This is a genomic window from Paenibacillus polymyxa (genome assembly GCF_018614975.1).
Lineage (GTDB): Bacteria > Bacillota > Bacilli > Paenibacillales > Paenibacillaceae > Paenibacillus > Paenibacillus polymyxa_E.
Genome location: NZ_JAGGNR010000014.1, coordinates 230,687 through 459,051 on the forward strand (window position 1 = coordinate 230,687; position 228,365 = coordinate 459,051).

Annotated in this window: 235 protein-coding genes, 1 tRNA gene, 1 pseudogene and 2 riboswitches; of the genes and pseudogenes, 33 read left to right on the forward strand and 204 right to left on the reverse strand. The window is 45.9% G+C overall.

Annotation, left to right across the window (positions count from 1 at the left end):
* Positions 1-181: 181 nt before the first annotated feature.
* Both J7E78_RS14210 and J7E78_RS14215 read right to left on the reverse strand, forming a co-directional pair.
* Positions 182-1,405 carry an aminotransferase-like domain-containing protein gene (locus tag J7E78_RS14210; protein WP_215076902.1) on the reverse strand — a complete coding sequence of 408 codons (1,224 nt, stop codon included), beginning with the start codon at positions 1,403-1,405 and terminating at the stop codon, positions 182-184.
* 137 nt (positions 1,406-1,542) lie between these two features.
* Entirely contained in the window at positions 1,543-2,199 is a 657-nt protein-coding gene (locus J7E78_RS14215; protein WP_215076904.1) for a response regulator transcription factor, read from the reverse strand.
* 439 nt (positions 2,200-2,638) lie between these two features.
* Here J7E78_RS14215 and J7E78_RS14220 point away from each other — a divergent pair, with 439 nt between their 5' ends.
* Positions 2,639-3,049, forward strand: a complete 411-nt coding sequence (locus J7E78_RS14220; RefSeq protein WP_215076906.1) for a uroporphyrinogen-III C-methyltransferase — start codon at positions 2,639-2,641, stop codon at positions 3,047-3,049.
* Complete coding sequence (locus J7E78_RS14225; RefSeq protein ID WP_215076908.1) at positions 3,046-4,110, forward strand: phosphodiester glycosidase family protein; 1,065 nt, start codon at positions 3,046-3,048, stop codon at positions 4,108-4,110. Before J7E78_RS14220 ends, J7E78_RS14225 begins: the two co-directional genes overlap by 4 nt.
* Before the next feature lie 298 nt (positions 4,111-4,408).
* Here the strand turns inward: J7E78_RS14225 and J7E78_RS14230 are convergent, their stop codons facing one another.
* The 6 genes from J7E78_RS14230 to J7E78_RS14255 form a co-directional block, all read right to left on the reverse strand.
* Entirely contained in the window at positions 4,409-5,425 is a 1,017-nt protein-coding gene (locus J7E78_RS14230) for a LacI family DNA-binding transcriptional regulator (RefSeq protein WP_215076910.1), read from the reverse strand.
* 76 nt (positions 5,426-5,501) lie between these two features.
* Positions 5,502-7,667 (reverse strand): beta-glucosidase BglX, encoded by a 2,166-nt coding sequence (bglX, locus tag J7E78_RS14235; protein ID WP_215076912.1) that lies wholly within the window; start codon positions 7,665-7,667, stop codon positions 5,502-5,504.
* 98 nt (positions 7,668-7,765) lie between these two features.
* Positions 7,766-9,361, reverse strand: a complete 1,596-nt coding sequence (locus J7E78_RS14240; protein ID WP_215076915.1) for a type 2 periplasmic-binding domain-containing protein — start codon at positions 9,359-9,361, stop codon at positions 7,766-7,768.
* Positions 9,362-9,415: 54 nt separating this feature from the next.
* Positions 9,416-10,318 (reverse strand): carbohydrate ABC transporter permease, encoded by a 903-nt coding sequence (locus J7E78_RS14245; RefSeq protein WP_215076917.1) that lies wholly within the window; start codon positions 10,316-10,318, stop codon positions 9,416-9,418.
* Positions 10,319-10,336: 18 nt separating this feature from the next.
* Positions 10,337-11,296, reverse strand: coding sequence for an ABC transporter permease (locus J7E78_RS14250; protein WP_215076918.1), 960 nt, complete (start codon positions 11,294-11,296; stop codon positions 10,337-10,339).
* An 11-nt stretch (positions 11,297-11,307) separates the two neighbouring features.
* On the reverse strand, positions 11,308-12,072 hold the full coding sequence (locus J7E78_RS14255) for an alpha/beta hydrolase (protein ID WP_215076921.1): 765 nt from the start codon (positions 12,070-12,072) through the stop codon (positions 11,308-11,310).
* Positions 12,073-12,544: 472 nt separating this feature from the next.
* On the opposite strand from J7E78_RS14255, the gene J7E78_RS14260 reads away from it, so the two are divergent.
* Positions 12,545-13,462 carry a serine hydrolase domain-containing protein gene (locus J7E78_RS14260; RefSeq protein WP_215076923.1) on the forward strand — a complete coding sequence of 306 codons (918 nt, stop codon included), beginning with the start codon at positions 12,545-12,547 and terminating at the stop codon, positions 13,460-13,462.
* A 99-nt stretch (positions 13,463-13,561) separates the two neighbouring features.
* Here J7E78_RS14260 and J7E78_RS14265 read toward each other — a convergent pair whose 3' ends face one another.
* The 16 genes from J7E78_RS14265 to J7E78_RS14340 form a co-directional block, all read right to left on the reverse strand.
* Positions 13,562-13,816 carry an AbrB/MazE/SpoVT family DNA-binding domain-containing protein gene (locus tag J7E78_RS14265; protein ID WP_036610032.1) on the reverse strand — a complete coding sequence of 85 codons (255 nt, stop codon included), beginning with the start codon at positions 13,814-13,816 and terminating at the stop codon, positions 13,562-13,564.
* A 167-nt stretch (positions 13,817-13,983) separates the two neighbouring features.
* Complete coding sequence (trmL, locus tag J7E78_RS14270; protein WP_017689589.1) at positions 13,984-14,451, reverse strand: tRNA (uridine(34)/cytosine(34)/5-carboxymethylaminomethyluridine(34)-2'-O)-methyltransferase TrmL; 468 nt, start codon at positions 14,449-14,451, stop codon at positions 13,984-13,986.
* A 140-nt stretch (positions 14,452-14,591) separates the two neighbouring features.
* The gene (serC, locus tag J7E78_RS14275; RefSeq protein ID WP_311517361.1) at positions 14,592-15,680 is read right to left on the reverse strand and encodes a 3-phosphoserine/phosphohydroxythreonine transaminase; all 1,089 of its coding nucleotides are present in this window, start codon (positions 15,678-15,680) and stop codon (positions 14,592-14,594) included.
* Positions 15,681-15,917: 237 nt separating this feature from the next.
* Positions 15,918-17,342 carry a type I glutamate--ammonia ligase gene (gene glnA, locus J7E78_RS14280; protein WP_074094318.1) on the reverse strand — a complete coding sequence of 475 codons (1,425 nt, stop codon included), beginning with the start codon at positions 17,340-17,342 and terminating at the stop codon, positions 15,918-15,920.
* 409 nt (positions 17,343-17,751) lie between these two features.
* Entirely contained in the window at positions 17,752-18,816 is a 1,065-nt protein-coding gene (gene aroF / locus J7E78_RS14285; RefSeq protein ID WP_215076927.1) for a 3-deoxy-7-phosphoheptulonate synthase, read from the reverse strand.
* A 291-nt stretch (positions 18,817-19,107) separates the two neighbouring features.
* Complete coding sequence (locus tag J7E78_RS14290) at positions 19,108-20,061, reverse strand: 4-hydroxy-3-methylbut-2-enyl diphosphate reductase (protein WP_124115489.1); 954 nt, start codon at positions 20,059-20,061, stop codon at positions 19,108-19,110.
* 67 nt (positions 20,062-20,128) lie between these two features.
* Positions 20,129-21,589, reverse strand: a complete 1,461-nt coding sequence (locus J7E78_RS14295; RefSeq protein WP_215076928.1) for a sensor histidine kinase — start codon at positions 21,587-21,589, stop codon at positions 20,129-20,131.
* Position 21,590: 1 nt separating this feature from the next.
* Positions 21,591-22,280, reverse strand: a complete 690-nt coding sequence (locus tag J7E78_RS14300; RefSeq protein WP_215076929.1) for a response regulator transcription factor — start codon at positions 22,278-22,280, stop codon at positions 21,591-21,593.
* A 172-nt stretch (positions 22,281-22,452) separates the two neighbouring features.
* Positions 22,453-24,117, reverse strand: coding sequence for a S1C family serine protease (locus J7E78_RS14305; RefSeq protein WP_215076930.1), 1,665 nt, complete (start codon positions 24,115-24,117; stop codon positions 22,453-22,455).
* 147 nt (positions 24,118-24,264) lie between these two features.
* Complete coding sequence (locus J7E78_RS14310) at positions 24,265-24,927, reverse strand: response regulator (protein ID WP_215076931.1); 663 nt, start codon at positions 24,925-24,927, stop codon at positions 24,265-24,267.
* Between the two features lie 18 nt (positions 24,928-24,945).
* Complete coding sequence (locus tag J7E78_RS14315) at positions 24,946-25,971, reverse strand: HAMP domain-containing sensor histidine kinase (RefSeq protein ID WP_215076932.1); 1,026 nt, start codon at positions 25,969-25,971, stop codon at positions 24,946-24,948.
* Between the two features lie 3 nt (positions 25,972-25,974).
* A complete protein-coding gene (gene liaF, locus J7E78_RS14320) occupies positions 25,975-27,003 on the reverse strand; it encodes a cell wall-active antibiotics response protein LiaF (protein ID WP_215076933.1) in 1,029 nt (342 codons plus the stop codon).
* A gap of 185 nt (positions 27,004-27,188) precedes the next feature.
* Complete coding sequence (locus J7E78_RS14325; RefSeq protein ID WP_215076934.1) at positions 27,189-27,452, reverse strand: hypothetical protein; 264 nt, start codon at positions 27,450-27,452, stop codon at positions 27,189-27,191.
* A 111-nt stretch (positions 27,453-27,563) separates the two neighbouring features.
* Entirely contained in the window at positions 27,564-28,103 is a 540-nt protein-coding gene (locus tag J7E78_RS14330; RefSeq protein WP_215077111.1) for a 3D domain-containing protein, read from the reverse strand.
* 428 nt (positions 28,104-28,531) lie between these two features.
* On the reverse strand, positions 28,532-30,469 hold the full coding sequence (gene thrS, locus J7E78_RS14335) for a threonine--tRNA ligase (RefSeq protein WP_215076935.1): 1,938 nt from the start codon (positions 30,467-30,469) through the stop codon (positions 28,532-28,534).
* A 412-nt stretch (positions 30,470-30,881) separates the two neighbouring features.
* Complete coding sequence (locus J7E78_RS14340; protein WP_215076936.1) at positions 30,882-31,835, reverse strand: putative sporulation protein YtxC; 954 nt, start codon at positions 31,833-31,835, stop codon at positions 30,882-30,884.
* Between the two features lie 171 nt (positions 31,836-32,006).
* Between J7E78_RS14340 and J7E78_RS14345 the strand changes: the two genes are divergently transcribed.
* The 4 genes from J7E78_RS14345 to J7E78_RS14360 all read left to right on the forward strand — a co-directional run bounded on the left by J7E78_RS14345 (position 32,007) and on the right by J7E78_RS14360 (position 35,463).
* Positions 32,007-32,411 (forward strand): hypothetical protein, encoded by a 405-nt coding sequence (locus J7E78_RS14345; RefSeq protein WP_215076937.1) that lies wholly within the window; start codon positions 32,007-32,009, stop codon positions 32,409-32,411.
* A gap of 296 nt (positions 32,412-32,707) precedes the next feature.
* The gene (locus J7E78_RS14350; RefSeq protein WP_036610059.1) at positions 32,708-33,202 is read left to right on the forward strand and encodes a cation:proton antiporter regulatory subunit; all 495 of its coding nucleotides are present in this window, start codon (positions 32,708-32,710) and stop codon (positions 33,200-33,202) included.
* A gap of 4 nt (positions 33,203-33,206) precedes the next feature.
* Positions 33,207-34,445, forward strand: coding sequence for a cation:proton antiporter (locus J7E78_RS14355; protein WP_215076938.1), 1,239 nt, complete (start codon positions 33,207-33,209; stop codon positions 34,443-34,445).
* Positions 34,446-34,557: 112 nt separating this feature from the next.
* Positions 34,558-35,463, forward strand: coding sequence for a YitT family protein (locus J7E78_RS14360; protein ID WP_215076939.1), 906 nt, complete (start codon positions 34,558-34,560; stop codon positions 35,461-35,463).
* A gap of 278 nt (positions 35,464-35,741) precedes the next feature.
* Here J7E78_RS14360 and J7E78_RS14365 read toward each other — a convergent pair whose 3' ends face one another.
* The 6 genes from J7E78_RS14365 to metA all read right to left on the reverse strand — a co-directional run bounded on the left by J7E78_RS14365 (position 35,742) and on the right by metA (position 42,638).
* Positions 35,742-36,755, reverse strand: coding sequence for a zinc-binding alcohol dehydrogenase family protein (locus tag J7E78_RS14365; RefSeq protein ID WP_215076940.1), 1,014 nt, complete (start codon positions 36,753-36,755; stop codon positions 35,742-35,744).
* A complete protein-coding gene (locus J7E78_RS14370; RefSeq protein WP_215076941.1) occupies positions 36,752-37,729 on the reverse strand; it encodes an aldo/keto reductase in 978 nt (325 codons plus the stop codon). The genes J7E78_RS14365 and J7E78_RS14370 overlap by 4 nt, the downstream gene beginning before the upstream one ends.
* Before the next feature lie 232 nt (positions 37,730-37,961).
* A complete protein-coding gene (gene mqnC, locus J7E78_RS14375; RefSeq protein ID WP_215076942.1) occupies positions 37,962-39,098 on the reverse strand; it encodes a cyclic dehypoxanthinyl futalosine synthase in 1,137 nt (378 codons plus the stop codon).
* A gap of 241 nt (positions 39,099-39,339) precedes the next feature.
* Positions 39,340-40,512 carry a trans-sulfuration enzyme family protein gene (locus J7E78_RS14380; protein ID WP_215076943.1) on the reverse strand — a complete coding sequence of 391 codons (1,173 nt, stop codon included), beginning with the start codon at positions 40,510-40,512 and terminating at the stop codon, positions 39,340-39,342.
* The gene (locus J7E78_RS14385; protein ID WP_215076944.1) at positions 40,509-41,696 is read right to left on the reverse strand and encodes a PLP-dependent transferase; all 1,188 of its coding nucleotides are present in this window, start codon (positions 41,694-41,696) and stop codon (positions 40,509-40,511) included. The genes J7E78_RS14380 and J7E78_RS14385 overlap by 4 nt, the downstream gene beginning before the upstream one ends.
* 24 nt (positions 41,697-41,720) lie before the next feature.
* A complete protein-coding gene (gene metA, locus J7E78_RS14390; RefSeq protein WP_215076945.1) occupies positions 41,721-42,638 on the reverse strand; it encodes a homoserine O-acetyltransferase MetA in 918 nt (305 codons plus the stop codon).
* Positions 42,639-42,874: 236 nt separating this feature from the next.
* Positions 42,875-42,998: riboswitch (SAM riboswitch) on the reverse strand.
* Between the two features lie 451 nt (positions 42,999-43,449).
* On the opposite strand from metA, the gene corA reads away from it, so the two are divergent.
* A complete protein-coding gene (gene corA / locus J7E78_RS14395; RefSeq protein WP_062833460.1) occupies positions 43,450-44,385 on the forward strand; it encodes a magnesium/cobalt transporter CorA in 936 nt (311 codons plus the stop codon).
* A gap of 70 nt (positions 44,386-44,455) precedes the next feature.
* Here the strand turns inward: corA and J7E78_RS14400 are convergent, their stop codons facing one another.
* The 8 genes from J7E78_RS14400 to J7E78_RS14435 all read right to left on the reverse strand — a co-directional run bounded on the left by J7E78_RS14400 (position 44,456) and on the right by J7E78_RS14435 (position 51,763).
* The gene (locus tag J7E78_RS14400; RefSeq protein ID WP_215076946.1) at positions 44,456-45,457 is read right to left on the reverse strand and encodes an HRDC domain-containing protein; all 1,002 of its coding nucleotides are present in this window, start codon (positions 45,455-45,457) and stop codon (positions 44,456-44,458) included.
* A 175-nt stretch (positions 45,458-45,632) separates the two neighbouring features.
* Positions 45,633-46,511, reverse strand: coding sequence for an ROK family protein (locus J7E78_RS14405; RefSeq protein WP_215076947.1), 879 nt, complete (start codon positions 46,509-46,511; stop codon positions 45,633-45,635).
* Between the two features lie 72 nt (positions 46,512-46,583).
* Positions 46,584-47,270 (reverse strand): MOSC domain-containing protein, encoded by a 687-nt coding sequence (locus J7E78_RS14410; protein WP_215076948.1) that lies wholly within the window; start codon positions 47,268-47,270, stop codon positions 46,584-46,586.
* Positions 47,271-47,300: 30 nt separating this feature from the next.
* A complete protein-coding gene (locus J7E78_RS14415) occupies positions 47,301-48,407 on the reverse strand; it encodes a phosphodiester glycosidase family protein (protein ID WP_251035055.1) in 1,107 nt (368 codons plus the stop codon).
* A 5-nt stretch (positions 48,408-48,412) separates the two neighbouring features.
* Positions 48,413-49,306, reverse strand: a complete 894-nt coding sequence (locus J7E78_RS14420) for a 5'-3' exonuclease (protein ID WP_017689620.1) — start codon at positions 49,304-49,306, stop codon at positions 48,413-48,415.
* Between the two features lie 139 nt (positions 49,307-49,445).
* The gene (locus J7E78_RS14425; RefSeq protein WP_215076950.1) at positions 49,446-49,811 is read right to left on the reverse strand and encodes an arsenate reductase family protein; all 366 of its coding nucleotides are present in this window, start codon (positions 49,809-49,811) and stop codon (positions 49,446-49,448) included.
* A 396-nt stretch (positions 49,812-50,207) separates the two neighbouring features.
* Positions 50,208-51,191 (reverse strand): RluA family pseudouridine synthase, encoded by a 984-nt coding sequence (locus tag J7E78_RS14430; protein WP_215076951.1) that lies wholly within the window; start codon positions 51,189-51,191, stop codon positions 50,208-50,210.
* Positions 51,188-51,763, reverse strand: a complete 576-nt coding sequence (locus J7E78_RS14435; RefSeq protein ID WP_215076952.1) for a cob(I)yrinic acid a,c-diamide adenosyltransferase — start codon at positions 51,761-51,763, stop codon at positions 51,188-51,190. Before J7E78_RS14435 ends, J7E78_RS14430 begins: the two co-directional genes overlap by 4 nt.
* A 148-nt stretch (positions 51,764-51,911) precedes the next feature.
* Between J7E78_RS14435 and J7E78_RS14440 the strand changes: the two genes are divergently transcribed.
* Positions 51,912-52,523: a DedA family protein gene (locus J7E78_RS14440; protein WP_215076953.1), complete on the forward strand. Its 612-nt coding sequence runs from the start codon at positions 51,912-51,914 to the stop codon at positions 52,521-52,523.
* Positions 52,524-52,607: 84 nt separating this feature from the next.
* On the opposite strand, the gene J7E78_RS14445 is transcribed toward J7E78_RS14440, so the two are convergent.
* The 7 genes from J7E78_RS14445 to J7E78_RS14475 all read right to left on the reverse strand — a co-directional run bounded on the left by J7E78_RS14445 (position 52,608) and on the right by J7E78_RS14475 (position 56,863).
* A complete protein-coding gene (locus J7E78_RS14445; RefSeq protein ID WP_017689625.1) occupies positions 52,608-53,150 on the reverse strand; it encodes a bifunctional adenosylcobinamide kinase/adenosylcobinamide-phosphate guanylyltransferase in 543 nt (180 codons plus the stop codon).
* 37 nt (positions 53,151-53,187) lie between these two features.
* Entirely contained in the window at positions 53,188-53,739 is a 552-nt protein-coding gene (locus J7E78_RS14450) for a type 2 periplasmic-binding domain-containing protein (protein WP_215076954.1), read from the reverse strand.
* A gap of 168 nt (positions 53,740-53,907) precedes the next feature.
* Positions 53,908-54,174, reverse strand: coding sequence for an aspartyl-phosphate phosphatase Spo0E family protein (locus J7E78_RS14455; RefSeq protein WP_215076955.1), 267 nt, complete (start codon positions 54,172-54,174; stop codon positions 53,908-53,910).
* A gap of 143 nt (positions 54,175-54,317) precedes the next feature.
* Positions 54,318-55,526, reverse strand: a complete 1,209-nt coding sequence (locus tag J7E78_RS14460) for an aminotransferase class I/II-fold pyridoxal phosphate-dependent enzyme (RefSeq protein ID WP_215076956.1) — start codon at positions 55,524-55,526, stop codon at positions 54,318-54,320.
* A gap of 13 nt (positions 55,527-55,539) precedes the next feature.
* On the reverse strand, positions 55,540-56,040 hold the full coding sequence (locus J7E78_RS14465) for an Lrp/AsnC family transcriptional regulator (RefSeq protein ID WP_215076957.1): 501 nt from the start codon (positions 56,038-56,040) through the stop codon (positions 55,540-55,542).
* Positions 56,041-56,199: 159 nt separating this feature from the next.
* Complete coding sequence (locus J7E78_RS14470) at positions 56,200-56,595, reverse strand: spore coat protein (protein ID WP_215076958.1); 396 nt, start codon at positions 56,593-56,595, stop codon at positions 56,200-56,202.
* 31 nt (positions 56,596-56,626) lie between these two features.
* Positions 56,627-56,863: a hypothetical protein gene (locus tag J7E78_RS14475; RefSeq protein ID WP_215076959.1), complete on the reverse strand. Its 237-nt coding sequence runs from the start codon at positions 56,861-56,863 to the stop codon at positions 56,627-56,629.
* 97 nt (positions 56,864-56,960) lie between these two features.
* Between J7E78_RS14475 and J7E78_RS14480 the strand changes: the two genes are divergently transcribed.
* The gene (locus J7E78_RS14480) at positions 56,961-58,181 is read left to right on the forward strand and encodes an NAD(P)/FAD-dependent oxidoreductase (protein ID WP_215076960.1); all 1,221 of its coding nucleotides are present in this window, start codon (positions 56,961-56,963) and stop codon (positions 58,179-58,181) included.
* An 88-nt stretch (positions 58,182-58,269) separates the two neighbouring features.
* Here J7E78_RS14480 and J7E78_RS14485 read toward each other — a convergent pair whose 3' ends face one another.
* The 4 genes from J7E78_RS14485 to J7E78_RS14500 all read right to left on the reverse strand — a co-directional run bounded on the left by J7E78_RS14485 (position 58,270) and on the right by J7E78_RS14500 (position 63,157).
* Positions 58,270-59,484, reverse strand: a complete 1,215-nt coding sequence (locus J7E78_RS14485; protein ID WP_215076961.1) for an MFS transporter — start codon at positions 59,482-59,484, stop codon at positions 58,270-58,272.
* A gap of 131 nt (positions 59,485-59,615) precedes the next feature.
* Positions 59,616-60,182, reverse strand: coding sequence for a hypothetical protein (locus J7E78_RS14490; RefSeq protein WP_215076962.1), 567 nt, complete (start codon positions 60,180-60,182; stop codon positions 59,616-59,618).
* Positions 60,183-60,299: 117 nt separating this feature from the next.
* Positions 60,300-60,719, reverse strand: a complete 420-nt coding sequence (locus J7E78_RS14495; RefSeq protein WP_311517379.1) for a DUF350 domain-containing protein — start codon at positions 60,717-60,719, stop codon at positions 60,300-60,302.
* A gap of 71 nt (positions 60,720-60,790) precedes the next feature.
* Positions 60,791-63,157, reverse strand: a complete 2,367-nt coding sequence (locus J7E78_RS14500; RefSeq protein ID WP_215076964.1) for an endonuclease MutS2 — start codon at positions 63,155-63,157, stop codon at positions 60,791-60,793.
* A 187-nt stretch (positions 63,158-63,344) separates the two neighbouring features.
* Here J7E78_RS14500 and J7E78_RS14505 point away from each other — a divergent pair, with 187 nt between their 5' ends.
* Both J7E78_RS14505 and J7E78_RS14510 read left to right on the forward strand, forming a co-directional pair.
* Positions 63,345-63,704 carry a phage holin family protein gene (locus J7E78_RS14505; protein WP_017689637.1) on the forward strand — a complete coding sequence of 120 codons (360 nt, stop codon included), beginning with the start codon at positions 63,345-63,347 and terminating at the stop codon, positions 63,702-63,704.
* Between the two features lie 219 nt (positions 63,705-63,923).
* Positions 63,924-64,310 (forward strand): cupredoxin domain-containing protein, encoded by a 387-nt coding sequence (locus J7E78_RS14510; RefSeq protein WP_215076965.1) that lies wholly within the window; start codon positions 63,924-63,926, stop codon positions 64,308-64,310.
* Between the two features lie 107 nt (positions 64,311-64,417).
* Here J7E78_RS14510 and J7E78_RS14515 read toward each other — a convergent pair whose 3' ends face one another.
* The 14 genes from J7E78_RS14515 to leuB all read right to left on the reverse strand — a co-directional run bounded on the left by J7E78_RS14515 (position 64,418) and on the right by leuB (position 85,086).
* A complete protein-coding gene (locus J7E78_RS14515; protein ID WP_215076966.1) occupies positions 64,418-67,126 on the reverse strand; it encodes a cell division protein ZapA in 2,709 nt (902 codons plus the stop codon).
* A gap of 138 nt (positions 67,127-67,264) precedes the next feature.
* On the reverse strand, positions 67,265-69,718 hold the full coding sequence (gene pheT, locus J7E78_RS14520) for a phenylalanine--tRNA ligase subunit beta (RefSeq protein ID WP_215076967.1): 2,454 nt from the start codon (positions 69,716-69,718) through the stop codon (positions 67,265-67,267).
* A gap of 84 nt (positions 69,719-69,802) precedes the next feature.
* On the reverse strand, positions 69,803-70,837 hold the full coding sequence (gene pheS / locus J7E78_RS14525; protein WP_215076968.1) for a phenylalanine--tRNA ligase subunit alpha: 1,035 nt from the start codon (positions 70,835-70,837) through the stop codon (positions 69,803-69,805).
* Between the two features lie 416 nt (positions 70,838-71,253).
* On the reverse strand, positions 71,254-73,140 hold the full coding sequence (gene abc-f, locus J7E78_RS14530) for a ribosomal protection-like ABC-F family protein (RefSeq protein WP_215076969.1): 1,887 nt from the start codon (positions 73,138-73,140) through the stop codon (positions 71,254-71,256).
* Positions 73,141-73,658: 518 nt separating this feature from the next.
* Positions 73,659-73,729, reverse strand: a tRNA-Gly gene (locus J7E78_RS14535).
* A 161-nt stretch (positions 73,730-73,890) separates the two neighbouring features.
* The gene (locus tag J7E78_RS14540; protein WP_215076970.1) at positions 73,891-76,017 is read right to left on the reverse strand and encodes a bifunctional diguanylate cyclase/phosphodiesterase; all 2,127 of its coding nucleotides are present in this window, start codon (positions 76,015-76,017) and stop codon (positions 73,891-73,893) included.
* A gap of 289 nt (positions 76,018-76,306) precedes the next feature.
* Positions 76,307-77,263 (reverse strand): aldolase catalytic domain-containing protein, encoded by a 957-nt coding sequence (locus J7E78_RS14545; RefSeq protein WP_047842252.1) that lies wholly within the window; start codon positions 77,261-77,263, stop codon positions 76,307-76,309.
* A gap of 83 nt (positions 77,264-77,346) precedes the next feature.
* On the reverse strand, positions 77,347-78,660 hold the full coding sequence (locus J7E78_RS14550) for a DUF4129 domain-containing protein (protein WP_215076971.1): 1,314 nt from the start codon (positions 78,658-78,660) through the stop codon (positions 77,347-77,349).
* Positions 78,657-79,772, reverse strand: a complete 1,116-nt coding sequence (locus tag J7E78_RS14555; RefSeq protein ID WP_124113687.1) for a DUF58 domain-containing protein — start codon at positions 79,770-79,772, stop codon at positions 78,657-78,659. Before J7E78_RS14555 ends, J7E78_RS14550 begins: the two co-directional genes overlap by 4 nt.
* A gap of 4 nt (positions 79,773-79,776) precedes the next feature.
* Entirely contained in the window at positions 79,777-80,742 is a 966-nt protein-coding gene (locus J7E78_RS14560) for an AAA family ATPase (protein ID WP_215076972.1), read from the reverse strand.
* Positions 80,743-80,863: 121 nt separating this feature from the next.
* Positions 80,864-81,970: a PAS domain-containing sensor histidine kinase gene (locus J7E78_RS14565; protein ID WP_215076973.1), complete on the reverse strand. Its 1,107-nt coding sequence runs from the start codon at positions 81,968-81,970 to the stop codon at positions 80,864-80,866.
* Positions 81,971-82,417: 447 nt separating this feature from the next.
* A complete protein-coding gene (locus J7E78_RS14570) occupies positions 82,418-82,834 on the reverse strand; it encodes a hypothetical protein (protein WP_017689649.1) in 417 nt (138 codons plus the stop codon).
* Positions 82,835-83,182: 348 nt separating this feature from the next.
* Complete coding sequence (locus J7E78_RS14575; RefSeq protein ID WP_036610146.1) at positions 83,183-83,722, reverse strand: peroxiredoxin; 540 nt, start codon at positions 83,720-83,722, stop codon at positions 83,183-83,185.
* A gap of 278 nt (positions 83,723-84,000) precedes the next feature.
* On the reverse strand, positions 84,001-85,086 hold the full coding sequence (gene leuB, locus J7E78_RS14580) for a 3-isopropylmalate dehydrogenase (protein ID WP_215076974.1): 1,086 nt from the start codon (positions 85,084-85,086) through the stop codon (positions 84,001-84,003).
* Positions 85,087-85,320: 234 nt separating this feature from the next.
* On the opposite strand from leuB, the gene J7E78_RS14585 reads away from it, so the two are divergent.
* On the forward strand, positions 85,321-86,301 hold the full coding sequence (locus tag J7E78_RS14585; RefSeq protein WP_215076975.1) for an aldo/keto reductase: 981 nt from the start codon (positions 85,321-85,323) through the stop codon (positions 86,299-86,301).
* Positions 86,302-86,560: 259 nt separating this feature from the next.
* Here the strand turns inward: J7E78_RS14585 and J7E78_RS14590 are convergent, their stop codons facing one another.
* From J7E78_RS14590 to ilvB, 4 genes are all read right to left on the reverse strand, one after another.
* Complete coding sequence (locus tag J7E78_RS14590; protein WP_215076976.1) at positions 86,561-88,102, reverse strand: 2-isopropylmalate synthase; 1,542 nt, start codon at positions 88,100-88,102, stop codon at positions 86,561-86,563.
* Between the two features lie 139 nt (positions 88,103-88,241).
* Positions 88,242-89,234, reverse strand: a complete 993-nt coding sequence (gene ilvC, locus J7E78_RS14595; protein ID WP_036669754.1) for a ketol-acid reductoisomerase — start codon at positions 89,232-89,234, stop codon at positions 88,242-88,244.
* Positions 89,235-89,497: 263 nt separating this feature from the next.
* Entirely contained in the window at positions 89,498-89,980 is a 483-nt protein-coding gene (gene ilvN / locus J7E78_RS14600) for an acetolactate synthase small subunit (protein WP_024628317.1), read from the reverse strand.
* Positions 89,977-91,728, reverse strand: coding sequence for a biosynthetic-type acetolactate synthase large subunit (ilvB, locus tag J7E78_RS14605; RefSeq protein ID WP_215076977.1), 1,752 nt, complete (start codon positions 91,726-91,728; stop codon positions 89,977-89,979). The genes ilvN and ilvB overlap by 4 nt, the downstream gene beginning before the upstream one ends.
* Before the next feature lie 603 nt (positions 91,729-92,331).
* Here ilvB and J7E78_RS14610 point away from each other — a divergent pair.
* Positions 92,332-92,775: a GNAT family N-acetyltransferase gene (locus tag J7E78_RS14610; RefSeq protein ID WP_397330577.1), complete on the forward strand. Its 444-nt coding sequence runs from the start codon at positions 92,332-92,334 to the stop codon at positions 92,773-92,775.
* A gap of 6 nt (positions 92,776-92,781) precedes the next feature.
* On the opposite strand, the gene J7E78_RS14615 is transcribed toward J7E78_RS14610, so the two are convergent.
* The 9 genes from J7E78_RS14615 to J7E78_RS14655 form a co-directional block, all read right to left on the reverse strand.
* Positions 92,782-93,171 (reverse strand): hypothetical protein, encoded by a 390-nt coding sequence (locus J7E78_RS14615; protein ID WP_215076979.1) that lies wholly within the window; start codon positions 93,169-93,171, stop codon positions 92,782-92,784.
* A gap of 214 nt (positions 93,172-93,385) precedes the next feature.
* Positions 93,386-94,348 carry an ABC transporter permease gene (locus J7E78_RS14620; protein WP_215076980.1) on the reverse strand — a complete coding sequence of 321 codons (963 nt, stop codon included), beginning with the start codon at positions 94,346-94,348 and terminating at the stop codon, positions 93,386-93,388.
* Positions 94,349-95,428, reverse strand: a complete 1,080-nt coding sequence (locus J7E78_RS14625; protein WP_215076981.1) for an ABC transporter permease — start codon at positions 95,426-95,428, stop codon at positions 94,349-94,351. It lies immediately after the preceding gene.
* Positions 95,421-96,959, reverse strand: a complete 1,539-nt coding sequence (locus tag J7E78_RS14630) for an ABC transporter ATP-binding protein (protein ID WP_215076982.1) — start codon at positions 96,957-96,959, stop codon at positions 95,421-95,423. Before J7E78_RS14630 ends, J7E78_RS14625 begins: the two co-directional genes overlap by 8 nt.
* A gap of 298 nt (positions 96,960-97,257) precedes the next feature.
* Complete coding sequence (locus J7E78_RS14635; protein WP_215076983.1) at positions 97,258-98,298, reverse strand: BMP family lipoprotein; 1,041 nt, start codon at positions 98,296-98,298, stop codon at positions 97,258-97,260.
* A gap of 577 nt (positions 98,299-98,875) precedes the next feature.
* Positions 98,876-99,235 carry a 50S ribosomal protein L20 gene (gene rplT, locus J7E78_RS14640; protein WP_017689664.1) on the reverse strand — a complete coding sequence of 120 codons (360 nt, stop codon included), beginning with the start codon at positions 99,233-99,235 and terminating at the stop codon, positions 98,876-98,878.
* Positions 99,236-99,323: 88 nt separating this feature from the next.
* On the reverse strand, positions 99,324-99,527 hold the full coding sequence (gene rpmI / locus J7E78_RS14645) for a 50S ribosomal protein L35 (protein ID WP_017689665.1): 204 nt from the start codon (positions 99,525-99,527) through the stop codon (positions 99,324-99,326).
* A gap of 24 nt (positions 99,528-99,551) precedes the next feature.
* Positions 99,552-100,046 carry a translation initiation factor IF-3 gene (infC, locus tag J7E78_RS14650; RefSeq protein ID WP_017689666.1) on the reverse strand — a complete coding sequence of 165 codons (495 nt, stop codon included), beginning with the start codon at positions 100,044-100,046 and terminating at the stop codon, positions 99,552-99,554.
* A 334-nt stretch (positions 100,047-100,380) separates the two neighbouring features.
* The gene (locus J7E78_RS14655; RefSeq protein ID WP_215076984.1) at positions 100,381-101,619 is read right to left on the reverse strand and encodes a glycosyltransferase family 2 protein; all 1,239 of its coding nucleotides are present in this window, start codon (positions 101,617-101,619) and stop codon (positions 100,381-100,383) included.
* A 711-nt stretch (positions 101,620-102,330) separates the two neighbouring features.
* Between J7E78_RS14655 and J7E78_RS14660 the strand changes: the two genes are divergently transcribed.
* Positions 102,331-102,858, forward strand: coding sequence for a phosphatase PAP2 family protein (locus J7E78_RS14660; RefSeq protein WP_017689668.1), 528 nt, complete (start codon positions 102,331-102,333; stop codon positions 102,856-102,858).
* Positions 102,859-102,908: 50 nt separating this feature from the next.
* Positions 102,909-104,060, forward strand: a complete 1,152-nt coding sequence (locus J7E78_RS14665) for an MGDG synthase family glycosyltransferase (protein ID WP_215076985.1) — start codon at positions 102,909-102,911, stop codon at positions 104,058-104,060.
* 140 nt (positions 104,061-104,200) lie between these two features.
* On the opposite strand, the gene J7E78_RS14670 is transcribed toward J7E78_RS14665, so the two are convergent.
* The 3 genes from J7E78_RS14670 to J7E78_RS14680 all read right to left on the reverse strand — a co-directional run bounded on the left by J7E78_RS14670 (position 104,201) and on the right by J7E78_RS14680 (position 107,720).
* On the reverse strand, positions 104,201-105,754 hold the full coding sequence (locus J7E78_RS14670) for an ABC transporter substrate-binding protein (protein ID WP_397330574.1): 1,554 nt from the start codon (positions 105,752-105,754) through the stop codon (positions 104,201-104,203).
* 100 nt (positions 105,755-105,854) lie between these two features.
* Complete coding sequence (locus J7E78_RS14675; RefSeq protein WP_397330578.1) at positions 105,855-106,718, reverse strand: carbohydrate ABC transporter permease; 864 nt, start codon at positions 106,716-106,718, stop codon at positions 105,855-105,857.
* Positions 106,719-106,814: 96 nt separating this feature from the next.
* Entirely contained in the window at positions 106,815-107,720 is a 906-nt protein-coding gene (locus J7E78_RS14680; RefSeq protein WP_215076988.1) for an ABC transporter permease, read from the reverse strand.
* A 408-nt stretch (positions 107,721-108,128) separates the two neighbouring features.
* On the opposite strand from J7E78_RS14680, the gene J7E78_RS14685 reads away from it, so the two are divergent.
* Positions 108,129-110,381 carry an AraC family transcriptional regulator gene (locus J7E78_RS14685; protein ID WP_215076989.1) on the forward strand — a complete coding sequence of 751 codons (2,253 nt, stop codon included), beginning with the start codon at positions 108,129-108,131 and terminating at the stop codon, positions 110,379-110,381.
* 131 nt (positions 110,382-110,512) lie between these two features.
* On the opposite strand, the gene trmB is transcribed toward J7E78_RS14685, so the two are convergent.
* A complete protein-coding gene (gene trmB, locus J7E78_RS14690) occupies positions 110,513-111,268 on the reverse strand; it encodes a tRNA (guanosine(46)-N7)-methyltransferase TrmB (protein ID WP_215076990.1) in 756 nt (251 codons plus the stop codon).
* 152 nt (positions 111,269-111,420) lie between these two features.
* Complete coding sequence (locus J7E78_RS14695) at positions 111,421-111,621, reverse strand: hypothetical protein (protein WP_017689675.1); 201 nt, start codon at positions 111,619-111,621, stop codon at positions 111,421-111,423.
* A gap of 318 nt (positions 111,622-111,939) precedes the next feature.
* Between J7E78_RS14695 and mnmL the strand changes: the two genes are divergently transcribed.
* From mnmL to J7E78_RS14715, 4 genes are all read left to right on the forward strand, one after another.
* Complete coding sequence (gene mnmL, locus J7E78_RS14700; RefSeq protein WP_036669734.1) at positions 111,940-112,893, forward strand: tRNA modification radical SAM protein MnmL/YtqA; 954 nt, start codon at positions 111,940-111,942, stop codon at positions 112,891-112,893.
* Positions 112,894-113,478, forward strand: coding sequence for a tRNA 5-(aminomethyl)-2-thiouridylate-methyltransferase MnmM (gene mnmM, locus J7E78_RS14705; protein WP_215076991.1), 585 nt, complete (start codon positions 112,894-112,896; stop codon positions 113,476-113,478).
* A gap of 189 nt (positions 113,479-113,667) precedes the next feature.
* On the forward strand, positions 113,668-114,645 hold the full coding sequence (locus J7E78_RS14710) for a type I phosphomannose isomerase catalytic subunit (protein ID WP_215076992.1): 978 nt from the start codon (positions 113,668-113,670) through the stop codon (positions 114,643-114,645).
* 41 nt (positions 114,646-114,686) lie between these two features.
* Positions 114,687-115,670: an alpha/beta fold hydrolase gene (locus J7E78_RS14715; protein WP_215076993.1), complete on the forward strand. Its 984-nt coding sequence runs from the start codon at positions 114,687-114,689 to the stop codon at positions 115,668-115,670.
* Positions 115,671-115,805: 135 nt separating this feature from the next.
* On the opposite strand, the gene odhB is transcribed toward J7E78_RS14715, so the two are convergent.
* From odhB to J7E78_RS14745, 6 genes are all read right to left on the reverse strand, one after another.
* Positions 115,806-117,074, reverse strand: coding sequence for a 2-oxoglutarate dehydrogenase complex dihydrolipoyllysine-residue succinyltransferase (gene odhB, locus J7E78_RS14720; protein ID WP_215076994.1), 1,269 nt, complete (start codon positions 117,072-117,074; stop codon positions 115,806-115,808).
* Positions 117,075-117,079: 5 nt separating this feature from the next.
* Positions 117,080-119,953: a 2-oxoglutarate dehydrogenase E1 component gene (locus tag J7E78_RS14725; protein WP_215076995.1), complete on the reverse strand. Its 2,874-nt coding sequence runs from the start codon at positions 119,951-119,953 to the stop codon at positions 117,080-117,082.
* A 624-nt stretch (positions 119,954-120,577) separates the two neighbouring features.
* Entirely contained in the window at positions 120,578-121,063 is a 486-nt protein-coding gene (locus J7E78_RS14730; protein ID WP_076209233.1) for a GNAT family N-acetyltransferase, read from the reverse strand.
* 242 nt (positions 121,064-121,305) lie between these two features.
* Positions 121,306-121,671, reverse strand: a complete 366-nt coding sequence (locus tag J7E78_RS14735) for a YybH family protein (protein WP_215076996.1) — start codon at positions 121,669-121,671, stop codon at positions 121,306-121,308.
* Between the two features lie 27 nt (positions 121,672-121,698).
* The gene (locus tag J7E78_RS14740) at positions 121,699-122,208 is read right to left on the reverse strand and encodes an 8-oxo-dGTP diphosphatase (protein ID WP_215076997.1); all 510 of its coding nucleotides are present in this window, start codon (positions 122,206-122,208) and stop codon (positions 121,699-121,701) included.
* A 237-nt stretch (positions 122,209-122,445) separates the two neighbouring features.
* On the reverse strand, positions 122,446-123,234 hold the full coding sequence (locus J7E78_RS14745; RefSeq protein WP_215076998.1) for a DUF3891 family protein: 789 nt from the start codon (positions 123,232-123,234) through the stop codon (positions 122,446-122,448).
* Positions 123,235-123,428: 194 nt separating this feature from the next.
* Between J7E78_RS14745 and coaA the strand changes: the two genes are divergently transcribed.
* Together coaA and J7E78_RS14755 are read left to right on the forward strand one after the other, a co-directional pair.
* The gene (gene coaA / locus J7E78_RS14750; RefSeq protein WP_215076999.1) at positions 123,429-124,358 is read left to right on the forward strand and encodes a type I pantothenate kinase; all 930 of its coding nucleotides are present in this window, start codon (positions 123,429-123,431) and stop codon (positions 124,356-124,358) included.
* A 64-nt stretch (positions 124,359-124,422) separates the two neighbouring features.
* On the forward strand, positions 124,423-124,785 hold the full coding sequence (locus tag J7E78_RS14755) for a DUF423 domain-containing protein (RefSeq protein ID WP_215077000.1): 363 nt from the start codon (positions 124,423-124,425) through the stop codon (positions 124,783-124,785).
* A gap of 68 nt (positions 124,786-124,853) precedes the next feature.
* Here J7E78_RS14755 and J7E78_RS14760 read toward each other — a convergent pair whose 3' ends face one another.
* From J7E78_RS14760 to J7E78_RS14855, 21 genes are all read right to left on the reverse strand, one after another.
* Positions 124,854-125,405, reverse strand: a complete 552-nt coding sequence (locus J7E78_RS14760; RefSeq protein ID WP_215077001.1) for a histidine phosphatase family protein — start codon at positions 125,403-125,405, stop codon at positions 124,854-124,856.
* A gap of 12 nt (positions 125,406-125,417) precedes the next feature.
* Complete coding sequence (gene murI, locus J7E78_RS14765; protein ID WP_215077002.1) at positions 125,418-126,212, reverse strand: glutamate racemase; 795 nt, start codon at positions 126,210-126,212, stop codon at positions 125,418-125,420.
* A gap of 247 nt (positions 126,213-126,459) precedes the next feature.
* Positions 126,460-126,846, reverse strand: coding sequence for a hypothetical protein (locus J7E78_RS14770; protein ID WP_215077003.1), 387 nt, complete (start codon positions 126,844-126,846; stop codon positions 126,460-126,462).
* Between the two features lie 67 nt (positions 126,847-126,913).
* Positions 126,914-127,384, reverse strand: a complete 471-nt coding sequence (locus J7E78_RS14775; RefSeq protein WP_215077004.1) for a GNAT family N-acetyltransferase — start codon at positions 127,382-127,384, stop codon at positions 126,914-126,916.
* Complete coding sequence (locus J7E78_RS14780) at positions 127,381-128,100, reverse strand: GNAT family N-acetyltransferase (protein ID WP_215077005.1); 720 nt, start codon at positions 128,098-128,100, stop codon at positions 127,381-127,383. The genes J7E78_RS14775 and J7E78_RS14780 overlap by 4 nt, the downstream gene beginning before the upstream one ends.
* Before the next feature lie 2 nt (positions 128,101-128,102).
* Positions 128,103-128,474, reverse strand: a complete 372-nt coding sequence (locus J7E78_RS14785) for a hypothetical protein (RefSeq protein ID WP_311517404.1) — start codon at positions 128,472-128,474, stop codon at positions 128,103-128,105.
* A 93-nt stretch (positions 128,475-128,567) separates the two neighbouring features.
* Positions 128,568-129,449, reverse strand: coding sequence for a serine/threonine-protein kinase (locus tag J7E78_RS14790; RefSeq protein WP_215077006.1), 882 nt, complete (start codon positions 129,447-129,449; stop codon positions 128,568-128,570).
* Positions 129,446-130,024, reverse strand: a complete 579-nt coding sequence (locus J7E78_RS14795; protein WP_215077007.1) for a GNAT family N-acetyltransferase — start codon at positions 130,022-130,024, stop codon at positions 129,446-129,448. The genes J7E78_RS14790 and J7E78_RS14795 overlap by 4 nt, the downstream gene beginning before the upstream one ends.
* Positions 130,021-130,602, reverse strand: coding sequence for a DJ-1/PfpI family protein (locus tag J7E78_RS14800; RefSeq protein ID WP_215077008.1), 582 nt, complete (start codon positions 130,600-130,602; stop codon positions 130,021-130,023). Before J7E78_RS14800 ends, J7E78_RS14795 begins: the two co-directional genes overlap by 4 nt.
* Positions 130,603-130,622: 20 nt before the next feature.
* Positions 130,623-130,751 carry a hypothetical protein gene (locus J7E78_RS29690; protein ID WP_258166316.1) on the reverse strand — a complete coding sequence of 43 codons (129 nt, stop codon included), beginning with the start codon at positions 130,749-130,751 and terminating at the stop codon, positions 130,623-130,625.
* A 60-nt stretch (positions 130,752-130,811) separates the two neighbouring features.
* The gene (locus tag J7E78_RS14805; RefSeq protein ID WP_285229439.1) at positions 130,812-131,750 is read right to left on the reverse strand and encodes an SDR family oxidoreductase; all 939 of its coding nucleotides are present in this window, start codon (positions 131,748-131,750) and stop codon (positions 130,812-130,814) included.
* A 105-nt stretch (positions 131,751-131,855) separates the two neighbouring features.
* Positions 131,856-133,172 (reverse strand): F390 synthetase-related protein, encoded by a 1,317-nt coding sequence (locus J7E78_RS14810; RefSeq protein WP_215077009.1) that lies wholly within the window; start codon positions 133,170-133,172, stop codon positions 131,856-131,858.
* On the reverse strand, positions 133,169-134,029 hold the full coding sequence (locus J7E78_RS14815) for an MBL fold metallo-hydrolase (RefSeq protein WP_215077010.1): 861 nt from the start codon (positions 134,027-134,029) through the stop codon (positions 133,169-133,171). Before J7E78_RS14815 ends, J7E78_RS14810 begins: the two co-directional genes overlap by 4 nt.
* Complete coding sequence (locus J7E78_RS14820) at positions 134,023-135,018, reverse strand: NAD-dependent epimerase/dehydratase family protein (protein ID WP_215077011.1); 996 nt, start codon at positions 135,016-135,018, stop codon at positions 134,023-134,025. The genes J7E78_RS14815 and J7E78_RS14820 overlap by 7 nt, the downstream gene beginning before the upstream one ends.
* Complete coding sequence (locus tag J7E78_RS14825; protein WP_215077012.1) at positions 135,015-136,307, reverse strand: ATP-grasp domain-containing protein; 1,293 nt, start codon at positions 136,305-136,307, stop codon at positions 135,015-135,017. The genes J7E78_RS14820 and J7E78_RS14825 overlap by 4 nt, the downstream gene beginning before the upstream one ends.
* On the reverse strand, positions 136,297-137,298 hold the full coding sequence (locus J7E78_RS14830) for a beta-ketoacyl-ACP synthase III (protein WP_215077013.1): 1,002 nt from the start codon (positions 137,296-137,298) through the stop codon (positions 136,297-136,299). Before J7E78_RS14830 ends, J7E78_RS14825 begins: the two co-directional genes overlap by 11 nt.
* A 155-nt stretch (positions 137,299-137,453) precedes the next feature.
* On the reverse strand, positions 137,454-138,344 hold the full coding sequence (locus J7E78_RS14835; RefSeq protein WP_215077014.1) for a TIGR01777 family oxidoreductase: 891 nt from the start codon (positions 138,342-138,344) through the stop codon (positions 137,454-137,456).
* Positions 138,345-138,461: 117 nt separating this feature from the next.
* Complete coding sequence (locus tag J7E78_RS14840; RefSeq protein ID WP_215077015.1) at positions 138,462-138,983, reverse strand: hypothetical protein; 522 nt, start codon at positions 138,981-138,983, stop codon at positions 138,462-138,464.
* Positions 138,984-139,142: 159 nt separating this feature from the next.
* Positions 139,143-139,877 (reverse strand): YdcF family protein, encoded by a 735-nt coding sequence (locus J7E78_RS14845; protein ID WP_215077016.1) that lies wholly within the window; start codon positions 139,875-139,877, stop codon positions 139,143-139,145.
* A gap of 224 nt (positions 139,878-140,101) precedes the next feature.
* Positions 140,102-140,947: an AraC family transcriptional regulator gene (locus J7E78_RS14850; RefSeq protein WP_215077017.1), complete on the reverse strand. Its 846-nt coding sequence runs from the start codon at positions 140,945-140,947 to the stop codon at positions 140,102-140,104.
* A 78-nt stretch (positions 140,948-141,025) separates the two neighbouring features.
* Entirely contained in the window at positions 141,026-141,634 is a 609-nt protein-coding gene (locus J7E78_RS14855; protein WP_215077018.1) for a DUF1349 domain-containing protein, read from the reverse strand.
* Between the two features lie 229 nt (positions 141,635-141,863).
* Here J7E78_RS14855 and J7E78_RS14860 point away from each other — a divergent pair, with 229 nt between their 5' ends.
* Positions 141,864-142,130: a PH domain-containing protein gene (locus J7E78_RS14860; protein ID WP_215077019.1), complete on the forward strand. Its 267-nt coding sequence runs from the start codon at positions 141,864-141,866 to the stop codon at positions 142,128-142,130.
* A 152-nt stretch (positions 142,131-142,282) separates the two neighbouring features.
* On the opposite strand, the gene J7E78_RS14865 is transcribed toward J7E78_RS14860, so the two are convergent.
* The 9 genes from J7E78_RS14865 to J7E78_RS14905 form a co-directional block, all read right to left on the reverse strand.
* Positions 142,283-143,293 (reverse strand): carbohydrate ABC transporter permease, encoded by a 1,011-nt coding sequence (locus tag J7E78_RS14865; RefSeq protein WP_215077020.1) that lies wholly within the window; start codon positions 143,291-143,293, stop codon positions 142,283-142,285.
* A gap of 28 nt (positions 143,294-143,321) precedes the next feature.
* The gene (locus J7E78_RS14870) at positions 143,322-144,221 is read right to left on the reverse strand and encodes a carbohydrate ABC transporter permease (protein ID WP_215077021.1); all 900 of its coding nucleotides are present in this window, start codon (positions 144,219-144,221) and stop codon (positions 143,322-143,324) included.
* Positions 144,218-146,803 (reverse strand): DUF5696 domain-containing protein, encoded by a 2,586-nt coding sequence (locus J7E78_RS14875; RefSeq protein WP_215077022.1) that lies wholly within the window; start codon positions 146,801-146,803, stop codon positions 144,218-144,220. Before J7E78_RS14875 ends, J7E78_RS14870 begins: the two co-directional genes overlap by 4 nt.
* 14 nt (positions 146,804-146,817) lie before the next feature.
* The gene (locus J7E78_RS14880; RefSeq protein WP_215077023.1) at positions 146,818-147,438 is read right to left on the reverse strand and encodes a YIP1 family protein; all 621 of its coding nucleotides are present in this window, start codon (positions 147,436-147,438) and stop codon (positions 146,818-146,820) included.
* Positions 147,419-148,885, reverse strand: coding sequence for an NHL repeat-containing protein (locus J7E78_RS14885; protein ID WP_215077024.1), 1,467 nt, complete (start codon positions 148,883-148,885; stop codon positions 147,419-147,421). The genes J7E78_RS14880 and J7E78_RS14885 overlap by 20 nt, the downstream gene beginning before the upstream one ends.
* A gap of 11 nt (positions 148,886-148,896) precedes the next feature.
* The gene (locus J7E78_RS14890) at positions 148,897-149,760 is read right to left on the reverse strand and encodes a carbohydrate ABC transporter permease (protein WP_215077025.1); all 864 of its coding nucleotides are present in this window, start codon (positions 149,758-149,760) and stop codon (positions 148,897-148,899) included.
* 2 nt (positions 149,761-149,762) lie between these two features.
* The gene (locus J7E78_RS14895) at positions 149,763-150,674 is read right to left on the reverse strand and encodes a carbohydrate ABC transporter permease (protein ID WP_215077114.1); all 912 of its coding nucleotides are present in this window, start codon (positions 150,672-150,674) and stop codon (positions 149,763-149,765) included.
* Positions 150,675-150,749: 75 nt separating this feature from the next.
* Positions 150,750-153,677, reverse strand: a complete 2,928-nt coding sequence (locus J7E78_RS14900; RefSeq protein ID WP_215077026.1) for an extracellular solute-binding protein — start codon at positions 153,675-153,677, stop codon at positions 150,750-150,752.
* A gap of 125 nt (positions 153,678-153,802) precedes the next feature.
* Positions 153,803-155,182 (reverse strand): ABC transporter substrate-binding protein, encoded by a 1,380-nt coding sequence (locus tag J7E78_RS14905; protein WP_215077115.1) that lies wholly within the window; start codon positions 155,180-155,182, stop codon positions 153,803-153,805.
* 530 nt (positions 155,183-155,712) lie between these two features.
* On the opposite strand from J7E78_RS14905, the gene J7E78_RS14910 reads away from it, so the two are divergent.
* Positions 155,713-156,756 carry a LacI family DNA-binding transcriptional regulator gene (locus tag J7E78_RS14910; RefSeq protein WP_311517414.1) on the forward strand — a complete coding sequence of 348 codons (1,044 nt, stop codon included), beginning with the start codon at positions 155,713-155,715 and terminating at the stop codon, positions 156,754-156,756.
* Between the two features lie 140 nt (positions 156,757-156,896).
* Here J7E78_RS14910 and J7E78_RS14915 read toward each other — a convergent pair whose 3' ends face one another.
* The 23 genes from J7E78_RS14915 to J7E78_RS15015 all read right to left on the reverse strand — a co-directional run bounded on the left by J7E78_RS14915 (position 156,897) and on the right by J7E78_RS15015 (position 173,638).
* Positions 156,897-158,075, reverse strand: coding sequence for a DUF4272 domain-containing protein (locus J7E78_RS14915; protein ID WP_215077027.1), 1,179 nt, complete (start codon positions 158,073-158,075; stop codon positions 156,897-156,899).
* An 80-nt stretch (positions 158,076-158,155) separates the two neighbouring features.
* Complete coding sequence (locus tag J7E78_RS14920) at positions 158,156-159,376, reverse strand: RtcB family protein (RefSeq protein WP_215077028.1); 1,221 nt, start codon at positions 159,374-159,376, stop codon at positions 158,156-158,158.
* 178 nt (positions 159,377-159,554) lie between these two features.
* Positions 159,555-159,977, reverse strand: a complete 423-nt coding sequence (locus tag J7E78_RS14925) for a hypothetical protein (protein WP_311517417.1) — start codon at positions 159,975-159,977, stop codon at positions 159,555-159,557.
* A gap of 108 nt (positions 159,978-160,085) precedes the next feature.
* Positions 160,086-160,520 (reverse strand): GNAT family N-acetyltransferase, encoded by a 435-nt coding sequence (locus tag J7E78_RS14930; RefSeq protein WP_215077029.1) that lies wholly within the window; start codon positions 160,518-160,520, stop codon positions 160,086-160,088.
* A 55-nt stretch (positions 160,521-160,575) separates the two neighbouring features.
* On the reverse strand, positions 160,576-161,001 hold the full coding sequence (locus J7E78_RS14935; protein WP_215077030.1) for a GNAT family N-acetyltransferase: 426 nt from the start codon (positions 160,999-161,001) through the stop codon (positions 160,576-160,578).
* 66 nt (positions 161,002-161,067) lie between these two features.
* Positions 161,068-161,667 (reverse strand): hypothetical protein, encoded by a 600-nt coding sequence (locus J7E78_RS14940; protein WP_215077031.1) that lies wholly within the window; start codon positions 161,665-161,667, stop codon positions 161,068-161,070.
* Between the two features lie 44 nt (positions 161,668-161,711).
* Positions 161,712-161,948, reverse strand: coding sequence for a CDP-alcohol phosphatidyltransferase family protein (locus J7E78_RS29410; RefSeq protein WP_251035028.1), 237 nt, complete (start codon positions 161,946-161,948; stop codon positions 161,712-161,714).
* A gap of 23 nt (positions 161,949-161,971) precedes the next feature.
* On the reverse strand, positions 161,972-162,166 hold the full coding sequence (locus J7E78_RS29415; RefSeq protein ID WP_251035029.1) for a CDP-alcohol phosphatidyltransferase family protein: 195 nt from the start codon (positions 162,164-162,166) through the stop codon (positions 161,972-161,974).
* A gap of 10 nt (positions 162,167-162,176) precedes the next feature.
* Positions 162,177-162,716, reverse strand: coding sequence for a ClbS/DfsB family four-helix bundle protein (locus tag J7E78_RS14950; RefSeq protein WP_215077032.1), 540 nt, complete (start codon positions 162,714-162,716; stop codon positions 162,177-162,179).
* 211 nt (positions 162,717-162,927) lie between these two features.
* A complete protein-coding gene (locus J7E78_RS14955) occupies positions 162,928-164,853 on the reverse strand; it encodes an ABC transporter permease (protein ID WP_215077033.1) in 1,926 nt (641 codons plus the stop codon).
* Positions 164,850-165,605 (reverse strand): ABC transporter ATP-binding protein, encoded by a 756-nt coding sequence (locus tag J7E78_RS14960; protein WP_215077034.1) that lies wholly within the window; start codon positions 165,603-165,605, stop codon positions 164,850-164,852. The genes J7E78_RS14955 and J7E78_RS14960 overlap by 4 nt, the downstream gene beginning before the upstream one ends.
* A gap of 115 nt (positions 165,606-165,720) precedes the next feature.
* Positions 165,721-166,725 carry a sensor histidine kinase gene (locus J7E78_RS14965; RefSeq protein ID WP_215077035.1) on the reverse strand — a complete coding sequence of 335 codons (1,005 nt, stop codon included), beginning with the start codon at positions 166,723-166,725 and terminating at the stop codon, positions 165,721-165,723.
* On the reverse strand, positions 166,722-167,411 hold the full coding sequence (locus tag J7E78_RS14970; RefSeq protein WP_215077036.1) for a response regulator transcription factor: 690 nt from the start codon (positions 167,409-167,411) through the stop codon (positions 166,722-166,724). The genes J7E78_RS14965 and J7E78_RS14970 overlap by 4 nt, the downstream gene beginning before the upstream one ends.
* Before the next feature lie 184 nt (positions 167,412-167,595).
* A complete protein-coding gene (locus J7E78_RS14975; protein WP_215077037.1) occupies positions 167,596-168,360 on the reverse strand; it encodes an SDR family NAD(P)-dependent oxidoreductase in 765 nt (254 codons plus the stop codon).
* A gap of 48 nt (positions 168,361-168,408) precedes the next feature.
* Positions 168,409-169,155 (reverse strand): class I SAM-dependent methyltransferase, encoded by a 747-nt coding sequence (locus tag J7E78_RS14980; RefSeq protein WP_215077118.1) that lies wholly within the window; start codon positions 169,153-169,155, stop codon positions 168,409-168,411.
* 192 nt (positions 169,156-169,347) lie between these two features.
* Positions 169,348-169,695, reverse strand: a complete 348-nt coding sequence (locus J7E78_RS14985) for a VOC family protein (protein ID WP_215077119.1) — start codon at positions 169,693-169,695, stop codon at positions 169,348-169,350.
* 200 nt (positions 169,696-169,895) lie between these two features.
* Complete coding sequence (locus tag J7E78_RS29695; RefSeq protein ID WP_285229440.1) at positions 169,896-170,030, reverse strand: hypothetical protein; 135 nt, start codon at positions 170,028-170,030, stop codon at positions 169,896-169,898.
* A 28-nt stretch (positions 170,031-170,058) separates the two neighbouring features.
* A complete protein-coding gene (locus tag J7E78_RS14990) occupies positions 170,059-170,643 on the reverse strand; it encodes a DJ-1/PfpI family protein (RefSeq protein WP_215077038.1) in 585 nt (194 codons plus the stop codon).
* 60 nt (positions 170,644-170,703) lie between these two features.
* A riboswitch (ZMP/ZTP riboswitch) is annotated at positions 170,704-170,785 on the reverse strand.
* A gap of 50 nt (positions 170,786-170,835) precedes the next feature.
* Complete coding sequence (locus J7E78_RS14995) at positions 170,836-171,351, reverse strand: GNAT family N-acetyltransferase (RefSeq protein WP_215077039.1); 516 nt, start codon at positions 171,349-171,351, stop codon at positions 170,836-170,838.
* 33 nt (positions 171,352-171,384) lie between these two features.
* Positions 171,385-171,909: a YfiT family bacillithiol transferase gene (locus tag J7E78_RS15000; protein ID WP_215077040.1), complete on the reverse strand. Its 525-nt coding sequence runs from the start codon at positions 171,907-171,909 to the stop codon at positions 171,385-171,387.
* A gap of 50 nt (positions 171,910-171,959) precedes the next feature.
* Positions 171,960-172,499 (reverse strand): GNAT family N-acetyltransferase, encoded by a 540-nt coding sequence (locus tag J7E78_RS15005; RefSeq protein ID WP_215077120.1) that lies wholly within the window; start codon positions 172,497-172,499, stop codon positions 171,960-171,962.
* Positions 172,499-172,762, reverse strand: coding sequence for a hypothetical protein (locus J7E78_RS15010; RefSeq protein WP_215077041.1), 264 nt, complete (start codon positions 172,760-172,762; stop codon positions 172,499-172,501). Before J7E78_RS15010 ends, J7E78_RS15005 begins: the two co-directional genes overlap by 1 nt.
* A gap of 198 nt (positions 172,763-172,960) precedes the next feature.
* Entirely contained in the window at positions 172,961-173,638 is a 678-nt protein-coding gene (locus J7E78_RS15015) for a class I SAM-dependent methyltransferase (protein ID WP_215077042.1), read from the reverse strand.
* 181 nt (positions 173,639-173,819) lie between these two features.
* Between J7E78_RS15015 and J7E78_RS15020 the strand changes: the two genes are divergently transcribed.
* Positions 173,820-174,593, forward strand: coding sequence for a sporulation protein (locus J7E78_RS15020; RefSeq protein WP_215077043.1), 774 nt, complete (start codon positions 173,820-173,822; stop codon positions 174,591-174,593).
* Positions 174,594-174,763: 170 nt separating this feature from the next.
* Here the strand turns inward: J7E78_RS15020 and J7E78_RS15025 are convergent, their stop codons facing one another.
* The 7 genes from J7E78_RS15025 to J7E78_RS15055 form a co-directional block, all read right to left on the reverse strand.
* A complete protein-coding gene (locus J7E78_RS15025; RefSeq protein ID WP_215077044.1) occupies positions 174,764-176,731 on the reverse strand; it encodes a BglG family transcription antiterminator in 1,968 nt (655 codons plus the stop codon).
* Positions 176,732-176,783: 52 nt separating this feature from the next.
* Positions 176,784-179,462: a mannosylglycerate hydrolase gene (gene mngB / locus J7E78_RS15030; RefSeq protein WP_251035030.1), complete on the reverse strand. Its 2,679-nt coding sequence runs from the start codon at positions 179,460-179,462 to the stop codon at positions 176,784-176,786.
* 26 nt (positions 179,463-179,488) lie between these two features.
* Positions 179,489-180,607, reverse strand: coding sequence for a PTS fructose transporter subunit IIC (locus tag J7E78_RS15035; RefSeq protein ID WP_091033056.1), 1,119 nt, complete (start codon positions 180,605-180,607; stop codon positions 179,489-179,491).
* A gap of 28 nt (positions 180,608-180,635) precedes the next feature.
* Positions 180,636-180,953 carry a PTS fructose transporter subunit IIB gene (locus J7E78_RS15040; RefSeq protein ID WP_017689749.1) on the reverse strand — a complete coding sequence of 106 codons (318 nt, stop codon included), beginning with the start codon at positions 180,951-180,953 and terminating at the stop codon, positions 180,636-180,638.
* Positions 180,953-181,408 (reverse strand): PTS sugar transporter subunit IIA, encoded by a 456-nt coding sequence (locus tag J7E78_RS15045; RefSeq protein WP_215077045.1) that lies wholly within the window; start codon positions 181,406-181,408, stop codon positions 180,953-180,955. The genes J7E78_RS15040 and J7E78_RS15045 overlap by 1 nt, the downstream gene beginning before the upstream one ends.
* 271 nt (positions 181,409-181,679) lie before the next feature.
* Positions 181,680-181,964: a hypothetical protein gene (locus J7E78_RS15050; protein WP_215077046.1), complete on the reverse strand. Its 285-nt coding sequence runs from the start codon at positions 181,962-181,964 to the stop codon at positions 181,680-181,682.
* A gap of 68 nt (positions 181,965-182,032) precedes the next feature.
* Positions 182,033-182,602 (reverse strand): DMP19 family protein, encoded by a 570-nt coding sequence (locus tag J7E78_RS15055; RefSeq protein ID WP_215077047.1) that lies wholly within the window; start codon positions 182,600-182,602, stop codon positions 182,033-182,035.
* A 211-nt stretch (positions 182,603-182,813) separates the two neighbouring features.
* Between J7E78_RS15055 and J7E78_RS15060 the strand changes: the two genes are divergently transcribed.
* On the forward strand, positions 182,814-183,974 hold the full coding sequence (locus J7E78_RS15060) for a glycosyltransferase family 4 protein (RefSeq protein ID WP_251035031.1): 1,161 nt from the start codon (positions 182,814-182,816) through the stop codon (positions 183,972-183,974).
* Between the two features lie 76 nt (positions 183,975-184,050).
* On the opposite strand, the gene J7E78_RS15065 is transcribed toward J7E78_RS15060, so the two are convergent.
* The 38 genes from J7E78_RS15065 to J7E78_RS15245 form a co-directional block, all read right to left on the reverse strand.
* Positions 184,051-184,542 carry an NUDIX domain-containing protein gene (locus J7E78_RS15065; protein WP_215077048.1) on the reverse strand — a complete coding sequence of 164 codons (492 nt, stop codon included), beginning with the start codon at positions 184,540-184,542 and terminating at the stop codon, positions 184,051-184,053.
* 73 nt (positions 184,543-184,615) lie between these two features.
* Positions 184,616-185,278, reverse strand: a complete 663-nt coding sequence (locus J7E78_RS15070) for an HAD family hydrolase (RefSeq protein WP_215077049.1) — start codon at positions 185,276-185,278, stop codon at positions 184,616-184,618.
* Positions 185,265-185,726, reverse strand: coding sequence for a GNAT family N-acetyltransferase (locus J7E78_RS15075; RefSeq protein WP_215077050.1), 462 nt, complete (start codon positions 185,724-185,726; stop codon positions 185,265-185,267). The genes J7E78_RS15070 and J7E78_RS15075 overlap by 14 nt, the downstream gene beginning before the upstream one ends.
* 94 nt (positions 185,727-185,820) lie before the next feature.
* Entirely contained in the window at positions 185,821-185,997 is a 177-nt protein-coding gene (locus J7E78_RS15080) for a YHYH domain-containing protein (RefSeq protein WP_311517427.1), read from the reverse strand.
* 102 nt (positions 185,998-186,099) lie between these two features.
* The gene (locus tag J7E78_RS15085) at positions 186,100-186,876 is read right to left on the reverse strand and encodes a Cof-type HAD-IIB family hydrolase (RefSeq protein WP_215077051.1); all 777 of its coding nucleotides are present in this window, start codon (positions 186,874-186,876) and stop codon (positions 186,100-186,102) included.
* An 82-nt stretch (positions 186,877-186,958) separates the two neighbouring features.
* Positions 186,959-188,521 carry a PH domain-containing protein gene (locus J7E78_RS15090; protein WP_215077052.1) on the reverse strand — a complete coding sequence of 521 codons (1,563 nt, stop codon included), beginning with the start codon at positions 188,519-188,521 and terminating at the stop codon, positions 186,959-186,961.
* Positions 188,518-189,015, reverse strand: coding sequence for a PH domain-containing protein (locus J7E78_RS15095; RefSeq protein WP_215077053.1), 498 nt, complete (start codon positions 189,013-189,015; stop codon positions 188,518-188,520). The genes J7E78_RS15090 and J7E78_RS15095 overlap by 4 nt, the downstream gene beginning before the upstream one ends.
* A gap of 310 nt (positions 189,016-189,325) precedes the next feature.
* On the reverse strand, positions 189,326-189,904 hold the full coding sequence (locus tag J7E78_RS15100) for a GNAT family N-acetyltransferase (RefSeq protein ID WP_311517429.1): 579 nt from the start codon (positions 189,902-189,904) through the stop codon (positions 189,326-189,328).
* A 27-nt stretch (positions 189,905-189,931) separates the two neighbouring features.
* Entirely contained in the window at positions 189,932-190,354 is a 423-nt protein-coding gene (locus J7E78_RS15105) for a hypothetical protein (RefSeq protein WP_215077054.1), read from the reverse strand.
* A gap of 101 nt (positions 190,355-190,455) precedes the next feature.
* A complete protein-coding gene (locus J7E78_RS15110; protein ID WP_215077055.1) occupies positions 190,456-191,136 on the reverse strand; it encodes a zinc dependent phospholipase C family protein in 681 nt (226 codons plus the stop codon).
* Positions 191,137-191,275: 139 nt separating this feature from the next.
* Positions 191,276-192,055 (reverse strand): hypothetical protein, encoded by a 780-nt coding sequence (locus tag J7E78_RS15115; RefSeq protein ID WP_215077056.1) that lies wholly within the window; start codon positions 192,053-192,055, stop codon positions 191,276-191,278.
* Positions 192,056-192,163: 108 nt separating this feature from the next.
* Positions 192,164-192,307 carry a hypothetical protein gene (locus tag J7E78_RS15120; protein WP_165790066.1) on the reverse strand — a complete coding sequence of 48 codons (144 nt, stop codon included), beginning with the start codon at positions 192,305-192,307 and terminating at the stop codon, positions 192,164-192,166.
* Positions 192,308-192,604: 297 nt separating this feature from the next.
* Positions 192,605-193,195 (reverse strand): HD domain-containing protein, encoded by a 591-nt coding sequence (locus J7E78_RS15125; RefSeq protein WP_215077057.1) that lies wholly within the window; start codon positions 193,193-193,195, stop codon positions 192,605-192,607.
* A 23-nt stretch (positions 193,196-193,218) separates the two neighbouring features.
* Positions 193,219-194,058 carry a GNAT family N-acetyltransferase gene (locus J7E78_RS15130; RefSeq protein ID WP_215077058.1) on the reverse strand — a complete coding sequence of 280 codons (840 nt, stop codon included), beginning with the start codon at positions 194,056-194,058 and terminating at the stop codon, positions 193,219-193,221.
* A gap of 53 nt (positions 194,059-194,111) precedes the next feature.
* Positions 194,112-194,567 carry a GNAT family N-acetyltransferase gene (locus tag J7E78_RS15135; RefSeq protein WP_215077059.1) on the reverse strand — a complete coding sequence of 152 codons (456 nt, stop codon included), beginning with the start codon at positions 194,565-194,567 and terminating at the stop codon, positions 194,112-194,114.
* Between the two features lie 21 nt (positions 194,568-194,588).
* Entirely contained in the window at positions 194,589-195,476 is an 888-nt protein-coding gene (locus tag J7E78_RS15140) for a PhzF family phenazine biosynthesis isomerase (protein WP_215077060.1), read from the reverse strand.
* Positions 195,473-195,967 carry a Type 1 glutamine amidotransferase-like domain-containing protein gene (locus J7E78_RS15145; RefSeq protein WP_251035032.1) on the reverse strand — a complete coding sequence of 165 codons (495 nt, stop codon included), beginning with the start codon at positions 195,965-195,967 and terminating at the stop codon, positions 195,473-195,475. Before J7E78_RS15145 ends, J7E78_RS15140 begins: the two co-directional genes overlap by 4 nt.
* A 25-nt stretch (positions 195,968-195,992) precedes the next feature.
* The gene (locus J7E78_RS15150) at positions 195,993-196,133 is read right to left on the reverse strand and encodes a hypothetical protein (RefSeq protein ID WP_215077132.1); all 141 of its coding nucleotides are present in this window, start codon (positions 196,131-196,133) and stop codon (positions 195,993-195,995) included.
* 20 nt (positions 196,134-196,153) lie between these two features.
* Positions 196,154-196,702: a GNAT family N-acetyltransferase gene (locus J7E78_RS15155; protein ID WP_311517460.1), complete on the reverse strand. Its 549-nt coding sequence runs from the start codon at positions 196,700-196,702 to the stop codon at positions 196,154-196,156.
* 35 nt (positions 196,703-196,737) lie between these two features.
* A complete protein-coding gene (locus J7E78_RS15160) occupies positions 196,738-197,112 on the reverse strand; it encodes a hypothetical protein (protein WP_215077061.1) in 375 nt (124 codons plus the stop codon).
* Positions 197,109-197,621, reverse strand: a complete 513-nt coding sequence (locus J7E78_RS15165) for a nucleoside deaminase (protein ID WP_215077062.1) — start codon at positions 197,619-197,621, stop codon at positions 197,109-197,111. Before J7E78_RS15165 ends, J7E78_RS15160 begins: the two co-directional genes overlap by 4 nt.
* A gap of 94 nt (positions 197,622-197,715) precedes the next feature.
* Positions 197,716-198,282: a phosphoglycerate mutase family protein gene (locus tag J7E78_RS15170; RefSeq protein ID WP_215077063.1), complete on the reverse strand. Its 567-nt coding sequence runs from the start codon at positions 198,280-198,282 to the stop codon at positions 197,716-197,718.
* Positions 198,283-198,296: 14 nt separating this feature from the next.
* Positions 198,297-198,788 (reverse strand): NUDIX hydrolase, encoded by a 492-nt coding sequence (locus J7E78_RS15175; protein WP_215077064.1) that lies wholly within the window; start codon positions 198,786-198,788, stop codon positions 198,297-198,299.
* A 237-nt stretch (positions 198,789-199,025) separates the two neighbouring features.
* Entirely contained in the window at positions 199,026-199,850 is an 825-nt protein-coding gene (locus J7E78_RS15180; protein WP_251035033.1) for an adenylyl-sulfate kinase, read from the reverse strand.
* Between the two features lie 48 nt (positions 199,851-199,898).
* Positions 199,899-200,408, reverse strand: coding sequence for a hypothetical protein (locus J7E78_RS15185; protein ID WP_215077065.1), 510 nt, complete (start codon positions 200,406-200,408; stop codon positions 199,899-199,901).
* 240 nt (positions 200,409-200,648) lie between these two features.
* Entirely contained in the window at positions 200,649-200,996 is a 348-nt protein-coding gene (locus tag J7E78_RS15190; protein WP_215077066.1) for a hypothetical protein, read from the reverse strand.
* Between the two features lie 205 nt (positions 200,997-201,201).
* Positions 201,202-201,711: a helix-turn-helix domain-containing protein gene (locus tag J7E78_RS15195; RefSeq protein ID WP_215077067.1), complete on the reverse strand. Its 510-nt coding sequence runs from the start codon at positions 201,709-201,711 to the stop codon at positions 201,202-201,204.
* Between the two features lie 481 nt (positions 201,712-202,192).
* The gene (locus J7E78_RS29700) at positions 202,193-202,318 is read right to left on the reverse strand and encodes a hypothetical protein (protein WP_285229441.1); all 126 of its coding nucleotides are present in this window, start codon (positions 202,316-202,318) and stop codon (positions 202,193-202,195) included.
* Between the two features lie 235 nt (positions 202,319-202,553).
* Positions 202,554-202,964 carry a hypothetical protein gene (locus J7E78_RS15200; protein WP_215077068.1) on the reverse strand — a complete coding sequence of 137 codons (411 nt, stop codon included), beginning with the start codon at positions 202,962-202,964 and terminating at the stop codon, positions 202,554-202,556.
* Complete coding sequence (locus J7E78_RS29815) at positions 202,961-203,407, reverse strand: LytTR family DNA-binding domain-containing protein (RefSeq protein WP_215077069.1); 447 nt, start codon at positions 203,405-203,407, stop codon at positions 202,961-202,963. Before J7E78_RS29815 ends, J7E78_RS15200 begins: the two co-directional genes overlap by 4 nt.
* Before the next feature lie 205 nt (positions 203,408-203,612).
* Entirely contained in the window at positions 203,613-204,119 is a 507-nt protein-coding gene (locus tag J7E78_RS15210) for a hypothetical protein (RefSeq protein ID WP_215077070.1), read from the reverse strand.
* A 25-nt stretch (positions 204,120-204,144) separates the two neighbouring features.
* The gene (locus tag J7E78_RS15215) at positions 204,145-204,870 is read right to left on the reverse strand and encodes a hypothetical protein (protein WP_215077071.1); all 726 of its coding nucleotides are present in this window, start codon (positions 204,868-204,870) and stop codon (positions 204,145-204,147) included.
* Positions 204,871-204,942: 72 nt separating this feature from the next.
* The gene (locus J7E78_RS15220) at positions 204,943-205,425 is read right to left on the reverse strand and encodes a hypothetical protein (protein WP_215077072.1); all 483 of its coding nucleotides are present in this window, start codon (positions 205,423-205,425) and stop codon (positions 204,943-204,945) included.
* 150 nt (positions 205,426-205,575) lie between these two features.
* Positions 205,576-205,986 (reverse strand): hypothetical protein, encoded by a 411-nt coding sequence (locus J7E78_RS15225; RefSeq protein WP_215077073.1) that lies wholly within the window; start codon positions 205,984-205,986, stop codon positions 205,576-205,578.
* Between the two features lie 24 nt (positions 205,987-206,010).
* Positions 206,011-206,532, reverse strand: coding sequence for a GNAT family N-acetyltransferase (locus J7E78_RS15230; protein ID WP_251035034.1), 522 nt, complete (start codon positions 206,530-206,532; stop codon positions 206,011-206,013).
* Between the two features lie 195 nt (positions 206,533-206,727).
* Positions 206,728-206,964, reverse strand: coding sequence for a hypothetical protein (locus J7E78_RS15235; RefSeq protein ID WP_215077074.1), 237 nt, complete (start codon positions 206,962-206,964; stop codon positions 206,728-206,730).
* 33 nt (positions 206,965-206,997) lie between these two features.
* On the reverse strand, positions 206,998-207,459 hold the full coding sequence (locus J7E78_RS15240; protein WP_251035035.1) for a cysteine hydrolase family protein: 462 nt from the start codon (positions 207,457-207,459) through the stop codon (positions 206,998-207,000).
* 30 nt (positions 207,460-207,489) lie between these two features.
* On the reverse strand, positions 207,490-208,200 hold the full coding sequence (locus J7E78_RS15245; protein WP_215077075.1) for an AAA family ATPase: 711 nt from the start codon (positions 208,198-208,200) through the stop codon (positions 207,490-207,492).
* A 291-nt stretch (positions 208,201-208,491) separates the two neighbouring features.
* On the opposite strand from J7E78_RS15245, the gene J7E78_RS15250 reads away from it, so the two are divergent.
* Genes J7E78_RS15250 through J7E78_RS15260 form a run of 3 tightly spaced genes read left to right on the forward strand, consistent with a single transcriptional unit; the run spans position 208,492 to position 211,364 of the window.
* On the forward strand, positions 208,492-209,376 hold the full coding sequence (locus J7E78_RS15250; protein WP_311517442.1) for a PRD domain-containing protein: 885 nt from the start codon (positions 208,492-208,494) through the stop codon (positions 209,374-209,376).
* Complete coding sequence (locus tag J7E78_RS15255; protein ID WP_215077076.1) at positions 209,373-209,879, forward strand: PTS sugar transporter subunit IIA; 507 nt, start codon at positions 209,373-209,375, stop codon at positions 209,877-209,879. The genes J7E78_RS15250 and J7E78_RS15255 overlap by 4 nt, the downstream gene beginning before the upstream one ends.
* A 30-nt stretch (positions 209,880-209,909) precedes the next feature.
* Positions 209,910-211,364: a PTS transporter subunit EIIC gene (locus tag J7E78_RS15260; RefSeq protein WP_215077077.1), complete on the forward strand. Its 1,455-nt coding sequence runs from the start codon at positions 209,910-209,912 to the stop codon at positions 211,362-211,364.
* 154 nt (positions 211,365-211,518) lie between these two features.
* Here the strand turns inward: J7E78_RS15260 and J7E78_RS15265 are convergent, their stop codons facing one another.
* The 7 genes and pseudogenes from J7E78_RS15265 to J7E78_RS15295 form a co-directional block, all read right to left on the reverse strand.
* Positions 211,519-212,532, reverse strand: a complete 1,014-nt coding sequence (locus J7E78_RS15265) for a bifunctional glycosyltransferase family 2/GtrA family protein (RefSeq protein ID WP_215077078.1) — start codon at positions 212,530-212,532, stop codon at positions 211,519-211,521.
* The gene (locus J7E78_RS15270; protein WP_215077079.1) at positions 212,529-213,542 is read right to left on the reverse strand and encodes a phosphodiester glycosidase family protein; all 1,014 of its coding nucleotides are present in this window, start codon (positions 213,540-213,542) and stop codon (positions 212,529-212,531) included. The genes J7E78_RS15265 and J7E78_RS15270 overlap by 4 nt, the downstream gene beginning before the upstream one ends.
* A gap of 205 nt (positions 213,543-213,747) precedes the next feature.
* Positions 213,748-214,706 (reverse strand): annotated as a pseudogene (locus J7E78_RS15275) (radical SAM protein).
* A 22-nt stretch (positions 214,707-214,728) separates the two neighbouring features.
* Positions 214,729-215,067: a GNAT family N-acetyltransferase gene (locus J7E78_RS15280; RefSeq protein WP_215077080.1), complete on the reverse strand. Its 339-nt coding sequence runs from the start codon at positions 215,065-215,067 to the stop codon at positions 214,729-214,731.
* Between the two features lie 16 nt (positions 215,068-215,083).
* Positions 215,084-215,740, reverse strand: a complete 657-nt coding sequence (locus tag J7E78_RS15285; RefSeq protein WP_215077081.1) for a pyridoxine/pyridoxamine 5'-phosphate oxidase — start codon at positions 215,738-215,740, stop codon at positions 215,084-215,086.
* Between the two features lie 41 nt (positions 215,741-215,781).
* Entirely contained in the window at positions 215,782-216,396 is a 615-nt protein-coding gene (locus J7E78_RS15290) for a histidine phosphatase family protein (RefSeq protein ID WP_215077082.1), read from the reverse strand.
* Between the two features lie 128 nt (positions 216,397-216,524).
* A complete protein-coding gene (locus J7E78_RS15295) occupies positions 216,525-217,031 on the reverse strand; it encodes a DUF2569 domain-containing protein (protein WP_215077083.1) in 507 nt (168 codons plus the stop codon).
* Between the two features lie 352 nt (positions 217,032-217,383).
* On the opposite strand from J7E78_RS15295, the gene J7E78_RS15300 reads away from it, so the two are divergent.
* Complete coding sequence (locus J7E78_RS15300) at positions 217,384-217,596, forward strand: hypothetical protein (RefSeq protein ID WP_215077084.1); 213 nt, start codon at positions 217,384-217,386, stop codon at positions 217,594-217,596.
* A 19-nt stretch (positions 217,597-217,615) separates the two neighbouring features.
* Here the strand turns inward: J7E78_RS15300 and J7E78_RS15305 are convergent, their stop codons facing one another.
* The 7 genes from J7E78_RS15305 to J7E78_RS15335 all read right to left on the reverse strand — a co-directional run bounded on the left by J7E78_RS15305 (position 217,616) and on the right by J7E78_RS15335 (position 223,416).
* Positions 217,616-217,909 carry an RNA polymerase alpha subunit C-terminal domain-containing protein gene (locus tag J7E78_RS15305; protein WP_215077085.1) on the reverse strand — a complete coding sequence of 98 codons (294 nt, stop codon included), beginning with the start codon at positions 217,907-217,909 and terminating at the stop codon, positions 217,616-217,618.
* A gap of 318 nt (positions 217,910-218,227) precedes the next feature.
* Positions 218,228-218,740 (reverse strand): DUF4275 family protein, encoded by a 513-nt coding sequence (locus J7E78_RS15310; RefSeq protein ID WP_251035036.1) that lies wholly within the window; start codon positions 218,738-218,740, stop codon positions 218,228-218,230.
* Entirely contained in the window at positions 218,724-219,365 is a 642-nt protein-coding gene (locus J7E78_RS15315; protein ID WP_311517446.1) for an NUDIX hydrolase, read from the reverse strand. The genes J7E78_RS15310 and J7E78_RS15315 overlap by 17 nt, the downstream gene beginning before the upstream one ends.
* Before the next feature lie 128 nt (positions 219,366-219,493).
* A complete protein-coding gene (locus J7E78_RS15320; RefSeq protein WP_215077086.1) occupies positions 219,494-220,171 on the reverse strand; it encodes an ABC transporter ATP-binding protein in 678 nt (225 codons plus the stop codon).
* On the reverse strand, positions 220,168-221,298 hold the full coding sequence (locus J7E78_RS15325) for an ABC transporter permease (RefSeq protein WP_215077087.1): 1,131 nt from the start codon (positions 221,296-221,298) through the stop codon (positions 220,168-220,170). The genes J7E78_RS15320 and J7E78_RS15325 overlap by 4 nt, the downstream gene beginning before the upstream one ends.
* 67 nt (positions 221,299-221,365) lie before the next feature.
* Complete coding sequence (locus J7E78_RS15330; RefSeq protein WP_215077088.1) at positions 221,366-222,742, reverse strand: sensor histidine kinase; 1,377 nt, start codon at positions 222,740-222,742, stop codon at positions 221,366-221,368.
* Complete coding sequence (locus J7E78_RS15335) at positions 222,739-223,416, reverse strand: response regulator transcription factor (RefSeq protein WP_215077089.1); 678 nt, start codon at positions 223,414-223,416, stop codon at positions 222,739-222,741. The genes J7E78_RS15330 and J7E78_RS15335 overlap by 4 nt, the downstream gene beginning before the upstream one ends.
* Positions 223,417-223,706: 290 nt before the next feature.
* On the opposite strand from J7E78_RS15335, the gene J7E78_RS15340 reads away from it, so the two are divergent.
* The gene (locus J7E78_RS15340) at positions 223,707-224,690 is read left to right on the forward strand and encodes a cation diffusion facilitator family transporter (RefSeq protein ID WP_215077090.1); all 984 of its coding nucleotides are present in this window, start codon (positions 223,707-223,709) and stop codon (positions 224,688-224,690) included.
* Positions 224,691-224,835: 145 nt separating this feature from the next.
* On the opposite strand, the gene J7E78_RS15345 is transcribed toward J7E78_RS15340, so the two are convergent.
* The 5 genes from J7E78_RS15345 to J7E78_RS15365 all read right to left on the reverse strand — a co-directional run bounded on the left by J7E78_RS15345 (position 224,836) and on the right by J7E78_RS15365 (position 227,466).
* Entirely contained in the window at positions 224,836-225,132 is a 297-nt protein-coding gene (locus J7E78_RS15345; RefSeq protein ID WP_215077091.1) for an SHOCT domain-containing protein, read from the reverse strand.
* A gap of 324 nt (positions 225,133-225,456) precedes the next feature.
* On the reverse strand, positions 225,457-226,017 hold the full coding sequence (locus J7E78_RS15350; protein ID WP_215077092.1) for a MepB family protein: 561 nt from the start codon (positions 226,015-226,017) through the stop codon (positions 225,457-225,459).
* Between the two features lie 130 nt (positions 226,018-226,147).
* Positions 226,148-226,621 (reverse strand): NUDIX domain-containing protein, encoded by a 474-nt coding sequence (locus J7E78_RS15355; protein WP_215077093.1) that lies wholly within the window; start codon positions 226,619-226,621, stop codon positions 226,148-226,150.
* 20 nt (positions 226,622-226,641) lie between these two features.
* Positions 226,642-227,190 (reverse strand): HAD-IIIA family hydrolase, encoded by a 549-nt coding sequence (locus J7E78_RS15360; RefSeq protein WP_215077094.1) that lies wholly within the window; start codon positions 227,188-227,190, stop codon positions 226,642-226,644.
* Positions 227,191-227,250: 60 nt separating this feature from the next.
* Positions 227,251-227,466 carry a hypothetical protein gene (locus tag J7E78_RS15365; protein WP_215077095.1) on the reverse strand — a complete coding sequence of 72 codons (216 nt, stop codon included), beginning with the start codon at positions 227,464-227,466 and terminating at the stop codon, positions 227,251-227,253.
* 478 nt (positions 227,467-227,944) lie between these two features.
* Between J7E78_RS15365 and J7E78_RS15370 the strand changes: the two genes are divergently transcribed.
* Positions 227,945-228,365 (forward strand): hypothetical protein (locus J7E78_RS15370; RefSeq protein ID WP_215077096.1); only part of this gene is annotated, 421 nt, incomplete at its 3' end.

Sequence of the window (228,365 nt, forward strand, 5' to 3'; positions counted from 1 at the left end):
CCCCGTTAGATAAAATATATGAGTGCCCTTTCTGAACTCACCACAATTGCAGCTTATATAAAGAAACCAACAACTCATTAATTCATATTATATATAAAAATGTTAGTGGATGCAATAACGTAATTACTTTGGTCATGAACCAATTTTAATTTTTGCTACATAATCTATTTTTTGATCTGACTTAGCTACGAGCCGTAAATTCGGAAATGGCTTCACTGATCAGGTTCATGCCAAGCAGCAATTCATCCCGGCCCGGATGGCTAAAGTTCAATCGAATGTAACGTTGATCCTGTACACCTGTGGAGCATAACGATCCAGGAAGAAAAGATACACCTTTGGGCAAAGCCGCCTTAAGCAGAGCGCCACTATCCAGTCCTTCAGGTAACTGTACCCACAGATACATTCCGCCCTCAGGGATGTTGTACTGACACCCTTTCCAGCCTGGTCTCTTCAACAGTTCAAGCATCAGTTTGAGTCTTGTCTTATACTCCCGATTCAACATGGATAGGTGATCACTCCAACGAAACGGGGAATGGGCAAGCAACTGATACAACAGCCGCTGATTCATCGGACTGGACTGACCATCTGCAATCCGTTTAACTGAGGCCATGGCCTGAATCAGCGCCGGATGTCCAGCAGCCCATCCGGTTCGAAGAGCGGGCGCAACCGTTTTGCTGAACGAACCAATGTAGAGAACATGTCCACCCTGGTCGGCAGTATCCAGTGCAAAGAGTGAAGGATATTTACGATAGAATTCCGTTGGCTCAAGGCCATCAAAGTGGAGCTCTCCGTAAGAATCATCTTCCACAAGCAGTACACCATAGCGCGAACACAGCTCAAGGACAGCCACCCGCCGCTCCATGCTCCACAAAGCACCGGTCGGATTTGAGAAACTAGGTGCAGCAAAAAGCAGCTTCGGTCTAACCTGCTGCATGTGATGCTCCAAAAGGTCTGGCAGTATGCCGTCCCGATCACCCATTACGGGCACAATCCTGGCTCCTTGCATCTCCAGAACCTCAAGACAGCCTGGAGAAGTGGGATGTTCAACCAGTACAGAATCTCCTGGCTCAAGCAATAGACGCATCACCAGATCGATGGCCTGCTGGGTACCAGTGGTCAACAGAATCTGCTCGGGTACCGTTCGTATGCCTTTGCGTGCATTCCAGTCTTTGTTCAACCACTCTCTTAGGGGGGTGTAACCTGCCGGCTCTCCATATTGCAATGCGGAGGGGCCTGAACTAAAGACAGACACCGCTGCTTCTTCCAACAATTTGAAAGGAAACAACTCCTCCGCAGGCAATTCTTCTGCCAGAGAAATGAAATAATCCCTGCCAGACATCTCACGTATATCCCTCAGTGGTGATGACAAAAGCCTGTTGGTACGGGAAGCAAAGAAATATTTCATCGATCCGTTCCCCTTTCATGCCTATTCCGAAACTGTATTCGCAGTCCGCAGCCCTACAACCTATTCCTGCTCGCCATCGAATATGACCGGATACATAACCGACCAGTTGTGATTATGGGAAGAACAAACCTGTCTCGTCAGGATCCCGTCTTCACTTGTCTAGCATGCAAGGCATAACGTTCAATGGCCTGTGCTCTACTGCTTACTTCCAGCTTCACGTATATTTTACGCAGATAATTATCAATGGAACGTCTGCTAACGTTGATCTCATTCGCTATTTTATCATAGGTTACACCCTGAACAATTCTTTCCATGATAAAAGTTTCGGTTTCTGTTAATTCAATTATACGTGATTCTGTCGGAGACTCCACGGGTTGCGCCCACTCCGCACTGTTTAACCACGACAATGGAATGGATACATGGCCCTCACGTAACCCAGAGATCAGATGAATCAGCTGGCTAGGGGAAGCCTGTTTGGATAACATGCCGCTTGCACCAAGACTCATCAGATGACGAAACAGCTTCACATTGTCTTCATCCGTCAAAATGATGATGTGACTGTGAGCTGACAGATTCTTCATCTGGGCAATATATTGATCTGCCTGCCCCTCTGGAAGACGATAATCCATCAGAATCAGATCAGGCTGGTGCATATTCACCAGATCGAGCCCTTCTGTCCCGGTCGAAGTCATGCCTCGTACCGTCAGATCTTGCTGCTCTTCCAAAATCAATTTTGTACCGAGCATGCTGGTGGGGTGGATATCTACGATGACCACCTGCCATACTTTTTTCATTGTTGTTCCCCCTGTTATGTATTGGACAAATAACTTCCAACTTCTGTCATGATGACTCTATCGTCTTTGCGACAGTCCGTGTATAGAAGAAGCATAGGTCGGATTATGTCGAAAAACAGATAAATACAGGATACAGCCGATAAAAAAGCTCTATTTTCACTGTATTTTGTTATAAAAACACCATGACGTCCATCTTCCCATCCCCGGAAAGGTCAAAATATAGTATAAATATCCTGCATTTCTATCTAAAAAAGTCGAAAAACCTGCCCAAAGTTCCTACTTATTGCATCTATAAGAAATTGTATCCTAGGACTTCCTTCCGATGCAATCTCTTTTTACTCTATTAAGTAAAGAATTTCATTTTTGCGTAATCAATAGGGGCATGATAGAATGAGGACTGGAAATTTTTTTGTACCTATCAATGACCAGGAGTGATGTTATGAAACCATCTGCCCCGCCCTCTGACATCCATCACACCCGGAGCGCCAAAGGCAAGGCCGGATCTTCAATCAAGCTGTTTCTGGTAATGTGGATTGTTCTCATTGCACTAGGAGTAGTTGGAACCTACTATTATAGTAACCATCTCCAGCAACAGATGATTAACCAGCTTCAAGCCCATAATCAGCAGCAGATTGCAGCGCTAAAAACCGACTATGAAAATCAGCTAACAACGATATCAAAGGAAGTAGAAGACCTGCAGGGACAAGTCCAATCCTTCAATGAATTGCTGACCTTCACCAAGGATAATGCAAGTGACAAAACGGATAACAGCAACAAACTGTATACCCAGCTGAGCGAAGTCAAAAAACAACTGGAGACACTCCAGAAAAAGATGGACCTGCTCAAATGATTACACCCGTCAAACAGGTTAATCGTTTTTTTATGCTTGCACTCGCTCCTTTTGTTGGATTGATACTTTGCCTGCTGCTTTTTCGTCCTTCACTTGAACCCGGAGGTTTGATGCCTACCGAACTGTCAGAGGACACGATTACACCCCGGACCCAAGCAATTAGCCAAGAGCTTGCCGGGGCAAAAGATGCTGCTGTCCAGACTTCTTCTTCTATTAAAAGAACGACACAGCTCTATAATAAAACAACAAGTACGATGTCTGCACTTGTGCAGAAGGCTTCAGCCCAGGCGGATCGTCCGGAAACGATCTACAACAAACGGATTTCATCCAAGCTTGGTGTTCCATTTGAACGGGTAGACAGTGACCGGCTAACGATTGAAATGTACAGAGTGAACCCTGGCAGCTATAAGGGCTATGCCATGAAGATCAAGCTTAAAGACCCTGCGGCCATGCAGATGGCTCTAGACAGTGAACCTGGTCGTTCTGAGACGACCATGCAGGCTGTGAAGCGTAACGGTGCAATTGCCGGGATCAACGCAGGTGGATTTGCTGACAGTGGCGGCAAGCGTTATCCACTTAGCACAACCGTCATGAACGGGAAATACGTGAACGGTTTTCAGGCCAGTTTCAAAGATCTGTTCTTTGTAGGACTTAACGATGCCGGCAAGCTGGTTGGAGGCAAGTTCTTCGACAAAAACTCACTAGATCGCCTGCAACCACAATTTGGGGCTACATTTGTTCCGGTGCTGCTACAGAATGGACGTAAAACCACAATTCCAGACAAATGGAAAGTATCACCCAAACGAGCACCACGTACAGTCATTGGCAATTATAAGGACGATCAGTTATTAATCATTGTGGTAGACGGATATAATGAGGGCGGAGGTTCCGGCGCTACCCTTGAAGAGTTGCAAGGACGGTTGTACAAGCTTGGGGTGATCGACGCCTATAATCTGGATGGCGGTGGATCTTCCTCGCTTATTCTGAATAATCGGGTTATGAATAATCCTTCAGATGGCAGCCTCAGACCGGTGCCCACACACTTTTTATTTTACAAATAATAGGGTGAAGCATTCCTTTTCTACCTATAATGGTTATAATAGAAGAAAATGAGCTTGTGCAGGAGGTGCGAAGGGTATGTCATTTTCACTGACATTCTGGATTATTGCAATTGTATTGACTCTCTTCATTACAGGCATTCTCACTTCATCCTACAACAATGACAAGACAAAAGGCCTGTAAAGGCCAACCCTCTCTTCGGAGAGGCTTTTTCTATTGCTTTATCCCCGAAATAGCAAGAGACAAGGCTTAAAAGAATGATTCGATTCTTCTAAGCCTTGTCTCTTGCTGTATTCGGGATCAATAGCTAACCGCCTGGTCATTCCGCATAGCTATAACCGAATCAGACGGAATAGGCCCACAAACCGACCCACCCTCAACTAATGTCACATAAATTCGTTCATGATCGACGGGTTCTCCAGCAATAATTTTGATCAATTGTTCAGCAGCGAGCGATCCCCACTTGCGTTTGGAATAATCAATGCTAGCCAATCTCGGCTGGACGTACTTGCTCAATTCAATATTGTCGAATCCGATGACATCAATCTCCTGACCAACGCCAAGTGCACTGTCTGCGAGACGATCACACAAACCAATAGCCATCTCATCATTGAGGCAGAATACCGCTGCGGGTCCATCATACACCTGCACAATCTGATCTGCGGCTTGTTCTCCACCACTCTTTTCAAAATCTCCCGTGATCTCAATCCATTCCACATCGGCTTCACGTTCCGCAACCTGTCTCACAGCCTTTAACCGCTGCACAGAGTCAAACGAACCTTCCGGTCCTGTCACCACGTAGATTTTCTTATGTCCCTGTTCAATAAGATGTTCCATCGCAAGTGTCGCCCCGGCCTTATTATCCAGCAGAACCTGATTAATGTTGGGATGATCCATCTCACGGTCCAATACAACGATTTTGTGCCCACGATCGGCATACTGCATTAGTTCCTCACTTGCAAACGTATGATCCAGAATGATCGCACCATCAATCATCCTCTCTGGAAGCATGCGATGGGATTGTTTACCACTGCACACGATCAGGTCATAGCCTTGAGCATTACATACGGCTTTCATGCCACTCAGCAAGTCTCCATACACATCTCCTCTAAAATCGGTCAAGAATACACCTAGAATTTTGGATTCCCTCTTCTTCAGTGTTCTTGCTGCGGCATTTGGAACATAGTTCAGTTCTTTGGCAATGGCCAAAATTTTGGAACTCGTCTCATCGGTCACTTTGTTGCTGCCATTCAGCGCATATGACACAGTAGAGATGGAAACTCCCGCCTGTTTGGCGATATCCTTGATACTGACCACATTCTTCGCTCCCCTGTTATGTTCATCAGGCCTTCCATAACAAAAGGCCTGACACATTACTCTTTCCATTCACCAGTTAAACAAGTCTGAATGATTTCTTCTGCGTATCCCGACTGTTTGCACCCACAAGAATATGGAACTCGCCTCGATCACTGCGGTGGCTTAAGTCGGAATGGTGATAACGAAGCTGTTCTTCATTTAATGTAAAGGTGGCTGTACCACTTTCGCCTGGCGCAAGTGCAAGCTTCACATATCCTTTCAGCTCACGCATAGGACGAACGACTTCACCTGTTACATCACGAACGTACAACTGAACGGTCTCCACACCTGCGCGCTCACCCGTGTTTGTTACACGTACTTGGATGCTCAGGGACTCTTCAGCAGTCATCTCGTTACTTGACACTTCAAGATCACCATAAGAGAACGAAGTGTATGAGAGACCATAACCAAACGGAAGCAAAGGTTCATTCGGGCTGTCAATGTATTTGGAGACATAACGTTCTTCCGTCTTCTCCGGGTTCAGTGGACGACCTGTATTGAAATGGTTGTAATAGACCGGAATCTGACCTACGGACTGCGGGAAAGACATCGTCAGACGTGCAGATGGATTGACTACACCTGTCAGAACATCTGCGATCGCTGCTCCGCCTTCACTACCTGGGAACCAGGCTTCAAGAACAGCATCCGATTCATCGATTACACCATGCAGATCCAATGGACGGCCGTTGAAAATAACGCTGGCAATCGGTTTTCCCGCTGCTTTGAGCTGTTTAACCAATTCCAATTGGGCCGCCGGCAGACGAATATCCGTGCGTGATCCACCTTCTCCACTCATCTCGGAGTCTTCACCAAGAGCAAGGACAATCAGATCTGCTTTGCTTGCTACTTCCAGGGCTTCGGCAATCTGCTCAGCTGTAATCGTATGAACATTGCTGCCTTGAGCAAATTGAACTTTCCCACCTGTCAAGCGTTCTTGCAGAGCTGTTCCCAACTTAACTGCATCTTCCTTAACCCCTTCACAGGACCACCAGCCCAGAATATCAGCACTCTGTGCAAAAGGACCAATAAGGGCTACATTAGCGTCAGGTTGAAGCGGAAGCACACTATCATCATTTTTCAACAGGACAGCTGATTTGGTTGCCAGTTCATACGATACCTGACGGTGCTCTTTGGAGAAAACAATCTCACGTTCACGTTCAGGATCAGCTGCACGAAGTGGGTTATCGAACAATCCCAGCTTTTCTTTCAGTTGCAGAATTCGCAGAACGGCTTCATCAATGAGCTTCTCTTCCACTTCACCGCTCTCAATCAGCTCAGGCAAATGATGCACATAACAAGGTGTCATCATCTCCATATCTACGCCTGCGCGAATAGCACGAGATGCCGCTTCACGATCATCTTCCGCAGCGCCATGCGCAATCATCTCGCGAATGGAAGCCCAATCCGAGATCAGTACACCATCAAAGCCCCACTCGTCACGCAAAATGCCGCGCATTAACTTCTCATTGCCACTTGCCGGAATACCGTCAACCGTATTGAACGAAGTCATGACCATCTCCACGCCCGCATCCAGCGCTGCTTTGTATGCTGGCAAATAGTATTCACGCAGGTTACGCTCGGACATGTCCACCGTATTGTAATCCCGACCACCCTCAGCCGCTCCATATGCAGCAAAGTGTTTCACACAGGCCGCAAGGCGATCAGGTTCATCCTTCAAGCTATCGCCCTGATATCCACGTACAAACGCAGCCGCGAACAAGCTGTTCAGATAAGGATCTTCTCCTGTCGTTTCCATCACACGACCCCAGCGCGGGTCACGAACCAGATCCACCATAGGTGCAAAGGTAACATGCAAACCGGATACAGCTGATTCACGTGCTGCAATTTCAGCACTTTTCTCGGCCAGTTCTGTGTCCCATGAACAACCGATCGCGAGTGGAATCGGGAAAATGGTTTTGAACCCATGAACTACGTCAGCCATGAACAAAAGCGGAATGCCCAAACGGCTTTTTTTCATATAAGCTTGCTGTACATCAATGATGGCCTGCGCACCGGACAACCCCAGAATGGACCCACTGGCATCCACGGACTGCTCCGTAATTCCCATCTCTTCCATCGGCCCTGTAATCTGACCTTCAACATTTGTTCCTTCATAAAAGTTGGCAGTCAACTGAAGAAGCTGAGCTGTTTTTTCCTCCAACGTCATCTGTTTCACCAGGTCTAACAACTGCTCGTTATTCATCTGATCGTATCCTCCACTACAAGTTGTTGAAATAAAGAACCCGGCTGCGTTCGGGGAGAGACCGCGCACCGGGTTCAAAATTAATGACTGAATGATTACTAGAATTTATCGTTTAGCTCATCCAGATAAGGTTGAACCAGGGACATTTTACTGTTTACCCATTCTTTCCAGTTTGCCTCTAGATCTCCGTTTTTGAGGATCAAGTTGGCATATTCATTCTGGTAGTCGAATGAAGCCTGACTCTTAGCTTTGGAATCGTACAGGTTGACATCCCAATCGTATGGTGCAAGCGATTTGCCTTCTGTACCAAGTTTTGCTTTTTCTTCGAACAATTTCACGGCTCTATCACGGTAATCTTTTTTGATTGCAGGGTTTACAACACTGAAGTCGTCACCGAGCAGGTACAGACCTTCGAAACGTGCTGGGTATTTATCTTCCAATACTGTTCCTTCTGGCAACAAGCTAACGAGTTCGTTGTTTTCATCATATTTCCAATCGGTTCCTTCAAAGCCCATGTTGATGAGTAACTGTCCTTCTTTGGTTGCAGAGTAATCGATCAGATCCATGATCCGTTCAAATTTCTCATCGCTGATATCAGGGTTGAAGATCAGTGCGGACCAGAAGTTGGCTTGCTCCATGTTACGGTATTTACCGTCATCGCCTACTACGATTGCTGTGTGTACCAGTTCATCACTATCTACACCCAGATTTTTTCTCATATCAGAATCCAGACCTTGTCTGTACGAAGCCAGTCCGCCCAGACTTGTTACAGCAGCTGTACCGGTTACTTTGAAGTTGTTTTGACCTTCATTGTTTTTCCATGTGTAGAACTCAGGATTGAGCAGTCCATCTTTATAGGCTTTTTGCATCAATTTAAGCCCTGTCAGCGTTTCAGGATCAGCTGGTCCCCAGTGAAACTTACCATCTTCACCTTTGTAGAACGGAGAGTCAGTCATGGCATGCACACTGTTTGGCATAATCATGTTTGTCATGGCATCTGCCGCATTGTAGGACAGAGGTACAAGTTTGTTACCCACTTTGCCTGGATCTTTTTCTTTCACTAACGCAGCATATTCGTTCAATTCGGTTGTTGTATAAGCATCTTTCAGTTCAAAACCAACTGCTTCAGCCCAGTCTTTACGAAGCGCAATGACACCAATTTGGTTCGTCAGTGGGTCAGCCGGTTTGTTCTCGAAATAGATTGGTCTAGGCAGGACATATGTTCCACCCGTCAATTCTTCCAACTTGTCTCCAAGACCCGTCAAATTGTAAGCTGCTGCCACGTTAGGCCAGCGTTCCTTCCAGTCATCCGGGAATTTGTAGAACAAACCTTGTTCAATGCTGTTAATGGCATCGCCATGTACGTAGTTCCATACCGCTACATCCGGCAAGTCACCAGAGTTGATCCACAGACGAAGCTTCTCGCCCCATGAATCCCAATCGATATAGTTGTAGTCCCATGTTAAATTAAATTTGTCTGTCCAGAACTTGTGGAATTCATTATCCAGGTTCCCGTTTTTGATTTCTGTCAGGTTAGCTACAGAGATGGTCAGGTTGTCTTTGTAATTTCCCTCTGCATCTTTTTCGTTACCACCTGAAGCTCCTTGACTGGAACAAGCGGTCACCATCAGCATAACTACACTAAGCGTAATGGCAAAGAGAGCTCTTACTGATAACTTTTTGTTCGTTTTCATGTTTTACCCCCATGTTTTTTAGTAGAATTCTATTGCAAAATCCTATACGTATAATCAGGTCTTGATTGCCCCTGTTAATACCCCTTTGGCAAAGTGTTTTTGCAGCATTGGGAAGAAACACATAATTGGTACCATGGTGACAAATACGGCTGCCATCTTCATGCCCATGGAGAAGTTGCTTGCCTGGGCAGCATCCACACTGGATGCGTTGGATGCATTCGTCTGAGATGTCACGATAATGTTTCTGAGTACATTCTGGAGCGGTAACTGATCCGCTTTTCGAAGGAATATCATCGCATCATACCAACTGTTCCAGTAAGCCACACCGTAGAACAACGTGATTGTAGCCATAATTGGTGTAGCCAGCGGAAGAACAACAGAGAACAAAATTCTCCACTCTCCGGCTCCATCCAATCTCGCCGATTCCATGAGTGATTCAGGCAAGGTGTAGAAGTAGTTCATCATCAGAATCATGTTAAAAGCACTGAAGCTTCCCGCCAGGATGACGGACCAAAGCGTACCTGTAAGATGAAGTGATTTCATGATCAGGTACAACGGTACGATACCACCATTAAAGATCATGGTGAACAGTACGATGAAAAAGAGAAATTTCTTAAACGGGAATTTGTTGCGACTAAGGCCATATGCCATGCTTGTTGTCAGGAACAAGCTGAGTGGCAAGCCGATGACTAGCAATATAATTGTATTTTTGTACCCCGACAGAATCGTTCCGTCAGCGAACAATGCCTTGTAGGAATCCAATGTCCATTCTTTAGGGAACATCAAAAATGGATTGTCAGCATATTCTTTTTGTGTAGCAAACGAGATCATGATGACATTCCAGAACGGAATCAGGATCATCAGGGCAAGCACTAGTAATACGGCAAAAATAATGTAATCGAGAAGTGTCATTTTTTCTGTACCAATTCTCGGTTTTTTGTTAGCTTTCTTGCTCATCTCATTTTTCCTCCTCTCTTATCGGAACAAACCGTCTCCGCCAAGCCATTTGGCAAATCTGTCAGCAAGAAGCAGCAAGGCCATATTCACCAGGGAACGGAACAAGCTGACCGCTGTCGAGAATGAGAAATCGGTTGATGACTGGAACGTAATCCGATAGATATATACATCGAGTACTTCCGATACATTTTTGGTAGCGGCATTTGCCAAGTTGAATATCTGGTCAAACCCGGAAGACATCAATCCACCAACCGAGAGAATAAACATGATTGTGATGGTTGGAAGGATGTTCGGTAAAGTAATTTTGAACATCTGTTGCATACGGGAAGCCCCGTCAATCTGTGCTGATTCATACTGATCCTGGTCAATACCGGAAATGGCAGCCAGGAATATAATCGCGCCCCATCCACTTGATTTCCAAATATCAGTCAACAGCAGCATCGGTACAAAGTTGGATTCGGAGCCCAGGAAGTTAATCGTTGGCAATCCGAGTAATCCGAGCGCGCTGTTTACCAGTCCGTCATATGCCAGCACATTGATGACTACCCCGGATACGATGATCCAGGACAGGAAGTGCGGGAACGTAAGAACGGTCTGGAACCATTTTTTTCCTCTGCGCATCCGTAATTCATTCAGCAACAACGCCAGAATGATCGGGAACGGGAACTGAATAATCAGTTTCAGAATATTGATGTACAGCGTACGCCATACCGCGTCGATAAAGGTTGGATCACGGAAAACATATTTGAAGTTCTCGAATCCGCTCCATGGACTTCCCCAGATGCCCAGGTTAGCCTTGTAATCTTTGAATGCCAGAGACAGGCCACCCATCGGCATGTAGGCAAACAGGATTAGCCAGACAAGCCCCGGAATAAGCAGGGTGTATGTCATTCGGTGCTTCCAGATTTCAGTCCAGAGCGAATTGCCCTTCACGTTTCCCTTCAGCTTTTTGCTAGGTCCTTCGGCTGCAGGTTTCACATTGCATCTCCTCACTCTACTATGGTCTTGTCGTTGTACAGAAAATCAAACATCGTTCTCAGGTGGTGCTCCCAAAATTTCCATTCATGAGCCCCCGGCGTCTCCACATACCGAAAATCAAAGGCAGTCCCCTGCATGTATCTCGCATAGTCGCGATTCATCTCTACGAAGGGGTCACGATCGCCACAGCAACTGAGGATTTCCGGTAAAGGAACACCCTGTTCCAGCAGCTTGGCCGACAGTGCGTAAATATCCTGATCGGCTTTCACCTGTAAACGTTCTCCAAAAACCGCTTTCATTTCCTTGATCATGGTCGCTGGCATATGGGGATCATGAAGTCGTGTCTGGATATCCGTTACACCGGATAGAGACACTACTTTGCGATATCGCTCTGGATAAGTTAGTCCACATTTCAGTGCACCATATCCACCCATGGATAAACCGGCGACGTATGTTTTCTCCGGATCAGGATTCAGATTGAGCAGACGCTTGCATATTTCAGGTAACTCCTGAGTGATGTAGTGGAAGTAATTCAGGCCGTATTCCATATCGGTGTAATAGCTTCGATTCACTTCCGGCATAATGATAGTACAGCCGTATTGCGCTGCATACATCTCAATTGTGGTCAACCGCTGCCAGGTACTCGCATTATCGCCTGCACCGTGCAACAGATATAGTGTACCGCCTGAAGTCTCTCCAGAGTCACTGGACACAACATGTATGCTGGTATTCATGCATAAGGTTGACGATCCAGTTTCAATCGTTATATGTGCCATAATGTAACCCCTCTCATCATCGCCTGCTGTCTTTACTCATTCGTTTCTCTGGCGTTGGATTGCAGGCTGTTGTAGATTCCCTTGTATTACGATGGGTTATCGAAACGATTTTCTCGAATCGTTTCAAAACATAGCCAACGTTGATTCACATGGACTTCATTACAACACTTTTAATGTGGAAGCGATTTCTTCGAATCGTTTCGAATAAATCATAAGCCCGATGAGTAAATCCTGTCAATAACCTTTTTACAATTTTCGCGTTTTTTTCTCGAAAAAATGCTTTTTCAAGTCTAAATTTGCATCGAAAGACACTATTATTACGAAAAAATGAAAATTTAGTCAGTGCTATTACAACTTTAATTGACACCAAATCAGGTTTAGATTAACATGGGTTCTGATTTTGCATTCGAATTACGGAAACGTTTCACCAACCGATTTTACTCAGGTTTCACCTGATATTAGGGAGGTTAATATGTCTGAACAACTCAAAGGTTTCATTCAAACGATTACGGAGCAACATTTGAATGTTTTTTCCATTCGCATATTACAAAAAGGGCATCTGCTTGCCCATTGGGACCGAGATAAGGATCAGCGCAGGGTACAACATTCCATCAGTAAATCCTTCACGTGTATGGCCGTTGGTCTTGCGCTTGAAGAAGGTCTGTTACATCTGGATGCCACACTTGGTGATTATTTCACCTATAATTATGTATCCACTACACAGCGCAATCTCCCATCTCCGCAGGAATTGAAACTGCGTGATCTTCTCCGAATGTCTTCGGGACATGACTCTCCCCCTCTTTGGGCTGATGAACGAGCTTCATTGACCGAAAAGGACTGGGCAAAATATTACTTGTCGCTGCCTCTGGACCGGGTACCTGGAGAACAATTTACATACAGCAGCGGGGATACATTTATGATCTCAGCCATGCTACAGGCTGCTACCGGCCAAACCGTGAAAGATTACCTGACTCCACGGTTATTTGATCCACTTGGCATTCATGATGTAGAGTGGGAGACCTCTCCACTGGGGGTAACGCTTGGCTGTGCAGGTCTTTGGATAAGTAATGAGGAACTGAGTCGATTTGGACAATTACTGCTGCAAGAGGGCTTTTGGGAAGGCAGACAGCTTGTACCTTCAGATTGGATTCGACAGGCTACGTCACAGCAGATCGAAACGACTGGAGACGGAGATTGGGGAGAAGGTTACGGATATCAGTTCTGGATGTGTTCCCATGATGCTTACCGCGCCGATGGCGCCTATGGTCAGTTGTGTATCGTAATTCCCTCAAAGGAAGCTGTCATATGTATTAATAGTGAGGAAGAAAATATGCAAGGCATCCTGAATGCCGTCTGGAATGAAGTTTTACCCTTTTACATTCAGGGTTAGTCTACTTATTTTATCTTTTTTCAAATTGCAATTATGGCATTCAATTGAGAATTAAACAAAAAAACGCCACGGGGTCAATGGACCCCATGACGTTATTTCTTATCCGTGTTGTGGAAGCTGAGTCATTTCATCTAAACATTGTGCGCATATGTAACGCTCTTTGAACTCGTTGACTTCCTCGATGGATCCGCAGAAAATACATTTTGGACGATATCTCTCCAAGATAATATGGTCCCCTTGTACTAAGATTTCTACAGGATCTCCCTCATTCATTTGATACCTTTTACGCAAAGATTTAGGCAATACGATCCTACCTAATTGGTCAACTTTGCGAACTACTCCAGCTGGCTTCATAGCTACGGCACACCTCTCCTATCTTACTCTAAATTTCTAGGTACATTTGTACTATGTTTATAGATTCGCCAAGATTTTGTCGAATCCTGCTGGAAATAAACATTTTTTGTCCTTTTTTTTGAAAAATGTTTTTTTACCGAATTCTAGCCGTCATTTATAACCTCAATTTATCCTTCTAACCCGGGGAAATTGAGCTGGCGCAACGCTTCATATACAATAATGGCTGCCGAATTGGACAGATTTAATGATCTAACGTCACCAGTCATTGGCATTTTCATACATGTATCGGGATTCGCGGCAATTAATTCAGGCGGCAGGCCTTTAGTCTCTTTACCAAAAACGAGGAAATCCCCATCCTGAAAATTAAAGTCACTGTATCGGTTCTTGGCCTTCGTAGTTGCGTAGAAGAAACGACCTTCCGGATATTTTTCCTGAACCTCAGCAAATGAGTCGTGATATTCAATATGAACGGCATGCCAGTAGTCCAGCCCTGCACGTTTCAATGTAGCATCATCTGTTCGAAATCCAAGTGGACGAACGAGATGCAGATGGGTCCCGGTTGCCGCACAAGTACGCGAAATATTGCCTGTGTTCGCCGGGATTTCTGGTTCAACCAGAACGATGTGTAAAGCCATATGTGTTCAATCTCCTTTTCATTTTCATGTTGACGACAACCCTCTAATCTTAAAGAAAAGCCCTCCACACGTCAATGTGGAAGGCTCTGGTAAGGCACAGGATTAGACACAAAGGTCCATTACACCGTACCTATACTTAATTATCCATTTGTCTTCTGGAAGTGGCTCATGAAGTCTGTCAGTGCCTTAACACTCTCATAAGGAGCAGCATTATAAATGGAGGCACGGAGACCACCCACACTGCGATGTCCTTTCAGACCTACAAATCCTTCTTCCTCCGAAGCCTTGATGAACTTTTTCTCCAGTTCTTCAGAAGCAAGACGGAAGGTTACATTCATGAGGGAACGATCTTCTGGTTCAACACAACCACGGTAGAAATCACCGGAAGCATCAATTGTGTTATAGAGCAATTCCGCTTTTTTCGTATTTTTTTGCTCAATACCAGCCAGTCCGCCCTGTTCTTCAATCCATTTCAATACTTCATTCACCATATATACCGAGAAGGATGGCGGCGTATTGTACAGGGAGTTGTTATCTACATGTGTGCTGTAACGAAGCATGGTTGGAATCGTTTTAGGCGATTCGCTCACCAGTTCCTCACGAGCAATTACAACCGTAATTCCGGATGGACCCAGATTCTTCTGTGCACCCGCATAGATCATGCCAAACTGATTAAGATCGAATGGTTTACAGAAAATATCACTCGACATATCCGCAATCAGAGGTACTGAACCGGTATCCGGGAACGACTTGAATTGCGTACCTTCGATCGTTTCGTTGGAAGTCAGATGTACATAAGCCGTACGTTCTGGCAAACTCAGATTCGAAACATCCGGCAATTTCATGAACTTCTCTGCTTCTGAAGATGCAGCAACATATGTCTCGCCGATCAACTTCGCCTCAGACAGAGCCTTCTTCGCCCAGCTGCCAGTCATCACGTAACTTGCAGTCTGCCCTGCACCGAGCAGGTTCATTGGCAACATCGCGAACTGAGTGCTTGCACCGCCCTGCAGAAAGAGAACCTTGTATCCTTTTGGATTGCCTAGAAGCGACAACAACCGCTCCTGAGCTTCATTATGTACAGACTCATACACCGCTCCACGGTGAGACATCTCCATAATCGACATGCCTGTATTACGAAAATCTACAAATTCCGCCTGTGCACGCTCCAGTACCTCAAGTGGTAACGCCGCAGGTCCTGCATTAAAATTATACGCTCTTTTTGTCACAAAATCCCCCGCCCTTTCCATCCGTAACTCTGACATACGAAGTAAATATTATCGCTATGATATCAGTATTCTCCATCTGCTTCAAGGGCAATATGCACTGAAGTGTTCAATTCAGGCCATCAAATTCCTTTATCACCCTGCAAAGTTAAAGCACTACATTGTTTAATTCAAGGAAAAGCCTCCGAGATCGTGTCCCGGAGGCTTTAGGTTGGAACAAGAACTGTTCCCCCCGACTGATTAGCAGTCGAAGTAGAGGCTGTACTCGTGCGGATGAATACGGATTGCTACTGCTTTCGCTTCATCACGTTTGAGGTTGATATAGTTTTCAATGAATTCTTTTGTGAATACGCCGCCTTCAGTCAAGAACTCGTTATCAGCTGCCAATGCATCAAGTGCTTCTTCGAGGGAAGCTGGCACACTGCGGATGTTTTCTTTATCTGCATCAGACAGGTCATAGATGTTTTTATCGAGCGGACCATATCCAAGCTCAGTTGGGTTGATTTTGCGTTTGATTCCATCCAGACCAGCCATCAACATTGCGGAGAATGCCAAGTATGGGTTAGCTGTGGAGTCTGGTGTACGGAACTCGATACGACAACCTTTTGGTGTCACAGCTGCAACCGGAATACGAACTGCTGCGGAACGGTTACCTTTGGAGTAAACCAGGTTTACTGGTGCTTCGTAACCAGGTACAAGACGTTTGAATGAGTTTGTACTAGGGTTAGTCAAAGCGATCAGTGCCGGAGCATGGTACAGGATACCTCCGATGTAGTGCAGAGCCATTTCACTCAGGTTAGCATATCCCGCTTTGTCATAGAACAATGGGGAATCGCCATCAAAGATGGATTGGTGAACGTGCATTCCGCTACCATTATCACCGAACAATGGTTTTGGCATGAATGTTGCTACTTTACCATATTGACGTGCAGTGTTGTGCACGATGTATTTGTATGCAAGCAGGTTATCTGCTGTTTTCTTCAGTGTATCAAAACGGAAGTTGATTTCGGCTTGACCCGCTGTCGCCACTTCATGGTGATGACGCTCGATGGACAGGCCTGCTTCTTCCAAAAGACGACACATTTCGCTACGAATATCTTGTTGTGTATCTACTGGCGCTACTGGAACATATCCACCTTTAGTGCGTACTTTGAAGCCCAGGTTTCCGCCTTCTTCTTTGCGGTTGGTATTCCATGAAGCTTCTTCGGAATCTACATAGTAGGAAGAGCTGTTCGTGCCGCTCTCATAACGTACATCGTCGAAGATGAAGAACTCGGATTCAGGTGCGAAGAATGCCGCTGTACCTACACCGCTCTCTTGCAAATAAGCTTCAGCTTTAACAGCGATGCTACGTGGGTCACGCTCATAACGCTCTCCATCCGGAGTGAAGATATCACACATAACATTCAATGTAGGGTGTGCAGTGAACGGATCGACATAAGTCGCTTCAGGGTCTGGCATCATAACCATATCGGACTCTTCAATTCCGCGGAAACCTTGGATAGAAGAACCGTCAAAAGCTACTCCATTTACGAACGTGTCTGCATCAACAGCCGAAGCTGGCAACGAGATGTGATGTGCACGACCAGCTAAATCTACAAAACGAAAATCTACCCACTCGATGTTGTTCTCTTGAATTGATTTCAATACGTTTTCAACCGACATGTATTCGTCCTCCCAAATATTCCGAACATTAAACAACCCCACTAAGAAAATGTCTAAATTCGAATTTTTTCTGTCGTCATTATAAATTTTAAAACATGACATCGTCAATACTTATGTAAGGTATTTTTTGAATGTATGTTAGATATACTCACATTTTATAAATAATCTAAATTCATATAACAACTATATTTATATATATTTAACTGGTTTAATGCGGTAAAGCGACCCTTTTTTATCCTATATTATGGAAAAAACTTCACATCATAAATGTTTCTTATCACCATTGATTAATAAATACGTTCAAAACTGCAAAATATGCAAAAAACCGAGCATCTACCTGATTCCGTTGCAATGAACGAGATCAGAGGAGATGCCCGGAATTGATCCAGACCTTGACTATGAATTCTTATTATACGCCTACACGTGCCGGGAAAAATTCCGCTGGTTGTTTGGCTGTGCTGAATGATTTACCCACGATTGGTGCCAATTTCTCCAGATCCTGCAACAGGTTGGCGAATTGGTCAGGGAACAAGGACTGCACACCATCTCCTGTCATGGAGTTATCCGGATCGGTGTGCATTTCAATGATCAGGCCATTGGCACCCGCAGCAACGGAAGCTTTTGTCATCGGTTCCACCAGTTCACGGCGCCCAGTACCATGACTCGGGTCAGAAATAACTGGCAAATGGCTCAGAGACTGCAGAACAGGGATCGCTGACAGATCCAGCGTATTCCGTGTGTAGGATTCAAACGTACGAATACCACGTTCACACAGCATAACATTTGGGTTACCACCCGCAAGAATGTATTCAGCCGCATTCAACAATTCATCGTATGTCGCACTGAAGCCACGTTTTAACAATACCGGTTTGCCACACTCGCCCAATTTGCGGAGCAAGTCAAAGTTCTGCATGTTACGTGTACCTACTTGCAGAATATCTGCGTACTCGGCGCAAATATCCACATACTCAGGTGTCATGACTTCTGTAATGGTCAGTAGATCATGTTTCTTGCCTGCTTCAGCCATCATGATTAATCCCTCTACGCCCGTTCCCTGGAAGCTGTAAGGACCTGTACGCGGCTTAAATGCACCTCCACGTAACACTTGCCCACCAGCAGCTTTCACAAGCCCGGCAATCTCATCAATCTGTGCAGCGGATTCAACCGCACATGGTCCGCCCATGACAACAAGTTCTTTTCCGCCGATATCTACACCTTTGATGGAGATCAACGTATCTTCCGGATGGAAGTCGCGGCTTGCCAATTTGTAGGACTTCGAGATTTTAACGACATTCTCGACACCTTTCATTTGGCGAAGATGCTCTTGCATTTTAGGTTCAACTTTACCAATCAAACCAATGATAGTACGATCCTCTCCGTGAGAAATATGCACCTGAAGCCCTTCTTTTTCAATAACTGAAACGATATCCTGAATCTGTTCCTCCGGTGTAGCCTTGCCTGCAATAACGATCATATTAATTCCCATCCTTCCTTGTATGAGAGCACAATCATTTCTTAACGTGCGTCTAATTAAATATAAAAACTCTGTCACGCTTAAACGCTTGTTCGCTTTTAAGCTTTTATCCGTTAAAGTGAATATACCATAGTTATCTTATTGCGTCAAGGTACACATTCCTTATCCATATACAAAAAGAACCCTGCTCCACAGGCTCCGACATTCGGATCTGCGTAACAGGATTCTTCTCATTCACATCTCGTTTGCATTTCACATACACTTAGGACTTACTTTAACATTAGCTGTGCCCTACGGTGTACGTGTTTTTTCTCTAACTGGAGGCAGCAGTTTGCTCATGTTCACGGTACGTTTGATCTCCCACGTCTCCGGCTTGTCATGTTCATACTGCTCCAGGTAAAGGATGACTTCCTTCGTAATCGGTGTTGGTGTTGATGCACCCGAAGTAACCGCCACCTTATTTACACCTTTCAGCCATTCTTGCTGAATCTCGGAAACATCGGATACACGGTAGGCCGTAACCCCCGCGATCTCCTCCGACACTTGTGCCAGACGGTTGGAGTTATTGCTACGAGGATCACCCACAACGATCACCAGATCCGCTTGACCTGCCTGTTCAGCAACAGCTTCCTGACGAACCTGAGTTGCGAGGCAAATCTCATTATGAATCTCAGCGCCCGGAAACTTCTCCAGCAAACGGCTCATAATGTGTTTGATATCCCACTGGCTCATCGTTGTCTGATTCGTAATAAGGATTTTGCCTGGAGGTACGTTCAGTTCTTCGATCTCTTCTTCCTTCTCGATCAGATGAACGAGGTCTGGTGCAACACCTACGGCACCTTCTGGTTCAGGGTGATTCTTTTTGCCAATATAGATGATCTGATAACCTTCTGCCGTCTTCTCCCGAATGAGATCATGGGTCTTGGTGACATCAGGGCATGTTGCATCCACTGTTGTCAACCCTTTGTCACGTGCCAGCTTGCGCACTTCAGGAGATACACCGTGAGCTGTGAAAATAATCGTGCCACTCTCCACTTGGCTCAAAATATCCATCCGGTTTGGACCATCCAATGTGATAATACCTTCATCTTCAAAGGAATCCGTCACATGTTGGTTATGCACAATCATACCCAATATATAAATAGGTCGTGGTAAATCCAGATTGCGTGCCGCTTGACGCGCGAGCACCATCGCATCCACAACGCCGTAACAATATCCCCGCGGCGAAATTCGCAGTACTTCCACTTGGTTGCCACCCGCTTTCTTTCTCGGCAACGTTGCCGATGTAATTGCAGTCCTGTCTATTATACCTTTATTCGATAGGCGGAGCAAAGACAACCGGCAACCAGATAATAAAGGTGGTTCCTTCTCCACGTCTGGTCACAACCTCAACCGATCCATGGTGTTCCTCAATAATCCACTTCGCAATCGAAAGTCCCAGACCGATGCCCGGTGTCGCCCCACGGGATTCATCTGCCCGATAGAAGCGATCAAAGATGAACGGCACTTCGTCCCGATCCATCCCAATACCGGTGTCGCTGATACGTAGCCCCACCTGTCCCTTGTATAATACGGCATCCAGCGTCACAGAGCCTTCAGGTGTGTATTTAAACGCATTTTCAATGAAAATAAACAGCATCTGTTGCAGATAGTCCTTACTACCGTTCACATAAATGCCGTTAAGGATGGAGAAATCTCCTGGAAGCCAGTCTGCCTGACGATCCAGAAATTGTGCTCTGCGTGCCACTTCCTGTACGAGAATCTGCAGCGGGATCGGATTCAGTTCAATTTTCTGACCCGTATCCGCTCTCGCCAGCGATAACATGTCGCTGATCAGCCTGCTCATACGTTTTCCCTCGTCCGCCATGTCTTCAATGGCTTCCAGCGACATTTGTTTAACGGTCTCCTCATCCAGATTCGGGCGGTCGGTTCCCTCCTGATCCCATAACTTCTTCAGAAAGTCAACATTCCCGCGAATGGTGGTCAGCGGCGTACGCAGTTCATGGGATGCATCGGATACAAAGCGGCGCTGGGCAGCATTCGTCTCCTCCAAACCACGGAATGACAATTCTGTACGCTCAAGCATATTATTCACCGTTTCAATCAGACGCCCGATCTCATCCTTAGGCCCCGTATATTGAATACGTACACTTAAGTCATCTCCCGATTGAATCTGATTAGCAGCATCAATGACATTCACGAGCGGACGCATCGACTTGCGGGCCAGAACGAGACCTGAGGTAATAGCGAGGGCCATCGCTACCAGCCAGCCAAAAACCAAAATATTAAGCAATGCTTCCAGCAAGCGCTCCTGTGAACTTACATTTGCTCCTACCTGAAGAATTCCACGTACTTCATTGGTACCCTGAAGAGAAAGGGGGAGCTGATTCACCAGAAACGGTGTACCATCCACATAGATCTTGGATATCCCTCGGTCTTTAAGTATCTCATTGGCTTTTAATACCGGAAACTGAATCCCTAGTTTCTCCATATTACCGGAAATTCTGCCTGAACGACTCTGATAATCCCAGAGTTGAATATAGATTTGTGCCTCCTGAAGCTGACTCTCTGTAAATGGGTCCAGGTCCAGCGACTGTGAGAGAGGATTAACACCAATTTGCTCTGTAATCCGGGTACTCTTCACCTTCAATTGCTGTTCGACTTCCTGGTAGGAGTTAAAATAAACAAAGGCATAGATTACAACGCCCCAAAAGATAAGAACAGCCGCCAAAATGCCAGAATACCATGCGGTTAGTCTTAACCGGATGGACATATCAGGAGTCACCTCTCAGAATATAGCCGGCTCCCCGGATGGTCTGGATTAAACGCTTACCACCGTATTCTTCGGTCTTCTGTCTGAGCATGGCAATGTACACTTCAAGCACGTTGGACTCACCGCTATAATCATAACCCCAGATTTTATCCATAATCAGATCACGGGACAGTACCCGTCTTGGATTTTGCATGAACAGATTTAACAGCTCGAATTCCTTGGCCGTCAGCTCCAGACGTTGCCCATCTCGGAATACTTCACGTGAGTCATTGTCCAAAATGATATCTTCATACATTAAGCGGTTGTCCGGCGTACCCCCACTATCAGACTTGCGGCGCAGCAATGCCCGGACACGTGCCAATAATTCTTCCAGCGCAAAAGGTTTTACAAGGTAGTCATCGGCTCCCGTGTCCAGTCCGGTCACCCGGCTCTGTACTTCATCCTTGGCTGTCAACATCAGCACAGGCACTTTGCTGCCTGCTTCTCTCAATCTCCGACATACCTCAAATCCGTCAATCTGCGGCATCATCACATCCAGCACAACGATGTCCGGCTCCTTGTCCATCAGTTTGCTGAGGCCTTCGGCTCCATTGGAAGCGGTCTGTACCTCATATCCTTCAAAAGCCAGCCCCCGGCGGAGCATGGATACAATTTTTTCGTCATCATCCACAATCAAAATAGTTGAACGCATGGTCTTTCTCCTTTATCCTAACGTTTTATCCCATTGTAACAGGCAGAAGCACAATCTGCATCTTCAAGTAAAAGTCTCCAGTCAAGCGTGCTCCATTGTTATCCCGTTAGTTCAGGGCAAAAAAACGGAAGGGCCTTCAAACCCTTCCGTTCTGTTAATCCTTGCCCCATATTTATGGTTGCTGCTGTTGTGTGCCTGTTGTTTGTGAAGTATCAAAATCATTTTTGTTGCCGATTTTGATTTTCAGATCCATTTTCTTACCGTCACGCACCACGTTTAATGTCACTTCACTGCCGATTTCCTGTTTCTTGATAAAATCAATCAGATCCTGACTTGTGGCGTACGGCGTACCGTTGGCACCTGTGATGATGTCATATGCACGAAGATCTGCTTGGTAAGCCGGTGATTGGAAGATCGTGCTGGCTACGACAGAACCTTCGGTAATATCTGTTCCCATTTGTTTAGCAACTTCAGGCGTGAGAGCCATCAGAGATGCACCGATAAAGGGTACTGGCTCTTTAGGAACTTCTTTGTTCTCTTTAAGATATTTAACAGCTTCAGAGATGACGCTCGACGGGATTGCAAAACCAATACCCTGTGCATCTGCGCTTACTGCAACGTTCATTCCGATAACTTCCCCATTCAGGTTAAGCAACGGACCACCCGAGTTACCCGGATTAATCGAAGCATCTGTTTGCAGCAAATGGCTGTACTCACGTGTTTTTCCTGTTTCTTCATCTGGAATGCTGATCGTACGTTCTTTGGCACTCAGTACACCTGCTGTAACGGTGTGTTCGAATCCTTCAGGGTTACCGATAGCTACAAGCCACTCACCGACTTGAGTACTATTGGAATCACCCAGTGGAGCTACAGGGAACGCATCGTCACCACTGTTTTTCTCAATTTTTAATACAGCTAGATCCAGATCAAAGCTGCTTCCTAGCAGTTTAGCTTCATAAGGCTTGCTGTTGTTCTCCAGCGTTACCTGGATTACGTCTGCACCCTGAACAACGTGTTGATTCGTCAGGATATATCCTTCTTTGTCAAAAATGAACCCGGAACCAATGCCCATAGGCACAAGCTGATTACTGCCTTGTGGTTGCTGGCTTTGGCCTTGATTGCCTTCCGTTCCGCCGCCATTACCAAAGAAGTATTGGTACAGCGGATCACTTGTATTTGATCCACCCTGACCCATTCCTGTACGTGAGGACTGCTTCGCGAGTGTTTCGATTTTGACGACAGCCGGACTTGTACTTGTTACTACGGAAGACACATCTTCTTTGCCTGTTGGCAGTAACGACGCTGTCACATTGTTGCCTCCGCCTGTGTTTGTGGACGCTTCCTGTCCAGAGCTTTGATTACCTGTGTTCGTAAGTGCAGTCTCCGGTGTGAACATGTTTGTTCTATCGGCTGTGTACATGAGAACGGTAATGACCAGCATACCGGCAATAAAGGAAAATAGAAGTGATCTTACGGAAGAGCGCGGCTTGCGGTTATTATAGTTCCAGTTGCCTTTGCCGCCATTCCCTTGATCTCCACCGTTACCTGAACCGTTTCCGCCGCCTCCTGATGATCTTTTCGCTTGTTCGGATGATTCACTATTATAGTAAGTAGGTACCGGTCTCACCGGATCAGGTTTTGTAATCTCTACATTTCCTTCTTCACGCTGATTATTGCTTCCCGTGTGATTTGCTGTATCTTCCTGATTCACGGACTGAAAAGGTCCATAAGAATAATAATAGGAGGATTCGTCCGTTCCGGAAGAATTGCGATTCTCCGTTTGTTTGATTTCATTTTCCTCGTCTTGACGGTTCGATCTATAGTTGCGTTCGTCCATGCCTCTCTACCTCCCAATCTCTTATTCACAAGAGATATTCTTTAACTGTTCTTATTTTGTACTTTAAACCTTAACCGTACCTTAAAAACAATTAAAAAGGAGATAAAAGCACGTAAGAATAGATTCTTTTCCCCGTCATGACAGCATTTACCCTTTCGTTTTCACCCAACCCTGACGATGCGCATAGATGGCCAATTGTGTACGATCATCCATCTCACATTTCATCAGCAGATTACTCACATGTGTTTTGACGGTTTTGATACTGATATGTAATTCTTCTCCAATGTCTTTGTTGGTCTTTCCCTCTGCAATAAGCAGCAACACTTCCTTCTCCCGTTCAGTCAGACCTGATTCACTCTCTCTCGCTGTACGTTGCCTGATTCCCCGAGTTAATGCCTGCGACACATCACCTGTCATCACAGGCATACCTCTGTAAGCCCCTTGAAGAGCATAGATCAGTTCTTCAGCAGAGACTGTCTTGAGTACATAACTTACCGCACCCGCTTCAATCGCTTGCACGACAAGATCATCTTCCAGAAAACTGGTGAGCATCACAATCTTCATCCCTGGAAATTCAGTCATGATGGCTTGTGTTGCTTCAGCGCCATTCATTATGGGCATCATCAGATCCATGAGGATCAGGTCCGGCATTTCACTATCATTTAACTTACGCAACTGATCAAGTGCATCCTGCCCGTGACCCGCTTCTCCCATCACATGAAAAGTAGGTTCCAGCATCAGATACGTTTTCAGCCCCATTCGTACCATGTCATGGTCATCCACAATCATTACGTTTACTTTCCCACTCATTCCGTCTCCCCCTCTAGATCATTCAGAAACATTCGGAAATTTCGGGATCAATACCCTTACCGTCGTTCCCGCTCCCGGCTTTGATATAATCTGAACTTGTCCCCCAAGCTTCTCCGCCCGTTCACGCATGGTAGATAAACCATATGAACCTGGACGCTCAGCTTGCTGCAAAAATCCCTGACCATCATCGCTGATGCTCATGCTGATTTGATGTTCACTCTCCCGTATGGACAGACTGACCACTCCCGCCTCTGCATGCTTCACGACATTGGCAACCGCCTCCTGAATAACAAGAAACAGCTGGTGCTCAATGGCATCCGAGATTCCGCCATCCAGTTCCAGCTCTTTCACACCTTTAAGACCATTCTGCCTGCAATAATCAGGAAACCAGCTATCCAGTGCAGCGGTGAGGTCACGCCCTTCCAGCTCCACCGGTCGAAGTTGGGCAATCAGTCCTCGCATCTGACGCTGTGCAATATGTGACATCTGGATCAACTGGTCCAGTACTTTACCACCATGTTCCGGATTCATCTCCAGCAGACGCGGCAAGGACGAAGCCGACATATGCATGGCAAACAGCTGCTGGCTCACCGTATCATGGAGGTCCCTTGCCATACGTTTGCGTTCTTCCAGTACAGCGCGCTCCGAGGCTTGTTCCTTCTCGATGACTTCCTGCTCACCAAGGCGCTGAAGCAGTCTCATCTTTTTCTCAATCGAATCCATCATGACATTGAACTCCTGATAGACACGACCGAATGAAGCGTCATCTGCTTCAGGCATGCGCACCGCCAGATTACCCTTGGACACTTTCAACATGTTGAGATCAAGCAGATCGATCTTGCGTTGAAGTCGTAATGCAGCGATATATCCGGTGATAACGGTGGCCAGCACAACAACGGCAACATAGGTCCATGCCCGCTGACGACCAGCCACCATCAATACCTCTCCATACAATAGATAGAATCCGCCCAGCGTAATCAGACCAGTTAGCGCAAAATACATCATCAGTTCCCATTTATTAGCCTTGAGAATCGTTCGAATCATGCGTTAACCCACCTTATTCACTTTGACGTCTCCGATAAACACACTTACAATAATCCGTACCTTTTTGCTTGCTTCATGGTAATGGGCAGTTTCCGCCTGGGCACTACTCAGGAATCCGCCGCGTTTCTGGTTCAACAGTGACATGTCTCCAATGAACGAATTCGTCGTCACCGTCACACCCAGGTCCATATCCTCTGGTACAAATACTTTCACATCACCGATAAATGAAGAAATAACAATCTTTGTCTCCCCGTAAGGAATCTGTGCCTTGGTCAAATCAATTACGGTATCTCCGATAAAAGCCGAGATATTCATTGGTTTTAACGAGAACACTTCCTGCCCCATGTACAGATCACCGATAAACGCTGATTTGTTAATTGTATTGCCACTGCCATAATCCCCATAACCATTTCCGTAGCCATCATCATAATGTTCTTCATATCCGGTATCGTTAGAGTTATACGATTGATGTTTCTTCTTATACTGTGGTCCTTGTGATGATGAATCCGTTGCCCCTGTGAAATGAGGGCCATGTGGGTCATTCTTCTGTTCCTGTTTTGGTTTGCCAAATGTTTTCTCGAACTGTTCGTCAAACGACGACGGCATCTCTAAATCCTCCGGAGACAACGGTTTATAAGGTTGCTCAGGTGCTGGAGGCGGCTGCATCTTGTCATGATGTTTCCGATCACGACGTCGTGGCCCAATCAGTACAAACAATCCTCCGCCAATCAGCATAACCGGAATCAGATAACGGATGAACTCCCCCATAGAGTAATCAATCCATCCCAGGTTACGGGCTAGAAAGTAACCACCGATCGCCAGTACAATTGCCGGTCCAATAAAGGCATAACCCCCGTTGCGACGAATCTCTGAGATTCCTTTGACCCCCCACCAGATTAGAAATAACGGCCAATATGTTCTGAAAATATATCCTACATCAATGTCATATCCCAATTGTTTGAACAAGATCATCGCACCAATAGCAATAAGAGGTATGCCTACCCACCAGCGGTCACGCGTAGATCGTTTCATCGCTCATGTCTCCTTTGTCTGTATTATGTATCCAGTGTAACTCAGACAAGACAATGAGAACAGCGGCGGCAGATGGAAGTCATCTCGGTCTCGAGACGGAGATGGTAGGATATTTATGTAAAAAAATTCGTATATGTAAAACACCCCGGAGCTGCTGCTCCAGGGTGCTGAATCTTTATCTTTAATTATTTCTGGAATTTCCCTGCTCGGCCTACTTGGCCTGCTTTGCCTACTTGACCTGAATGGCCTAATTGCCCTGTTTGACCAGTGTTTTCTACACCGAACTCGGCATTGAATTTTTCATCAGGTGTTTGGAAATTGTCTTTTACTTTGTTTTGCTCAGATTGCTTCACTTTAGATGCTGCACCGTTTGTTACTCCATGTTCCTGACCAAACTCAGCATTGTACTTCTCGTTTGGCGTTTGGTACCCTTGAGATTTCTTAGCCACAACGAATCACCTCTCTCTTCATATTTACGCTGCATTGCTGCAGCGCGGGGTTCGTCCCCAGTCAGTATTATGTGAAGAGAGCACTTCAGTTATTCATGTTCACATGTAAAATTAAATGGCCTTGTCCAGCCAGGAGTCCGGTACAGATTTGTACACATCAATTGCATCGGCCAACTCGCTGAGCATCTTTTCTGTGCATTTCCCAGCGCCTTGCCTGATCACCTGTACCTCCACATCCTTTTTGCCCCACTCTTTGTACACTTGCTTGGTTGTCGGGAAATACAGATCGATTTTATTACCTTTGATCGCTGAACCCGTATCTGCAACAATCCCGTATCCATAGCCCGGAATATACAGAATGGAGCCCATTGGAAACAACTTCGGATCAGCTGCAATCGTGGAGACTGTTTCTTTATCACGACGTACCTTTACACCGGAATACGTAATTCCGTATTGCGGGTGTTTGGGTCCTTTGCCTGTAGACTCCACACCTGCCGTATATCCCGTTGCTGTAACCTTTTGTGTACCCAGGATTTGTTCTGAACGCGGAGCAAGCACCGGCATAGACGGATCTGCCACTTGTTTCTCTGGAAGCTCAGGCCTTGGAATGACTATCGGCTGTGGTGACCACAGTAAAGCCATATACACCATGGTGGTAAGCTGGGCCCCATCGCTGTATTGATGGCTGACCTGTTCTGGAAATTCTTGATCAGACTTGCTCGTAGTTCCAATAATCGGACCTTCAATGCCGCTGCTCTGACTCTCGACATGCAGTACTGCACTTTCCTCTTCAAATGTATAAGCATCCGCCTGATTCAGGCTGATCATCATTCCGGCGAACATTACACAGCCAACCAATAAACCCCGTATATGTTTCTTTTGAATTGAGAATTGCTTTTTCATTGTATAACCTCCCCCTCACTGCAAAGGTTTTCCAAAAAGCAATTAATCTATACTTTTCACAGCAAACACTACGAAAAAACGCCTGAATAACATAGGTTAATCCCATGTTATCCAGGCGTTATTCAGAGTGATCAGCGCAACTTATGCACTGGTTATCTGATAGATTATTTGTTCATTTATACCAAACGTGTTGCAATTTCTTCTTTCAATTGAGCGATAATTTCATCGACGGGTTTCATGCCCAGATCGCCTTCTCCACGCTTACGCACGGATACTGCTTCTGCATTACGCTCATTCTCACCAACAACAAACATATAAGGCATTTTCTCAAGCTGCGCCTCACGGATTTTATATCCAAGCTTCTCATTCCGCAGATCGGCTTCAGCAGAGATTCCCGCACGTTTCAGCTTCGCTTCCACTTCACGCGCATAATCGTCGAAGTTTCCGGATACCGGGATCACTTTTGCCTGAACCGGAGACAACCACAGCGGGAAAGCTCCTGCAAAGTTCTCCAGCAAGAATGCTGTGAAACGTTCCATTGTACTAATTACACCGCGGTGAATAACGACCGGACGATGTTTCTGTCCGTCATCTCCCACATATTCAAGTTCAAAGCGCTCAGGCAACAGGAAGTCCAGTTGAACTGTAGACAATGTCTCTTCTTTGCCCAGGGCTGTTTTGATCTGTACATCCAGCTTCGGACCATAGAATGCCGCTTCACCTTCAGCTTCATAGAATGGAAGATCAAGCTCTTCCACAACTTCACGCAGCATGCGTTGCGACATCTCCCACATCTCGTCGTTCTGGAAGTATTTTTCGGTATCCTGCGGATCGCGATAGGACAGACGGAAACGGTATTCGTTGATACCGAAATCCTTATAGACAGTTTGAATCAACTCGATAACACGAGCGAACTCTTCTTTGATCTGATCCGGGCGTGCAAAAATATGTGAGTCGTTCAGTGTCATTGCACGTACACGGTGCAGACCTGTTAATGCCCCCGACATTTCATAACGGTGCATCATGCCAAGCTCTGCAATACGGATTGGCAGATCACGGTAGCTGTGCATGCTGGACTTGTACACCATCATATGGTGTGGACAGTTCATTGGACGGAGAACGAGTTCCTCGTTATCCATAACCATTTTCGGGAACATATCTTCCTGATAGTGCTCCCAGTGTCCCGATGTTTTGTACAATTCCACGTTACCCAGAACCGGTGTGTATACATGCTGGTATCCAAGGCTTTCTTCCAGATCCACAATATAACGCTCCAGAGTACGGCGCAGCTTCGCACCGTTAGGCAACCAGATTGGCAGGCCTTGGCCGACCAGTTGGGAGAAGGTGAACATTTCCAGCTCTTTACCCAGCTTGCGGTGATCCCGTTTGCGAGCTTCTTCGAGGTAGTGCAGATGCTCGTCCAGCTGTGCTTTTTTCACAAAAGCCGTACCATAGATGCGTTGAAGCATTTTGTTTTTGCTATCACCACGCCAGTAAGCACCCGCGACATTCATCAGTTTAAACACTTTGATTTTGCTAGTTGATGGTACGTGAGGGCCACGACACAAGTCGAAGAATTCACCTTGCTCATAAATCGTGATTACGCTGTCCTCAGGCAAGTCACGAATCAACTCAAGTTTGTAAGGATCGCCCACTTCTTCAAACGTTTTGATCGCGTCCTCGCGGCTAACTTCCTTACGTACAATTGGCAAGTTCTCGTTCACAATACGTTCCATTTCCTTTTCGATCTTTTGCAGATCTTCAGGATTGAGCGCATGTTCGAGATCCATATCATAGTAGAAACCATCTTCAATGACAGGGCCGATACCGAGGCGCACCTCTTTGTTACCATATAAACGTTTCACTGCTTGAGCCATCAAATGAGCTGTACTATGACGCATTACTTCAAGTCCTTCTGGTGAATCCAGAGTTACGATCTCCACCAATGCTCCCTCATGAAGTGTTGTGGACAAGTCCACCACGATACCATCCAGCTTGCCGGCTACGGCATTTTTGCGCAATCCACTGCTAATTGAAGCGGCTACGTCCTCAATGCTGCTACCATCCGCGTACTCACGTACCGAACCATCCGGTAATTTAATGTTCACTGCCATTTGTCTCATTCCTCCTGTTAATGTAACCTTCGTGTCCAGATATTTATGGACTGATTATCTATTGCTATTCCAGTCATTTTGCAAAGGAACGCAAAAAACACCCGTCCCGGCAAAGGGACGAGTGATATATACTCGTGGTTCCACCCTAATTCAGCTGATTCATCCATATTCGGAAATACAGCCCTCATTGGCATGACGATAACGGGCATGACCCGGCAGATCCTTACTCGCGGATAATCCCAATAAAGGCGATGTTCTACTCCACTTTCAAAATTGCAGCTACAAAGGGGTAAACCATACGTGATATCCGGAGGAAATTTCAGCCTGGGTTCCTCTCTCTGCACCGATCTTGCGTGTGGTTGTTGTCTTTGTCAACGCTTTTGGTTCAATGGTTCACATGAAAATTCATGGATCAACAGTTATTATAATTGCCGAGATCACTTGCGTCAAGACCTGTCAACAATCCTGAGCGCAGCACTTCGCATTCCGGGCAATGATGACATATTTGTACTTTGTCTTCAAAGATCTGGCATATGGTCGAGATGATTGGCAGCTCCGGGGTACGTGTATGAAGCATGACTTTCTCAGGAGAGATCGAGATGAGTGTACTTACAATCATATCTTCAATATCCATCTCCAGTTCCAGACCCGGCATTTCCACAACAACCTGTTCATCCTTTTGCACGGGTAACAGATTAAGTCCAGCATCCAGGACCTGAAATTCATGCATTCCCTTGTGTACAAGATGAACCAGAGGTACTTTGGCTTCTTGAAAAAACACAAAATATTTTAACAGCCCCATAAACTCTTCATACTGCCGATCCATCCAGAACTCATCCAGCGCATACTCCACTAATTCCTGAAGCTCCTGCTTATATGGCCGTATGCGGAAGTTGATAATACCTTCAAGGTGAAAAAAGTGAACATCCTCCAGATCCTGCCGTAGTCCACTGGCTAACGTAGTACGGCGGCGCTCCCGAAGTCCGGGCTGATCCAGATCACCATTTAATAGAAGTGGCATACAGATTCGATTGACCTTCTCCACCTCATGCTCATCCATGACAGAACATGCCTTGGCGATCATATCCTCTACCATGCTCCGTTCTTGTGTCTCCATAATGAAGTCGGCGAGTCCAAGGGAGAGCAGATCACTGATCCGGGGAAGCCATTGCTGAAAATCTTCGTGATTCTCATTCCCTCTGCACACCCAGCTTGCTCTTCCATCATTATGTTTGAAGGTGAGCCGAAATCCTCTTTTACTTATATGTAAACCTTTGGTTTTTTCCTTGACACAACGATAAAATTGATCCGCTTCCTCTTGCCCTGATACATTGGTCCATACAGCAAACAGTTCCACAAGAATCACTCCTTTCCTTCCTGTTCAAAGTATATGGCAAGGCCGATGGGGATATACGAAGCGGATTGATGGAAAGCGTGTCATGATTTCTCAGTATATTATGAAGAGGTTTGGAGTTAAGACAAAAATGTGTTATTATTTTAATAACAGTATGTTTCACGGAAAAGGAGGGAAGCCAAAATGACACAACAACCTAGAATACTCCACTACACGATCATTATCATTTTGTGCGTTTTCCAAGCCTTGTGCTTCCCTATTCCGATGCAGTCCGAATCTGCCGTTGGGGTGTCTGTAGAAGCAACTTCCAACAAGGAAGTGCTGTTGCAAATATCCGAATCCCAGCAGAAACCTGTCATTCGCAAACACCCACAAGTCATGTCCAAGCTAATTGCGGTTACGCATAATAAGCCTGTCTTTCTTGTCCTCGCATTGTTATTGATGCTGCGAATCCCTACAACGGGTCTGTCCTTTAAACCGTGGTATTGTCTGTTTAAACGCAGATTATTTCTTCTACCTATTAAATTCACCAGCATGTATGTATCCCTCACCCCTATAGCACCAAAATACGTGAACGCTCTTCACTAGCCGTCAAGACGTATTTTACAGGTTGCTTTTGCATGGAGACACCTCTGTATTTAAAGACGGTGTGCTTGTGCATAACTTATAACCCTTTTAGCACACGTTAGATAAACCAATGTTTATGACAGTACCTATTTTTGTTGTACCCACACCTACAAATTCAAATCATATGGCTGTGTCAGGAATTTCTGGCTCTGTTTACCCGCATCTTTTTGATGTTCCTTCGAGCAGCAGATTAATCATTTTCGGGAAATAAGCCTGTCTTCTATGGCCAGCCCCTAATTATAAGGAGGCAACAATCCATGGATGTACGCGAAACAGACTTGCCGGGAATCGGCAAAAAATTTCAGATTGAAACAAGCAGCGGTGATAAAATTGTCATTATTATCCACGATGACGGGCGCCGGGAAATGTACCACTTCGAGTATGATGATCCTGATCAAAGCATCTCGATGATCACACTTGACGATTACGAAGCACGACAGATTGCTGCTATTGTTGGCGGATTAACTTACAAACCAAAACAGCTTGAAAATATTGAAGTAACGTTTGACGACCTGATTATCGAATGGTACAAAATCGAACCATCCTTCGGAAGTATCGGCAAATCCATCGGTGAATTGGACGTACGTCAAAACTCCGGGGCAACGGTTATCGCCGTTGTAGAGAAAAATCACAAAAAACATATCAGCCCAGGTCCGGAGGTCGTTATCAGTGCAGAATCCACGGTGGTAGCCGTTGGCGAACGCAATCAGCAGAAACTGTTTAAATCCCTCCTCCTGACTGGAAGGGGGTAAATAGATGGATCATCTGATATTCGAAGTAGGTCTGGCCCTTGTGCTCATTGCGGCAGCCGGCCTTTTATCGGCAAAACTAAGATTTTCGGTCGTTCCGTTTTATATTCTGATCGGGATGGCCGTTGGGCCTCATGCCATGCACATATGGCATCTGGACTTCCGCTTTATTGAAAGTCAGCCTTTTATTGAATTTATGGGTCGGATCGGTATTCTGTTCCTTCTCTTCTACCTTGGACTTGAATTCTCGGTAGGTCGTTTAATTAAATCGGGTCGCTCTATTGCAGTTGGCGGCTCGATCTACATCGGCATTAACTTTACGCTGGGATTAATATTCGGTTTTATGTCCGGTTTCCCAGTTGCAGAAGCACTTATTATCGCAGGTATAACTACCATCTCTTCCAGTGCCATTGTGGCCAAGGTACTCGTCGATTTGAAACGAACGGCCAACCCGGAAACAGAGATGATATTGGGTATTATTATGTTCGAAGATGTATTCCTCGCTGTATATATCTCGATCTTATCCGGACTTGTGCTTAGTGACTCATCCTCCATCGGAGGCGTCATCATGTCCGCACTTATTGCTCTCGGGTTCATGCTTATCGTAATTATCCTTGGACGCAAAGCAACACCGCTACTAAACAAATTGCTTAAAATTCGATCGAATGAGCTATTCTCTCTCGTTGTATTCGGAGCCTTGTTCCTGGTAGCTGGTTTCTCTGAAACCATTCATGTTGCCGAAGCGATCGGTGCATTACTGGTTGGTCTGGTGCTTGCTGAAACAGAACATGCGAAACGGATTGAGCACTTGATTCTACCCTTCCGTGACTTCTTCGGAGCAATCTTCTTCTTCAGCTTTGGATTGTCCATTGATCCGTTATCCCTGGGTGGCGATGCCGTGTGGCTGGCTCTGATTGCAGTTGTTATTACATTGTTCGGTAACTTCCTGGCCGGTATGCTGGCCGGACGCAGTGCAGGACTATCGCCCAAAGCATCGGCCAATATCGGATTAACCATTGTGTCACGGGGTGAATTTTCCATCATCTTGGCGAACATGGGTAAAGCCGGGGGGCTGTTGCCAATGATTCAACCGTTTGCCGCGCTCTATGTCCTAATTCTAGCCATTCTGGGTCCTTTATTAACCAAAGAGTCCAAACATGTGTTCCGTTTATTGGATAAAATATTCAAGTTCAAAGATCCTCGGAAAAAGAAAGAAGAACCAAAGGTTCTGCAGAAAGAAGGATAATTCCCTATGTCTGTGCAGAACAGACATACTATCGTACTTCGCGGCTCTACGCCGACCTTTCTGTGATTAACCCAGGGGGATGGCTCGAAAGCCGCACTAAGGAGGATGACCTATGAAAGCACCTCTGATATCGGCTAATCCGGTGCCAAACACCGCCAAGACCAGGATATCGTCTACCCGCCGCTGGTTAAACCTGTTTCTCGTGATTGCGGGCGGAATTCTGGCCTCCGTGGGACTCGAATTGTTTTTACACCCCAATAAGATTATTATTGGAGGCATTACAGGCATTTCCTCACTCTTCGCCCACTGGACTGAAATGAGGATAGGATTGTTCCTATTTTTATTCAATGTTCCGTTTATATTTCTGTCTTACAAGATTGTGCAGAAGAAATTTGTACTGGTTACTGTTCTAGGTCTGGTTGTCTTTTCGATCGGTGCCATTGTGCTTCATCCCATGCCGCCACTTGTAGAGCATCCGCTGGCTGCCGCCATGTTTGGCGGATTATGCCTCGGACTCGGAATCGGGCTCGTCGTGCGGTATGGTGGGACACTGGATACGCTGGAAATCGGTGATCCGTCTTCCCGCCCACCTGAACGTGTATTTAGCGGAAAACGGATGCTTATCGAAAAAATAATCATGCTGCTTAACTTGTTGATACTGACAGCCGCTGGTGTTGTCTTTGGCTGGGACCAAGCGATGTATTCCGTAATCGCCTACCTTATTGCTTATGAGATGGTGTACATTGCGTTCAGGGGCTTCTCTTCCAAACGCAAAGTATGCATTTTGACCACACAAAGCTCTCAAGTTGAAAAAGCTGTACGCAAACGGCTGCGCCGTGAACCTGGAACGCTGGAAGCCACTTCTGGCTCAACACAACTCGCGATGGCTGAAGGATGGATCAGGCAGATCCCGGGTGCACTTTATTATGAGGTACATGTGCTGGAGATGATCTGGTTGAAGTCCATTGTGCGTCACATTGATCCACATGCAGGCATTGTGACAAATCCAGAAAAATAATAGCTCATGTAAGTTGAACTAAAGATATTTACACTGACACTACGATGACAGAACAACCTTCCAATCGCTGTTATCCCCAGATTTTTTCGATTCCCTTTTTTGAAGGGGAAAATCCGGGGATAAAGGCGAACGCTTCGCTTTTTCAGGTTTTTTCTGTCCTCTTCGTTATCGTGTAATTTTAATTCAACTTACAAAAAACGCTCTCTTCCCCTATGGATGGACAGTATTGTCCAACAAGGTCAGAAAGCGTTTTTTTCTGTTATCAGACTTACTTGTTATTATAGCTCAACGATGGCTTTGACTACATGTGAATCTGGCAATAACCATTGATCTATTGCAGTAGGTAACTCATTAAATTCCACTCGGTGTGTGATATACCCATCCATGCTTAATTTCTTTTGACGCAAGGTCGACAGGACTTGTTCAAAATCTTCACGGGTTGCGTTTCGACTGCCCAGGATGCTCATCTCCCGCTTGTGAAATTCGGGGTCATGAAAGGTAATATCTGCTTTCACCAGTCCCACAAAAATGAGTTGACCACTATGCGCAACATATTGAAGCGCCTCATTCATGGAATTCACATTACCGGTTGCATCAAAGACAGCTGTAGCATAGTCACCTCCCGTAATTTTAGCCACTTGTTGTACAGTATGTTCATTGGCCTGTACCAAGTCATCCGCTCCAGCCCAAGTCCGGCTAAGCTCCAGCCTGTCCAAGTTACGGTCAACGGCAATAACACGGGCACCTGCCTGTTTGGCAAATGCCATCACACCCAATCCAATCGGTCCAGCTCCAATTACAACCACATGCTCACCAGGCTTAATTCCGGCTCTCCTGACGGCATGGGCTCCAATGCTTAATGGCTCTACCATTGCTGTCTCATCCAGTGTCAAACCTTCTGCTGAGAGCAAATGTGACACAGGCACGCTAATTTTTTCTCTCATGCCTCCGTCTACGTGCACACCCATGACTTGCATGGACGCACAACAATTGGTTTTTCCACTGCGACATGCAATACAGTGACCGCAGTGCAGATACGGAATAATACTTACCTGATCACCAGGCTGTAACCCAGCCTCGTTTGGACCGATTTCTTCAATAACAGCAGCAAGTTCATGACCCAGAACACGAGGATAGGTAAAGAATGGCTGGTTGCCTTTGTACGCATGCAGATCCGTTCCACAGATCCCAATCCGCCGAATGGCAACCAACGCCTCTCCTTCTGCTCGTTCTGGTTGAGGCAGGTCCTGGAGCTTCAATTGATCTATTTCTTCACATACAATGGCTCTCATCGTTGTTCCCCCTTGGATGCTTCTGCTGTCGTGTTGCTTGGCTTCGTATTATATTCAGGTCGTCCGCTTGACCACGTCTCGTTATGCAATGGAGCAAGAATGCGTAGCACTTCATCCAGCAGACTCTGATCTATCGGTTCTTCTATCCAGGCTGCATTATTGAGGATATTGCGCTGGCTGGCACTGCTCACCAGTGTTGTCGGAATTCGTCCATTCGACGTGGAGAATTGCACGGCCAGCTTGGCAATGTCACTGCCTTGTTCTGCACAGAAGCGGGCAGCCTTCAGGCAGAGCTGTTTCACCCGATCATCTGCCGGATGCCAGGCAGGAGCCCCTCGGGTACTCAACAAGCCCATAGAAAGAGGCGAAGCATTGACGAGGCCAATTTCTTTTTTTTCCAACAGGGGCAATAACGATAATAATGAGGTATCATTCAATGAATAATGACAATACGAGATGATCGCATCCGCATCGATCTGTGGCAGAACCTTCTCGAACAACGGTATGGGCAATCCACAAATGCCCGCATGTCGTATAACTCCCTGCTCTTTCAGACGCTGCAACGTTGGAAAGGCTTCTTCGATAATAATCTCTGCTGGCACAAATTCAATATCATGCAGGAACAGAATGTCGATATAGTCTGTATGCAGTCGATCCAGGCTCTCTTGCACGCTATCCAGAATCCGCTGACGTGAAAAATCAAACTCATTTTCCCCATACCGTCCGGCTTTGGTTGATAACATATATGAACTGCGCGGCAAGCTGCGGATGGCTTCACCCAACACTGTCTCCGCCTTTGTCAGCCCGTAGTAAGGCGAAACGTCTATGTAATTCATTCCGGCATCTACAGCAGCATGTACAGTACGAATTCCCTCGTCCCGGTCAATGTCCCGAAATACAGAGCCAAGTGAGGATGCTCCAAAGCTCAATACAGGAACGTCCAGTTCTGTCTTTCCAAGTGTTCTTCTCTTCATTGGTTTGCCCCTTCCAGCGTGTCTGACTACACAAGTTCCCTTTCATTGTAACAGTTCAATTTCAATATAAAATATCGGCAATTGCGTAATATGTACTGTTTGATGACCTCGAACCGCAGGAAGAAATTAAAAAGCCCGCCGTCTCTCCAAACGGAGTAGTCAGCGGGCTTAGCTTCATAAATACTTATCAAACGATCAGCAGTTATGGGAATAGTATTCAAAATAATCAGGATTAGTTCTGCATTACGAAATCTTCATGCACGGAATTCTCTTCGTCGAACATGCGCACAATCTCGTATCGAGTGTTACGTTGTGCCGGAATATAACCCGACTCTCGAATTAAACGCAGAATGGATTCAATGTTAACTTTGTAAGTTGCACCAGCAGCAGATACAACATTCTCTTCAATCATCGTGCTACCGAAGTCATTACAGCCAAATTCAAGCGACTTCTTGCCGATCTCAGGACCCATGGTTACCCAGGAGGATTGAATGTTCTTGATATTATCCAGTACCAGTCGGCTGATGGCTACAGTCTTCAAGTACTCTTCCGGAGTCTGACGCTCCAGCTTAAGGTTGGTATTATCTGGCTGGAAAGTCCAAGGAATGAACGCCAGGAAACCTTCGGAATCATACTTGTTCGCAATACATTCGTCCTGAGCTTCACGTACGCGGAGCAAGTGTAATGCACGCTCTTCCATTGATTCACCAAGGCCGATAACCATCGTTGCCGTAGTGTTCATGCCGATACGGTGTGCAGTTTGCATAACGTCCATCCAATCCCGCCATGAACCTTTCAAGCGGCTAATCTTCCGACGTGTGCGGTCATCCAGAATTTCAGCGCCGCCGCCAGGCAAGGAATCCAGTCCAGCTTCGTGAATGGCACGGACAACCTCTTCCAATGTAAGACCATCGGATACTTCAACCATTTTCATAATCTCCGCTGGGGAGAAAGAGTGCATCGTGATGTTCGGGAAACGCTCTTTGATGGCTTTCAACAGGTCTGTATAATAGCTGAAAGGCAAGTTTGGATTCGTTCCACCTTGCATCAAAATCTCGGTACCATTCACATCTTCCGTTTCCTGAATCTTCTGGAAAATGACTTCGTCCGGAAGCACATAACCTTCATCCGAACCAGGTCTGCGGTAGAAAGCACAAAAACGGCAGTACACATCACACACGTTCGTGTAGTTGACGTTACGCCCAATTACAAATGTTCTGTATGGTTCAGGGTGCATACGTTTCATAATGACATTAGCAGCTGCCCCGATTTTGTCCACTTCATTGGATTCAAATAGCTGAATCGTGTCTTCCAAGTCCAAACGTTCGCCCCGAAGGGCTTTATCTAAGATACGGTCTACCGTACTCATCGTAAAAAAGCCTCCCTCATGAAGAGAAATGATATAACGATCCGTCCCAACTTGTTCAAGAGAAGCAAGTTCTGGTGGCAACATCGCATTTCTGTACTCCACATATCGTAACACAGGTTACATGTGAAAAAAAGCACCTTATGTACAGGTGCTTTAAAAATAAGTAAAAATTTTTACATATGGAATGGAATTTATTCGAACTTAAGTGATACGCATCGGCGTATTCTGGCATCCACTTTTGCTAGGATTCCTGAAGTGCTTGCTCCAAATCTACAATCAGATCTTCGATATCTTCCAGACCTACGGAAAAGCGTAGCAACCCATCTGTAATGCCACGGTCACGGCGAACCTCAGCTGGCATTGCCGCATGAGACATCATCGCCGGGTAGGATAAAATACTCTCCACAGCTCCCAAACTTACAGCAACTATAGGTAGCTTCACCCGGTTAAGAACTGCTTTTGCGCGATCTCCTGAACCGACATCAAATGAAACGACAGCTCCATACCCTGTTGACTGGCGCTCATGTGCCTCGCGGCCCGGATGATTCTCCAGTCCAGGATAAAAGACAGCGGTAATATCACTGCGCTCATTAAGCCATGCCGCAAGTTTAGCTGTGCTCCGTTCACTATGAGCCATGCGAGCCCCCAAGGTTTTCATCCCGCGCATCAGAAGCCAGGATTCTTGTGCCCCAAGTACAGTTCCGAGTCCATTTTGCAACTGTTTCAGTTGTACGCCAAGTGATTCCGTGCGAGCAACAGCTAACCCTGCCAGCACATCACTGTGACCACCGAGAAACTTCGTAGCACTATGTACGACGATGTCCACACCAAGCTCAATTGGACGCTGATAGTACGGTGTCATAAAGGTGTTATCCAGAATCGTGATCAGGTCATGTTCCTTCGACCAGTCAGTTACGGCAGCGATATCCGTAATTCGCAGTGTAGGGTTGGACGGTGTTTCCATATAAACTGCCTTGGTGTTTGGCTTGAGTGCCGCTTTTACTTCATCTATATTGGTCATGTCTACAAAGGTTGTCTCGATCTGCATACGGCTTAATATGGAAGTAAGCAAACGATACGTACCTCCATATACGTCTTCCGTTACAATCATGTGATCTCCTGCCGAGAACATCATGAACACACTGGAGATCGCAGCCATTCCCGATGAATAGGCGAATCCTCGTGCGCCGCCCTCCAACAATGTGATGTAATCTTCCAAAGCCTGACGTGTCGGATTACCCGAACGACTGTAATCATGTTGAGGCGGATTGAAGATATCAAAATGATGGAAGGTTGATGCTTGGTAGATCGGTACACTGGAGGCTCCAGTCGTTTTGTCAATCTCATCGCCAAAATGGAGCAACTTGGTATCAAATTTCAACTCGGAATTGGGCTTGTTGCTGGACTCACTCATGAGTGCACACCTCCTTCAACTTCCTGCTGTGCAGCTGTCAGAGCATTGCCGAGATCTGCAATCAGATCATCCGCATGTTCAATGCCTACGGAGAAGCGGAGCAGACGGTCATCCACACCTACGGCTTCACGAATTTCAAGCGGTATATCCGCATGAGTCTGTACTGCCGGATAAGTCATGAGTGATTCGACTCCGCCGAGACTTTCGGCAAAAGCAATGAGTTTGATATGACGCAGCAACGGCTCAACATAACGTGCATCCTTTACTTTGAAAGAGAAGATACCTGTGTTACCCGTGGATTGTTTGTTCTGTATCTCATACCCCGGATGATCGGATAGGCCTGGATGATACACTTCAACCACCGCAGGGTGCTCAAGCAAGTATTTGGCAATAGTAAGTGCATTGTGCTCATGACGCTCCATGCGAAGAGCCAGCGTTTTCATACCTTTCATCAACTGGTACGAGTCACTTGGAGACAATACCGCTCCAATGGAATTATGCAGGAACGCCATCTCTGCAGATAACGCCTCACCTTTGGTAATGATTAGTCCGGCCAGCACATCATTGTGTCCGCCCAAATATTTAGTAGCGCTATGAATGATAATATCGGCACCCAGTTCAATCGGACGTTGGAAAAATGGAGTCAGCAATGTGTTGTCAACAATGGTCAACAGGTTGTAACCTTTCGCCCAGGAAGCAACGGCTTCCACATCGGTGATCATCATCAATGGATTGGTTGGTGTCTCAATAAATACAGCTTTTGTATTCGGCTGACGAACCTTCTCCAGTGCTGCAAGGTCATTCGTGTCCACATAACTTGCAGTTACGCCGAAACGGGACAAGATGCGTTCAAGCAGACGATAGGTTCCACCATACAGATCCAGCGATACAATCAGATGATCGCCTTGACCAAACATGGCAAAGATCGTTTGCAGCGCGGCCATTCCCGAGCTACAGGCAAACCCTGCATCACCGGACTCCAGCGCTGCGGCGGCTTCTTCCAGTACTTTACGGGTTGGATTAGTCGTACGAATATAATCAAACCCCGTGCTTTGTCCAAGCTTCGGGTGGCGAAACGCAGTGGATTGATAGATCGGAAAGTTAATGGCGCCTGTTACCGGTTCATTGATGGACCCAATTTGTGCTAAGCGGCTTTCGATTTTCAACTTGTTGTTGTCTTCCATTGCTGCATCCTCCTGTAATCTCGATTAGATTTGCGGGCCAATATCGTAAGGTGTTTCTTGATACACATAGTAATTGAGCCAATTAGAGAATAATAAGTTGGCATGAGCGCGCCAAGTAGCCGGTGGCACACGGGAAGGATCGTCATTCGGATAATAATGTCTGGGCAATGCGATATCCAACCCTTTGGCTACATCCCGATCATACTCCCACTTTAATGAGAACGGGTCATACTCGGCATGTCCTGTGGCAAAAATCTGTTTGCCGTCTTTGGTCGCAACCAGGAAGATCCCCGCTTCCTCGGATTCAGCCAAAATCTCTAAATTCTCATTCTTTTCAATATCTTCGCGTCTCACTTCCGTATGACGGGAATGTGGAACGTTGAATACTTCATCGAATCCACGCAACAACGGAACATGTGGTTTATTAATGGTATGTGGGAAAACGCCAAAACACTTTTCATCTAATGGTACTTTCGGTACATCAAAATGATGGTATAAACCTGCCTGTGAAGCCCAACATATGTGGAGGGTTGAAGTTACATTGGTTTTGGTCCATTCGAAGATCTCCTGGATTTCATTCCAATAGTTCACGTCTTCAAAATCCATCTGTTCCACCGGGGCACCCGTAATAATCATTCCATCGAAACGGCGGTGTTCAATCTCATCGAAGGTTTTATAGAACAGATCCAAATACTCCTGAGACGTATTCTTCGACGTATGGGATTTGGGATGTACGAGAACGACATCCACCTGAATAGGCGTGTTTCCCACCAGACGAAGCAATTGTGTTTCGGTCGTTTCCTTTGTAGGCATCAGGTTTAATATAGCGATACGGAGTGGACGAATATCCTGCTGATATGCAGAAGTTTCATCCATGACGAAGATATTCTCTCCTTCAAGTACTTCTTTTGCTGGTAGAGTATCGGGTATTTTGATTGGCATGGTAAGTCTAACTCCTCCTTGTGCATAGATAGATGCAGCCAACCCTGGCTTGATGTCTTCACATCAAAACAGTTATAGACTGCCTTGAACTTGTAAAAACATTGAATTGCTCTTTCATCCAACGTTACAAACAACCTCAAGTTCCTTAGCGAAAATCACTGCTGAGAAGTCGGGGCATATGACAAAGACCTTCCTCGGATTTCGAGAAAGGTCATATGTAAAATAGATATGCGCCTCTCTCATCTCTCAGTTACAACAGTGCCACTTGACACTTAGTCGCTGCAAGAATTAGCACCGTGCGGTATACCGCCGGTTGCCGGGTTTCATCGGGCCAGTCCCTCCACCTACTCTTGATAAGATTTCGCTGTATTAGATTGTAATTTAATATGGTTCACCGTCTACTTTATTACATTAATGCCCTCACGTCAAGATGCAGTTCGATGTCTGCTTCCCAGATCGGAACCGTTCATCATCCGTTGTCATACACTGCCTCAGGGCGCGAAATAGACACATTTTTGCGCTTGAAAGCACCTTGTACCAGCGGTATACTAAACAAGGTGTTATAACCCCTTATGTGAGAGGTGACATATTAAATGGATGGCGACCCGAGGCCTGACTGGCAGCCGAATTCCGACAAACTGCATAGAGAATTGACATCAGCATGCCGGCAGCGGGACGTGACTTCCGTGTGATTATATAGTGAACGCAGCCCTGATCTCCAGGCTCCGCTGCCGACCGGCTGATTTGTTCTTTTTGCGCCCATAATGATAATATCCGCCAAGTTGGCGGGTGCAGAAGGAGTAGATTAACGATGAAAATCCGGTTGGTAAACAACGGTGTATTTATTCCGGTGGACGACATTCAGCAGGCGCTGACTCCACCAGCGGAAGGATTTTACTGGATTGATGCAGACGTAGACGATTTGGCGGTACTTCAGCCGCTGTTCTTGATGCATGATCTGGCTGTGGAAGACTGTCTTAGTGACGAAGAACAACGTCCGAAGATTGAAATTTATGAGAACCATTATTTTATTGTGATTAATAGTATCCGTTTCGATGATGAAGAGATATTTCTACGTGCGGTCAACTTATTCCTCGGCAGACATTTCATTATTAGTGTTACCAAGCAAAAGGTCAGCGAATTACGTACACTGAAACCAATCCTGTGGGAACAGGAAATCAGTACACCGGATCGTCTGCTGTATTTGCTGGTTGACTTGATTGTTGATAATTATTTCACCGTAGGTGACCGAATTGAAGCACGGATTGAGAAGCTTGAGGAAGACATTCTGATGCACACCAAAAAGTCACATCTGAATGAAATCATCGGGCTACGCAGTGAGATTCTGTGGCTGAAAAAAGTCCTTGGACCTCAGAAAGAGGTCATTAACACACTGAACAAAAAAGATCTGCGTCTCATCGATGATCAACTTCAAAAGTATTTTAGTGACATTTATGAGAATGCCGTAAAAATATCTGAAACCTTTGAGACATACCGCGACCTGATGGGCAACTTGCGAGAAGCCTACCAATCCAGTATTGCGAACCGGGCGAATGAGATCATGCGTGTATTTACCGCCATTACCACGGTCTTCATGCCGCTGACGGTCATTACCGGTATATACGGCATGAACTTTACGAATATGCCAGAGCTTAATTGGAAATACAGCTATTTTGTTGTGATTGGTCTGATGGTTACCCTGGGCCTGAGCATGTTCTTCATTTTCCGCAAGAAAGACTGGGTATGAACTCGTATGAAATAACAAAGACGAAGCGCTCCTCGGGGAGAAACGCCTCGTCTTTTTTTATTTCCGATCATTAACCAACATGCTGCTCTGTCTCTGCGTGCCGACGAAAGCGGATTCGAATCATGCGCAGTCTTTCATAGACCTGCTCCAGACTTCCTCCATCAGGTTTCTCTCCTCCATACACCTTATGTAATACTGGCTTCAGGAACGTATCTCCCAGCTCCTCATACGCACTCCATACGGCCTCTTGTTCGTTCTCTGGCATCACGGCCAGCTCCACATCAAGAAGACAATCGGTGTCATAACCTTCGTGATCCAGTGCCTCTAACAGCTCAACCAACTCGCGTCGGGATAATCCGGATCGATTAACAATCTCCTCTAATGTATACCCTTCCTTCATACCTTCAAGCACCTGCTTGCGCGTGGTGAACTTATCAAGTTCCTGCTTGTACTTCTGCTCTCTCTGCTTGTATAACCAACTCTCGTACTCTTCTTCCTTCAGAGCCGTGTATACCCAGTCCAGCGGGAATGTCGTTGAACGCTCCAACCCGTTTGTAATCTCCATCCATTCCGTACCATACTCAGTCGCTTTGCTCTCTCCTACGCCCGGCAATTGCATCAGTTCATCCAGGGATTGCGGAACAAAGGCACTGATCAAACGCAGCAGACGATTCGTTGCAATAAAATACGGTGCCTTCCGGTCAGACACAGCTCTCTTCCTGCGCCATGTGCACAGATCCGTATATAATTGCTCATTGCCGTATAACTCACTGTAACAATGGAGCCGCTGTCCACCATAACTGCGTGACTTCAGATCATCATTCTCATGAAATAACCCCTGCAACTGCGGTCGGTACCCCTCACTCATCTGTATGGCAAGCTGATGACGGTAAATATGAAGCAGCTCCTCCCAAGAAGTTCCTTCATACCAGATGCTGTCCTCACGCTCTCCTTCCTCGTAGCGGCTCCATCCCAGTTGCCAACCATCTTCCTCTTCCCCAATCCATAGCTGTGCATACTCTGCATTCTGATCTGACATTCTGGACAATCTGTTCATGAAAATGACTTCCATTTTCGTTCCCTCCCTTTGAATATTCAGCTTATACGAGTTAAAGATGCTACCTACAGGCAGCACAAAAAACACCCCTCCTGCAAAATCCATGCAAGAGAGGTGCTTCCCCATTAACCGTGCTATGCTGTTGCCCATATCATACCACAATGGTAAAATTCGTCAATCCCTTAATGATCTACTTATTCAATGCCAATTTGGCAAGCGCCAGCGAACCACATAGACCCGCATTGTCACCAAGTCCAGGTGAAACAACATACTGGTCAATGTCGGATTGAAGTGCCGGATGCTGAACGTATCCAGCCAGCAACTCCTGCAGTTTGCTACGAACCATCGGGAACAGGTGCTCCTGCTTCATTACTCCGCCACCCATGACGATTTTCTGCGGAGAGAGAATGAGAACATAATTCATCAGTGCGTGTGCCAGGTAATGTGCTTCGATCTCCCAAGCTTTATGATCTGCAGGCAGTTCATAAGCCGGTTGCTCCCAACGTTTGTTAATGGCTGGGCCAGCTGCAAGACCTTCAAGGCAGTCACCATGATACGGACAAAAACCTTCGTATGTATCCTCCGGATGTTTGCGTACAATGATATGTCCCATCTCTGGATGTGACAATCCATGGACCATTTTACCGCCAACCACAGCACCTGCACCAATACCTGTACCCACAGTGATATACAGACAGCTCTCAAGACCTTGTGCAGCGCCCCAGGTTGCCTCTCCAAGTGCCGCACCATTCACATCCGTATCAAATGTCATCGGTACATCAAAATGCTCCTTGAGCTTACCAATCACGTTATACTGTCCCCAATGTGGTTTTGGTGTTGTTGTGATATATCCATATGTTGGGCTTCCTTCAATCGGATCAATCGGACCGAATGAACCCACACCCAGAGCTTCAATGCCTTTGCCTTCAAAAAATGAAATCACTTGAGCCATGGTCTCTTCCGGTGTTGTTGTTGGAAAACTTACGCGTTCCAGAACTTCTCCGTTTTCCGTGCCAATACCACATACAAATTTGGTCCCGCCTGCTTCAATTGCGCCTAAGATCGTCATGTTAGTCACACTCCCAAGTTAGTTTAAAAAGGAATTCGGATTGCTTTACTTGATGACACTCTAATTATCCTGCTACTTGTTCTCCAGCTTGGACAATCGTTTCATTAACGTTTGCCTCCAGCTGTCTGACAGCGCAGGAATGGCCAGCAACGCCTGAATACCATCGACATTTTCTTTCCCTTGATGCATAATTCGATTGGCTTCTAGAACCGTCATTGAGGCTGGATCGGTGCTGATCCGTCGAAATATCGATGAAGGCCCTACCTCACCTTCTTGCAGTACACGAAAGTAAAAGCCGGTATATCCACTCTCCTGAAAATAAACAGGCAACTCCTTATAATCATACCTCGCACCCAGCTTGAAGCAAGGTTGTCTGGGCTGACTGACCTGTACCTTGGCTTCGCCCAACTCGTACACATCACCAATCCGGACGTCTTCTTCGGCACAGCCTTCAACTGTCAGATTTTCTCCACAAGCTCCCCAATCCAGCTTGCGATCCATCAGTTGTTCGAGCACCGGATAACGACTGTAATCGTATACACAAACGGCTTTGTCAGGACCGCCATGATGCACCAGATCCGCCTGCGCGTCCCCTGTCATCCCAGTGAATGACAGGAAAATCGCGTCGGATACAGGATGTTTCACAATGCCGCTCAGCACTTCACGCTTCTGCCCAGGGAGCGGCTGCGGCAGTCCTACATTAATGGCCAGAACACCTGTATTGCCCTCCCCTGGCTTTCGATTCGATGTGAGTGTCATTTGCGTCATACCTCCCATAATCACTTTCTTTTAACGCACAGAGCCGCCAAATACCAGTGTATTACTCAAGAGCCGGCCTGGTGAAGTCAGCATTTTGCCCCCGGCATACATACCCGAGGAAGCACCGCCATCCAGATTCATGGCCTGCTTCGCACCAAGCTTCTGCATCACCGCTGCCCACTCCTTGATTGTTGCTCCGGAAACGGTAGCCAGCATAACAGAACCGTCCGCCATGATCGCAATACCACTTCTGGCTCCGGAAGCATTAAGAATCTTGGCATCCTTGAAACCTTCGCTCGTTGGATTTACAGCTACTTTGCCGTCTTTCACCAGACGGGGTCCTGCTCCCACAGCGGTCACTACATCTTGCCAAGGAATCTCTTTACCTGCTGCGTTAGTATATCTGTAATTCATTTCTACGGTTGAACCTACTGTGAAACGGTCCGAAGAAGACTTTTGATTGCCTGTAAAGACTAATACTGAGCCATTCTTAGGAATCGCTACATTTGTATTGGGCACTTTTTTGGTCACGATACCTTTCTCCATGACAACCGCAGTGCCACCTTTGAACCCGACTGTAGCACCTCGTTCAGGCGTATACAGCATTGATATGCTCGCGTTCGCTGAAGGTGTTCGATTAATAAAAGTTGCATACCAACTGCGTGATTTGCCTTTTGTATCCGTTACTTTACCTGTCAAACTCACCTGAAGTGAATCCATGATTGCTGAGCCGTCTTCCTTAAATCCGATGGATGTTCCGTATCTTCCAATATGTATGACCTTGCCATTTGCTATTAACATGCCATATGGATCCGGTGCTCCGTTATATGCTTCAAAAAATGCTCCGTTAATGGCTGCTTGTGCGCCATAGGCTTTTACAATCGACGGCAGTGTTGCCGTCTGGCCAACTTGTTTCTTCGCGAGTCCCACGGTAACCGGTGTTCCCTTTGGAATCGAAACGGTCTGTACGGTGAAATTACGTCCTGCTGCTTTTACTTTCTGTACTTTGGTGCTGATTGCTGCTTTGGCATCCACTGTCTGTGGGGCACTTACTGCTCCCGAAAGAATTACGGGCAAGGCCAGGACGAGGGCCATAGCCCCTGTCCACCACTTTTTGCCTGTTCGTACGTTCTGCATGTTGCTCACCCTATTGCCACTCCCATCCAAGAGCCAAGGCTCTTCATCTCAAGTTGTTCAAACTTGTCCATCACCATATCCGGATCAAGACGCAATTCACAGATATCCAGCGCACAGGCAACCGGAACAGCACAATGAATCTCTGCCAGTTTGCGGGACAGATGAAGCATGTCCAGATCATTCTCAATCTTGTTACGCACCGAAGGGGTCAGTTTATCCATGTTGCTCAAAATCCCTTCAATGGAGCCGTATTCCTGTACAAGCTTCAACGCTGTTTTCTCACCAATTCCCCGTACTCCGGGATAATTGTCGCTGGCATCTCCCATCAGACCCTTCATGTCAATGACTTGACGAGGTGTAAGTTGTTTCTCGGCCATGAGCGTTTCAGGGTTGTACACCATGTAGTTGCCATGGCCTTTTTTCATAATAATGATACTCGTGCGGTCATTAATCAGTTGTAGCATGTCATGGTCACCCGTCAGTACCATTACATTCATATCGGTCTCTTCGGTGTAATACTTAGCAAGCGTTCCGATGCAATCGTCGGCTTCGAAGCCTTGTGCACCTATATTCGGAATACCCAGGCTATCCATCACTTCACGGATCAGGGCAAACTGGGGAATCAGGTCATCCGGAGCTTCGGCCCGGTTGCCTTTGTAGGCTGCATATTCTTCACCGCGGAACGTCTTACCGCCCATATCCCAACAACATACGACATGACTTGGCCCAAAAGTCTGAACCGCATCCCAGAAATAACGGATAAATCCGTAGACTGCGTTGGTAGGCAATCCTGCCTTTGTACGTCTGATATATCCGCTTGCAGATGTCGCATAAAAAGCACGGAACAACACCGCCATACCGTCTACCAGCAACAAAGTAGGTTCATTACGTTGATTCACTTGAATTTGTTCTCTCCTATCTAAATCTAGCATATAAAATATCGAAACTAATTCTATCATTATAGCATAGTTCCGCCAACCATCGTTCAGCCAAAAAAGCCCTGAATTTCGAACAATTCAAGGCTGATATTCAGCGCGTTTATGCGTTATTCCATTCCTGCTCGTACGTTTCTTCCTTGAATCCAACCGTCACCTTTTCCCCATCCGTAACGATCGGACGTTTGATTAGACGACCATTGGAAGCCAGTAAACGAATCTGTTCATCAGCGGACATGCCCGGAAGCTTGTCCTTCAGTTGTTGTTCTTTGTACACTTCCCCACTCGTATTAAAGAACTTTTTCACTTCCAGTCCGCTCTTTTGGATGAGTTCTGTTAGTTCAGGTTCGGATGGCGGTGAGTCAAAAATAGGGATTAACTCCAGCTCATGTCCTTGAGCTTCAAGCCATTTTACAGCTTTGCGGCATGTGCCGCATTTGGCATATTGATATACTTTTAAGTTACTCATGGTATGTGTTCCTCCTGTGGCTCCGGTTTCGACTTCTCGCTTCCCTTGGTTTGCTTCGCAAATCCAAAAGTCGCTCCAAATCGATACCATCGCCATGTAATTTTACTGACTTTGGCGAATGAGATTAAAACACACATTCGCTATATTTTTTGGGTCAAAATCTTACAGCTTTTATATCCTTAAAAGCTTTTGAGATTTGAATTCTTGAAATATTTAACATGAAATGGGTAAACATCAATACATTAAACCATAAAGATTAGCCTACGGCATACTGTTCGGGTGCAGGAAGCATCCCTCACAAGGATTAGCAAACAGCATTGAACCCCAAACAGGACGGGCCTTGCACAAGCTACCGCAAAGGGTTCATATCTTAGGGAAGTGCTCCGACGCTCTCTCTTAGAGCATCTCCCTTGGAGCTGCCTCATCATTCAAACGCTTCTCTAGCGCAGCCATATCTGCTGGAAAAGGGGCCTCGAATGTCATAACTTCCTGTAGAATGGGATGTTCGAACGTCAATTCACAAGCGTGTAATGCCTGACGTTCGATCCAGCTGTCCCGTCCTTCCCGAACAGCCATGGTCTGCTCATCAATTTCATGCACAGATAGTGTCTTGTACATTCGATCACCGATCAATGGGCAACCGATGGACGTCATATGTACCCTGATCTGATGGGTTCTGCCACTTTCCAGCTTGAGGCTTATCGCACTGGCGCTGCCCCCTGACCACCGTGTTACGGTCGTGTATAGCGTTCTTGCAGCGTAACCATCAGGTGTTACGATTCGGCGGTGTGGCTCTTCAGGATCGCGGTCAATCGGTCCATCCACAGACCCATGTTCCGGGACAGGGCTGCCGTGCACAAGTGCAATATATTTCTTGTCCACTGTTCCAGCAATCATCTGTTCAGAGACATGCTGATGCACATAAGGATTCTTGGCTATCGCCAGCACTCCTGACGTCTCCTGATCAAGCCGATGAATCGGTCTGAACCGGAAGCGCTCGCCCTTGGTTTTCCAGTAATGAACAACGCCATTCGCCAAAGTACCCGTGTAATGTCCATGTGTCGGATGAACGATGATGCCCGCATCCTTGTTGACAATAAGCAAGTGCTCGTCTTCATACAGAACGGTAAAGGGAATAGGTTCAGGCAAAATATCATCCGATTCCTCTTGCTCCATCCGAACTTCAACGACATCGCCCGCAGTTACCTTGACGCTAATGTATACACGTTCTCCATTAAGCATGACACCTTGCTCGGTCAGCTTGATTTTGGACAAAAGTTTACGCGATACCAGCAGACGGCGCTGAAGCACGGTCTTCAGCAGCCAGCCATCTTCTTGTTCGGTCACCGTGTAGACAATCGGCGAATAATATTGGCTCATTCTTTGCGGCGGAAGACTTTTTTGCTCCGCACATATTCAATATCCGCCACCTGTTGTCTCGCGTTGGCCGTCCGTGCAACCACAAAGAAGTAATCAGACAGTCGGTTTAAGTACCGTCGTACAGACGGGTTAATGTCCGTATGTTGTCCGAGTGTAACCGTGCGACGCTCTGCACGACGACATACAGTACGGCACACATGAAGAGCAGAGGACAACTGACTGCCACCAGGAATAATGAACCGTTCCACTTTTGGATTCTCTGCATCATACTGGTCGATCCATTGTTCCAGACGTGTGACCATATCATCTCTCACCTTATATTTGGTCTCACTAATCTTCACAAAGGCCAGATCCGACCCGCAATCAAACAATTCTTGCTGAACTTCCAGCAGATGTTCACGCAGATCTTCGAATTCGCCTTGAGCAGAGTCAATAAGGCTGATCGCCTGGCCTACAAAACAGTTCAATTCATCAATCGTGCCATAAGCCTCAACCCGGTCATCATCCTTGATGACGCGTCCACCGATGACCGAAGTCTGTCCTTCGTCACCTGTTCGTGTATATATGCCCATCGTTATCCCTCCAATTGGTAATATAATAATGAATACGGGAATGCCATTTTTTCAGAAACCCCTCTATCGCTTTACACGTATATAAGAATTGGTGTGCTCTGCCGAGTATACGACAAATCGAAGGAAACCAAAAGTAAAGGAGACGATTATGCAAAACTGGATAACCGATTTCATGGAACAATACGGTTACATAGGCATTGCACTCATTATTGCTCTTGAGAACGTATTTCCTCCGATTCCATCCGAAATCATCTTGCCGTTTGGCGGTTTCATGACAACCTATACTAGTCTCACTCTTCCAGGTGTTATTATCGCCGCAACCATTGGCTCCGTCCTTGGTGCTGTGATGCTGTATGGTATTGGTCTACTCATTGACGTCGAACGCCTTGAGAAACTTGTGGAACGCTGGGGACATGTTCTGCGCATCAAAAAGGAGGATATTCACCGTGTCGATGCATGGTTTGACAAATATGGCATGTGGACCGTATTATTCTGCCGAATGGTTCCCCTCGTCCGTAGTCTGATCTCCATTCCCGCAGGCATGTCCAATATGAAATTTGGTTTATTCCTTCTCTTTACAACCATTGGTACATTGATCTGGAATGTCATTCTTGTCTGCGTTGGTGCTGCGCTTGGCGCATCATGGGAGAGCATTTTGCACTTTATGGACGTCTATTCCATTGTAGTGTACGTCATTCTGGCCATCATTGTCATCGGATGTATCATCTGGTGGATCAGACGTGGCAAAAAGCAGAAATAAAAAGAATAGATTAATTAATAAAGCCTCCTCGCCACCAATTCGTGGTTAAGGAGGCTTCTTTACTTCACCCGTTATGTCATCTCACTATCGTTCATCTTCATTTCTCATGCCCTGACTCTTCAGATCAATAGCCAGACCAGATACCAGCAAGTACATCTTTTCAGCATGTATCTGCAGCATCCGGTTAACCGAAGCCATTCTCGCTGTAAATATTCGTTCTTCCTCGGTAGGATGCAATGTGCCATGCATTTCATTGGTAATCACAAGTAACTTCCCCTGATAAGACAATAACGCATCAAGCAAAAGCTGTGTCTCTGAACGCTGATGGTCCAGATCCTCTGTTGCCCTGAAACCGGCAGCCATCCAGGAGGTCAGACTGTCTACAATTACAATTCGCTGATCCGCCAAAAACAGATTGGATTCCCGATTAATCTGGGTGATCACCTCTGTCAGATGCTGACCGTTCCCGGCATGAATGGCACGATAATGAGCGGATGGCAATTCGGGAATAACGGGATCATGATCACCGGTGGATAAATATACACCCTCCCGGCTAATCCCGGCTGCGTACTTGAGGGCAAACCGGGTTTTACCACTACCTATGCCTCCTGTGACCGTAATCAGCAATCCGCTTCCCTCCTTCCATAGCCATTCTGAATTTTCTTTACTCTGTCAGCGCCTTCAGCACTTTTTTGGATTCTTCGACATTGGAAGATGACACTGGAATAGTGGCGAACAAATTACTCGCAGCATATTCTACATCTTTAAACATTTTCATATCTTCAAGTGGAATTCCGTAAAGATGTGATTCTTGCTTGAGATCTGAACCTCCATCTCCTTCACCTTTCTCTACCAATACTCCACCCTCAAATACACCACGTTCATACTTCTTGGGATCAAAGGTATCATCCAGCGGAACATTGGTGCCATTACTTCCGTATTGTTTCATGTCGGACTCAGGCAATATGAAGATATCATGACCTCCAGCCGCATATTCTACCATAATTTTCTGGATATCATACATTGCACTGGTAATCACTTCAACCTTGGGTTCCTCACCCAGTTTCTGTTGCAAATTGGCCTGTAACTGTTCTGAGATTCCAGATGGATTTCCTTGGTTATCAATGATGAATATGGAAAAACCATCTTTACCTCCACAACCAGCAAGCAGAAAAACGATAGAAATGATTGCAGTAAGCCCCCAAAATCTCTTCATTCCAGTTCCCCCTTTAGTCTCCTATGTCCAATATATCACAATTGTTCCACGCAAAAAAATAACCTGTTTTATTGGGGGATTCCCCTTGCTTTACGCACAAAAAAGAAGACCTTCTCAGGTCTCCCTTTCTAACTTCAATTAATGAAACGTTTCAATCCAGCAAAAAGGTTATTTTCCTTTAATCGGGTTAGCCTTCATATATTCATTAATCTTTAAATCCAGCAAACTGCTGATCTCAATTACAATATCGGATGTGAATGATTTCTCTTCGAGGAAGATCTGTTCCATCTTGCGACGAAGCATATGAATTTCATCTTCCAAGGAAATGTAATGCAAAGATGCGTTATCGGGTTTCACCGACCATCGGTCGCCATGATCGCCTTCTGCCAGATAGTGCCCACGATTCGTCGGTAAATCATATTCAACACAAAACAAAGCCAACCCCTCCTTGGAAAAATGGTTTCCAAATATATGAAAACTTATTTCAAATTGAAATTATATCACATTATTTTGTAAAAGAAAGTTATTTTTTCCCGATGATAACAATGTCATATTTGTAAAAAGATTCTACATTTGTATTAACCCTCTTTTTTCACCTTGTAAACAAAGTTTCCGATTCGTTCCAAAGCTTCATTTAATTGGGTTACAGAAGTAGCATAAGAACAACGCAAGAAGCCTTCACCCTGAGGGCCAAAAACAGTGCCGGGAACAGCAGCAACTTTATTCTCCGTTAACAATCGCTCAGCAAACAGGTCGGAACTCATACCCGTCTTTTGAATGCTCGGGAATGCATAGAATGCTCCCTGGGGTTCATGACAATCGAGTCCAATATCCCTGAATCCCTGCACAATCAAACGTCTACGCTGATTATATGATTCTACCATCCGATCTTTCTCACCCAAACCATTCGTCAACGCCTCAAGTGCAGCAACCTGCCCCATAGCCGGCGCACACATTACCGTATACTGATGGATTTTGAGCATGGCTGCAATAAGCTCAGGATGACCACACATGTAACCAATCCGCCAGCCTGTCATTGCAAAAGCCTTCGAAAATCCGCTTACCAGAATGGTCCGCTCCTTCATGTCAGGAATAGCTGCAAAGCTAACATGTTTTTGCGTATACGTCAATTCAGCGTAAATTTCATCCGCGATCACAATCAAATCATGCTTTTTAATCACTTCAGCAATAGGCAGCCACTCTTCATACGTCATGATGGCTCCAGTGGGATTACTCGGATAACACAGAATAACCACTTTCGACTTCGGTGTGATGCCAGCTTCAAGTGCTTCGGCCGTTAACTTGAACTGATCTTTCGCGTAGGTTTCAACACCAACCGGTATACCTCCACCGATTGAAGCGATTGGTGAATAAGCCACGTACGAAGGCTCAGGAATGAGAATCTCGTCGCCAGGTACAATTAAGGCTCGCAAAGCCAGGTCAATCGCTTCACTGCCACCCACGGTAACAATAATCTCATCCTTGGGATCGTATTTGGTATCAAACTGAGTATCCAGATATTCACTGATGGCTTCTCTCAACTTCGGCATACCTGCGTTGGATGTGTAGCTGGTCATACCTCTTTCCAGCGAGTATACACAAGCTTCACGCATATGCCAAGGGGTAACAAAATCAGGTTCACCCACACCTAATGTGATAATATCCTTGTTGTCTCCAACCAGATCAAAAAATTTACGAATACCGGATGGAGGTATCTGCTGCACGAGGGGTGCCAGATAAGATGTCATTTTCTTGTTGTTCCCGGTTGTCTGTTCATTCACTATCATGACACATCTTCCTTTACGGCGAGATCATCAGACGGTTGTCTTCCTGATGGTCTTCAAAGATAATCCCGTCCTGCTTATATTTTTTAAGAATAAAATTCGTTTTGGTTGAAAGTACAGAGTCTATCGGAGACAGTTTCTCCGACACAAAATTAGCGACTTCACGCAGGTTGCCACCTTCCACTTCAACGAGCAGATCGTATGCACCGGACATGAGATATACGGACTTCACTTGCGGATAGAGATAAATGCGTTCGGCAATCCCTTCAAAGCCACGACCACGCTCCGGCGTGATCTGCACCTCAATCAGGGCAGTTACTTTCTCATCATCTATTTTGCTCCAGTTCACGACGGTTGCGTATTTAACGATGACGTGGTCTTGTTCAAGCTGAGCCACGGCGTTCTTGACCTTGTCTTCCGACTCCCCCAGCAGCGTCGACAGCAGTGCGGGAGTCCTTCTCGCATCTTCCTTCAGCAGATCCAGAACTTTTAATTGCAGATCGTTCAAATCTTTCATGTTTTCCCTCCAGCGTCATCCAGGTTCCTGAAAATGAATTAATACTTATATTACATGAATTTGACGTTGATGCATAGACAAAAGACCGCCTGCCCTGAATTCAGGCAAGCGGTGGTATGGTCCTGGAACAATAGGTGCTTCAAACCTCTTTTACATAGGTTACATGTAATAAGGGTTACCGTAATTCGGTTGATGCTGAGGCACATTAGGAGCTTGGCTATATGAACTGTTCTGCGTATTCTTTTCCTGAATGAATTGCTGACACTTTTGTTGGGTCTGGTGGGCGGACTGAATTTGCTTGTCCACATCCTGACGAAGTGCCTTGGACGAGACAGAATACATGTTGTTTTGCTGCATCAGATTGAACAGTTCCCCTTGTAATCTTAGGGTATCGTTCGTCAGGTCTGTGAACATTCGACGAGTCATGGGGCAGGAAGCTTCCGTTGTCGCAGTTGTATATTCGCGCGAGGTTCGTCTTAAATCTGCAAGAATCGACTTCAGCAGATCCTGCTCCTGCATAAAAGCGCCATTAGATGATGAAGATTGAGAATACATGCGTTTTCCTCCTATACAGTTAGAGTTGTCTTCAATTACTGACTTGCGCCGGTGCAAGAGACTGATGTTGCTGCAGCGCATTGACAAGCGTGTTCAGATGCTGTTCATGTGAGCGAACATAGTGATTCAGAGCTTGTTGAATTTGTGGATTATGTGTGATGGAAGCTGTGGCTGCACACTGCTTAATCAGCAGTTCTTCATTGGCGATCGAGTCCGCAATGTAGTTCAATTCCTTGGGACTCAGCGCTTGCATAGTATGATTCTGCATGGTTCGATGGCCTCCTCGGCGTAAAGTTTATGCGCAATTATTGTTAACCCGGTCACACAAAAGTATACAAATTTAAATTATAAAGGAGATGTTTCTAATGGATCTGGTCTATGGCACACCTTTCTGGCCCTCCACTTTCAATTCAACATTTAATTATTCTGATCTGCAAGAAGACATCTCTTGTGACTGTCTGATCATTGGTGGGGGCATGGGGGGCGCATTGACATCTAAACTACTTACGGAACATGGTGTTAACACTGTTGTGATTGATAAGCGAGACATTGCCCACGGCAGCAGTTCTGCCAATACAGGTCTTTTACAATATACCAATGACAAAACACTAACCTCATGTATCCACACTTTTGGTGAAGCAACAGGCGTACGTTTTTATGAGCTATGTCGTGAAGCCATGAAACAACTTGCTCAAATCGCAGACAGCCTGGATACAGACCCTTGGTTTATCCCACGAACAAGTCTTTGTTTTGCAAGCAGTGAAGATGATGTGGCCCTATTGGAAGAAGAATATCAGACCTTGAAGCTTTATGGTTTTGAAGCGGAACTGTGGGATGCCGACAAAATAAGCCAGCATTTCCCCTTCAGCAAACCCGCTGCACTGTACACAATGGGAGATGCGGAAGTGAACCCCTATCGTTTTGTTCATGCCTTGTTTGAATCCGCAAATAAGCGTGGCGCCCGAATCTATGGTCAGACAGAGATGATACACTGTGAATACGATGAGGATGGTGTAGTCTGCCACACTGCCAACGGTAAAATCCGTGCCAAGAAGCTTATATTTGCTGCCGGTTACGAGACACAGGACATCAAAAAGGATCGCGGAGCCTATCTGAAAACGACCTACGCGATTGCTACCAAACCCTTGTCTGATCTTAGTGAATGGTTTGAACACAGCATGATTTGGGAGACAGCTCGCCCATATTTGTATATGCGAACAACACCCGACAGCCGAATCATCGCAGGCGGTTTGGATGAAGAAACACCTCGGGAGGATCAACGTGAAATACGGGCACAGCACCGGGGAGATACACTCCTGGAAGAGGTCCGTTCCTATTTCCCTTTAGAAGATCTTGAAGTCGATTATGCCTGGGGTGCTGTGTTTGGTAATACGAATGATGGCCTCCCCCTGATCGGTACACATCCGGATTATCCGCATTCATATTTTGTAGAAGGGTATGGAGGTAACGGGACGGTATACAGCATGATTGCTGCTTCCTTAATTGTGGATGCTATTACTGGCAAACCAAACCCTGATATGGATCTGTTCTCTCTCACACGTACAAGTAAACCATCTCCTGTATAACATCAAAATAAATCAATACAAACAGGGTACAGCACACGGAAAGTTCTCTTTGCAGCCGCTGTACCCTGTTTGTATAATGGGAAGCCTGCTAAGCCGAGGGCTCTTGCACTTCCGTTCGGTTCAATAACTTACGCATAAAGACCCATCCAATTAACGGGGAAGCACCGAGGAAAATAATAAGCCAGGTTAACATGCGCAGAGATGGAGCATTTATGACTGTCACAATAAAGATGGCCAACCCACACAGTCTGCCAAGCATCAGGCATAACTCTCTCAAAACGACAAGTTCAACCCTTTTCTCCACATTTTCGCCACTTGTGCCCATCATGTCGAATCCCGCTGATATCATCGGTAGTACATATAACGGCATCGCAACAGCACTCCCAATCCCCATGATTAACAGCGTACCATAGGTCACTTTCCAGAGAAGAGGAAGAAGCACAATGAGCAGAATGAGGGCTCCAATGAACATGCCTTTTGATCTATACTGTGGTTTGTACCATTTCCCGGCTGCCCAATAACTTACTAGTGCCACAGCAGAAGTGATGAGTGAGAACTGCCCTAATTTGTACTCCTGTGCGGTAGCCAAATATACAAGCAGTGCAATCAGGAAGGCAAAGACACCTTCACGTGCACCCTGAGCGAATAAACCACAGCCTAAGGTCCTCCAGGGACTATCCCGCTTGGATAGCTGTATCCAAGGTTCTGACCAGCGGTATGTACCGCTCACCTTTCTTTTTTTCAGAAAAAAACTGAAGACTACTGCAATGACATAAATGACGAGCGATACCGTGAAAATGAGTCGATATCCTGTGTTGTCTGTCATACGAGTAATAATCAGACCGGAGAACCAAGGACCTATAATTCCTGTCATCGAACCAAGTAACCCGACCCAGCCATTGAATAGATCCCTGTTTTCCCGATCCGTTATTTCAAAATACACAACATTAAATGCAATCCAGAATAGCCCCAGGGAACAACCCAGTAGTATACCCATAGGCCATATCCAATCTACAGCTTTGGAACCAGCCCAGAGGACGATCATATAAAATATGCCGGACAGCGCAGTACCTAATCGTAGTGCACTCATTTTATTGTGTTCCTTGACCCATTTGCCAGCAAGCCAGAATGTCAGTCCAATGGCCAGTTGCTGGCTGAGAGTGAACCACCCCAACATGGCATAATCCGGACGGCTTTTCCACAGAAACACATTCAAAAAGGTTCCCGACAGCGCTCCGGCTAACGCAAACAATCCATTCACGCCCAAAAGCAGAATGGATTGTCGGCCTAAAGTAATCTTCATCTGCTCCTCCTTCATCCACCTGATGTGAACTGTGTACAGGTAGGTCTTAGGGTTAACGTACCCCAAGCAAGAGGAAAACATGATGAATCTTCAGGATTGCTTTGAAATTGTGGTTCTTATCTACGAAAAGCTTATTCCTGCGTACTCAGGTTCTTAATCAGACGCAGACGATCTTCCTCAGACAGACTGTATTGAACTTGGAAACATCCCGAGCATACATAGGTCAATACCTTAAAAGGTGGTGACAATAGTGACCCTTCGCCCGAAGCTGAGTTAGCAACTGGAGTAAAGTTATCCTGCATTGCAGCTTGAGTACCAGCAAGAATCATGAATTCCCGACAATTCGGGCACTCCGGTACTTCTTCCTGATGATCAAGTTGCTTCTGGACACCTTGTTCATATTGAATCAGGTCATTACCTTCATCGGCGTATTTGGTTAACGTTCGCAACTCCGGCAATTTGAGCTCAACTTCATCCCCCCACAGATCTGAAAGATCCGTAGTCTGTTTATCATCGTTTCCATGATCCACATCATAAATGTCGTCTTCAACTTCATCTTGCTCTTCATCTCCGATGTCAATGTTGAGCGTACGATATCCCTTCAATTCATTGTGGCAATATGGACACTCTTCTTCAGGACCGAGTTCCTCATCCCATACAATCTCCGTGTGACACCAAGGGCATACTGTTGTCTCCATATTAAATCAACCTTTCTCTTTCAAATCATGTATTCATCACATAAATGACACCGATAGCAAAGAACACAATTGATGCCGCAAACAGAATCCGTATCAATATCTTCATGACCGGTCCCCCTAGATAATACTCGCGCCAATAACAAACGACAATGAGACGGAAATAACCATGGATATCAATCCAACAGCTCGGTTGTCCGCTGCGATCTCCTTATCAATGGAGAACACGGGTGTCAGGAATTCGAACAAAAAATAGGCAATGAGCAGAAGAAAGAACCCAACAAACGACCACGTCATGGCTTCATACACCGAAGATTTTGCTTGTATGCAGAACCGCAATACGTTGCAGATCCCGAAGATCTTACCTCCTGTAGCCATCGCAACGGCCACATTGCCCTTCTTGATCTCCGTCCAGCATTTATACTTGGTCACCAGTTCAAAGCAAGCCAGAAATATGAGCAGCTCCATAATCGCTACCGAGAAAAAACCGAGTACCATCCCCAAGGGATGAGACAGCAATTGGTCAATGCTTTCTATCACGCACCGTTCCCCTCTCCCCATCTGCGACCTTCATGAATAAGGTCGGAGAATATCATTCATTCATGGACCGGCTATTCTAATTCTGCGACGGTCACACCGTTTCCGCCTTCTCCGTAATTGCCCAGCCGGTAGCTTTTAATATGTTTATGCTTACGCAGGTAATCCTGAATACCGGAACGTAAAATTCCTGTACCTTTACCGTGAATAATATAAACTTGACCCAGGTTGGCAAGGAAAGCTTCATCAATGAACCGATCTGTCTCCATCAGGGCTTCTTCCAGATTGGTACCACGCAGATCCAATTCACTTTTCACATTGTCATCACGTGTACGTTTCATACCCGTTACCGGTTTTTGCTTTGGTTTGGCTGCGGGAGCCGATTGCTGCAGTTCCAGGTCATCCAGGGATACTTTCATTTTCATAATCCCCAGTTGTACCATAGCGTCTTTGCTGCCCGACATCTCTACAACATGGCCTTTTTGATTCAAACTGTAGACTAGTACTTCATCACCAGGACCGATGGCACGAGTCTTCGGCGCTGTTGCCGTCTTCTTGACCGTTTTCCTGCGTTTCTCCGGTTCCGCCTCGTCCAGCTGTTTGCGGGCAGCAATGAGTTTGTGCTCCTTCACGGAAGCACCTTCTTCCATAGCCAACAGGCGAAGATCTGCTATAATCTTCTCCGCTTCCGCGCGAGCCTTGTCCACAATGCCCCGTGCATCTTCTTCTGCTTTTTCAATCCGGCGATCACGCTGCTGTTCCAGCTTCTCCAGTTCAGTCTGGTGACGACTGCGTAATTTCTCCATATCCTGGCGCAAGCTCTCTGCCTTGTCACGCTCTTGTTCAGCCGTAAGACGGTTCTCTTCAAGAGAAGCAATCATGTGCTCAATCCGTTGATCCTCTTCCTTCACTTCGCCACGGGCGTATTCAAGAATGTAACTCGGCAGCCCCAGTCGCTCTGCAATGGCAAATGCATTACTTCGTCCAGGTACACCCACCAGAAGGCGATAGGTTGGACTGAGTGTGTTGATGTCAAATTCCATGCTGGCATTAATGACACCTTTACGCTCATATGCGTATGCTTTCAGTTCACTGTAATGAGTGGTTGCAACCATGCGACATCCCGTCCGGTGCATATGCTCCAGCATGGAGATCGCCAGTGCGGAACCTTCAGCCGGATCTGTTCCTGCTCCAAGTTCATCGAGCAATACCAAACTTTTCGGGGTCATGTTTTTCAGAATGCGAATGATGTTGGTCATATGACTGGAGAAGGTACTCAGATTCTGCTCGATACTCTGCTCGTCCCCAATGTCTGCATAGATCGCATCAAATACACATAACTGACTGCCATCCTCAGCCGGAACAAATAAACCGGACATTGCCATCAGGCTAAGCAATCCAATCGTTTTGAGCGTTACCGTTTTACCCCCCGTATTGGGACCTGTCACGATAATGGATGTGTAATCATTGCCCAGCTCAATGTCGATTGGAACCACGTTTTCGATCGCAATCAGCGGATGCCGACCTTTTTTAAGTTTGAGGAAACCGCGATCATTCATGCGAGGCAATGTTGCTTTCAGTTCACGAGCAAGACGTGCTTTGGCAAAGATAAAATCAAGTGAACCCAGCAAGTCGACATCATACAACAGCCACTCTCCCTGCTCACTGACAAGTGCCGTCAATTTCTGCAAAATAATCTCTATTTCGCGTTCTTCCCGAATCCGGGTCTCGCGTAATTTATTGTTCATTGCAACAATCGATTCCGGCTCAATGAACAATGTCGCACCCGAACCGGATTGATCGTGCACAATCCCGCCAAAGTACGAACGATATTCAGCTTTTACCGGGATAACAAACCGGTCTCCTCTGATTGTGATGAGCTGATCCTGCAACATTTTGGATACAGTAGAGGACCGAATCATGGAATCGAGTTTTTCACGAATCCGCGCTTCTCCGCCTCGCAGCTCACGACGAATCTGCGCCAGTGTTACGCTTGCACTGTCGGCAACCTCTGCATTATCGTCAATACAGTTTTTGATGGCATCCTCAAGCGTTTTTTGCTCTGACAGTTGGTCGCTGATATAAAACAAAGATTCGATGGGCTCATCTTCATGCAAAGTACCAATCTGACGTTTCAATCGCCGCGCCGCAAAGGTTGTATTGGAAATTCCCAAAAGTTCGTGAGGGTTAAGTGTGCCTCCAATTTCAGCACGTTTGATGGAAGCTGTAATATCTACAATTCCCCCAAACGACGGTGAGCCTTTCAGGCGATCAAATGTGAAGGCTTCATCGGTTTGCTGCAGCAACCGCTTCACTTCTTCAAGTTCACTGCTTGGTTCAAGTTGCTCCGCTTTCTTTTTTCCCATGGTCGTCTGGGCAAAGCTAAGTAGTGTATTTAAAATTTTGCGATATTCCAGTGTGTGTAAAATTTTCGTGTCCAAGTGTACAACTCCTTCCAAACTATATCTGTATTATAACGAAAGAAACTTTCTTACGCTATTTAACGAATCCTTCCACACATAACTTCAACCATAGCACCACAAACTACAGGTGTCAGGATTGTGCAACCTCTCCATCCCCTTGGAGTCGCCCTGCTCAGTTCAACCTGAATAAAAGGAGGTAAACACCATGAATTTCCTGGGACATGTCGTGCGATTTATCATCGCCGCAATTGTATTAATGGTGGTTAGCTGGATCGTTCCCGGATTCGCCGTTGGTGGCTTCTGGAGCGCCCTGTTGCTTGCTCTCGTCATTGCCCTGCTCGGCTGGATCGTTGAAGGTATCTTCGGCAAAAGAGTCAACCCGTTTGGTCGCGGTATTGTCGGATTTATCGTTAGCGCACTGGTGATTTGGCTTGGTCAATATGTTGTAGATCATGTTGAGGTCAGCCTGCTCGGTGCCATTCTCGCTGCGCTGGTTATCGGGATTATCGATCTCTTCATCCCGGTATCCACCCCTTTTGATGCCGGACGAAGCTCCAAAAGTTAATCTCCACTTCACCTTACGTCCCCTTGAATTCTCCTAAACCTCTGAAGGCCCTGGGCCGGAAGGGGTTTATTTCATTCGGGCAGTACGCAAGCTCTGCCATACACATACAATTTTCAAAAAAACGACATACGCAGCGTGTACAGGCATCCACATATTGCGGTATGATGACTGGAGCAATCATTCAAATTTTATCCATATCACGCTTTAAGGAGGCACATGATGAAGAAAGGCATAACATGGCTCGCTGCCTGTATGTTAATTCTGGTCCTCACTGCATGTGGAGGGGCGAAACAGTCCGCAGAATCTGGCAGTAATGGATCCGATGCTGAAGTTACAGCCAGTGAAGAATTGGTCATCAAGGCAAGTAACTATGAATTCGATCAACCTGAGTACCATCTTAAAAAAGGCGTTCCGGTTAACATTGTTTATGAAAATGTAAACGGAAATCACGGAATCCTTGTGCCTGAGCTGAACCTTCAACTGGATACCAGAAATAGTTCCAAAGTGATAACCCCGGACAAAGTTGGTGAGTTTGAAATGTCCTGTTCTGTCTTCTGTGGTTCAGGACACAGCAGCATGATCTCCAAAATTATCGTTGAAGAATAGGTTTCAAGACAAGGAGCCCCCGCAGCGACGGGAGCTCCTTCTTCTTTAGTATAACAAATTGTACCAGAGTACGTTGCCCACGAGCCAGTTCTGCTACATTCATTCCGCTAGGTCTGGTCCTGTTCAATCAATTCAATCCATTCGTTATATTCCGTCTGCAATTTCGTATATTCATCATGCAACTGACGATATTCCTTGTTCAGTTGCTCTGCCTTTTCCTGCTCCATTTCACGTTCAACCTGTAACAAACGTAATTGGTTGGCCGCCAGTTCATAACGCTCCCCCATCTCAAGCAGTTCAGTTTCCATGATCTCTTTCTCTTGGGTCGCTTCTGCACGTAACTTGTCCAGTTGCTGTCGTTCTTGCTCCAGTCCCTCCAGCAACTCACTACTTGCCGCACTTTCTCTCTTCCAAACCGTCAGTTCATTCTCAAGTGCAGCCCAGCGTTCCTGCCAGGATTGTTCCTGAGCCGCCCATTCGTCTGCACGGCGTCGCCACACCTGGTCGTTCTGCTCTGCTTGTTCAACGCTTGAGCGAAGTTCTTCTTCACGTCTTGTCAACTGCTCCAGACGGGATGCCAACTCGGCCTGTTTGGCTGACAGTTCTTCGTGTTTGATCTGCCAATCCAACGCTTCTTCCTCAGTCTGGGCTAGTCGGCTCTCTTGCTCCGAGTATCGCTCGGAAAGTTTAGCTGAAGAATGTCTTGCTTCTTCAAGCGCGCTCACAATCTCTTGCTTCTCCTTGCTCAATTCATCAATCTTGGAACTGTAATTCTCTTCCCGTTGTAATGCATCACTGTAATCGTTACGGATTTGTTTATAGTTATCCTGAAGTCGGTTCAGCTCTTCACGAACAACATTTAGCTCAACTTCAAGCTGATTGCGTTTTTCTTCCAGAAGCTCTGCTTCCTTCTGGTATTGCACAGCTTCTTCATGGTTAAAACGAGACTCTTCCTTCACCACGGACAATTCATCATGAAGGGATTGCACACCAGATTCCAACGTTTCATTTTGTTCAGCAACTTCGAGAATCTGGTTCTCCAGGTCCCCGATCTCCGCCAATCGCTGCTCAGCTAGGTCTTTCCAGGATTGCTCACGTTCCGTAAGCGTGCCGATCTCATGCTGCAATGTACGCACCGCGGCATGAGCCTGTTCAAGCACCTTATGCAACCTGCGCTGTTCCTCTTCCGACTTCACTTCAGCCTCACGAAGCTTTTGCACTTCCTGTTCAAGCTGTGCATGCTGTTCCTGAAGTTTGCGTAGCTGTGCTGTGAGAGAGGTTTCTCTATCCACAGTTTCATTATACTTCTGCTTCCAATGTTCCTGTGAATTACGGGATTGCTGGGCAGCCTGCTCCGTTTCACGCAGAAGCTCTTGCAACTGGGAACGGTCCTCTTTCAACTGCTCCAGTTGCTGCTCCAGCTCCATAATTCGGCGAGTCTGAACTTCCTGCTCCTGTTTACGGACCCCATGCTCATGACGTAACGATTCCAATTGACCACGCTCGTGCTGAAGCTGCTGTTCTTGCTCTGCAACCATGTCCTGTGCACTGATGAGCTGGGTCATTACTTCTTCTAATTGTTCTTCCACATCCAATAGTCGAGTCTCCGCCTGTTTACGTTGTTCCTCAAGCTGCTGCTTGAGCTTGCCCCGTTCTTCTTGCAGAATGGCCTCTGCTGCCGATGCAGCTTCTGTTGCCTGGGATGCTGCTGCTTCCTTGGCTTGCTGCAATTGTTCCTCGAGGGCTGTTTCTTTCTCCATCCATTCGAGTTCCAACTGCTCGGATAACGCCTTGAACTCCGCATTCAACTGATTTATCTCAGTCAGGCGCTTCTGCTCCGCTTGTTCCTGCAAGTCAGCCCGCTCCTGCTTCGCCTGATCCGTGAGCTTCTGTGTCTGTTGCAGCGCTTTTTCTTCAGCCTGTTGAAGACGAAGTTCCATCTGTTGCTGAAGTTCATGATATCGCAGTGCTGCTTCTTCCTGAGCTTTCTTCAGATTGCTCTCCGCCTGCTCCAACTCGGACAAAATGGCCGACTCGGCTTCTTCCTTGGCTGTCTGAACCTGCTGCGCAGCCTTGGCTTCAATCTGTTGACGTTCTGCAACGGCACGGCTTTCGGCTTCTTTTAATTGAGCTGCAGCCTTGTCCTGCAACTCTTTATATTGTGCCGCAGCTTTGAGCTGCGCCTGCTGCAATTCGGCTGCAGAACGGTTCTGAGCTTCTTTGAGCTGGGAAGCAGCCTGTGCCTGTGCATTTTTAAGCTGGTTAGCCGCTTTCTCTTCCATTTCCTTCAGCTGTTTCGTTCCCTTGGCTTCTGCTTCCTTCAGTTGTGCCGTCGCTTGGGCCTGCAATTTCTGCACGCGCTCCGTTGCTTGAGCGCGTTCTTGCTCCAGCAGCTTGTTCAACTTGGCTATCTCTGAATTTTTGTCCGTTTCGGACTTTTGCAGCGCCTGCTCTGCTTCAAGCTTCAGCTTCTGTATATCAGCAAGAGCCTGGTCACGCCGTTCCAATTCTTCTTCATGTTCATTTTGTATGGCGTTTAACCGATTCAATTCGTTTCTCAGTTCTGTACGTTCTCCAGTAAGCATCTTCAGTTCATTACGGATTTCCTGAGTCTGAAGAGACTGTTCAGCCATATGTACAGCCGCCAGTACCGCAATACGCGGAGTATCCAGACGGGAATTTTGCTTGGAGATCGCGCTCATACGCTCATCTACCAGGTTAGCTACTTGTTTCATATAGTCGGCACTGCTGCCAACCAGTTTATAGGAAGTCCCGTAGATCTCTACGGTGACGCGTGTACGATCAGGTGTAGTCACAGTTGTGCCCTCCTTCAAGTCTGTATGTTGATTCTAAGCTGTAATCACAAAAAAGTCACATCGATCCTCTAATGCTAAGGATTCGATGTGACTTCAAACAATTCCTGCTAATCTTTGTTCAAAAAATCTTCTTCTGTCCTATTTACGCAATTCCGCTCCGAATTGCTCTTCCAGACGAGCCACTACACGGGCATGAACTTCAGTAACTTCCTCATCGGTGAGTGTACGTTCACGATTCCGGTACACCAGTGCCATCGCCACGCTTTTCTTGTTTTCACCCAGTTTACTGCCAGTAAACACATCGAATACCTGTACGTTTTGTAACAATTCACCCGCTGATTCACGAATGACGCGCAGCATATCTCCAGCTTCAACATCCTCATTCACAACAACCGCAATATCACGTTCCATGGCCGGGAAACGCGGAAGCTCACGATAACGAATATCTGCGTCTGCTTCACTGTAAATCGATTCAAGTGCAATCTCTGCGATGTACACATCATTCAGATCATACTGCTGTTGCAGTTCCGGATGCAATTGACCCAATGTACCGATCAATGTGCCTTCCCCGCCATCCTTGCCTTCCAGGTAAACCGATGCGGAACGTCCCGGATGGAATCCTTCAGGGCTGTTTGCTACCAAGCGAATGCGTTGTTCAAGCCCCATATAGGTGAACAGATGCTCAAGGGCACCTTTCAGATCGAAGAAGTCTACTTTCTCCGCTCCAACATTCCACTGCTGGCTTGCACGATTCCCGGTGAGCAGTAGCCCCAGTACTGGAATCTCATGCGGTTGCTTGGTCAACTGAGCTTCCTCGGTGAAGAACACATTGCCCACTTCAAATACTGCCAGTGAATCCTGTTTACGGTTCATGTTATACACCGCTGCATCCAGCATTTGTGGCAAAATACTCGTACGAAGCACACTGCGGTCCTCACTCATAGGCATCGCGAGTTCCACGGCTTTACTACCTTGTGTCAACGCCGGGAACAGAGTCGCTTTATCCGGGTGTACAAAGGAGTAACTGATCATTTCCTGCCAGCCACTTCCTGAGAGCAATCCACGAATGGTGCGACGCATTGCTTGAGAGCGTGTATATGCCCCCGGAGTCGTCGGTCCTTCAATCCAGGTGGTTGGAATGTTGTCATATCCGTACAAGCGTGCAATCTCTTCAAACAAGTCTACATCGAGTGTAATATCCCCTCTGCGTGTTGGTACTTCCACATCCAGCAATCCTTGATCAGCATCACCACATGCAAAGTGCAAGCGAGCGAAAATGGTTTTCACCTCAAGTAAAGACAGATCGGTTCCCAGATAACGATTCAGTCTGCCCAGCGACAATTGAATTACACGTTTCTCCGCAGCTTCCGCTCCAGCTTCCACGATTCCCTGATGCACTTCACCTTCAGCATAACGCTGAATCAGTTCAGCGGCACGATCCAAAGCCGTAATCACCGCACCCGGGTCTACTTCCTTTTCAAAACGCATGCTTGCTTCGGAACGCAGCCCCAGTTGGCGCGACGTTTTCCGAACGGTTCCGCCGTCGAACTTGGCGGACTCCAAGAGCAGATTCACCGTGCCTTCCGATACCTCGGAATTCTCGCCACCCATAACCCCAGCGATGGCTACAGGTTTCACGCCGTCCGTGATGAGCAACATGTGCGGCTCCAGCTTGCGCTCTTGGCCATCGAGCGTAACGATCGTTTCACCTTCGTTGGCCATCCGCACTTCAATATGACCCTTTTCCAGCTTATCCGCATCGAATGCATGCAGCGGTTGACCGTATTCCAGCATGACATAGTTCGTGATATCAACGATGTTATTGATTGGGCGAACACCTGCCGCCATGAGACGGTTTTGCATCCACAGTGGGGAAGCACCCAGCTTAATACCGGTTACATAACGAGCTGCATAGTGACTGCATTGCTCCTGTGCCTTAATCTCTACGGAGATATGATTCGCAGCCGCATCGCGAGCTTCAACCAGTTGGTCTTTGGGACTTGGCAGCTTCACTTCACGACCCAGAATGGCACCCACTTCATAAGCCGCACCACGCATGCTGAGACAGTCAGAACGGTTCGGTGTCAGGTCCAGTTCAAGCACATGGTCGTCAAGACCAAGAACCTGGCTGATTGGCGTGCCAATCTCCGTTTGTTCTGGCAGAACGAGAATACCTTCCTGCTGATCTTTGGGCAGCAATTTGTCGTTCATGCCCAGCTCTTTGGCAGAACAGATCATGCCAAGGGAGACAACGCCGCGCAGTTTGGCTTTTTTGATATCCAATCCACCAGGGAGCTTCGCTCCAACCAGGGCTACGACTACTTTTTGGCCTGCATCCACATTTTTCGCACCACACACGATCTGCAGATCTTCTTCCTGGCCGGCATCGATGACACATACATTCAGTTTGTCTGCATCGGGGTGTTTCTCCTTGCTCTTCACATAACCCACAACAACTTTATTCACGCCCTTATTGCGGTTCTCCACTACATCAATTTCTACTCCCGCACGGGTGATTTTCTCCGCCAATTCCTGTGGCGTCACACCTTCAAGGGAAATATAATCAGACAGCCAATCTGTCGATACTCTCATGGACGTTCACTTCCTTCATCTATAAATTGGTGTTCCCGGTTCATAACGCTTGCTCTATACAAGTTGATCCATTGTATTGTTAAGTTACAGCCGTCCGAATTGCTTCAGGAAGGTCAGATCGCTATTGTAGAAGTGACGGATATCATCGACACCATACTTCAGCATGGCGATACGTTCTACACCCATGCCGAATGCAAAACCACTGTATTTCTCTGGATCATAACCACCCATTTCCAGTACTTTCGGGTGAACCATACCGCCGCCCAAAATTTCAAGCCAGCCTGTTTGCTTACATACGCGACAGCCGCTGCCGCCACATTGTACACAGGTTACATCCACTTCCGCACTTGGCTCTGTGAATGGGAAGAAGCTTGGGCGTAGACGAATTTCTGTGTGGGAACCGAACATTTCGCGCACGAATTGTAGCAGGGTTCCTTTCAGATCGCTCATACGAATGTTTTCGCTGATGACCAATCCTTCAACCTGGTTGAATTGGAAAGAGTGCGTCGCATCGTCGTCATCACGGCGGTATACTTTACCTGGGCAGATGACTTTGACAGGCACTTCGCCCTTCATGCTCTGCATGGTACGTACTTGAACCGGAGATGTATGGGTACGCATCAACAAGTCTTCTGTAACATAGAAGGAATCCTGCATATCGCGCGCCGGGTGATTCTTCGGCAGATTCAATGCTTCAAAGTTGTAATAATCCATTTCAACTTCAGGACCTTCCGCAATGCGGTATCCCATACCGATGAAAATATCTTCGATCTCCTGTACCACTTTGGTCAGTGGATGCAGTCCGCCTTGACGTCCATGACGTCCTGGCAGACTCACATCAATTTTCTCGGATTGCAGACGCTTCGCCGTCTCTTCCTTCTGGAACTGACCCTGCTTGCTGTCGATGACTTCCTCAATGGCAGCCCGAACATCGTTGGCTACTTGACCAATAACTGGACGTTCCTCTGCACTAAGTGCACCCATGCCGCGCAAAATTTCAGTCAAAGCACCCTTTTTCCCCAAATACTTTACACGCAGATCACCAAGCGTCTGCGGATCATTCACACCAGACAACTGCTCCAGCGCTTCGATCTTCAATGCCTCTAAACGTTCTTTCATGTGTAATTGCCCCCTTTTTGTGGTGTTTTTGCAACAAAAAAAGGCCTTCTCTCCCCTGAAGGGACGAAAAGACCGTGGTACCACCCTTGTTAGACATCCATTGCTGCGCGGCCCTTCTGGCCTGCAACTGGTTCTGTCTCACTTTGTACGGAATAACGACCGTTAACCGTTTGCCCCTACTGTTGCCTCTGTGTCTGCACACAAACAGGTTCAGGGAACCGCTTCGGAGTGAATTTCGGCAGCCTTGTTCTACAGAAACGCTCTCAATCTACGGCGCTTCCTCCCTGTCCAGAGGCACTGCTTACTTATCTCCATCATCACGTTTGCTTAGTTTACCTATATCGATGTAATCATCGATGATCGTTCATAATTATATGCAAAATAGATTGAAATAGCAAGCCGGTCCATGTTCTAATTTATGCTTGCCCCCTATCTTTCAATTGTTTCAGGCGCTGCTGGATTTCGCGAATCTCAGCTGCCTCGACTGCTCGCTCATTCGAATGCTCAGGCTGTGTCAGACTGTCTTTTCCAGCAGTGCTCACAGGAGACAGCAACTCCGATAGTCGCATCTCCAATCGTAACCGCTCGTCATCGGATTCCCGGGTCTCCAGCGCCACCTCCCGAAGTTTGCTGGACTGCTCCCAATCCGACACACCTCCTTCAAACAGAGTTGCTGTGCCACCAGCCTCCAGATCGCATAATCGATTCGCGAGAGACTTCGTCAGCATCCGATCATGGGATACAAGCACTAAAGCACCTGAAGCCTGTTTTAATACATTCTCCATGACTTCCTGGGTATCAATGTCCAGATAGTTCGTTGGTTCGTCCAGCACCAGCAGATTGGCTCCGCCAAAGTATAGCCTTAGAAATGCCACTCTGCACTTTTCCCCCATGCTCAGATCCCCAATGCGCTTGAACACATCATCTCTGGAGAATAGGAAACATCCCAGAATGGTACGTGCTGCACTTTGTGTCATGGATGGAAGGGTAAGCAAGCTGTCCAGCAGCGTCAGATTTTCGGGAAGCCCTTCCAGCTCCTGTGAAAAGTAACCGATTTTCAGCTGTGGATGCCGTGTGACCTTGCCGTGTGAAGGTTCCAGCTCACCAATCATCAACTTCAGCAGTGTTGTCTTGCCTGTTCCATTAGGGCCCCGTACAGCAAGCCGATCTCCGCGTTCCACAGTAATTTGAAGATCGCGCAGCAATGATTTGTCTCCCGTATATGAAAAACTCACCTCTTCCAGCGCAAGCAGCTGGCGTGCAGCCAGTGGATTCATCTGTAATTCCATGTTCAACTTTGCAGCTTCACGAGGTTTATCCACCCGTTCCCGCTCCAAACGTTCCAGCTGTTTTTGTTTCGCATGGTAACGCGAAATATTTTTGTTAGCTTTGGCTTTGTAGAAGCTCTGGGTGATCTTCACCTCCACATCGGTTGCCGAATTATGCGCTTTATGGAACCATTCCTGATAATTTCGAATTGTCTCTTCCAGCGCCTTACGTTCCAACTCCTGCCTGCGGTAGATCGTTTCCTGTTCCCGTAATTCACGCTCTTTGTGGAGTTTGTAGTCGGAGTATCCGCCCTTGTATTTGGTCAGGGCATCTGGACTGAACTCAATGACTCCTGTTGCTACCTGATCAATAAACGTACGATCGTGAGATACAAATAACAGCGTACCTTCGTATGAGGATAACCACTCTTCAAGCCAGCGCATGCTTCCCTCATCCAGATGATTCGTCGGTTCATCCAGGATCAGGAATTTGGGCTTGCTGACAAGCAGCCCCGCCAGGCGCACCTTTGTTTTTTGTCCACCGCTCAAGGAATGGTAGGGTCTGTTCCAATGCTCTGCGGATAATCCAAGACGTGTCAGTACCTTCTCTACCTCGGTCTCCCACATATAACCGTTCAACTGTTCATATTGCTCCATGACTTGTGTATAAGCTGCAAGCAGCTCATCATCCGCTTCAGTGCTAGTGCTCAAACGTTGTTCCAGTTCTTCCAAGTTCCGTTTTACTTCATAGATCTGTCCGCTCTCTCGCCGGACCGCATCCAGTACATTCATGCCCGTCTCAATCTCCGAACGCTGGCGCATGAACCCCCATTCCTGCTGCGGAATATGACGTTCAATCCGTCCACCACCATACTCTTCTCCCAAAATGATACGTAACAACGTTGTCTTGCCGCATCCGTTGCGACCCAGAATGGCAAGTCGCTCACCCTCATTAATCTCCAAATTTAATCCTGTAAACAATTCATTACCGTTCCACTCTTTTGATACTTCATGTAAGCGTACCAATGTCATCATGAGGCCTCATCCTTCCTGCATCCTTTTTGATGAACAAAAAAAACCGCTGGCATCAGCCGGCGGTTTGGCAATTCAGGGTTGGATCAAGCATTCAAAGACAGATCTAAGGTAAGCTACGGCATGAACAAAGAAACCCCAAACACAGGGTACACGTAACCTTCATGGCTTACTTGTTCCATACCTGATCCCATAGCTGAATTTGGACACACGAATCCCCTCATTGCTCAGCCGCTCTGGCTGACTGCGTCATAAAACCGTTTGCAGTTAACTGGGGTTCAATTCATGTGTTTTACTTCATGGGACGTATGGTTACCTCTCATTCATGTGTAGTATCAATTTCTCCGTTATTGTACCAGATCATTGTAAAAAAGCAAAGGGTATATACATTAAACAAAAGAATACTTACTTACTCGCCACTCCGATGACAAAACAATCTTCTGATTGCTGTTACCACGAGATTTCTTTTAGGGCAAAAGAAAAAGCCCCTGCATCGCAAGGGCTCCGGTACTGCTTCGTTAAGCGGGTGATGGGAATCGAACCCACGCTATTAGCTTGGAAGGCTAAAGTTCTACCATTGAACTACACCCGCATGATTGAAGATTTAATTGTTAAGTTCCTTAGGAATTTAACAGTGATTTTACATATAATAATATACCATGATCCTCTATAGCATGCAAGTCATATTTCCCATTTTTTTCATTACGTCTCCATCTTAAAAAAGCAGGAGCACCCTCGCGCCCCCGCTGTTCCCTATCCTGTAGGCTTATCCACATCTCTCAAAAACTGCTTTTCAAATTCAGCGGCTTTAATCGGTTTGCCGAAGAAATAACCCTGAGCCTCGTGACAGTGTTGATTGCGAAGAAAGATCATCTGATCTTCGTTCTCCACGCCCTCAGCTGTGACTTTCAGTTGTAGATGATGCGCCATTGAAGTGATGGTAGATACGATCGCAGCGTTGTTACTGTCCTCCATGACTTCATTCACAAATGAACGGTCAATCTTGAGCCGATCAATCGGCAGATCCTTCAGATAGTGCAACGAGCTGTATCCCGTTCCAAAATCATCAATACTGATATGCACACCAATTTCTTTGATTTTGTGCAATTGTTCGAATGACCGATCTTTATCAAATGTCATGCTCTCTGTAATCTCCAGTTCAAGCCATACAGGCTCTAGTCCCGTCTCTTTGAGAATGCCATTAATATTGTCCAACAAATGGGAGTGCCTGAATTGTCTCATCGACAGATTCACCGAAACACACAGTTTACGATAACCGGCTTCCTGCCACTGTTTGTTCTGTGCACACGCTTCACGAAGCACCCATTCGCCAAGCGGTACAATGAGCCCACTCTCTTCTGCCAGAGGAATAAATTCAGCCGGAGATACTGAGCCCCGCTGCGGATGCTGCCAGCGCACCAAGGCTTCCATGCCAACGATTAGCCCACTTTGCAGATTAACCTGCGGCTGGTAAACCAGGTAGAACTGACCTCGATCCAACGCCTTGCGCAGATCATTCTCAAGCTGCAAACGCTCCTGTGCCTTCATCTGCATCGCATGGGCAAAACGATTCAGTTCCAATCCTTGTTCCTTAGCACTGTGCAAAGCCGTATCTGCATTCTGAATAATCTCCAGTGGTGACTCCCCATCATGTGGGAAAATGGCCATCCCGATCCCAAGTGTAAGATGATACTCATTGCCATCAACCAAGACCGGCTTCTCAAAAAGTTGCAGAATGGATCTTGTCCGACGCAACGCTGTATCGGTTGAACTGAAATCTGTCATCGTTAATGCAAACTCATCTCTTCCCAATCCAAAGACTTCTTCTCCTGGAAGTGACGAATGTTTCAGTCGTTGACCTACCTGACGCAAAACCCGGTTAGCTGCTTGCTGTCCGAGCGAATCATTAATGGTCTTGAACCGATTAATATTCAGAACCAGTACGCCAACAAGCTGTTCCTCCACCACGGCATCATCCATCATTTTTTTCAACCGCTGTGAAAGGCGACGACGGTTTGGAAGTCCCGTTACATCATCATGATGAGCAATATAGTTCATCTTGGCTTCCGCGACCTGCTGTTGCAGAAAAGGCGTGTCCACTACAGACGTATACAGCCCTTTTTGAATGAAAAAATAAGCCATACAATTACTCAGGAGTCCTAATAACAGATTGAGATCGTTCACCCCAGTTGCTGAAACAAAATAACATTCACCAAAAAAGAAACACAGAATGCCACACAGAATGGTTGGTAAATCACCGTCTTTGGTTTTTTTCCATTGTACAAACAAAAGAACTACAATAATGCCATAGAGCAATCCGACCATAAGATGAACTCGGGTGAAGATACCACCCAGCACTTCACCATCAAGCATACTCGGCAACATGCTCCATTCCTGAATAGCCAGTATGTACAAAATAACAAAGGTACCCAATGTCCCACTGAACAGTAAGAATTTGCGTGGTAATGCAATTTCTTTCTCATTTAAGCTATACACGAGCAGTAAACCTACTGAACATACCAAAGATCCCATAGTTGACATCATTAATGAGAACTCCGATTCCATCATGGCTCCATTTGGAATCTCTTCTGCAAATGAAACGATATGAACCAGTTCAAACAGACCAACTAATAAAAAGAGTGTTGTCAATAATGTCCTCCGAAGAGTTAGCTTCTGTGTCCGAAACAACCAGCTTTGATTGTAGATGCCGATACAAGCCGCTGCTGCTGCGAATCCACCCAAGAGTGTCAAAACCGGGTAACCCGATATGATCAGATCAGAGCTTGAAGAAGAACGAAACCATTGACTTGCGAGGAAACACAACAAGCCGCACACAGCGACCCAACTTATTTTTCTCTGATCTTGCAGATTAACCTTCATGCCGTGTTTTCCTTCCCGGGATCACCTATCCTGAATTACATTAACCAAACTTAACAACTTACTACACGATTCGACAAAAAAATATTAACCAACGTTCAATTCACATGCATACACATGCTATCTGGTACATAATAACATTTAATTTTGTATACGTGAACTAAAAAAATAGTTACTCCTAGGAATATTTATTCATGGATATAGAGAAAAACAAGGCATTAAGAACTAAAAAAACATGGAGCTCAAGTTAGAGTCCATGTTTTCCTAATTTGCAACTGTATTTCAGACTATATTACTTATCAAAATTCACTTCTGGTGTTGTTAATTTATCATAGAAATCAACAACCTTATCCTTGTCTTCGGATGAACGAATCGCCATCGCTGAACGTGGATGCTCGTCCAACGCACCTGTAATCATGTAAGGCAGAATGTAACCCCATTCTTCTTTTTCTCTCAGTGGAACCATCAGCTGTTCCAATACACCAAGTACTGGACGCAGATTGTATTTCGTTCCTTTGAGATGAGCTACGAGCAATTCGGTTGGACAGTTCCCTGCTGCACGGCCCATACCATACACAGAAGCATCAAGCAGTTCAACGCCAAGTTCTGCCGCAACCAATGTGTTAGAAAATGCAAGCTGCATATTATTATGTGTGTGAACACCAAGACGCTTGTTAGGCAAGTGAGTCTTGAACTTCTCTACCAGATATTTCACATCATTATGATCCAGACTGCCGTAAGAATCTACAATGTAAACAACATCCACAGCGCTTTCTTTGATCAATTCAAATGCTTCCAGCAATTCATTCTCCATAACATTGGAGAGTGCCATAATATTAAGTGTAGTTTCGTATCCACGATCATGGAATGTTTGAACCAGTGCAAGTGCCTTGTCTACATCTTTGCTGTAGCAAGCAACCCGGATCAGATCCAGCATGCTCTCACTGCGAGGCAAGATATCATTTTCGTCCACACGACCTACGTCAACCAGTGCAGACAGTTTGGTATTGCCTTTTTGAGGAATAACTTTACGCAGGAAATCATCGTTCAGGAAACGCCATGGTCCTGCTTCCTCGGCGCCTTTAAGCAACTTCGGAGAGTTCTTATATCCAATTTCCATATAATCAACGCCAGCTTCATTCAATCCAGCATATAGCTGTTGAACAAAGTCCACACTAAAGTCCCAATTATTCACCAATCCGCCATCACGGATCGTACAATCTACAATTTTGCAATGATTTGTCTTCATTAATGTCTGCTCCTTTTCTGACCAACTTGTGTATTCCTCTCATGATACTTGAACGTGACAAGAAAAGTAAAGGGATTCCGGACTTATTTACTTCGATAAGATTTCCAGATTCGGTCAATCTCAACCATATCGGAACGATCGGGAGCTTTCTCTCCATAACGAACGGCATTATACGTATCTGGCAGTCTCGCAGACAGCTCATCTTCTTCTAACTTCACACCACTCTGAATAATGGTCTGTGCAGCCTCCAGGGGAGTGTGCGTCCCCTGTATTTCGACGCCTCGATGAGCGGCTTTTTCAATCCAAGTCCGATAGTAATACCGAACACGTTCAGCATCCTGCGCAGGTGGCGCTTCTTTCTTACGAAACCAATTCTTTCGGACTTTTGCTGGCGCATCAAGCGTCTCACTGACATCGATATACTCCGTCCGTGGTTCTGCCTTCTTTTCACCTGGTTGTAACATCCCCTTGAATCGATCCATAAGTCTGTTTATCGTTTTTTGACCCAACCTCATAAGCAGCCACAGGATTGCTCCTGCTACAGCACACATCACTACCCACCCGAGGATGTTCCAGAAGACTGAGGGCTCGGATGGCGGCTCTCTCCAGTCATTCGGTATATTTAGCGGCTGATTGGGGTTGTCCATTGGTAATCGTGGCTCCTCGCCGGAAATCGGACCAAACCATCCCCTGATCCATGCAAGCAAGCGGTCACGCAGCGGCCCCAGCCAGGCAGCCAGACTTGGGAAAGCACCGATCGCGACGATGACAACAAACATCCACATGAACCTCTGATGATTCGCACGTGCAAAATCTCGTAATACCAATCTTCTCTTGCCGTCATTGAGCATTGCCTGATCCAGTTGCAGCATATATCGTCCAACTAGCCAAAAGGCAAAGCTGATCACTCCCGCAATATAGATCCATATGGTGTAGGTTCGTATCGGCTGCATGAACTCCAACGAATTCGAAGCAATCATAAGCAAGATTGCACTGATTACACCCATAATCTGCAAGCGCCATAACAACACTGAATGAAAGACTGGCTGGAAGGTCAGACCTGCATAAGCCGATATGACTCCACACAGTACCAATGTGATGATATCCGACAATGGGAGAATGAGGCTCATCCCAACAACGAGTGCGAAGAGAAATCCTATGATGAGTGCCGTTACTCCACGAATGAAAGTACTCTTCTCGCTAAAACCTGGAATTTTATGCTGAATGAACTGTCCTAACCAACCTACAAGAACGACCAGGATGAATACTGTGAACGGCAAATGTTCCATTGCGTAGAATGAAGCAAGCGTAAATATCGGAAAAAGGTATATGCCAGCCATCAAGACGGCAAGCATTGCTATGAGTCCTTTTGTCGTCGCCACCGGTCTGTTCCTCATGCACTCACCGCCTTCGTATTACCCTTCACGTCCTCTACCGGGAGAATCGTCACACGATGTCCTTGTTCGTGTAGGCGTGCAATCTCGTGCTCCATAGCGGCAGATACATAGGATGTAATTAGCAGATAGCTGCGGATTTGCTGTGCTTCTTCATTCAGACGTACTTCATCATTCAGGAATTGCTCCATGGGAACCATACATTTCAACTCTGTCTCTGCCATAGCTTCCAGTAACCTTTCCAGATGGGGCGTGCCATAATCCGGCTCAATCCGAAGTGTATCGCGGCCTCCACCCACATGATAACCATTATGGGCGAAGCCTGCCGGCAACCCTCTACCGATGGCATCCACTGCAGCCGTGGCTGCGTAACGGAGTGCCCGCTCAATCTTTTCCGGTCGAGTGACAACACTCCACATATCTGCCGATTCCTGAATGTTGACTACAATCCAGGATTGCGGATCAGCTGTCCATCCCTGCTTGTAGACTTGTAATTCACCTGTACGTGCACTCGCTTTCCAGTGAATACGATTCATGGGGTCTCCTGCACCATAAGGCCGAACACCCAGGATCAAGAAAGGATCTTCAACGATCCATCGTGATACTTCCACTTCTCCCTGCCATACCTGATAAATTGCAGGAAGATCCTCTGCATTCACTAATGAAGGATACACGACCATAGACATTTGCAAAGGAATCGGTTTGGTGGAACGCCACACACCAAAGAGATCCCCACCTGTCATCGTTGCTGTATTTAATGGATAAATTCCACGCTGAGTACATGTAAAAGGATGCTTGCGCGTAATACGAGTAAACGGTTTTAACGTAAAAATGCTCTTATGGTTCTGATAGATCTCGCCTTGACTAATATCCATACCTGAACCGGAACGAAATACAAACGACACTGGCATCATCGATTCTAGTCTGAGCCACGGTACGGAGACTCGTTTCTCATTTGATATCGTCTCCACCATCTCAAGTTCATCTCCAGCGTAACAACGCAGCTTGCTGAATTGTCTGCTGTACTTGAGCTTTCGCAGTGCAGGTCGTCCAAACCACACACCATGTATAACAACGACAATGCCTCCAACAAGGACAAGCCATAATAATGCCATAAGACTAACGCCCGCTTGTAGCGAGATTCTCCGTAGGAACTTCTGTCTGATTCAGAAGTTCCTGGATGATACGCTCAGCCAAGCCCTCTTGTTGTCTGATCCGGTTACGGAATACCAGTCGGTGGGCCAGCACAGGTTCCGCCAGCACTTTAATATCATCAGGTAAAACAAAGTCTCTGCCATGCAGTGCAGCCCATGCCTGACTTGCCTTGAGTAATGCCTGAGCCCCTCGTGGACTTACGCCAAGCGAGAGCTCTGGATGTTGCCTTGTCGCTTCGGTTAACTGAATGATATATCGCAGCAAATCTTCGTTGATCTGCACTGTTTTATACGTATCCTGTGCCTTCAAAAGTTCTTCACGACTGATCACTGCCGAGAGATCATCAACAGAACGACTGGCTATCGTACGTCTCAAGATTTCTACACTCTCTTCACTGCTCGGATAACCCATGCGAATTTTCATCATAAAACGATCCATCTGCGCTTCAGGTAGCGGAAAAGTTCCCTGGTTATCTACAGGGTTCTGAGTGGCGATAACGATAAATGGCCGTTCCAGCTGTCTCGTTGAACCGTCGATACTGATCTGGCGCTCTTCCATGCACTCCAGCAAACTTGATTGCGTACGCGGTGTAGCCCGGTTAATCTCATCGGCTAGTACAAGATTGGCAAACAAGGGGCCGGGTCGGAATTCAAAATCCCCTTCTTTTTGATTAAAAAAATGAATCCCTGTTAAGTCAGAGGGCAGCAAGTCCGGTGTAAACTGTATCCGTTGGAAGGTGCAGTCCAATGAAGAGGCTACCGATTTGGCAAGCATCGTTTTCCCGGTACCCGGTACATCCTCCAGCAGTACGTGTCCTGACGCTATGATTGCTGTCATCACCAGCTCTATCGTATGCTCTTTTCCCACAATCACTTTTCCCACGTGATCCATCAATTGTTGATTCATTCGTTCCATTCCTTGGATTTCCATCTGCATCTCATCCTTCCGTTATGGAGCTTATGTATTCGCATTCATTACTAACTATAACCTTTATTGGCAACATAAAACAAAGGAGTCGGCAAATACCCGACTCCTTGACTCCCCACTTTTCTCAATATACCAAGGGTAACATAATCATAAACCGCGTACCTTCGCCCTTTTTGCTATCCACAGAGATGGTGCCTCCATGGTTCTTGATGATTCGGTAACTCACCGAGAGTCCAAGCCCCGTCCCGCTCTCCTTGGTCGTGAAGAATGGATCAAACAGACGGACAAGCGTGTTATGGTCCATCCCATGACCGTTATCCGCGATGGAGATCTGCACAAACTTGTTTTCCGTGGCGGTAGATATTCGAATTAGACCCGTATGTTCTTCGCCAACTTCCTCAATGGCATCCATTGCGTTTTTCACCATATTCAAAATAACCTGCTTAATCTGTTTGACATCAATGGACACATTCAGCGGGGCATCCCCTTCATCCAGTATGATCTCGCATCCCTTCATCAAACCTTCGCTTTCTGTCAGCAAGACCACCTCTTTGAGCAAAGAGTCGACGGACATCACGGTCTTCTGTGGAGCTGACGGTTTGGAAGAATTCAAAAATTCGTAGATGATGTCGTTCGCCCGATCAATCTCCGTCAGTATGATTCGAGCGTACTCGTCTTTGCCGAGCTGCAGCAAATGGGGCCTGAGCAATTGGATAAACCCACGGATTGCAGTCAACGGATTACGAATTTCATGAGCAATAGATGCTGAAATCCGCCCCAGCATCGCAAGTTTGTCATTTTGATAAGCGGTCTGTTCAATTTGTTTATAATCAGATACATCTTTGACGCTGAATAAAAAGTCGCCATCCATCTGATCACCGTACGTCACAGTAACCAGCCAATGCCTTCCGTATTCATCAATCAACTCATGATAGCGCTTACGATGAAAAATGGTTTCCCGATAGATACGTAAAATTTTCTTTTTCTTGAATCGGCTCATCTGCGGATGATGCAGCATTTGCATCAGGGTGCAGCCGCTCAACAGACTTCTTGGAAGCTCCAACAACTTTGCCATCTGAACGTTAATAAACGTCAATACACCGTGACTGTCAAACAACATAATACCGCTATCCAGATGCTCGAGTACATTCTCGTACTTGTTGTAATCCAGATGCACAGGCGGGAATCCATCCGTTGGTTGAGGCACTGTATCCTGAAATTCACTAATCATGTCAGGTTCCTCCTTTTCACGTAAATGATAAACTTGCCATTCGGACATCATATCATCACAGAAACAGGAAGGGCCGATTTTATTGTTCATTACCGGTGCCCTTTCGTTGGGGGGCTGAGCCGAAAATATGGATGGCATGGCCGGAACTCAAGCTGGTCTATTCCCGGTAACCAACAGTCGATCCGGAAAATCATATACGTTTGTTCCATTCTGACCTTCACCTATTCCCAAACACGAACATTTTTTGCTCCGCCTCTTTTGCAAGTCTGTTTTTATCATAGACAAGTTTATAGAAGAGAGTCAATCGGAGAAAGTGTCGAATGGAAATTATTTTAAAAAAAACCTCGAATTAGTTCCAGAACAACACACAAAAACGAAGCCGTTTCACCCCATAGGCAAATCAGCTTCGTTTTTAATATCTTTAATTTGTGATATATCCGAGATCATCTATAGTCCGGTCTTATTATGCTGAATTTTCAGTCTGCGCTGACTCATCACAGCTAATCGACGTTTAAGTTCGCTTTCCCACTTCTCGTCTTTTGTTTCCTTCGCGAGCCTGAGCAAATCCAGAGCCATATCAATCTGGCGCTGCACAATGACCATGGCATCCTCGCTCTCACGGTTTACACAGTTTTCGAAAATGGCATCCTCATCTTCTGTTACATAATCTTGAAAATCGATCTCGGATGCACCGTCTCCATGCGCATATTCAGCCAGAATTTCATATTCATTTTCCACTTTATAATGCACCTCAACCCGGTGACACACCGGACAAAACAGCAGGGGAACATTATGAACCTGGGTGCGGTAATGCTTCAGCGTGCCCTTCGTTCCAACCATACTTGCCCCACAACAGTAACTCATTTTTGTTCACCCTCCTTATTACGTGCCGGGACTTTTTTGTTAAAATGTCATCCCGTACACTTCCAGCACTTCCGAAAAGGAATAGTTCCATCAGTGTATCACATTCATGTACATATTATAAATGCAGAGCACCGGAATATTTACCGGGTTTCCATACCCTATTCGCCTTAAAGGCCATCAATTCCTCTTTCAGCAGATAAAAAGAAGACTTTCTATTATTAACACGCTTAGCTGCTTGTTCAAACACTTTTGATTAACTTCGTTATAATTTTCGGCAAAAGGGTGCAAAAAGCCCTCAATCCCTAACGGGATGAGGGCTTGAACAAAAACCGTTCAAGTTAACCTGGCTTACAGGTTAGTGTCGCCTGGTTTCCAGTTCATTGCACACAATCCGCCAGATTGCAGTGCTTGCAGTACGCGAAGTGTTTCTTCAACACTACGGCCTACATCGTTGTGGTTAACCACTTGATATTTCAATTCGCCTTCTGGATCGATGATGAACAGACCGCGCAATGCTACGCCTTCTTCTTCGATCAGAACGCCGTAATCTTTAGCCACTTGCTTCGTGATGTCAGAAGCCAGCGGGAAGTTCAATTGACCCAGACCATTGCTGTCTACAGGTGTGTTGATCCATGCTTTGTGGCTGTGTACGGAGTCTACGCTCACGCCAAGAATTTCTGTATCCAAAGCTTTGAATTGCTCGGAAGCAACGCTCAAAGCTGTAATTTCAGTTGGGCACACAAATGTGAAGTCCAAAGGATAAAAGAAGAATACAAGCCATTTGCCACGATAATCGGACAGTTTAACGGAACCAAAATCTTGTCCGTCTCCTGATACTGTTTCCATTGCGAAATCCGGTGCTGGTCTACCTACCAAACGTTCTGCCATAACTAAAAATTCCTCCTTTGGGATTATGTAAGCATCCTTGCGGATTGCTCATCATCAAGAAAAACGAGAACGCTTTTCCTGTAATTAAAATGATTTGATACTTGATAACAAGTACAAGTAAAATGTTATCATCCGGACTTCCCAAAGTCAAGATTATAAACATTATTTTTTTATAATAATTATAAATAAGGATCTTTCGTGGCAAATAATGATAAAGAAACAGCCCTCTGTACATTCCATAACTGGAAACAAAGGGCTGCCTGTAGTTGGAAATATAATTACGCTTGTTTCTGAATAGCCGCCACGATCAAATCGCCCATTTCGGTCGTGCTGATCGCTGTGCTCTTGTCTACAGCAATATCACTCGTGCGGTGTCCTGCGTTCAATACATCCGACACAGCTGCTTCAATGGCATCCGCACCTTCTGCATAACCAAAGGTTGTGCGGAACATCAACGCCAAAGAGAGAATGGTTGCTATCGGATTAGCGAGGCCTTGACCTGCGATATCCGGTGCAGAACCGTGTACCGGCTCATAGAGTCCAAAGCTGCCCTCTCCCAGTGATGCAGATGCGAGCATACCGATGGAGCCTGTCAACATCGCTGCTTCATCACTCAAGATATCTCCGAACATGTTTTCCGTTACGATAACATCAAAGCTTGCTGGACGACGCAGCAATTGCATCGCGCAGTTGTCTACCAGCACATGCTCCAGTTCAACATCGGGATAATCCGGTGCTACCCGGTTCACGACTTCACGCCAGAGACGGGAAGTTTCCAATACGTTAGCTTTGTCTACAGAAGCCAGCTTTTTGCGACGTCCTTGCGCAATTTCGAATGCCTGACGAACGATCCGCTCCACTTCTGTTACATTATATGCACATGTATCCACAGCCTCTTCGCCCTGTGCACTTTCACGTCTGAACTTCTCTCCGAAGTAGATACCACCTGTCAGCTCACGTACCACCATCAGATCTGTACCTTCCAGTACTTCAGGCTTCAGAGTTGAAGCATCTTTCAGGCAATCAAATACAACAGCCGGACGCAGGTTGGAGAACAATCCGAGCGCTTTGCGAATACCCAGCAGGCCTGTTTCCGGACGAAGCTCCTTGCTGTTGTTATCCCATTTCGGACCGCCAACCGCTCCAAGCAGGACTGCATCTGCACTTTTACATACGTTCAGTGTTTCTTCAGGAAGAGGTGTACCCTTCTCATCAATCGCGATTCCGCCAAACAACGCATGCTCTGTCTCAAAACGATAACCGAATACTTCCTCTGTACGTTTAAGCACTTTCTCAGCCTCAGCTACGACTTCAGGGCCGATTCCGTCACCGGCAATAACTGCAATCTTTTTCACGTCTGCCATTGGGTTGTCCACTCCTTATATTTCATTCATTAATTATTCATAAAAGTAACGTCTCATATTATCTATCTCTTTTGTATCATATTCCAAGGTCATTTGACCAAGATATACAATCTATGACTTTAATAGATTTTACCTATAAGCCAATAGACATTAGTCTTTCCAAGTTGTTCTGACCTCCCGGCTGGGTTAAAATATAGCTGAATTCAAATCAGGTACGCAGGAGGGATAAGCAACATGCAATATTCGTATTTGGGTAAATCAGGCCTTAAGGTCAGCCGAATCTGTCTCGGAACCATGAATTTTGGGCCTGCTACAGATGAAAAAGAAGCTTTCCGCATTATGGACGCAGCACTTGATGCAGGCGTGAATTTTTTTGATACCGCTAACATCTACGGCTGGGGTGAAAATTCCGGCCTTACCGAAGAAATTATCGGACGCTGGTTCAACCAGGGTGGTGGCAGACGCGAAAAAGTAGTTCTGGCCACCAAAGTCTATGGCTCCATGCATGATGATACAGACGGCCCCAACAACGAAGCCGGCCTCTCTGCCTACAAAATCAGACGGCATCTGGAGGGTTCCCTCCGCCGCTTACAGACCGATCATATCGAGCTGTACCAGATGCATCATGTGGACCCTGCCATATCGTGGGACGAGCTGTGGGGTTCGTTCGAGAATGCCGTTCATCAGGGTAAAATCGGTTATGTAGGATCGAGTAACTTTGCCGCATGGCAGATTGCAATTGCTCAAAGCGAAGCCAAGAATCGTCATTTCCTCGGCCTGGTTTCCGAACAACATAAATACAGCCTTAACTGTCGTTTGCCTGAGTTGGAAGTATTGCCCGCTGCCAAAGAGCTGGGCCTCGGCGTCATTCCATGGAGTCCACTGGATGGTGGATTACTGGGACGCAACGCTCTGCAAAAGCTGGAAGGAACACGCAGCGGAGGCATCGCTGGACGGATCGAGCAGCAACAAACTCAGCTTGAAGAATTTGCCGCACTGTGTCGTGATCTCGGTGAACCACAGGATACGGTAGCTTTGGCCTGGGTTGCAGCCAATCCGGCAGTGACCGCCCCGATTATTGGACCGCGTACGCTGGAGCAGTTTGAGACCGCACTCAAATGTCTGGACGTAACTTTGGATGAAACCGTGCTCAAACGTCTGGATGAGATTTTCCCGGGCCCAGGTGGACATGCACCTAATGCATACGCGTGGTAATAGCTTGATGGCGTAAGCCAATGCAATAGGTAAGCGTAGAAAATGTATTGTGTTTCACTGCCATAATCATATAAATGCAAGCAAAGGAGTCTGACCCTCCACAGGAGAGTCAGACTCTTTGCGTCCCTCACTGAACGTAACAAAGCAAGCCGAACGATCTACGATATCAATTCAAATCAAGATATATCTTCCTGGCAGCGTACATGCGTCCAGCTTAAAGTTCAGTTTAATAAAGGGTGCGTACTTCTTGCACCAGACTCTACAGGTTAACGTTTACACGGTTCGTATATGTCTTGCGCTTCTCAATCAATTGATTCAGACCGTCCACATAGGCACGTGCACTTGCACCCAATATATCTGTGCTTACGCCACGTCCTTGTACCGAAACCTGATTCTGAGTCAGCACAACATGTACTTCACCCAATGCATCCTTACCATGCGTTACCGATTTGATGGAGTAGTCAGACAACGTTACGTCTTCCCCACTCACTTGGTCAATCGCATTGTAGATTGCATCTACCGATCCATTACCCTCTGCTTGCTTCTCAAGCGTATCCCCATCAAGCGTTGCAATGCGGACTTTGGCCGTTGGTACCGATTCATCTCCGTACGTTACGAAGATCGATTCCAGTTTGTACACCTCAGGTGCATCCTGCAATTTCTCTTCAATTACGGCAAGCAGATCTTCGTCAGTCACTTCTTTTTTCTTATCAGCCAGTTCTTTGAACTGGGCGAAAGCCCGATTCAATGCTTCTTCTTCCAGCTCATACCCCAAATCAATCAACCGCTCACGGAAAGCATGTCGACCAGAATGTTTACCCAGTACAAGTTTGCTTTCTTTCAGACCGATGGACTCTGGAGTCATAATCTCATATGTTGTTTTTTCCTTCAACATGCCATCCTGATGAATGCCAGATTCATGTGCGAAGGCATTTGCCCCAACAATGGCTTTGTTTCCAGGCACAACCATACCTGTCAAACGGCTAACCAAACGACTGGTCCGTGCAATCTCAGACAACTGCAGCGATGTTTTCGCCTGGAAAAATTCCTGACGTGTCTCCAGTGCCATAGCGATTTCCTCGATCGCCGTGTTCCCGGCACGTTCACCAATGCCATTGATCGTACCTTCGATCTGATCGGCTCCGTTGAGAATGGCTGCAAGTGTATTGGCCGTCGCCATACCCAAGTCATTATGACAGTGTGCACTCAGTTGTACCTTTTCAATGCCGTGTACATTCTCTTTGAGATGTTTGAAAATGTTTCCGTATTCATATGGGCTCAGGTAGCCAACCGTATCCGGAATATTCACAACGGCTGCACCTTCTTCAACAGCCATATTCACCATTTCCACGAGGAAATCATACTCGGTACGACCTGCATCCTCAAGTGAGAATTCAATCTTCGAGAATGTTTTCTTGGCATAACGAATCGCGGAACGAGCTGTATCCAGTACCTGCGCTTTGTCCATGCGCAATTTATGTTGGCGGTGAATAGGCGAAGTTGCCAGGAAAACGTGTATACACGGGTCCTGCGCACCTTTAAGTGCTTCCTTAACCGCATCAATGTCTTGCTCTCTGGAACGGGACAAGCCAATTACGGTCACATTTTTGACCGCATTTGCTACTGCATTGACAGCTGCCAGGTCACCTGGAGATGCCGCCGGGAACCCCGCTTCCATCCGGTCAATGCCAAGCCGCTCGAGCTGATGGGCAATTTCCACCTTTTCACGAGTGTTCAGATTGACTCCCGGGGATTGTTCTCCATCACGCAGCGTTGTGTCAAATACATAGATTTTACGCACGCTTCGCACCTCCTGTACTTGTTATTATATGTTTCTCTGAACCAGCAATAGCGGCTCACGCATAAGCACGGCCGCTATTCCCAGTTAAAGCTCTAAGTTTACTTGATTACCTTAAAGTGCACGCTCAAGAAGTTAATGCTTACTTCTTGATCCAGTGCATCATCTCACGCAATTGTCCGCCAACCACTTCGATTGGGTGTTCAGCTTCGTTACGACGAGTTGCTGTCAAGAATGCACGGCCGGATTGGTTTTCCAGAATGAAGTCGCGTGCGAATTTACCTTGTTGGATATCCGTCAGCACTTCTTTCATTGCTTTCTTCGTATCTTCAGTTACCACGCGAGGTCCAGTTACATAGTCACCGTACTCAGCTGTATTACTGATGGAATCACGCATGCTTGAAAGTCCGCCTTCATACATCATGTCAACGATCAGCTTCAGTTCGTGCAGACATTCGAAGTATGCCATTTCAGGAGCGTAACCCGCTTCTGTCAATGTTTCGAAACCAGCTTTTACCAATGCACTCACGCCACCACACAGAACAGCTTGCTCACCGAACAGATCTGTTTCTGTTTCTTCACGGAAGGAAGTTTCGATAACCCCTGCACGTGTACAACCGATACCTTTAGCATAAGCCAAACCGATTTCTTTTGCTTTACCCGTTGCATCTTGCTCAATCGCGATCAGGCCCGGTACACCAAAACCTTCCACATAAGTACGACGTACCATGTGACCAGGAGACTTAGGAGCTACCAGCAATACATCGCTGTTTTTTGGAGCAACGATTTGACCGAAATGAACGTTGAAACCATGTGAGAAGAGCAATGCAGCGCCTTCTTTCAGGTTTGGTTCGATTTCGTTTTTGTATACAGAAGCTTGAGTTTCGTCTGGCAGCAAGATTTGAACTACATCTGCGCGGCTTGTTGCTTCAGCCGGGGACAGAACTTCAAATCCGTCATTTTTTGCAGTGTCGAAGGATTTACCTTCACGAAGTCCGATGACTACGTTCAATCCGCTATCACGAAGGTTTTGAGCTTGGGCGTGGCCCTGGCTACCATAACCGATTACCGCGATCGTTTTTCCTTTCAATACGTTAAGCTCTGCATCCTGTTCATAATAAGTAGTTACTGGCATGTTTATAAGTCCTCCTTTGTATTGTAAAGAACCCTTCATTAATGAGCGGGTGTCTCAAGGGACCGACTCGCTTGGAGTGTCAAAAGCCTCTCTGGTCTGATCCGATCCGTTCAGACACCCGCCCATTAATGCGGGAATGTAGCTATATTTTCAAGCGTTACATCACTAAAATGTTACATTACAACTGTTAAGGGACTGACACTCTCACATAAGATCAACTGTATATGTTAGCTAACCGTCGTCCCTCTTCATTCATTATAGCTTTATACGTTGCCGCGTACCAATGCAGTTATGCCTGTACGGGACAATTCGCGAATGCCATATGGCTTGAGCAATTCAATCATAGCATCGATTTTGTCCGTATCTCCGACTACCTGCACAATCAGGCTGCCTGGACCAACATCTACAACAGATGCGCGGAATGTTTCTACCACACCCAGAATCTCAGGACGCTCGGAAGGCTCTGCTTTCACTTTGATCAGGGCAAGTTCACGGGCTACCATCGGTTTCAGGCTGAAATCAACCACTTTAATGACATCGATGATTTTGTACAATTGTTTCTCAATCTGCTCCAGCGTTTTATCGTCACCAATGGTGACAATAACCATCCGGGAGAGTCCAGGTTCTTCCGATTGACCTACGGTAATACTCTCAATGTTAAATCCGCGTCGACCGAACAACCCTGATACCCGCTGAAGGACGCCAGGCTGATCGTTTACCAGTATCGAGATCGTATGTCTTATCATTCGTCAGCATCCCCCATCAGCATTTGATCAATTGTCGCTCCTTGCGGAACCATTGGATATACATTTTCTTCCTTGCGTACTACGAATTCAACAACGACCGGTCCCGGTGTATTCAAGGCTTCCTGCCAAGCGCGCTCTGCTTCTTCCTTATTCGTTGCTCGCAGCCCTTTAACGCCATACGCTTCAGCCAGTTTAACAAAGTCCGGACTTCCTGCCAGATCAATGTGACTGTAACGGTTATCATAGATGAGCTCCTGCCATTGACGCACCATGCCCAGTACCTGATTGTTAATGATCACAATTTTTACCGGTATATTGTTAATGGCACAGATCGCGAGTTCTTGGGAACACATCTGCATTCCGCCGTCACCGTTAATGGAGATAACGAGTCTATCCGGATTAGCCATCTGAGCACCAATAGCAGAAGGGAATCCAAAGCCCATCGTTCCGAGACCACCCGAAGTTACCCAAGAACGCGGTTGATTAAATTTATAATATTGTGCTGCCCACATCTGATGTTGTCCCACATCCGTAGTTACAATCGCTTCACCTTTGGTTGTATCATTCAGCATTTCAACAACCCACTGGGGTTTCAGCACTTCGTCTGAATCCGTGTAGCTATAAGGTTTCTCTTGTTTCCACTGTTTGATCTGGTCTCTCCATGCATCTGCACGCTCTGCACGTCCAACTTCTTTGTTGGCTATTTCCAGTACCGTCTTCACATCACCAACGATTGGAATATCGGTTGCAATGTTTTTACCAATCTCAGCCGGATCAATATCGATATGAACGATTTTGGCATGTGGAGCGAATCCATCCAGCTTGCCTGTTACCCGATCATCGAATCGTGCACCGATATTAATCAGCAGGTCCGCTTTTTGAATAGCCTGATTGGAAGTGTACGTTCCGTGCATACCTGGCATACCCGTCCATAATTCATGACCGCTTGGGAATGCGCCTAGACCAAGAAGAGTGGTCGTAATTGGAATGCCTGTCTTCTCAACAAACTCGAACAGTTCTTCATGTCCTCCCGAGTATACCACACCGCCACCAGCCAGAATCATTGGACGTTCTGCTTCCTGAATGGCTTGGGCCAAACGGTCAACCTGCAGTTTGTTTGGTACTGTCCGTGGATTGTACCCTCTCAATATAACAGGTTCAGTTGTTGGTTCAAACAATGTTTTGTTCGCTGATACATCTTTCGGGATGTCGATCAGTACAGGACCTTTACGACCGGTATTGGCAATATGGAATGCCTCATGGATTACACTGGACAGATCTTTTACATCTTTCACCAGGTAACTGTGTTTGGTGATTGGCATTGTAATCCCGGTAATATCCGCTTCCTGGAAAGCATCTGAACCGATCAGGCTTGAAATAACGTTCCCCGTAATGACTACGAGTGGTACTGAATCCATATACGCTGTTGCAATACCCGTAACCAGATTCGTTGCTCCTGGTCCGGAAGTAGCGATGCAGACACCAACTTTGCCGCTTGCACGTGCATATCCGTCAGCTGCATGTATTGCACCTTGTTCGTGACGAGTGAGAACGTGTTTGAAATCCTCGAAACCATACATCGCATCGTAAATGTACAACACTGCGCCGCCCGGGTAACCAAATACGCACTCGACACCTTCAAGTAACAAACTTCTCAGCAGAATTTCGGATCCGCTAATGACCTCCGGCTTCATCCATTTTTCACGTAATTCATCTGTTGACCGCACTTCTGGAATTTGAGCTCCCATCAGTCATCCTCCTCTCGAAATTTACACCATTCTGACATTTAAAGTTACAAAAAAAACCTTCCATCCCTGCAAACAAGTTCATGCTTGCGAGGGACGAAAGGTTATCGCTTCCGTGGTACCACCCAACTTTGCCCGAAATTTCGCAATAACGGACCTTACCAGGTACAACAAAACGAATAGCTCAAACGAACATAGTCGTTTCCCATACCTGTTGTCTGTAACGCAGACATACGATTTTCCCTAATACGCGAAAGGAGTGACATCCAGTGCTTTTCAGGAAAACAGCTCCGAGGTGAGCTCGTATATAAGGGATAATGGTGGTGGTTTCAGCAATTCCAGCCACTCTCTGAGCAAAAGAGCCCTTAAAACTTCGTCCTCTTCATAGCCGATGAAATATTCTCGTTAAATGTTAGGAACATTATATGATTCCTCCAACCGATAAGTCAATACCTGTTTTGCATAAAAATTCAGAATACCTTCCTTCCTCTCTCTTCAACCTTTAAGGTTGCCCTAATCCCAGCGCTTCATTCAGTCACCTTTTATCTTGCTTCGGGCATAGGATATACGAGCAGCACGACTGGTCCTGAAAGGAGGCTCCGCATGGTGATTCGGCAACGCACATCCAAGCTGGATGATGGCGCCATCATGAAGCTGATTGACACTCAACTTGTGCCTCTCTCTCACATGAGTGAGAAAGAAATTAATAAAATCCGCAAAGAAATACCCCTGCGAATGAACAGGGGCATGACCTTTGTTGTCTCGCCGGAGCCAGATAAAGCTGCTGTGGCATTCATCCATTTTCTCATGCATGGGGAACTGCTCTATGTCGATATGATGGCCGTTAGTCCCAAAGAGCAACGCAAACGATACGGGCAAACTTTGTTGCTCAAAGCAGAGAGCTTTGCGGCATCCCGGGGTTGTAAAAGATCGAAGGTCATGGTGGATGAAGGCAATACCAAAGGGCTTCAGTTTTATCAAAAAAATGGATACAGCGCGATTCGATACATCATGATCAGCCGCTGCTACGAATTGGAAAAAACATTATAGAATGTCCTAGAAAAATCCTGGTGGACGTGGGCCCGGACCATAAGGACCGAATCCAGGTCCCGGGCCAAAACCGCCACCAGGTCCTCCAGGTCCATATCCCGGTCCGTAGCCTGGACCATATCCTGGTCCCGGTTTTGGTCCAGGTCCAAACCCTGGACCGAAGCCGGGACCAGCTCCATAAGCATAAGGCAGTGTGGCAATAGCGAGCAGGTCAAACAATACCAGTGGCAGAATCGCTTTTGTACGTACTTTTTTGCCATTTAGACGCTTCAGTACCAGTTTGTTGCCCGATACTTTCAACAGCTTTCCCGTAACCCGAGTGCCGTCTTTTTTGATTGCAACAATATTTTTGCCTATTAATTTCATCGCTTCATCACGCGTAACTTGTTGTTTCATACTTACCCCTCCTCCTCGGATCGTTCAAAACAGTGTATTCGTCCATCACTGAATTCGCCTGTTTCTTTGTCCCTACCTGAAAATATGGGTATCTGCACGAGAACCAAAGTAAACGTGAAAAAGTGGCTTGGCAACGCTCAAGGAAACAAAAAAGGCCCGCACAAGGCGGACCCTTTTATCAAGCTTTTGGATAGTAAATTGATATGTTATAAGTTTACCTTTTACCCGGATCATATGCTTCGCCAAGTGCAGACGGAGCCGAAGAACGTCCTACTGCAGCAACGAGAACGATAAGTGTCAACATATACGGCAGCATATAGATAATTTCCTGGGGAATACTTTGGGTCCATTCAAACATTTGTACATAGTTTCTAATCGCTTGTGAGAAACCGAAAAATACAGCAGCACCGAATGCACCGATTGGATTCCATTTACCAAAAATCATTGCTGCAATGGCAATATAACCTTGGCCGGAAACCGTATTGTGTGAAAATGTACCCGTAGTTGTCAATGTAATCGCAGCTCCACCAATGGCCGCAAGCGCACCACTGATCATAACTCCAATATAACGATAACGAAGCACTTTGACACCAACCGTATCTGCTGCACTTGGGTGTTCACCCACTGAACGAAGACGAAGACCAAATGGTGTTTTGAACAGGATATAATATGTCAGAAACACAAAAAGGATCGCAAGATATGTTGTTGGATATACATTTCTGAAGAAAGCTTCCCCTAATAGAGGTATATTCTCCAAGAACGGTACATTAAACTTATTAAATCCTTGTACCAAAGGAGAATCTCCTGCCCCTTCAAAAAGTAACTTAACTAAGTAAAGCGTACTTCCCGCTGCCAAAAAGTTAATCACAATACCACTGATAATCTGATCTGCTTTAAATGTAATTGAGGCAACAGCATGGATAAGTGATACCAGTACTCCCAATATAATCGCTAGCACAACACCCATCCAGGCTGATGTTGTTCCACCCATGCCCGCTTCTTGAGCATAATGCGCTCCTATTCCGGCTGCAAAGGCACCAAAAACCATAAAACCTTCAAGTCCAAGGTTGGTTACACCTGATTTCTCCGAGAAAATTCCGCCGAGTGATGCAAAAATCAATGCCGTAGCAAAGACAAGCGTCGTATTGATAATTTGCCCAATTGTCAACAAGTCCATCTACAACACCTTCTCTTTCTTGCGCTTCGAATAGAACGGTTTGAGTATCCAGCGTACGATACCTTGTGCCGCAATGAAGAAGATAATCGAACCGATCACAATCCGAATAATCTCAGGCGGAACATCCGCAGCAAAACTCATTCCTGCAGAGCCATACGTGAGGGTACCAAACAAAACTGCTCCTAGGAGAACACCGAATGGATGATTTAGACCGATGAGAGCTACGGCTATACCATCAAACCCGGTTCCTGGTGAACCTGTCATCAACGTTTGATACTGGAATACACCCAGTACCTGAAAGGCTCCACCAAGTCCTGCAAGCATACCACTAATGAACATAGCTTTTACAATATTACGATTCACATGCATACCCGCATATTCAGCCGCATTGGGATTAAGACCAACAGCTCGAATTTCGTAGCCTTGTTTTGTCTTCCACATGTAAATGTAAAACAGTAATGCTATAACTAAAGCAATTAATGTACCAAGATGTACACGTGAGTTCCCCATTAACTCAGAAAGCCATGTCAAGCTTATGGATGCTGTTTCACTAATGTCTGCCGAACGATTCTCACCTGGAAGTAAGAGAAATTGACGAACGATCAGATTTGCCAAGTACAAACCAATCCAGTTTAGCATGATACTACTGATAACTTCATTGACCCCACGTGCTGCTTTCAGATAACCAGCAATCGCAGCCCAAAGACCACCAAACAATGCACCGGCAATCAAAGCCAGTGGCGCATGAAGGTAGATCGGCAAACCTGCAAACTTAACACCTACAAATGTTGCAGCGGTCATACCGACGAGAAATTGACCTTCTCCCCCAATGTTGAACAAGCCTGCACGTGAAGCAAATGCAAATGCAAGTCCTGTCATGATCAGTGGCGTCATTTCCCGTACCGCTTCACCAAAATTGTACATGTCTCCAAATACCTTGGTGAACAATGCGCCATAGGCTTCAATCGGATTGTAACCACCGATCAGCATGACAACTCCACCGAGAATAAGTCCCATAATAATCGCGACTACAGGCAATATAAATGAATCTCGCGTAAACCATTTCAATACGTTATTCATGCGCAGTACCTCTCTTTTGGGTGCTGCCCGCCATCATCAAGCCGAGCTCCCTGTCATTGGTTTCTTCCGGCAGCACCTCGCCAACGATCTGGCCTTCATAGATGACAGCAATTCGGTCAGATACATTGATAATCTCATCAAGCTCAAATGAAATCAGCAGAACAGCCTTACCTTGATCGCGCTGTGCAATCAGTTGCTTTTGCACGAACTCAATAGCCCCTACGTCCAAACCACGGGTTGGCTGAGCAGCAATAAGCAATTCAGGGTTTTTATCCACCTCACGGGCGATAATGGCCTTCTGCTGGTTTCCTCCGGACAAGGAACGAGCTTTGGTCTCGATGCTTGGTGTACGCACGTCAAATGCCTCAACAAGACGCTTCGCCTGCTTTTTGATCGCATCAAAGTTAAGGAACCCTTTACGGGTGTATGGTGCTTTATAATACGATTCCAGAACGATATTTTCACTCACTGAAAAATCAAGGACAAGTCCGTGTTTATGTCGATCCTCCGGAATGTGGGCTACACCCGACTCCGAGATATGGCGCGGAGAATGATTGGACAGCTCCTTGCCCTCCAAAAGAATCGAACCGCTCTCTACTTTACGAAGTCCGGTAAGAGCTTCAATCAGTTCACTTTGACCGTTACCATCCACACCTGCGATTCCGACAATCTCTCCTGCACGTACGTTCAGGTTAAGTTGGTTCAGAACCGAAATACCTTCTTTATTCTTCGCCGTTAATTTACTGACTTCGAGCACATTAGCCCCAGGTGTAGCCGGTTTTTTGTCCACTTTGAATGTGACATTCCGCCCCACCATTTTCTCTGCCAGCTCATTCGGATTCGTTTCCGAAGTTTTGACCGAATCAATCACTTTACCCCGACGGATAATCGTTACCGTATCGGAGATTTCCATGATTTCTTTCAGTTTGTGCGTGATCAAAATAATGGACTTTCCTTCAGCTACAAGCTTCTTCATGATGATCATCAGTTCTTTGATCTCTTGAGGAGTCAATACGGCTGTAGGCTCGTCAAAAATCAGAATGTCTGCACCGCGATACAACGTTTTAACAATCTCTACACGTTGCTGCATTCCGACAGAAATATCATGAATTTTGGCATGAGGATTCACCTTAAGTCCATACTGTTCGGAAAGACGCTGAACTTCAGCGGCTGCTTTTTTATAGTTAATATTGAGACCCTTCGTTGGTTCAGATCCCAAAATAATGTTCTCTGTTACCGTGAACGGCTGTACAAGTTTAAAATGCTGATGCACCATGCCTATGCCAAGATCGATCGCTCGGTTAGGGCTGTCGATGATGACAGGCTTGCCATTCACTTCAATGGAACCTTCATCTGGCTGATAGAGACCAAATACAATATTCATCAACGTTGACTTACCAGCGCCGTTTTCGCCCAGTAGCGCATGGATCTCGCCTTTACGAAGCTGAAGGCTGATGGCGTCGTTGGCAACAATGCCTGGGAAACGCTTCGTAATTTGTTTTAACTCAACGACGGGGGTTGCTGCACCCATGTAATCACCCTTATACCTGATATAGTGTGGTTCCGCAAACGTAAAAAAAACGTCTATCGACGTACTTTCGAAGAAGACAGACCGCGCTTAGCTGAAGTTTTTCTTGCGATAATCGAATGGTTCAGCTCATTAAGAACATATCAATTCCATTATCTTAAGAAAAGCTCCTACCGGAGCGTTGGTGCACAGTGACCTTGTACAATTGTTATGATGACTTGATCAAATGTTCCTGTTCCTGCAATCATAAGGCCGGTCAAGACCGGCCCCAATAATTATTCATTTACGACTAAGATCAAAATTACTCCGTAGGAATTTTGATTTCGCCGTTGATGATTTTTTCTTTGTACTCTTCTACTTTAGCAAGTGTCTCAGCAGATACATTAGCTTTCGAAGTATCGGCAATACCCACACCGTTGTCCTTCAAGGTCAAAGTCTCAGAACCGCCTTTAAATGTTCCATCAATTACTTCTTTGTTAACGCGTTTAACAGCTTCGTCAACTTTTTTGATCATGGAAGTCAATGTTACTTCATCACCAAACTCAAGAGATTGGTCTTTGTCAACACCGATAACCCATACATCTTGACCTTGCTTCTTACGAGCGATTGCTTCGTTGAACACACCATTACCTGTAGCACCCGAAGCGTGGAAGATAATGTCTACGCCTTGGTTGTACATTGTAGCAGCTGCTGCTTTACCCAGGTCAGGCTTATCAAAAGCACCTGTGTAGTTTGGAATAAATTGAGCATCCGGATTAACAGCCTTAACGCCTTCTCTGAAACCTACTTCAAATTTTTTGATGAGAGTACTTTCAGCTCCACCTACAAAACCAATTTTGTTCGTTTTTGTAGTCAATCCTGCAACTACACCTACGAGGAAGGAACCTTCTTCTTCAGCAAAAGTTACGGACTTAACATTTGGAGCATCAACTACACTGTCAATAATCGCAAGCTTGGAGTCTGGATTCTGATCAGCTACTGCTTTGATAGCTTTCTCCAACTGATAACCGATACCCCAAGTCAGATCATATCCATTTTTAACGAATTCGTTCAGGTTAGGAATGTACTCTTCATCGGATTTACTTTGCAGGTATTTAACAGCAGTACCTGTTTCTGTTTCAGTCGCTTGCAGAGCTTCCCAAGCGGATTGGTTAAAGGATTTGTCATTAACTCCACCTACGTCAGTAACCATACCGATTTTGAGATCGGATTTCGCTTCAGTGGATGTGCCACCTGTATCTCCTCCGGCATTTGTTTCTTCTTTCGGTTTGCTACCGCAACCTGCGAGCATAACCGATACCGCCAGCAACATTACCAAAGACAAGCTAAGCATCTTTTTCATTTCTCTTTTTCCCCCTTAATGATATATCCCTCATTCCAATCCAGCCTACAATTGAACGGTTAACAGATCGCAGGAATGACTTTTATGCAGAATGTATGGTTTCTTCGACATTAAAAGCGCATTCTCACCCTTGTAGCATCCTATCATCTGTCGAAAAACCGAACATTATGACATGGAGAGAAAAATCTAGGACTAGCCTACTAGAGGTGATTATACAATCAACCAGTGTTAAAATCCAGATGTTTCATCACCAAATATCACATATTTTTGTTCTTTTTTTATTGAAAACGCTTAATAATTTAGCGTTTTAACACACTAACGTTACAACGATGTGATGTTATGTAACAAAAACATATCGCGAACTTTAGTGATGAGTGGAATTTACCTGTTTTCATTTGTATTATTTCACCGTTCGTATTTTATGTATTACTATGGACCGTTATTCACCAGTTATCTGGTTTCATTGTTCCCTTTCAGACTACAGCCTATTCGCTCTACTCATTCAGAGGTTCATCTTCGGATTCTTCCAAGCCGTAAAAAAGCCGCCATATAGGTACGGCGGCTTCTATCATACAATTTAAGCGTTGATTTTGCCTTTAGCTACAGTAGCCAAAGAGTTGAACGCGTTGATGTCGTTAACGGCCAGATCAGCCAACATTTTGCGGTTCATGTCTACTCCAGCAAGTTTCAAACCATGGATCAGTTTGTTGTAAGACAAACCATTCATACGTGCTGCAGCATTGATACGAACGATCCACAGTCTGCGGAAGTTACGTTTCGTGTTGCGACGGTCACGGTATGCGTATACCAGGGATTTCATTACTTGCTCGTTAGCTGTTTTAAAAATACGGTGTTTGGAACCGAAATAACCTCTTGCCAGTTTCAAAACCTTTTTATGACGACGACGTACTACAAAACCGCCTTTTACTCTTGCCATATTAAAGAACCTCCCAAATAAATATAAATGTATCCGTGGTATGTGTACGACCGTAGCCGATCCCCCATACGGAATGTACTAATTAGAATTAGCCTTTCAAGTTAGCCAAGCCTTGTTTCAAACGTCTAACATCCCCGGCAGCCATAACTGGGTTACCGTTCAGAACGCGCTTAGCACGTTTGGATTTGTGAGAAAGCAAGTGGTTTTTGTGAGCTTTGTAACGAAGGACCTTACCGGAACCGGTAATTTTGAAGCGTCCTTTCAAACTGCTGTGTGTTTTCATTTTAGGCATTTTGTGTTTCCTCCTCCAATGTTATCAGGCTTTAGGAGCCAAAATCATGATCATACTGCGGCCTTCCAATTTCGGTTGACGTTCAACAGTACAAAGTTCTGCAACTTCTACCTTAACGCGCTCCAAAATCCGTTGACCAATCGCGGCATGTGCAATTTCACGTCCGCGATAACGAACAGAACATTTCACTTTGTCGCCTTCGTTCAAAAACTTAACTACATTACGAAGCTTCGTTTGATAATCGTGCTCCTCAATATTGGAACGGAACCATACTTCTTTAATATCAACAATTTTCTGGTTCTTACGGGCTTCTTTATCTTTCTTTTGTTGCTCATAGCGGAATTTGCCATAGTCCATAATGCGGCATACCGGCGGTTTAGCCTGTGGTGCTACATTGACCAGATCCAAATTCAGGTCAATCGCCATTTGCAGTGCTTCACGAATAGGCGTGATCCCAATTTGTTCTCCTTCAGCTCCGACAAGGCGTACTTCCTTCGCCCGAATCTCATCATTAATCATGTGATCTTTACTAATAATCGTCCACCTCCAGGTCATTTTGAATATCCAATTACACAAAAATAAAAGGGATGCCGGTTAAGCTACCGACATCCCTGTAATCAACACAATTCTTCATGAGTATACACTTCATAAATTATTGGGATCGTTGACCAGCCAACATGTTTGTTGATCAGGTGAGAAGTCGGACTTCTGCTTGTGATTCCATTGCTATTCGTTTTAAGGCACTCAAATACTATACCATCCACAAAACACATTGTCAACATTCTTCACAATTTTTTTCGCGAATTACACATTTGTGATATCAGATATCAACAAAGTATCGCATGCATGTTCCTTACCCTTGCTTGCTCTGTACCTCATCCAACCGTACAACACGTGTATGTTGAGTGTGGCTCCACTGTTTGTTGTTCTGTGTAAAGAAAGCGTAGAACGTAATCGGGTACCAAGACAGCAGATAGATCGGGAACAAGATCAGATATAGATAAACTTTGGCAAAGGTAACCTTCTCCAGCGCCATGGACAACAGGAACGTCAGAATATTCAAACCAATAGCCAAGAACCCAACCCATAACGGGAAGTATCCATAGATATTAGCAATGTGCGGACCACTGAATATAGCCATGTCTACCCACATCACAGCAGTCATCAGGAACGTAAGCAACACCACATAAACATTGGCTCCATAGATAGCAAGGTCAAATTTCACAAGACTTCTTTCCTTAATGGACTGCCAGAGCAGTGGGAAGAAGTATCTACGCGCAACTGTAAAGTGACCTTGCATCCAGCGCAGACGTTGTCTCGCTGAAGCTTTGAATGTTAATGGCTTCTCATCAAATACTTTGGCGTCATAGTTGAAAACAGGATACACATTACGTTGCACACTGCGCATCGTAAACTCCAGATCCTCAACCAGACTTGTTGCACCCCAGCCAATTTCCTTCAACAGGTTGGTCTCAAAGCACATTCCAGTTCCTCCGAGGAAATTCGCCATATTCAAGTTATGACGAGACAACTGCCACAAACGGTTGATGTACCAGTAAGAAACACCGTAAGCTGCAGTAATCCAGGAATCCTCCGGATTTTTCGTATCAATGTATCCTTGGATAACACGCGAACCATTGTTCAAGTCATCATTCATCTCAAGCAAGAAGTTACGGTCAACCAGGTTATCCGCGTCAAACATAACAACTGCGTCATACTGACGTGGCAATTTCCACAGGTACTTAAGCATCCATTCGATGGCATACCCTTTACCTCTTAAATCGGCGTTGGTACGTACACAGGCGTTTAATCCATGCTCTCTGACAATTTGAGCCGTTCCATCCGTACAGTTGTCACAGATGACAAATACATCGTACAGATCTTCCGGATAATCAAGTTGTTTCAAGTTCTCCATCAAGGCACCAATGACTTGTTCCTCATTGTGTGCTGCGACGAGTACAGCGAATGATTTTGTCGCCGGATAATGTTTCTTTTTCTTTTTCTTAATCAGACCGAACAGCGAAAACGTGAATTGGTACACGGCTAGCAGTGCCAGAATGACCTGCATCGTGACGAATATAGCGTCCAACATCGTTCTCTGTTACCCCCTTTTTTTCAAAACACAGTTTACTCAAGCATTTCTCTTCCTGATTCTGCAATTTATTTTTTTTTGATCTGCAGAATATGACCCTGTTCTTTTGTGTAATACGTGAATATATCAGGCAATGTTTCAAAGCTTGGTTGCTATCAGTTGGCTGCTTTATCGATTCTGTATCCTTTTCAGTCATTTGTCAAAACCCCAATCCCACTTTCTGAAGCAGAAATGTGATCTTTAAACGCTGAATAGACACTTCATGATACCACAACCTCTCATTCATGCCTGTTATATCTTATTTTCAGCCGTTTACTTGATTTTTATTTCTAAAGTCCCTGCTTTTTTCATCAGCATGTTATTCTTCGTCAGAGGCTCTATAACAAATAACGTAAACAGACCTCAAAAAGTTTGAAACAAAACTCACATTTTTTTTACCTCATTTCAGCCATGTTGAATCATTGTATCTTTTTTGGCTGACCCAAGTCAAAAAGTTAAGATGGGTATATATCCACTCTTTAACATGAATTTCACGTTCTTTACATGGGTTCTTCTTGAAAAGGACAACATTTAAAAATATGATAAACATATACCTGAAATAACCTCAAGTTCATGAAAAACGGTTATATACTAATCAGGACGTTACCGGATGCAGAAAATCACCGGAAATAATGCCGCCATTACGGGCGGCCTGACTGGCAGGAGGCCAATATGAGCCGTTTATTCTTAAAGTTTCAAGATTATGATCGAAATGTTTTTATGTGGATCAACGGCCGACTTCATAATCGTTTTATGAATTTTTGGCTGTATTATTTCACCCATCTGGGTGGAGCAACTTCTTCTATTGCAATATCCTTGTTAATCTGGCTACTCGCTCCAGCTCCATGGAGCACAACAGGACTCCAGGCTTGCATCGCTCTTGCGGTCAGCCACATTCCTGTAGCCATCGCGAAAAAATTGTATCCCCGCATTCGACCTTATCTGGCCTTGCCGGATACAATTACGTTTCGTAATCCCCTGACGGATCACTCGTTTCCTTCAGGGCACACAACTGCCATTTTTTCGGTCACAGTTCCATTTATGACCACTGATCCGATCTTATTGCTAATATTGTTGCCTGTGGCCCTTATTGTCGGATTCTCTCGAATTTATCTGGGATTACACTATCCTTCCGATGTTCTGGCAGGTGCCACAATAGGTACTTTAGTCGCACTTGCAACAGTTGCATTCTGGTCTTAAAGCCGATATGTTAGACTCAGAAAAACCTAGCAGGAACAGGTGAAGCAAGCGTGGAGAAAAAAAGAGTATTACTATTATCTGAAGGCTTTGGTACGGGTCATACTCAAGCCGCCTATGCACTGTCCAGCCATTTGCGAAAGCTCTCGCCAGACGTGCAGACGAAAGTACTTGAACTGGGAAGTTTCTTAAATCCCAAGGTAGCACCTCTGATTATAACAGCATACAAAAAAACGGTTACCAACCAACCCAAACTTGTCGGATACGTATACAGACACCAATATAAAAAATCATTGAACAGGCTGACAACACTGGCGCTGCATAAACTGTTCTATACACATACACGCAGCGTTGTGCGCCAGTTACGTCCCGATGCGATCGTCTGTACCCATCCGATTCCAAGTGCTGTCATATCCAGACTGAAGCGTCTGGGTGTACAGGTTCCCCTATGCACAGTCATCACCGACTATGATGCACATGGGACGTGGATTAACCGTGAAGTAGACCTTTATATGGTTTCTTCAGATGAGGTTAAGTCCAAACTAATGCTACGCGGCGTACCTACAGACAACATTCGAGTCACGGGCATTCCGGTGCATCCAAATTTCTGGGAGCATCCCGGGCGAGAAGAGATCCGAAGCAGATTCAACCTTAAGAACATGCCCACTGTACTGGTGATGGGCGGCGGTTGGGGAATGCTCAGCGACAAGCTGGTCCATCCGTTGCTGACACGCTGGCATGAAGATATTCAGATCATTTTCTGTCTGGGACGCAATGATAAAGCACGGATTAGCATGGAACAGAACCCCATGTATCGCAAGGAAAACATTCACATTATGGGGTACACCAACGAAGTGGACAAATTGATGGAAGTATCCGACCTGCTGATCACCAAACCTGGGGGAATGACATGCAGCGAAGGCTTGGCCAAAGGAATTCCAATGTTGTTCCACAACCCTATACCTGGTCAGGAAGAAGAAAACGTCCATTATTTTACAGCAAGAGGGTTGGGAGAACCCATAACTTCACTCGACATAGTGGTCAAATGGATGAACAAGCTGCTCCATCACTACCCCGATGTTGTACGTAAACGCAAACGTCATCTGGCGGAAATCGCCAAGGTTCATCCGATGCAAAGCGCTCAAAGTATTATTGATCTGCTGGAGGACGTTCGTCCTTCATCCGCAGAAGAGGCCGGTTTATGAATTTATCCGAATAGAGTGCTGCTTCCCGTAGTCTTCGTCCAATCATGCCTCTAACCAACGGCTTCAAACAAGCCTGCAATCACATTGAAAAGGTGCCTTCAAATCCGAAGGCACCTTTTCTTTATGAAGGAAAGTACAAATTATTGAATGCCTGCTGACTTCAAGTACTCCTGCCACTGCTTGGTGTATTCTGCCTGAATTTTTTCCAATCCTGCTTGTTTAGCCTTCTCCATAAATGTGTTCAATCCAGCCTCTACGTCTGCCACCAAACCTACATTAAGCGGGTATAAATATTGTTTTTCCACTTGCTCCAATGCAGCCTTCTCGGCTTGGTACGGAGTCCAGTCCTCAGCAAATCCGGTATAGATATCCGGCTTTTTGATTTTGTCGAGATCTTCAAACATGGTCAGGACATCATCAAAGGTTTTATCATAGAGCATGAATTCCGGATTACGCCAAGCCCAGCCATTCATGCCCTCACGCGGGAAGCCATTCGTCTGTGCATCTCCGACCATTTTGTAGTATCCATTATCTACCTCGAAGTTTTTGCCCTCAACGCCGTATTCAGTCAACCAATTATATCGTTTGTCTGTCACAAGTTTCTCATAAAATGCCAATGCTTTTTCCGGGTTTTTACTGCTACGCGGAATCGCAAAACCATTGTGGATCGGGTGAACCGGTTGTGCAAACCCTTTTGCATTCGGATACGGGAAATAAGCCAGTTTCCAATCTGGATGCGTAGACTGCACCTTGATTACATCTGCATTAAATTTGTTAGGATTCTCCCCGGACAGAACAACAGCCGCTTTGCCATTTTGCAGCAACGAGTTGGATGTATCTTTTACATTCAGTACGTTTTTCGGGAAAAATCCTTTGTCCATCCAACGTTTGTATGTTTTCAGGTCTTCCAGGTGTTGCGCGGATCCCCAGTAGGACGTCACGGTTGATGGTGTATCATACATAATATCCAGTCCATATGGAAGTTGACCTGCTGTATTAACCAGCTTGGATGTCAATTGACGAATACCATGGGTATGGTTGGCATTGCTATCCGCAATCGGAATCATATTCGGTTCGTTGGCTTTGATGCCCTCCAGATACGCTTCGAGCGTCTCCAATGACTCCGGTTTCGGAAGATTGTACTTCTCGCGCAAGTCCTCACGATACGCAATTCCCTCGGTTACATACTCAATCCAAGTGGATGGAACAGTGTAGATTTTGTCATTGATTTTGACAGCATCCCACATGTCATCAGGTACATGAGCCTTCAGTGCTGGCGCTGCTGTAGGCAGCATTTCATCCAGTGGCAGGAACGCGCCCTTCTTGGCATAGGACTGGTAGAATGTCCAATCCGCTGTGAAGATCAGATCGATCGGCTGTCCGGAAGACAGCAGCAGTTTATATTTTTGATCCCAGTCGGTCCATGAGGTGTAGTTGAATTTCACATTGACGTTCAGATCAGCCTCCGCCAGCTTATTGATCTCGGATTCAATGACAGGCAGATCTTTCGGAGCATCCCCAAGCATGTAAAATTGAAGCGTGACTTTCTCGCCTTTGTTCCCGGATGTTCCTCCCTGCTCACTTCCTTGCGTCGATCCCCCCGAACCGTTATTACATGCGGCAAGTACCCCGGCGAACAACATCAGGGCAAGTACCAGAGACAGGTGCCGAATTGTTTTGTTACGCATACGCATCCTCCCTTTTTGTGGTGAACCTTTATATGTTAGCGCAGACTCGCCATGTTTCAGACCGGAAATGATGTCAATGGCCTGACACCCACAGCGTGTTCACGTTCTAACCTTTCACTGCACCAATGGTGAGTCCTTTAACAAAATAACGTTGTACAAACGGATACAGGAACAAAATCGGTCCCGTTACAACGATCGCCATTGCCATCTTGGTTGATTCAGTAGGCACATCCTGACTGAGCGTGATCCCTGTGCCAATTGCCATCTGGTCAATGAATGTAATCGTGTTCATCGTGTTGTAGAGATAAAATTGCAGTTGGTACATATCCGGGTTGTTAATGAAGAGGGATGAGGTAAACCAGTCATTCCAGTAACCCAGTGCCAGAAACAGACCTACGGTTGCGATACCAGGCATCGCCAGTTTCAACACAATGCTGAAATAGATGCGGAAGTCATTCGCTCCATCCATTTTGGCGGACTCAATCAATTCATCCGGTACTGCCGAGCGAATGAAGTTTTTCATCAGGATAATGAGAAATGGCGTCATCAACCCTGGGAAAATCAGTACGGTGTAAGTATCTGTGAGATTGAAGTAGTTCGCCAGCATAATGTACCAAGGTACAAGTCCCCCACCAAACAGGGTTGTGAAGTAGATAAAAAACGAGAACGTGTTCCGATATTTAAAATCCTTACGCTGGAGCACAAATCCGGCCATCGTGATGAGGAACAGCCCTAGCGTAGTCCCCACCACCGTTGTAAAGACCGTTACCCCATAAGCCTTGAGTACCTGAGTCGGGAATTTGAACACCATTTTGTAACCTTCCAGGGAAAAGTCCGTTGGAAAGAGGTGATAGCCATCCCTCACAATGGACTCGTTGCTGCTGAATGAACCGGATAGAATCAGCAGAAACGGTAGCAAGCACATGATTGATAAAATGATGATGAAGCTGTAGGAGATCAGTTGAAACATGAAAGTGAATTCCGAATCTCTGAGACGAGTATTCGTTCGAGTGTGAGTATTCATTGGCGTGTTCATGATCGTTCTCCCTCCTGCCCTGCGGGCGTTCTAGAACAAGGCGTAGTCCTCATTTACTTTGCGAATAATATAGTTGACGGTCATGATCAAAATGAATCCAAACAAGGACTGATACAGACCAGCAGCAGTTGCCATCCCGATATCAAACGTTACTTTCAGTGAACGATACACATACGTATCAATAATATCTGTAGCGTTGTACAACACCCCGTTGTTACCGATCAGTTGATAGAACAGGTCAAACTGCCCCTTCATAATGCTGCCGAGTGAGAACAACAGCAGGATGACAAAGGTTGGCTTCAGCATTGGTACCGTAATGTACCAGATCCGCTGAAATATATTGGCCCCGTCGATTCGGGCAGCTTCATAATACTCGTCACTGATCCCCGTTATGGCAGCCAGATAGATGACCATGCTGTATCCAAGATTTTTCCACAGATAAAAGATGATGATCAGAAACACCCAGACCCAGGGTGTGTTATAAATGTCGACCGGGCCGGCCTCGAAACGTTTGAGTACTGTGTTCACGAAACCTGACTCATAGTTAAACATGTTGTAAGCGATTACACTCAATAGTACAAATGAGATGAAATACGGCAAGAACATGACGGATTGCGTGATTTTTTTGAATAACCTGCCCCGGATCTCGCTAAGCATGATCGCACAGAAGATCGCCAGACCGTTTCCTAATATAATGAAGGCGAGATTGTAACCCACGGTATTGGTTGTGAGCTTCAGCAGCATTCCGGATTGCCACAGGAACTTAAAGTTCTCCAGACCAACAAATGGACTGCCAAATAATCCGCCTTCAAAATCATACCGGGTAAACGCATAATAGATGCCGACCATCGGAAAATACGAGTTAATCAGAAAAAAGATCAGCGTGGGCAACAGCATCAGAAACATGATTTTGTTTTTGTTCAATTCTTTGAGCATGGCTCGATCCCTCCCGAATTTCTTGCGGTGCTGCGTGGTGGAGCTCTCTTTTTATTGTAGATGCTCTCTTCGCTCACGGATACTGAAGCTTCCCGTCAGAAAATGAACGATTCTGCGAAATGAACTATGAACAAAATGAACGAACTCTGAAATGAACAGACCTTCATACACATCCGTTCACAAATATTGATATCGTGCATAGGCTACACCTAGTGAACAATCCAGCGAAAGTTGAACTTTCTGTAGAGAAAACAGGCAAAACAGCCTGTCCAGCATTGATGTAAACGCATACATAATATATAATTCAAGTTACTCTTGCTCTTCTGCTCATCCATATATGAAGCCTAACGTATGTATATGAAGTTCTATGTTGTTCACCCAAAACAGGAGGTTCGAGGGGGAAGAAGAATGCGTAAACGTTCAGAGGACAGTCAGAAGGTCTTCACACGGATTTTGATCGGCATTATTATCAGTACCGTCGCTACCTTACTTGTGGCTTCTTCTATTTTGTATGTCAACTATAATCGGATTGCGCTTCGCCAGGTGTATCGTACAGATATGAACAGTCTTACACAGACCAGCCGTGAAGTGGCCAAAATGACGGAGACTGCAAAATCATTGTCATATCAGATTTATCAGGACTACACCATCTCTTCATTACTGCTTTATTCCAAACCAAATATCTATGAAATCACATCGGCGATGGAGCAACTAGACAACTACCGCATGTCCCTTCCCTTTATTGAATCCATCTATGTATATAACTCCAAAAGTAATGAGTTCTTTATCAGTTCCAACGTGCGTAATGGGCAGCAGTCCGTCTCGAAGATCGACGATCAGGGGATTACAAACATCCTCCAACACTTCCATGACTATAAACCTTTTGTCCCCATCCCGCGTACATATCAGGTCGGGTCTACCGAAGCAACAGAGGTTAACAGCTACACCTATCTCTGTTACGACACGATCAATGACAACGCGAAATTAAACTATGCTGTCATCGTTAATATCAAGGATGATTGGCTTAGTCCGAATATGAATGCTGTGGATCAACCAGGCAAAACCTTTATCGTGAATGAGAATGGAGACCTTTTATCTGACTTTGGCGACCGTGCATTGATGAAAAATCTCTCCAGCGAAGCTTTTATGAAGCCAATTATGCAGGATACGGAGCAGTCAGCTTACTTTACCGAGAAGGTCGACGGAGAAAAATCCCTTATCACCTATACCGCTCCCGATGACCTGGGTTGGCGTTATGTGAGAATAACACCTTATGATCTGATTACCTCAGATATACGGAGTATGCGCACACATACTGTTCTGTTTTGTGTTGGACTTCTCTTCGCAGGGTTGCTGCTCTCTTACCTGGTGTCCCGAAAACTATACCACCCTATTGATAAGGTGCTTGTTCGTTTACGTGTGATGGAAGCAGAGCGACGTGGCAGTCTTCATTTGTTACGGCAGGATTTTCTGCGAGGGGCACTGCAGGGCCGCGAAACAGTAACTGGAGGTATGCTGGAAGAACGGATGAAGTTCTATGGTTCCTCCATTGATGTTCAGCGTGCATCCAGACTTGTGTTGCTGCGTATTGACCATTTTACCGAATTCTGTGAAACGTATCGTGATGAGACTCAGCTTGTAAAATACGCCATGATGAACATCTGCACCGAGACAGCCGATCTCCACTACAATGCGGAAGCTGTGGACATGGGCGGTGATCTGATCACACTGATTTTTAATGAAAAAGCGGAAAACCATGAACTTGGGCAACCTGCCCCTAATCGAATCGAAGAGCTGCTGCGTATGATGCAGGCAGCTGTAATGACCCATTTGAAATGCTCCATCTCCTGTACGATCGGTACGGAAGAAGATTCATTGGAAGACAGCATTGCATCCTACTCCAGATCAGCCGAAGCCTCCTTGCATCGTTTGTTCATGGGACCGGGCTGTCTGATCTATACCTCTGACATCATGGCTTATCACGCCAAGGAGTACGCATTCCCGGCAGGTAAGGAAAGACAGCTTGTTGATCATCTAATGACAGGTAAGACACAAGAAGCAAAACAAGTCTATGCAGACATCGTCGGCGAGACAGCCGCCTATCCGTTTACCGTCTTCCAGCTAGCCTTATCCCATCTGACGATGACACTGAACCATGTACGAAATACCCTCAAGAAGAATAATCAACTCACGCTTGATTCAGTCTCGGATGGTCTAATGCTGCCTGTCAAAGACGCGGAAGACATCAGTGAAGTGCATGAACACTTCTATCGGATGTTTGAAGAGCTTGGTTCCAAAGTCGAGGAGAAACGTACACTGAAGCATGAAGAGTTAATTCGTAAAATCAATGGCATTATTGAGCGGGACTATGCGGACCCTAATCTCTGTCTAACCTCCATTGCAGATGAACTGGGTATGTCACCTATCTATGTGAGCAGACTCTATAAACAACTCACCCTGAAAGGGCTCACAGATGTGATTAACGAAACCCGCATAGCCAAGGCCCAGCATCTATTGATAGAGACAGAGAACTCCGTTGCCGATATTGCCGAGAGAACCGGATTCACCAACAGTTCTTACTTCTATCGCATGTTCAAAAAGTTCAATGGTGTTACACCAAACGATTATCGCCGCAAAGAGTTTCATTCAGAGAACTTTTGAATTTATCCCAGACGTGAGTTTATGGAGCATTGCACATGGGTTGTTAATGCAAAAAAAAGAGCGACCTATGAGAATGAACCATTCACCTCATGTGTCGCTCTTCTTTAATGAGTTTAAGTTAGATTTCGAGTTTATTCCTGTTCCTGATCTTCACCAGACCCATCAGAAGCCTCACGAACTTTATACTTGTCCAGACGTGTCTGCTGATACTCACGCAAGGCCTCTTCACCAACAATCACTTCAACCCGGTGAATGTTCATACCTTTACCCATGAATTTCTGCTCGTACTCTGTCATCACATGTTCTTCATTCAAACCATCACGATGCAGATTCAAAGAAATATTGGTCATTTGCAGGCCGAAGTCGGCAATGGCGTTGAGTGAGAAATCAAACAGCGTTTCCGAATCGGTTTTGAAATGAATCTGACCTTTGGGATTAAGCAATTCCGTGTATTTCTTCAGGAAGCGCGGGTGCGTCAACCGACGGCGCGCATGCTTTGCTTTTGGCCAAGGATCACTGAAGTTCAGATATATGCGTTCCAGTTCTTCCGGCTCAAAAACTTCTTCGATCTGTTCGATATTTGCCAGCGCAAGCTTCAGGTTAGGAGGTGTCTCCACATCAGCCTGACTCCACGCTTTACGAGCTTTCTCACTGGCACGACGTACCAGTTCATCATACATATCAATACCGATGAAATTAAATTCCGGATATTTATAACTCATTTGGCTGATAAATTGACCTTTGCCCATACCAAATTCCACGAAGATCGGATGGTCATTGCCAAACAGTTCAGACCATTTCCCTTTATGTTGCTTGGGGTCCAGTACAACAAGATCAACTTGTTGCTCCAGATTTTCTCTTATCCCTTTTCTGCCACGTAAACGCATTTTATTCCTCCGTTTGTCCCATACTTGTCTCAGACTTATTTTGCCGAAGAACTGGCAAATTGTAAAGAGCAATGAAAAGGGAATCTTCGGATCTGCCACTTTGGGCAAATCTCAAAGATTCCCTCTTCGATTTATTTGGAATTGGGGTCCAACTACTTTAGTAGTTCATAGTCTACCTTATCTTGGTGTGAAAAATCAAATGTCTTTTCGAAAGCATCGCGAACTTTTTGTCTTGCAGCCGCTTTCACTTTCGGATTTCCATTAAAACGAACACCTGTTAAAGCCAGTGCTTCCTCTGCCGTCAGTTCAACAGACACATGATTCAATTCTTTGTTTTTAACTTGGGAATTCATTCATATCACCTCACGGTATAGTATGGTCCATGACGTCAACGTTGATTCAAATGCTATGATGAATAATACCCATTAGATGGTGTCTGACGCTGATTTAAATATAACATAAGGTGTAAACTATAGCAAGGGAAAACCCTTGATTTTACGGCCTATTTTTGCGTTTCGATTCCCTTTTTTTTTGGTTTTTTGATACAATGATAAAAGTTCATGAAGACACCTATAATCGCTATCCATCGTCTATGACGGAAATCGCATAGCGCTTCTTCTTTTGTTCACGTATGATTACTGTAACTCGACAGCCAAAGGAGTACCCTGAAGATGAATGCACCTGCATTACAGTCCCCTCTCCTGTGGGGAGATAAACGATTCCATACCTGGAATTATGAGATGCGAGATCAATTTAACAATAAGGTTTTCAAAGTGATGCTGGATGCCGGATTCACCTGTCCCAACCGGGACGGTTCCATTGCCAAAGGTGGTTGCACCTTCTGCAGTGCGCGTGGATCAGGCGATTTTGCCGGCAGCAGACGTGAAGATCTGGTCACCCAATTTAATACGATTCGAGATAAACAGCATCTCAAGTGGCCTAAAGCCCATTATATTGGCTATTTCCAAGCCTATACGAACACGTACGCTCCAGTTGAGGAGCTACGCGAATATTTTGAAGAAATTCTTGAGCAACCCGGTGTTGTTGGTTTGTCCATCGCCACTCGTCCGGACTGTTTGCCAGATGACGTTGTTGATTATTTGGCTGAACTGAACGAGCGTACTTATCTGTGGGTTGAAATGGGACTTCAAACGATCCACGATTCCACATCAACATTGATTAATCGGGCGCACGACACGAAGTGTTACGAAGAGGCGGTTGAGAAACTGCGCAAACGGAATATACGTGTGTGCACACATATCATCTATGGTCTGCCTCAAGAGACGCACGAGATGATGCTGGATACCGGACGGGCCGTCGCCAATATGGATGTGCAGGGCATCAAGATTCACCTGTTACATCTCATGCGCAAAACACCAATGGTGAAGCAATATGAAGCCGGTCTTTTACGTTTTCTGGATCAGGACGAGTATATCAAGCTGATCGTAGATACACTGGAGATGCTTCCACCGGAAATGATCGTACACCGTCTTACAGGCGACGCACCGCGTGATCTGCTGATTGGACCGATGTGGTCCATGAACAAATGGGAAGTGTTGAACTCCATTGATCGTGAGCTGCGAGAGCGGGATTCATGGCAAGGTAAGTATTGGAGGCGAGCATAGATGGGCTTTCTTTCGGTTCTCAGCTGTGCACATCAGTGGATTGCTTCCCGTCTCCAGCCAGGTGATCTGGCCATAGATGCAACGGTGGGTACAGGAGCAGACACACTATTTTTGGCACAACAAGTAGGCAGGCGTGGTCAAGTCATAGGATTCGATATTCAAAGTGAAGCCCTCACGCTGGCACAGGCCCGGATTCGAAAACAAAACGACGAAGCCAAGCTTGGCTCCATCTCCATGCTTCAATTAAGCCATGATCGAATGGCAGAAGCGGTGCCTGAGTCATGGCTTGGTGCGGTTGGTGCAGTTATGTTCAACTTGGGGTACCTGCCTTCAGAAAGTGCAGATTCCTCCATCATCACCGAGACAGACAGCACAATCGCTGCACTCGAGGCTGCACTCGCTTTATTACGTCCTCGCGGCATCATTACGGTTGTGCTCTATCCTGGTCATGACGGAGGCGCACAGGAAGCAGAAGCTGTATTGGACTGGTCCTCTGCCCTTCGGGTGGAACAGGCACAGGTTGTGATGTATCGCCAATTGCAGCGAGAAACTTCTCCTTTTCTGATCGGAATCGAGAAAAAATAATTTCCTTTGTTCACCAAATACAATAAACTAGACACAATCGCAAGGCGAGCTATTAACGGCTTTTTCTTACTGCGATCTGTGTTCTACATCTACATATGCAAACGCATTCACTTGTTTGCTCATGGCGACTACATGCCCATGACTGATTAAAGCGATCCACCATTTCATATACTAGAGGAGAGATTACTGATGTCTACGCCATACCCATTACAATTCCAACCTGAATTCAAAGAACGTGTGTGGGGCGGTCGTGCGCTGGAGCAATTCGGCCTTACGCCCCCTGAAGGACATATCGGAGAAGGATGGATGATTGCGGATCATCCAAACGGTACAACCAAGGTATTAAATGGAGCACTGGCTGGCAAGGGTCTGGATGAAGTTCGTGAACAACTGGGCACCGAATGGCTTGGAACCAAAGGCGTCTCTGAAAAAGGCGGCCGTTTCCCCCTTCTGATTAAGCTGCTTGACTGCAACGATGACCTGTCCGTTCAGGTTCATCCAACTGACGAGTATGAGGCACTTCCTCCTGGCGAGCTTGGCAAAACAGAAATGTGGTATGTACTCGACGCAAAACCGGGCGCACACATCATCTATGGCTTGAACGAAGGCGTTGATCGGGCAACATTAAAAGAAGCATTAGAAAACGGCACGGTGATGGATACCCTTCGTCAGGTGCCTGTAGAAGCTGGTGATACGTTCTTTATCCCTGCTGGAACAGTGCATGCGCTCTGTGCAGGTGTCGTTGTCGCTGAGATTCAGCAAAACTCGGATACGACGTACCGGATATACGATTACAATCGTCCAGGGCTGGATGGCAAACCACGTGAGTTGCATGTTGAAGACTCATTGAATGTCACCGCCTATGAGGGCTCAGGTGCCTCAACGATGAAAACAAATAACGCTACTCCCGGTGAATGGCTCAAGCTTGCGGAATGCCCTTATTTTGTGGTGGAAAAAGGGATTGTGACTGAACGGTGGGAACTCTCCACCAATCCTGACAGCTTCACGATTCTCGTTGTCTGTGAAGGAGAAGGAACTTTGGAGTGGGCACATGCTGGATCAGACAGCATTGTATTGAAAGCTGGACAATGTTATCTCTTGCCAGCTAATCTAGGTTCTTATACATTAAACGGGAATACCACTGTTCTTCGCTCTTATCTGCCCTAAATCATGCTTATATGTAACCTGTGAAGGAGGAATTACACGAGATGCAGGAATCTACCTTTGCCTTGGTCGCTAGTGAAGGTACCCGTATTCATGTGTACCGCTGGCTTCCCGATCCGGAATGCAACGTTAAAGGTGTAGTGCAAATCGCACATGGTATGGGCGAGACGGCAGCCCGATACGCAGAATTTGCCGAGTTTCTCACCAGACACGGTTACGCGGTCTATGCCAATGACCATCGGGGTCATGGCAAAACTGTGGAGAATGCCAAGTTGCTTGGTAATGCTGGTATCGATGCCTTCCGCTGGATGGCGAATGATATGATCAATCTGGGCGAAGTAGCCACCAAGGAGAATCCTGGGGTGCCCCTGTTTCTAATGGGACATAGCATGGGCTCATTCTTGGTACAACATCTCATGTACGCTGGTCATGAACAGTACCATGCCTTTATTTTATCCGGGACAAACGGCAGACGCGGTCTGCTCCGGTTTGGAGAGAAACTGGCCTTCTTGCAATGCGGCATTCAGGGTGCTACCCACCCCAGCATGCTGCTCAACGCGATTGTATTTGGTGGATTTAACCGCTCTTTCCGCCCTGCGACGACACCGTTTGATTGGTTGTCCCGGGACCAACAAGAGGTTCAGCGATTCATTGATGATCCCCTGTGCGGAGCAGTATGTACAGCAGGCTTTTTCCGCGACTTCTTCAAATTGCTGCTTGAAGTCCATCTTCCACACAATATGGAGCGGATACCCAAACACAAACCCGTATATCTGTTCTCAGGTGAGAAGGACCCTGTTGGACTTCATGGCAAAGGCGTTCTTAATCTGGTCTCCCAGTATAAGAAGCTTCATCTGGAGAATATTGAGTATCGCCTATATCCGGGTGGACGCCATGAAATGCTGCATGAGATCAACCGAACAGAAGTGGCTCAGCACGTTGTGAACTGGCTAGAGCGGAATACCCCTGGCTCGAATACACACCCTAGTCCGGTAAATCCTACTGAGACGGCTGACTCTATATATTAGAGTTGGAGACAACATACCAAACAAAAGCCAAAAGAAACCCCTGAATTGGATGTACAGCTCACGCTGCACTCCAGTTCAGGGGTTTTCCTGTTAAGCGATATGAATAAAATAATAGCTATAATCAGGCTTTATGGATTAACCTTCAATTAACAGGGATTCCGGGTCTTCAAGCAGTTCTTTCACGGTCACGAGGAAACGTACAGCCTCGCTACCGTCGATAATCCGGTGATCGTAGGACAACGCGATGTACATCATTGGACGGTTCTCCATCCGCTCTGCGTCAATTGCCACTGGACGAAGCTGGATCTTATGCATCCCCAGAATACCCACTTGAGGTGTATTCAGAATTGGCGTAGACAACAAGGAACCAAATGTTCCACCATTGGTGATGGTGAACGTTCCACCTTGCAGATCAGATAACGCCAGCGTGTTGGAACGAGCTTTGGATGCCAGGTCCGCAATGCTCTTCTCGATCTCGGCAAAGCCCAGACGATCGGCATCACGTACAACCGGTACAACCAGTCCTTCCTTCGCAGATACGGCGATGCCGATATCATAATACTTTTTGAGTACAACATCTTCGCCATCAATCTCTGCGTTGATTGTAGGGAATTTTTTCAAAGCTCCCACAACCGCTTTGGTGAAGAAGGACATGAAGCCCAGGTTGATCTCATGTTTCTCTTTGAACTTGTCCTTACGGCGTTTACGTACATCCATGATCGCAGTCATATCAACTTCATTAAACGTAGTCAACATGGCTGCTGTCTGCTGAGCCTCTACCAGACGTTTGGCAATGGTCGCACGGCGGCGAGACATCCGCTGACGCTCCACTGGTTTGGTATAGGTAGAACTTCCAGCTGCCGGAGCACTTGGTGCTGCTGGAGCTTTACTCGCAGGTGGAGCAGCAGGAGCAGGCGCTTGATTGTTATGGCTCTTCACATCATCCTGGTATACCCGTCCAATCGGATCTTTGCTCTGAACCTGATCCAGTTCGATACCACGTTCACGTGCAAGCTTACGGGCAGACGGTGAAGCCGTCTTGGCACTATCGGATGACTCCGGTGCTGCCGCAACGGGTGCTGGTGTTGGAGCTTCAGGTGCAGGAGTAACGGCCTTTTTCTCTTCAGCTGCTGCTGGTTCGGAAGCGGGTGCACCGCTTCCTCCTCCAGAACCAGCTGAGAGTGTACCGATCGTTTCACCGATCTCGACCGTCTCTCCTTCCTGACGAATGATCTTCTCCAGCACGCCACTTTCTTCTGCGCTGATCTCAATATTTACTTTATCCGTTTCCAGTTCAAGAAGCACATCACCCTGATTAACGGTATCCCCTTCTTTAACCATCCATCTGGATACAGTTCCCTCAGTTATTGACTCACCCATTGCAGGTACTTTAATTTCACTCACAGCTGTTACCTCCCCAGTGGAATATTATTCTTCGTCGTTTGTTTCAACGCAGATGTAATAATCTGTTGCTGTTCCATACTATGCACAAGCTGATAACCGCTGGAAGGACTTGCGTGTTCCGGGCGACCTTCGTATCTAACGGTTGTGCCTTCCGGGGCAACTTCACGAAGACGAGGCTCCATGTATGTCCAGGCACCCATGTTTTTGTTTTCTTCCTGTACCCATACCAGTTCTTTTACATTGCTGAAACGTGCAAGTATACGTTTGATCTCTTCTGCCGGGAACGGATATAACTGTTCCACACGGATAATGTGAAGCCATGACCGATCTGCTTTATCTTTTTCAATAGCATCTTCCAGGTCGATGGCAATCTTGCCACTGCACAAAATAATACGTTCTACGCGATCCGGCTGTGTACCCAGTCCGGCTTGCTCCAGCACAAGTTCAAACTTGCCTTCACTGAATTCGACTGCCGGTGATGCAACACGCGGATTCCGAATGAGACTTTTCGGTGACATCATCACAAGTGGACGGGCATCTTCCGTTTCAGTCAACGAAGCTTGACGACGCAACAAGTGGAAATACTGAGATGCACTCGACAAGTTGGCAACCGTCATATTGTCTTCGGCACAAAGCTGCAGGAAGCGCTCAAGGCGGGCACTCGTATGCTCAGGCCCCTGACCTTCATTCGCATGTGGAAGCAACATCACCAGACTGGATTGTTGAGACCACTTGGCACGACCCGATGATACAAACTGGTCAAAGATAACTTGTGCACAGTTGGCAAAGTCACCGAATTGAGCTTCCCAGATAACCAGTGTATCGGGTGAATATACGTTATATCCGTATTCGAATCCAACAACGGATTCTTCAGACAACGGACTGTTATAGATTGCAAAGGATGCTCTTGCCTGTGGCAAGTGATGCAACGGGCAGAACTTTGCTCCATTCTCCGAATCATGCAGTACCAGATTCCGATGAGCAAATGTAGCGCGCTCAGCATCCTGTCCACTAATCCGAATTGGCTTGCCATCTGCCAGAATGGTTGCAAATGCGAGTGTCTCCGCAAGGCTCCAATCCACTTTTTCCCCTTCGTTCAGGGAAGTGCTCCGGCGCTGTAAAATCCGCTGTAACTTCGGATACACATTGAAGTTCTCAGGCCATTTCAGCAGGTCTGCATTAATGCTGCGCAGATTCTCCAATGGTACCGCAGTAGGTGTAATCGTAACAGCTTCTGGCTCACTGATTTTCCGTTGGTAATATTCATGTACTTCATTTTTCTTCATCTGGTCATAAGCTTCTTTTAATTTATTCATTACCCCATCGCGAATGCTTGTAATGGACGCATCATCGATAACCGATTCCTGCTTCAACTGATCCTGATACAAGTGGCTTACCGTTGGATGGTTTTTCACCTTGTCATAAACGATAGGCTGCGTCGTTTCGGGATCATCGGTTTCATTATGGCCGTACCGACGGTAACCGATCAAGTCGATCAGGAAATCCTTTTTGAAACGATTACGATACTCTGCTGCCATACGGATGGCTGCAATACAAGCATCCGGATTGTCCGCATTCACGTGTACAATTGGAATTTCGTACCCTTTAGCAAGGTCACTTGCGTAGTACGTTGAACGGGAATCACCGCTATCTGTAGTGAAACCCAGACGATTGTTGACGATAATATGGATGGTTCCGCCATTCTGATATCCTGGCAGAGCTTTGAAGTTAAGCGTCTCTGCAACGATCCCTTCTCCAGGGAATGCTGCATCACCATGCATCAAAATAGTGGCTGCCTTCGTAACGTCCTGCTTCGGATATCCAGGGTCACGACGGTCATCCTGAGCCGCACGCGCAAACCCTTGTACAACCGGATTAACATATTCCAGATGGCTTGGGTTATTCGCCAGAGTAAGGCGAGCCTGCACAGTTTCCCCGTCTTTTACAAAACGGTTGGCACCCATATGATATTTGACATCCCCCGTCCAACCGTAGTTGATTCCGGTCGAACCTTCCGATGGAACCATGTCTTTGTTCGGAGCATGATGAAATTCAGAGAAAATTTTGCTGTACGGTTTGCCCAAAACATGAGCCAGTACATTTAACCGTCCACGGTGGGCCATACCCATCAGAATGTGGCTTGATCCGGCTTCTGCCATGATGCGAACTGCTTCATCCAGCATCGGTACAAGCACATCGTTACCTTCGATGGAGAAACGTTTCTGACCAACAAATGTTTTGTGAAGGTAATCTTCGAATTGCTCAACTTCAACCAAACGTTCCAGCAATGCTTTACGTTCTTTCGGCGTAAGTGGAGCCGGTGATGTCCGGGATTCCGCACGACGATTCAGCCACTCACGCTCTTGAACTTCGTGCACATGACTGAATTCATAGGCCATGGGTCCAGTGTAAATCTGACGCAAGCGTTGGATTGCATCCCATCCGGTTGCTGTCTGCCCATCTGCACCTTCCCAGATCAGGGAAGCAGGTAGAGCTTTCAGATCTTCTTCGTTTAATTCAAAATGCTGAGGTTCAAGCAAAGATGTATCTGTATCTTCACTGATTCCAAGCGGATCTATATCTGCAGCAAGATGACCATAGGTACGGATGTTCCATACCAGTTTGCCCGCTGTAACCGCTTTCTGTAATAGTTGAATATCTACGTTTCCGGAAGCCAATTGGGCGTTGCCGGAATTTGAAATTGTCCGTGCATCCCTGCCAGACATCGGGGGTGCACCCCATTGTTCAAATAGTTCACGATAGGCCGGTGTAACCGAACCAGGGTCTTGAGTGAATAATTCATATTGTTCCTGTACGTATCCCATATTGGGGCCATAGTAACTTTCCCAGGGCTTCTTGTTGCCTTCCACGATCGTCATCGACGTTCCCTCCGTCTTGATTTAGTCATAAGTTTTTGACGGAAATCATTGACTAAGCCGTAATTTGCGTTCGTTCAACATTTTAAGCTAAATTTTTCATGAAGTCCAATAATCGTGCTTGTTGGTGGTAGTAACGTTAGTCCGACGCTCCCGTCAAGGTTTGTCTGCGTTTTCAAAATCAAAGTAAAACAATGATTGTATATACCGTCGCACAGATGTCGAATACTGTCCTGATCCGTTCGAAGGTTACACTTTCTCCTCTTCTTCAAGTGAAGTCCATGTTCTACTCTCTATTCTATAAACTTTTACGCTCAGGAGCATTTCCTATTTTTAGTTCAATTGATGCATAAATTAGATGAATCGAATAAATCGATCAATTTGGGTAGAACAACGAACGCTTAATTACAACAAAATAGGCTTGCGATCTCCCATTTTACCTCCTTAATTGAATTGTGGTCCATTATGTTCAAAAACAAACCGTCAAGTTAAACATTAACCATTTGACGTCACATTCAACAAATAATTGGGGTTTTCTTCAGGAGACCCACAGCAAAAAGCTGGCCCAGACATGAATTATCCGAGCAGCTTCTTTGGATACTGCAAATTTAAGTTAACAGATACTTCCTATTTCTTTTCATCCTCTGTAACAGCATCCAGATCTATAGCCATACGGATCATATCCACACAGCGGATACCATCCTCTATAATCTCTTCCTCATAGTGCCTCACAAAGAAGTCACGATCAACCCCGATAATGCGGAAACCGCAACGTTGGTATAATTTCAATTGATGAAAGCTGGAGTTGCCCGTCCCAATCTCGAGAATCCGGCAGCCCAATCTACGTGCAGCTTCCATCGCTTCCTTAATCATGTGTTTGCCTACACCTTGTCCCTGCAGTTCTTCCTGTACGGCAATATTAACAATCTCCGCAGTCTCTGGACGAGTCTTCAACAATACGAACTCCCCAACCATCTCTCCTTCATACTCGGCAATAAAACAAACACCCCGACTAAGGTACTCGTCAACAATTGCTTTTGAAGGATCAGCCATCAATAAAAGTTCGTAGGGTCTCTCTTCTTCCCAGTCCAAAATCCGGAACGACAATTTCATGCCAATCTCCACCTTTTCATCGTACAATATTCATTTACGTCCTGTTTGCAGAAGCCTATGTATGGCAAATCCACAAATATATCATTCTTCATTTCAACAAACTAGCTTACTCAATCTATTAAACACACACTATTACCCACAGACTAGTCATCTCCTATAAAAATAGTAAACTTCATTATATCATAATATTTGGATATAAATATATAGATATGGATGATACATTATGATACATTATTTTCCTCCTAACCCAAGCTTAAATGCTCATGGATTAATTTCCATTCTCCATCAAGCCCAGCAACAAATACATTCGTGGCACGACCCTTGCCATAAGCCGGCTCTCCCTGATAAATCCCCTTCCAGTGGTAGGTATAAATACAAACGGCCTGCTCTTTGCTAGTCGTAATCCACTTAACATCTTCAGCACTGTACACTTCTTCCTTGACTGTCTCCCAAGCGTTCTCAAAGTAAGCCCGAATTTCATTAGGGGTAGTACAGGACGTTCCCGTAAACCAATATACGGCATGTGGCGATAACCATTTACTGACTTCATCAAACTGATGTGTATTCGTCGCCGCAATGTATCCTTGCAGGGCATGCTGGTATCCCATGATTTCTCCTCCTTCTGACGTTTTATCTTATCGGATCTCACTCTGTTCAAGAACGGAATCGCTATATACCATAAATGTCTCTTGTAGCGTACGTCCAGATGACTTCTCCCAGATCACACTCCGCTCAAAAGTACCTTTTTGGAAAAAACGCGGGAGACGTTCAACGAACCAATCCTGCATAGGCAGTTCAAAAACCCCCTTCATAGGCACCCATAACAGTTCGCCTTCGGGCGGATCTTGCAATAACTGACCCTCGAATGAAGTCGCCAAATAGTTAAATACCATGTACCGCAATCCTTGTTCGGGATCACAGAACTCATCAAGCCCTTTATACGTAATCTCATTGACTACTAGCCCCGTCTCCTCCAGAACCTCCCGCACGGCACCATCCACGATACTCTCCGGAAAGTCTACCTTCCCTCCAGGAGCGATGTATCCCGGAAATCCTTTGCGATTTGGCCGATTCATTAGCAACACCTGATCATTCATTTTGTCCCATACCATACACATTGTTAATATCTCTATTCTAGTATCCATATTCGTCCTCCTGCTAACGTGCGCTTCTCTGCTGTACACTAACATTTCTGGGAATAACCTGTGTTTTCCTTCTTTATTCCCACTCTGATTCATTGGTATTTTCACCGGTCTAACAGTATGCCTATGATGATATATATGCATACGAAAGGCGGACGCCCTGTACACCTGTACATCAGAAGCCCGCCTGTTTTGTGCTATTCTATGCTGCTCTTTCCTCAAGCCTGGAGTTTCCAGTTCTCAGTTCAATTCCGTAATCAACACCCGGCGTTCCTTCCATTCAGCCCGGCGATAAGCCTGTTGCATACCAAATTTGCGGATACTTGCCTTTGGCACCGATTTATAAGGCAAAACGACCGTAAACTCCTCATCAAACGGGAAAAACGACAGGCCTACTTTTTCATTGGATAACCACTCTGCCTGAATGGGTTGTCTGGAACAGGCATCAAACGTACAACTGAGCCCTTCTGCAAAAAAATCATAACGCGCAGCAGGTGTTCCAGGTTCCTCCATACAGAGAAACAGACTGAGCTGATCACAGAAAAGTATGATCTCCACATCACTTTGCAGCCTCTGTTTCAGTGCTTCAGCATCGCCACCAAGCTGTTTCTCCCAATCCAGCTGACGTTCGTGTTCTTGTTGCAGATAATCTCGGATGTCATCATCATCCTGAGCATTGGCCCCCAGATTTTTCTGAAATAGCTCCGTGTACATCAAGCTACACAATAATCCGGCGTAGAGGTTTTTCTGACGAACTTCTTCAATCCCTTTATGGTAGAATACAAAACGCGGACGCAATGGAAAGTCACGAAACGAATACGGCGATTGACTGTAATCATTCCAGAACGGAGACGAATCCAGTTCAATCCAGCCACGGTCATGTTCCTTGGCCGCTAGAATCAATTCATCCCGATGCGCAGCATCGGCTAATAATTCATTTTTCCAGTGGGAAGCCATCTCTCCGGCTACTAATCCATGCTCATGCTGTGCGGTCAAAACAAAATCATGCTCTCTCTCATATACGATCATGTGCTGTCACCCTTCCGCATGGTATACGTTGACTTTAACATAAAATGGGTTACACTTTCCTATAAGTTGCTTTTCGCTCCATTTTGACGAAAGGCATTATGAAATGCACAATGTAAAGGTGTTGTCAGTTTCCTGAATTTTGATACACTAAAGGTTGTGTCCACAATTATATTACATACAGAAAGCGGGATCTCATGAATTCATACTCTCCTTACATCGAGTTTAACCGCAAGGAATGGGCTGAACTTAAAGAACATCAGACCACTCTTCCACTGACGGAAGCCGAATTAGAACAGTTAAAGGGATTGAATGAAGAGGTATCGATTCAAGAAGTCGAAGATATATATCTGCCTCTTACCCACTTTATTGACCTATATGCAAGAGTTTCTCAAGAGCTGAATCGACTGACGGCCTCCTTTATGAAAAAAGAAGCATCCCCCAGTCCTTACATCATCGGAATCGGGGGAAGTGTTGCTGTGGGCAAAAGTACAGCGGCCCGCTTACTACAGGCACTGCTTGCCAGAGGTAAGAATAGCCCGAAGGTTGACCTTGTCACAACCGACGGTTTCTTATATCCCAATGCGGTGCTGCAAGAGAAGGGCATCATGAACCGCAAGGGATTCCCGGAAAGCTATGATATCAAATCCCTGATTCAGTTCATGGGAGATGTGAAATCAGGCAAACCCGAAGTGAAAGCACCCGTATACTCTCACCTCGCCTACGATGTCATTCAAGGCGAAGAGAAGCAGATCTGTCAACCGGATATTCTCATTATAGAAGGTATCAATGTACTCCAGATCAAAAAGGAAACGCCTTTGCTGGTTAGTGATTTCTTTGATTTCTCCATCTACATAGATGCGGAAGAAGAGCATATACGACACTGGTACGTTGAGCGTTTCAAGCTACTCCGCAATACAGCGTTCCAGAACACGGATTCCTTCTTCCATCAACGATTCGCCAATATCGATGAAGAAGAAACCGTGCGTACTGCCAACCAGATCTGGCAGGATATCAATGCCAAAAACCTGCATGAAAACATTTTACCAACCAAAGGGCGTGCCAGACTGATTCTGAAAAAGGAAGCCGATCACTCCATTGGGCAGATTCAATTGCGCAAACTGTAGACAACACTCGTGCAGTTCACTTTGACGTTACATCTAATTACCCTTAAAAGGAGAGAAAAACACATTGCAAACCCTGATTATACTCGGCAGTATTATGATGTTCCTGGCTGTTGCTTTGGGTGCATTCGGAGCACACGCGCTCAAGCGCAAATTATCCGCTGACATGATCAAAATCTATGAAACCGGTGTTCAATATCACCTCACCCACGGACTTGGTATCATCCTGATCGGACTGATGGCAGACCGTCTTGAATCCTCTTCACTCGTCATGCTCGCCGGATGGCTGATGTTCGCCGGGATCATCCTGTTCTCTGGCAGCCTGTATGCTTTAAGTGTAACGGGTGTTCGCAAATTGGGAGCCATTACCCCACTTGGCGGAGTTGCATTTTTGGCTGGATGGGTTATGATCATGATTGCCGCATTGTAAACATGCCCCGAGGATATACGAAAAGAGTGTTCTGGCTGATATCATATCGCTGGAGCACTCTTTTACTGTTAATCTGTCCAGATTCTGCGAATGGTGGACAACCCTGCATCTGGTCGTTGTCTCTCCAGAACATACACATCCGGGTTAGACAGTTTGGTCCACTCTTCATAACCAAAGGATGGTTCATACTCACGAATAAGCAGTGATAACAAGTTCCCATGTGTAACCACGGCCCCGTGCTGTTCTGGTCTGCTCCACAACTCTTCCAGTAGTGCCATACCCCTTGCAGCCGCAGTCCTTGAAGATTCCCCGCCTTCTTCTACCCAGTCCACATCGTCATATGTACGTTTCAGCACATCCATCCAGTTAGACAGATCCATGGAGCTGAGTATTCTCTCCTGGAGACGTTCATCCGTATGTATATGTTGCAGCGTTGCTATGCCCAGTGGCATAGCTGTCTGGACGGCCCTTTTCCATGGACTGGATACAATATACGTTATGGAATGATGAGCCAAGATATCTGCAAGTTTTTCAGCCTGCCTGATCCCCTCATCTGTAAGCTCTGCATGGGGTTCCTGCCCTGTGGCCTTGGCGTGACGGATAAGATAAATGAACTGCATAGCTATCACCTCCTATGGTGTAACCGACTTGGAGTTCATCTCAAGATATTGAAGTGCACTGTACATCTTCTCCTGCTCTTCCGGTCGACCTGATGAACTGAGGAAAGTGACCTGTTCCCCTGTTCTGTCTCCATGTTGAGCCACCAGTCCAAGCCGCTGCTTCAGATGGTTCACTGTGCCTGTACTGCCATCAATGATCTGTATATGATCTGGCAGAACCGTGCGCAGAATGGACGTATAGAATGGATAATGCGTGCAACCAAGCACCACTGTGCCATACCCATGAAGATCGAGATCTGCCAGCTTGAACCGGAAATAATCAGCGATTTTGCCCGGATCAAAATCCAGCTGTTCACACCATTCCACAAGTTCCGGCAGCGCAATCGAATCCACACTGTGGTGATCATCAACACGCGATACCAGTTCGTTATACTTGGTTTGACTCAAGGTGAGGGCCGTGGCAAATACAAGCACTCTCTTCCCACTATCACGATTCATCTCCACGGCTGGTTTCACCGCAGGCTCCATGCCAATGATCGGGATATCGTACTTGGCGCGCAGGTCCTTCACAGCCAGACTTGTTGCTGTATTACAAGCAATCACGATGGCTTGAACATCCTCCTGAACGATGGCTTCCACACAATCAAAAATATGTCCTCTAACCTCATCCGCAGACTTGGTTCCATACGGGACATGTAAGGTATCCGCATAATACAGAAATTTTTCTTCAGGAAACTGTTGTAATGCCTTATGCAAAACGGTTAAACCACCGATGCCTGAATCAAAAAAAGCAATTTTCTTATTCAAGGATTTCACCTCTATAATGTATTCTTTCGGGTTCCAAGAACCTCTCAATGCTGCTCATGCTGACTGGAGGTGAGGTATGTACTTCCGGCTCATCACACGCTACAGTGCTTGACGGATTGCGGGAACCATTCCGGTTACGGATCGTTCTTCTGATCGCTGACAAAGGCGAACGCTATCGCTTCTTCAGAATCGATTCCGCCCCCTCCATCACTTCCGCTAAGTCAGGTACTATAGAGAAGATACGCCATTATTCTACGCTCATTTTATACTGCCTGAGCCAGTCCTTGCCACTATGCCACGCCTCTACAGGGTTACGCTCTCCAAGCAGTTCAGTACTTGCCTGAGCCATGATCCATTCCTTAAGACCATTATCCGGACTGGATTCGATCTGCTGTAACAGGAGAAGCAGTCCCGCCTCACCCGTATTCAAAATGTCCTCGTAAACCTCCGGGTTGCCAACAATGTAATCATTCGGATTGCTGCTGGTCAGGAGGAAAGGGTCGCTAACCATCTGCTGCAGGTTACTTTCAATGGTTGCTGATAATACTTGTTCTTCTGTCCGAGTCGAACATGCTGTTACCGTCAATGCTATGCATACGGATAACAAACCTAGAATCAGTCTTCTGCGATTCACTGTACCACTCCTCTCAACAACGAGTTAACGCAACAGATGTGGCTTTCATGCTCAAGCCACTAACCAACTACAGAACAAGTTCCCATTGTTCTTCGGTAAGCTCCTGACCTGACAACATCTGCTTGCGGACTTCCTTCACTTCGAAGCCCACAGATTGATATAATCTACGCGCGCCGATCAAAGACTCATTGGTCCACAGAATCACGGATGTGTAGCCCTTTTCTTTTGCAAAAAGAACTGCCTGTTCGATAAGCCTCCAGCCCCATCCTGCACCACGTGCTTCCGGTTCGATCAAAAACCAGCGAAGTTGAGCCGTATTTTCATTCACCTGAGTAAGTCCTATGGAGCCGGAAGCTATCTGATCTAACTCAACAATCCATAACATCTCCCTCGAATGATTGCCTTTAAGTCCAAACGAATTCACCGAGTTGGTGATAAATTCAGCAAAGCTATCATCATAATTATACTCATTTCGATAGATTCGGATATGCGCTTCAATGACATACTGAAGGTCCTTTTGTAGGAAAGTGCGGATCATCCAACATCACAGCCCTTCCTCAACTCCACAGTTGTGATACTGAAATCCACACCGAACTGAATTAATCCCAATTTACGGGCAACTTGCTGTGAAGCGAGATTATCCCAAGATGTACTGTAGATTGGCATGCGTCCACGCTCCTTGACATGATACTGCCAGCATTTTACCGTCTCCGCTGCATACCCATGTCCTCTATAACCAGGTGCCGTATATAGACTTGCTTCCGCCCCATGTTCGGAAATCCGTGCGGAGCAGCACACTGCCACAGCAGAATCACCAATAACATAAGCCGAAACAGGCCATTTTTCATGCAAGAGATCTGTTAATTCAGGGAAATGCTCTGCCAGCAAATTACACTGCTCCTGACCAATCAACTGAACCTGTCGATTCCATTCGTCAGATGACTCAGGAAAGACATATGCTGGTCCCATCCACACATGGTTAACTGGCTCAAAGGTCTGCACCTTTCGAATCAGTTTCGGAATATCCAATGGAAGCTCGCATTCCTTACTCAATTCATCCATCAGATCCGGCGGTAACTGCTCATGGTAATAGATCAGTGAACCGGCAGAAGCCAATCCGATAAATATGGCTGGAGCCTGCCCACCACCCGGCTCGTTAATGCTTAATAGACGCTGTTGCTCATTGATTGTATATAACGTGCTCGCTTGTATCTTCAACATTTCCATAGACGACAGGTTCGATGTAGGAGCCATAACTATGAAGTTAACCTTTTCAATAATCGTTTGCCTTCACTGCCTTTACCTGCTTCCTGCTGATCCAGAAAATCGGGTAATTCACGTAAATCTGACGGCCGATATCCAGCCCCGCATCCACAATTATGAAAGGTATAACCATGGCGATACAGAATCATCACTTTGGTCCATTGTTTGCTATCCTTTTGTTTAGGCGCCTGGAAATCCTGTCCCATGCTAACCATAGACGCAGCACATTGTGGACATTTATATTCGAGTTGTTCCACAATTTCAGGGTGAAGGTCGTATCTGGAAACTTGTTTAAATGATTTGCGACAATTGAAGCATGCATAGATGTCTTTGTATGGTCCTGACATGGCATATCTGCACATCATCTGCACCCCCTTAATAATTTCCATTATACGGTATTTATCAAACACATACGAATGGATTTTGCATATTTGCGAATAATTCGTATACGCCGCTCCTTACCTTTGCATTGCAGCTTCTTTCCATGCCTCACCGAGTTCTGCAATCGATGCGTACCGCTGGGACCGATCTGCGCTGACTGCACGTATCACAACCTGATATAAAGCCTCTCCGGCATCCCATCTATCATATGAACGGTCTTTCTCCCCACCCAGTAGGGCGAACGCCATGGCTCCCATATTGAATACATTGGTAATTCCATCTATGGATGCGCCTAACTCAAATTCCTCTGGAGACATAAAGCGGGAAGATCCCCACATACGTCCCATCGTATTGATAAAGGCGCCTTTCCGATACAGATCGATATCACAAATTTTCATGACATACTTGTCAAAATCATAGATCAAACTGCCGTCATACAGATCAACAGCCACATAACCTCTCCGCTCCACTTCGATATGAAAATTAAGAATCTGCTCCATCGCGCCAATCCTTGTCTTCACCGGAAGTTGTCTGAACTGAAAGTAGGGGGAACGAGGATCTTCATATTTGGCCGGAGGCGGAAATTTCCAGTGATTATGAAGATTCTCCCCCTCCACCCAATCGAATACACAGACATACCCTTGCTCCGTTGCAAAATGATCCGTTAGTCGGATCAACGTGTCATGCTTCAAATCTTGATAGACGGAAACAGATGATTTCAGATTATGAATGGCTTCCGGGGGACTTCCCGTATGATTCGCATGAATGGTATATGCTCCCGCATACTTTACGAACAACCTCTTTCCATCCTTTTGCACGATACCGAAGGAGAGATTTCCTGAATCCTGCTGATCGAATACGCGAAAGACCGTACCCATGGGCCGTAACCAATCGAAAGAATGAGACTCTTTCAAGACAAAGGAAATACCGTCGATCTCAAGTTCAACTTGACCTGTCATAGGCCTCCTCCTGTCGAACCATCTTCAATGGATGTTGATTGCTCTGTATAGAAATAATTCATATGTGCCTCGTCATATCCCTGCCCGTACACTTCCAGGGCGTTACGCTCAATGCCATACACTTCAAATCCATATCGCTCATATAAGCGCCTGGCTGATTTATTCGTCGTTACCACACTCAGATTAATTTGCTTGATGCCTTCCAGATATCTTCCCCGTTCCAAGACTTCCTGGAGCAATTGCGATGCCAGACGATTTCCCCGATATGGCGGAGCAACATAGACACCCCAGATTATGCCTTTGTGCCTGAGCTTCAGGCCATATTCTCTCTTGAAACCCATCATTCCCGCGAGTATTCCTTCTGTTGTATATGCGCCCAGAATATAATCGTCGGGCTCGTTATGTATGCGTTCCTGCACTTCATTCATGGGAATCTGAATGGATAATTCAAAGGAAGCCCCGAAGGCTTCAGGATGTGTTTTCAGTGCTTCCAGTCGAAAAGGCCAGTATACATCTGCTTCATCCCGCTTAATATTGCGAATGATATAGTTTTTTTGCTTTCCATTTTCGTTCATTCTTCGACCACTCCCTCCATTTCATAAGGATAATCGATCTGGAGTTTCACATTTGCTGCCGCTTCCTGTCCTGCAAGCAACCCAACAACATAAATTCCCAGATCAATGGACGTGGCTACTCCACCGGCTGTAATTACATTTCCATCTCGCACGATCCGGCTCTGAATAACCTCAGCAACGTACGGCTGAAGCAGATCATAGGTATACGGATGTGTCGTCGCTCTTTTACCAGACAAAAATCCAGCCGCACCCAGCAGCAGAGAGCCTGTGCACACGGATACCTTCAAAGGAACAGACTCCGCTTGTTTCAACCAGCCTACGAACGCCTCGTCATACCGAAGCTTACGCGTTCCCATGCCTCCGGGGACAAACACGAGATCATACTCTGCCAGATCCGGCTTCACTCGATCGACCTTCAACGTTAAGCCAGACTCATCCGTGACCTGATCTGTCATCGCACAGGTTTCCCACGTCGTTCCTTTGGTTTGCTCAAAGAAATTCAACCGATTGATCACATCATAGAACCCTGCAAAATCAAGGAAAGTCAGTCCATCAAACAAAACAAATGCGATTTTCATATAAAAAACCTCCAATAGTCTTATTTTGACGCGTTCCGATCCCGCTCCAACGCTTCCTTCACCCGGTCACGCGCTGGCAGCTTGCTATTGATATGAAGGAGTAAACCCACAATCACAAGAAGCAGAATAACAACAATGATTTCAAACACGGGTCCACCCCTCTCAAGTAAATAGTGGCAAATGTGACCGACTCCTGAAGGTTGTAGTCTCTATTTTAAACCACGAGCGATAATCCGCTCCAGCCACTTCCACGGTAGTAGTGCTTTGCCTATGATGAGCACACGCGAACCTTTTCCTAGCGCATATCGAAGTCTTGGTGCACGCATCCGTGCAATTCGGCCGATCAGATCAGCTACCTCTTGTGGATCAGGTGCTGTCTCGCTCGCATGTTTGGAATAACGAAGAACCGCGTCCAGCTTATGCTTATACGGAGAATTCTCGTTCCGGTGAATCTCACCCAGTCCCTTATTCCAGATCGGTGTACGATAAGCACCTGGTTCAACCAATACCACCCGAACACCAAACGAAGACATCTCATGACGCAAACTTTCCGTGAATCCTTCCACAGCGAATTTGGAGGCAGCATAGGGCGCATACCCCGGAAAACCGGACAACCCACTGACGCTGGACAAGTTAATAATTAACCCCTGCTTCTGTTCACGCATCACAGGCAGGACCGCACGTGTCACGGCGATTAATCCAAACAGATTCGTTTCCATCTGGCGCCGCCAATCCTCCATCGATACTTCCTCAATGAACCCGCCCACCGCAAATCCCGCATTGTTCACCAGCATGTCGATTCGGCCATAGTTCAGAACGACTTTGGTTATAGCCGCCTGCACCGATTCAGAATCAGTAACGTCCAGTTGCTCATACACCACACGTTCTGTTATACCTGCCTCTCCTGCCAGTCTGACCAACTCTTCTCTTCGACTCAGGTCACGCATGGTGGCAACAACAAGATATCCCTGCTTGGCTAGCGTAATAGCAGTTAACATACCGAAGCCACTGGATGTGCCTGTAATGAGAGCCACGGGATCTTGTGCACCAAGTGTTCGTAGTCTTGTTTCCTTTGTTTCTTCATTTCTATGATTCTCTGTCTGCGTTCGATGCTGCCCGTCACCTATCTTATATGTCACCACTGTCATTCAGCCACCTGCTCTCCCCCAATAAGTTCCTTTCCTCACGTTAACTCGCCCATGAATCCTGCACCGCAGCTCGTGTCCTGCATAACGCATCTCCAAACCACCGTCTTAATCAAGCTGTCTCTCCACCCTTCGCAACTTCGTTACTCCCGTTTCAAATGTATACGGAACGAACCTGACGTCAGGCAATATGCAACCCATCCTGTCTGCCAACTTGTTCAATTCCTGCAACACATCAGCCTTCACTTGCTCCAATACTGCATTTCCTCCAAGTAGCAGCGAAACCTCCATCGACCCGTCCCCTTGCTGCACCACTCGATAATGTTCAATATCCGGCGAAACCGCAATGACCGAACGGGTGACGAAGTCCGGAAAGACGGGTACCGCCTCACCCGTATGCAGTTGTGAAAAATAAAGCGTGTCATCACAGCGGCCTTCAATCCGCTCAATGGCGGTAAACGGGGAACCACAGGCACATGGCAGCGCCGCCTCGGTCAGAATATCATTCAGCCGATACCGGATGATCGGCTGTGATGTTCTGGAGAAGTCTGTGATAATGGGCACGAACCGCCGGGTAGCGGGATCAATGAACTCTTTTTCAATATGGACTATATCCTCATTCAAATGCAGTGTGCCATAACGACAGGTCGCTCCCAGGAACCCTTCTGTGCACTGATAGACTTGATGAACGGTCTGTCCGAAGACCTGCTCCAGCACCTTGCGATCCAGGGGGTCCAGCACCTCCGCAACAGAGATGATTTTATCCGGTACCGCGGTCAAATGGCCTGCTACATAGGCGTCCGCCAACAGACGCAACATGGATGGAGGAGCCACCCACACCGTAGGTTGGTACGTTTCCAGCCGATTCACCAAGTTCTCCACACGTTCCAGCAGATCAAAGTACTGAAACTGCAATTTGCCACGCTGCACCGATTCATACAGATTACTGTTGGCCCGCAGGAAAAACGCAATCTTCGCAGGTTTCCACAGTCCACCAGGCAGCAACTTAGCTAGCACCGTGCCCGTCCATGCATCCTGCTCCCGATCACTCACCAGAAATATCCCCCGGTTCCCTGACGTGCCCGAAGACAGTCCAACCGTCACGCCTTGAATGGAAGGTTTGAAGTCACGCGTTTCTTCACTTTCAGCTGCAAAAGCCAGAGCTTCGTCCTTGGTAATGCCCACCGTGTTCAGTGTATCGAAGTGCTCCATCATGATTGATTTGTCAATCAAGGGAAACCTTCTCCAATCGGATGCGTCCAAGCTCCCCCACCACTTCCGGTAAAATGGAGATCGGGCACGAATCTGATGAACATGCCGAATAATCCGCCGTTCTTGCCAGCGCTCCAGTTGTTCTCGGGTTTTCCATGTTCGCAGCCCACGTGCAAGCGCGTAATGAACCACTATACGAAGTGGATTGCTCATCGTTCCTGCCCCCCTGTCCCCCAAGCGTCCAGCACATCTCGACAATGACTCGGCACAATCCGAATGTGGGGAAACTGCTGATGCAGTTGAACCAACTTGTCAAAGTTACGGTGGTATTCCTGTCGATCAGACATAATAATGCCCGCGAGCGCATGAGGTCTGCGCTGTTCACGAAAAGCCCGACTCGACCACACCGCGTCCGCGCAGAGGAAATAGTCATGTTCTTCTGTACGCAGCAGGAGTCCCATCATGCCATCCGCATGACCGGATACATCCACCCCTAGCAGACTGCCATCCCCAAAGATGTCGTAGACTTCATTAAATGGAAATCCTTCCCCTATTCTCGTCCACTGCTCAGGCTGACACGTAACAGGCAATGATCTGGCCATAAAATCCTCGGGCAACAGCCCGGCAAGAAAACCTGCCTTTACAGCCGCAATTGGACCGAGTGAGCGCACAGCATCATATGCTCTTGGCAGATAGATGAATTGTGCCTCCGGGAAATCTCGCACACCCGCGATGTGATCGCCGTGAAAATGCGAGAGGATGTTATACCGAATATCCGAAGCTTTCAGTCCAATTCGAGCCAAAAAATGAACGGCATGATCCTCTTCACGATAGACCACAGGTGTAATATGACGATACAGTGCATTGGGCAGATGAGCCGTTTCCTTGAAAAAGCGGGAGCTATATCCTGTATCCAGCAGGATTGGTCCATGTACGGGGTGAATGATGCAGGCAAATCCTGCCGGGAAAGGCACCGGGCTTAACCGACCACCACGTAACGTCAGAAACTCTGGATGTGTGCAGTAACCCGCCGCACCCAGATATAGTTCTACCCGAGTTGTCGTCAGCATAATTCAGCCCTCCACCAGTCTGCAAATTGTTGTAACCCCTCTTCAATAGACACCCGAGGGACGTATCCCAATTGCTCCCGTGCATCCGTAATATCCAACGTCTGTGGGATGGATAAGGAGCCGACTGTATACCGTGTCAACGCAGGTTCACCCAACGCAGGAATATAGCCATGAACTCGCTCCAGCAACGCTGCCACACCATTTGCCGTCCGATAAGGAATATTTCGACGACGCAATGGCATATCCAGCATGCCAAACAGGCTGCTTACCAACTCACTAAATGCCCTTGGATCGCCATTGGAGATATTGTAGGCTCTACCAAGTGTTTCATCAGAGGCATCGCGGCACAATAATAAGGCATCCACCACATTATCCACACATGTCAGATCGATTAATGCCTGTCCACCACCGATCATGGGCACTCCCGATTTCGCGTTCGCTGCGACAATTCTGGGAAATAACGTCTGATCATACGGGCCAAAGATGGCTCGCGGTCGAATTATGATGGACGGAAGCCCCTTCGCATGCCCCTCCATCACAACCTGTTCAGCGAGAAGCTTCGTGGCTGCATAATGATTGGCTGGTTTGGATGGCAACGGGTCATTCTCATGTACGTTATATCGCGGGTTGTAGTTAAAATATATACTCGGAGTTGAGACATGTATGAATCGTTGTACCTCATTATGCAGGCAACCATCTACAAGATTCTGCGTTCCTTCTACATTGCTGCTGTAAAAGTCCTTATACTTCCCCCATGGCGAGGATAGAGCTGCACAGTGAAACACCACATCCTGTCCCGTACACGCTTCGCTTACTGCTGCCTCATCCCGTATATCTCCATTCAGGAATCGGATTCCTGTCAACTCAAGTTCTGCCCCAACTGCGGGCTGTCGGCCCATGCCAGTGACTTCCCATCCCTCTTTTGCAAGTCGTATCGCGAGATGCCTGCCCAGACATCCCGTAGCTCCTGTAACCAATGCTTTATTCATTGTTGTTCACCGTTCCATTCTAAGTCGTGAGTCAAAGCTTCAGTCAGTGAGATCTTCTGTGATCTTGCCAGACGCCAGGCGGACAGCACCACTGCGAATTGTTCAAATAAAGGCTGGATATCCTGCCCTGCATAGACCACATCCCTGGCTCCACGCCACGCAGCTATCCATGCCCGGAGCTTCCCTTTGCCGAAGATCTGCTGCATCCCGCTTCCCAACATGGGAAGCATGAGCATAGCTTTGCTGCCCCGTGCGGGCGTGATCATTTTTCTTTCTTTGATCAACGTCTCCGGTTCAGTTAGTGCATGCACCAAGCCATCTCCGGGGTGAAACAGATGAATCCCACTCGTTGCCCTCGGATTACACTCAATCGCGTACACTCGCCCATCCTGATCTTCTATAAAATCAAAGCCTATCTGTCCACTAAAACCCGTTGCCTGGGCAAATTGTCTCACCCACGCAAGGGTATCCTCATGTTCCACCTGTTCAAAAAAGACACTGGCACCCACGCTTCCTGTACGATAGCGACTGTCGTAAGTCGCATGTGCAACCAGTTGCCCTTCATGCGCTATACTGTATGTACATAACATCTGACCAGGAATGTAGGCCTGTGCAACCCAAGGTGAAATAGATGATAATGCTACCTCATCCGGAGGGTCATTACGGAAATGTCGACGTTTCTTTTCGCTTATGCTTCCTTCCTGATCCGTCCCTGCCCCAGCGTCATCGGTCATGAGTGTTGGCATGCGAACTTTGGCTGCGAAGCGGGAATACACCGGTTTCCACACCCAATCTCCTACTTTTCCCAGAACAGACTGAGCTTCCATCCATTCCTGCTGACTGTTGATCAGACGTGTATCCGGAACCGAAAGACCGAGTGACCCTGCAAGCTGGATAAAATCATATTTATGGTGCAGCTCATGCAGCTGCTCCAGAGTTGTAACCAGGACACGACAATATGCACGCAGTCTGTCTGCCCCTTGAGCCACATAGAAGACTTCTTCACACATCGGAATCAACAGGTCGATCTGCCAATCCAGAACCAACCGTTCCAACTCCGCCAGATACGCACCTGTGTCATGACGCGGCGATGGAACCACAGCACACTGTTCCACTGCACCAGATGATCTGGTCAGATGCCGTGCAGCACTCTCCGCAACATAGACCCGATGGCCTGCCCGATGAAGCATACGTGCCAGATCGAGCGTTACAGGAGCCCTTCCGCCTGTAAGCAGCACACGGAGAGAAGCAGCTGTACGATGTCCGGTTTCCCCAGATCTAGTAGTCAAAAATAAGTCCTCCCAATGATAATCCGGCAGCCGTGCCAATCATCAACACCCGATCTCCACGCTGAATACGCTGTTGTCTAATCGCTTCATGCAGACCCATCGGGATCGATGCCGCAATTGTATTGCCGTGATTTCGTGTGATGTCCATAAACCGATCTTCAGCAATGCCAAGCTTCTTGCGAATCAGTCTCATCGCCATGGCACTTCCCTGATGAGGAATGACCAATTGGAAATCCTCCATCTGATTCCCGGTCGCCTGCAACATATCACCAATGAATCCGGGCAAAAGTCTGGAAGCCATGCGGAAGATCGCTTGTCCATCCATATGAAAAAGATAGGGCTCCGGCTGATCTGCCTTATAATTCGAAGCATGCAGCCGTGTACCTCCACCTGCAATCTCCGAGAAGCGAGCACCTCGGCTGTAGGTTCGAAGGGAAGCATGTACAATCTGTGAGGATGACCCTTCAGGCGAACGCTCAATAATAGCAGCGGCCGCTCCATCACCGAACAGGGCCGCACTTTCTTTATCTGACCAATTCAGTCCCGCTGAGGCAATCTCGGTGGCTACAAGCAGTACTCGCTGGTAACGTCCGGCATCTACCATATAGGAGATCACATCGAGTCCGTTCAGGAAACTCAGGCACGTTGCATCCATATCAAAAGCAGGTACGCCCGAATCTTCCTGCCCCATGGCCTGCTGGATAAATACCGCCGTACTCGGCAACGGTTGTTCCTTCGTACCACTGGTACACACCAGACAGTCGATATCACTGAATTGTAATCCTGCATCCGCCAGTGCAGCTTCCGCAGCCCGTGCGCCCATGAAAGAGGAGGTTTCTTCACCCGAAGCATAATGTCGCACACCTACGCCTGTGGCTTTGCTGACCCAGCCCGCAGGCACGCCCAAGCGGCGATCCAGTTCCTCATCGGTGACTTCCTGTTCAGGCAGGTACTTCCCTGTTCCCGCGATCCTTACTCTTCTAAGTTGCATTTCCCCAACCTCTTTCTGTTCATCTGACTGATTAATATGAAATGAATCCTCCACCTCTAATGGCGAAACGCCATGAAGTAGAAGCTTTGAAATATACAATAAAAGGGCAGATGCCTCTGCCCTCCCTGTTGTGTTTTATTATTTATACTGTGCTGTCATTTCTTCTTATTCAAAATCTCTGCAAGTGCAGCATCTAGCGTACCGTATGTGAACGTGAAGCCTTCCCTCTCCATTCGCTCGGGAATTACCCAACGACTTTTGAGAACCAGTTCCGTTTCGGTCTGAATGAAACGTGCGCCCAGTTCAAGCATCCAGCGAGGAGAAGGCAGGCCGATCCGAACACCCATCTGTTCTCTCAGACGCGCCATTAGCTCCCGATTCGTCACAGGATGCGGAGAGGAGGCATTGAACACCCCACTCAAGTGTGGATGCTCTTGCAGATAGATCACCATGCCGAACAGATCCTCAATATGAATCCAGCTGAACTGCTGTGTTCCTGCGCCTTGCGATCCTCCCAGGCCAAAACGGACGAGGTTCGTCATGGGCACCATCACGCCGCCCTCGCCCAGCACAATCGCAATTCGTAGTGCAATCTGACGCGTAGACGGCAGACTGAATTCAAAGAAAGCCTGTTCCCATGCCTTGGCAACGTCGACCGAGAATCCGGAGCCAATCTCGCCCTCTTTTTCCGTCATGGGACGATCTTCAGCATGTCTGTATATGGTCGCTGTACTCGAATTAATCCATAGTTCGGGAGGATGATTACAAGCCAGGACGGCTTCGCCGAGAATACGTGTTGTACGAGTTCTGGATTCCATAATGACTTTGCGATTCTCATCCGTATAACGGCAGTTCACCGATTTACCTGCCAGGTTAATCAACATCTCCGCTTCTTCCAGAGCCTCAATAATCCTTGCACGATCTTCCCAGGCAATATGACCGGGCTGACGCGAGATAATCAATACCTCATAACCCAGCTTCTTGAACCTTTGGGCAAAATCCTGTCCTACAAATCCCGTTCCACCAGCCAATACAACCTTCTTCACGGTATCCCCTCATTTCCCATACTGGGTAAAGAATTCGCAAGATATAGATTGGAATGTTTCTATGCATGCAAAATGCAGATATTAGATTAAACACCGCCGACGACCCGTTAGTTTGATTTAGTTCGCACCCAGAGCTGCGTACAAGCGATCCCGCTCTTCGATAGCCCATGCGTTTGCAGGGTTTTGTTCCAGCTGATATCGGAGTTCATCATAGAAGTCATGGATCATGAATCCGTCTGGCAGATTGCCAAGCATGGCTGTAAAGTTGTACTCTGGCAGTGTTCTCTTTCCTTCACTGATCTGCTTCAGCCAGTCCATCCACTTTGCAAGAGTAAGCACTTCCTCCTGCCATAACTCAGCCTGTAACCCAAGCACATCCTGAAGTTGCTCGTAAGCCAATGGATCGGCGAAGGCGCGGCAGGCCTGAACAGCCAGTTCATACAACTCGGTCACTGCACGGCGTACCTCATGCTCAAGTTCAACCTCCAAGCCTCCCATGTAATCCTGAACCTGAATGCTCTGTCCATCATCATATAATAGCGGTGCCTGCGCCAACAGGCGTAGAATCTCTTCCATCTCTTGCATTGAAACTCGCTTCTGCTCATAGAGAGCAGGTAATTGATATGCTGTAATGATCATTCACTCCTACATCGTTCTTCTATTAATGACCTATATTATAACATGGTTTGAGATTCAAATATTTGATTCAGTTCAACTTGTACAGAGACAAGGACAAAAAGACAACATAAACTCTATTAGGAGAGTCTAACGTTGTCTTTTCGAATATATACTAATCGGCTAGATAAACGTTTTGATCGTAGCAAAATATTCACGGATCATGTTGACCGGTTTCAAATATCCCGGTGACGGGGCGGATATGCCGTATTCTGCCGCATAACCGTTCTTGGCAGCGATATACTTGGAGCGGAACATATGATAGTCACTGGTGACAATCATGATCTCGGGGTGCTCTAACCCGGATTCAAGAATGATTTTTTTGGAAAAGGCCAAGTTCTCCTGTGTACTTGTGGAGCGATCTTCCATAATGACTTGGGCGGGGCTAATCCCCTGTTCAATCAAATAGTTTTTCATGGCCAGCGCTTCAGGAATCGATTCTCCAGGTCCCTGCCCCCCCGATACAATGACCGGTGTCTGAGGGTGACTGCGAATGTAGTCCAGACTGGCATCTAACCTTTGTTTTAGGGTCAATGACAATTCCGTTCCACGGATGCCTGAACCCAGAATAATGACATAGTCCACTTCTTCCGGATCGTTCGCACCAAGCTGTGTGAATACAAGTGCTTCAATAATGACAAAAGAGACGGCAACCACGCCAAATCCGGTAAGCATAATCCGTTTCAGAATAACATGCTTCTGATAGTCAATGCGTCTTAGTACGATAAAAGCCACCGTGATCATTCCAAAAAACATGACGGCAAACCTTTGGCCCCAGAAGGCCAGAAATGCCACAAAACATGCCAACAGGACAAGATCAATGATCAGTCCATTTTTGTATAAGAACTTTTTTATCAAATCCGTAGACACTCCTTTTTGTACACACTATTCCGCAAATCATCTTATAGCTGTAACCTTCATTCCAATATATCATGTTTACCTGGCTGCAATAAAATGAACAACCCTTGAACATCCTCTGTACAACTTCGAATCTCTGATTAATCACAACCAAATAACCCATAAACAGCTTCGGTGATCCGAGTGTTTACGGGTTACAATGATCGAGTTTGAAACGGTTATATTTACTTAATCGGTATCCAGATTTGTGGCGGTTGATTGGGCCCCGGGTATACTTCCAGCTCCGGCATGTATGCGTGCTCATACGGGTTGGATGGAAACCATTCCGAAATAATCCGTTTCCACAGAAGCTGCATACTCTCCGGCATCGGGCCTTCTACTTCAAATACACTCCATTTGGAAGCAGGCATGGTGAAGCTTGATAATCCTTCCGGTACTTCACCATCGTAAGTTGTAGCAATCCAGTATTGCATCTGTTTCTCCTGCATTTCACTCTGATCCACAACGACACCGAGTAACCCCGGAATAGCCCCATTGTTCAGTTCAAATAAACGATCCTCTGTACCGCTCGTCCACGCTTCCTGCCACATCTTCCCGATGCCTTGCAGATGTTCTCCTTCTGCATATGAGAAAGTCTGCTTTACTCCGACCAACGTAAATTGGCCTTGTTCAACAATTTTATATTTCATCGGCTCTGCTCCTTTTAGACTCACTTGAATCACCAGACGATTATACGATTTGACAGCGTTACTATTCTTACGAGCCTCACTGGGTGCAATCCCATGTTGTCTACGAAATGCTTTAGAGAAAGATTCCGGTGTGTCGTAACCGTATTTAAATGCCAGATCAATGATTTTGTGATCACTTTGCAGAAGCTCATGTGCCGCCAGTGTCAATCGTCTGCGTTTTATGTACTCAGCTACAGTAACATCAGTTAATAAGGCAAAGGTACGTTGAAAATGAAAAGAAGAGATATGGGCCTGCGCTGCAATCTGCTCTATCGTCATATTTTCGAGCAAGTGGTCTTCCATATATTGAATAGCGACCTGTAATGCGTTGATCCAGTTCATGTGTTAATCACTCCTTGATGTCTAATATAACTGAAGAACAACGCCATAACCTGTCCTGTTGTGCTCTCGTTTGTCCGATTATTCTACCCGGCGAACACTTCCGGTCACTCCATATTGAAGCTGTACATCTGTAAAAGTAACCGTTGTCCCTTGCCCAATGGGGGATTGGGCCACAATACCAACTTTGATCTCTTCCGGGCAGTCGAGGCCGAAATAACGAACCAGCTTCCACTTCTCTCCATCCTGAGAATAATGGAAAGCAAAACTGTTGCCTGCCCGGGCTACACGTAAATAAGGCATGTTAACGTCTACAGATGCTGATACTGAATCATCCGAGTTACCACGAGTAACGACACTAAGAATGGAAGGCTGTTCTTCGAAATACTCAAAGCAAACTTTAGCCCAATTCGTATCGTCCACCATCACCATCAGGCAGCCTGAGTCATACTGTTCTTTCATATCCACCTGTACCTGAGTGACGATGCTGAAATCTCCCTTGATTATCGTATGTAAAAATGGAGCTGAGGCTTTCACCGGCGCACCTCCCGGATCAATGAAAAAGTCACTGATTGGCGAAACGGTTATCGTTACTTTGCCGTCTTCAATAGACCAATCTGCTGGCTCATTCAGCCATCCCAGGTTGGCAGATAATGTTTGACCTGAACAATGTTCGAATAGATTCGTCATGTGGCACATCCTTTGTGTTGGAGTTGGAGTTTAAGTTTTCTAACTTCTCTATTGGTATTCGGTATGTGTCATGGTTAATCCTGTAGGTTTTACATCAAGTTCCCATCCCTGATATCAGTTGATAGAAATCGTCACTCTTTATTATTAATAAGGTAAGTTTATCCAAATCATGATAAACTGGACATACGAGATTACTTCAATAATTTGAATCACAACAGGAGGTCATCGTATGTTTGGTGTTAACGTGAAAAAAGTAGAAGATCAACTGGTCATCCGCTGGCAGTTCTCCAAAATTAAAATTCCCATCGCACATATCACATCGGTCACCCTGGATGATACGTATGGTGGCAGCGAACCATCCGCCATTCGGATCGGTCCAGTCAATGGCACAAGCGAAAGGATTCTGATCCGCACGGTTAATCAATCGTACATTTTATTTACTTCCAGCGTGACTTTACATACCAATATCCAAGCTATGTTGCACCCGTCAGACTAGATTGTTGTTCAAATTCTAATGAAGCGTTAGTGTTCGCATGATTTCTTACAGCGATTACTAACGCTTCTTTGATTCCAATTCAAGTTCCCCTCGAAACAACAACATCATCATTATCAGATCACAAATGTACCTCAATGCTTATAATAGTCCAGTTAACCTACAACCCCGGAGCGTTCAATACTCTCCACGAAATACCGTTGCACAAACAGATACAAAATAATTAACGGTGCAATCGCCAGCAAAATGCCAGTATCTACAATCATCGCCACATAGTTCGGATCAGCCTTGATGCCCGAGTTCGAACCAAAGCCCATCAGCTGCGGAATCAGCTGGTTCGCCTGAGCAGGCAAGGAAGCCACCTTCAACGAGATCAGTGGACTTTCACTCATGAACAGTGCCGAATAGAACGTATCGTTGTACTGCCACACAAAGGAGAACAGAATGACTGTAATCAGCGGTGAGATCGCATTGGGCAGCATGATTCGGGCAAACGTTTTGAATCCACCTGCACCGTCAATCAGGGCAGCCTCTTCGATCTCCTTTGGCATGCCCTTGAAGAACTGACGGAAAATATAGATGAACAGCCCCGCCTTTAGCCCTCCTGCCGTAGCCGCCGTAATCATGGAGGGCCAATACGTATTCAGCAGATTGATGCCATTCTTTCCGGTGAACAACTGAATGATGCCCATAAAGTCAAAGCTGCGGAAATGCAGATACATTGGCACCATAAGCGTGCTTGTCGGCACCAGAATTGTAAGAATCACCAGCACAAAGAGCACATTACTACCCGGAAACGAAAACCGGGCGAAGCCGTATCCGGCAAGTGCACAGGATATCGCTGTTAGAAGCGTTGTGATCGTAACAAACAATAACGTGTTCGCGAGCAGAGGCAGGTAATCCATCACTTGCGCCGCTAGCCGGATATTATCCAGCGTAAAGTGCTGGGGAATCATATAGATCGTTGGATTGTAGATATCCTGCTTATCCTTGAACGCGACTGAAACTTTGAGAAATAACGGGTATAAAATAATAAATGAAATGCCGATGACCAATGCATATCTGAATATCGAATAGAGAAGGTCCGATGTCTTGTTTCGCACCCGCTGCATGTGGTAATTCTGTTTTGGAACCGCCACCATGCGATCTGTTCCTGACGCAGCCATAATCTGAAGCCTCCCTCAACGTTAACCGTCAGTTATAATGAACTCGCCGTGACAACACCCAGCCCACTACGATCAGTACAAGGCCAATCACCAAGGTATATAACCAGGACATGGCCGAGCTTAAGCCAAAGTTCTGGGTTTTGAATGCGGTCTGGTAGATAGCTTGTGTGACCGAACTTCCGGCAAATGAATCAATGATCGTATAGATGACATTTGTCAGAATCAACGGACTGACCATGGGAAATGTAATTTTCCAGAACGATTCATAGGCTGTTGCCCCTTCGATCTTTGCAACCTCATACATCGATCCAGGTACCGATTGCAGCGCGGCGAGGAAGATCAGAATCTGTACACCTGAGCTGCTAATAATCTCATAGATCCGCATGATGGCTTCAACGATGTAATCCACATAGGCCATCGGCAATCCCACATCCGCCAGCATCCGCACAATAGATACCACGTTGAACGAAGCACCGCCATCCGCAGATGCATCGACCGCACTTGCATCCCCCATCAGATTGATTAATCCCGCAGACTCAGCTGCTGCGACTGCACTGGAAGCCAGAATAACCGGCAGGAAAAAGATTGCACGTGCCATCGTTCTGCCTCTGAACTTCTGATTAAGCAGTGTCGCCGTGAACAGACTAAAGAACAGAATCATCGGCACATTCAGCAGCATCGCTCCAACCGAATCGACCAGAATCCGGTTGAAATTCGCGTCAACCAGAAGCGCCTCCTTGAAATTTTTAAATCCAACGAAGTCCAGGACGTATCCGCCCGGAGCAACGGACAGATTACTCAGGCTGAACCGGATGGATTGCAGGAGTGGCGTGGCAAAGAGGAAGATGAAGCCGACCAGCCACGGGGAAATAAATGCAAGTCCAAGCAGTGCTCTCCGTGACTTCAGCGATAATCGAATGGTTCTCATCGGCTCACTCCTTCCACTACATAGTCCGTCCCGCCAACTGTTGTTCCACCAACAGTAACTGCATCCGCATTGTAATTCACAAGGATGGAGGTACCGCCAGTATAAGTGATCCGGACCACGCCATCCTGGATGCGTTCATGCTTGAGAATCTGCTCATTCTCCAGCTCTCCCAGCACTTCATTGGCCTGCTTATACAAGGCAACAGCGTCATCCACCCAATATGCATACTCAGTTGCGTATGCCGAATCATAATTCGTCAGCTTTAACTTGGATGATGGTTCATAGGTCCATTGAAAATACGGAGCTGCCCCAAGCTCCAGGCTGCGCAGCAACTGTTTGCGGAGATCCTGATCCCCCGATGTGTTCATCGGAGCGGCCGCATAGTTCATGTATCCATGAATGACCATCGCATAAAAAGGAACCTCTTCATCGGTAATATTGAACCGACTCGACCCTGCCGGTACATTCACAACATGCTGTGCACTTCCCCATGCGTAGCTGTTCGCTGCGGATACCATCAGGTTTGGATAGGACTGTCCCAACTTGCCCAGCTGCTCCTTCACAAGGTTTTTCGCCGTCTCCCGATGAATCACCCGACTATCCCGATAATCGGAAGTCAGGACCTGCCCGAGATCACGAAGGGATAATCCACCAAGGTCCAATTGATTGAATTTGTCGGCAAACTCACTCACCACATAAGGAAGCTTGGCCGCGGAGAGCAAAAAATAGCTGTCCCTACTCTGGTCCATGCGATTAAGCGCAGGATTGTATGGATAACGTTCTGCTGTCTCCTTTGTGACAAACCGCGCGGCATCCGAGGAAGGAGCAAAAGGCGTATCATCGTGATAAATGTGCTGGAAAGCCACATCTGGGAACAAGGCTCCACCCGACTGCTCCAGCTTGGCGGACAACGCCTGGAGTTCGGAACGGCTGCCTACTTCACTGTCCAACTTCACCCGGGTTGGCGTATGATGACTGATGCCACCGCCGAACCATCCCTGATAACGCATTTGTACGCGGTTCACACCTTCCTGCTGTAACTTCGCCGCCATTTCGGCAGCCTGTTCGTACGTCGTCATGGCTAAAGTGGTCCGATAGGGCACGCTCAGGAACGAAGCCTTTTTGTCCACTGCACCAAGCACATCCACATAGAACGGCAATTCGGTCTGTTCCGTGAGCGGCTTCAATATATCCTGCTCGATCAACTGCTGCTGATACAGGCGAGCCATGCCCGAGTAACTGGCATCTTCTCCATGAAGGAAATGATAGCGGACCTGAATATCTCCACGGTAAGGCTCATCACTAAGCAGTTGAATCTCCTGCATTTTCTGCGAGGTGTACATCTCCAGCTCATCCTCTCCCCGCAGGGAGAAGGTCGCATGCACGTGGTTGTAACTATTCTGCCTGCCTCCAATATCTGCAGAGATACTGGCAATGCCGTCCCCTTTTTCAATGACTGCAAACCAGGCGCTATCCCCGTTCTTCAGACCAAACACAGGCATATACGCGGATTCACTAACCTGAGGACGACTGAGTGAATTATCATTCGGGTCTGCGCCATATACGCGCTGTACATACTGCTCTTCCTGGGTTTTCCCGTTGTTCAGGTGGATCAGGCTGCCGGAACCATCAGGAACGAGCATGTAACCCTCGCCCTTCATATCCGCAGCACCAAAATAAGCGAGCAAATCAATATTCCGAATGCGGTATTGCCCACTTTCCTCTATTTGACTCAGAGGCACGGTCACAACAAGTGCTCCCTGCTCCAGTCGGTATTCCACTGAAATGACAAAGCTGGGCTTATCGGATACGCCCCCGCCTTCAACCCCGTTCTCCTGATTGTCAAAAGCCAGATCTTCCACCGTATAACCCGCTGTCTCAAAGGCTCCCAGCATCTTGTTCAGCACAAGCTGCTTCGAAATCTGTCCATCCAGCCGTTCCAGAATATCCGGATTGTTCTTGGTTGGATAATAACGGGCAGACGTGTATCTTGCGACAGTAGCATCTAGCTTGGAAAGCACTTTCTCCTCCAGACGCTGTTTGCTGATTAACTTCGGCAGTGCATCAATACCAAGTGACGTATCACCAAGTGTATAGTTCACCCGAATCCCTTGATCGATCTGACCCACTGTGAATTGTTTGTTGCTAATACTCGAACTGAAATTTGGAAAGTTCTCCAGTGTGCCCATCGCATCCCGGAAAGACACATTCAGCTGGGAGGACAGCACTTCTTTTTCATATGCAGAAGCAAGACCATCCTCAGCCCGTTCTTTCGGGTTGCTGTACCAGATCTCTCCACTTTTCCGGTCACGTACTACAATTTCCGTTGTCTCCTCGTTATAGTACAGGGCGAGTCTCTGATCCTCGGCGACCAGCTGCATACCAGGTACACCCTGCGAAGAGTCGCGTAGGAACTGCAGCGGGTCCTCCGTGACGGGCATGGCTTGGGTTGTCGTATCCAGATAAGCCGTGGCTTCTACGGCAGGAATTCCCCTGTTGTTTATATACAGCAGCCCGGCTGCAATCATGATCACAGCTGTAGCACCAGCCAGCACCGTATATAATCGTTGCCTTTTGTTCACGGATGCCGCCTCCTTTAGGTCCGAAAAATCAACTCGCGGTAAATGTTATAACCGAATTCGTACAGCTGTTGCAGCATGCTGAAGACCAGTGCGCCAAGGAATACGATAATGCCCATCACAATGAGTGTCAGCACCATCGTAATGATCGTTCTAATCACCGTGTACTGGTGAACCGTCATCATGCCAATGAAGAGCAGCAACACAAACCAGAAAAACGCGATGCTATTGAACAGATAATAAAAAGCAGTCTCCTCCTGTACCATGAACCGGCTGATCACGATCATCGGGGCATAGATCAGAATAACCGGAATGAGCGAGTAACCTGTCGCCAGAACGATTTCCTTGAATTTCCCTTCCCCTTCCATCAAGGTCGTTACCGCCCAGTTGGCTGTGCACCATAAAAAGAATGGCACCGCAACCGTGGCGATCTCGATGATGCTGTTAATCGTGCGAGGATCGATGTAATTGACGAGAAATCCTGCGTACTGCTTTTGCAAAATCATCATGATGATGGTGAGCACGAGCGCTGCAAAAGCAACGAGCAGCCGTCCCCGGTTATCCGACTTGAGGTCCCAGAATGCATCAATGGGGTGAAAAATGAGATGCAGCGGAAACTTAATGAAATCCTGCTTCACGATCAACCTGCCTCCTCCGTCTCCATTTAACCGCCAGTCGGGTCAGGATCAGAATGAAAATTAGCGCGATCGCAGCGGTCAGGAATGTACCGAAGTGTTCCTTCATCATCTCCCGCCGATGCCTCTTGAACGCGACAGAATAACTCTTGCGGTCCATCCCAAGTTCGAAGTAATCCAGCGCTTCCTCGTTTTTCTTCTCCATTAATAAGGACTTGCCGATACCAATATAGGCGATGTCATAGTTGGCATTCAGCTTCAGCACTTCTCTCCAAATATTCACGGCCTCCGTGTCCTCTCCCCGATAGTGGAGTGCCACCGCTTCATTGACACGGGCACCAAAACGGGTTGGCTCATAGACGACAAGATTGTTCTTGCCCCGATCCAGAACCAAGTGGTGCTCACCCGATTGTTCAATCGCGACAGGTGTTTTGAGCGTGCCCACCTGATTTCCTTTGCCACCGTATATGTAGAGCAGATGACCTTCATCGTCATACGTGAACACCCGGTTCTGTGTCGCATCCAATACACTGTACATGCCGTCGCCCAGCACTTTGACATCAATCAGTTTGGACGGCCCAGGATTGTTGCGGAACCGAATATCGCCTTTGACGTCGTAATAACCAAACCGTTTCAGTACATCTTCACCAGACGGGTTAAGGCGTTTGATCGGTTCATTTGAGCCGGGATCAATATTCGTCGCATACACAAATCCTTTGTGGTCAATATCCACGTTGGAGAACTCCGTTGGCACAAACAGGACCATCTGTGCGCGCTGGGCTTTGGTGGATAACATGCGCCAGATATATTCGCCGTAGTCCCGCTCCACTTTGTTGGTACCGACATATCCGATAAATGTCCCACTCTCGTCAAACTGCATAATGCCCTCGTAGACCCCCTGTGCCACAACGTAAACTCGGCCTACATGGTCCACCGTCAGCTTCAAGGGCTGAAACTGGAATTGGGTCGATAGAATATCCGACTCAGGCTTCGTGATGGTATGAATCAGCGTCCCCTCTCCATCAAGGACAACCACACGACTGTTTCCCGTATCGGCGACGTATATGCGTTCTTCTTCATCTACAAACAATCCACCTGGAAGGTTAAAGGTCTCCTTGCCACCGTCCATCATGAATCCATCGATGACACGCAGCAGCTTAAAGTCTGGGTCCAATACAACAATTCGGCTGTTGCCACTATCCAAAATATAGATCAACCCGGAGGGTGAAACATTCACATCACCGGGGTCTTTGAACTCACTAATGCCGAGATCACGGCCTGAAATGGTGCGCTCGGGCAGATAGGCATCTGGTGAAGGAACAGCCTCTTTCCAGTAGTTGTAGTTATAACTCTCATACGGCGCCGGGGAGGCCGCCGCAGGCACGGCATTCACCAGCAGCAGAGATACTGCCGCCAGGAGAACAAGCCATCTTTTCACTGTGCGTGCCATATCGTTCCCCCTTAATCCTTCATGCCCGAGCTCGCCATCGTCTCAATGATTCGGCTCTGAGAGAAAATAAATAGCGTGATCGGCACACTCATCAAAATCAGTGCCACCGCCGCACCCGCTCCTGCCCGGGATATTCCGCCCTGAATAATCTGCCCTGCTGCATAATGCAGGGTCTTGAGCTGCTCGCTGTAAATGTACCCATTGCCATCACTGCCCCATAACATCTGGAACAGCAGAATGATCAATGTAAGCCAGGCTGGCTTCACATTGGGCATAACAATGGACCAGAAGATCCGGTATTCACTGGCACCATCAATCTTGGCCGCTTCCAGTAGTGCATCCGGGATCTGCTCCATGAACTGCTTCATCAGATACAACCCGAGTGAATAGGCAAATGCCGGGATGATAACAGCCCAGTACGTGTCAATCCATCCGAGCCATGACATGATCATATAGTTCGGAATAGCCGTTACCGCAGGTGTAAACATCAGTGACAGTACGACCACCTGGAACATGAATACTTTGCCTGGAAACTTGTGCTTGGCAAGCGGGTAGGCCGCTGCGGAAGCTAGCAATACATGGCCTACGATTCCGATGCCTGTAATAAATACTGTATTGAATATATAACGTGAGAACGGTACCCACGAGTCACTCAGCAGATTCAGCAGATCCGTAAAGTTGCTGAATGTTGGATTTTTGACAAACAGCGTCGGTGGAAAGGTAAAAATCTCATCCAATGGTTTGAATGCATTGTTGATCGCATAGATCAACGGCAGTACCATGAAGGCACCAAATACGAGCAGAAGGGCAAACAGGGAGAGGCTTCCCGATCGCGAGCGATTCACGCGTTTTTTGCCTGTCGCAATTGCAGCCATAGCTACTCTCCCACCCTTCGAAGCAGTTTCTGTACCAGCAAGTTGGTGCCCACCATAATCATGAACAGCACGGTGGCAATTGCTGATGCATACCCCATCTCAAACCGCGTAGTACCAAAGTCGATCAAATGGGTCACCACCGTCTCTGCTGCATAGTTCACGCTTGGGAACCCGGCCAGTGCGATTGACACATCGGCCACGGCAAATGAGGTTGTGAGCTGAATGACTGCGCCGAACATCAACTGCGGGCGCATCGAAGGCAGGGTAATGTACCATAACTCCTGCCAACGATTTTTGATCCCATCCACCGCTCCTGCTTCATACAACGTCCGGTCCACCGTCTGCAAACCAGCGATAAACGCCAGAAATCCGGTTCCGAGACTCAGCCACAACTGCACAAGAATGAGGATAGGCATAATGTAAGCTTCTGTCTTCAACCATTGGATCGGCTCCAGCAGAAAACCCCATTTGATCAACAGCCCATTGGCAATACCATAACGATCTCCCGAGAAAATCATCAGCCAGATAAAATATACATTGCCCGAGATGGAGGGTGCGTAGAAGATCAGCGTCATGAACGCTCTCCATTTTGGGGTTAACTCATTAATGATCCACGCGAAGACGAAGCAAGCAATGTAACTGATCGGTCCGGTAATGATGGCAAACAGCAGCGTATTCTTGATCGCAATCAGGAATACATCATCCTCCAGAAACAAGCGAGTATAGTTCTGCCAGCCAATGAAACGTGGAAATTCCAGCATATTAAAGTAGGTGAAACTGAGTATGATCGAGATGACAACCGGAATCACGGTAAACATGGCGAACAGCAGCATGTACGGTGCAAGCAGGACATAGGAATGTTTGCTGGCCTTCATTTCCTGGAGTTTCCAGCTCCACCACGATTTCATGCCCATCCTTGGCGCTTTCTCAGGAGGACTGTTTTGTCCGTCTCGGAGTGATATTTGTGGCACGATTAACCCTCCCTCTGCTTACGGAAGACCAAATTCATTACGCTTCACTCGAATCTCGTCCTGAATATATTGGGTATAATCCATGATGGATTCCCTGGCTTCCACTTGGCCAACAACGGTTTTGTAAAATGCATTGAACAGATGGCGGCCTGTAAAATAACCACCGGGGACTTCGGGAATACCCTTCACCGTTTCGAATTGAGCCTTTAGATTGGCGTAGTCCTCAGCAGGCCACGGCAGGGAATCCAGCGCCTTGATGTTGGCCGTTGGATAACGGGCAGCGGCACCCATCAGTCCTTCCATCTCCCGTCCGAATTCTGCCTGAATCGGTGCACTGGTCCACCACTTCATGAACTCCCACGCCGCATCCTGATCCTTGGCACCCTCCAGCATCATGACCGCGCTACCTCCACCCGGTACGTCCCGATTCAAGGTGCCATCTGCCTGAACGGTTCCTGGGACAGGAACGAATCCCCACAGTCCCCGAATCTCCGGTGCAAATACAGACAACTGGTTGTACATGGTGTAATCCGTTAGTCCAATGGGCATCTGTCCTGTCCGGAAACGGTTGGCAAAATCATATTCCCGCTCCAGCTTGTAATCGGTATAGAACTCCGTCCACCGCTTAAAAGTCTCGATGCCGATCCGGGAATCCAGGTCCGACTCCCTGTCATCGTTCCGATAGAAGGCGCCACCGTTCTGGAGCAGCATCGTGGCATACTGCGAGTTCGGCGGAATATTGACCCCCTGCATATTGGCCTGGGTCACAATCGGCATGCCAAATTCCATATGATTTTTGCTCAGAATCGCGAGTAGAGCCTCGACATCCTCCCAGTTCTGAGGCACTTCAAGTCCGAGTTCTTCCAGCACGTCTTTACGATAAAACAGCATGTTAAAGGTCTGTGTTTCCGGCAGGGCATATACGCCTGAATCATAGGCATACGGTACAATTGCACTTTCCCTGAACTCCTGTTCTACGGTGCTATAGTCGCTGAATTGCGTCAGATCTACAGCCGAGTTCCGCATCGCAAAGTTCACGGGCAGATCATTGCCGATCTGCATCGCAACATCCGGCCCTTCACCGGACAAGGTCGCTGGCAGCAAGGTTCCCATGTTGACCAGCTTCAGATTCACGTTAATGCCACTGTCTGGTGTGAAGGTCTTGTCAATCATCGCCTTCATCGTATTTGCCTGATCCCGTCCGCTACCAATCCAGACCGTTACGGTGCGCTGATCTTCCGATGTAGCTACATTGCCGATCTGGTTATAATCAATGAAGAACGAATGATAGAATATCTTCGCTTCATGACCAAGCTTCGCGAGTGGCCCCATCCCTGTTCCGGGAATATCTTGGTCGATCGAAGTGACGTACAGCGCATCGATCTCAAGGGGCTGCTCTCGTGCCTGCTGCACCCACGTTCCGAGTCCGCCCGTGTTGGTTTTGTAAGCCGCAAGCCGTCTTGGAATGGTATCTGGCTTGTCAATCATCTCGTCCAGTTGCAGCGCCATTGTCTTAATCAGCGCTTCCTGATCGCTGGATTGACCAGACAGAAGGCGAAGCTGCGAAGCTACATCCTTGAGTCGTTTACTTTCCCCGCTGAACACTTCCAGCAGGTTCGGAATCTGCTTTTCTACCCGGTAATCCCGGAATTCATCAGGCTTCGTGCCTGTAATCATCAGAATACGTCGGTACATGGAGTTCAAGTTATACAGACTGTCCTCCACATTTCGGATGAGGGGTGCAAAATCACCTAGGCTGTTCTCCAGCCGTAGCACATGTTTTCCTTTTTCCAATTGAAACTTGTAGGCTTCCTTGCCGCCCATGACGTCAATGCGATAGTCACTGTGATAACGAAAAGGTGCTTTGGTCATCTCCGCGAACGGAACTTCACCATCAATGGTCAGTTTGCGTGTAGAATAGATGCCTTTGACAAAATTCTGCTGTGCGGTAAAACCGATATGATAAAGTCCACTCTCCGGCACGTCCACTTCCCATTCAATCCACTGCCCTGGCAAACGCCAGTTAAAGCCGCCAATCGTATTGATGCGTACCTGGGATGCGCTATAAGGAGATACAGCAGAACTTGACCTTTCGCTCGTCGGGTATAACGTAGGTGAAGATTTGGCAACAGCGGCTTCTCCTTCAATGCGAATAAGTACATCCTTCGGCTGGCCGGAAGAATCCGATTGTTGTGCACCCGCAGTCTCCGCGTAAGGAACGGCTGTCTTCTCATTGAAAAGACGAATGGACCGAATCACCATGGGTTCACGCGAAGATTTTAGCGTTAGCGTATGTTCCCCTTTTTCCAGATAAAACTTGAATGGAGCCTGTTCGTACCCGTCGGAGTCCTGAAATGTTGCTTCCATCCAGCGAGGTTGCTCCACTTGTCTCGGGCGAAGGTCATTGCCTTGGTTGTCCTGCTCAACGACATTTTTCTCATTGGCCCACACCCGGTCAAACTGCAAATAGGCGGCTTCCGCAAAAGGAAATTCACCATCAATGTACAATGCACGCTCAATGGCCGAACTCTTGCCTTCAACGGGATAATAAATCGCGGACAGGTTATACAGCCCGGTCTCCGGCACGTTAATGGTCCAATCGACTTGTCCAGTCTCTCCGGTATGGAGAGATACCCCATCCATTCCCTCATAATTCGTCAGTTTGCGGACGTCTTCACCTTCGGCTCTTATGTAATCTCCTGCTTCAATGGTGATGTCCACATTCGGCTGTGTAGCCTGATCCGTTCCGGATTGATACTGTTCGTACCCCTTTTTCTGCCGGGTCTGCTGCAAGACTGCATCCACTTCAATGGCAGGCAGACTGCCAGGTGGAATGTTTGCACTCTTCACATCAGCGCCGGAAGTTACATATAGAATGATGCAGGCTGCCGCCACAAGGATTACTGTGGACAATATCCATGTCTTACGTTGTAGAATTCCAGCCATTCTACGAGTCCTCCTCATCAAGGCTGATGCCAGCAAAGCCGATTTGGTGGTTCAGGAAAAAGGGGCTCCGTGCAACTTTGCCGACACGAGCCCCTGCCTGAATCGTTTGCTGGTGATAAGTATTGTTATTGTTTGCCGAGTTTATCAATGGCAGCTTGTGCCTGTGCTTTGTATTTCTCGGCTGTTGCTGTCACGGAAGCGTTGTTTTTGATGATATCGTTCACGTAATCTCCAAATGGGTAACCCGTGTAGGCATCATCCAGCAAAATGCGGCCCGTTCCAGCGATGTGCTCGCGAATGATGGCAATATCCTTCTCGTCGGTATAACGACTCTCCAGATAATCCTGACCTGGATACTCTTCGATCTGTGGGATGTCGAAGGTCTCTTCATAGATTTGGTAGACGATCTTTGGATCCTCCACACCTTTTGGAATGAACTTCGCTGATGCCGCGTTGTTTGCATACGTTACCTCTTTGCTACCCTGTGGCCCGTTCGGAATCGGTACAACACCAACAGCAAAGGTGAGATCGCCCAACTGCCATTCAGCAGCGGTAAACAGGGCTACATCTCCATCTTTGAACGTATTGCTTTCCTCCCAATTGGTTTTGTCGCCGGTTTTGACCTTCACGACATTTTCCACGTTATACAGGCGTTTGACGAATTCAGCAGCTTCAATCGTTTTCGGATCGGACAACCCTTCTTTGCTATTGGTATCATCCACAATCGTTCCACCGTTGGCAGCGGTAAAATGACGAACGACATCAAGCGCCCAGCCAGAAAATCCGTATACGTCAGTTTTGCCGTCGTTATTGGTATCTTTGGTTGCCTGTTTGGCAAGTTCCATGAATTTGTCCCAATCCCATTTGCCTTGGTTATACAGTTCCTGCGGATCAGGCAAAGATAATTTTTTGAACAAGTCACGGTTATAGTGAAGTCCCAGACCGATGCTGGTTGGAGATTCGAAGGCGTATTCGTTGCCTGCAATGGCAGGAAATTTTGTGATCAGATTAGCCTCTTGGTTGATGTTATTCTCAGGTGTAGTGAATTCGGAGATGGGCAATAGTTGCCCTTTGAGGATGGCGGGTAGTGCGGATTTGTATTCCATCTGAACGATATCGGCGAAAGGTTCACCGGCCAGCGCAGACGTGGTGAATTTGTTCATGTATTCTTCGAAAGGTACGTTAACAAACTCCAGTTTTACGTTGTATTTCTTCTCGACCTCTGCAATTTTATCAAGTCTGGCCTTATCGGAGGCCGTCTCTCCCGCCGGTTTCAAGTCCCACCAGGCCGCGACCTTGATGACACGCCCACCCAGATCAGGAACATTAACCACAGCTTCTTCCGCTCCGCCCTCTTTCTCTGTCTCAGCGACTTCGGTGCTGTTACCTGAGTTCGTTGCTCCCTCTGCTTCGGTCCCCGTCTGCGTTGTCCCCCCACTACTGCAAGCGGATACAAAAAGTATCACGGCCAATAATATCAGAGGTAGAACATTCCATCTTCTCATCATGATTTTAACAACCTCCCCGAATCTGTATACGAATCATGGTTCACCCTAAATCGTTAACCCCATTATTCAACCAATCGAAAATAAACAACCACCACCATTTGTTATTTTCTTGTTTGTTTTTGACAAACAAAATTTAACACAGCTAAATGTAAGCGTCAACATTTTTGTTGTTAACATTTTCTAATTATTCTGATAAAATGCTTATATAACTTTAATATGACTGTATTACAGCTTATTCAATATCCTGGACTCTAAGTACACACTTAATTAAAACCATGAACATAACTTTTATTATTTTGTTATTTTTATAAAATAACAAAATAATAATTAAGTAGACAAAATTCGTCATTCTATCTGAAAATATACTTATCATCACGTTGAACGTTCATCCTAAAATACTGTGCATCACTAACATTCTGAATTCTCTGTCCGTTATTAGATTAAGAGAAATACATCGTGTTATACTAGAAACAGTTGGATATCGCTCCGAATAAGGAATACGGCAGAACTACGAGTGTAAGGATGGTATGATGAAGACAAAGGTAACAATTCAGGAAATTGCACATTTTACGGGTTTGTCGAAATTCGCGGTGTCACGAGCTTTGTCTGGAAAATCGGGCGTTAGTGATCAGACGAGGGATGTCATTCTCAAGGCCGCCGGCAAACTTGGATATTTCAAAGATAACAGCATGTTGTCTGGCGAACTGTATAATAGCAATGAATCTCTTCAGGAACCGAAGAACACACGTTCAATCGGGACGATCTTGATTTTGTTTCCCAATGTTCGGTACCAAAATCAAGACTCCGTATACTGGGGCCCCGTCTTTAACGGGATCTCTTCCAAGCTGAACCAAAAAGGGATTAATATTCTGACCTTGACGGAACCCTCAGCAGACCAGCTATTTACCCTGCTCAACCCGGATGCGATTCGTGGAATCATTACCGTTGGCTCTATCTCGACCCCGATTCTGCTTGAAATCAAGCGTCTCAGTATTCCGGTTGTGATGGTCGATCATCTGGACCCTGTTTTTCACAGTGATAGCATATTCACCGATAACTTTGCATCCATGCGAGAGATCATGCTCTATTTGCTCCGCAAGGGCTTCAAAACCTTCCAGTTCGTTGGCAATATCGGGGATGCTCATAGCTTCTATGAACGCTGGATTGCATACACTTCTGTGCTTATGGGCCATGGGATGGAAATACATCAGATTCCCGAGTTGAGTAATCAGGCATTGGATGAGTTCCGCCAGACGTTCACTTCGGTGATCAGTGGGGAAAACCTGCCTGAAGTGTTTGTATGTGCGAATGATTTCTATGGGCTATACACTATAGAAGCCCTTGAGAGTATGGGTATTCGTGTACCCGATCAGTGTGTTGTCACGGGATTTGATAATCTATACGACAATATCCCATTACTGGCTACAGTTAATGTGAACAAGGAGTTGCTCGGTGCGCGTGCAGTGGATCAGATGTTATGGCGCATTGCGAATCCAGAGAGTAACGTCGAGAAAAAGTTGATTCTTGCTGACGTCATTATTCGTGAACAGTTCGGCAGGCATAGTGGGTAAAAGCAACATATATGGTGGTTAATATGTTTATCGAAGCATATATGGAATAAAGCTTATGTCCAAATAGAACAGCACGCCAAACACCCCTTTAACCGTATTCGTGCGGTTATAGGGGTGTTTGCATTGTTGTATGTTGTGTTCTACGTATCTGTACGCACATCATCCCACGCCTGATCCAGATAACAGATCAGCCAGTTCAATGCACGGTGACGTTCATAAGCCACTCCACCATTCAGGCCAGCGGGAGGTGTTCTGTCATTCACCCGACTATCCACACACACCCAGTTATAACGGTAGATCAGATCTGCTTGATCCAGAATCTCGCTCTTGCTGCGCAGAGATGCATCGGAGAAAAAGTCGGTAAAACTATCCTTCTGTTGCAAATAACCGACATCCTTCCCTACGTTACACAACTCCGTTGGTGCACCCAGTTCCTTCACATAACCAAGCGCCCACAACATCACGTGGTAAGCTTCATATCCCCAAGAGAAGGAGATGATCTCCTGCTGCTCTGCTCCGTGCTGGTCTATAAACCTCTTCTCTATGGGTGAGAAAAAGGATTCAGCCTCATACTTGTCGATCACTTCCTGAACCAGTGCTGCGGTATCATCCGCACTTTCGCCGGCTCCCAGACACTCCCCCTTAAGCGCGGCAAGACATAGGGCAACCGCACGGCGCGCAACTTCCTCTTTACTCCGAATCGTGGTGTGCTGGTCTCCGGCCCTTGCGGGCAAGTTCGCATTATACGGAATGCCTCGTTCAGTCAACAGTTGCTCTGACCGCGATTTACGTTGAATGCCAGACTCCGATTGGGGTCTGTTATCGTCAAGGAAACTGGTGTGCGCTGTCACCGTGTAATCCTCCACCTCAGATTCTCCATTCACATCCAGTAATAGCTGGCCTTGTGCGTTCAGCAGAGATCCACCTCCCCAGAAGATGACGGCATCCAGCGCATCCGCCAAACGCAACAATTCGCCGAAGAATTCTTCCGAAATGTCCTCTTCCGTCTCAATACCAACCACCATATTGAGTGTGGAACATTTGATCAGTACCTTTTCCTGGAGCGCAGCATTGCGCCCTTCAATCTGACTTAAAAAACCAAGCATCCCTTGAATCATTATCGTAAATTCCTCTGGATGTGTCTGGCTGGTCATGATATTAAAGCCTTTGTTTTTTTTACTGAACCATTTCTTCTGAGTCACTTGAATATGAGTCTTGTCTTCCTTACGCTCAATGATATCCTCTGGATAAATGCCTTGAACCACTTCAAACAGCTGATCCAGGTCAAACTGAGAGCTATATATCGCACAATTTCTCATGAAGTTCACCCTCTCTCTATATATATAGTTCAACTAATGAATATTTACACTGGCACTTCGATGGCAGAATAACTTTGTTATTAGTCCTTATACGGATCGAATTCATTACCTCCGGCCATGGCGACACCAACGGGACGCAGCACATGGTTGATTTTCAGTGTATTCGCATGTGCGTTCAGTACGTCTTGCAGTTTCTTATACACAAACGGACTTTCGTCTGTGCCCGCTCCCCGCAGCTCGACACCATAGGCACGAATTGCCTCATGCATCTGTGCTTCGCTAATTTCACCGCCCATGCGTGTGCGAAGCTTGTAGTTCATTTTGCCAGCCGCCTGGGTTCGGCTCATCGTGCGTCCTGCCCCATGTACGGTGCTGCGGAATGACTCGGTATTCTCCTCGCTGTGGATCCCCTCCACAATCACCGAGATATCTCCCATACTTCCTCCGACAAAACCAAGTTGCCCGGGTGCCAACGGTGTTGCGCCTTTGCGAACCACCACAACCTCTTCACCCATATGTTGTTCTTTCCAGGCAAAGTTGTGATGGTTATGTACGGCATATTCGGCATTTGCCCCGAGAATTCCGAGCACCTGTTCAATAACATAGTCGCGTCCTGCATAGGCGTATCGGCCCGCCAAAGTCATTCCATCCCAATACATATCACCCATTTCGCTGTTCAGGTCAAACAACGTAGGTGGTTGATCCATGGATTCGCCCGGAGCTTTGCCACTGAACTCACGCCCTGCGGCAAGGTTAAGGAACCCACTCGCCACTTTATGACCGAACCCGCGGCTGCCAAAATGATTCGCGATCCATACCTTTCCCGTTGCCTCTTCTACAAAAATATCCACGAAATGATTGCCACTGCCTACAGTTCCAAGTTGATTGCGCGCGAGTGTCTTCAGCTTATGTTGTAATCCCGGCTCAATGGTATCAAACAGCTTCCAGCTCGCATCGTCGAACAGTTCATGATCCACGGGTGTTGGATTGTTGCGGCCCACGCCGAAAGATATGGTCGAATTGATATCATCCATGATCGTACCAATCTGATCTCGAATATCGTCCCACATCAGATTTGTACGTACAGCCTTGTTGCCACAGGCAATATCATATCCGACACCTGACGGACTGATCATATTCCGATAAGCGACAACACCACCGATAGGCTGTGAGTAACCTTTGTGATGGTCGGCCATCAGAGCCACACCCAATACATCTCCATATTGCGAGCAAGTCACCGCCTGACTTACGGCGTTCTCCAGCGGCTCCCCCCAGACTTTAATGTTATCTACGATCCGCATGATTGTGTTAACCCCCTATGTATTATTTTGAATATTTCATCTTATATTTCTATACTGTTGCTTTCATTAGTTTAACAAAGATCAGCGTGGCTCGAAACGTTGTCTTCCTTTAGATCACCAATTATCTACGCATAAAAAAAAGAGAGCTCAGCTCCCTTTTCTCACGGTTGGTTCCTATTCACTTCTTGCTAATCTTAAACTTGAACGCCCAAGTCGCTGTGTTACCAGAATATCGACCTCTGTTCTCGGTCACCACCACGGAAAGTGTCTTATTGGTTGATTTGGAGAACGAAGATAGTTTGACGTTGGCGCTTTTATCCCCGTAATCGGGAATTTTGTCCTGTTCTTCGGCGATGGCCTCCAGTCTCAACGTACCTGTGGACTTGAGATTTAAGGTGACCGATGAACCCTCCTCCAGATCTTTGCCGTTCACGCTTGCTCCGATGGCCCATTCGTTGCCCACAGAGTTATTCTCGATTAGCTCTGCGCTCACCAGCGTCACAGTGACTTTAACCGTTTTGGCGGCAGCATAGGAGGTTGGGGAACATACGGCGAATACCAGGCTCAGAATCATGAAGACATTAGCCCATTTTTTGAACACGAGAGTGCCTCCCTCTTATTCGTTCCTTTTATTAAGACTATGCCTTATTCGCCATGTTCCTTAAGTAATCCTTCCACTTGTGCAAGAAATTTTCTCTTGAATTATGTGTTAAAGATGCTTCCGGTAACCCTGCACCTTCTCATCCTTGAAACCCAGCTTCTCATAAAATATATGTGCTTCCTTGCGCTGATCGCCAGACACCAGAATCATGTAACCACAACCCATATCTTTTGCAATCCGCTCAATCTGGAGCATTAATCTCTGCCCAATGCCCTGTCTGCGCACCTGCTCCGATACAATCACATTCTCCACAACCATGAACGGTTTGCATGGACCCACCAGATCCATACACTCAATACCCATAACGGACCCGACCAGCCTGCCATTGTAAAATGCCCCAAGCACATGATAATGACCATTCTGTTGTATGTAATGAAACATCTTCTGCATCTGCTGCTCGTTCGAAGGCGTTCCCATCAACTCTTGATACAGTTTGCTTAAACCCGGCAGATCCTGTAGTTCAATCGCCTTGATTGTAACCATAACCTGTCCTCCTGACGTTCTCTCTTAATTGGTATTCTATTATTCTTATTCTATCTTAAGTGAGGTCCTTCTTGAAATAGTAATGATGATGCCCTCTTGGTGCATTCTCTATCGTTGTAATCAGTTGGTATCCGTGCTTCTTGTAGAATTCCGGTGCCTGGTACGAGAAGGTGTTGAGCATAATAAAATCACAGTCCTTCTCACGCGCAAGGCATTCAACTTCAAGCAACAACTGGGAACCATATCCCCGATGCCGTTGTGCAGAATCTACCCAGAGAATATCAAGCTCTATCCAGTTCCAGCATAGTGTGCTCAGCACTCCTGCGACAATTTCGCCAGCCTCATTTTTGATATTAAAATTCAGTTCCTCATACCGATTCTTCAGTTCATTGCTCACATGGGCCGCATTATATGCGACTAATTGCTGGCGAACATACGCTGAATCTTGCGCGGTACTTGGAGTTATATTTCCTTTAGACATCTCTTGTCCCCCTCCCAATGATCGCTTCATTCCTTATCTAATACATATAATAAATTTAACGAAAAATTATTTTGGTAACTGAAGCAACCATTTACGCAACGACTCAATCTCTATAAATATATCTTTACCCTCGTTTTTCGGTTTACATATATCAAACTCACTCTGTGAGGGATACTCACGTAGCAGCTTGCTCCATAGAAATTCTATAGCTCTCAATAGCTCTGACAAAAAGAGCTTTTCAGATGTAATGAACTGGGTCAGTACATCCTGAGGAAACAACTCCAAACGAATAGTACACCTTAATTGCCCATTTCTCTGCCGCTCCAATTCAAGCAAGTAAGGATCAATCCCGTAACTTACACAGGCTTTGTCCTGCTCCATCAATTTGCGAATAGCTCGCAGATAATCCTGCCATATATTCAAACCACTTGGAACCTCATATCCGATTAGTGATTGTCCACACTCATCAATTACATGAATAGCCATCTGAAGGCAGTCTAGCCCGAATTTTGGGCCCATCATCAACCGTTCTAGCTGTTTACGATCATTTACATCTGCATACCGAGCTTCCGGCCTTTGTGTCACAGCAACCAGCCAGTTATCTATTCCAGTTTCTTCTTCAATTAGCGATACTGGTTTATTCAGCAGAACTTTAGCTTTAATCAAGTTTCATTCGCCTCCTTCACCCTGAAAGTAATGACTAATCCTGCCTACTTCGCTCCCACTCGAAGCATTTTGTAGTAGTTTGCCAATATGTAATTCATCCCGGATAAGAGAGTAACACCTGCTGCAACCCGTAGTAATATCACGTCCACGCGGATATCAGTTAGTAGCTGAAACGAATATTTGTTGAGCATTATGGCAATGATAGCTGCCACCTGAAACACCATTTTGATCTTGCCATACCGATCGGCCGGAAGAACAATGCCCTGCTCTGTCGCTACCATTTGTTAACGCTGTAATGACAATTTCACGTCCTATAATGATTACAGCAACCCATGAACTGATCATATTTTCTCGCCACATATCCATCCAGTTTATCCGTACCTGCTACTACTGCAAAAATAATTAATGCAATAATCACGCTTTGCTGATTGAGAAAACAGATCATAAACAATGGAATCAACACGATTCTAGCCAAAGTAATTTTATTTGCCAGATTCATTAGACAGCTCCTATTCACTCCTCTCATCCATGTTGGCTAAGTGACCTTTTTTCCATTTGCGAATTCGGGTACGAAAAGATTTAAACGGAGCTACCGAATTAATCTGAATCCACTTCACCATAGCCCATCCAGGCTTGGTTCCGGTCCACTGTCTTGTCCCCTGTACAAATAACTCTTCATCACTAAGCGAGTCAATCCAGTTCTGCCACTGCTGTTCTGTCTCCCGAAACAAAGAGCGCAGCTCCTCCAGCGTATAACCTGAATACTTTTCGTAAAAAGATTCATTTAATAACCCCAGTTGGTTCCATTTATACCCTGGTGCAGGCATATGACATTCATGTCCCAACTGCTCATTTCGCTCCCAATCCATCACCAGATTCATCCATCCTAACTGGTAGGCGATCATCTGGGCAGGGGTCTTATCCACACCTTCAACCCACGTATCTTTGTCGCTGTTATGGATGTCATTGAATTCACCCTCAAACAATTCATAGGTGCGTCGAATCGTCTCACTTAACTCTTTCTTCGAGGCATATAGAACTCCAGGCACGCTAATTTGCTCCCCTCGTTTCACCGATTTACATGAATCAGATTCATTGATACTATCATTATTTCGACCTAGTTCCATCATCATCCTTTTTTTCATATAAGATGTAAGTAGGTGACATTATATTTAGAAAAAAAGAAAAGGCAGACTGTAATCATACAGCTGCCGCTAATCATCTTTATTTTGCTATATCATCTACTTCTGAGCCTCAACTCTACAAGGCTTCCTTAATCACCCGCTTATAGTACCACACAGACAACAGACCAAAGATCGAATATAACAATGTATAGACTATCATGACAATGACCATAGGTGTCGCCAGCTCCGTACCAAAGAAGAACCAACCTGACTTCACGGCAAAGTAACTATGACTCAATCCCACCACAAGCGGAATACCGAAGTTAAATAACTGCTTGATCTGAATTCCCCTCAACAGATTGCCTTGCGTAAATCCAAGTTTTCGCAGAATGGTATAATTACCCTTCTCCTCTTCACTCTCGTTCATTTGTTTAAAGTACAGGATACATCCCGATGTGATCAAGAACGTCAAACCAAGGAAGCCAACAATGAACATAATCAGTCCCATATTGTTACGTTGGTTATTTCTGAACTCAATCTGGGAGAAGCTGGGAGACTTCAATTGCAGATTCGCAAAAATCGCATACGCATTCTCGTCTTGACCCGGATCAGTAATTTGTACACCGTAATAATCAGTCGCTTCCCCCACCTGAATGTTCGGATCAAGATCCTGGGCAAGCTCAGCATAAACCGATTCATCCACAACTGCTACAGGCGTACCTTTGGTGTAATATACGGGAAGGACTCCCTGTTTGGTGGTTCCAATCAATTGCTGGTCAATCGTTTTCTTCAACCCATGCAGGACAATGGGACCTTCATCCCGTATTGAAAAGAATTGCTGAATCACATTGCCGTATCCCATGAAAATGACTTCGCCTGGTTTCAGATTAATGTTATCTACCATCCTGTCACTTACTACACTGCTGAACAACAGCTCCTCCATTGTGGAGTCATTCATCACCTTGTGTGCATCAATCTCAATATACAGAGGTTGTCTGTGCTTTTCTTCATATCGAATCTGTTGGTTATCCAACTCGGTTACAAAACGATTTTTCACATCCGCCTGAGCAAAAGAGAAATCCTCCGGCAAACTTTCCTTAGCCTGCGCTTCTGCCGAATAATACGAAATGTAACTGAGTGACAGCATGCCAATAGCAAGCGCCGACACGGTTGTAATAATCGTGAGCAGCAATGCATTAGATTTCATGCGGAACATGATTGAAGATAAAGACAACACCTCATGAATGGTAAGGTATCCGTTTTTGCTTTTGCGAATCAGATTAAAGATAAAACTTACCGAACCCTTATAGAACAGGTATGTCCCCAGAATGACCGAGAAGAGAATCAGAATCATCGTATACATCAACTGCTGCATATCCATTGCCTCACCGCTAAACAGCCGTGCAGACATGAAGTATCCATACACAATCAGAGCAATGCCTAAGACGCCAACAATCATCTGTCCGACAGACATCTTCTGCACCTGCTGTTCCGTAGTGGCCGACACCTGAAAGAGTGAGAGAATGCTCTGTCTCTTGATAAAAGTGTAGTTCATCAGCATGATGAGCAAATACATGATCGTAAAGACAATCACCGTTTGCATCAGTGCCATCGGAGAGAAATACAGTTTCGTAATCGCATCCACACCGAGAATTTTGAACAATATCATCAATACCAGCTTGGACCCAAGAAACCCAATTAACACACCGATCACCATGGAGCCAAAATAGAGAATACTATTCTCCGCACTCAAAATGCCAAAAATTCTGCCTTTTGTCAGCCCGATCAATTGAAATAATCCAATTTCTTTGCTACGCCGCTTGATAAAGATTGTATTGGCATAGAGCAAAAAGATGCCAACAATGACGATTAACAGTACCGAAGATGCGCCTATAGCCGCCGCACCTTTCGTTGAAGCAGCCACTTCATCCATGGAAGGATCATACTGTAACGTCACAAAGGAAAAATATAAGGTCACACTGAACACAAGCGCAAATACATAGAGATAATAATTCTTCAGATTTTTTCTGAGATTGCGGAAGATAATATAATTCAAGCTCATTGCTGCACACCACCCAATACGCCCTGGGTTTTGATAATATCGTTGAAGAACGATTGCCGTGACTCGTCTCCTTTATTCAACTGGGTGTAAATCTGACCGTCTCGAATAAAGATTACTCTGCTGCAATAACTTGCGGCAACCGGATCATGGGTAACCATAATAATAGTCGCCTTTCGTGCGCTGTTCATATCACTTAATTTGCCGAGCAGATCCGAAGCGGACTTGGAATCCAGCGCTCCTGTCGGTTCATCCGCAAAAATGATACTTGGTTCGTGGACAAATGCTCGTGCTGCCGAAGTCCGCTGCTTCTGCCCCCCTGAAATCTCAGATGGATACTTGTCCTTTAATTCGTAGATCCCCAGTTCACGGGCAATCTGTTCAAACTTCCGGTGTGCCTCCTGCTTTGGAATGCTCGTAATCGAGAGCGGTAATAATACATTTTCCTTCACCGTAAGAGTATCCAGAAGATTGTATTCCTGAAAAATAAAGCCCAGATGATGTTTGCGGAACTCAGCCAGCTGTTTCTCCTTCATTCCGGTGAATTCCTTGCCTTCAATATCAATCGCGCCCTGACTCACCCGATCGATGGAGGAAAGTACATTAAGCAGCGTTGTTTTACCTGAACCCGAAGGCCCCATAATACCAACAAACTCTCCCTTGCTTACCCCAAGATCAATCCCCTTTAGCACTTCCTGTTTGTTCAGTTTATTACCATAGACTTTATGAATTTTTTTGGCTTCCAGTATCCACATATCCCACTCACTCCTCTTAGAACTTCTGCAAATGCTCATGTCTATATCATAATCGGGATGTGTAATGTTATCGTGTGATTCACCGAACAAAACCAAAAAGCATGTGACATTGTTGTCACACGCCTGCAAGATGCACCATGTCGTTTTTTCGCGGAAAAGTAAGTGTGACGGTTGTGCCCTCGCCAAGAGAAGATTCTACATGAATGTTCACATGAAGCGTCTGGACCACCTGACGAACCAGATACAGCCCCATCCCGGTAGCCGCCCCATCCATTCTGCCTCGGGTGGACGTAAATCCTTTATCAAATATACGTGGCAGATCTTGAGTCTCAATCCCTCGCCCGTGATCCTGAATCATGAGTATGATGTGTCCATCCTGTTCCCGACTTTCAATGAGGATGTCCGATGAATCGCTATATTTCACCGCATTACTCAGCAACTGTCGGATAATAAACCCTAACCATTTGCTGTCTGTCAGCACGCGAGTAACCATGAGCGAGACATCAAAGCCAATGCCTTTGGAAATGCACCACGATTTCAGGGCTCGAATCTCGCCCTTCAGCACCGGTTCAAGTTCCGTCTCTTCGATGAACAAATCATTATGCATAAATGGAATTCGCTTCTGATGAAGCTGCTGATCCAGCAACTGATGAATTCGTAACCATTCATATGTCATTTGGATCTGTAACTTGTCATCTGGCAAGCGCTCGATCATCAGTTGCAACGCAGTCAGTGGGGTCTTCACCTCATGAATCCAGGACAACATCTCGTCCTTCTCTTGTTCCAGAGCGATAAAATGATGTGACGACTCCTTACGATACCGTTGTGTCTGGGAACTGACGGCCTCATGTACAATCTGCTCATATGGACTTTCGGCGATGTCGAGTTCTCCCAGATCATAGGTATGATCCCAGATGCTCAACTTTTTATAGAAACGGGTCTCTTTCAGGTATCTCGCCCAGATAAAAACAAGGCATACCACCACATTCAGTCCTACAATATACACCACAGATTGGAATGGAATGGACGAGTCCAGGTAGGCCACCAATAAAATAATAAACTGCATGCTTACCAGCAGCCATAACCAACTAGCCTTTTCTCGTATGTACTTGCCGATCATGCTTCGGCCTCTTCCGTTGCCATGTAGCCCTGACCTACTTTGGTTTCAATGTAACGCTCCAGTCCAATGGGTTCAAGCTTCTTCCGTAACCGATTAACGTTAACCGTCAGCGTGTTGTCACTTACGAAATGCTCGTGATCCCACAAGCTTCGAATGAGTTCCTCACGGGTAACAATCTGATTTTTGTGCTCGATCAGCACTTTAAGGATGAACATCTCATTTTTGGTTAACAGGACAGATTCATCCCCGCAGGTCAACGTATTTTTCACATATTCAATAGCCGCACCGCGCCAGGTTCGGAGTTCAGTATGCTCTGTATTATAGTTGTACACCCTCCGCAGAGTCGCTTGGATCTTGGCAATCAATACATCGAAGTGAAAAGGCTTCTGGATGAAATCGTCTGCACCCAAATGCATGGACATGACCATATCCGCAGGATGATCTCGTGAGGACAAAAAGATAATCGGCACATTGGAGTGCGAACGAATGATCCGGCACCAATGGAACCCGTCATATTGGGGTAACTGAATATCAATAATGACCAGTTGCGGCTGAATCACGCTGTACTCCTGCAATACCTTGCCAAAGTCCTGCACACCATACACGTCATACGACCACTGGGACAAACGTTCCTTGATTTCACTGAATAACGATTCGTCGTCTTCAATGAGCATAATTTTAAACAAGAGACTTCACCACGTTTCTGATCTTCTAAGGTTGCATAAGGTAATTAGACTCCGTTGTTGCAGGATCACCTTACCGTTACGAATCGTACTTCCGATCACTGATCCCAGTGTACAGGGAAATTGGGCTTATATCAAAAGGTATCCATACTTCGTAAAGAAAACGATCCGAAATACATATATCATATTAGCTCTCAATGGTGTGTATAACATGGCCTGCATCACTGTGTTCGTCCATCCGCTCGATCAACTGCATCGCTACGTCTCGTGGCGATCTTAATTGTCCTGCTTTATACACTTGGCTGAATAGCCCGGACAGCGCAAATTCCTCTGCACTTTTGCCTCGTGCAACAGCCTGTAATTCCGTATCGACCATCCCCGGATCAAAAGCAATAATCTCAACAGGGTTCTGTTTGCCCGTTTGCTCCAGAGATACGCATTGGGTGAACATGTTCATACCTGCCTTGGATGTACAGTACACTGCCATTGAAGGCGCGGGATAACTCCCCGAACCCGATGAGAGATTAACAATTTTACGTCTGGCGGACAGGTGATTTGTTTGTTGAATAAAAGATGAACTCAATATCATTGGCGCTGCGAGACTGATGTTGAGACTCTGACTTATCTCTGCCGCACTGCACTGATCGATAGGTCTTAGAGGCTCCAGCATCGCTGCATTATTAATGAGTCCAATGAATTCAGCTTCCTGAGAAGGTATTTGGTCCAATATGCGTGTAATCAAATCATCAATCCCCGTCAGATCGGATAAATCGTAATGAACATGACAGTAACGCCCGCTCCATTCCTCGCCTGATTCCAACAGATCCGAACCCCCGCGTGAAATACCGTAAACGTGATCCCCCTTAGCCAATAATAACTCTGCAAGTTGTAAACCGATCCCTTTGGATGTGCCTGTAATGATAAAGTGTCTTCTTCCTGTTTCTGTTCCCATTCCGATACCACGCCTCCTCTATTTTCAAAGCATGTTATTCCCCTACTCTTACGAGTTTTTCTTTCTCCACAACGTGGCCCACAGAAAAGGTACACCAAAACACGGTTCATGCTGCTCCATGGCCTTCATCGCACGGAACTCCACACATTCAAAGCCATCTTCCAGCATGTAGCGAAGCTTCTCCTCCGTGAACGCAAGACCACCTCGCATCGACTTCTCTTGATACACCTGCCAATCATTCATAACGATCTCAGGCCCACCAATATCTCCATAACCAGGAGCAAAACAAGTCATTCCAAAGGTTCCTCCAGGCCGGAGTGCATTGTGGATCATCTCTATGTAGGGAATGCGCTGATGTGGTAACAGATGATGCAGACAACCCGAGTCGTAGACAAGATCATATTCTTGCTCTGGGGACAATTCGAACACAGATCGACAATCAAAATGCACGTCCAGTTGCTCTTCTGCCGCCCTCTCTTTAGCCCAGCCAATAGCTGTCTCCGAAAGATCATAAGCATCTACCTGATACCCTTGGCGTGTTAAATACAATGCATTTCTGCCCGGGCCACACCCCAGTTCCAGTGCCTTGCCACCGCTCAGCAGACCTGTGTTCACATGCGCTACCAGATTCTCATCCGGTTTGTTTGGGAAAAAGGGTATAGGTCTGTTCCGATCCTCGTAGAAAGGTTCCCAAAACTGCTTGGCCGATCTGAAGTCCGCATCGAGCATATCATATAGGTCCTGTACACTTTTAATCGTCTTTTCCACAACCACATTCCTCCTTAAGTTCTCCATGCGAACCGTCATTTCCGACTATTCATTCCTCGTCATTTTCATTAAATCAACCACACTCTATTATAACATTTTTACCCAGTAGTTCTCTATTTTCCTTGTGCTTTTCTACTCCAAAACATAAGCTTTTTCCAACAAAAAAACGACCGACATGAATGTCGACCGCTTGCAATCGTTGGGGTTTTAAGTTGTAACTTACTTCGCCCGTTCCAAGACTGCAAAGTAATTTCCTTCGTTATCAGCAAAGTTGAAGACACGTCCGGTGGGCATCTCGACAATCTCTCCAACCGTTACATGTTTACCAGACAAGTCGCCATATAACTGATCCAGATTATCGGTGAAGAACATTAACGAAGGTGTGCCCAGATTTACACCCGCCGACATCCGTTCGACGAACTCTTTGTCATGGAGAATAATGCTTGTCTGCGAATCTGGGGTAGGCGCAATCTCAATCCATCTCATGCCCTCGTCAAGGTTTACTTCATCCACAATGTGGAATCCTGCGACTTCCGTCCAAAATGCCAGTTCAAGTGTGTAAAGCATGACATCACCACTGCCGAATTCAGCTATTTTTATACATATTTTTGTAATTAGTCCACGTGCTACTCCCTTGTCGAAGGTGTGATTTGCATGTAACAACGCCAACGATTTCATATCGGTTAACAGTAGGCTGAAAGATATAACCAGCATGACCTATGACAACATCTGCTTCGTCAACCATGACATAATAAGCACTGATACGTTCATCCGTCATTTTTAAAAATAAATCCCAGCGCGCAGGATACTGATCGCGTATAAACGAAGGGAATTGAATCATGATCCGTCATCATTTTCAGCACCGCTGGCTGATCAATCGCTTGAAAAAGGCGAATAGTCATCTTTTTATCCCCTACCCTTAGTGTGCATTTAGACATCTTTTAAGTTACCAGCTTCATAATATGGATACTCTAGTTTTTGTTGAACTTGAAGGACGATCTCCGTAGACGTTAACATTTCGACCAAGTATAGTCCCAGGTCAATGGAAGCCGTAACCCCCGCACCCGTTACCGTATTACCATCACGCACTACACGCGCTGAAATTACTTCTGCACAATAAGGAGTCAATAAATCATAAGCAGATGAGTTGGTAGTAGCCCTTTTTCCATTCAGGAAACCTGCTGCCCCCAACAGTAAAGCCCCGGTACAAATAGAAATTTTATAAGTGACATTCTCTGCCGTTCGGACCCATCGCATAAAATCCTCATCAAATCGAAGCGTTCTAGTTGATAATCCACCAGGAAAAAATACTAGATCAAAATCCCCTAGATGAGGTAATACTGCATCGGATTTCATTTTCAGCCCACGGTCATCTGAAATTTCCTCCTTATCTGCGCAGAATGTCCATGATACGTTTTCCTTTACTTTCAGAATCGCTAGCCAATTAACAGCTTCATAAAATCCAGCTAAATCCATGCTTGTCATTCCATCAAATAAAACAAACGCCATTTTCATTGCCGCCACCAGTCCTTTCGTTCCCTGAATAATAAATAAAGTGTTTGATCAAAAGATCAAACACTTTGCCCAGGCGTACGGCATATAATATATGTGCTCCCTCGTGGTTCACTCCACGTTTACGCCAGTCACACATAACAGATATTTACAACTAATATACATGACATCTTTCATATTGTATATATTATGAAATTATTGCGTGGCTTTTAACTTCTTCGTAAGATAAAGTACAACATCGTCGTCCATAATCGTTTCTTCACCCGGCTGAATGTAATGATCATGTTTGTGTACACCGTGACCGTCTGGTATGTACCCGCGATGGGCATATAGAACTTGCGCTTTGCCATAATCGGAAAACACACCTACACCAATGCCTGCTACATCCGTTCGTTCCAGAATAACTTCCTCTGCTCGGTCCATCAACCGTGAACCAATACCTTGGCGCTGGAACTTCATCAGCACATTAAAATCGTTAATTTCGGGAATGCCTTGTTCCCTGAAAGACGGGTAGCTGGAATTCCACAATACATTCACGTATCCGGCAAATTCTCCCTTCAACTCGGCTACCAAGGTTACGCGTTCCCCATTCTGTTGTTCAGCCAAGTAATGAAGATACTGCTCAGGGGATCTCCCCCAACCCTGCTCCTGAAACGCCTTTGATATGATTACAGGATCGTTCTCATTTAATAGTCTGATATGTACACTCATTGATGAATCCTCCTTAAAAGATATTTCTAATAGCTATATTCCCAATCTATCCCGAAGCGATGTGATGTGAGCAACATGGTGTTTGCCATGCCAAGCATACATGCCCAGATTGTAATCCAGTCTTGTCGTTTCTTCCGATGAGGGATGATAAAATTGTTTGGCATAATCTGCATCTGTCAGCGCGTTTAACAGAAACACCCAACGACGATGGAGCGCATCCAGAATCTGAAGCGAGAATTCGACATCCAGGTCTCTTGAATCACTCAGTTCAGCCCAGCGCTCTTCATAATAAGGCCGAATGGTAGGTGTATCCTCTGTCAGTGCCAGCTTGAAACGAATCATACTGTTCATGTGGCTGTCAGCCATGTGGTGAATCACCTGTTTGAGCATCCATCCACCTTCTCGGTACGGCAGACTTAATTGCTCTTCACTCAGTCCTTTAACTGCTTCTCGCGCACGTTCAGGCAGCTCAGCAATGTCCCGAATCCACTGCTCTCTCTGTGCAGGCGTAACCTCGCCGGTGTGTACAAATGGTCCTATGGGAAATCTATCGTCCATCCAGTACTCCTCCTTGTTTGTATATGATTCAAAATAATTCAAAACAGTATCTAAGTAGCATATTCCATGAGCCAACAGTCTCTCATCTGTCCTTCATGATGCTCATGTTTCTCCAACAACTTAATCTTTTGGAAACCACATTTCTCGTAACAGGATATCGCTCTCAAGTTCCAGGATTGAGGGTCCATAACCACTTTACGGGCTTGTTTTTCATTAATCAGATAAGCCAGCATGGATTGCATCAACTGTGTACCAATGCCTTTATTCCAGTAGTCTACCTCACCAATAAACTGATCCGTTCCATAGATAATCTCATCCGTGTCTCCACAACCATACTCCGTTCGTTCTTCTTCCTCAAGCTCATAGAACTGAATGTATCCAATCGGATGTCCTCCGTACTCAACGATACACCGAGTAGCATCATCCTCATGATTGTAAAAATGCTCTCTCACCTGCTCCAGATCATGCGGCCGATCACGCCCTTCATAGTATTGAAGAACTTCCGGGTCTGACAGCCACTTCACCAGATGATGTTTATCTTCAATCTTCAAGAGACGTACGGTGATTTCATCCGATTCATATACGTTCATCATTCTGCATACCCCTTAACATACTTCTGTAGAAGTTCCTTCTCTGTTAAAGATTGAGTTAACCTATCCAACTCAGGGGATGCCGTCCAATCACTCGAGGTATTCAATCCATACTTGATGGTATGTATCGCGCTATGTGCAGACATGTATATATTATGGTGGATTCCAGGTAGGACAATGATGTGCTCTCCTGCACGCATCACTCGAATCGAAAACATCTGATCGTCTCCATAACTGGCATACGCGATCCATCCGGTTTGCACCACATAAAACTCCGTTAGATGGATATGTACATGACTGTTTTGCCATGCTCCGTGGGATGAGGCAACTGTTCTGCAATAAAAACTGCCATCCTCGGCTATCATTTTATATTTCTGTTCCCCGTTCGCCATCTGCTCAAAGCTGGTTTTGACACCAGTTTTACCACATTTCTGTTCTGAAAATTCTGTGTTCAGTCGGCTTCAACTCCTTACGGCCTGCCAAATATACTTGCATTCTCTTACAGCAAGTCTGCCATTAACCTGATTCTCCTTCAGCTTGGTTTGCAGCTGTTCCTGATATTCCGACTGTGTATAATTCGGGTTTCCGGGGATATCGGAAAGAAAGAGGGCAAACTCTTTTTCATTCGAGAAAATCATGAGCGCTTCGTTAAATTCCTCAATCTTTATCTTCTCATACGCATTTTTTTCCAATCGCTCACGTACCTTCGTTATATCCGTATGAATACCAATCATAACTCCACCCTTATGCAGCAATCTCCCATGCTCAATAATGGAAGTTGGACCTCTGCGATCATAGATCAGACCGAATTGCTTATCTGCAAATGGCATCTTTTCTTTAGTGCTGACGCAAACAAATTCTACATTTGTTATCGTACTTGAATGAAGACTGTTTCGGGCTATCTTGATCATCTCTTCTGAATTATCGAACCCCGTAATGTGATCCGTATATTCCGACATTTTCAACGTAAACTCCCCATGTCCACAGCCTGCATCGAGCACGGATGTATACTGAGGCAGAAGCTTAATTAACCGCTCTTCAAAAATATCTTCAGCAGATCGACCTTCCCATGTATACAACGCTCTACCCTTATAACCGCCATTGCGCCGTGCAATCATATCGTACCATTCCATACTCATAGAGGCCCTCCTAACAAAAACTTCCTTCATCCAAAACATTCGACATAGACAAGTCGATTCTCCTGTTTGATTCGCGATATATCTTTACTGAAATTTGAAACGCTTCTCCTCCAGTTTCCGTATTAAGGTCGAAGCCGTATGTATCCCATATAATAAACCATCTGATCTGGAGGTTGAGCGCATGTCATTTTTCAAGAAAATGTTAGCCAGTGTAGGTGTTGGAGCAGCCAAAGTAAATACAGAATTGCATACACCAGAGGTCACGCCTGGAGGAATTATCTCGGGGGTTGTGTACATTGAAGGTGGAGATGTGGAACAGAACGTAGATCGAATCTATCTTTCAATCAAAACCCATTACATACGGGAGCGCGATGATCGTAAAGTAAAAGAAACAGCGGTTATAGCCAAATATTTGCTCACCGAAGGTTTCACATTGCAGCCTGGAGCCAAATTGGAGAAAGACTTCTCATTTGACCTGCCAGAAAACCTGCCTATTACGCTGCATCGTGCAGAAGTGTGGGTAGAAACGGGCCTCGATATCTCAAGCGCTGTAGACCCCTCGGACAAGGATAGATTGCATGTCGTTCCCACTAAAGACATGGACACCGTGCTGGATGCGATCGATATTCTGGGCTTCAAGCTGCGTGAAGTGACTAACGACTATGCTCCGAAATTAGGCGGCAATCTGCCATTTGTACAGGAATTTGAATTTGTACCAACAAACAAGTTCCGTGGGCATCTGGATGAGTTGGAAGTGCTGTTCTATCCGATGGGCGATTCGCTGGAGCTGCTATTACAGATTGATCGCCGTGCTCGTGGACTCAGTGGAATGTTCTCGGAAGCGATGGGCACGGATGAAAGTTTTGTCCGCCTGCATCTCTATGAACGACATCTGGAGCGGGGTGCGCATTCTGTCGCTCAAGGACTGGAAGAAGTCATTTCCAAACATATCTAATCTATAGTTTGTGTTAACGAATAAAAAACCGTCCTCTATCAGACAACTCTGATGAAGGACGGTTTTTCCCTTTTCAAAGAGGGAATCAAAAAAATTGGGGGATAACAGCGATTGGAAGGTTGTTCTTTACTCGGAGTATCCGTGTAATTATCAATGAGTGAACGTATATATTAATACACTTCGGTACTTTTCAGACTCAACGTTTCACATACAAGCTGCGCAAAGTCATCAAAGCTGTCGCAGGATCGCAGGCTTTCCAGCTTCTCCTCCTGCCGGATCAATTCTACAAACAGATCATAGATCCCCATCGCCTGTTCGTAATCCTCTTTGCAAATGGATAACATAAATACAGCATGTACTTCATTCTCCTCATCCCACGGAATCGGCTTCTCGAGCAGACATACCGATACGGTCGTACGAGTTGAACTCAGCTCCATGGGATGTGGAATGGCCATGCCTCTTCCGAGCGCGGTTGAAGCCATCTTTTCCCGCTCCTGCACAGCTGGCCAGAACTGCTCCGTCACGATTCCCTTCTCCAACAGTACCCCGCTCATCTCAGCCATAAGTGTCATTTTGTCAGGCTGATCAGACCGAAACATGAACAACTCCGGATCAAAGTAACGCAGCAGCGTCATTTCCTCCTGTTCATCACTGGTTCGCACCAGGTGAGTGATCGTTGCCATGTCGCGTTCTGATGGAATTGCAGCAATCACAGCCGATGGCTTGCCTTTGGACTCGCGTAACCGGATCGTGGAAATGACCAAGTCTTCGGGCACACTCCCCATCTCCTCGTACTCCCGCAGCGAAACTACACGTGAGACCTCCAATTCCGCAAATAAAGAACGCAATCTCGATTCAAGAATACGGGCTGTGCCATATCCTGACCCACAGACCAGCAACACGGATTTCCTTTTGCCATGAGGAATCTGGTATTTACGTTCCAATGCCGCACCAATGTGAAGAGCCAGGTAACCAATCTCGCTGTCATTAATTTCGTAAGGTACGTATGTCTGTAGCTGTTTCACTGCACTGATCGTAATCTCATAGGCCAGCGGATAATATTTACGGATATGTCCCAGCAGTGGATTCCGCATATTCATGCCATGTTCCAGCCGTGTAATCATGGGCTTCAGATGGGCATACAGATCATTCGGCAAGCGTTCATCATCACGCAGATCATAGGTGTACCGATCATAGATATGACCCAGCATCTGTTGTACAGCAACGTATAACGGGTCACTTCGAAGTCCATCCCAATCGGTAGCGGTCATCTTTTTGCTAACAATATGCAGCAACAGATAATTTCGCTCTCCAACTGGACAATGGATGGAATATAACAACTCCAGATCCTGAATAATCTGCTGCGCAAGTTGCTGGTCCTGCAGATTCGCTTCCACTTTCTCGAATTGCTCCAGTTCATACCCCTGTTTAATACGCAATACCATAACAGCCAGATGCGTAATCAGATCTTTCAGGGCCACATCTGCAATACGAACATCCTGTTGGCCTACATGGCGAATGACGATCTCGCGGATGTGCTCGGGTTCAATCGGGTACAGCAATCGTCCCTGTGCAGCTGTCATGCCTTCCGGTTCCAGTTCTTCATCTCGCGCATCGGCATATTCGGCCAGACAATAACGGAACCTTTGCTCGTCTCCAACAACCTTCACACCATGCCCCGGCTTGATCTGAAGCTGAAGCTGGTAGTTCTCCAGAATTTGACGAATGATTTTCAAATCATTGTTCATTGTTGCACGGCTTATAAACAGCTGATCAGCGAGGTCTTCCATCTTGATATGACCCGGTTCACCAAGCAGCTTGAACAATTCATAACGTATGCGTTCATCCGGTGAACCAGGTACGGGTGCGCCTGCTTGCCGATCATCCTGTCGTTCCTCCAGCAGTTCATCATACCTCTTCGCATCATTCACACGAATGGAATATCCCTGCCCACGCTTGGATTCCAGGCTCCCGCCATACCCCGCAAGGATATGATCCAGCTTTTTCAGATCATCCCGAATGGTACGTACGGTAACCTCCAGCTTGTCTGCAAGTGCTTGGCTCGTCCAAGCCTGTTCCTGTCCTTCACCATGAATGAGGTGGAACAGCTTTTTCAACCGTTTGGTGGGAAAAATCATACCGATATCCGACCTCCCTTCTGATCAAATTTGTGTATAACTAAAGTTCACCTTATATCGATACAAGTACAGTCATCAATTTACAATGTGCCAGTTCTGGCAAACGAACGACCTCTTCTCCATCGGTTAACTTCTGCTGAGGCGCAAGTGACTGTTCAGCAAGAGATACACGCTCTACATGTACAGGCTGATTAAAGTGCATGTTCACGTTTGCAGACTGTGACAAATACGGATTGAAGACACGTACAATGTATCCGTTACTCTGCTCTGCTTTCTTGAAGCTGCTTAACACCACGTTGGAATCGTCGCTGAACGACATCAGGCTGTAGTCTGTATCAAGAACACGTGCCTCATCGCGGAAAGCAAAGATCAGACGTCCGTTCAAAAAGTCGCATAGCTGATAACTGCTGATCGGTGTCAAATATTCACGTGCAGCACGCGCAACATTCGCTTCGTCGAATCCGTAAGCCTGGATATGCAGGCCAAAGGTAAAGGAGAGCTCGCCAAGCAATTGCGCGTCAGGTGTTGCTACAATTTTCTCACCGGAGGCCCGGCCGGGACGATACAACAGGTTTTCCTTACCCATGAAACCGAATGTGCGGAACAAGGTCAGGGCAATGGTATCCATTTGCTCGCCAATAATCTCATACTCACGTACACCTTCCGTCATCACAGCCATACCATGCGAACCGTTGTTCAACCCGGCATAACTCTGCATCGCTTCAATGGTGATCGGTTTCTCCTGCCATTGTTCGCGCTCCCATACCTCCACTTCTGGCAATGAGGTTGGACGAGCAATGACACCAAACGGCTGATCTGCAATAGATAGAGCGGAAGCAATGCCTGTATCAAAAAGGACACGCAGACGGTGACTGAACACCTCATTCTGCACCTGAACGTGGAAGCGGATCAGCTTCTCTCCTTTGCGAAGAGATATCTGCACCTGCATTGGCAATGCCCCCGACGTGATGCCTGCGGCGCGCTCTTCCAGATCGTAGGGAACATCCAGCGTGAAACGCAGGGATAGCGTCTGAGATACAGACGTTTGGGTCGTCGTTGTGCTCATCTGGCTGCCTGCCGAAGAAACAATCAGGTCCCGCTCTGGTGGAGAATAGTTGTAGGAATCTCCGTCATCCCCGTTATCTTCAAAGACCATTTGATCCGCATACACTTGGCCTGACCGCTTGTCCGTAATTTGCAAGGCGCCGTTTGCTTGCAGCGCAATGGTGAAATGTTCATTTTCAATCGTGTCTCCGTTACGTCGCTCAATGACAGGTGCAGCGCCCTGACTGAAATCAAAAACAATCTGGGTGTAACCCATTGCCGGGACTTCTTGCAATTCCACCAGCAGCTTCGCGCGATATACGCGTTCCGGCAGATGCACTTCGCGGCTTGGATTGAGATCGATGTGCTGTCCAAGCACATAATCGGTCTGGTCTACTTTTTCCACTATGGTGTAGGCCAGCTCGCGCCCCTTCGTATCCCGAATCACAAAGGATTCTTCCGGAATATAAGCTTCGATCTCGGTAACCCCACCTCGCACATACGGTAGCGTATTGAACAGGGTGAACGCAAATGTCTCCTCCTGCTGAATCGTTGAAGCAATCATCCGCATATGCAGGTCGAGCAGATTCAGTGCGATATCATAGGCCTGTTTGTAACGGAACGCAACGTCCTGATTCGTTGTATCGCTGTTGCAACCGCCGATGCTGTCATGTGCCGCATTCTCAAACAACAGCTTCCAGATGTCCTCAACAATGCGATGCGGGTAATCATGCCCGAGAGAATGGCTAATCGCAAGTACCGGTTCGAGCGTATTGGCGATCAGATTCTCAATCCGGTTGTTCTGCTGCTTGAGATCGGCACGGGTGGAGAAAATGGACTTGTGGATTCGCATGTGCTTGGCTTCCATTAGTTCGCCCCGAAGTACAGGCAGATCTTGACTATCCGCTTCGATCTCCGCCAGAAAACGTTCCGGTTCATTCATCACATATTCACGTGCTGTATCCAGCGCATTGAAGCGGTTAATCAACTCCGGCAGGTTCAACCGGACAGGAGCCTGATCAAACCCGTTGGGGAAATAGATATGTCTAGTGGAGGCTTTGCGTTCAAGCGCACCAATTTGTTTCTCCAGATAAGGGATCAGATCTTCCTCATTTTCCGGAATGCTACCGCCGTAGTAATACCCGAATGGCATCTGTACAGCAAATACACGACTGCCATCCGATCCTTCCCACGTAAACTCGGTATGTGGATTCGTATTATCTGATACGCCTCTCCAGAACAGGAACCGTTCAATGCCAAACTCCTGATAGATTTGCGGCATCTGTGCCGATTGTCCAAACGCATCCGGGACATAACCAACCTTCATTGCGTGTCCGTATTTTTGTGCTGTTTCCATACCATAATACAGGTTTCGAACCATGGATTCACTGGAAATAACCAATTGATCCGTCTGTGTATACCAAGGTCCAGTCATCAGTCGTTTGGATGAAACCAGTTGGCGGATCCGTTCCTCATCTTCGGGACACCAGCGGATGTAATCATCCAGCAGAGAGCCTTGTGCATCCAGCAGGTAATAATGAAATCCTTCGATATTCTCCAGTGCGTTCAATACTTCCTTGACGTGTTTGACGAGATACACTTTGGAACGGGAGGTTGTAAAATACCATTCCCGGTCCCAGTGTGTATGTGGAATCACATGTACTTTGGTACGATTTCTCTCACTCATATCTCTATATCCCTCCAGATGCTTTTTTAATCAAAAACGAGTTCGATTTCTTCCCCGTTTTTCTTCACCGAAGCCTCCTGAGTCTTGGCAGGCTGTTTCTCTTCTTCATCACGGAAGTTCACCAGCATGGTGCCTCCCGCCACGATTAATGCGCCAACAATGCCTCCGGCGAGGTACGCGATTGGAGTACCTACCGATACAGCCCCATATAAGCCGCCGATTGGTGGCATGATGATATGTGCTCCCAGCAATGCGGTCAGGGCAGCACCCGTTGCACAGGCAAACATGTTGACCAGAATCATCTTGGCAGGGTTACGCAGTGTAAACGGAATAGCACCTTCCGTGATACCGATCACACCCATAATCACTGCACCTTTTCCCGCTTCCTGATAGGTTTTGGAAAAACGTTTCTTCATCAGCAATGTCGCCAAGCCATAACCAAGCGGCGGAATGCAGATGGCAATATTAATGAAAATATTCGGCAGATAGACACCGGACAGGAACAGGGCGTTGCCTGCCATCCATGCCGCTTTGTTGACAGGTCCGCCGAGATCGAATCCGATCATCGCTCCTAGAATAATCGCAAGTAGAACGGTATTCGTTCCACTCTGGCTCATGTTTTGAACCCATGCAATGAGATACTCATTCAGTGCGCCCAGCGGGCCACCCAGAATGACCGCCATCAGAAATCCGGTTAAACCAACGGTAATCAGCGGTAAAATAATTAACGGTACCGAGCCGGCAGCCGGTCCTGTAATCTTGACTTTGTTTTTGACCCACAAGGTGATATATCCGGCAAAAAAACCGGAGATCAATGCGCCCAGGAAACCGGCGTTGGTCTGCTGTGCCAGCACCCCGCCGATCAGACCTGCGGCCAGCGCAGGTTTGTCGGCAATGGAGTACGCAATGTAACCGGACAGGACAATCGTTAATAGTCCGATGCCGCTCCATCCTACATTTTGCACGAGATATAAAATATGCAAGAATCCGCTTCCATCTTTGTACGGATCAAGATCAGTAATGCCCATTGTTAGTGCGATAATTTTACATATGGCAACGACCAGGGAACCCGCGATAATGACCGGCAGCAGATAGGAGATGCCTGTCATTAGATGTGTTTTTGCTTCACCAAACCATTTTCTCATCGTACTCTCTCCTCATGTGGAAGGTGGGTTAAGCTTGTGCGTTCACAGCCTCGACGGCTTTGGTTAATACCGCTTCTGCCTGACTTACGGCATGACCGATTTTGACACGAACAACTTTTTTATCGCCAAACCGATCCATGTCCTTCACCGTTTGATCCGCTGCAATCAGGACAAAATTCGCTGCAGCAATGTCTTCCTCCGTCAGCTTATTAACTTGTCCCATGGCTCCCTGCTGTTCCACTTTGATCTCGTATCCCAGTTGCTGAGCTGCTTTCTCCAATGCTTTGGCGGCCATCGGGGTATGCGCGAGACCTGCGATACATGACGTTACACCTACGATTTTCATTATGACACCAGTCCTTCCGTATATTGATGAAGCAACCTATATACATCTTCCGGCTGCATCGCTTCTGCGATGGCCTCTTTGAATGAATCTTCCAGCAATAAGGTGGCAAGTGAAGAGATGATTTGCAGATGGGATACGTCTACATGACCTTTAGGCACAAGGATGGCAAAAATATATTTTACCGGCTTGCCGTCATGAGATTCCCAATCAATGGGCTCCCGCAATCGAATAACCATCACTGCCGGACGTGTTACAACTTCACTCTGGGTATGGGGAATCGCAAAGTGATCCTGAAGTCCAGTGGAGTAGACACGTTCGCGTTCCCACAGATCAGCCGTAAGTTGTGCACAGTTTGTAGTGATGCTGTAACGTTCTGCCTCCGCAGATATAAAATCCAATACATCCTCTTTACTATGCAATGTCTGATCGAGATAAATCTGATTGGTTGTAATCATGATCTCTGTCTCTCCTCCTCTCTCTCTATCCAAAACGATAAGCGCTTACAAGATCATTGTAACGGATTCTTCCTTGACCTTGGATCTAGAAAATTTCCCCTTCGAAGCGGAAAAACATTAGCGCATAGATTCGAATGGAACCAGACCACATCCTGGAATGACAAAAACCCCGAGTCGGTTGACTCAGGGCAGGGTTCAGCGGGTTATACAGCAACAGGACTGTACAATGATAACCGGACAGCAGTATATCATATTTCATGGATGTCCGATCTCAAGATTGCTTTGTCCAGCGCTGTAAAGCTGATCGAAGGCCGTAATATGCAGCGGCGAGCAAAATGAATCCGGCAACAGCCATGATCATGGATGTTGTGTCCCATCGAACAAGGGTTCCAAAAGCAACCTTGGATTGCAATGGGGTACCGGAAGAAGCAGTGTTCGTCAGATCAGGTACGTAATTCATGGTCATGATCATGCCTTGAACGACATTCCAGGCTACAAAACCAATGATGAATAACAGGGTAACCAGAACGGATTCTATCGCTAATCGTTTGTTCACGCTTGTCATTTTGCCTCCTCAACTATGGTTATGAAGGATTTATTTCTTGAAACAAAATCTCTTATCATTTAATTAGACAAGAATTGCTCGATGTCCTGTTTTAGACGATCTTTATTGGCATCCACATATTGATACAGCAGATCGAAGCTTTCTTCGTTATCCGCTTGCATACTTAAATTCGCGGCTTCTAGTTCAATCTGCTGTAATACCTCATGAATCTGTTCCCCGTGTGTTTGCAGGCTTGTCGTGATATCATCTTCGGACAGGCCATTCACATGTTCTCGTAATTGCCCGTGCGTTACGCCGCTTTCGGACAACATCTGCTCTATTTTCTTCAGGATCACAGCATCTGCATCATTGCCGATCCGCTCCATCGCTGTTATGGTCTCACCCAGATACTGCCCACAGGCATTCTCAAGGAAACCGGTCATGCCGTTCATGGATAACTCCGTATCCAGATCGATGAGTAGAATGGTATCTCGCAATACTTGCGGAAGTTTCGGCCCACTCTCTCGAATCGTCGCAAATTCAGCCCGATAAAGGTCCATGGCAATACTGGCCACAACTTCTTCACCCGACATCTCATCAAGCTGATCGAGTGGTAACAATTCCTGCAGTTCTTCCTGTAACTTGTTCATCTTTCTCTGCCTCCTGTATCTCTCTGTCTATATATACGCCGACACGTTATTACATCATAGCAGAATACGCTATACAAGTTGAGCTTATGAAATTTGGTATGATGTATTCAGTTATCAGATTTACAGGGAATATCGTCAAGTTAACGTGCACTTGACCTCGGGAAAATGTTCCGCTGTTATGATCTTGGCATCACGAGTCTTGGGAGGGGTAATGATGCGCCTGGCCTTGTTCACAGACACCTATCTTCCGGAAACCAATGGTGTTGCTGGCACGCTCCACCGCTTGAGTAAGCATCTGAACCGCAAAAGAATTGAACATCTGCTGTTTACGCCGAACTCCGTCATTGAAGGAAGCCATGAGACTCCAGTCAGATCGGTTGCCAACATCCCTTTTTTTCTGTATCCCGAATGCCGCATTGCTCTACCCAACAGAGCAGATACGCACAAGCAGCTACAAGCCTTTCAGCCCGATCTGCTGCATCTCGCTACGCCATTTAATATGGGGCTGCTCGGCCTGAGATATGCGCTCAAGCATCATCTTCCGCATGTTGTCTCCTACCATACCCACTTCGATCGTTATCTCGAATACTACCGGTTAAAAAGCATGATTCCTCTCTACTGGAAATACATCCAATGGTTCCACCGTGCCTGTGATGCAACCCTAACTCCATCGCAGGAAACGTTAAACACCCTGCAAACCCAAGGCATTCAGCGTCTGAAACTTTGGTCTCGCGGGATTGATTGCAACTTGTACTCTCCTGATAAACGCAGCTCGGATATCCGTGAACGATACCACATCACCGCTCCCCTTATTCTACTCTACGTCGGACGCATTGCCCCGGAAAAAGATATTGCTACACTCACAACTACCATGCAGCAGTTGCCCAAGGAAATGCAGTCCCGTGTACACTGGATTATCGTTGGCGACGGCCCGTCTCTCCCCAAAATGCGTCTGCAATCCCCACCAAATGTCACCTTTACAGGATATATGCATGGGGAAGAACTTGCTGTTATGTATGCTTCGGCAGATCTGTTTGTGTTTCCTTCCTCTACGGAGACGTTTGGAAATGTGGTACTGGAAGCGATGGCTTCAGGTCTTCCTGTGGTGGCGGCCAATGCCGGAGGTGTAAAAGATCTAGTGTCACACCACCGCAATGGTGTGTTGTTCGAGCCAGGTCAGGCTGATGCACTGATTCGGGAGCTATGTCTCTGGGGAAATCACGGGAACCAATTGAGGATAATGGGACTGGAAGGCAGAAAGCTGGCTGAGCAGCGGTCGTGGGAGCATATTTTTGATACACTGATCGGGGATTATGAGGAAGCTATAGAACATCGGAACAAACAAACGAAAGATCGAATTATTACAGCCTGAATAGCGGATACGCTGAGCGTTAAGGTATGATACCAGAATCAGGGTTCCATTCGTCAAGACGTATTATTTAGATTACTTAAAATGATATCGTTTCCTGCATTCTGTTCCATATTACCTGTGGAGTACCCTTTAGGTCTGTTCCGCTCTGAACGTTGCCAATCCAGATGTCTTCTGCTCCCGGATGTTGTAAATAGTGCCTGAGCGTTGCTTTGATCAGAATAGACGAATGTAAGTCCAGTACCTCATCCAGCGGTATCCAGAATAACTCGCCTTCGTCCGAGGGCACAACATGTCGATGCCTCGTCTCTCCGAAATATACAAACTGCTGCCATATCTCACCACCACTAACTTCCAACAGAATATATCGAAGCCGAAAGTGTTCGACATCCTCTTGCTTGAACCCAGTCTCTTCTTCAATCTCCCGATAGCTGGCGCTCATGGGTACGTTCAGTTCCCCTTGTTCCAGATGTCCGCCAATGCCACCCCAGAATTCAAAATCAAACAATCTGCTACCCGCCTTCTTCATCATCAGCATGTCTGAGCCATTGCTCAAAAACGCTGTAGCCATCTGTCTAATCTCCATATGTTCCTCACTTTCCAGACTGTGATTATAATAATCTACTTGTTTATATAACCGTCTTCTAAAGCAGTTTCTTTAACTCACTTAGATGTTCAATCGTATGTAAAGGACCCGACGTAATGCTATCCCGCCACGGCTGGTTGACCTTCATCCAAATGGTGCTCATACCTACGCTTGCTGCTCCTTCAATATCGTTCACGGGATGATCACCAATGTAAATGCATTGCTCTGGTCTTAGACCGAAATGATCGAGCGCAAGCTGAAATATGCGTGGATCGGGCTTTTTGACTCCTGCCTCTTCTGAAACAATAATATAGTCGTAATCATCCCGAATACCGAGTTGATCGATTTTTCCATACTGAATATCGGTCTGCCCATTGGTGATTAACCCGGTCTGGTATTTCCCCCGCAGATGCTGAACCACTTCTCGCGCCTGTTCCATCAGAACTGAACTTCGCACATACTCTCTGCCATAGAACTCCATCAATTCTGCATGTGGAGGATGCTCTGCCCAAGGCAGTTCATGCAACAACTCGTTGAACAGAAATGGTTTGTCCTTATAACCATCCTGGTCGAGTTCAATGATTCTTTTGAGAATATCCTCCGTGGACTCAAGATGGGCAAAATAGGTTTTAATCAAACTCCGAGTGAAGCCGTCAAAGGTCATCGTTCTGTTCAGAATTGTATTGTCCAAATCAAAAATAACGGCTTTAATATGATCCATCTTCCTTCTCCCCCAATTCCAGTACATGCGTTACCTTCTCCATACTCGTCACTTCTCTAAATCCCAAGTTGTGATAAAAAGATCCAGCAACCGGTTGATCCGTGTGCAGAACCAGTCGAGCGTAATGATTTTCCGCTTTTTGAATAACCGCATCCATCAGCCTGCGCCCAACCCCATGTCTTCGAAATTCTCTCATCACATAAAGCCTGCGAATTCTTCCGGTATCAGTCACTTCAGAATAAGGATCTCTGTTCAGACCACAGATCCCAACCACCTTATCGTGCATTCTGCATCCAAAAAGCGCTTCATCTTCTTTCTCGAATGTATTGATTCCTGTCTCATATTCATGGACTAATCGCTCGATATGTCTGAACCCCTCACTGGAGCTTTCGGCCAGCATCGCCACTAAATCGTCATGATTCCACACCGATATCTCCTGTATCTGCATGGTGTAACCGCCTCCATCATTATAGATCAATGGTACACATGCAAACCCAACCATACATTGAATGATGGCCGGGTTTATCTTGTAAAGCTCATTCTCATTTTTTCTTTTTGTGATAGTGATAACCCGTGCACAGACCCTTTTGTTTGGATTTGGCTGAACAGTTATGTCCACCGTTCTTATCCAGTCTGCCTGGATGAGCATAAGCGGAAGAAGATACACCAACAAGTACGACAAGAGACAGGATTACGAGACAACCTTTTTCATAAGTCACCCTTCGATCAACACCCTATGCTTTAGGGTTTAATACGTGCTATATCATTCTACATGAAAATCCACAATTGGGATATCCTTCATCTTTTTCATCTGTACATTCTCATAAAATCTTAAATTGCTTCAATGCATGGGTGACCCCATCTTCACTTACCCGCAGGGTGACATAATCGGCGCTTTGTTTAATCCGTTCTCCGCCATTTCCCATCGCAATTCCGATTCCCGCATACACTAGCAGATCCACGTCATTCTCCCCATCGCCAAAGGCCATTGTTTCCTCTCTGGATATCTTCAGGTAGTCGAGAACATTCTCTGCAGCTATAGATTTGCTGACTTCGCTCGCTTCCAGCACATTCACTACATACGGATGGAATCTCACGAAACGTAAGGAAGGAAATCTGGATTGAAATTTCTCCGTCTCCGCTTCATCCGCATATAAGCAAATGCAATATACGTCCTGTTCCAACGTACTAATTTTCTGCGGGAAATCCGTGAGTCCAAGCGTATCTCTTAAGGCCTCAGTAACACGACCATCTGCTGTACACAACCCGTTCGTCTCAAATGAATCTGTAAAATATGAAATGCTATGCCCATGCAACTCGGCAAACTCACTGAATGCTCTAACCATCTGTGCTGAAAGTACAGACTTATGTATCACTTCATCACCTGCTTTGATCAATGCTCCGTTGGCCGAAATGATTATATCAATTCCGAGATTTCTGAATTCTTCGCATAAATTACAGGGCCTGCCTGTGACGAGTACGACTTGAACGCCTTTACGAATCAATTCCCTGATCGACTCAGCTGTACGCGGTGATAAACTCCGATCTATTTCGCTCAGCAACGTACCGTCCACATCAAAAAATACAGCTCTAATCAAAATGTTCTTCCTCCTCTGTCTTCAATTAAAAAGAGCAAGCACAGAATAACCTTGTTTGGTCTTCCTGCACTTGCTCTTGCAATTAACGGGTCTGAACATCTTGGGTACGTCCCATGTACCATGATTGAAATGATATCGCCGTATCCAGGGAAATGTCATGTGCCCGCTGATGCAGTACTGGTTTGGCGCGGTTTACGGTATGAATGGAAGCCACACCGAAACAACGCTGTAACACATTACGGGTGATCTGCACTTCGATGACTTTCTCACGTTTGGAGATGAAGAGTGTTGAAGTGAGTGCACCGGTTCGAAGTTGAATGAAATTCTGATGCAGAATGTATCGAGTATGGAAAAAGTCCATCACTCTGCATGTTGCAATCCACACGAGCAGAATCGCGGAAATCATCCACCAGGCATGTTTCTGCCCAAACACCAATGGTTTGAAGTACCACAGTAAACCTGTGATCATAATCCACCCCCAGCTTGGTTTGAGCAGGCGCAGCCATAGTGATATTCTTGGAAGTCTTTCCATCTCCTGTGTGACCCGATAGGATGGCAGGATCTCCTCAATCAGGGTATAGGCTTGCTTCACAGGCAGGAAGGGATAGAGCGAGTTCACCTCATGTTCGGATTCTCCCAGACTACCTGCAGTGGTCAGTTCTACTTCCGCCAGTCCAAGCAGCCTTTTCATCGGTGACTGTGTAATTTTCACAGCCTGGACTCGTTCTTTCAGGATTGAAAATGACGTTTGCTCCATCATGCCCTTCGTGATATAGATCCGCTTGCCATCCGAGGTGATTTGGAAATTGCCATATTTTACGAAGGTTCTGACTATGCCCAGAGCAATCGATATGATCAATAAAACTAAAATCATCAAACCGGCAATCCACCAGGAATCGAGCCAGGTTAATAACAAACTTTCCGTTACTTCTTCATCAGGGAAGAAGTCCTTCACCCAGGAATAGAGCGTAGCCAGGACCGGAATCAGTACGAGAAAACTAAGCGAGGTAAAGGATGCTTTGAATATGTCCTTGCGGGTGGAATGATAATGAACAACCCGTTCCTGTTTTTCTTTTGCAGGCAGAGACATGATTTCATCCGTTATAAAAGGTTCGGATTGCGCCTCTCTCTCTTCCATAGCCTGAACCGCATCCAACGTATCATGTTCCTCTGTTGCTCCTACTGTTTCTGCTTCTTCGGCCATATGACCTGCTACAATTTTCTCCAGCTGTTCCGCTTCGGAAAGTGAAACAACGTGTAACTGGAAGGTAGCATCTTCTCCCTTAATTCCGGTCTCGAATCGAATCGACGTCACCCTGAACAAACGATGAAACAGCGTTGTATGACGATTCACATTCTGGACCTTCGTATAAGGTATCGTTCTTCGGGTACGGTTAAACACACCACTATAGATATGAAAGGCTGTATCGTCTGCTGCATAACGCGAGGTGAACCACCTCAGGATCATGGACAGGATGCTAATGGAGACACCTACATAAAAAGCGATTCTTCCATAGAATATCCATTGGGACTCCGAGCCCTGACGGAAAACAAACAAAAAAAGGACGATGGCGAACCAATTCTTTACCCGTTTCCACAAGCTCCACAGCATGGTTAATGGATGATGTCGCTTCATATCGATCATTCATCCACCTCATTAATCCGCGCATAGGACGCAATCTGATGACGGAGTGCAAGCGCAACTTCCTCTGGCAATGCGGGGATTTCATGCGATGAACCCATCGTGCCAACCGATACGGAATAGAGTCCATATTTTCGCATTAAAGGTCCCTGATTTGTTGTAACCGATTGGACTTTCGCCATGGGGATGATCTGATGTACCTTGGTTAGCGCCCCACGCTTCAGTTGCAGGAACTCCTCATTCACATCATAGTACCAATGCTTGTATAACCATGACGGCTGGATGAAAATATCCCACACCGCATAGAGCACAGATATGGCCGTAACGCCCCACAAAATCCAGCCAATCCACGTCTTCCATCCATAGATGGAGTCGAGTATTAACAGTACGGCAAGGATCAGAAAACCTATTACATTCCATATGATGGCGCTAATTCTCCACAAGTTTACCGCATGAGGGGAGAGCCGTTGCTCGGGTGTCTTCCACTGAATTGACATATGTTCACTCCTTTTTTCCTCGGGTACATAAAAACACACATGATACACTGTACGAACAATCGTCCACGATTGATGCAGAAAGATTCAGTTAGTAAAAGAGATGACGCCTGTACAGTACAGGTCGCCATCTCTTTTGTTCATTTCATTTTACTTTAGTGCATGTTCAAATAGACTGGTTTTCAGTACCCAGAAGATGGGATGAAGCTAGAAATGGAGTAGCGGAGCGTAGGGAAAACTACGTGAGCAACGGACATTTCGGCTAAATTCCATATTCGATGCTGATGATGCCACCACTAGGCATCCTTCGTAATCAAAAGCGGGCTTTTTGAACAACCTCTATAAAATCCTGTACTTCACATAACCAAACCATATGATCTGTTCCTTCGCCCCAGTAGTTCTTCGCCACGACATAGGGTTCACCGAATTTGCGTTGCCACTTCTTCTGTGCGATCTGGTAACCACTATCCAGGCAGAATTGCTGGATTCCCAGCCGCTGCAGTTCAGTAACCAGTGCAAGAATGAGCGCCGAACCAACCCCCTGTCCTTGAACCTCGGGCAACACATACAGGCTACCCAGTTCTCCGATCGCGTTCAGCCGGCCTTCTGTACATTCTCGAATCTCCTTACCACAAGGTCCATACGAGATTGTGCCCACAATAACATCTCCCAGTTTGGCAACGAGGAAAAATACACTTGCTTTGATGTTGTCCTTTGATTGCAATGCAGTGTGAATCAATGCTTTCTTATGTGCTATTTCATCCTGGATATCATCCAGAAGCGAGCCTATTCCCTCTTGATCAAATGCTGCGGGAATCGTTGTCTCGAATACCCGATACACTCCCTCTACATCGGATTGCGTCATAGGTTCAATAGTAATTTTATCATCCACTAGTTCTTCTCCAATCCATATACCTTCTTAATCTGTACGTCGCTGAATTAGTCTTCTCAGTTGATTCGCATCCTGAAGAGGAATGCTATATCCAGTATGCGTGTCTTCCTCGTTTACTAACAAGCCTTGCATCTTGGGATCCATTCCTAATGAAAAATCATACCGTGTAACCGAACCATCTGCATTATTAATACTCATATTGTACTGCGTACCATAATCAAGAATACCCGGCATACGCTCTGCCTTATGTATGGCCTCCATCATGATCCGAATCTCGTCAGGTCGATCAAACATAACATCTTGGCATGGTTCCAAGGCGAGGTTGGGATTACACGTTAAAGTGATTAGTACAGGAAGCCCTTCTTCCGCGTTCGATTCATTCGGTTTGCTGCACCCTGCAATGAACGTGGCAATGAAGACTACGAGCAATATTCCTACATATCTCACCATACTGCGTGCCTCCCTGACTTAGTATTAAATAGACATAATGAACAGAGAAGTAATAAATACAGTATATAATGAAATGACTCAACTGCACGAACTATCTATATTCATATCAAGTTACGTAACTCCGGGTCCCATGAAGACAATATAGCGATCAGTCGCTCTACGGTCTCTTCCACAAATACCTGAACTCTCTCACCCGTGATTAACTCAGGAGTAATTCCCGGTTCTTCCCCATTAAGAAAAGAAAACGTGTGGTCCCGCCAGCGTACAATCTCATCAGCAGTTAAACGACCCGTTATGTCATAACCCGGTGAACTGTTGAGCACCTGCCATACCTCTTCGCTCCAACTTGAACCTTGATAGAGATTGAAATCGATCTGGTCCGTCTCCTGGTAATATAAACGCGCTAGTTCATCCTTCGATCTGCTACTGCCTGTATGTTGATCTACCTTGTTGACCCGTTCGACGAATTCAGGATGCACACTCCGGAACCAGTAATAGTCTGTCAGCACATGCATAAAGTATCCTCGCACAAACCACTTCCATCCTTCACCGGTAAGTTGGTGCATATAGAATGAGTATAGATCCTTCAGTTCACCAACGTAATCTCCATCATCTTTCGGGTTAAAATGGGTGTACTCCTTATCATCTCTGGTTGTACCTTCGCGCATATGTATGGAATCTGGGGCGATATTCCCCAGATAGAATGAACCTCGATCAGCATTCACTTGCAGCGAGTCCGCAATCAGATTAGCAATATTGAGATGAACCATGGGTAGCGGCATAGAGATGATCTCCTTTTTAACGGGAAGTATTCTACAGTATTAAGGAAAAGAAAAGATGCCACCTATTGGTGCAACGTAAGAATCACTGGAATAGTGAGACTCCGCTATGTTCCACCTTTTTTTCACCGTAGATGCTTGCTTAATCCTGTATTCTCTCCAATTGCATCCGGTCAAAGAGTTGCTCCAGATCCGTATGGTACTCCGGGTGCTCCTTCACAAGCAGACTAATGTATTCCGACCCACATTCATAGAACATTAAGCGGTTAAACGGGGCTGTGTCTCCCATATGATTGCTTTCCTGTCCAAATTTTGCCCGAATCAGATTCTCAATATAACGCGCGTAACCCTCGTTCCACTCCAACCAACTCCAGTACTCAGCTTGTTCTTCAGTTAATGAAGTAAACAACGCCTGTCTAGCTGTGTGTACTTGTGTTAGGTCTTTACTCTTCAAAGCAGACAACAATGAGTTAATCCGCTCCACAACGACTTCATCTTCATACGGAAACTCATAATCCAGTTCCCATGTTACGCGCTTCAGTTGGTCCATTTTATGCTTAATCTGGAGACGGTTCACGATCCGCTCATCATATTTCTCATATACATAACAATGAACATATTCATGGAATAGATAGACTTTCTGCTCCAGATCTTTGAACGCTGCATCTGTTACAATTGAACACATCCGTCCGTCCATATGATGCACCGGCATTGCGGCAAGGCATTCATCTGGAATATATAAATCGTCCGGTACTGTCCTCACCCACTCGTATTGTTGCGTTTTGGACGAATAATCATAGATATATAATAAAGCTTCATAGGCTACAACCACTGGATAATGTTCTGCAAACAAAGGATGTATGCTGACCAAGTCTTTCTGAAGCTCGTTTAACTCGTTAATTTGCTCTAAAAAAGCATCCATTTCATTAACCCTCTCTTTACTGGATTGATGCGTTAATCATACTAGATTAGGAAAGATAAAACACTGAGAGAAAAATGATAATTCTGTTCGAATGTGATCTGGTGAACGTTAGAACCGCTCTCCGCGTTTCTCATACAGGTAGATATCCAGTGCCTGAATCCCACGCCGGGCCAGCTTAATAAACAGAATCAGCGCATACACGCCCAGTCCATATAACAACACATTAATCAACATTAGAAATATCGTAATCATAATTGTTAATCCTCCTATGAACCTATTAAATTATCACTCCCTATTCTAGCATATTTTACCTCAGTTAACTTTTTTGGTAGATGTGAGAGTCGCTTAGCGTGCTTATTGGTTGAAAAACGAAAAAATCTTCCACACCCATTTGTGAAAGGTGGAAGATTTTTAATCCGGATACAGCTAGTTAGTTCTGATATATCCTGCCTTCTTCAACACATATTCCGTAAACGGATTGATCTCAGGGATCGGCTGATTCAGATCAAAATATCAGAGTTCCAGCCCTTCTACGTATAAAACGTATCCTTATAATTTGGTCAAGATTCCCTGATCCACAGATTTCTGAATAAGCTGCTGCGCATACTCCCACAATGTTTCGGAACCGTTCGCAATCTCACGGTTTCTGTTTAATACCTGATCACTTGTAATGTTATATTTCTGCCACGTATCTCCCTCATTCTGATGATTGTGGATCAGAGGCTGCAACCGATCAAGAGATGAGGCAAATTGTGCTTCAGGAGTCTGCTTTGCTTCAAACTCTAACCATAATTGGAGTAGTTCTTCAGCCTGTTCCTTAGGCAACATACCAAACAGCCGATGAGCTGCTTTGAGTTCACGATCATATTTATCCGTGTGTCCCACCGTATCATAAGCGAACGTATCTCCGGCATCAATCTCGACCAGATCATGAACGAGAAGCATCTTAATGACTTTGAGGATATCCACATCCTTGTTGGCATGACTCTGCAAAACCAAGGCCATCATCGCCAGATGCCAGGAATGCTCTGCATCATTTTCAAGTCTCTCACCGTGCATAATTCTCGTCTTTCGTTCAATCGTTTTGAATTTATCAATCTCAATGAGAAATTGAATCTGATCCTGTAATGATTCGCTCACAGCACATCCTCCTTCATATCCATCTACGTGGATAGATCGTACCAGTAAACTCTATAGTTAAAATCCAGTGACATCCCCACACCTTGTGCCAGACGAATTGAGCCCGCATTATCCGGTGAACAATCCCAATACGGATGTATGCCTACACGACCGCATTCTTCCACAAAAGCTTTGGCCACCATCGCACCATAATTCCTTCTTCTGTAGACTTCAACCGTCTCAATATCAACCGCATGTGTCTGATCTGCAATAAATGCCGAGAGGCAAACACTAGCGATATCATCATTATGCACTGCAATATAGCCAAAACCATATTGTAAAAAATCATCTATTGTAGTCCAGAAGTGAGAGATTTTATCCATCAGAAATAGAGAATTGTTGTATCTTTTCTCTCCTAATATCACTTCATCTATCCTGATAATTCTGACTTCCTCGTCCTGTGAAGTACATATGTCGAGAGGTACTTGCTGACTTATCAGATTTGGATTCAATTTGTATACATGCTGAATATCACTGGAGATATCTCTTTTCCCCGAGATGTGCTGAAGAACATCTTCCCAAGCTTCGTCCACCACACCAATTTCAACAGCATGAATATGTAAGTTTAATAATTCAGGTTCAATACGTTCCCGCATGTACTCTTTCAATTCATTCAGAAAGGGCTCACTTCGAGAATCTCCGATCAACTGAAAACCAGATTGTCCATGTATCCAAATTAGTGCTGCTGTTATATTCTCTGCATCATCTACATAGATCCGTCCCGGGTTCAAGCCATACGCCACCGCTTTGACTTCAATATTCTCACATGAGTCCGTGAGATGTTTTACTTTATGGAATTCATGTTTATTAATCTCGGTAATCATAGGTTCATTCCTCCCGAATTCAAGACAAAGCCCTAAAGCGTGTGTAACCTCTATTAAATCTTATATTCATAAATTCGCGTCTCTTTATCATTAAGCAGGTATCCTTTACCAATATAGGCCCAGTTATTTTTTTCATAATAATCAGTCAGATCAGTACACAAATACAGCTTGTCATACCCTTTTGCTTTCACCTCATTTAATGCATGGGTCTGAAGTTGTCCACCCAGGTTCTGGCCCCGATATTCTGGATCAATATGAAGACACGCAAACCAGGGAAAGAGATCCTGCCTGCTATTCAGATCACTTCGTAACAAAGCATACCCACCAATAATTCGGTCTCCGTCCAGCATCACATAAAATCTTGGTACATCACTATCTGTCTCCACAGAACGCTCTATACAATCCCGATAGAAATGGAAGCTTGATTCCGAGCCCCATTGTTTCCAGAAATACTGTACTGCTTCTTGCAGCACGTCCGGCTTCTGCCGAATATCAAAAATTTGCAACATGTTATTCTCCCTTTAGTTTTATTACAACTCAACGTCAAGTTCTCGCACAAAAACAGCCGTCCCCTTCATTCTGACATCCATATCCTCACCATCCCGAATCACACTCACTTGAACCTTTCCATCTCTTCCAATCTCATGCCCTTGCTCTACCACAAACTGTACCTCATCGATCTCCGGTTTCACATAGGTTAAATAATAAGCACCCATCACCCCGGAGGCTGTTCCAGTCACTGGATCTTCCGTAGTACCAGAGTAAGGTGAAGAGAAATGTCTGGCATGCATCATCGCATCAGAATCACGGGTTTCGAAACAAAAGGGGTGTAGGGAAGCTTTGGGATTCTCAATTAAAATTCCTGGGAACAAGGAAGAATCCGGTTTCATTTTAATAAAAGAGTTCAATTCACGTATCGGGATTAATAACGTCCAGGTTCCCGTACTTCCATAAACGATTGGCGTAGAAAGGTCAACATCATCCAGAGTTAAGTTTATTGTACTTAGCAGCTTCGCGATATCCCCCTGGAACGGTATAAACTGTGGCTGATCCTGTTTCATTTCCATGTAAATGGTGTCGGCATTGGGCTCAAATCGTATGGGTAATATACCTACCTTGGTTTCAATCGTGATTAACTCTTTGTCACTCAACATCCCACGCGTTTTCAAACCATACTGTGATGCCATTGTGGCATGACCACACAGATTAATCTCATGACCCGGTGTAAAATAACGTAATCGGACGTCAGCTACTTCAGAGTTCAACACAAATACCGTTTCATTAAAACCGACCTTATAAGCGATCTGCTGCATCTCCGTCTCACTGAAATGATCCGCATCAAAAACCACTCCTGCCGGGTTACCTTGACCGGGAACTGTAGAAAAAGCATCATAATGATAGACCGTAATATTACTCATGAAACAGACCCACTCTCTCTGTAATCTATGAGACGCACATTTCCATATAACTCTACGCTCTCACCATCAATTACAACACCGCCACCATCTTGGCATGCATAGACCGCCGTACGGTTAACGCGCGTATACTCTCTTAATGAATTCAGGGTATCTTCCGAACCATCCCAATGCGGTGCAAATTCTAAATCAACGAGCCCCAGTGCTTTCATATCTTTCAGATCTACATTGTTTTCATCTGCATCTTCCCCATACCCAGCTATATCTATCGTAGGTGTAGTCAGAATACTGCCTGCGCTGACCCCGATGAGAATGCCGCCACTCTTCACATAGGAACGCAGCAAATCAAGCACATTTCTCTTCTGGAATAAACTTAGAAAATAAAACGTATTTCCTCCGGATAGATGAATCGCATCACATTCGAAAATAGAGCCAAATATGCTCTCCTCATACTCCAGATCAAGATCGTAATATTGAATGTTATCTATTCCCATTTGATTATAGTAACGTCTAGTGTGTTCAAAATATTTCCGCTCCGGATCGGAGCACGAAGGAATATCCGATGGAAGGCTGTTCACTGTTAAATAAGCTTAGTATTCTCTGATCCAATTTATGGTTAGATTTGAATACCAAATCACTTAGCAGAACCAATGTAGTCATCTTATTTCCTCCCGTACCTATTAGACTGACTTAAACTCTCTATCCAAGATCGAGAAAAAATACTGGTCTGTCCACTGATTGTTCCACCATAGTTCTTCCTGGAAAACGGCCTCCCGTGTCATTCCCACATGCTGCATCAGTGCTGCTGAGCGAACGTTTTGTGAATTGCACATGCCAACGACCTTATGAGCTTGTAACTCTTGAAACGCAAATTGTAGCAAAAGACGGGTAGCTTCACTCCCATATCCATTTCCTGCACATTCCGAAAGTACTGCGAATCCAAGTTCCCAGCTTTTTCGGTAATCCACATAACTCCACATCTGAACAATACCAATGGGTGTATCCTCCGGATCATCCATGCGCCGTATAACGAAATCGTAGGCATACGGTTTCTCATCTGCGACAGCAAAATGGCTGCGATATTTCTCACGGACCTTTTCCTCATCCGTTTCAACAGTTTCCTCAAAGCTCCATATGTTTGTGTCACATTCAAGTTGACCTATGAAGTCGAGGTCCTGCTCTGTGACTGTTGTTATTTTGATCTTCTCTCCTACGAATTCGATGTAGATTCATCTCCTTTGAATTATGCCATTTATCCCATAGACTACTGCATTTGCCCATTAATATATCTTCTGTGACTTGCAGATGCTTCCTGAACCCACAGATCCAATTCGACTCTACTAACAAAAAATTGATCCTGAACCTTAATGAACGGGAACATTCTCCCATCAAAGAAACCTGACACCGTAAAACTCCCTTGCTCAGCCTTAATAATACTCATCACCTGTTCTTCAGTCATACTCAGATAACTGGCAGTTTCTTGCATCGTCAATAATACTTTATCGTTTGGTACTACTTGTTCTTCTGCCTGAGTGAGTTCACTATTTCTCTCATGAGTCGTTAAAATTGTGCAGCCAATAATAATCGAGATACCCAAAATGAAACTGGCTAAAAGTATAGAGAACGGAACAGATTTCATTGCTTTTCCATCTCCCACTCTGTATTAAGCACCCCTCTACCAATATTCCATTTGGCGAGCAACGCTCTTTGTCTATTTTCCAAATCAAGATAAGGAGCCGCTACACAGGATAACGTGTCAAACATATGGATAAAATGCGGCCCTTCTTTGAAACGCCGAAGCCCTCCATACTCTTCATCATCTGCTGCCCATACAATCTTTTTAATACCCGACATTAGTATGGTACAGGAACACATAGGACAAGGTTCACAGGTAGTATAGAGTGTCAGATCGTTCTTCGTGTATCTCTTCTTCTCTACATCCAGCAAATGTTGTCCTGCCCGACGAATGGCATCCACTTCAGCATGTGCGGTGGGATCGCACGCAGAGTAGACCCGGTTCCTGCCTTTACTCACGACATTCCCATCTACATCAACGATTATCGCACCAATCGGATACGTTCCTTCAATCAGTGATTGCTCTGCTTCTTCCATAGCCAAAGTTAAATATTCATAATCCGATAACTTCATTGAAAATCCCCCTTAGTACAGTTATAGACCACTTACAAAACAGACGCCTTGTGTAATGTGTAGTAGAAGAGATTGATGGGATCTCTTTAGATCGTTAAAAGTTCCTGATCGTGTACTGCCCTGCTTCACCAAGAAAATCACTTTTGGTTATCCCTTTTTCTCCGAGTAACATCCTGTAGTTCGATATCGTACCATCATGTGAAATGATAAACGTATTGCCGCTCTGTTGCCTGCACCATTCAAGAAGCTGTTCAGCTAATATCTTGAATCGACATGCATCCATCTGATTAATACTTTCTTCCCAACAATCCAGCCCCAGCTCAACCATTCTTATGCCAGGATACTTATGGCTGAGCTCTTCCTTGGAATAGATCTGATCACAGACGAAAGGAACAGACTCTGGATTCTGAGGAAACATTCTTGGGCCAACCAGTGGGCTGAACGTAAGATTGGTGTTTGGGACTAAGAGGAGTGCCGTTTCAATCGTACGTTTGGTTGGACTAACCAAAATGACATCTTCAGGCGCAACAACCACTTGTTTACGCAATGCTATAACCTGACTTTTCCCCAATTCAGTGAGGCCCGGATGCAGACAAATTAATTGGTTTGGATAATCCATCAAGTGTTCGCCATGACCATGACGAATAAATGTAATGTCCATAGGCACCTATTCCTCTATTTCTGAATGAAGTGTTTGATGCCTTTTGCATCAAGAAGGTTACTCAGTTCCTTTTTCAAAAACACAGGATATACTTCCATCTGCTCCAGTTCGTCCAAGGAAAACCATCGGAAAATTAACTTACCGTTATCTTCTAAACCTTTGAATTCAGTTTCACTATATAGCTTATGGGCTTCCGGCAATGTGATGAGATAATAAAAGCCAACTTCATGATACTTCAGGCCATCATATTCAAAGAAATCTTCACTAACATATGCGAGCCTTTGCGCTTCTACATGAACACCCAGCTCCTCCATCATCTCTCGCACAATAGCCGCTTCTGTTGTCTCGTTTAATTTCACCCGACCTCCGGGCAGATTCCAGAAATCATCCTGTTCAGTCGTATGCAAAAGAACTCTTCCCGCATCCATCACAATACCTGCCACACGGAAGTTGAATTTGTTGTTATTTTGTTCATACGATATATTATTGTTATCTGCAGTGGTCATCTCGCTGACCTTCCATCAGCAAATCCGTCCATGAATCCCAGGATGAATGAGGGAATGATGAGTACGAACAATAAAATTAAACTGGCAATGCCCCATCTAAGAATTACTTTCCGTTTGCTTCGAACAACTATAATAATTAAGATTGCGGTTGTTGCAATTAAGGCTACTCCATAAAATGTCATAAAACTGACCTCCGGTATGTATTCGTATTTCATTAAGGTTACTGCAGAATCTTTTCTAGCTTGTGCCTACAAGCCTCGCGGTCATAATCCGAATTATCCAGCCATACCTTATCCAATTGAAGTAACCCATAGATTTCGGACTCCAGCTTCTTTCTTTCCTGCAAAACCCGTACCGTACCCTTAACACCCTGATAACCCTTTGCTTGCCCCAAACCCTGATTCGTATAGTAGTCAATAAAACTTTCAGACCATCTTTTGGTCTTTCACTAACCGCCTTATCAAAGGTATAGGATATATCTTTCTGGTCGATATAGATGAGAAGCGGATTCAAAGCATGAATGATACGCCCCAGTTCCAATACATACTGCACGTTCTGCTCTTTGGATTGATTGCATTTTACAAGACCCATGGTTAGTGGATTCTGGATAAAACAACACTCAAATATCGTGATGCAGTCATCATTCGTGCTTAACACGTTTTGGGTAGAATCTTGCCACTTCTCGGTGATCAGTTTAACATTTTGCTCAAAAGGAATTTCGTAAATATCTCGGCTGAAAATATCCTTTACAATGTGATCAGGAAGCTCTATTCCCCATTGTTCTTTCATCTTACGATAAGGAATTAGGAAACCTTGATCATGGGCCGTCGCATTGCTTTCCAGAACCTCTATGTATTTTTCATGTGTTTTCAATAAAGCCTCGAAGTCTCCTGCATAATAAAAAGATACGCCCTCGTAATCAGCAAGGTGCTCCAGATTTCCTTCCTGAAATAGTTGTACCTTCTTGCCTTGTTCTATCAAAATTTCGGATACCATTTTGGCAACCGTTGACTTGCCTGAACCCGGTAATCCTTCAATCAGTATTAATTTCCTTGTCATCATTACATCACCCTTTATTTTGTATGAGGATATGGATCTTCCACGATGTTATTAATCAATATCTGCAATAACCCATTGCGCAGACTCGCCATCTTCTTTCTTTTTCCAAAACACCATCGTATTGCTATACTCTTCGTCATTCTCATTTAACTCGTTAACCATCACCACTGCCTGATAGAGCTTCCTTTGCTCCTGTATCGTTATGTCGCTCATGGAAGTAACCTTGAGAACTTTGTATCTTCCCATGCCTAATATAGGAGATTCAGGATCAATCAGACTCATATATGCTGGTTCATCCTTTTCGTATAAATAACGCATGCGGGCATTCATAAGTTTAACGATTTCCAATTGGTCCCCGGTATAGCTTGTTTCATCGAGATACACTGGTGGGATATCTTCCTTCTGTTGGGATGTCAATATTTCTTCATTCTGTTGTGTCTCTTTTTCTGTGACATTTAAGGGTGAGGAGTCTATTGATTGCTGTGCATCGTCAGTGTTTCCCTTGTTCTGACAGGCAACCAGAAGTAGAAACAATAATGAAACTAGGGTTAACTTTTTCATAATCCGTCCTCCAATCAGCAATTGTCTACATAAGAAGACTTCCTATGTATGTAAAATTTTCTCTCAAGGTACATCATAACCCATAATGTGGAATTTGCGAATAAACGAAGTAAACCATCTCTGTTTCGCTCGCATTGCACGCAAAAAACACGCTTCTCTGCACAAGTTACCTCATGCAAAGAGCGCGAATATCAGCAGAAATTTCGTCCAACTTTTAATAACTACACACCATCAATCTACCTATCGATTCCATAGCATATTCATTATGCCGACCGCTTCAATCTGGATCTCTTTTCCTTCATGATCCGAGAAAAGATAACTATATATTGAAAATATCCCCATATGGCGTATGTGTCCACCTTTGTAGTGAAGCCTCTTTTCGTCACCGTCGATTGTCTGCGTAAACGTACTGCCTTCATTCACATTATACGAAGAATGGATGCCATGTTCACTTGAGAGCCAGGCAACAAAATCCTCTTCGTTTGGATTGGTCATGACTAGAATAACGAGCAGAACAACAAATACAACAATGCCCGTTCTTAGTCCTGCGCTCCTCTTGCTACTATGCTGCGTGTATTCAGGCTTCAACGTATTCACCCCGTTTCTTGCAACTTAAACCATAAGTGTTCCATTTGGTAAAATTATGCTTCCAATACGTGATGAGCACTTCAGTATGATCTTGGTATCTTCAAAAACAAATGGATAACTCACTAAAAATGAACACTCTACAAAACTACAGACTGCTCATTGAGTCTTCAACTAACGTTTCCCGTTAATTAAGAAGAGTCAAACTTTATGGTTCTGTATTTTCAGTACCTTTAGAAAAAAGAAAAGTTAACTCTAAATCATTATCCCCTCTAATTTCATCTATAGTTTTTGAAATCATATGGGAGTACCTCTGATATAACCAGTCTGTGGTAAACTGATCTTGACCTGAAATAATGAGGGTGTTGTCAATTTGAATTGCTTTAGTATCTGTAAACCACCTATCAAAGCTTGGCTGAGAGATTTGGTCTTTTATTTTTTCTAGAACTGATTTCCAAATGTCTTCCTTGTTATTAACTATATTCGTTCTACTTGTATGAGCATCATTCTCTTCTTGAGTTAGGAAATAATCTACTGTAGTGTTAAATATCTTGGCTAATTGAACTAATATATCAATATCAGGTAAACATTCACCTCTCTCCCACTTTGAAACAGCCTGATGACTAACTTTTAAAATCTCACCAAGTTGTGTTTGCGTCATGGATAACTCTTTACGGTTTCTTGCTATGATCTCCCCGACCCGCTTAATATTTATCATTGTTTCACCTCCTTCAATGAATAGTAGTTCAGGAACTTATTTATGTATATCAAATTGTGGTTGAAAGTACTCTTCAAATTGCAACTCATAGTTTCATTAAACTAACCTGGCAGTTAGTTTAATGAAAAAGACAGCCGATTACTTGCAGGCTGTCTAAATTTAATTAACATAAGTCGTCCTAATGAGGACTCACGACCAACTTATGCTTCCAAATACATCGAAAACACCAAAATTTTAAAATTCTCTGACATACATATGGGGAAATATCTGAATCCTTTATGGGTTAAGTCTCAATTGAACAGAATCTCTACGTTCTTCGCCAAAACCCAACTACTCAATCCATACGAGGATGAGATCACCATGTACTTGTATTTCTCATCGATCAGCCTGGTGTGCAATTCGTCATAGGAATCATAACTGACAGGCCAACCCTGACCCTTTCCCGACTCTAACAACTCTCGATTATAAGGGATAAAATGCGCTATATCCCACTCATCCACTCCAAAATAATGCTGCCATGTAGCGGTGTATCAAACGCATGGGCCATTACGCCAGAGAATAAGACATCCATATTTTTGGGCACAGTATGACTTGAACGAGTACGCATCCTGATCCTTCTGTTTTCTAAATCAACTTCGTAACTTAATATGATGTTGTCATGCAAACTTGGCATAGTTCGCCTCCTTTCAATAGGTTTGTTAGCTCGTATATTCTCAAACACCGTAATATCGTTTATAGTTCTAGACCCATTCCACTTTGGAGAAATTAACAAAGTCATACGGCTCTAGATCCAACCCGTACAACTGCAACAGTTCTTCCTCGTTCATATTTGTTCCCCTTACCTACTTCAGAATGTTGTTTAACTCTTCCGCTTTTTTCCTGCTATCTATTCTAGCATAAAAATAAAAAGCGATGACGTGCAGCACGATAGATAATAACCACATGCCGGGGAACCAGGGAGCGATGAACTGGAACATATCTACCGAGAACAACCATACCATCGCCATACCTCCCGCAATATTGAGTGTGGAAGAAATAACGATATTCCATACCGGTTTTAACGTAAAATAGTTCCATAGTAGGTTATACATCATTCCAAACACTACAGCGGCAATGAAAGCAATACCCGCTATGTTCCATAAATAGGACATCTGAATGGGCAGATCATCAAAGAATATTGTTGCCAAGAGCGTGACCCATAGCGTCATTATGGTGAATACTTGAAAAAAAGAATGTCTAAGTTGAGTTATCATGATAATTTCCCCCTAAAGTTTTTAATATAAAATCGGCTGACGAAGTAACTGGAGCTATCGCTCAGGTCTACCTTAATTCGGGCATGGTCTGTTGCAGAGAATGCGGTGATGTACCGAGTATTGATGATGGTCTGATTATTGATTTTCACAAAATGAACGTCATCCAGATCCTCTTCTACAAATTTCAGACGTTTATGAAGCAAGTACCTCTCACCTGAGATCACCCGGACACCGCACATCCGATCCTCTGATTCAAAGGCAACCACCGAACTCAATTGGATCTGTATATTGCGATTATTCTTGGCATGGATCACCGTTAATTGAGTTTCTGATGCGCAGATTGCCTTCTGAATACGGTCCCACTTCGACTTCTCCGCCGGATGAGTAGTTACCTTGGCTACTTTTTGCTCTATTGCTGGATCCTCTTCAAAAATGATTTTCACGTGTTGGCCTCCTCTCACAACTCATATTACAAGCATAGTTACGACAATCCCACTGTATTGCGTTTTGTTGCAGGATCTTGCTGGTTTGTTGCATCATCACTCCATAGATACTAAAAAGAACCACTCCGTAGGAGCAGTTCGTCTATGTACTCATCCAAAACATTCAAGGCATGAGCTGTTCATTTTAACTATCAAGGTACCTACCTTAACCCTGCTTTATCTCTAGATACATCTCCTTATTTTGCAAGATCATCTCGTTCATGTGTACAATAGCTGCTTGCGCCACGGTCTGATAGTTCGCATACAACACCTCTGTTCTCTGAAGCAAGATCGGGTCCTTCTCCAGATCCGTTGCCAGCACCTCACGCCACGCTTCACCCACTTTGTTTTGGTCCGTAATCAGACATTCAATCTGGTCCATTACGGTCACCATCTCATCTAAATGAAAAAAGCGCATCCCATTTTTAATACCATTCCAACTTTTGATCTGGGTGATGTTATATGCCGAAAACCAATAAAATTCTGCCAGACTCTTCGTATGATTATGATAGGAATAGAACAAAAATAAGGCTTGTTGCCCTTCGTTTAACTGTCGGTATAGTTCTGTTTTGGCTGTCATATCTTTGCCCCGTACCGAAACAAGCATGGGTTCAATACATAACCAGCTAAGTTGCTTTGAATGTATATCTTCTGGTCGAAGTCCAGCCTTCATAACATGCTCCTCTCTATTCACCAATTTAAGGATTCTCTGGTGCTTCATCTGCCGGGTCATTCTCTCCGCCCATTCTGCGTCTGGATGTCTCCATCTTGACTGTCGAAGGCACATGTTCAGACGCTGTAGCTAATCGTTTATACACATTCCATTTTGTATACAATTGTTTTAGTGCTAACGCCGTTTTATGTACGAACTCTTCCATATCTTCCATGGATAAATTATATAAGTCACCCAAGGATTCGTTGTCAGGGTTAGCTAAAAACTCAAGTTTCTTTCCCTTGTACTGATACACCTCTGATTCCAGCAATCCGCCTAAATCAAATGCTCTTCCCGATTTCAGCTCGTTTAACCATTCATGTGCCCCGTTCCAATTCCGTAAAATCATAAATTCAAGCTTCGTGACATCCTGTGTATACACACTTCTTCCATTGGGCTGGACTTCATATGCAGGATAAATATCGAATGTCCACACGCGATCCGTATAGATATGGGCGATGTAACCGCACAGATATTGCAGGAATTTGGGATCACTATTAGCTAACTCCTTTTGGGTTTCAAAAAATTCTTTAAGTTCTTCGTCTGTTGCGAATCTTCCTGGCTCTGGCATGAGGTGGGTTTTTGCCTTTTCGGTACGAAGATTGGTTCTTACATGGATGGAATCAGGAGCAAGGCTTCCCAATAACAATTCAGGAGATGGCTCGGATATCAACTCGGATGCAATTGCTAAATGAACCATTGGCCAAGGCAATATAAAAACTCCCTTTCTATATTAAATATAAATTAATGGATCAGAACTGAGCTTTGAACTGTTGAAGTGATCTTATATCCCAAAATGCACAATGCATTTCCCATTTACCTCAGCGTACTTTGCCATGTTCGCAAGCTTGTTTAATTCGTTGATTAGTCTAACTTTATTGTACTCGAGTTTTTCGTAGTAGCCCTTCTGTTCGCCTCCATCAATACTATAGTTCCCTGTAAGAACAATCGGATCATTCGCATGGTTAAATAGATCAATCCAGGCCTGAATCAGTTGATGAAACTTCAACAAAGCATCCTGCTCTTCAATAACGGTTATTCCATAGTTGTTCAGTCCACTACATCTCATACAGGTGGATGGATTCCATGTATCTAACCATTGAAGGGAATCATAGATGTACGCAATGAATTCGTCTTCCAAGGTCGCATGATTCTCTGTGGTTAATCCACTTCCATGTATTCTCCCTTGTGAATCCCATGAGTAGGAGGTATGAATATTCCCGTCTACTTGCGATTTGTTTTCAATCACAAAATGATGCTTTGGCATTCCTGCGTACTTCCCCCTTACACGTCACTCCCATAGACTCCTCTTAATTCATCATAACCCATGTATTGGTAAATGGAAATTAAAAAAGGTCCTATCTACCTCCCAAATCAGGAGAAGTAAAATAGGACCGTGATAGAAACTTCCTTACATTCATAAAATCCTTCGTCTACTCAGAAACTCTGTTCCCTCTTTACGATACATTTCTATAAATTCATTGGTCACATGATCATGCCTCAGTGCTCCCATATAATCTGTTCCAGGTTTCTTCGGTCTATAATCTGAATCCACCGTGTAGATATTGAAGTGCACCTCATCTTCGTCCTCTGATATATCCGTATGATCGAAAAGTGAAATCACTTCATCTTTATCGAGAAACCTAAATGGAGATGCCTGACGCTCTATAATATAAAAAGGATATGTGATGTTCTCTATCTGAATGAATTCATGGTACACCTTAAGCTCATCAGGTATGAGATCCATGTACTGTCTAGCTACCTCTTCTGCCTGAAACACACCAGAAATCCACTTCAACTTCCCCTTATTTGCTACGATAATAAACAAGCTAATCACCTTCTAAGTTACATATTATTTCGCTCTTCCACGCACAAAAGTCTGGGACAAAATCCGGTGGCTGCCAGTGATGTTGTCAATCTCAATGTTATATTCAGACTCGGTATATTCAATATGATGTTGCTCATAATATCTTTTCCAGAACGAAACTGCTGCCGCATTGTTAGCAAGCTGTTCTACTTTGAATGTACCCCGAAATTGAGCAAACACCAAGTCAATTACTTGTGCTGCCAGTCCCTGTCCGCGATACTTTTTGACCAGGAACAGCTCTTGCACGGTATAATCCACACCTTCCGGCACATATGGAGGTGAGCACACCAGTACGAATCCAATAACCTTTCCTTCATACTTAATCAAAAACGGATGTAATTCATCGCGTTCCAGATATAGATAGATGTTCGTTGGATCATATTTCCCCTCTTTAAGTAGATCCTCGCCAGAAAATTCAGACAGATCATATAAGTACAAGTTGTACAGGTTGAGAAACAATTCCTTTTGTTCTGCCAAAATACTCTTAATTTGTACGTTCATCTTCATTGCACATCTCCCTTAGTTAATGAGTTAGTTAGTGATCCATACAATAACCTTTCCGATGTCCACAGCACGTTTGCTGTGCCCTGTTCTCAATATATCCTTTCAACCACAACAGATATAGGCAAAGTTTGGTTTAAACCATAGAGTAACCTTACCTTTCAAAGTGGACATGAACATTTGTGCATAAAAATAGACCCTTTACAGGGTCCGGTTGGTGCTCTTGTCTTTATTTTTCACCAAGTATCCACTAGCAAGTTCAGCCGGAGCGATAAAAGGTAGAAATGCCATCCAATCCAGGAAGAGGAGTATAGGAACGAAGATAAATATTACACTGATATACATCATGACTGGCGATTTTTTCTTCAATCCCTGAACGCCAAAGGCAACGCCTGCCAATGAGATCACAAGGACAAAAGCAATGTGAAGCACGTTCATCACCATCACCTCCATTTAGGATATAACCGACACTTAATGGATTAGATAATCAACCACAGGATATGAGATCACATTGCGATCTCTGTACGTTGAAATCACCGCTTCGTGATGTGTGCTAAGAATTCCATTTTGCAACATCACCGGACGGAAATCTCGCTCCATTGCTCCGTTGTAGGTGAATAGAACACATTCCTCTGCGGCAAAACCGGCGATAATCAATAGTTCAATTCCATGACTCTTCAACACCTGCTCCAGATCAGTTTGCCAGAAGGCATTGGAAGCTTCCTTGGTAACCGTGAGATCCTTCTCATTCACATCGATCTCCGGAATAATGCGATACTCATCTGGCGCTGATTCTTCCATGCCCTCCACATCTTGTACATGAACCACCGTATGATCGTTCGAGCGCAGCACATTAGCCACATGATTAATGTACTCGCAAGCATGATCTATCGAAGTCTGGTCCATCTTTTTCCGCACAATACTCTCTTGCAATCCTCCCTTGTTTACACGGAGAACTTAAACTTAATCCTTAAATAATTCATTCAGCATCCGGTCACGGTTCTCCAGAAAGCTACGGGTAATCTGATAGTGATCGGTATCCTCATAGACTACCTCTTGAATATGGCTATCGTCAAAACTTAAAATCTCCGCCCCCGGATACCCGAGCAGAATAGGTGAGTGCGTCGCAATAATGAATTGCGAAGTGCCTGATAGATCATGCAGAATCCGCAATAAGGAAAGCTGCCTAGCTGGAGATAAAGCGGCTTCGGGCTCGTCGAGTAGATAAATGCCTTTGGAACTGAACCGATTGACGAACAGACTGAGAAAAGACTCTCCATGCGATTGTTCATGCAATGAACGCCCGCCATAATATTGAAGCGATGCCGGCATCTCATCCACATGTGATGCGAATTGATAGAACGATTCAGAGCGCATGAAGAAACCATTCGTTATTTTGGGCAACCAGGCCAGCCTGAGATAATTCCCGAGCGAGGATTCCGAAGCATGTGTCTCGTAGGTATTATTCCTGCCGCCCCCTGCAGTATTGAATCCACACTGATAAGCGATACCTTCCAGCAGCGTAGATTTCCCTGAACCATTTTCACCTACAAAAAAAGTAACGTTATTCGTGATTTCCAACCGTTCCAAGGACCGTATTGCGGGGATGTCAAAAGGATATTGGTCCTGATTCTCAATCTTGGACGACATGAGTTCCACACTTCGAAGATACATAATCATCCTCCTATTTATGTTAGATTTGGCTCCATCTACGTTTAGGTACCTTTTCATTCCCTATATTAAACGACGATCAGACGGATGACAAAATTATGGTTGACGGCGGCAGATCAGCTTCTATATTATGTAGGAAGAACGTTCTGCATAAAAACATAAAATGAATTGGCGTGTTACCACCCCAGAGGGCATGAGCCAAGAAGCGAACATGAGACTATATTCGCTTCTTGGCTCTCTTTGCGTTCCGGGGGCCTGAAAGCGTTAACTTTAGAAACGAGGAGGCGGTGAACCGTGAGTAAAGAAATGATGCTGCAGGTGGAGCGGGTCGTCGGCAGCAATATTGTTCTGGCCCGGTCGCACCAAAATACCAAAGAGTACGTATTAATCGGCAAAGGATTAGGATTTGCGTTCAAGGTGGAAAGCACCGTGCAGGCCGATGATCCACGGATTGAGAAAAGGTTCCGGCTGGAAGACCGGGAGGAGTGGGGACAGGCGCAGGAGCTGATGAAGGACTTGGACCCCCATGTCATCGACATCTCTGACCGGATTATCCGTCTCATCGCTGATGAGTTTCCCGGCAAGCTGAATGACAAGATCTACCTTGCTCTTCCGAGTCATATTCAGTTCACCTTATATCGTATCCGCAACGGGATGGAAATTCTGAATCCTTTCCTTACGGAGACAAAGCTCAGTTTTCCGAAAGAATTCGAAATCGCCTCGGAAGCAGCGGCTATGATCGGAGAGGCCTTTGGCGTAGTGGTACCGGAGGATGAGGCCGGGTTCCTGACATACCATGTGTACTCCTCCGTAAATCACGTCCCTGTCGGACAGCTGGTTAAGGTATCCAATGTGATTAGCAAGCTTCAGTCCATTATTGAAGAGGAGGGTGGCGTTCGCTTTGAGCAGAGCAGCATTAGCCAGGCAAGACTTATGATACATCTGCGCTTCTCCATGGAACGCCTGTATCAGCAGCCGATGAAGGCCCCCACCTTCGCACAATATGTGAAAAATGAATATCCGTCCGAATACCAGCTGGCCAGAAAACTGAGCGCTGTAATGGCTGAGGATTTGGGTACAGAGGTACCCGAGGAAGAAACAGCTTTTCTCGCTATGCATCTATACCGACTCTTTCAAACCCATGCCCAAACCAACAACAGAAAGGACAACACACAATGATCTGGAAATGGAAAAACAACAAATCTGCCAAAACATCTGAAACAATATCCGTCGCCTCCCCGCTCACCGGAACCTGCGTCAGTTTGGAAGAAGTGCCTGACGAAGCGTTCGCGCAAGGACTTATGGGACCGGGAGTTGCAATAATTCCCCAGGAGGACAGGCTGGTCGCCCCTATCGACGGCACTGTGGTGCACCTGATCAAATCGCACCATGCTGTAATGATTGAGCATGCTTCCGGGCTGCAGCTGCTGCTGCATATCGGTATGAATACTGTCAGCCTGAAAGGACAGGGCTTCACACCCCAAGTGCAGATCGGCGATCAGGTCACTATCGGTCAGACCCTGATTGAATTTGACCTGAATGCGATCACTTCGGCCGGTTATCCGGTCATCACCCCTGTCATCGTTGCGAATGCGGCAGAACAGCCATGGGAGTTGTACCCGGAGTATGGCAGCGTAGAAGCAGGCGTGGGAACGATCATGAAAGCCAGCCTGTCCAAATAACCTAAAACAAGAATAGAAAGGAAGAATAATATGCTGAAAGCACTGCAAAAGCTGGGAAGATCTCTGATGCTTCCTGTGGCAACCCTGCCTGCGGCAGGTATCCTTCAAGGCCTTGGTCTTCTTAATTATGAAAAGGACATTCCGCTCGGTCCCGTGATCGGGGGATTTCTTAATCAGTATGTAGTTCCATTCCTGAATGAGGGAGCAGGGGCAATCTTCGGCAACCTTGCGCTCATCTTCGCCATCGGGGTGGCAATCGGACTGGCGGGGGATGCGGTCGCCGCGCTCTCCGCCCTGATCGCTTATATGGTGCTGACGCGCATTCTGGGAGCCGTTCCAGGTGTATTCGGCTATATTCCTGACGATGTCAAGCTGGATATGGGTGTATTAGGCGGGATATTTGCCGGACTGCTTGCAGCCTATATGTATAAAAAATTCCACAATATCAAGCTTCCTGACTGGCTCGGCTTCTTCTCCGGCAAACGCTTTGTGCCGATGGTCACCGCCGGCTCCATGCTGGTGTTGGCCATCCTGTTCGGCATGGTCTGGAGCCCGATCCAGGAAGCCATCGGTGCTTTCGGCGCCTGGATTGTAGGCTTTGGCGGTGTTGGCTCCATGGTGTTTATGATCGCCAACCGCCTGCTCATCCCGCTCGGTCTGCATCATGTCCTTAACTCCATCGCCTGGTTCCAGATCGGAGATTATACCAATGCAGCCGGGGAAGTCGTGCACGGCGACTTGACCCGTTTCTTCAACGGAGACCCTACGGCAGGCATGTTCATGTCTGGCTTCTTCCCGATTATGATGTTCGCTCTTCCGGCGGCGGCGCTAGCCTTGATTCATACAGCCCGTCCTGAAAAGCGAAAAATGGTGGCTTCGATCTTTATCGGCGCAGCGGTGGCTTCGTTCTTAACGGGGATTACCGAGCCGCTTGAGTTCTCCTTCATGTTCGCGGCGCCTCTACTGTATGTGGTGCATGCTATTCTTACCGGTGCAGCGGCCCTGATCATGTACCTGCTGAATGTTAAGCTGGGCTTTGCCTTCTCTGCAGGTCTGATCGATTACCTCGTGAACATGAAGCTGTCGACCAATCCGCTGCTCATGATCCCGGTTGGACTCGCATTTGCGGTCGTCTATTATTTCCTGTTCCGGTTCATGATTGTCAAGTTCAACCTGAAAACGCCGGGGCGCGAGGATGACGTTGATGATGCCCCTGCCCCCACGGATACTTCCGCCGTGGCAGCGTCTGCCGACACCAAGGCTGGCAAAGTGCTCGCCGAGATCGGGGGAACAGATAATATCGAGAGCATCGACGCCTGTATCACTCGCCTCCGGCTAGTTGTTAGGGACGATAAAGCCGTCAACGATCAGGCGCTCAAACAGCTTGGCGCTTCCGGCGTCATGAGGCTCGGTGGCGGAGCTGTGCAAGTCATCTTCGGAACCCAGTCCGAAATCCTGAAGGATGAGATTAAGAAGCTGATGTAGCGCTCGTCCTCCTATGAGTTTAAAAGGTCGAGAACAAGGGTATGCTTCCCCCTGTTCTCGACCTTTTTTGGTTAACCAAGAAGCGCAGGATATTCTTTTTGAAACGGTTTTGATTGCAAAAGAGAGAGCAGGCTATACGCCCACTCTCTCTGTGTTAATATACAAATCTGCGCTGTGCCCAATAGCTGAACAAAAAGATGGACACCTCCGTCAATAGTTTGGCCGCGATCAGCGGGATAATTAGTGTTTCGTTATAAAAGTACAGCAGTCCGTAATTTAATAACAGTACCAGAATGACCAGTGAAAAGTATTTCGGTAATGACTGGCGCACCTTGGACGTTTTCCCGGCTGAAAATACATACTTCCGGTTCATCGTATAATTGAAGATGGAGCTGCACAGCCTTGCTGCGACAACCGACAGAAACAGATTATGGGTAAAATACTGGATGATGAACAGTAATCCAAAATCAATCAGTGCCGACAGCACCGAAGATGTGCTGAACATCAGGATGGGCATATAGATCCGGAATGAATCAATTAGCGGGCGAAAATGGGAGGATTCATTGTGATCCAGATACACCGTATCGATAAATTCCTCCTTAATTTCATACCCTTCCTTGTGTGCCGTTAACAGCAAGTTCATCTCGTATTCAAACCGATCGCCCGGAATCTGGTTCAGCCAGTCCAGCATGGAGTATGGAAAACCGCGCAGACCCGTCTGCGTGTCATATACTTTGGTACCTGTCGTGAGGGAAAAGACCACCCGTGTGACGGTGTTGCCGAAACGGCTACGTGCTGGAATTTTACCACTGAAGCGACGGCTGCCGAGTACAATTCCCGGTGTCGTTTGTGCGAGCAATACTTCAAAGACACGCTTAATATCATGTGGCAGATGCTGTCCGTCACTGTCTGCGCACACCACACCTCCCTGTGGCCCAAACTCCTTAATATACTGAAAGCCCGTTTTCAACGCCCTGCCCTTACCCAGATTAACGGGATGTGTCAGGACCGTACAGCCATAGGCTTCTGCCGTTTCAAAAATCCCACGGTAACCCGGCCCACTGCCATCATCCACAATCACAATAGGTCCAAGCTTAAATGTCTGTAACTGCATAACAAGATTCAGTAAACGCACATCGGGTTCATATGATGGAATTAATATTGTCATGATCCTTGTCCCTCCATCAGATATAGAATGTCACTTACGCCACGTTCCTGGTTACGCCCCAGCGGATTATTGACAACTCTGCCCATAAAATACATCGTGGATGAACCGCCGCCGTCCAGATTGTAGGCTTCGGTTGCTCCGAGGCCTTTCAAGACATCGGCCAGTTCTGCCAGGGTCATGCCACGGCTGTTGTCCTGACGTCCATCCACCACCACGAAGACGTAATGATTCGGAGCAATCATACCGATCGCTGTTCTAGGATTCGCATCCTGGATGGAGCGGTTACCGAAGTTATTATCAATTTTCACACTGCTAAAATCACTGACGATCTCGCCATCCTGAATCAGAATGGGTCCAAAGGATAACGTATTGGTTGCACCTTCAGCCAGCAGTTCCGAGGAAGAAATCTCGTTCTCGTTATATGTTTTCATCGTTCCGTCGTTGAACAGGGCAAGTGCATCCCGTGTCGGGCTGTCCCGGTACAATGTTCCATTCCGAATAATGACACCATCATCACGGAATCCATAGTAGTCACCGTTAATGGCAAAGATCGCATTATTGGCAGCGGCAATCTCTGACGTATTTTCGGTAATGTTCGTTCCAAAACTATTATCCGCCAGAGCGGTTCGCAGGCTGCTTGCATCCGTCAGCTGAACATCAGCGACATAATACGTAATCTGATCCGAGCCAGAACCCGTCTGTACCTTTTCAATATTGACCTTCATATCATCACTCGAATAATTCCAATCATCTGACGTTGCGTTCACTTCCGTCGGGATTGTCGAAGTGCTGCTGGAATCATTGGTGTTGCCCGTTGTTACCGTTGCTGTGTTTTCATCCGCCACAACCACCTGCACATGCCGGATCAGATAACGGTCAGCCAGGCTGTACAGGATTCCACCTACCGCAAGCACGATGACAAGTGTGATGATGAGCCATCTGCGCTTTCTTGGGGAGATCGGTCTTTTATGTGGTTCTTTCCGGGTTGGTTTCTCATCGATCCTTATCATGTGAAGCTCACCTCTTCATCTAAGTCTTAAGGCCATATTAGACCGGGTAGCTTAAATGAATCTGAAACCATATCAAAAAAGGTCATCCAATTTCCTATTAAGGAAATCAGATGACCTTGATTTTTAATCTATAGAACCCTGAAGGTCACTTCTATCGTAGTGCATATTTTTATTTAATACAGATATCTTCATCAGAGCTTCCTTGTTATGCATCTGGAAATAATGCATCGTACGCGGGACAAGGCCGCTTCTCAAGAAATTCCGTTAACGCCGACGGCTGCTGGGTATAGATATCCTTCAACGACGTTCCGTTATAGATGTTGCCAATCACAACAGGATGGCATAACTCACAGATGAGAATATCCCCGTTGCCGTGCAAGTGAAGTTGTTTCGTGCCATCCACGCAATTTGAGAAATACACGCCAGGTTGCTCCCGCAAATTCAACTGTTCAACGAACCGGTCCATACAGGTGAAATAGAGCGTTGTATCTGGCTTTTTATGCTCAATTAATTCCGTTACAGATCGAACAAGAGACTCTTTGGATACAATCTGGCTCCAGTCCGTATGCGGCATCTTAATGCTGTTCTGGATCTCATGGATGCGCACACCCAGATCATATACCTTATCGCTAATGGCCTGCATGTTCGCTTGATTCCCTTCAAACAGTAACGTTTCCAGTACCGTCTCCAGACCGGCTTCCGTGCACAAACGGATATTCTGCTCCAGTCTCTCATACACATGCGAGGATGCACACGATAATACGCAGCATACGACTCCGCATCCGTATAATTGAAAGAAATATGAATGTTGGACAAGCCTGCATCACGCAACGCGAGAATCCGTTCTTCGGTCAGCAGACTGGCATTACTGTTCAATTGTGTATCGATACCATGTGCCGCACAGTACGTCACAATCTCCAGGCAATCCTGGTATTTCAGAGTAACTTCTCCCCCTGACAATCGCACTCGCTTGAGACGAGGAAGCTCACTAATGATACGGATCACTTCCTGACTATCAATGCATGCTCCATCATCCCGATTGTAGGCGCAGCAGTAGTCACATTTATAATTGCAGTTCGATGTCACTCCCACCTCAAGTCCTTCCAGCTCATATACGCCGGGTGTTTCCAGTTCGAGTGATTTATATCTGTTTTTGGTCGTCAATTCGCTGTACCTCCTGGTTCCTTCATTCAATCCACGTTTGGATAACTTGAAGAGTATAGCGGATGGCACACGGTTGACGATATGACATTATGTACGTTGGTTTGCTAAAAATAAAACCCATTTCCTTAACGATCAGGAATGGGCCGATTAGATCCGTCTCATAGCGACTCATGACAAAATCCAAAAAAGCTTTGGTGTCTTCTTTGCTCTGATGCGCGTCCCAGGTAGTGAACTCCGAGACAGCAGGTACAACACAATAACTATACATATCATCCAGATCATCATAGGTAAGCCGCCGGAGTATCGTCCGTTCTGTCTCCAATACCGGAAATGGTTCGAAAAAACTTTCAATTGTTTTCATAGATTCGCCCTCCAAATCAAGGCCACAACCTGCGTGTCTTCCACTGCCCATCTTGCATCACATATTGGACTCGCACATGCTTACGCTCTGAATCTCCCTGCCAGAACTCCACCTCTTGTGCATTCACGGCATATAGACGCCAATGAGGTGTAATAACACTGGGGTCACGGCTTATCTTTTCTTTCTGAGATTCAATTGCATTATCCAGCACTTCCTCACTATCCAAAACCTCACTCTGATGCCCTGTCATGGCAACTGCTCTCGCTCCAGCTGAACGTTTGCGAAAATCATCAGCGCCCGCTTGATCTCCCCGATCCTCAGCAACTCCCTTTATCCGAATCTGTCTTCCCAGTGAGGGCCAGTAGAATGTCAGAGCCACATGAGGGTTCTCCTTCAACTGCTGCCCTTTTCGGCTCTCCGAACTCGAAGCAAAATAGAACGTTTCGTCGATTACGTTTTTCAAAATCAACACCCGGGCATCAGGATAACCATCGTGATCCACGGTGGAGATCGTCATGGCATGAGGTTCTTTCACTTCGTTCTCAACCGCCAATCTCAACCACTCCAAAAATAGCTTCCCTGGCCGCTCCGGCAACTGCCCTATATCCCACGTTGGAAATGGGCCGGATAAAGATTTCAAACGTTGCAACAGGTCAATTGGTTTATCGCTCATGTCATCGCCTCCATCTTCTATTTAATCTATCATGAAAACTACTAATCTTGATGACTTAACACATTTGCGTTGCTAAGTTTCCAACCATGCCTTCCCTTTTCAACGATATGTACACTGGTGTTGTCCATGGGATAAAAGCTGGACTTATTGCTCCACTCCCTCTTCTCAAGCAGATAATACAGGATGTTAATCACTCCACCGTGAGTAATTAATAGGACATTGGACTTGACTGTGTGTTCCTCTATATCTCTAAAAAGACTATCGAAAGATATGCTTATACGGTTATAAAAATCCCTTGGACTTTCTCCTCCCGGAAAAGGTGAATCCATCTCAAGGGTGTTGAAATAAACTCCTGGGTAATACTCTTCAGCATCCTTATGGAGCATGCCTGCCAAATCTCCGTTATTCATCTCCCGCCAATCTTTCATTAAGCTAGCCTGCATGTTTAATTGTTTCTCAATTTCCCGTGTCGTCTGCACTGCACGAGGAAGATCACTGCTAATAATCGTATGTATGTTATACTCCTCAGCATGATGATGCAAATGCTCTCCCAGTTTCCTGGATTGATTGATTCCCTGTTCCGTAAGTCCACGATCACTCCATCCGCCTCGATACCCTTCCTCATCCATCCCATGCCTTACCAGATAAATTTTCAAGATCTCTCCTCCTTTTCACTTCTATAATGAACAATATACCTTTACACTGTATGACTAGCCCGGCATATATACAATAAACCCGACCTCAGATAGCTTCTATCCAAGATCGGGCATTTCCTGCTTATCTTTTATCTTACAAATGTGTTATGAACTCGCTCGGATTTGATAAAATAAGGAATCCAGATGGCGCAAGTGATTACAGATTTAGCAATTTCTTTGATCGAGCTTCCATCTTCCAATTCTTTTGCCAAAGGAATCTGGAGTAATAACAGGTAATCAATAATCCCCACAATCAGACTGAGACCATAGAAGATGATCATCAGGCGAGGCAATATCGCTTTCTTGCTATAAAACGCAAAAATGGTATAGACACTGAATAATAAAAACAGCGTATTGTACACCATCTCAAAAATAAGTACCGGGCCCCATAACGGGTGATAGTTGTCCGATTGTTTGGAAGTTAGCATTTCCCAAGTCTCCGTTGTGAATGTGGGTATTATCTGTTGAAATAATTGCACTGCAAGCAGAATTACTGTAAGAAATAATCCAATCTGGATGAGAATCAACCAACCGCCTAATCCCGAGACGCCTAGTGGACGGTAATCTGTCTTTTGCTCTTGAATATGTGGTTCCATTTCGTAACACTTCCTTAACCAGTTTTGTTTTTCTGAGATGAGTCTTCCTCTTATTATTGCAAATTGAATCTACGGGTGATTCTTACCCCTTACTTCACGTGCGTTGTATGTAGTTTCACACTCTCCTTATAGTAATCTCTCCGCCCTCCTATTATATAGAATTTTACACAACTTCCTTATTGTACTACGAGTGTCAAGGCACAGGTTACCAAACATCATGCTCATCCACTGTAAAAGCAAAAGAAAGACCTTCGCTATGCTTCCGCCATTCAGCAAAGTACGCGTATGTCATAATGCTCTTATACAGATGTAGATGGTGACTCTGCATTCGACTAAGAAAGAGGTTATGGATATGTCCAATCCCAAAGTAAAAATTTTGCCTTTTGCCGACATTTCGAACGATGTTAAGGGCTTCGATATCGTTTCCACCCAGTGGGGCCGTGATGGCCTTGTCTATGTGCTGCTGATGAATCAGATCCCCGAAAGAAAACGAGGTATGTGTGAAGGTAACTTATTGTATCGGGTAACGATGGAGGAGATTACTTCAGCTTCTGGTTTGGATTAGTGGAACAGCGTGAAGAGGGTTATTTCTTAAAAGACAATCCCTCTTCTTCCAATGCAGTTCGAAGTTTAGGCATAGCAGATGGCCCGATTCCATGCAGCTTCAGGATTTCTTTCTCCGTGTACTCCGCAATTTGCAGTAGTGTTGTAATGCCTTCATTCTCCAAAGCACGTCTGGCGGGAGCAGACAACAAGGCTAGAAATCCCTCTGTCGGTTTACGTTCAGCTTCGCACGTTGGACAGGTTGGGCAATCACTTTTTTTATAATACGAATGTCCTTGTTCGCATGTTCTGAGTGTTCCTTTATCGTTTGCCATGTGGGCATCCCCTCTGAAAGTATTGTTACAATCTGCACTGGCCAATTCTAGTTGTACTAAAGTCCGCTTATTGTACTCTTCTGAATCAAAGCTTACATTCCGTACTCATCAAAAACGGTTGCATATTTCTTTTCCAATATCGTCCAGCGCTTTTCGGCTCCGTATTTGGCGTGTAGTTGCTGTAAATAATGCTTGGCTTCTTCCGTATCGCCGGCTTGTAGCAGAAAGTGGAAGGCTTCTTCGTTTAAAAAGTTCCTGCATAAGATATCACTCCAAGGCAAGTTTATTTCATACGTTGTTACCTTTTTTTGTTCAGAATCATGCTTGTTCTATTTTATAAAAATAAGGGCCACACATGGATTCGTGCGTATGCACATACGTCCATGTAAACGCTCGGTCGAAGATATAGATATCCTGCTCCGAATCAAAATCCGCTGCAATAATCCGTTTCGCGTTTTCGTATAAAAGCACCCAACCACCACTTTCATACATCACATATACTTCATCTTTCGGCTCGGCATTGAAAGCATCTCGTGCTTCATCATTTTTCCGACATTTCTGTTGTTCATAACTGAACAAATGCCACTTGTACTGGCTATAATGAATAGACTCTTTGACTACATCATCGATATTATTGGCAAATACGCTGTCCCATTGCTGTACAATCCCTTCGGATTCCTCGTACAGTTCGGACACGATAACTCCCTTATCCTGCAAGTTCTTCTTGAACATATATTCCTGATGGATACGCTCAATCCCCCAATATGCTCGGTTCAGTTCCAATTCGGGTAAAGTATCCAGCAGCTCGTTAATTTTATCTCGAATCATCATTACCTCCGTAGGCTATTTTGGAATTAGAATACCTGGTTCTTGCCTCACACTGTTTAGTTTCTTCTCGCAGCATATGAGCCAGTTTGTACATCTCCGCAATGTCATGCCTGTTCTGTTCCTCGAATCTTCGGATCGCTTCATCAATCTCTACCATCTCCACCGCAACCACCTGCTCGCCATCCTCCGGATTCAACGGATCACCGACAAGTTCAACATCTCCATATCCGATGATTCGTACGAAATGGGGATGCGGGATATGGGGTCGATACGGTTCCAACGCACTGGATGTACAGTGGAATTGACCAAAGATCTGATAGGACCGCATTTCTGCCCCAAGTTCCTCCATCAGTTCGCGCTTCAGTCCGTCCATATACGGCTCACCTGCTTCAAGCGTCCCTCCAGGCAGCTCCCAGTCTCCATTTTCCAGTTGAAAGACGACACATTGATCCCCGACAAATGGAATGATGCTAATATTACTCACCAGATTTTCATCCACGAGGTCGTTTAATCTGAACTTCGCCTCAATAATCCCCCAATGAATCGACGTACTCAGTGCCGGGAACTGTTCTGTATTCAAGCTGCTCAACCGCATCCGTTCCTCTCTATGTAAAATAAAATCTCTCACCTATATCTTCTCTTCCAATTATAGTTGAAAATGAAGAAAGAAGGCCAATGTCCCCTTTAGGGAGTCCATGACCTTCTTGTTCTAAACCACATCAGGTCGTTCCGTTCCTGACAAACTCACCTAATCGTCTAATGCTGCACCAGTTTCCCGTTTTCCAAAAAAAGAACCCGGCTACAGAGCGGTAAAATCCGCTCATCATGCGTAACCATCACTGCACTCTTGCCCTGCTCTTTCACGAGCCGTGCAATCATGCCGACAATATCCAGCCCACGTTCCGCATCCAGACTCGCTGTTGGTTCATCCGCGAGCAGGACAGCCGGATCGTTCATCAACGCCCTTGCAATGGCGACCCGCTGACGTTCTCCGCCAGACAACTTCTCCGTATACGCCTTCCGCCGATGAGTCAAACCTACCGTATCCAGCAGCGCATCCACTCGTTTCTCCGCTTTGTTTTTATCCGTTCCGGCGAGCTTTGCAACGACCATGAGTTGTTCTTCTACTTTCAGATACGGAATGAGATTGGCACTTTGAAATATAAAGCCGAGCTGCTGTAGCCGCACATCGGATATGTCCTGCTTGTTTTTGCCTATAATCGATGCTCCATCCAGCAGAACCTGTCCCTCCGTTGGTTCAAGAAGTGCGCCAGCAATGGACAGGAATGTACTTTTACCCGAGCCGGAAGGCCCCATCACGGCCACAAGTTCCCCTTCTGCAACCTCAAGATCCAGCTTATCCAGAATCGTGCGTTTGCTTCCTCCATCTTCAAAGGTTTGTGTAATTCCCTGCAATACCAATCGGTTTCTCATGCTGCTGTCCTCCCAATTGCATCAAGTGCATCAATTTTGGTAACTTTCCACACCGAGAATAACGAACCCGCCACAGACATGAGTATGAATAATACACAGGTCAGTGCGAGGGTGGAAAAACCCAATTGAAATGGCATTGATGCTGGCAAGATGGACTCGAACAGTCGAACCAATAGTACGCTAATCACCAGACTGCCAACCGACAGAACCAAGACTTGTAACGAAACACTACCCGCCAGATAACCATTTCGAGTTCCGATGGCTTTTAATATGCCGAACTGACTCGTTTTCTGAATCGTGATAACATAAAAGAATACCGCAAGCACAAACGCCGAGATGACATATAGAAATGCGATCATCATGAGCAACGATCCCTGTTCTTCCTTATATCCAGGAATGGCCGATACGGCATCCGACTTCGTGATGACTTCCGTATTAGGCATTGCAGCACTCAGGCCGTCTACCTGCTCGCCTGCATCCTTAATCGCAATGGCATTGTACACCGGAGTATTGGCATTAGTGTCTGCTGAACCTTGCGTAGTTCGTGAACCTTTTCGAAGCGTAAGCCATTCTTCTTCATTCAGGAACACGACCGGCGAGTGACTGAAAGACTCATTTTGGACAAATCCGCCAACGATCCACTCCATTCCCGACGCTTGATCGACCAGAACGGTGCCAATCGTCACACCGGATTCAGCTAACTTATGATCCACCACAACCTGCCCGTTAGTCTGATCCGTAATCGGAGTTCCTTCGGTAACCGCTGGAGCAAGCCAGCCTTCCGGATTCACCATGAACAACGTGACATCGATCTTTTTTGTGTCGCCCATTGGACTGACGGTTGTCATTTTCACACCGAGTGGCTCAGCGTTCTCTTGCCCCACTACGGAGCGAGCTTGATTAAGCTGATCCTGATACGCTTGTGACCGGGTAAACCGATGATTCGAATCCTGTTCCAGCACAAAGTGGGTTGCTGCCATATTTTTGATCGAAGCTGCGTTATCATACGCCAACCCCTGTGCAAGACCTGTAACAAACAGTACCAGAAATGAAACCAGCACCATGATTGTAGCAATTAAGGCATACCGCCCTTTGGCATACCTCATTTCCCGAATAGCCAAGTACATGTTCTGTGACCTCCCTCTTGATAACCCAAGTATAGGAGGCGAAAATGAACGGCAAATGAATAACAGATTACATCTGCGGAAGTGTCACGGTAAAGACTGTACCCTCAGATGAACTGGCAACCTCGATCGTACCGTCATGGATTCGGATAATTTTCTGCACAATGGCAAGTCCAAGTCCCGTTCGTCCGAAAGAACGTTCCCGCGCACGATCCACCCGATAGAAGCGATCGAACAGAAATGGCAGATGCTCCGCAGCAATCCCGTCCCCTGTATCCCGAATCTGAATCATACATTGGGTATCCGTCTGCTCGGCATGAATCTCGATGCTTCTTCCCTGTGGCAGATGATTCACGGCATTGCCCAGCAGATTCATCCACACCTGCATGAGCAGCACTTCATTGCCGACTAGCTGGATGGATTCGGGTACCGAAATCCGAAGCAGCAGTTCTTTTTCCTCAAGTTGCCATTGCAGCATCTGAACCGCTTGTCGGAACTGATCCCGCAGAGAGAACTTTACTTTGGTCAAGTCCTCATGGCCTTGTTCGAGTGACGACAGAAGAAGCAATTGTTTGCTGAGTAAGGAGAGATGACGGCTCTCCTCCTCAATGATGGATGCATAGTGCTCCCGCTCCTGTTCAGGCAGATCCCGATCCGCCACCAATTGGGCAAACCCCTGAATCGAGGTCAGCGGCGATTGAATCTCATGGGATACGTTGGATACAAACTGCTGCCGTGCCTGATCCACCCTCTCCAGTTCACGACTCATGGTCATGAAATGTTGGGCCAGTTGTCCAATCTCATCACGCCTTGCAGTAGGCAATTTTAGATTATATTTTCCTTGTGCAATCCGTTTGGTCGCCTCGGACAGACGTTCAATCGGATTAACCAGATAGCGGGTACTGATCAGAAAAAGCAGGATACTAATGCCCACCGTCAATGCTCCAATCAGCGCGAAGAATATACGCAGCTCACCGAATTGCAGAATTACATCCGGACGCATAAAGAGAGCGTAATTTGCATTGTCCAGCTGTAGATGAACACCCACGGTATTGCTTAATTGATTATCGAAGAACCCGGTAATGAACGGTTTGCTTGGAAACTGAGCGACGCCATGGTATACCTCACCATTCAGTACCAGTTCTACAGCTTGTTTGCCCAGATCTTTCTCACGGAATTCGCGGCCGTAGAATTGGTCGTTGCCCTTTCCATCCGTCACATAGATTTCGTATCCAAGTGCGGCGGCATTGTTCAGATACTGCTCCATCGTGCCGGGTTGCTGTTCCACAAATTGCTTCATTTGCGTCGCGATGCCCACCAGCTTCTCATCATTAAATTCCTTGAGCTTTGTATGATAGTAGATGTTCGACAAAAGAAAACCGAGCATGCCGCTGACCATAATCACCGCAATCGTAATGAGGAATACCCGGACGTACAAGGTCCTCAAGGTGTTTTCACCTCCATCTTGTAACCAATGCCCCGCACAGTCTGAATGACAAAATCATCCGTATAATCGGCAAAACGATCACGCAGCCGCTTGATGTGCACATCAACGGTACGGTCATCTCCTTCGTAATCTGCTCCCCATACGAGCCGAATGAGCTCATCCCGCGAGAACAAACGACCCGGAAACTGGGCAAGCTGTGAGAGTAATTCAAATTCTTTCATTGGCAAAAAGAGAATGGATTGCCCGTCGGTAACCTCCACATTGTTGCGGTCAATGACAATCCGGTTCATGCGGATGATATCGCTGGATGTGCGATGGTACCGACGAAACAACGCCTTTACCCGATAAACCAATTCTTCCGGTTCAAACGGCTTGGTCACATATTCATCCGTTCCTTTCAGATAACCGTCTCTCTTGTCGGATAGCTGATCTCGTGCCGTCAGCAACATAATTGGAATGTCGTAATGCTGCCGAATGTAATCACATAACTCCAGTCCGTCCATGCCTGGCATCATCACATCGAGGATCGCCAGATCAATCGGTGTTTCTTGCATCAGTCTGACCGCCTCCAATCCATCCTGCGCTTCATGGACCCTATACCCTTCCTTGGTCATGACATGTCGCAGGAGTGCTCGAATATTGGCATCATCGTCTGCCAGCAGCAGATGTTTCATATGGTTGTCCGCCCTTCTATGTAGCGAGTACATCTCACTTTGATCCTGCACAGATGGTAGCATAAAAGCAATCTCATTCGCCAGCACATGCATGGAGACACCTTGGACATGTTTATATTTTCTTAAATCTGGTTGACACTATTATGAGACGCAACTATAATAAACCCATAACATATGAACGAACGCTCATATGTTCATATGTTGGAGATCAACTATTGTTAAAGATCATTTATAGTCACACTAGAAATCATATTACATAACGGAGCCTCGCTCCAGAGGAGAGGATTTATATGTCCGGACATCATCACAGTCCCAACCATGGGCACGATCATGGACACAACCACGCTCACACCACCAATAACAAGAAAGTACTGTTGTTTTCCTTCATTATTATTACCATCTATATGATCGTCGAAGCCATTGGTGGATTCATCACCAACAGTCTCGCACTTATCTCGGATGCAGGCCATATGCTGTCTGACTCCATTGCACTCGGGATCGCTTTACTGGCGTTCACGTTTGGTGAAAAAGCGGTGAATACTGGCAAAACGTACGGATACAGACGCTTTGAGATTTTGGCTGCTACGTTAAACGGAATTACGTTAATCGCCATCGCGCTCTACATTTTCTACGAAGCGATTGGGCGTTTTATCAATCCCCCGGAAGTGGCAACCGTAGGCATGTTAATCATCAGCGTCATTGGATTGCTCATCAATATTCTGGTGGCCTGGATCATGATGCGTGGTAGCGATACGGAGAATAACCTGAATATGCGTGGTGCTTATCTCCATGTCATCAGTGACATGTTGGGATCGGTTGGGGCCATTGCGGCGGCACTGCTCATGATGTTCTTTGGCTGGGGTTGGGCCGATCCACTTGCAAGTGTAATTGTCGCTGCGTTGGTATTACGAAGTGGTTTCTATGTCACCAAATCATCTCTGCATATCTTGATGGAAGGTACTCCGGCCAATGTCGATGTGAGTGAGCTGGTGCAAACCATCAAACAAGTCGATGGCGTCAAAGGCGTACACGATGTGCATGTCTGGTCCATTACCAGTAACCTGAACGCACTGACCGCACATATCGTAGTGGATGGAACGATGGATGTCTATGCATCCGAGATCCTGGTTCAGAAGATTGAGCATATGCTGGAACATAAAGAAATCAAACATGTAACGCTCCAAGTGGAGTCCGAGAAACATCTGCATGACACCTCGGTATTATGTACCGTCAAAGGCGACGCACCGGATGCCCACGCACATCATCACCACTGAGATCTATATAACAAAATATAGTTATATCAAAACAGGACAGATTCCCGTTGAAGGGAACGCCCTGTTTTTTGTTTGTTTGCAGAAATTCAGTTTTGCATGAATAGAAAAATAGAATAACCTTTACCTTATCGCAGCAGACTCTGGACTACTTGTATCTGGAGAGTAACTTTTCTTTCTTTTGATCGAATTCATATTCTGATATGATATTTTTCTCTTTTAATTCACCTAACTGTAGCAGTTGTTCATGAACATTCACAGGGGTCTTTTTTCTCTTGCTTGATATGATCAAAGCTAGGATTGAGAAAAGTAGACCATACAGTACACCCAGAAGTCCCAAACCTGCCGCCGCCTCCGCACTTTCTTGCGAACCATCTAAAAAAAAGGTTATTAATAAAAAATTGAGCACGAACCAAATAAGGCTGAAGATCGATAAGGCTTTCAATGAATTTTCCTCCTAAATGTTATGTACGTTTCTATTCAAAACCAGGAAAGGCCGGCCAGAAGACTAAACATTAACCTCGTCCCAGTTTATAATGACGTATCCAAGCTAACGTTTTCTCACCTAAACATCTGCATCAATTAAATGATGTGATATCTGTGTCTTAGCCCTTTTTTCAAATTCATCAAACTGACAGAATAGTTTTTCTACTCTACTCATTGTCTTTTCCATAGGTAATTACCTTTCTCTTCAGTATATCTAAATCAATATTTCAGCTCATATTCATACCTCACCAATATCCTATTACCTATGATCAGATTTTTTCTTTCACTTTTGAATGTTGCCATAAAGTACCCTGGCTTGATCACAGTTCAATGGTTCAGTAAAAGGTACTTCCAAGAAGTATTCCAGCTGCCATTGCTGCGTTTTGAGAGCCTGCTTACTTGTTGGCTTGTCCCAAGGCGGATATACACGTATGGCGCGCTTGCCACCTTTGCCTTGATCCGATGTGATATCTCGCTGTAACAATACATGCTTTGGAAATACAAATTGACCAAAGTGGCTGCCTGCGCGCGTACTAATGACATACACATCTGCTGGATCTGATCCATCATATGGCTGTGTCGTTCCATCCTCACTCCGCTGCCATAGGGTAACAAATTGTCCGATCTTGGTTGGCGTGGTTTTGGCGACGCGGAATCGAATGGAGAGAGAATTTAAGGTGAACACATATGCCCCATATTCAGCATTTTGTGCTTCTTCATGTGGTTGGGAGCAATCAAATCCACACTTGTCATAGATAAGTTCTTTACTGGCAAGTAAGTCGCCATGAAGTACATCGGAGGTCGCCCAAGCATTCAGACGATTCAAACTACTTTTGTTATCCAACTTGTGATATCTCTCCTTTCTTGTATAGTTTATCGTTGGATTGATTAACATGTGGTTCTCCTCATAATAACTAGGATCTGAATTCATTTGGTAAACATAAGGTGAGTTTAGACTCCAGTTCCACGTTGGGTTATCTTTCAAAATGGGCTCGTTCTTCTTGGTTGGAGCTAAAAATATAATCTGGATAATGGTTTGCCATGGGTGGAAGCTGATTCTCCGGGAAAAACTGCAAATCCTTCATCTCTTCATTATCGGGCGTAAGTTGTCCAGATTTGATCCTGCATTCAAATACGATAGTCAAATATTCGACCTGATGACCGTTACTGTATGTAAACCGTCTTGCTTCACCTCCGTATACTCCGATAATCTTCTCGGGTTCAACGACCAGACCTGTCTCTTCCAGTGCCTCTCTCACCATCGCTTGCGCCGGTGTCTCACCAAGCTCAATCGCTCCAGCAATTAACCCCCAGGTTGATTCGTTATGTTTACGACCGAACAGAATTCCACCTTGTTCATTTCGGATAATCCCAGCGACACCTGGCATAAAAATAAGCTCGTTGCCGATCTTGTCCCTGAGGTTTATGTAATAGTCTGACATGCCCATACAGGTGTACCTCCTGTCTTTTATTCTCTGAATTCCTTTCCATGAATGATCCATTGTACGGCATCCCAAATATCCTCTGCGATATAATCAGGTTCGGTCTCCGTCCATTTGTCTCTGAATTTAGTTAATGAAGATTCCCCCCACCCTGTTCTCACCATGATCTTGGTCGCTCCTACGGCATGGGCAGCAAGCATGTCTGTATCTCCTACATCTCCAATAACGATGCATTTGGATAAATCCAGGCCGTGTTCCTCTGAAGCTTGCAGTAACATTCCGGGTCTCGGCTTTCGGCAACTGCATTCTTGCTCATGCGGACATATATAGGAGTGATCGAATCCATACTCGCGAAACTGCGCTTCAAACTCCTGAACACTTGCTTCTCCACGTGAGATTCGATATTGATTCGTAAACGCCAGTACCATAATTCCTTCTCGTTTCAAAAGCATAATTGCTTCTTGAGCATTGGGGTATAATCTGAAATCTCTCGGATGAATAAAATGACCTGTACCACCGATAGTTCCATCTCTGTCTATAAAAACAGCTTGTACATTCCCATTTGCTTTCATCATGGTCTGTTCCTTTCCGAGAACATATTATTGTATCTCTCGCCTCGATATAAAATTAGTTCCCTATACTTTCTCGTCAAAAATATGCTTGCTGTCATCTTGCTGCTTATGGTGTTGTTGTTTTTTAATTTCAGTTTTCAGATAGTGCACTTCTTTGATGAGTAGATCCAGCTTTTGGGATGATTTAGATGAATCTACGGCATAACGAATGATTGCCGCAAAGATAAGAACTACAATAATACTAATAATTGGTACGATTAAAGCCCAGAATAACTCCATATTGTTGTTCAACTCCTTGATGACTAAAAAACATCCATTGGTTAATAGTACCATTTCATTGAAACTAAAATAAAGGAGATATCCCTTTTCTCATCAAAAATTTCATCCACCATATATCAGAGAATTGATCAAGTAGTATATTCTATTTTCCAATGCACAATCAAGTATTTAATAAGCCATCACAATAACGTAGAATCTGCTCTAGAAATGGTGCATTTGTCGAATTCCATATCCATCGGGAACACTAGTAGAAGAATATTGTAATTTATTGAACCCAGTATTATGTTTCTATCCCTCCAATTTTATATTAGAGATAAATTCTCTTTTTCGCTATTTGATACAAATTAATTACAAATAAATCCATTGTTTGGGTTGAATTACACAATCACACAATGTATAATATGGGTGATTTTCCCTATTAAGGAGAGGGAAGGAATTGAAATTAAATAGACTATTTTTCTGAGGAGGATTTACACGTATGAAGAAAGTCATGAGTATTCTTTTGTCCTTTGCATTGATTCTGATGTTAAATGTTCCTGTTTATGCTGATAGCGGTTCTAACGATGCCCCCACGAAGTACTTAGGAACCTCAATGCCAATAAAAGAGTTCGATAAAGTATATGGTAGTAAAAATAGTGAGTCTCATGTAAACAAATTACAAAGTTCAGATGCGTTACTATTTCTTGATGAGATAACAATTGATCAAGAGAATGTTAGCTTTAATGCTGAAATTGAGTATAACAACTCTAAAAAAACATTAAATGCTAGTGGTAGTTTGCGTAGTAGTTACAAAAATGAAGATGGTATTAACAGTACCGTTGGAGAAATGATTGATCAAAGTAATGAATTTAATGTTCTTCTTTTTGAAATCTATGATGACACGCCTGTTGAATATCCTA

What these genes read in the sequence shown, in the direction of transcription:
- J7E78_RS14210 (WP_215076902.1), bottom strand. Translation starts at nt 1,405, where the DNA reads ATGAAATATTTCTTTGCTTCCCGTACCAACAGGCTTTTGTCATCACCA.
- J7E78_RS14215 (WP_215076904.1), bottom strand. Translation starts at nt 2,199, where the DNA reads ATGAAAAAAGTATGGCAGGTGGTCATCGTAGATATCCACCCCACCAGC.
- J7E78_RS14220 (WP_215076906.1), top strand. Translation starts at nt 2,639, where the DNA reads ATGAAACCATCTGCCCCGCCCTCTGACATCCATCACACCCGGAGCGCC.
- J7E78_RS14225 (WP_215076908.1), top strand. Translation starts at nt 3,046, where the DNA reads ATGATTACACCCGTCAAACAGGTTAATCGTTTTTTTATGCTTGCACTC.
- bglX (WP_215076912.1), bottom strand. Translation starts at nt 7,667, where the DNA reads ATGAATAACGAGCAGTTGTTAGACCTGGTGAAACAGATGACGTTGGAG.
- J7E78_RS14240 (WP_215076915.1), bottom strand. Translation starts at nt 9,361, where the DNA reads ATGAAAACGAACAAAAAGTTATCAGTAAGAGCTCTCTTTGCCATTACG.
- J7E78_RS14245 (WP_215076917.1), bottom strand. Translation starts at nt 10,318, where the DNA reads ATGAGCAAGAAAGCTAACAAAAAACCGAGAATTGGTACAGAAAAAATG.
- J7E78_RS14255 (WP_215076921.1), bottom strand. Translation starts at nt 12,072, where the DNA reads ATGGCACATATAACGATTGAAACTGGATCGTCAACCTTATGCATGAAT.
- J7E78_RS14260 (WP_215076923.1), top strand. Translation starts at nt 12,545, where the DNA reads ATGTCTGAACAACTCAAAGGTTTCATTCAAACGATTACGGAGCAACAT.
- J7E78_RS14265 (WP_036610032.1), bottom strand. Translation starts at nt 13,816, where the DNA reads ATGAAGCCAGCTGGAGTAGTTCGCAAAGTTGACCAATTAGGTAGGATC.
- trmL (WP_017689589.1), bottom strand. Translation starts at nt 14,451, where the DNA reads ATGGCTTTACACATCGTTCTGGTTGAACCAGAAATCCCGGCGAACACA.
- glnA (WP_074094318.1), bottom strand. Translation starts at nt 17,342, where the DNA reads ATGTCGGTTGAAAACGTATTGAAATCAATTCAAGAGAACAACATCGAG.
- aroF (WP_215076927.1), bottom strand. Translation starts at nt 18,816, where the DNA reads ATGATCGTTATTGCAGGCAAGGCTACACCGGAGGAACAGATTCAGGAT.
- J7E78_RS14295 (WP_215076928.1), bottom strand. Translation starts at nt 21,589, where the DNA reads ATGTCCATCCGGTTAAGACTAACCGCATGGTATTCTGGCATTTTGGCG.
- J7E78_RS14300 (WP_215076929.1), bottom strand. Translation starts at nt 22,280, where the DNA reads ATGCGTTCAACTATTTTGATTGTGGATGATGACGAAAAAATTGTATCC.
- J7E78_RS14305 (WP_215076930.1), bottom strand. Translation starts at nt 24,117, where the DNA reads ATGGACGAACGCAACTATAGATCGAACCGTCAAGACGAGGAAAATGAA.
- J7E78_RS14310 (WP_215076931.1), bottom strand. Translation starts at nt 24,927, where the DNA reads ATGAGTGGGAAAGTAAACGTAATGATTGTGGATGACCATGACATGGTA.
- J7E78_RS14315 (WP_215076932.1), bottom strand. Translation starts at nt 25,971, where the DNA reads ATGATTCGAACGATTCTCAAGGCTAATAAATGGGAACTGATGATGTAT.
- liaF (WP_215076933.1), bottom strand. Translation starts at nt 27,003, where the DNA reads ATGAAACGATCTACGCGTGACCGCTGGTGGGTAGGCATACCTCTTATT.
- J7E78_RS14330 (WP_215077111.1), bottom strand. Translation starts at nt 28,103, where the DNA reads ATGGTGTATATGGCTTTACTGTGGTCACCACAGCCGATAGTCATTCCA.
- thrS (WP_215076935.1), bottom strand. Translation starts at nt 30,469, where the DNA reads ATGGCAGTGAACATTAAATTACCGGATGGTTCGGTACGTGAGTACGCG.
- J7E78_RS14345 (WP_215076937.1), top strand. Translation starts at nt 32,007, where the DNA reads ATGACACAACAACCTAGAATACTCCACTACACGATCATTATCATTTTG.
- J7E78_RS14350 (WP_036610059.1), top strand. Translation starts at nt 32,708, where the DNA reads ATGGATGTACGCGAAACAGACTTGCCGGGAATCGGCAAAAAATTTCAG.
- J7E78_RS14355 (WP_215076938.1), top strand. Translation starts at nt 33,207, where the DNA reads ATGGATCATCTGATATTCGAAGTAGGTCTGGCCCTTGTGCTCATTGCG.
- J7E78_RS14360 (WP_215076939.1), top strand. Translation starts at nt 34,558, where the DNA reads ATGAAAGCACCTCTGATATCGGCTAATCCGGTGCCAAACACCGCCAAG.
- J7E78_RS14365 (WP_215076940.1), bottom strand. Translation starts at nt 36,755, where the DNA reads ATGAGAGCCATTGTATGTGAAGAAATAGATCAATTGAAGCTCCAGGAC.
- J7E78_RS14370 (WP_215076941.1), bottom strand. Translation starts at nt 37,729, where the DNA reads ATGAAGAGAAGAACACTTGGAAAGACAGAACTGGACGTTCCTGTATTG.
- mqnC (WP_215076942.1), bottom strand. Translation starts at nt 39,098, where the DNA reads ATGAGTACGGTAGACCGTATCTTAGATAAAGCCCTTCGGGGCGAACGT.
- J7E78_RS14380 (WP_215076943.1), bottom strand. Translation starts at nt 40,512, where the DNA reads ATGAGTGAGTCCAGCAACAAGCCCAATTCCGAGTTGAAATTTGATACC.
- J7E78_RS14385 (WP_215076944.1), bottom strand. Translation starts at nt 41,696, where the DNA reads ATGGAAGACAACAACAAGTTGAAAATCGAAAGCCGCTTAGCACAAATT.
- metA (WP_215076945.1), bottom strand. Translation starts at nt 42,638, where the DNA reads ATGCCAATCAAAATACCCGATACTCTACCAGCAAAAGAAGTACTTGAA.
- corA (WP_062833460.1), top strand. Translation starts at nt 43,450, where the DNA reads ATGAAAATCCGGTTGGTAAACAACGGTGTATTTATTCCGGTGGACGAC.
- J7E78_RS14400 (WP_215076946.1), bottom strand. Translation starts at nt 45,457, where the DNA reads ATGGAAGTCATTTTCATGAACAGATTGTCCAGAATGTCAGATCAGAAT.
- J7E78_RS14405 (WP_215076947.1), bottom strand. Translation starts at nt 46,511, where the DNA reads ATGACGATCTTAGGCGCAATTGAAGCAGGCGGGACCAAATTTGTATGT.
- J7E78_RS14410 (WP_215076948.1), bottom strand. Translation starts at nt 47,270, where the DNA reads ATGACACTCACATCGAATCGAAAGCCAGGGGAGGGCAATACAGGTGTT.
- J7E78_RS14415 (WP_251035055.1), bottom strand. Translation starts at nt 48,407, where the DNA reads ATGCAGAACGTACGAACAGGCAAAAAGTGGTGGACAGGGGCTATGGCC.
- J7E78_RS14425 (WP_215076950.1), bottom strand. Translation starts at nt 49,811, where the DNA reads ATGAGTAACTTAAAAGTATATCAATATGCCAAATGCGGCACATGCCGC.
- J7E78_RS14430 (WP_215076951.1), bottom strand. Translation starts at nt 51,191, where the DNA reads ATGAGCCAATATTATTCGCCGATTGTCTACACGGTGACCGAACAAGAA.
- J7E78_RS14435 (WP_215076952.1), bottom strand. Translation starts at nt 51,763, where the DNA reads ATGGGCATATATACACGAACAGGTGACGAAGGACAGACTTCGGTCATC.
- J7E78_RS14440 (WP_215076953.1), top strand. Translation starts at nt 51,912, where the DNA reads ATGCAAAACTGGATAACCGATTTCATGGAACAATACGGTTACATAGGC.
- J7E78_RS14450 (WP_215076954.1), bottom strand. Translation starts at nt 53,739, where the DNA reads ATGAAGAGATTTTGGGGGCTTACTGCAATCATTTCTATCGTTTTTCTG.
- J7E78_RS14460 (WP_215076956.1), bottom strand. Translation starts at nt 55,526, where the DNA reads ATGATAGTGAATGAACAGACAACCGGGAACAACAAGAAAATGACATCT.
- J7E78_RS14465 (WP_215076957.1), bottom strand. Translation starts at nt 56,040, where the DNA reads ATGAAAGATTTGAACGATCTGCAATTAAAAGTTCTGGATCTGCTGAAG.
- J7E78_RS14470 (WP_215076958.1), bottom strand. Translation starts at nt 56,595, where the DNA reads ATGTATTCTCAATCTTCATCATCTAATGGCGCTTTTATGCAGGAGCAG.
- J7E78_RS14475 (WP_215076959.1), bottom strand. Translation starts at nt 56,863, where the DNA reads ATGCAGAATCATACTATGCAAGCGCTGAGTCCCAAGGAATTGAACTAC.
- J7E78_RS14480 (WP_215076960.1), top strand. Translation starts at nt 56,961, where the DNA reads ATGGATCTGGTCTATGGCACACCTTTCTGGCCCTCCACTTTCAATTCA.
- J7E78_RS14485 (WP_215076961.1), bottom strand. Translation starts at nt 59,484, where the DNA reads ATGAAGATTACTTTAGGCCGACAATCCATTCTGCTTTTGGGCGTGAAT.
- J7E78_RS14490 (WP_215076962.1), bottom strand. Translation starts at nt 60,182, where the DNA reads ATGGAGACAACAGTATGCCCTTGGTGTCACACGGAGATTGTATGGGAT.
- J7E78_RS14505 (WP_017689637.1), top strand. Translation starts at nt 63,345, where the DNA reads ATGAATTTCCTGGGACATGTCGTGCGATTTATCATCGCCGCAATTGTA.
- J7E78_RS14510 (WP_215076965.1), top strand. Translation starts at nt 63,924, where the DNA reads ATGAAGAAAGGCATAACATGGCTCGCTGCCTGTATGTTAATTCTGGTC.
- pheT (WP_215076967.1), bottom strand. Translation starts at nt 69,718, where the DNA reads ATGAGAGTATCGACAGATTGGCTGTCTGATTATATTTCCCTTGAAGGT.
- pheS (WP_215076968.1), bottom strand. Translation starts at nt 70,837, where the DNA reads ATGAAAGAACGTTTAGAGGCATTGAAGATCGAAGCGCTGGAGCAGTTG.
- abc-f (WP_215076969.1), bottom strand. Translation starts at nt 73,140, where the DNA reads ATGATGACATTGGTACGCTTACATGAAGTATCAAAAGAGTGGAACGGT.
- J7E78_RS14540 (WP_215076970.1), bottom strand. Translation starts at nt 76,017, where the DNA reads ATGAAGGTTAATCTGCAAGATCAGAGAAAAATAAGTTGGGTCGCTGTG.
- J7E78_RS14545 (WP_047842252.1), bottom strand. Translation starts at nt 77,263, where the DNA reads ATGAAGACAAATCATTGCAAAATTGTAGATTGTACGATCCGTGATGGC.
- J7E78_RS14550 (WP_215076971.1), bottom strand. Translation starts at nt 78,660, where the DNA reads ATGAGGAACAGACCGGTGGCGACGACAAAAGGACTCATAGCAATGCTT.
- J7E78_RS14555 (WP_124113687.1), bottom strand. Translation starts at nt 79,772, where the DNA reads ATGGCATTATTATGGCTTGTCCTTGTTGGAGGCATTGTCGTTGTTATA.
- J7E78_RS14560 (WP_215076972.1), bottom strand. Translation starts at nt 80,742, where the DNA reads ATGGAAATCCAAGGAATGGAACGAATGAATCAACAATTGATGGATCAC.
- J7E78_RS14565 (WP_215076973.1), bottom strand. Translation starts at nt 81,970, where the DNA reads ATGATTAGTGAATTTCAGGATACAGTGCCTCAACCAACGGATGGATTC.
- J7E78_RS14570 (WP_017689649.1), bottom strand. Translation starts at nt 82,834, where the DNA reads ATGAGTTACTGTTGTGGGGCAAGTATGGTTGGAACGAAGGGCACGCTG.
- J7E78_RS14575 (WP_036610146.1), bottom strand. Translation starts at nt 83,722, where the DNA reads ATGGCAGAACGTTTGGTAGGTAGACCAGCACCGGATTTCGCAATGGAA.
- leuB (WP_215076974.1), bottom strand. Translation starts at nt 85,086, where the DNA reads ATGGCAGACGTGAAAAAGATTGCAGTTATTGCCGGTGACGGAATCGGC.
- J7E78_RS14585 (WP_215076975.1), top strand. Translation starts at nt 85,321, where the DNA reads ATGCAATATTCGTATTTGGGTAAATCAGGCCTTAAGGTCAGCCGAATC.
- ilvC (WP_036669754.1), bottom strand. Translation starts at nt 89,234, where the DNA reads ATGCCAGTAACTACTTATTATGAACAGGATGCAGAGCTTAACGTATTG.
- ilvN (WP_024628317.1), bottom strand. Translation starts at nt 89,980, where the DNA reads ATGATAAGACATACGATCTCGATACTGGTAAACGATCAGCCTGGCGTC.
- ilvB (WP_215076977.1), bottom strand. Translation starts at nt 91,728, where the DNA reads ATGGGAGCTCAAATTCCAGAAGTGCGGTCAACAGATGAATTACGTGAA.
- J7E78_RS14615 (WP_215076979.1), bottom strand. Translation starts at nt 93,171, where the DNA reads ATGAAACAACAAGTTACGCGTGATGAAGCGATGAAATTAATAGGCAAA.
- J7E78_RS14620 (WP_215076980.1), bottom strand. Translation starts at nt 94,348, where the DNA reads ATGGACTTGTTGACAATTGGGCAAATTATCAATACGACGCTTGTCTTT.
- J7E78_RS14625 (WP_215076981.1), bottom strand. Translation starts at nt 95,428, where the DNA reads ATGAATAACGTATTGAAATGGTTTACGCGAGATTCATTTATATTGCCT.
- J7E78_RS14630 (WP_215076982.1), bottom strand. Translation starts at nt 96,959, where the DNA reads ATGGGTGCAGCAACCCCCGTCGTTGAGTTAAAACAAATTACGAAGCGT.
- J7E78_RS14635 (WP_215076983.1), bottom strand. Translation starts at nt 98,298, where the DNA reads ATGAAAAAGATGCTTAGCTTGTCTTTGGTAATGTTGCTGGCGGTATCG.
- rplT (WP_017689664.1), bottom strand. Translation starts at nt 99,235, where the DNA reads ATGGCAAGAGTAAAAGGCGGTTTTGTAGTACGTCGTCGTCATAAAAAG.
- rpmI (WP_017689665.1), bottom strand. Translation starts at nt 99,527, where the DNA reads ATGCCTAAAATGAAAACACACAGCAGTTTGAAAGGACGCTTCAAAATT.
- infC (WP_017689666.1), bottom strand. Translation starts at nt 100,046, where the DNA reads ATGATTAATGATGAGATTCGGGCGAAGGAAGTACGCCTTGTCGGAGCT.
- J7E78_RS14655 (WP_215076984.1), bottom strand. Translation starts at nt 101,619, where the DNA reads ATGTTGGACGCTATATTCGTCACGATGCAGGTCATTCTGGCACTGCTA.
- J7E78_RS14660 (WP_017689668.1), top strand. Translation starts at nt 102,331, where the DNA reads ATGAGCCGTTTATTCTTAAAGTTTCAAGATTATGATCGAAATGTTTTT.
- J7E78_RS14670 (WP_397330574.1), bottom strand. Translation starts at nt 105,754, where the DNA reads ATGCGTATGCGTAACAAAACAATTCGGCACCTGTCTCTGGTACTTGCC.
- J7E78_RS14675 (WP_397330578.1), bottom strand. Translation starts at nt 106,718, where the DNA reads ATGTTTCAACTGATCTCCTACAGCTTCATCATCATTTTATCAATCATG.
- J7E78_RS14680 (WP_215076988.1), bottom strand. Translation starts at nt 107,720, where the DNA reads ATGCTCAAAGAATTGAACAAAAACAAAATCATGTTTCTGATGCTGTTG.
- J7E78_RS14685 (WP_215076989.1), top strand. Translation starts at nt 108,129, where the DNA reads ATGCGTAAACGTTCAGAGGACAGTCAGAAGGTCTTCACACGGATTTTG.
- trmB (WP_215076990.1), bottom strand. Translation starts at nt 111,268, where the DNA reads ATGCGTTTACGTGGCAGAAAAGGGATAAGAGAAAATCTGGAGCAACAA.
- J7E78_RS14695 (WP_017689675.1), bottom strand. Translation starts at nt 111,621, where the DNA reads ATGAATTCCCAAGTTAAAAACAAAGAATTGAATCATGTGTCTGTTGAA.
- mnmL (WP_036669734.1), top strand. Translation starts at nt 111,940, where the DNA reads ATGAATGCACCTGCATTACAGTCCCCTCTCCTGTGGGGAGATAAACGA.
- mnmM (WP_215076991.1), top strand. Translation starts at nt 112,894, where the DNA reads ATGGGCTTTCTTTCGGTTCTCAGCTGTGCACATCAGTGGATTGCTTCC.
- J7E78_RS14710 (WP_215076992.1), top strand. Translation starts at nt 113,668, where the DNA reads ATGTCTACGCCATACCCATTACAATTCCAACCTGAATTCAAAGAACGT.
- J7E78_RS14715 (WP_215076993.1), top strand. Translation starts at nt 114,687, where the DNA reads ATGCAGGAATCTACCTTTGCCTTGGTCGCTAGTGAAGGTACCCGTATT.
- J7E78_RS14725 (WP_215076995.1), bottom strand. Translation starts at nt 119,953, where the DNA reads ATGACGATCGTGGAAGGCAACAAGAAGCCCTGGGAAAGTTACTATGGC.
- J7E78_RS14730 (WP_076209233.1), bottom strand. Translation starts at nt 121,063, where the DNA reads ATGAAATTGTCGTTCCGGATTTTGGACTGGGAAGAAGAGAGACCCTAC.
- J7E78_RS14735 (WP_215076996.1), bottom strand. Translation starts at nt 121,671, where the DNA reads ATGGGATACCAGCATGCCCTGCAAGGATACATTGCGGCGACGAATACA.
- J7E78_RS14740 (WP_215076997.1), bottom strand. Translation starts at nt 122,208, where the DNA reads ATGGATACTAGAATAGAGATATTAACAATGTGTATGGTATGGGACAAA.
- J7E78_RS14745 (WP_215076998.1), bottom strand. Translation starts at nt 123,234, where the DNA reads ATGATCGTATATGAGAGAGAGCATGATTTTGTTTTGACCGCACAGCAT.
- coaA (WP_215076999.1), top strand. Translation starts at nt 123,429, where the DNA reads ATGAATTCATACTCTCCTTACATCGAGTTTAACCGCAAGGAATGGGCT.
- J7E78_RS14760 (WP_215077001.1), bottom strand. Translation starts at nt 125,405, where the DNA reads ATGCAGTTCATTTATCTTATCCGTCACGCCAAGGCCACAGGGCAGGAA.
- J7E78_RS14775 (WP_215077004.1), bottom strand. Translation starts at nt 127,384, where the DNA reads ATGATCCGCACTTTCCTACAAAAGGACCTTCAGTATGTCATTGAAGCG.
- J7E78_RS14780 (WP_215077005.1), bottom strand. Translation starts at nt 128,100, where the DNA reads ATGGCTCCTACATCGAACCTGTCGTCTATGGAAATGTTGAAGATACAA.
- J7E78_RS14785 (WP_311517404.1), bottom strand. Translation starts at nt 128,474, where the DNA reads ATGATGTGCAGATATGCCATGTCAGGACCATACAAAGACATCTATGCA.
- J7E78_RS14790 (WP_215077006.1), bottom strand. Translation starts at nt 129,449, where the DNA reads ATGACAGGTCAAGTTGAACTTGAGATCGACGGTATTTCCTTTGTCTTG.
- J7E78_RS14795 (WP_215077007.1), bottom strand. Translation starts at nt 130,024, where the DNA reads ATGAACGAAAATGGAAAGCAAAAAAACTATATCATTCGCAATATTAAG.
- J7E78_RS14800 (WP_215077008.1), bottom strand. Translation starts at nt 130,602, where the DNA reads ATGAAAATCGCATTTGTTTTGTTTGATGGACTGACTTTCCTTGATTTT.
- J7E78_RS14805 (WP_285229439.1), bottom strand. Translation starts at nt 131,750, where the DNA reads ATGACAGTGGTGACATATAAGATAGGTGACGGGCAGCATCGAACGCAG.
- J7E78_RS14810 (WP_215077009.1), bottom strand. Translation starts at nt 133,172, where the DNA reads ATGAGCAATCCACTTCGTATAGTGGTTCATTACGCGCTTGCACGTGGG.
- J7E78_RS14815 (WP_215077010.1), bottom strand. Translation starts at nt 134,029, where the DNA reads ATGCTGACGACAACTCGGGTAGAACTATATCTGGGTGCGGCGGGTTAC.
- J7E78_RS14820 (WP_215077011.1), bottom strand. Translation starts at nt 135,018, where the DNA reads ATGAATAAAGCATTGGTTACAGGAGCTACGGGATGTCTGGGCAGGCAT.
- J7E78_RS14830 (WP_215077013.1), bottom strand. Translation starts at nt 137,298, where the DNA reads ATGCAACTTAGAAGAGTAAGGATCGCGGGAACAGGGAAGTACCTGCCT.
- J7E78_RS14840 (WP_215077015.1), bottom strand. Translation starts at nt 138,983, where the DNA reads ATGATCATTACAGCATATCAATTACCTGCTCTCTATGAGCAGAAGCGA.
- J7E78_RS14850 (WP_215077017.1), bottom strand. Translation starts at nt 140,947, where the DNA reads ATGAACTGGATCAACGCATTACAGGTCGCTATTCAATATATGGAAGAC.
- J7E78_RS14855 (WP_215077018.1), bottom strand. Translation starts at nt 141,634, where the DNA reads ATGACGAATCTATTCGAACATTGTTCAGGTCAAACATTATCTGCCAAC.
- J7E78_RS14860 (WP_215077019.1), top strand. Translation starts at nt 141,864, where the DNA reads ATGTTTGGTGTTAACGTGAAAAAAGTAGAAGATCAACTGGTCATCCGC.
- J7E78_RS14865 (WP_215077020.1), bottom strand. Translation starts at nt 143,293, where the DNA reads ATGGCTGCGTCAGGAACAGATCGCATGGTGGCGGTTCCAAAACAGAAT.
- J7E78_RS14870 (WP_215077021.1), bottom strand. Translation starts at nt 144,221, where the DNA reads ATGAGAACCATTCGATTATCGCTGAAGTCACGGAGAGCACTGCTTGGA.
- J7E78_RS14885 (WP_215077024.1), bottom strand. Translation starts at nt 148,885, where the DNA reads ATGGCACGCACAGTGAAAAGATGGCTTGTTCTCCTGGCGGCAGTATCT.
- J7E78_RS14890 (WP_215077025.1), bottom strand. Translation starts at nt 149,760, where the DNA reads ATGGCTGCAATTGCGACAGGCAAAAAACGCGTGAATCGCTCGCGATCG.
- J7E78_RS14895 (WP_215077114.1), bottom strand. Translation starts at nt 150,674, where the DNA reads ATGGGCATGAAATCGTGGTGGAGCTGGAAACTCCAGGAAATGAAGGCC.
- J7E78_RS14900 (WP_215077026.1), bottom strand. Translation starts at nt 153,677, where the DNA reads ATGGCTGGAATTCTACAACGTAAGACATGGATATTGTCCACAGTAATC.
- J7E78_RS14905 (WP_215077115.1), bottom strand. Translation starts at nt 155,182, where the DNA reads ATGAGAAGATGGAATGTTCTACCTCTGATATTATTGGCCGTGATACTT.
- J7E78_RS14910 (WP_311517414.1), top strand. Translation starts at nt 155,713, where the DNA reads ATGATGAAGACAAAGGTAACAATTCAGGAAATTGCACATTTTACGGGT.
- J7E78_RS14915 (WP_215077027.1), bottom strand. Translation starts at nt 158,075, where the DNA reads ATGAGAAATTGTGCGATATATAGCTCTCAGTTTGACCTGGATCAGCTG.
- J7E78_RS14920 (WP_215077028.1), bottom strand. Translation starts at nt 159,376, where the DNA reads ATGCGGATCGTAGATAACATTAAAGTCTGGGGGGAGCCGCTGGAGAAC.
- J7E78_RS14930 (WP_215077029.1), bottom strand. Translation starts at nt 160,520, where the DNA reads ATGGTTACAATCAAGGCGATTGAACTACAGGATCTGCCGGGTTTAAGC.
- J7E78_RS14935 (WP_215077030.1), bottom strand. Translation starts at nt 161,001, where the DNA reads ATGTCTAAAGGAAATATAACTCCAAGTACCGCGCAAGATTCAGCGTAT.
- J7E78_RS29410 (WP_251035028.1), bottom strand. Translation starts at nt 161,948, where the DNA reads ATGGTAGCGACAGAGCAGGGCATTGTTCTTCCGGCCGATCGGTATGGC.
- J7E78_RS29415 (WP_251035029.1), bottom strand. Translation starts at nt 162,166, where the DNA reads ATGAATCTGGCAAATAAAATTACTTTGGCTAGAATCGTGTTGATTCCA.
- J7E78_RS14955 (WP_215077033.1), bottom strand. Translation starts at nt 164,853, where the DNA reads ATGAGCTTGAATTATATTATCTTCCGCAATCTCAGAAAAAATCTGAAG.
- J7E78_RS14960 (WP_215077034.1), bottom strand. Translation starts at nt 165,605, where the DNA reads ATGTGGATACTGGAAGCCAAAAAAATTCATAAAGTCTATGGTAATAAA.
- J7E78_RS14965 (WP_215077035.1), bottom strand. Translation starts at nt 166,725, where the DNA reads ATGATCGGCAAGTACATACGAGAAAAGGCTAGTTGGTTATGGCTGCTG.
- J7E78_RS14975 (WP_215077037.1), bottom strand. Translation starts at nt 168,360, where the DNA reads ATGGGAACAGAAACAGGAAGAAGACACTTTATCATTACAGGCACATCC.
- J7E78_RS14980 (WP_215077118.1), bottom strand. Translation starts at nt 169,155, where the DNA reads ATGGAGAACTTAAGGAGGAATGTGGTTGTGGAAAAGACGATTAAAAGT.
- J7E78_RS14985 (WP_215077119.1), bottom strand. Translation starts at nt 169,695, where the DNA reads ATGCTTTACACACTTGAACTGGCATTTTGGACGGAAGTCGCAGGATTC.
- J7E78_RS29695 (WP_285229440.1), bottom strand. Translation starts at nt 170,030, where the DNA reads ATGACTATTCGCCTTTTTCAAGCGATTGATCAGCCAGCGGTGCTGAAA.
- J7E78_RS14990 (WP_215077038.1), bottom strand. Translation starts at nt 170,643, where the DNA reads ATGAAAATGGCGTTTGTTTTATTTGATGGAATGACAAGCATGGATTTA.
- J7E78_RS14995 (WP_215077039.1), bottom strand. Translation starts at nt 171,351, where the DNA reads ATGAGTGTACATATCAGACTATTAAATGAGAACGATCCTGTAATCATA.
- J7E78_RS15000 (WP_215077040.1), bottom strand. Translation starts at nt 171,909, where the DNA reads ATGGACGATAGATTTCCCATAGGACCATTTGTACACACCGGCGAGGTT.
- J7E78_RS15005 (WP_215077120.1), bottom strand. Translation starts at nt 172,499, where the DNA reads ATGAACGTATATGAATCGGATGAAATCACCGTACGTCTCTTGAAGATT.
- J7E78_RS15015 (WP_215077042.1), bottom strand. Translation starts at nt 173,638, where the DNA reads ATGAGTATGGAATGGTACGATATGATTGCACGGCGCAATGGCGGTTAT.
- J7E78_RS15020 (WP_215077043.1), top strand. Translation starts at nt 173,820, where the DNA reads ATGTCATTTTTCAAGAAAATGTTAGCCAGTGTAGGTGTTGGAGCAGCC.
- J7E78_RS15025 (WP_215077044.1), bottom strand. Translation starts at nt 176,731, where the DNA reads ATGATTTTTCCCACCAAACGGTTGAAAAAGCTGTTCCACCTCATTCAT.
- mngB (WP_251035030.1), bottom strand. Translation starts at nt 179,462, where the DNA reads ATGAGTGAGAGAAATCGTACCAAAGTACATGTGATTCCACATACACAC.
- J7E78_RS15035 (WP_091033056.1), bottom strand. Translation starts at nt 180,607, where the DNA reads ATGAGAAAATGGTTTGGTGAAGCAAAAACACATCTAATGACAGGCATC.
- J7E78_RS15040 (WP_017689749.1), bottom strand. Translation starts at nt 180,953, where the DNA reads ATGAAAATCGTAGGTGTAACGTCATGTATCGCAGGTCTCGCGCATACC.
- J7E78_RS15045 (WP_215077045.1), bottom strand. Translation starts at nt 181,408, where the DNA reads ATGATTACAACCAATCAGATTTATCTCGATCAGACATTGCATAGTAAA.
- J7E78_RS15055 (WP_215077047.1), bottom strand. Translation starts at nt 182,602, where the DNA reads ATGAACAAGTTACAGGAAGAACTGCAGGAATTGTTACCACTCGATCAG.
- J7E78_RS15060 (WP_251035031.1), top strand. Translation starts at nt 182,814, where the DNA reads ATGATGCGCCTGGCCTTGTTCACAGACACCTATCTTCCGGAAACCAAT.
- J7E78_RS15065 (WP_215077048.1), bottom strand. Translation starts at nt 184,542, where the DNA reads ATGGCTACAGCGTTTTTGAGCAATGGCTCAGACATGCTGATGATGAAG.
- J7E78_RS15070 (WP_215077049.1), bottom strand. Translation starts at nt 185,278, where the DNA reads ATGGATCATATTAAAGCCGTTATTTTTGATTTGGACAATACAATTCTG.
- J7E78_RS15075 (WP_215077050.1), bottom strand. Translation starts at nt 185,726, where the DNA reads ATGCAGATACAGGAGATATCGGTGTGGAATCATGACGATTTAGTGGCG.
- J7E78_RS15090 (WP_215077052.1), bottom strand. Translation starts at nt 188,521, where the DNA reads ATGATCGATATGAAGCGACATCATCCATTAACCATGCTGTGGAGCTTG.
- J7E78_RS15095 (WP_215077053.1), bottom strand. Translation starts at nt 189,015, where the DNA reads ATGTCAATTCAGTGGAAGACACCCGAGCAACGGCTCTCCCCTCATGCG.
- J7E78_RS15105 (WP_215077054.1), bottom strand. Translation starts at nt 190,354, where the DNA reads ATGGTGAGATATGTAGGAATATTGCTCGTAGTCTTCATTGCCACGTTC.
- J7E78_RS15110 (WP_215077055.1), bottom strand. Translation starts at nt 191,136, where the DNA reads ATGCCGCTACCCATGGTTCATCTCAATATTGCTAATCTGATTGCGGAC.
- J7E78_RS15115 (WP_215077056.1), bottom strand. Translation starts at nt 192,055, where the DNA reads ATGGATGCTTTTTTAGAGCAAATTAACGAGTTAAACGAGCTTCAGAAA.
- J7E78_RS15120 (WP_165790066.1), bottom strand. Translation starts at nt 192,307, where the DNA reads ATGATTACGATATTTCTAATGTTGATTAATGTGTTGTTATATGGACTG.
- J7E78_RS15130 (WP_215077058.1), bottom strand. Translation starts at nt 194,058, where the DNA reads ATGATTACCGAGATTAATAAACATGAATTCCATAAAGTAAAACATCTC.
- J7E78_RS15135 (WP_215077059.1), bottom strand. Translation starts at nt 194,567, where the DNA reads ATGTTGCAAATTTTTGATATTCGGCAGAAGCCGGACGTGCTGCAAGAA.
- J7E78_RS15140 (WP_215077060.1), bottom strand. Translation starts at nt 195,476, where the DNA reads ATGAGTAATATTACGGTCTATCATTATGATGCTTTTTCTACAGTTCCC.
- J7E78_RS15145 (WP_251035032.1), bottom strand. Translation starts at nt 195,967, where the DNA reads ATGGGAATAGATAACATTCAATATTACGATCTTGATCTGGAGTATGAG.
- J7E78_RS15150 (WP_215077132.1), bottom strand. Translation starts at nt 196,133, where the DNA reads ATGACTACATTGGTTCTGCTAAGTGATTTGGTATTCAAATCTAACCAT.
- J7E78_RS15160 (WP_215077061.1), bottom strand. Translation starts at nt 197,112, where the DNA reads ATGAAATCTGTTCCGTTCTCTATACTTTTAGCCAGTTTCATTTTGGGT.
- J7E78_RS15165 (WP_215077062.1), bottom strand. Translation starts at nt 197,621, where the DNA reads ATGAAGTTATCGGATTATGAATATTTAACTTTGGCTATGGAAGAAGCA.
- J7E78_RS15170 (WP_215077063.1), bottom strand. Translation starts at nt 198,282, where the DNA reads ATGGACATTACATTTATTCGTCATGGTCATGGCGAACACTTGATGGAT.
- J7E78_RS15175 (WP_215077064.1), bottom strand. Translation starts at nt 198,788, where the DNA reads ATGACCACTGCAGATAACAATAATATATCGTATGAACAAAATAACAAC.
- J7E78_RS15180 (WP_251035033.1), bottom strand. Translation starts at nt 199,850, where the DNA reads ATGATGACAAGGAAATTAATACTGATTGAAGGATTACCGGGTTCAGGC.
- J7E78_RS15185 (WP_215077065.1), bottom strand. Translation starts at nt 200,408, where the DNA reads ATGAAAAAGTTAACCCTAGTTTCATTATTGTTTCTACTTCTGGTTGCC.
- J7E78_RS15195 (WP_215077067.1), bottom strand. Translation starts at nt 201,711, where the DNA reads ATGATAAATATTAAGCGGGTCGGGGAGATCATAGCAAGAAACCGTAAA.
- J7E78_RS29700 (WP_285229441.1), bottom strand. Translation starts at nt 202,318, where the DNA reads ATGCGTACTCGTTCAAGTCATACTGTGCCCAAAAATATGGATGTCTTA.
- J7E78_RS15200 (WP_215077068.1), bottom strand. Translation starts at nt 202,964, where the DNA reads ATGATAACTCAACTTAGACATTCTTTTTTTCAAGTATTCACCATAATG.
- J7E78_RS15210 (WP_215077070.1), bottom strand. Translation starts at nt 204,119, where the DNA reads ATGAAGGCTGGACTTCGACCAGAAGATATACATTCAAAGCAACTTAGC.
- J7E78_RS15220 (WP_215077072.1), bottom strand. Translation starts at nt 205,425, where the DNA reads ATGCCAAAGCATCATTTTGTGATTGAAAACAAATCGCAAGTAGACGGG.
- J7E78_RS15230 (WP_251035034.1), bottom strand. Translation starts at nt 206,532, where the DNA reads ATGAAGATGAACGTACAAATTAAGAGTATTTTGGCAGAACAAAAGGAA.
- J7E78_RS15235 (WP_215077074.1), bottom strand. Translation starts at nt 206,964, where the DNA reads ATGAACGTGCTTCACATTGCTTTTGTCCTTGTGATCTCATTGGCAGGC.
- J7E78_RS15245 (WP_215077075.1), bottom strand. Translation starts at nt 208,200, where the DNA reads ATGTATCTTCGAAGTGTGGAACTCATGTCGTCCAAGATTGAGAATCAG.
- J7E78_RS15255 (WP_215077076.1), top strand. Translation starts at nt 209,373, where the DNA reads ATGATCTGGAAATGGAAAAACAACAAATCTGCCAAAACATCTGAAACA.
- J7E78_RS15260 (WP_215077077.1), top strand. Translation starts at nt 209,910, where the DNA reads ATGCTGAAAGCACTGCAAAAGCTGGGAAGATCTCTGATGCTTCCTGTG.
- J7E78_RS15265 (WP_215077078.1), bottom strand. Translation starts at nt 212,532, where the DNA reads ATGACAATATTAATTCCATCATATGAACCCGATGTGCGTTTACTGAAT.
- J7E78_RS15270 (WP_215077079.1), bottom strand. Translation starts at nt 213,542, where the DNA reads ATGATAAGGATCGATGAGAAACCAACCCGGAAAGAACCACATAAAAGA.
- J7E78_RS15280 (WP_215077080.1), bottom strand. Translation starts at nt 215,067, where the DNA reads ATGAAAACAATTGAAAGTTTTTTCGAACCATTTCCGGTATTGGAGACA.
- J7E78_RS15285 (WP_215077081.1), bottom strand. Translation starts at nt 215,740, where the DNA reads ATGAGCGATAAACCAATTGACCTGTTGCAACGTTTGAAATCTTTATCC.
- J7E78_RS15295 (WP_215077083.1), bottom strand. Translation starts at nt 217,031, where the DNA reads ATGGAACCACATATTCAAGAGCAAAAGACAGATTACCGTCCACTAGGC.
- J7E78_RS15300 (WP_215077084.1), top strand. Translation starts at nt 217,384, where the DNA reads ATGTCCAATCCCAAAGTAAAAATTTTGCCTTTTGCCGACATTTCGAAC.
- J7E78_RS15305 (WP_215077085.1), bottom strand. Translation starts at nt 217,909, where the DNA reads ATGGCAAACGATAAAGGAACACTCAGAACATGCGAACAAGGACATTCG.
- J7E78_RS15310 (WP_251035036.1), bottom strand. Translation starts at nt 218,740, where the DNA reads ATGATGATTCGAGATAAAATTAACGAGCTGCTGGATACTTTACCCGAA.
- J7E78_RS15320 (WP_215077086.1), bottom strand. Translation starts at nt 220,171, where the DNA reads ATGAGAAACCGATTGGTATTGCAGGGAATTACACAAACCTTTGAAGAT.
- J7E78_RS15325 (WP_215077087.1), bottom strand. Translation starts at nt 221,298, where the DNA reads ATGTACTTGGCTATTCGGGAAATGAGGTATGCCAAAGGGCGGTATGCC.
- J7E78_RS15335 (WP_215077089.1), bottom strand. Translation starts at nt 223,416, where the DNA reads ATGAAACATCTGCTGCTGGCAGACGATGATGCCAATATTCGAGCACTC.
- J7E78_RS15340 (WP_215077090.1), top strand. Translation starts at nt 223,707, where the DNA reads ATGTCCGGACATCATCACAGTCCCAACCATGGGCACGATCATGGACAC.
- J7E78_RS15355 (WP_215077093.1), bottom strand. Translation starts at nt 226,621, where the DNA reads ATGGGCATGTCAGACTATTACATAAACCTCAGGGACAAGATCGGCAAC.
- J7E78_RS15360 (WP_215077094.1), bottom strand. Translation starts at nt 227,190, where the DNA reads ATGATGAAAGCAAATGGGAATGTACAAGCTGTTTTTATAGACAGAGAT.
- J7E78_RS15365 (WP_215077095.1), bottom strand. Translation starts at nt 227,466, where the DNA reads ATGGAGTTATTCTGGGCTTTAATCGTACCAATTATTAGTATTATTGTA.